At 70.8% G+C, this 230,686-nt stretch carries 182 protein-coding genes and 4 pseudogenes (2 of these 186 cut by a window edge); 87 read left to right on the forward strand and 99 right to left on the reverse strand.

Annotated features, from left to right (window positions below):
- Nucleotides 1-545 carry the 3' portion of a sugar ABC transporter substrate-binding protein gene (locus ABZ906_RS09440; RefSeq protein WP_361379590.1) on the forward strand. 808 nt of this gene lie to the left of the window's left edge, so the window shows 545 of its 1,353 coding nt (coding positions 809-1,353); its start codon lies off the left edge, out of view; its stop codon occupies nt 543-545.
- Here ABZ906_RS09440 and ABZ906_RS09445 read toward each other — a convergent pair whose 3' ends face one another.
- A complete protein-coding gene (locus ABZ906_RS09445) occupies nt 546-1,502 on the reverse strand; it encodes an endonuclease/exonuclease/phosphatase family protein (protein ID WP_361381367.1) in 957 nt (318 codons plus the stop codon).
- Nucleotides 1,503-1,733: 231 nt separating this feature from the next.
- Between ABZ906_RS09445 and ABZ906_RS09450 the strand changes: the two genes are divergently transcribed.
- Nucleotides 1,734-2,054 (forward strand): cupin, encoded by a 321-nt coding sequence (locus ABZ906_RS09450; protein ID WP_361182574.1) that lies wholly within the window; start codon nt 1,734-1,736, stop codon nt 2,052-2,054.
- Between the two features lie 75 nt (nt 2,055-2,129).
- Nucleotides 2,130-2,690, forward strand: coding sequence for a 2'-5' RNA ligase family protein (locus ABZ906_RS09455; protein ID WP_361379593.1), 561 nt, complete (start codon nt 2,130-2,132; stop codon nt 2,688-2,690).
- 10 nt (nt 2,691-2,700) lie between these two features.
- Here the strand turns inward: ABZ906_RS09455 and ABZ906_RS09460 are convergent, their stop codons facing one another.
- Nucleotides 2,701-3,732 (reverse strand): EamA family transporter, encoded by a 1,032-nt coding sequence (locus ABZ906_RS09460; RefSeq protein WP_361379596.1) that lies wholly within the window; start codon nt 3,730-3,732, stop codon nt 2,701-2,703.
- Nucleotides 3,733-3,801: 69 nt separating this feature from the next.
- Here ABZ906_RS09460 and ABZ906_RS09465 point away from each other — a divergent pair, with 69 nt between their 5' ends.
- A complete protein-coding gene (locus ABZ906_RS09465; protein ID WP_361379599.1) occupies nt 3,802-4,665 on the forward strand; it encodes a LysR family transcriptional regulator in 864 nt (287 codons plus the stop codon).
- A gap of 4 nt (nt 4,666-4,669) precedes the next feature.
- Here ABZ906_RS09465 and ABZ906_RS09470 read toward each other — a convergent pair whose 3' ends face one another.
- The 10 genes from ABZ906_RS09470 to ABZ906_RS09515 all read right to left on the reverse strand — a co-directional run bounded on the left by ABZ906_RS09470 (nt 4,670) and on the right by ABZ906_RS09515 (nt 14,592).
- Nucleotides 4,670-5,932 carry a cytochrome P450 gene (locus tag ABZ906_RS09470; RefSeq protein ID WP_361379602.1) on the reverse strand — a complete coding sequence of 421 codons (1,263 nt, stop codon included), beginning with the start codon at nt 5,930-5,932 and terminating at the stop codon, nt 4,670-4,672.
- A 76-nt stretch (nt 5,933-6,008) separates the two neighbouring features.
- Entirely contained in the window at nt 6,009-7,310 is a 1,302-nt protein-coding gene (locus ABZ906_RS09475; RefSeq protein WP_361379605.1) for a cytochrome P450, read from the reverse strand.
- On the reverse strand, nt 7,307-7,969 hold the full coding sequence (locus tag ABZ906_RS09480) for an ATP/GTP-binding protein (RefSeq protein ID WP_361379608.1): 663 nt from the start codon (nt 7,967-7,969) through the stop codon (nt 7,307-7,309). The genes ABZ906_RS09475 and ABZ906_RS09480 overlap by 4 nt, the downstream gene beginning before the upstream one ends.
- Complete coding sequence (locus ABZ906_RS09485) at nt 7,947-8,309, reverse strand: DUF742 domain-containing protein (RefSeq protein WP_190079886.1); 363 nt, start codon at nt 8,307-8,309, stop codon at nt 7,947-7,949. Before ABZ906_RS09485 ends, ABZ906_RS09480 begins: the two co-directional genes overlap by 23 nt.
- Entirely contained in the window at nt 8,306-8,752 is a 447-nt protein-coding gene (locus ABZ906_RS09490; RefSeq protein WP_361182585.1) for a roadblock/LC7 domain-containing protein, read from the reverse strand. Before ABZ906_RS09490 ends, ABZ906_RS09485 begins: the two co-directional genes overlap by 4 nt.
- Entirely contained in the window at nt 8,749-10,377 is a 1,629-nt protein-coding gene (locus tag ABZ906_RS09495) for an ATP-binding protein (protein WP_361381370.1), read from the reverse strand. Before ABZ906_RS09495 ends, ABZ906_RS09490 begins: the two co-directional genes overlap by 4 nt.
- Before the next feature lie 235 nt (nt 10,378-10,612).
- A complete protein-coding gene (locus ABZ906_RS09500; RefSeq protein ID WP_361381373.1) occupies nt 10,613-12,025 on the reverse strand; it encodes a tannase/feruloyl esterase family alpha/beta hydrolase in 1,413 nt (470 codons plus the stop codon).
- Between the two features lie 143 nt (nt 12,026-12,168).
- Nucleotides 12,169-13,698, reverse strand: a complete 1,530-nt coding sequence (locus ABZ906_RS09505) for a PHB depolymerase family esterase (protein ID WP_361379611.1) — start codon at nt 13,696-13,698, stop codon at nt 12,169-12,171.
- Nucleotides 13,699-13,852: 154 nt separating this feature from the next.
- Complete coding sequence (locus tag ABZ906_RS09510; protein ID WP_361379614.1) at nt 13,853-13,987, reverse strand: hypothetical protein; 135 nt, start codon at nt 13,985-13,987, stop codon at nt 13,853-13,855.
- Between the two features lie 80 nt (nt 13,988-14,067).
- On the reverse strand, nt 14,068-14,592 hold the full coding sequence (locus tag ABZ906_RS09515; protein ID WP_361182589.1) for a flavodoxin domain-containing protein: 525 nt from the start codon (nt 14,590-14,592) through the stop codon (nt 14,068-14,070).
- An 851-nt stretch (nt 14,593-15,443) separates the two neighbouring features.
- Here ABZ906_RS09515 and ABZ906_RS09520 point away from each other — a divergent pair.
- The 3 genes from ABZ906_RS09520 to ABZ906_RS09530 all read left to right on the forward strand — a co-directional run bounded on the left by ABZ906_RS09520 (nt 15,444) and on the right by ABZ906_RS09530 (nt 17,567).
- Nucleotides 15,444-16,292, forward strand: coding sequence for a universal stress protein (locus tag ABZ906_RS09520; RefSeq protein ID WP_361379617.1), 849 nt, complete (start codon nt 15,444-15,446; stop codon nt 16,290-16,292).
- Nucleotides 16,293-16,398: 106 nt separating this feature from the next.
- Entirely contained in the window at nt 16,399-17,124 is a 726-nt protein-coding gene (locus ABZ906_RS09525) for a hypothetical protein (protein ID WP_361379620.1), read from the forward strand.
- Complete coding sequence (locus ABZ906_RS09530; RefSeq protein ID WP_361182594.1) at nt 17,124-17,567, forward strand: RDD family protein; 444 nt, start codon at nt 17,124-17,126, stop codon at nt 17,565-17,567. Before ABZ906_RS09525 ends, ABZ906_RS09530 begins: the two co-directional genes overlap by 1 nt.
- Nucleotides 17,568-17,599: 32 nt before the next feature.
- On the opposite strand, the gene ABZ906_RS09535 is transcribed toward ABZ906_RS09530, so the two are convergent.
- Nucleotides 17,600-19,102, reverse strand: coding sequence for an MFS transporter (locus ABZ906_RS09535; protein ID WP_361379623.1), 1,503 nt, complete (start codon nt 19,100-19,102; stop codon nt 17,600-17,602).
- 107 nt (nt 19,103-19,209) lie between these two features.
- Here ABZ906_RS09535 and ABZ906_RS09540 point away from each other — a divergent pair, with 107 nt between their 5' ends.
- Genes ABZ906_RS09540 through sulP form a run of 4 tightly spaced genes read left to right on the forward strand, consistent with a single transcriptional unit; the run spans nt 19,210 to nt 25,107 of the window.
- Entirely contained in the window at nt 19,210-19,629 is a 420-nt protein-coding gene (locus ABZ906_RS09540; RefSeq protein ID WP_361182597.1) for a hypothetical protein, read from the forward strand.
- 12 nt (nt 19,630-19,641) lie between these two features.
- Complete coding sequence (locus tag ABZ906_RS09545; protein WP_361379626.1) at nt 19,642-20,646, forward strand: polyphosphate kinase 2 family protein; 1,005 nt, start codon at nt 19,642-19,644, stop codon at nt 20,644-20,646.
- Entirely contained in the window at nt 20,643-23,375 is a 2,733-nt protein-coding gene (locus tag ABZ906_RS09550) for an HAD-IC family P-type ATPase (RefSeq protein WP_361379629.1), read from the forward strand. Before ABZ906_RS09545 ends, ABZ906_RS09550 begins: the two co-directional genes overlap by 4 nt.
- Before the next feature lie 7 nt (nt 23,376-23,382).
- Entirely contained in the window at nt 23,383-25,107 is a 1,725-nt protein-coding gene (gene sulP, locus ABZ906_RS09555; protein WP_361379632.1) for a sulfate permease, read from the forward strand.
- Nucleotides 25,108-25,134: 27 nt separating this feature from the next.
- On the opposite strand, the gene ABZ906_RS09560 is transcribed toward sulP, so the two are convergent.
- From ABZ906_RS09560 to ABZ906_RS09570, 3 genes are read right to left on the reverse strand one after another with little or no spacing between them, the layout of a single operon-like run.
- The gene (locus ABZ906_RS09560; RefSeq protein ID WP_361379635.1) at nt 25,135-26,628 is read right to left on the reverse strand and encodes an alpha-amylase; all 1,494 of its coding nucleotides are present in this window, start codon (nt 26,626-26,628) and stop codon (nt 25,135-25,137) included.
- Nucleotides 26,625-29,324, reverse strand: coding sequence for a glucosidase (locus tag ABZ906_RS09565; RefSeq protein WP_361379638.1), 2,700 nt, complete (start codon nt 29,322-29,324; stop codon nt 26,625-26,627). Before ABZ906_RS09565 ends, ABZ906_RS09560 begins: the two co-directional genes overlap by 4 nt.
- Before the next feature lie 19 nt (nt 29,325-29,343).
- On the reverse strand, nt 29,344-30,786 hold the full coding sequence (locus ABZ906_RS09570) for a hypothetical protein (protein WP_361379641.1): 1,443 nt from the start codon (nt 30,784-30,786) through the stop codon (nt 29,344-29,346).
- A 135-nt stretch (nt 30,787-30,921) separates the two neighbouring features.
- On the opposite strand from ABZ906_RS09570, the gene ABZ906_RS09575 reads away from it, so the two are divergent.
- The 3 genes from ABZ906_RS09575 to ABZ906_RS09585 all read left to right on the forward strand — a co-directional run bounded on the left by ABZ906_RS09575 (nt 30,922) and on the right by ABZ906_RS09585 (nt 34,431).
- Nucleotides 30,922-31,476, forward strand: a complete 555-nt coding sequence (locus tag ABZ906_RS09575) for a DUF1269 domain-containing protein (protein WP_361379644.1) — start codon at nt 30,922-30,924, stop codon at nt 31,474-31,476.
- Complete coding sequence (locus ABZ906_RS09580) at nt 31,476-31,961, forward strand: DUF1269 domain-containing protein (RefSeq protein ID WP_361182610.1); 486 nt, start codon at nt 31,476-31,478, stop codon at nt 31,959-31,961. The genes ABZ906_RS09575 and ABZ906_RS09580 overlap by 1 nt, the downstream gene beginning before the upstream one ends.
- 163 nt (nt 31,962-32,124) lie before the next feature.
- Entirely contained in the window at nt 32,125-34,431 is a 2,307-nt protein-coding gene (locus ABZ906_RS09585) for a LuxR C-terminal-related transcriptional regulator (RefSeq protein ID WP_361379647.1), read from the forward strand.
- Between the two features lie 28 nt (nt 34,432-34,459).
- Here the strand turns inward: ABZ906_RS09585 and ABZ906_RS09590 are convergent, their stop codons facing one another.
- Both ABZ906_RS09590 and ABZ906_RS09595 read right to left on the reverse strand, forming a co-directional pair.
- The gene (locus tag ABZ906_RS09590; RefSeq protein WP_361379650.1) at nt 34,460-34,930 is read right to left on the reverse strand and encodes a LuxR C-terminal-related transcriptional regulator; all 471 of its coding nucleotides are present in this window, start codon (nt 34,928-34,930) and stop codon (nt 34,460-34,462) included.
- Between the two features lie 162 nt (nt 34,931-35,092).
- On the reverse strand, nt 35,093-35,362 hold the full coding sequence (locus ABZ906_RS09595) for a hypothetical protein (RefSeq protein ID WP_361182616.1): 270 nt from the start codon (nt 35,360-35,362) through the stop codon (nt 35,093-35,095).
- A gap of 181 nt (nt 35,363-35,543) precedes the next feature.
- On the opposite strand from ABZ906_RS09595, the gene ABZ906_RS09600 reads away from it, so the two are divergent.
- On the forward strand, nt 35,544-36,005 hold the full coding sequence (locus tag ABZ906_RS09600) for a hypothetical protein (RefSeq protein WP_361379653.1): 462 nt from the start codon (nt 35,544-35,546) through the stop codon (nt 36,003-36,005).
- A 46-nt stretch (nt 36,006-36,051) separates the two neighbouring features.
- Here the strand turns inward: ABZ906_RS09600 and ABZ906_RS09605 are convergent, their stop codons facing one another.
- Nucleotides 36,052-37,377 carry a diacylglycerol kinase family protein gene (locus ABZ906_RS09605; protein ID WP_361379656.1) on the reverse strand — a complete coding sequence of 442 codons (1,326 nt, stop codon included), beginning with the start codon at nt 37,375-37,377 and terminating at the stop codon, nt 36,052-36,054.
- A gap of 124 nt (nt 37,378-37,501) precedes the next feature.
- On the opposite strand from ABZ906_RS09605, the gene ABZ906_RS09610 reads away from it, so the two are divergent.
- A complete protein-coding gene (locus ABZ906_RS09610) occupies nt 37,502-38,929 on the forward strand; it encodes a DUF2252 domain-containing protein (protein ID WP_361379659.1) in 1,428 nt (475 codons plus the stop codon).
- Nucleotides 38,930-39,063: 134 nt separating this feature from the next.
- Here the strand turns inward: ABZ906_RS09610 and ABZ906_RS09615 are convergent.
- Together ABZ906_RS09615 and ABZ906_RS09620 are read right to left on the reverse strand one after the other, a co-directional pair.
- Nucleotides 39,064-39,807: pseudogene (locus ABZ906_RS09615) on the reverse strand (YhjD/YihY/BrkB family envelope integrity protein); the annotation flags it as partial.
- Between the two features lie 144 nt (nt 39,808-39,951).
- Nucleotides 39,952-40,452 (reverse strand): hypothetical protein, encoded by a 501-nt coding sequence (locus tag ABZ906_RS09620; RefSeq protein WP_361379662.1) that lies wholly within the window; start codon nt 40,450-40,452, stop codon nt 39,952-39,954.
- A gap of 445 nt (nt 40,453-40,897) precedes the next feature.
- Between ABZ906_RS09620 and ABZ906_RS09625 the strand changes: the two genes are divergently transcribed.
- The 3 genes from ABZ906_RS09625 (at nt 40,898) to ABZ906_RS09635 (ending at nt 42,667) form a co-directional block, all read left to right on the forward strand.
- Nucleotides 40,898-41,278: an STAS domain-containing protein gene (locus ABZ906_RS09625; RefSeq protein ID WP_361379665.1), complete on the forward strand. Its 381-nt coding sequence runs from the start codon at nt 40,898-40,900 to the stop codon at nt 41,276-41,278.
- 82 nt (nt 41,279-41,360) lie between these two features.
- Nucleotides 41,361-42,023 carry a DUF6338 family protein gene (locus tag ABZ906_RS09630; RefSeq protein WP_361182627.1) on the forward strand — a complete coding sequence of 221 codons (663 nt, stop codon included), beginning with the start codon at nt 41,361-41,363 and terminating at the stop codon, nt 42,021-42,023.
- Nucleotides 42,024-42,229: 206 nt separating this feature from the next.
- Nucleotides 42,230-42,667 (forward strand): glutaredoxin domain-containing protein, encoded by a 438-nt coding sequence (locus ABZ906_RS09635; RefSeq protein WP_361379668.1) that lies wholly within the window; start codon nt 42,230-42,232, stop codon nt 42,665-42,667.
- A gap of 40 nt (nt 42,668-42,707) precedes the next feature.
- On the opposite strand, the gene ABZ906_RS09640 is transcribed toward ABZ906_RS09635, so the two are convergent.
- Complete coding sequence (locus tag ABZ906_RS09640; RefSeq protein ID WP_361379671.1) at nt 42,708-43,616, reverse strand: LysR family transcriptional regulator; 909 nt, start codon at nt 43,614-43,616, stop codon at nt 42,708-42,710.
- 558 nt (nt 43,617-44,174) lie between these two features.
- On the opposite strand from ABZ906_RS09640, the gene ssuE reads away from it, so the two are divergent.
- From ssuE to ABZ906_RS09665, 5 genes are all read left to right on the forward strand, one after another.
- Nucleotides 44,175-44,729: an NADPH-dependent FMN reductase gene (ssuE, locus tag ABZ906_RS09645; protein WP_361379674.1), complete on the forward strand. Its 555-nt coding sequence runs from the start codon at nt 44,175-44,177 to the stop codon at nt 44,727-44,729.
- A 133-nt stretch (nt 44,730-44,862) separates the two neighbouring features.
- Nucleotides 44,863-46,044 carry an SfnB family sulfur acquisition oxidoreductase gene (locus tag ABZ906_RS09650; RefSeq protein ID WP_361379677.1) on the forward strand — a complete coding sequence of 394 codons (1,182 nt, stop codon included), beginning with the start codon at nt 44,863-44,865 and terminating at the stop codon, nt 46,042-46,044.
- Nucleotides 46,045-46,113: 69 nt separating this feature from the next.
- Nucleotides 46,114-47,259 carry an LLM class flavin-dependent oxidoreductase gene (locus ABZ906_RS09655; protein WP_361379680.1) on the forward strand — a complete coding sequence of 382 codons (1,146 nt, stop codon included), beginning with the start codon at nt 46,114-46,116 and terminating at the stop codon, nt 47,257-47,259.
- 63 nt (nt 47,260-47,322) lie between these two features.
- A complete protein-coding gene (locus ABZ906_RS09660; protein ID WP_361379683.1) occupies nt 47,323-47,787 on the forward strand; it encodes a DUF6082 family protein in 465 nt (154 codons plus the stop codon).
- Nucleotides 47,788-48,671: 884 nt separating this feature from the next.
- Complete coding sequence (locus ABZ906_RS09665) at nt 48,672-49,274, forward strand: hypothetical protein (RefSeq protein ID WP_361379686.1); 603 nt, start codon at nt 48,672-48,674, stop codon at nt 49,272-49,274.
- Here ABZ906_RS09665 and ABZ906_RS09670 read toward each other — a convergent pair whose 3' ends face one another.
- A complete protein-coding gene (locus ABZ906_RS09670; protein WP_361379689.1) occupies nt 49,275-49,949 on the reverse strand; it encodes a M15 family metallopeptidase in 675 nt (224 codons plus the stop codon). It abuts the gene before it with no gap.
- A gap of 352 nt (nt 49,950-50,301) precedes the next feature.
- Nucleotides 50,302-53,361 carry a BTAD domain-containing putative transcriptional regulator gene (locus ABZ906_RS09675; protein ID WP_361379692.1) on the reverse strand — a complete coding sequence of 1,020 codons (3,060 nt, stop codon included), beginning with the start codon at nt 53,359-53,361 and terminating at the stop codon, nt 50,302-50,304.
- A 272-nt stretch (nt 53,362-53,633) separates the two neighbouring features.
- Here ABZ906_RS09675 and ABZ906_RS09680 point away from each other — a divergent pair, with 272 nt between their 5' ends.
- Nucleotides 53,634-53,846 carry a DUF4287 domain-containing protein gene (locus ABZ906_RS09680; RefSeq protein WP_361182642.1) on the forward strand — a complete coding sequence of 71 codons (213 nt, stop codon included), beginning with the start codon at nt 53,634-53,636 and terminating at the stop codon, nt 53,844-53,846.
- 77 nt (nt 53,847-53,923) lie between these two features.
- Here the strand turns inward: ABZ906_RS09680 and ABZ906_RS09685 are convergent, their stop codons facing one another.
- Together ABZ906_RS09685 and ABZ906_RS09690 are read right to left on the reverse strand one after the other, a co-directional pair.
- Entirely contained in the window at nt 53,924-55,468 is a 1,545-nt protein-coding gene (locus ABZ906_RS09685) for an FAD-dependent oxidoreductase (RefSeq protein ID WP_361379695.1), read from the reverse strand.
- A gap of 157 nt (nt 55,469-55,625) precedes the next feature.
- Nucleotides 55,626-56,540: a diiron oxygenase gene (locus tag ABZ906_RS09690; RefSeq protein ID WP_361379698.1), complete on the reverse strand. Its 915-nt coding sequence runs from the start codon at nt 56,538-56,540 to the stop codon at nt 55,626-55,628.
- Nucleotides 56,541-56,950: 410 nt separating this feature from the next.
- On the opposite strand from ABZ906_RS09690, the gene ABZ906_RS09695 reads away from it, so the two are divergent.
- Entirely contained in the window at nt 56,951-58,330 is a 1,380-nt protein-coding gene (locus ABZ906_RS09695) for an alpha-amylase family protein (RefSeq protein ID WP_361379701.1), read from the forward strand.
- 2 nt (nt 58,331-58,332) lie between these two features.
- Here the strand turns inward: ABZ906_RS09695 and ABZ906_RS09700 are convergent, their stop codons facing one another.
- A complete protein-coding gene (locus ABZ906_RS09700) occupies nt 58,333-58,761 on the reverse strand; it encodes a nitroreductase/quinone reductase family protein (RefSeq protein ID WP_361182648.1) in 429 nt (142 codons plus the stop codon).
- Nucleotides 58,762-58,790: 29 nt separating this feature from the next.
- Nucleotides 58,791-59,342, reverse strand: coding sequence for a TetR/AcrR family transcriptional regulator (locus ABZ906_RS09705; protein WP_361182649.1), 552 nt, complete (start codon nt 59,340-59,342; stop codon nt 58,791-58,793).
- A gap of 171 nt (nt 59,343-59,513) precedes the next feature.
- Here ABZ906_RS09705 and ABZ906_RS09710 point away from each other — a divergent pair, with 171 nt between their 5' ends.
- Nucleotides 59,514-59,981 (forward strand): nuclear transport factor 2 family protein, encoded by a 468-nt coding sequence (locus tag ABZ906_RS09710; protein WP_361379704.1) that lies wholly within the window; start codon nt 59,514-59,516, stop codon nt 59,979-59,981.
- Here ABZ906_RS09710 and ABZ906_RS09715 read toward each other — a convergent pair.
- The 8 genes from ABZ906_RS09715 to ABZ906_RS09750 all read right to left on the reverse strand — a co-directional run bounded on the left by ABZ906_RS09715 (nt 59,962) and on the right by ABZ906_RS09750 (nt 68,891).
- Nucleotides 59,962-61,200 carry an MFS transporter gene (locus ABZ906_RS09715; protein ID WP_361379707.1) on the reverse strand — a complete coding sequence of 413 codons (1,239 nt, stop codon included), beginning with the start codon at nt 61,198-61,200 and terminating at the stop codon, nt 59,962-59,964. The two genes, ABZ906_RS09710 and ABZ906_RS09715, sit on opposite strands and share 20 nt — an antisense overlap.
- Nucleotides 61,197-62,414: an ATP-grasp domain-containing protein gene (locus ABZ906_RS09720; RefSeq protein WP_361379710.1), complete on the reverse strand. Its 1,218-nt coding sequence runs from the start codon at nt 62,412-62,414 to the stop codon at nt 61,197-61,199. Before ABZ906_RS09720 ends, ABZ906_RS09715 begins: the two co-directional genes overlap by 4 nt.
- Nucleotides 62,411-63,448 (reverse strand): pyridoxal-phosphate dependent enzyme, encoded by a 1,038-nt coding sequence (locus ABZ906_RS09725; RefSeq protein ID WP_361381376.1) that lies wholly within the window; start codon nt 63,446-63,448, stop codon nt 62,411-62,413. The genes ABZ906_RS09720 and ABZ906_RS09725 overlap by 4 nt, the downstream gene beginning before the upstream one ends.
- Nucleotides 63,449-63,507: 59 nt before the next feature.
- A complete protein-coding gene (locus tag ABZ906_RS09730) occupies nt 63,508-64,518 on the reverse strand; it encodes an ABC transporter substrate-binding protein (RefSeq protein WP_361379713.1) in 1,011 nt (336 codons plus the stop codon).
- A complete protein-coding gene (locus ABZ906_RS09735; RefSeq protein ID WP_361379716.1) occupies nt 64,515-65,330 on the reverse strand; it encodes an ABC transporter ATP-binding protein in 816 nt (271 codons plus the stop codon). Before ABZ906_RS09735 ends, ABZ906_RS09730 begins: the two co-directional genes overlap by 4 nt.
- Nucleotides 65,331-66,437, reverse strand: a complete 1,107-nt coding sequence (locus ABZ906_RS09740) for an iron ABC transporter permease (protein ID WP_361379719.1) — start codon at nt 66,435-66,437, stop codon at nt 65,331-65,333.
- Nucleotides 66,438-66,562: 125 nt separating this feature from the next.
- Nucleotides 66,563-67,306, reverse strand: a complete 744-nt coding sequence (locus tag ABZ906_RS09745) for a methyltransferase domain-containing protein (RefSeq protein WP_361379722.1) — start codon at nt 67,304-67,306, stop codon at nt 66,563-66,565.
- Nucleotides 67,307-67,526: 220 nt separating this feature from the next.
- Entirely contained in the window at nt 67,527-68,891 is a 1,365-nt protein-coding gene (locus ABZ906_RS09750; protein ID WP_361379725.1) for an FAD-dependent oxidoreductase, read from the reverse strand.
- 365 nt (nt 68,892-69,256) lie between these two features.
- Between ABZ906_RS09750 and ABZ906_RS09755 the strand changes: the two genes are divergently transcribed.
- Complete coding sequence (locus tag ABZ906_RS09755) at nt 69,257-70,243, forward strand: superoxide dismutase (protein WP_361379728.1); 987 nt, start codon at nt 69,257-69,259, stop codon at nt 70,241-70,243.
- A 126-nt stretch (nt 70,244-70,369) separates the two neighbouring features.
- A complete protein-coding gene (locus ABZ906_RS09760; RefSeq protein WP_361182663.1) occupies nt 70,370-71,815 on the forward strand; it encodes a glyceraldehyde-3-phosphate dehydrogenase in 1,446 nt (481 codons plus the stop codon).
- Between the two features lie 64 nt (nt 71,816-71,879).
- On the opposite strand, the gene ABZ906_RS09765 is transcribed toward ABZ906_RS09760, so the two are convergent.
- Nucleotides 71,880-74,801, reverse strand: a complete 2,922-nt coding sequence (locus ABZ906_RS09765) for a BTAD domain-containing putative transcriptional regulator (protein ID WP_361379731.1) — start codon at nt 74,799-74,801, stop codon at nt 71,880-71,882.
- A gap of 242 nt (nt 74,802-75,043) precedes the next feature.
- Here ABZ906_RS09765 and ABZ906_RS09770 point away from each other — a divergent pair, with 242 nt between their 5' ends.
- The 4 genes from ABZ906_RS09770 to ABZ906_RS09785 all read left to right on the forward strand — a co-directional run bounded on the left by ABZ906_RS09770 (nt 75,044) and on the right by ABZ906_RS09785 (nt 78,207).
- Nucleotides 75,044-75,751 carry a hypothetical protein gene (locus ABZ906_RS09770; protein ID WP_361379734.1) on the forward strand — a complete coding sequence of 236 codons (708 nt, stop codon included), beginning with the start codon at nt 75,044-75,046 and terminating at the stop codon, nt 75,749-75,751.
- Between the two features lie 45 nt (nt 75,752-75,796).
- Nucleotides 75,797-75,931, forward strand: a complete 135-nt coding sequence (locus ABZ906_RS09775) for a hypothetical protein (RefSeq protein WP_361182667.1) — start codon at nt 75,797-75,799, stop codon at nt 75,929-75,931.
- A gap of 90 nt (nt 75,932-76,021) precedes the next feature.
- Nucleotides 76,022-77,179 (forward strand): SagB/ThcOx family dehydrogenase, encoded by a 1,158-nt coding sequence (locus tag ABZ906_RS09780; protein ID WP_361379737.1) that lies wholly within the window; start codon nt 76,022-76,024, stop codon nt 77,177-77,179.
- Nucleotides 77,180-77,202: 23 nt separating this feature from the next.
- Nucleotides 77,203-78,207, forward strand: coding sequence for a nitroreductase family protein (locus ABZ906_RS09785; RefSeq protein ID WP_361379740.1), 1,005 nt, complete (start codon nt 77,203-77,205; stop codon nt 78,205-78,207).
- 1,307 nt (nt 78,208-79,514) lie between these two features.
- Here the strand turns inward: ABZ906_RS09785 and ABZ906_RS09790 are convergent.
- The 4 genes from ABZ906_RS09790 to ABZ906_RS09805 all read right to left on the reverse strand — a co-directional run bounded on the left by ABZ906_RS09790 (nt 79,515) and on the right by ABZ906_RS09805 (nt 87,100).
- Nucleotides 79,515-80,777 carry a helix-turn-helix domain-containing protein gene (locus tag ABZ906_RS09790; RefSeq protein WP_361379743.1) on the reverse strand — a complete coding sequence of 421 codons (1,263 nt, stop codon included), beginning with the start codon at nt 80,775-80,777 and terminating at the stop codon, nt 79,515-79,517.
- A gap of 75 nt (nt 80,778-80,852) precedes the next feature.
- Nucleotides 80,853-83,459 carry a helix-turn-helix transcriptional regulator gene (locus tag ABZ906_RS09795; protein ID WP_361379746.1) on the reverse strand — a complete coding sequence of 869 codons (2,607 nt, stop codon included), beginning with the start codon at nt 83,457-83,459 and terminating at the stop codon, nt 80,853-80,855.
- Between the two features lie 182 nt (nt 83,460-83,641).
- Entirely contained in the window at nt 83,642-84,538 is an 897-nt protein-coding gene (locus tag ABZ906_RS09800) for an alpha/beta hydrolase (RefSeq protein WP_361379749.1), read from the reverse strand.
- A 186-nt stretch (nt 84,539-84,724) separates the two neighbouring features.
- Nucleotides 84,725-87,100 carry a collagenase gene (locus ABZ906_RS09805; RefSeq protein WP_361379752.1) on the reverse strand — a complete coding sequence of 792 codons (2,376 nt, stop codon included), beginning with the start codon at nt 87,098-87,100 and terminating at the stop codon, nt 84,725-84,727.
- A gap of 308 nt (nt 87,101-87,408) precedes the next feature.
- Here ABZ906_RS09805 and ABZ906_RS09810 point away from each other — a divergent pair, with 308 nt between their 5' ends.
- The 3 genes from ABZ906_RS09810 to ABZ906_RS09820 all read left to right on the forward strand — a co-directional run bounded on the left by ABZ906_RS09810 (nt 87,409) and on the right by ABZ906_RS09820 (nt 91,779).
- On the forward strand, nt 87,409-88,080 hold the full coding sequence (locus ABZ906_RS09810) for a GntR family transcriptional regulator (protein WP_361379755.1): 672 nt from the start codon (nt 87,409-87,411) through the stop codon (nt 88,078-88,080).
- A 180-nt stretch (nt 88,081-88,260) separates the two neighbouring features.
- Nucleotides 88,261-90,969, forward strand: a complete 2,709-nt coding sequence (locus tag ABZ906_RS09815; protein WP_361379758.1) for a discoidin domain-containing protein — start codon at nt 88,261-88,263, stop codon at nt 90,967-90,969.
- An 84-nt stretch (nt 90,970-91,053) separates the two neighbouring features.
- Nucleotides 91,054-91,779, forward strand: a complete 726-nt coding sequence (locus ABZ906_RS09820) for a class I SAM-dependent methyltransferase (RefSeq protein ID WP_361379761.1) — start codon at nt 91,054-91,056, stop codon at nt 91,777-91,779.
- Nucleotides 91,780-91,792: 13 nt separating this feature from the next.
- Here the strand turns inward: ABZ906_RS09820 and ABZ906_RS09825 are convergent, their stop codons facing one another.
- From ABZ906_RS09825 to ABZ906_RS09860, 8 genes are all read right to left on the reverse strand, one after another.
- A complete protein-coding gene (locus tag ABZ906_RS09825; protein WP_361379764.1) occupies nt 91,793-93,628 on the reverse strand; it encodes a hypothetical protein in 1,836 nt (611 codons plus the stop codon).
- On the reverse strand, nt 93,625-94,233 hold the full coding sequence (locus ABZ906_RS09830) for a hypothetical protein (protein WP_361379767.1): 609 nt from the start codon (nt 94,231-94,233) through the stop codon (nt 93,625-93,627). Before ABZ906_RS09830 ends, ABZ906_RS09825 begins: the two co-directional genes overlap by 4 nt.
- Nucleotides 94,230-95,099: a carbohydrate ABC transporter permease gene (locus tag ABZ906_RS09835; protein ID WP_361379770.1), complete on the reverse strand. Its 870-nt coding sequence runs from the start codon at nt 95,097-95,099 to the stop codon at nt 94,230-94,232. Before ABZ906_RS09835 ends, ABZ906_RS09830 begins: the two co-directional genes overlap by 4 nt.
- Nucleotides 95,096-96,055, reverse strand: coding sequence for a sugar ABC transporter permease (locus ABZ906_RS09840; RefSeq protein ID WP_361379773.1), 960 nt, complete (start codon nt 96,053-96,055; stop codon nt 95,096-95,098). Before ABZ906_RS09840 ends, ABZ906_RS09835 begins: the two co-directional genes overlap by 4 nt.
- Complete coding sequence (locus ABZ906_RS09845) at nt 96,052-97,335, reverse strand: ABC transporter substrate-binding protein (RefSeq protein WP_361379778.1); 1,284 nt, start codon at nt 97,333-97,335, stop codon at nt 96,052-96,054. The genes ABZ906_RS09840 and ABZ906_RS09845 overlap by 4 nt, the downstream gene beginning before the upstream one ends.
- A 69-nt stretch (nt 97,336-97,404) precedes the next feature.
- On the reverse strand, nt 97,405-98,193 hold the full coding sequence (locus ABZ906_RS09850) for a cupin (protein ID WP_361379781.1): 789 nt from the start codon (nt 98,191-98,193) through the stop codon (nt 97,405-97,407).
- Nucleotides 98,187-99,113 (reverse strand): PmoA family protein, encoded by a 927-nt coding sequence (locus ABZ906_RS09855; RefSeq protein ID WP_361379784.1) that lies wholly within the window; start codon nt 99,111-99,113, stop codon nt 98,187-98,189. Before ABZ906_RS09855 ends, ABZ906_RS09850 begins: the two co-directional genes overlap by 7 nt.
- The gene (locus tag ABZ906_RS09860) at nt 99,110-100,228 is read right to left on the reverse strand and encodes a Gfo/Idh/MocA family oxidoreductase (RefSeq protein ID WP_361379787.1); all 1,119 of its coding nucleotides are present in this window, start codon (nt 100,226-100,228) and stop codon (nt 99,110-99,112) included. The genes ABZ906_RS09855 and ABZ906_RS09860 overlap by 4 nt, the downstream gene beginning before the upstream one ends.
- Nucleotides 100,229-100,760: 532 nt before the next feature.
- Between ABZ906_RS09860 and ABZ906_RS09865 the strand changes: the two genes are divergently transcribed.
- Entirely contained in the window at nt 100,761-102,104 is a 1,344-nt protein-coding gene (locus ABZ906_RS09865) for a Gfo/Idh/MocA family oxidoreductase (RefSeq protein ID WP_361379790.1), read from the forward strand.
- Between the two features lie 150 nt (nt 102,105-102,254).
- Here the strand turns inward: ABZ906_RS09865 and ABZ906_RS09870 are convergent, their stop codons facing one another.
- Both ABZ906_RS09870 and ABZ906_RS09875 read right to left on the reverse strand, forming a co-directional pair.
- Nucleotides 102,255-102,500 (reverse strand): hypothetical protein, encoded by a 246-nt coding sequence (locus ABZ906_RS09870; RefSeq protein ID WP_361379793.1) that lies wholly within the window; start codon nt 102,498-102,500, stop codon nt 102,255-102,257.
- Nucleotides 102,488-102,727 carry a hypothetical protein gene (locus ABZ906_RS09875; RefSeq protein WP_361381483.1) on the reverse strand — a complete coding sequence of 80 codons (240 nt, stop codon included), beginning with the start codon at nt 102,725-102,727 and terminating at the stop codon, nt 102,488-102,490. The genes ABZ906_RS09870 and ABZ906_RS09875 overlap by 13 nt, the downstream gene beginning before the upstream one ends.
- A gap of 205 nt (nt 102,728-102,932) precedes the next feature.
- Between ABZ906_RS09875 and ABZ906_RS09880 the strand changes: the two genes are divergently transcribed.
- Both ABZ906_RS09880 and ABZ906_RS09885 read left to right on the forward strand, forming a co-directional pair.
- Complete coding sequence (locus ABZ906_RS09880) at nt 102,933-103,679, forward strand: XRE family transcriptional regulator (protein WP_361379796.1); 747 nt, start codon at nt 102,933-102,935, stop codon at nt 103,677-103,679.
- A gap of 2 nt (nt 103,680-103,681) precedes the next feature.
- A complete protein-coding gene (locus tag ABZ906_RS09885; RefSeq protein WP_361379799.1) occupies nt 103,682-104,152 on the forward strand; it encodes an NUDIX domain-containing protein in 471 nt (156 codons plus the stop codon).
- A 1,084-nt stretch (nt 104,153-105,236) separates the two neighbouring features.
- Here the strand turns inward: ABZ906_RS09885 and katG are convergent.
- Nucleotides 105,237-107,465 carry a catalase/peroxidase HPI gene (gene katG / locus ABZ906_RS09890; protein ID WP_361379802.1) on the reverse strand — a complete coding sequence of 743 codons (2,229 nt, stop codon included), beginning with the start codon at nt 107,463-107,465 and terminating at the stop codon, nt 105,237-105,239.
- Between the two features lie 392 nt (nt 107,466-107,857).
- On the opposite strand from katG, the gene ABZ906_RS09895 reads away from it, so the two are divergent.
- Both ABZ906_RS09895 and ABZ906_RS09900 read left to right on the forward strand, forming a co-directional pair.
- Nucleotides 107,858-108,274: a Fur family transcriptional regulator gene (locus ABZ906_RS09895; RefSeq protein WP_361182701.1), complete on the forward strand. Its 417-nt coding sequence runs from the start codon at nt 107,858-107,860 to the stop codon at nt 108,272-108,274.
- Between the two features lie 197 nt (nt 108,275-108,471).
- Nucleotides 108,472-108,903: a VOC family protein gene (locus tag ABZ906_RS09900; protein WP_361182703.1), complete on the forward strand. Its 432-nt coding sequence runs from the start codon at nt 108,472-108,474 to the stop codon at nt 108,901-108,903.
- Between the two features lie 136 nt (nt 108,904-109,039).
- Here the strand turns inward: ABZ906_RS09900 and ABZ906_RS09905 are convergent, their stop codons facing one another.
- The 5 genes and pseudogenes from ABZ906_RS09905 to ABZ906_RS09925 form a co-directional block, all read right to left on the reverse strand.
- On the reverse strand, nt 109,040-110,761 hold the full coding sequence (locus tag ABZ906_RS09905) for an acyl-CoA dehydrogenase family protein (RefSeq protein WP_361379805.1): 1,722 nt from the start codon (nt 110,759-110,761) through the stop codon (nt 109,040-109,042).
- A gap of 80 nt (nt 110,762-110,841) precedes the next feature.
- Nucleotides 110,842-111,402 (reverse strand): PadR family transcriptional regulator, encoded by a 561-nt coding sequence (locus ABZ906_RS09910; RefSeq protein ID WP_361379808.1) that lies wholly within the window; start codon nt 111,400-111,402, stop codon nt 110,842-110,844.
- Nucleotides 111,403-111,530: 128 nt separating this feature from the next.
- Nucleotides 111,531-111,626, reverse strand: a pseudogene (locus ABZ906_RS09915) (branched-chain amino acid ABC transporter permease); the annotation flags it as partial.
- A gap of 151 nt (nt 111,627-111,777) precedes the next feature.
- Complete coding sequence (locus ABZ906_RS09920) at nt 111,778-112,230, reverse strand: DUF1801 domain-containing protein (RefSeq protein ID WP_361379811.1); 453 nt, start codon at nt 112,228-112,230, stop codon at nt 111,778-111,780.
- A 74-nt stretch (nt 112,231-112,304) separates the two neighbouring features.
- Nucleotides 112,305-112,760 (reverse strand): carboxymuconolactone decarboxylase family protein, encoded by a 456-nt coding sequence (locus ABZ906_RS09925; protein WP_361379814.1) that lies wholly within the window; start codon nt 112,758-112,760, stop codon nt 112,305-112,307.
- Nucleotides 112,761-112,936: 176 nt separating this feature from the next.
- Here ABZ906_RS09925 and ABZ906_RS09930 point away from each other — a divergent pair, with 176 nt between their 5' ends.
- The 7 genes from ABZ906_RS09930 to ABZ906_RS09960 all read left to right on the forward strand — a co-directional run bounded on the left by ABZ906_RS09930 (nt 112,937) and on the right by ABZ906_RS09960 (nt 123,854).
- On the forward strand, nt 112,937-115,375 hold the full coding sequence (locus ABZ906_RS09930) for a tetratricopeptide repeat protein (protein ID WP_361379817.1): 2,439 nt from the start codon (nt 112,937-112,939) through the stop codon (nt 115,373-115,375).
- A 340-nt stretch (nt 115,376-115,715) separates the two neighbouring features.
- Nucleotides 115,716-117,266, forward strand: a complete 1,551-nt coding sequence (locus ABZ906_RS09935) for a GAF domain-containing SpoIIE family protein phosphatase (protein WP_361381379.1) — start codon at nt 115,716-115,718, stop codon at nt 117,264-117,266.
- Nucleotides 117,263-118,354 (forward strand): cobalamin-dependent protein, encoded by a 1,092-nt coding sequence (locus ABZ906_RS09940; protein WP_361379820.1) that lies wholly within the window; start codon nt 117,263-117,265, stop codon nt 118,352-118,354. The genes ABZ906_RS09935 and ABZ906_RS09940 overlap by 4 nt, the downstream gene beginning before the upstream one ends.
- The gene (locus tag ABZ906_RS09945; RefSeq protein ID WP_361182715.1) at nt 118,351-118,785 is read left to right on the forward strand and encodes an STAS domain-containing protein; all 435 of its coding nucleotides are present in this window, start codon (nt 118,351-118,353) and stop codon (nt 118,783-118,785) included. The genes ABZ906_RS09940 and ABZ906_RS09945 overlap by 4 nt, the downstream gene beginning before the upstream one ends.
- 65 nt (nt 118,786-118,850) lie before the next feature.
- A complete protein-coding gene (locus ABZ906_RS09950; protein ID WP_361379823.1) occupies nt 118,851-119,354 on the forward strand; it encodes a MarR family transcriptional regulator in 504 nt (167 codons plus the stop codon).
- 96 nt (nt 119,355-119,450) lie between these two features.
- Nucleotides 119,451-119,762, forward strand: a complete 312-nt coding sequence (locus ABZ906_RS09955) for a CU044_2847 family protein (RefSeq protein ID WP_361182717.1) — start codon at nt 119,451-119,453, stop codon at nt 119,760-119,762.
- Between the two features lie 6 nt (nt 119,763-119,768).
- Complete coding sequence (locus tag ABZ906_RS09960; RefSeq protein ID WP_361379826.1) at nt 119,769-123,854, forward strand: trypsin-like peptidase domain-containing protein; 4,086 nt, start codon at nt 119,769-119,771, stop codon at nt 123,852-123,854.
- A gap of 107 nt (nt 123,855-123,961) precedes the next feature.
- Here the strand turns inward: ABZ906_RS09960 and ABZ906_RS09965 are convergent, their stop codons facing one another.
- The gene (locus tag ABZ906_RS09965) at nt 123,962-124,384 is read right to left on the reverse strand and encodes a secondary thiamine-phosphate synthase enzyme YjbQ (protein ID WP_361182719.1); all 423 of its coding nucleotides are present in this window, start codon (nt 124,382-124,384) and stop codon (nt 123,962-123,964) included.
- A gap of 101 nt (nt 124,385-124,485) precedes the next feature.
- Between ABZ906_RS09965 and ABZ906_RS09970 the strand changes: the two genes are divergently transcribed.
- The 6 genes from ABZ906_RS09970 to ABZ906_RS09995 all read left to right on the forward strand — a co-directional run bounded on the left by ABZ906_RS09970 (nt 124,486) and on the right by ABZ906_RS09995 (nt 129,888).
- Nucleotides 124,486-124,569: a putative leader peptide gene (locus tag ABZ906_RS09970; RefSeq protein WP_349817350.1), complete on the forward strand. Its 84-nt coding sequence runs from the start codon at nt 124,486-124,488 to the stop codon at nt 124,567-124,569.
- A 144-nt stretch (nt 124,570-124,713) separates the two neighbouring features.
- On the forward strand, nt 124,714-125,634 hold the full coding sequence (locus ABZ906_RS09975; RefSeq protein WP_361182721.1) for an ABC transporter permease: 921 nt from the start codon (nt 124,714-124,716) through the stop codon (nt 125,632-125,634).
- Complete coding sequence (locus tag ABZ906_RS09980; RefSeq protein WP_361379829.1) at nt 125,607-126,401, forward strand: ABC transporter ATP-binding protein; 795 nt, start codon at nt 125,607-125,609, stop codon at nt 126,399-126,401. The genes ABZ906_RS09975 and ABZ906_RS09980 overlap by 28 nt, the downstream gene beginning before the upstream one ends.
- A gap of 53 nt (nt 126,402-126,454) precedes the next feature.
- Nucleotides 126,455-127,498, forward strand: a complete 1,044-nt coding sequence (locus ABZ906_RS09985) for an ABC transporter substrate-binding protein (protein WP_361379831.1) — start codon at nt 126,455-126,457, stop codon at nt 127,496-127,498.
- A gap of 2 nt (nt 127,499-127,500) precedes the next feature.
- On the forward strand, nt 127,501-128,700 hold the full coding sequence (locus ABZ906_RS09990) for an LLM class flavin-dependent oxidoreductase (RefSeq protein WP_361379834.1): 1,200 nt from the start codon (nt 127,501-127,503) through the stop codon (nt 128,698-128,700).
- A 129-nt stretch (nt 128,701-128,829) separates the two neighbouring features.
- Nucleotides 128,830-129,888 (forward strand): NAD(P)-binding domain-containing protein, encoded by a 1,059-nt coding sequence (locus tag ABZ906_RS09995; protein ID WP_361381382.1) that lies wholly within the window; start codon nt 128,830-128,832, stop codon nt 129,886-129,888.
- 39 nt (nt 129,889-129,927) lie between these two features.
- Here ABZ906_RS09995 and mltG read toward each other — a convergent pair whose 3' ends face one another.
- Both mltG and ABZ906_RS10005 read right to left on the reverse strand, forming a co-directional pair.
- Nucleotides 129,928-130,785: an endolytic transglycosylase MltG gene (gene mltG, locus ABZ906_RS10000; RefSeq protein WP_361183517.1), complete on the reverse strand. Its 858-nt coding sequence runs from the start codon at nt 130,783-130,785 to the stop codon at nt 129,928-129,930.
- Between the two features lie 46 nt (nt 130,786-130,831).
- On the reverse strand, nt 130,832-132,649 hold the full coding sequence (locus tag ABZ906_RS10005) for an ABC transporter ATP-binding protein (RefSeq protein ID WP_361182726.1): 1,818 nt from the start codon (nt 132,647-132,649) through the stop codon (nt 130,832-130,834).
- 117 nt (nt 132,650-132,766) lie between these two features.
- Here ABZ906_RS10005 and ABZ906_RS10010 point away from each other — a divergent pair, with 117 nt between their 5' ends.
- From ABZ906_RS10010 to ABZ906_RS10020, 3 genes are all read left to right on the forward strand, one after another.
- Nucleotides 132,767-133,210: a MarR family transcriptional regulator gene (locus ABZ906_RS10010; protein WP_361379837.1), complete on the forward strand. Its 444-nt coding sequence runs from the start codon at nt 132,767-132,769 to the stop codon at nt 133,208-133,210.
- Between the two features lie 69 nt (nt 133,211-133,279).
- Nucleotides 133,280-136,201 (forward strand): FAD-binding and (Fe-S)-binding domain-containing protein, encoded by a 2,922-nt coding sequence (locus ABZ906_RS10015; protein ID WP_361379840.1) that lies wholly within the window; start codon nt 133,280-133,282, stop codon nt 136,199-136,201.
- Nucleotides 136,202-136,303: 102 nt separating this feature from the next.
- The gene (locus ABZ906_RS10020) at nt 136,304-137,764 is read left to right on the forward strand and encodes a Gfo/Idh/MocA family oxidoreductase (RefSeq protein WP_361379843.1); all 1,461 of its coding nucleotides are present in this window, start codon (nt 136,304-136,306) and stop codon (nt 137,762-137,764) included.
- Here the strand turns inward: ABZ906_RS10020 and ABZ906_RS10025 are convergent.
- The 3 genes and pseudogenes from ABZ906_RS10025 to ABZ906_RS10035 form a co-directional block, all read right to left on the reverse strand.
- A complete protein-coding gene (locus ABZ906_RS10025) occupies nt 137,703-139,148 on the reverse strand; it encodes a cation:dicarboxylase symporter family transporter (RefSeq protein ID WP_361379845.1) in 1,446 nt (481 codons plus the stop codon). The genes ABZ906_RS10020 and ABZ906_RS10025 overlap by 62 nt on opposite strands.
- Before the next feature lie 159 nt (nt 139,149-139,307).
- A pseudogene (locus ABZ906_RS10030) lies at nt 139,308-140,937 on the reverse strand (peptide-N4-asparagine amidase).
- A 129-nt stretch (nt 140,938-141,066) separates the two neighbouring features.
- The gene (locus ABZ906_RS10035; protein WP_361182734.1) at nt 141,067-141,801 is read right to left on the reverse strand and encodes a L,D-transpeptidase family protein; all 735 of its coding nucleotides are present in this window, start codon (nt 141,799-141,801) and stop codon (nt 141,067-141,069) included.
- A 312-nt stretch (nt 141,802-142,113) separates the two neighbouring features.
- On the opposite strand from ABZ906_RS10035, the gene ABZ906_RS10040 reads away from it, so the two are divergent.
- Genes ABZ906_RS10040 through vph form a run of 3 tightly spaced genes read left to right on the forward strand, consistent with a single transcriptional unit; the run spans nt 142,114 to nt 146,646 of the window.
- The gene (locus ABZ906_RS10040; RefSeq protein ID WP_361379849.1) at nt 142,114-143,988 is read left to right on the forward strand and encodes an ABC transporter ATP-binding protein; all 1,875 of its coding nucleotides are present in this window, start codon (nt 142,114-142,116) and stop codon (nt 143,986-143,988) included.
- The gene (locus tag ABZ906_RS10045; RefSeq protein ID WP_361182737.1) at nt 143,985-145,766 is read left to right on the forward strand and encodes an ABC transporter ATP-binding protein; all 1,782 of its coding nucleotides are present in this window, start codon (nt 143,985-143,987) and stop codon (nt 145,764-145,766) included. The genes ABZ906_RS10040 and ABZ906_RS10045 overlap by 4 nt, the downstream gene beginning before the upstream one ends.
- Nucleotides 145,759-146,646 carry a viomycin phosphotransferase gene (gene vph / locus ABZ906_RS10050; RefSeq protein WP_361379852.1) on the forward strand — a complete coding sequence of 296 codons (888 nt, stop codon included), beginning with the start codon at nt 145,759-145,761 and terminating at the stop codon, nt 146,644-146,646. The genes ABZ906_RS10045 and vph overlap by 8 nt, the downstream gene beginning before the upstream one ends.
- Nucleotides 146,647-146,697: 51 nt before the next feature.
- Here vph and ABZ906_RS10055 read toward each other — a convergent pair whose 3' ends face one another.
- The gene (locus ABZ906_RS10055) at nt 146,698-147,492 is read right to left on the reverse strand and encodes a metal-dependent hydrolase (RefSeq protein WP_361182741.1); all 795 of its coding nucleotides are present in this window, start codon (nt 147,490-147,492) and stop codon (nt 146,698-146,700) included.
- Here ABZ906_RS10055 and ABZ906_RS10060 point away from each other — a divergent pair.
- Entirely contained in the window at nt 147,491-150,160 is a 2,670-nt protein-coding gene (locus ABZ906_RS10060) for a DUF3516 domain-containing protein (RefSeq protein ID WP_361182743.1), read from the forward strand. The genes ABZ906_RS10055 and ABZ906_RS10060 overlap by 2 nt on opposite strands.
- A gap of 92 nt (nt 150,161-150,252) precedes the next feature.
- Nucleotides 150,253-151,158, forward strand: coding sequence for an acyl-CoA thioesterase II (locus ABZ906_RS10065; protein WP_361379855.1), 906 nt, complete (start codon nt 150,253-150,255; stop codon nt 151,156-151,158).
- A 112-nt stretch (nt 151,159-151,270) separates the two neighbouring features.
- On the opposite strand, the gene ABZ906_RS10070 is transcribed toward ABZ906_RS10065, so the two are convergent.
- From ABZ906_RS10070 to ABZ906_RS10080, 3 genes are all read right to left on the reverse strand, one after another.
- Nucleotides 151,271-152,194 (reverse strand): NADP-dependent oxidoreductase, encoded by a 924-nt coding sequence (locus tag ABZ906_RS10070; RefSeq protein WP_361379858.1) that lies wholly within the window; start codon nt 152,192-152,194, stop codon nt 151,271-151,273.
- A gap of 68 nt (nt 152,195-152,262) precedes the next feature.
- A complete protein-coding gene (locus ABZ906_RS10075) occupies nt 152,263-154,002 on the reverse strand; it encodes a carboxylesterase family protein (protein ID WP_361379861.1) in 1,740 nt (579 codons plus the stop codon).
- A gap of 123 nt (nt 154,003-154,125) precedes the next feature.
- Nucleotides 154,126-155,121, reverse strand: a complete 996-nt coding sequence (locus ABZ906_RS10080) for a glycosyl hydrolase (RefSeq protein ID WP_361379864.1) — start codon at nt 155,119-155,121, stop codon at nt 154,126-154,128.
- 360 nt (nt 155,122-155,481) lie between these two features.
- Here ABZ906_RS10080 and ABZ906_RS10085 point away from each other — a divergent pair, with 360 nt between their 5' ends.
- Both ABZ906_RS10085 and ABZ906_RS10090 read left to right on the forward strand, forming a co-directional pair.
- Nucleotides 155,482-156,537 carry a LacI family DNA-binding transcriptional regulator gene (locus ABZ906_RS10085; protein ID WP_361379867.1) on the forward strand — a complete coding sequence of 352 codons (1,056 nt, stop codon included), beginning with the start codon at nt 155,482-155,484 and terminating at the stop codon, nt 156,535-156,537.
- Nucleotides 156,534-157,055, forward strand: a complete 522-nt coding sequence (locus ABZ906_RS10090; RefSeq protein WP_361379870.1) for a tetratricopeptide repeat protein — start codon at nt 156,534-156,536, stop codon at nt 157,053-157,055. Before ABZ906_RS10085 ends, ABZ906_RS10090 begins: the two co-directional genes overlap by 4 nt.
- A 48-nt stretch (nt 157,056-157,103) precedes the next feature.
- Here the strand turns inward: ABZ906_RS10090 and ABZ906_RS10095 are convergent, their stop codons facing one another.
- Both ABZ906_RS10095 and ABZ906_RS10100 read right to left on the reverse strand, forming a co-directional pair.
- On the reverse strand, nt 157,104-158,051 hold the full coding sequence (locus ABZ906_RS10095; RefSeq protein ID WP_361379873.1) for a DUF6397 family protein: 948 nt from the start codon (nt 158,049-158,051) through the stop codon (nt 157,104-157,106).
- A 119-nt stretch (nt 158,052-158,170) separates the two neighbouring features.
- Complete coding sequence (locus ABZ906_RS10100) at nt 158,171-158,584, reverse strand: roadblock/LC7 domain-containing protein (RefSeq protein ID WP_361182754.1); 414 nt, start codon at nt 158,582-158,584, stop codon at nt 158,171-158,173.
- A gap of 93 nt (nt 158,585-158,677) precedes the next feature.
- Between ABZ906_RS10100 and ABZ906_RS10105 the strand changes: the two genes are divergently transcribed.
- On the forward strand, nt 158,678-159,106 hold the full coding sequence (locus ABZ906_RS10105; RefSeq protein WP_361182755.1) for a PPOX class F420-dependent oxidoreductase: 429 nt from the start codon (nt 158,678-158,680) through the stop codon (nt 159,104-159,106).
- 89 nt (nt 159,107-159,195) lie between these two features.
- Here ABZ906_RS10105 and ABZ906_RS10110 read toward each other — a convergent pair whose 3' ends face one another.
- From ABZ906_RS10110 to ABZ906_RS10130, 5 genes are all read right to left on the reverse strand, one after another.
- The gene (locus ABZ906_RS10110) at nt 159,196-159,801 is read right to left on the reverse strand and encodes an ATP/GTP-binding protein (protein WP_361379876.1); all 606 of its coding nucleotides are present in this window, start codon (nt 159,799-159,801) and stop codon (nt 159,196-159,198) included.
- Nucleotides 159,782-160,195: a DUF742 domain-containing protein gene (locus ABZ906_RS10115; RefSeq protein WP_361182759.1), complete on the reverse strand. Its 414-nt coding sequence runs from the start codon at nt 160,193-160,195 to the stop codon at nt 159,782-159,784. Before ABZ906_RS10115 ends, ABZ906_RS10110 begins: the two co-directional genes overlap by 20 nt.
- A gap of 19 nt (nt 160,196-160,214) precedes the next feature.
- Entirely contained in the window at nt 160,215-160,649 is a 435-nt protein-coding gene (locus ABZ906_RS10120) for a roadblock/LC7 domain-containing protein (protein ID WP_361182760.1), read from the reverse strand.
- Complete coding sequence (locus tag ABZ906_RS10125; RefSeq protein ID WP_361379879.1) at nt 160,646-163,195, reverse strand: ATP-binding protein; 2,550 nt, start codon at nt 163,193-163,195, stop codon at nt 160,646-160,648. The genes ABZ906_RS10120 and ABZ906_RS10125 overlap by 4 nt, the downstream gene beginning before the upstream one ends.
- A 65-nt stretch (nt 163,196-163,260) precedes the next feature.
- The gene (locus tag ABZ906_RS10130; protein ID WP_361379882.1) at nt 163,261-164,034 is read right to left on the reverse strand and encodes an MHYT domain-containing protein; all 774 of its coding nucleotides are present in this window, start codon (nt 164,032-164,034) and stop codon (nt 163,261-163,263) included.
- 151 nt (nt 164,035-164,185) lie between these two features.
- Here ABZ906_RS10130 and ABZ906_RS10135 point away from each other — a divergent pair, with 151 nt between their 5' ends.
- Entirely contained in the window at nt 164,186-164,785 is a 600-nt protein-coding gene (locus ABZ906_RS10135) for a methyltransferase domain-containing protein (RefSeq protein WP_361379885.1), read from the forward strand.
- Here the strand turns inward: ABZ906_RS10135 and ABZ906_RS10140 are convergent.
- Nucleotides 164,782-165,534 (reverse strand): alpha/beta hydrolase, encoded by a 753-nt coding sequence (locus ABZ906_RS10140; RefSeq protein WP_361379888.1) that lies wholly within the window; start codon nt 165,532-165,534, stop codon nt 164,782-164,784. The two genes, ABZ906_RS10135 and ABZ906_RS10140, sit on opposite strands and share 4 nt — an antisense overlap.
- Before the next feature lie 125 nt (nt 165,535-165,659).
- Between ABZ906_RS10140 and ABZ906_RS10145 the strand changes: the two genes are divergently transcribed.
- Nucleotides 165,660-166,181: a PadR family transcriptional regulator gene (locus tag ABZ906_RS10145; RefSeq protein WP_361379891.1), complete on the forward strand. Its 522-nt coding sequence runs from the start codon at nt 165,660-165,662 to the stop codon at nt 166,179-166,181.
- Here the strand turns inward: ABZ906_RS10145 and ABZ906_RS10150 are convergent.
- Nucleotides 166,170-167,075 (reverse strand): oxygenase MpaB family protein, encoded by a 906-nt coding sequence (locus ABZ906_RS10150; RefSeq protein WP_361379894.1) that lies wholly within the window; start codon nt 167,073-167,075, stop codon nt 166,170-166,172. The genes ABZ906_RS10145 and ABZ906_RS10150 overlap by 12 nt on opposite strands.
- A 101-nt stretch (nt 167,076-167,176) precedes the next feature.
- On the opposite strand from ABZ906_RS10150, the gene ABZ906_RS10155 reads away from it, so the two are divergent.
- A complete protein-coding gene (locus tag ABZ906_RS10155) occupies nt 167,177-167,455 on the forward strand; it encodes a hypothetical protein (RefSeq protein ID WP_361182772.1) in 279 nt (92 codons plus the stop codon).
- A 490-nt stretch (nt 167,456-167,945) separates the two neighbouring features.
- Complete coding sequence (locus ABZ906_RS10160) at nt 167,946-168,806, forward strand: hypothetical protein (protein ID WP_361379897.1); 861 nt, start codon at nt 167,946-167,948, stop codon at nt 168,804-168,806.
- Between the two features lie 20 nt (nt 168,807-168,826).
- Here ABZ906_RS10160 and ABZ906_RS10165 read toward each other — a convergent pair whose 3' ends face one another.
- The 3 genes from ABZ906_RS10165 to ABZ906_RS10175 form a co-directional block, all read right to left on the reverse strand.
- Nucleotides 168,827-172,240: a hypothetical protein gene (locus tag ABZ906_RS10165; RefSeq protein WP_361379900.1), complete on the reverse strand. Its 3,414-nt coding sequence runs from the start codon at nt 172,238-172,240 to the stop codon at nt 168,827-168,829.
- 192 nt (nt 172,241-172,432) lie between these two features.
- A complete protein-coding gene (locus ABZ906_RS10170; RefSeq protein ID WP_344522782.1) occupies nt 172,433-172,615 on the reverse strand; it encodes a hypothetical protein in 183 nt (60 codons plus the stop codon).
- 141 nt (nt 172,616-172,756) lie between these two features.
- Entirely contained in the window at nt 172,757-173,812 is a 1,056-nt protein-coding gene (locus ABZ906_RS10175) for an acyl-CoA desaturase (RefSeq protein WP_361379903.1), read from the reverse strand.
- 151 nt (nt 173,813-173,963) lie between these two features.
- On the opposite strand from ABZ906_RS10175, the gene ABZ906_RS10180 reads away from it, so the two are divergent.
- The 3 genes from ABZ906_RS10180 (at nt 173,964) to ABZ906_RS10190 (ending at nt 180,187) form a co-directional block, all read left to right on the forward strand.
- On the forward strand, nt 173,964-176,930 hold the full coding sequence (locus ABZ906_RS10180) for a DEAD/DEAH box helicase (protein ID WP_361379906.1): 2,967 nt from the start codon (nt 173,964-173,966) through the stop codon (nt 176,928-176,930).
- A gap of 29 nt (nt 176,931-176,959) precedes the next feature.
- Nucleotides 176,960-178,252 (forward strand): SWF or SNF family helicase, encoded by a 1,293-nt coding sequence (locus ABZ906_RS10185; protein WP_361381384.1) that lies wholly within the window; start codon nt 176,960-176,962, stop codon nt 178,250-178,252.
- A gap of 576 nt (nt 178,253-178,828) precedes the next feature.
- Entirely contained in the window at nt 178,829-180,187 is a 1,359-nt protein-coding gene (locus tag ABZ906_RS10190; protein WP_361379909.1) for an esterase-like activity of phytase family protein, read from the forward strand.
- Nucleotides 180,188-180,197: 10 nt separating this feature from the next.
- Here ABZ906_RS10190 and ABZ906_RS10195 read toward each other — a convergent pair whose 3' ends face one another.
- Both ABZ906_RS10195 and xylA read right to left on the reverse strand, forming a co-directional pair.
- Nucleotides 180,198-180,479 (reverse strand): hypothetical protein, encoded by a 282-nt coding sequence (locus ABZ906_RS10195; RefSeq protein WP_361379912.1) that lies wholly within the window; start codon nt 180,477-180,479, stop codon nt 180,198-180,200.
- Nucleotides 180,480-180,832: 353 nt separating this feature from the next.
- Complete coding sequence (xylA, locus tag ABZ906_RS10200; RefSeq protein ID WP_361379915.1) at nt 180,833-181,999, reverse strand: xylose isomerase; 1,167 nt, start codon at nt 181,997-181,999, stop codon at nt 180,833-180,835.
- Between the two features lie 193 nt (nt 182,000-182,192).
- Between xylA and xylB the strand changes: the two genes are divergently transcribed.
- Both xylB and ABZ906_RS10210 read left to right on the forward strand, forming a co-directional pair.
- Nucleotides 182,193-183,656, forward strand: coding sequence for a xylulokinase (gene xylB, locus ABZ906_RS10205; RefSeq protein ID WP_361379918.1), 1,464 nt, complete (start codon nt 182,193-182,195; stop codon nt 183,654-183,656).
- A gap of 28 nt (nt 183,657-183,684) precedes the next feature.
- Complete coding sequence (locus ABZ906_RS10210) at nt 183,685-184,890, forward strand: ROK family transcriptional regulator (RefSeq protein ID WP_361379921.1); 1,206 nt, start codon at nt 183,685-183,687, stop codon at nt 184,888-184,890.
- Nucleotides 184,891-184,935: 45 nt separating this feature from the next.
- On the opposite strand, the gene ABZ906_RS10215 is transcribed toward ABZ906_RS10210, so the two are convergent.
- Nucleotides 184,936-185,475, reverse strand: a complete 540-nt coding sequence (locus tag ABZ906_RS10215) for a cupin domain-containing protein (protein WP_361379924.1) — start codon at nt 185,473-185,475, stop codon at nt 184,936-184,938.
- Between the two features lie 96 nt (nt 185,476-185,571).
- Here ABZ906_RS10215 and ABZ906_RS10220 point away from each other — a divergent pair, with 96 nt between their 5' ends.
- The 7 genes from ABZ906_RS10220 to ABZ906_RS10250 all read left to right on the forward strand — a co-directional run bounded on the left by ABZ906_RS10220 (nt 185,572) and on the right by ABZ906_RS10250 (nt 194,146).
- Entirely contained in the window at nt 185,572-186,483 is a 912-nt protein-coding gene (locus ABZ906_RS10220) for a LysR substrate-binding domain-containing protein (RefSeq protein ID WP_361379927.1), read from the forward strand.
- Nucleotides 186,484-186,572: 89 nt separating this feature from the next.
- A complete protein-coding gene (locus tag ABZ906_RS10225; protein ID WP_361379930.1) occupies nt 186,573-187,511 on the forward strand; it encodes a MerR family transcriptional regulator in 939 nt (312 codons plus the stop codon).
- A gap of 147 nt (nt 187,512-187,658) precedes the next feature.
- The gene (locus ABZ906_RS10230; RefSeq protein WP_361379933.1) at nt 187,659-189,074 is read left to right on the forward strand and encodes a tetratricopeptide repeat protein; all 1,416 of its coding nucleotides are present in this window, start codon (nt 187,659-187,661) and stop codon (nt 189,072-189,074) included.
- 441 nt (nt 189,075-189,515) lie between these two features.
- Nucleotides 189,516-190,529, forward strand: coding sequence for an acetamidase/formamidase family protein (locus tag ABZ906_RS10235; RefSeq protein ID WP_361379936.1), 1,014 nt, complete (start codon nt 189,516-189,518; stop codon nt 190,527-190,529).
- 38 nt (nt 190,530-190,567) lie between these two features.
- Nucleotides 190,568-191,167, forward strand: a complete 600-nt coding sequence (locus tag ABZ906_RS10240; RefSeq protein ID WP_361182797.1) for an N-acetylmuramoyl-L-alanine amidase — start codon at nt 190,568-190,570, stop codon at nt 191,165-191,167.
- Between the two features lie 86 nt (nt 191,168-191,253).
- Complete coding sequence (locus ABZ906_RS10245; protein ID WP_361379939.1) at nt 191,254-192,510, forward strand: GAF domain-containing protein; 1,257 nt, start codon at nt 191,254-191,256, stop codon at nt 192,508-192,510.
- Between the two features lie 112 nt (nt 192,511-192,622).
- Nucleotides 192,623-194,146 (forward strand): aldehyde dehydrogenase family protein, encoded by a 1,524-nt coding sequence (locus ABZ906_RS10250; RefSeq protein ID WP_361379941.1) that lies wholly within the window; start codon nt 192,623-192,625, stop codon nt 194,144-194,146.
- Between the two features lie 216 nt (nt 194,147-194,362).
- On the opposite strand, the gene ABZ906_RS10255 is transcribed toward ABZ906_RS10250, so the two are convergent.
- The 3 genes and pseudogenes from ABZ906_RS10255 to ABZ906_RS10265 form a co-directional block, all read right to left on the reverse strand.
- Nucleotides 194,363-195,205, reverse strand: a complete 843-nt coding sequence (locus ABZ906_RS10255; RefSeq protein ID WP_361379944.1) for a hypothetical protein — start codon at nt 195,203-195,205, stop codon at nt 194,363-194,365.
- Nucleotides 195,202-199,257: an AAA domain-containing protein gene (locus tag ABZ906_RS10260; protein ID WP_361379947.1), complete on the reverse strand. Its 4,056-nt coding sequence runs from the start codon at nt 199,255-199,257 to the stop codon at nt 195,202-195,204. The genes ABZ906_RS10255 and ABZ906_RS10260 overlap by 4 nt, the downstream gene beginning before the upstream one ends.
- A gap of 287 nt (nt 199,258-199,544) precedes the next feature.
- Nucleotides 199,545-199,830: pseudogene (locus ABZ906_RS10265) on the reverse strand (IS5/IS1182 family transposase); the annotation flags it as partial.
- Between the two features lie 299 nt (nt 199,831-200,129).
- On the opposite strand from ABZ906_RS10265, the gene ABZ906_RS10270 reads away from it, so the two are divergent.
- Nucleotides 200,130-200,798 (forward strand): pentapeptide repeat-containing protein, encoded by a 669-nt coding sequence (locus ABZ906_RS10270; protein WP_361379950.1) that lies wholly within the window; start codon nt 200,130-200,132, stop codon nt 200,796-200,798.
- Between the two features lie 31 nt (nt 200,799-200,829).
- On the opposite strand, the gene ABZ906_RS10275 is transcribed toward ABZ906_RS10270, so the two are convergent.
- The 5 genes from ABZ906_RS10275 to ABZ906_RS10295 all read right to left on the reverse strand — a co-directional run bounded on the left by ABZ906_RS10275 (nt 200,830) and on the right by ABZ906_RS10295 (nt 207,117).
- On the reverse strand, nt 200,830-201,597 hold the full coding sequence (locus ABZ906_RS10275) for a TatD family hydrolase (protein ID WP_361379953.1): 768 nt from the start codon (nt 201,595-201,597) through the stop codon (nt 200,830-200,832).
- The gene (locus tag ABZ906_RS10280) at nt 201,581-202,849 is read right to left on the reverse strand and encodes a hypothetical protein (protein ID WP_361379956.1); all 1,269 of its coding nucleotides are present in this window, start codon (nt 202,847-202,849) and stop codon (nt 201,581-201,583) included. Before ABZ906_RS10280 ends, ABZ906_RS10275 begins: the two co-directional genes overlap by 17 nt.
- Nucleotides 202,846-203,682 carry a hypothetical protein gene (locus tag ABZ906_RS10285; protein ID WP_361379959.1) on the reverse strand — a complete coding sequence of 279 codons (837 nt, stop codon included), beginning with the start codon at nt 203,680-203,682 and terminating at the stop codon, nt 202,846-202,848. The genes ABZ906_RS10280 and ABZ906_RS10285 overlap by 4 nt, the downstream gene beginning before the upstream one ends.
- The gene (locus ABZ906_RS10290) at nt 203,682-205,379 is read right to left on the reverse strand and encodes a P-loop NTPase fold protein (protein WP_361379963.1); all 1,698 of its coding nucleotides are present in this window, start codon (nt 205,377-205,379) and stop codon (nt 203,682-203,684) included. The genes ABZ906_RS10285 and ABZ906_RS10290 overlap by 1 nt, the downstream gene beginning before the upstream one ends.
- Before the next feature lie 802 nt (nt 205,380-206,181).
- A complete protein-coding gene (locus ABZ906_RS10295) occupies nt 206,182-207,117 on the reverse strand; it encodes a hypothetical protein (protein ID WP_361182803.1) in 936 nt (311 codons plus the stop codon).
- 300 nt (nt 207,118-207,417) lie between these two features.
- Here ABZ906_RS10295 and ABZ906_RS10300 point away from each other — a divergent pair, with 300 nt between their 5' ends.
- The 4 genes from ABZ906_RS10300 to ABZ906_RS10315 all read left to right on the forward strand — a co-directional run bounded on the left by ABZ906_RS10300 (nt 207,418) and on the right by ABZ906_RS10315 (nt 215,494).
- A complete protein-coding gene (locus ABZ906_RS10300) occupies nt 207,418-207,681 on the forward strand; it encodes a hypothetical protein (protein ID WP_361379966.1) in 264 nt (87 codons plus the stop codon).
- A 112-nt stretch (nt 207,682-207,793) separates the two neighbouring features.
- Nucleotides 207,794-211,417 (forward strand): CHAT domain-containing protein, encoded by a 3,624-nt coding sequence (locus ABZ906_RS10305; protein ID WP_361379969.1) that lies wholly within the window; start codon nt 207,794-207,796, stop codon nt 211,415-211,417.
- Between the two features lie 234 nt (nt 211,418-211,651).
- Nucleotides 211,652-214,027, forward strand: coding sequence for an AbfB domain-containing protein (locus tag ABZ906_RS10310; protein ID WP_361379972.1), 2,376 nt, complete (start codon nt 211,652-211,654; stop codon nt 214,025-214,027).
- A 246-nt stretch (nt 214,028-214,273) separates the two neighbouring features.
- Entirely contained in the window at nt 214,274-215,494 is a 1,221-nt protein-coding gene (locus ABZ906_RS10315; RefSeq protein WP_361379975.1) for a metallophosphoesterase, read from the forward strand.
- A gap of 45 nt (nt 215,495-215,539) precedes the next feature.
- Here ABZ906_RS10315 and ABZ906_RS10320 read toward each other — a convergent pair whose 3' ends face one another.
- The 9 genes from ABZ906_RS10320 to ABZ906_RS10360 form a co-directional block, all read right to left on the reverse strand.
- The gene (locus ABZ906_RS10320; RefSeq protein WP_361379978.1) at nt 215,540-217,153 is read right to left on the reverse strand and encodes an AMP-binding protein; all 1,614 of its coding nucleotides are present in this window, start codon (nt 217,151-217,153) and stop codon (nt 215,540-215,542) included.
- Nucleotides 217,154-217,287: 134 nt separating this feature from the next.
- Nucleotides 217,288-218,097, reverse strand: coding sequence for a xanthine dehydrogenase accessory protein XdhC (xdhC, locus tag ABZ906_RS10325; RefSeq protein ID WP_361381387.1), 810 nt, complete (start codon nt 218,095-218,097; stop codon nt 217,288-217,290).
- A gap of 1 nt (nt 218,098) precedes the next feature.
- Nucleotides 218,099-220,546, reverse strand: coding sequence for a xanthine dehydrogenase molybdopterin binding subunit (gene xdhB, locus ABZ906_RS10330; RefSeq protein WP_361379981.1), 2,448 nt, complete (start codon nt 220,544-220,546; stop codon nt 218,099-218,101).
- Nucleotides 220,543-222,015, reverse strand: a complete 1,473-nt coding sequence (locus ABZ906_RS10335) for an FAD binding domain-containing protein (protein ID WP_361379984.1) — start codon at nt 222,013-222,015, stop codon at nt 220,543-220,545. The genes xdhB and ABZ906_RS10335 overlap by 4 nt, the downstream gene beginning before the upstream one ends.
- Nucleotides 222,016-222,420: 405 nt before the next feature.
- The gene (locus tag ABZ906_RS10340) at nt 222,421-223,386 is read right to left on the reverse strand and encodes a helix-turn-helix domain-containing protein (protein ID WP_361379987.1); all 966 of its coding nucleotides are present in this window, start codon (nt 223,384-223,386) and stop codon (nt 222,421-222,423) included.
- A gap of 150 nt (nt 223,387-223,536) precedes the next feature.
- The gene (locus ABZ906_RS10345; protein WP_361379989.1) at nt 223,537-224,217 is read right to left on the reverse strand and encodes a CHAP domain-containing protein; all 681 of its coding nucleotides are present in this window, start codon (nt 224,215-224,217) and stop codon (nt 223,537-223,539) included.
- Between the two features lie 138 nt (nt 224,218-224,355).
- Nucleotides 224,356-227,460, reverse strand: coding sequence for a BTAD domain-containing putative transcriptional regulator (locus ABZ906_RS10350; protein ID WP_361379992.1), 3,105 nt, complete (start codon nt 227,458-227,460; stop codon nt 224,356-224,358).
- Nucleotides 227,461-227,588: 128 nt separating this feature from the next.
- Nucleotides 227,589-228,728: a M20 family metallopeptidase gene (locus ABZ906_RS10355; RefSeq protein WP_361379995.1), complete on the reverse strand. Its 1,140-nt coding sequence runs from the start codon at nt 228,726-228,728 to the stop codon at nt 227,589-227,591.
- Nucleotides 228,729-228,793: 65 nt separating this feature from the next.
- Nucleotides 228,794-230,344 carry an AbgT family transporter gene (locus ABZ906_RS10360; RefSeq protein WP_361379998.1) on the reverse strand — a complete coding sequence of 517 codons (1,551 nt, stop codon included), beginning with the start codon at nt 230,342-230,344 and terminating at the stop codon, nt 228,794-228,796.
- Between the two features lie 115 nt (nt 230,345-230,459).
- Between ABZ906_RS10360 and ABZ906_RS10365 the strand changes: the two genes are divergently transcribed.
- Nucleotides 230,460-230,686 carry the 5' portion of an Lrp/AsnC ligand binding domain-containing protein gene (locus ABZ906_RS10365; protein WP_361380001.1) on the forward strand. It continues 817 nt past the right edge of the window, so only the first 227 of its 1,044 coding nucleotides appear in the window; the start codon lies at nt 230,460-230,462; its stop codon lies off the right edge, out of view.

The raw sequence follows: 230,686 nt of genomic DNA on the forward strand, positions 1-230,686 counted from the left end.
ACTTCACGCAGATGGTCGCCCAGTACGACGGCGGGCAGATCGGCATGCTGAGCCACAACCTGGGCTCCTACCAGGACCACGTGAAGGCCCTCGGCTCCAAGAAGTTCCGCGGGGTGCCCAACCCGAAGACGGCGGACGGCAAGCGCGTCCAGGTGTCCAATCCGATCGACGGCCTGTCGATCTTCAAGACAAGCACCAAGAAGAAGGCCGCCTGGAAGTTCGTCGAGTTCGCCTCCTCCCACGAGGCGAGCTCCAAGTTCAACGAGTCGGCCGGCCTGATCCCCGCCAACAACAAGGCGGTCAAGGACCCCTGGGTCAAGAAGTCGGAGCCGACACGGCTGGCCGCCGACGCGCTCAACTCCCCCGACACCACAATCGTCCAGCTGCCGTACTACCTGCCGGACTGGAACACGATCTCCAAGGCCGACAACGAACCCGCCTTCCAGAAGGTCATGCTCGGCAAGACGAGCGCCAAGGACTTCCTCGACGACCTCGCCGACCAGCTCAACACCGCGCAGTCCGACTGGAAGCGGCAGAACTCCTGATCAGGGGCCGAGGTCGATACCGGCGGCGACGGGCAGGTGGTCGCTGCCGGTGGCGGGCAGGGTCCGCACGCGGGTGACGGTCGCGGCGCGCGTCATGACGTGGTCGATCCGCGACACGGGGAAGGCCGCGGGCCAGCTGAAGGCGAAGTCCTCGCCCGCCGAGTCCATCCGCCCGGTGACCGGGTCGAGGCCGCGGTCGTCCACCGTGCTGTTCAGGTCGCCGAGGAGGATCACCCGGTCCAGCTTCTCGGCGGCAAGGGCCGCGCCCAGCAGGCCGGCGCTCTCGTCCCGCCGTCCGGAACTGAAGCCGTGCCACTGGACGCGCACCGAGGGCAAGTGGGCGACGTACACCGCGATGTCGCCCCGGGGCGTACGCGCCGTCGCCCGCACCCCGCGGTTCCAGCCCTCCCCCACCCCCTGCGGCCGGATGTCCACGGCCCGGACTCCCGTGAGCGGATATTTCGACCAGAGCCCCACCGTGCCCCGCACCGCCCGGTGGGGGTACCGCGACGCCAGTGTCCGCTCGTACTCCGGCAGCGCGGAGGCCGTCAGCTCCTCCAGGGCGATGAGATCCGGTTCGGCGTCGAGCAGGGCTCGCGCGGTGCCCGCGGGGTCGGCGTTCACGTCGCTGACGTTGTGCTGGACCGCCGTGACGTCGTGGTCGCCGCTGTCTCCCGCCGCCGCCCGGCCGCCGAAGAGGAAACCCCAGACGACGGCGGGCAGCAGCAGCGCCACCAGCGCGAGAGCCGAGCGGCGCAGCAGGGCAAGGGCGAGCAGCAGCGGAACGGCCAGACCCAGCCAGGGCAGGAACGTCTCCAGGAGACTGCCGAGACGGCCCACGGTGTTGGGCACCGCGGAGTGGAACGCCAGCAGGGCGGCGGTCAGGACGGCGAGCGAGGCGAGCACACGGCCACGCGCCCAGGGCGAGCGGCCCGTGGCCTCCGCACCCCACCGCAGCCACCGTCGCAGCCGCGCGCTCACCGCCCCCGGTGCCGCACCGCCGTGCACGTACTCCACTCCACGCTCCCGTCTTCTCCGCCTTCCCCGGCCGGGAGCGCGACGTGCCAGGTAGGACGCCACCAGCGGGTGATCGGGTTCCGGCCGCCGGATGCGGTGCGCACCGGCAGCGGGGACACTGGGGGACGCGTGCCCGCACATCCGCCGGCTCTCCTTCGAAGGGACACCCCCGTGGCCGATCTCTACGCCCTTGTCGGAGAGCACCTGGAAATGGCGCGCGCCGCCGCGCACGGGCGCAGCGCCGAGTTGCTGCTGCACGACGGTCCGCTGCGGCAGAGCCTCATCGTGCTCACCACCGGTCACGAGCTCGGTGAACACGAGACGCCCGCCGCCGCGACGCTGTTCGTGCTGCGCGGCCGGGTCCGGCTCACCTCGGCCGGCGATGACCTCGAACTGGGCGAGGGCGAGTTCGCGCCCGTCCCGCACGAGCGGCACGGCCTGACCGCCCTGGACGACTCGGCGGTCATCCTCACCGCGGTCACCGGCATCTGAGCCGGCACCCCCACCGCACCGCGAGGCCCTGCCGGTCGCCGCGGGAGCGCGTAGGCCCGGGTGCGATCATGACGTGTGACGAACGCCGACGAACAGTGCCCCGGACACGAGAGTGCGCAGGACGGATGGCCGGACGTACCCGGTGACACCGCGCTCACCATCAAGGTTCCCGAGGCCGACCCACTGGTGCGGGCGGGGTTCCCGGCCCATGTGACGGTGCTCTACCCGTTCGTGCACGAGAGCAGGCTCGATGCCGCGGCCCACCGCGAACTGACCGCGCTCTTCGCCGGGCACGACGCCTTCACCCTGACCTTCGCCGAGTTCGCCCGCTATCCCGGCGTCCTCTACCTCGATCCGTGGCCGCACGCCCCGGTCACCGCCCTGGCCAAGGACCTCACCGGGCGCTGGCCCGATGCCGTGCCCTACCGGGGGATCTTCGAGCACCCGCTCGCCCCGCATCTGACGGTCGCGAACAACGAGGGCCCCGCGACCCAGGACGCCGCCTACGACGCGTTGCAGACCGAGCTGGCACCTCTCCTGCCGCTGAGCAGTCACGTCCTCGCCGTGCATCTCATCGTCTGGGACGGCGCACGCTGGCATGACCGCGCCGTCTACCGCCTGGGACACCGGCGCTGACCCTGGCCGCTCAGCCCTCGGCGTCGGCCGCCGCGGCTCGGCGCCGACCCGTACGCAGCGCGCCCGCGCTCGCCGCGACCACCAGGGCGATCGCCGCGCACTGCGTCAGCGAAAGACCCTGGTCGAGGATCAGATAGCCCGCCGTCGCGGCCACGGCGGGCGCCAGGCTCGTCAGGACCGCGAACGTCGCCGCGGGCAGCCGGCGCAGCGCGAGCAGCTCCAGGGTGTACGGCACGCCCGAGCTCAGCACCGCGATGGCCAGGCCGAGCACCAGCACCCCCGGTTCCAGGAGCGCCGCGCCCGAGGCCCCGATGCCCAACGGCAGACTGACCAGCGCGGCCACGGCCATCGCGATCGCCAGGCCGTCCAGGCGCGGGAAGCGGGCTCCCGCGCGGGCGTTGAGCACGATGTACGCCGCCCACATCGCCCCGGCGCTCAGGGCGAAGGCCACGCCCGCGGCATTGAGCTGGTCGAAGCCGCCACGGCCGAGCAGGTAGACGCCGACCAGCGCGAGACAGGCCCACAGGAGGCTGGCGGCGCGGCGCGAGGTGGCGACCGACAGGAGCAGCGGGCCGAGCACTTCGAGGGTGACCGCCGCTCCCAGCGGAATCCGGTCGATCGCCTGGTAGAAGAGGATGTTCATGCCGCCGAGCGCCAGGCCGAATCCGGCGGCCACCGCCCAGTCGGTGCGCGCGTATCCGCGCAGGCGGGGCCTGGTGATGACCAGGAGGAGCACCGCGGCGAAGGTCACCCGCAGCGCCACGGTGCCGAGGGCGCCCGCGCGGGGGAAGAGCAGCGCGGCGAAGGCGGACCCGAACTGGACGGACAACGTCCCGGCAAGGACCAGGCCGACGCCGGTGAGGGTGCCGCGGCCCGCGCCATGGCGCAGGAGGGCGGGCGCGGCGGTGGACGCGGGCGATTCGTGCGAGGGGACGGAGGACGCGGGGTCGGAGGACGCCGGGACGGAGGACGCGGGGTCGGAGGACGTGTGGGGTGCGGCTGGACCGGTGTGCGCTGCGGGCGTGTGCGCCGGAGGTGTCATGCGCACCACGCTAGGAAGTAGGCCGCGCCGCGTGAAATGCCGAGTCCGCTGCGGTTATGCTTCCCGGGCATGACCATCGAGCTGCGGCATCTGCGCGCCTTCCTCGCCATCGCCGAGGAGGGCAACGTCACCCGTGCCGCCGCCCGCCTCCACCTGGGCCAGCCCGCGCTCTCCCGCACCCTGCGCCAGCTAGAGGACCATCTGGGCGCGCGCCTCGTGGACCGCTCCACCCATCACCTGGAGCTGACGGACCAGGGGCGTGTGTTCCGCGACAAGGCCGCCGCCGCGCTCGCGGCCGTCGAGACCGCGCTCGATCCGCGGGGGCTGCGCAGGTGGCCGCTGCGCCTCGGCCACACCTGGGCGGCGCTCGGCGACCACACCGTGCCGCTGCTGCGCCGCTGGGACGAGACGCACCCCGGCACGCCCCTTGAGCTGCTGCGCGTCGACGACCGTACGGCAGGCCTCACCCGGGGCAAGGTCGACGTGGCGCTGCTGCGCGGCCCGGTGCCCGCGGCCGGGCTCCGTACGGAGCTGCTGCTCTCGGAGGAGCGGGTGGTGGTGATGGCGGCGGACAGCCCGCTGGCGTCGCTCCCCCGGGTCACCCTGGCGGATCTCGCCGCCTACCCCATCGCCCTGAACAACGTCTCCGGCACCACGACGATGGACCTGTGGCCGGTGTCCGACCGTCCTGTCGGGTCGATCGAGGTGACCAACACCGACGAGTGGCTCGTGGCCATCGCCGCGGGCCGCGCCGTCGGCGTCTCCACGACGGCGACACCGAGCCAGCACACGCATCCGTCGCTGGTCTTCCGTCCGCTGCCGGACGCGCCGCCCGTGCCCGTCACGCTGGTCTGGCGGGCGGGGCCCGGCCACCCGGCCATCCCGGACCTGGTGGCACTGGCCCACCAGGTCCTCGCAGGCACCGCCCGCTGACCGGTTACGGCCGCCGGTCGCCCGGGCGCACGGGAAGCTTGTGGACGCTGTTGCCCACGAACGAGGCGTGGCGCGGCAGTTCGGGCTCGGGGACGGCGAGGTCGAGGTCCGGGAAGCGCGTGAACAGCTGCTCCAGGGCGATGGTCGCCTCCATGCGGGCCAGCGGGGCGCCCATGCAGAAGTGCGCGCCGTGGCCCAGGGACAGGTGCCGGGTCGTGGTGTTGTCGCGGGTGATGTCGAAGCGGTCGGCGTCGGGGCCGTGCGCCTGCTTGTCGCGGCCCGCCGCGGAGTAGCCGGCCAGGACGGGGGTGCCCTGCGGGATGACGGTGCCGTCGAGCGTGAGGTCGCGGGTCGGGTAGCGGAAGGGGAAGTAGCTGACGGGGCTGTCCCAGCGCAGGGTCTCCTCCACCACGTCGGCCCACGCCACCTTGCCGGCCTTGGCCAGGGCGAGCTGTTCGGGGTGGGTGCACAGGGCGCGTACGGCGTTGGTGATGAGGTTCAGGGTGGTCTCGTGACCCGCGATGATCGTGAGCATCAGGGTGCCGATCAGCTCGTGCGGGCTGAGCCGGTCGCCGTTCTCCTCCCTGGCCGCGATCAGGGCGGTGGTCAGGTCGTCCCCGGGATCGGCGGCACGGGCGGCGGCCACCGCGGTGAGGACCTCGATCATCTCCTTGTTGGCCGCCATCGCCTCCTGCGGGCCGATGTCGGTGGCGACGATCTGGTTCGACAGGTGGTGCAGGCGGTCGTGGTATTCGGCGTCCACGCCCAGGAGTTCGCAGATGACGCCCATGGGCAGCGGCAGCGCGAAGTGCGCCCGCAGGTCCGCGACGCCCTCGCCCTCGGCGGCGGCCCGCTCCAGTGCGTCGAGCAGGTCGGTCGTCAGCGCCGTGATGCGCGGCTCCAGTTCCGCCACCCGGCGCGGGGTGAACGCCTTGCCCATCAGAGAGCGCAGCCTGCGGTGGTCGGTGCCGTCGGCGGTGGTCATGCCCTGCACCGTCGCGAACGTCTTCAGCGGCCAGCCGTCGGGTATGTCCCCGGCCTGCAGCGCGGCGAAGTGCGCTGCGTTCTTGGCGACGTCGGGGTGGGCCAGGAACTCCTTGAGCGCGTCGTGGCCGAGCACCGCCATGCCCTCCACGTCACCGGGCAGGACCACCGGTGTGACGGCGCCGCCCGCGAGCAGCCGGGCGTTGTCCGCGTGCGGACAGCCGCCGGCCGGGTCGAAGCGGTGCGGCCGGCTGGCTTCGGTGTTCACCTGTGACGTGTTCAACGGGCTCTCCTGGTCGAGGGGCGGGTCGGTTGCGGCCCGGGCGCTGAAGGGGCTTGGGCGGTGTCCGGTCGCCGCGTCACAGCACGGGCTGGGGCTCCGGCGACGGGGCGGGATGCTGGGGCAGGACAGGGGCGGTGAAGCGGACCGGGAGCGAGGCGAGCCCCTTGCTCCAGGGCGATTTGATCCACTGCAGATCGCTCTGCGGGATGGCAAGTTCGAGGTCGGGCAGCCGGTGGCGGATCGTGTCCACGGCGGTGCGGGTGATGAGCCGGGCCGGGTCCTGGGCGGGGCAGATGTGCGGGCCCGCGCCGAAGGCCAGGTGGGAACGGTTGCCCACGACCGGTGTGCCGTCGTCCGGGAGGATCTCCGGGTCCGCGTTGGCGCCGGCGAGCCCGAGGATGAGCATGTCGCCGGTGCGGATGTGCTGCCCCCCGAAGGTCATGTCGCGGGTGGCGTAGCGGGCGGGGAAGTTCTGCGTGGGCGGGAAGCGCCACAGGACCAGGTCGAGTGCGTCGTCCACGCTGAGGTGGCCGCCGGTGAGCGAGGAGCGGAACTGCGGGTCGCACAGCAGGATGCGCAGGGTGGTGGCGATCCAGTTGACGGTGGTCTGGTTGCCCGCGACGAACATGACCACGAGGTTGTGCAGGACCTCTTCGTCGGTGAGCTGGGCCGGGTGGTGCAGCAGGGCCGAGGTGATGTCGTTGCCGCGGTGGCGCCGCTTCTCCTCGATCAGCTGAAGGAGGATGGCGCCCATCCGCTTGCTGGCGTCGGCGGCACCGCTGGTGGCGGAGGCCGTTCCGGCGAGGGCCTCCACCAGGTGGCGCCCGGTCTCGTCGTCCAGGCCGAGCAGTTCGGTGATGACGCGCAGCGGCAGCTTGCGCGCGTAGTCGGCCACCAGGTCGGCTTCGCTGCGCTCGGCGAACGACACGATCACCTCCTCGGCCGTGGCCCGCACGGAGCGCCGCAGTTCATGGCCGTTGATCCCGGCGAGGGCGGCGGAGACAGCGGCGCGCATCCGGCGGTGCTGCTGTCCGTCGGCGAACAGCAGGGCGGGCCGCCAGCCGACCATGGGCAGGATCGGCGAGTCGGCGGGCACCCGGCCCTCACGCAGCAGGCTCCAGCGGCGCGGATCGTGCGAGAAGTCCTGCTCGTCGCGGGTCAGCTGGAGCATTTCCCGGTGGCCGATGACGAGCCAGGCATCCACGCCCGGCGCGACGGAGACGGGCGCCACCGGCCCGTGGAAGCCGCGCAGTTGCTCGTAGAAGGCGGGCATCGCGTCGCCGTCGAGGTCGGATCCGTACAGCGCGGTCGAGGGCGCCCGGGCTCCGGTGACCGGGCAGCGGGTGGGCGGCCCGGCGTCTGCGTGGGGCGAGGTCATGGAGTCTCCGTGGCGACGTGGATGAGGTGGCTGACGAGGGCGATCAGGGCCCGGACCGAGGACGCGGGGTCGCGTGCGTCGCAGTTCACCACGGGGGTGTCGGGCAGCAGGTCGAGGGCCGCGCGCAGGTCGTCCGGGCCGTGCTCGGGGCTGCCGGGGAAGACGTTGACGGCCACCGCGAAGGGCAGTCCGAGGTCCTCCAGGTTGCCCAGGGCGTCGAAGGACGCCTCCAGGTCACGCGTGTCCACCAGGGCCAGCGCGCCGAGCGCGCCCTTGGCCAGGTCCCGCCAGGCGGGCAGGAACCGCTGCTGGCCCGGGGTGCCGAACAGATAGAGCACCAGGTCGCCGTCGATGGTCATCCGGCCGAAGTCCAGGGCCACGGTCGTGGTCGTCTTGCCGCCGGTCACGACGGTGTCGACCCGGGCGCCCGCCTGGGTCATGACGGCTTCGGTGGAGAGGGGTTTGATCTCCGAGACGGTGCCGATCAGGGTGGTCTTGCCGACCCCGAGCGGCCCGACGACGAGGATCTTGGCGGCGCCCGCGACGCTGGAGGTGAGGTACTTCCCGGAGCCGGAGCCGGGCGCCGGTTCGGCCGCGGCTCCGGAGCCGGGTGGTTGCGGCGCCTGCGACGGCGCGTCAGAGGCGGCTTTCGAGACCATGGAGGACCTTTCTGAGCATGGTCACATCGGTGTGTTCGGCCGGCGGCACGGGCGGGCGGGTCACGATCAGTCCCCATTCGAGGAGATCGCAGAGCAGCACCTGTACGACCGACGGCGGCTGGCCGATGTGGGCGGCCACCTCGGCCACCGAGAGGAGCCCCTGACAGTGCGCCAGGATGGTCTGGTGCTCGGGCTGGAGCGAGGCGGGGAACGCCGCGTCCGTCGCCATCACCAGGGATTCCCAGGCAAGGGACTCGATGTCTGATGCCGCCCGTCCGCGAGTGATCACGTACGGGCGGACCGCCGAGGCCGTCGGCTCCTCCGGCCGCGGCTCCGTCATGACGCCGCGGCGGCCGGATCCCGCGGCAGGCTGCTCAGGTGCGAGCCGATCTTCACCACGAGCAGCTGCATCTGCTGGGCCACCAGGCCGACATCGGCGTTGAGGTCGGTGGCGACCCCCAGGTGGGCGCCCACACCGGCGTGGGTGAACAGCACGAAGCCCTGGTCGGACTCCACCATCAACTGCCGTACGTCGGCGCCGGATCCGAAGAGGAGCGCGGTCGTGGACCGGCCCGTCATGGTCATCGCCGCACAGGCCGCGGAGAGCGACTCGGCTTCGGCGACGCTCAGGTCGGACACCGGTCCGGAGAGGTTCTCCGCGGACGCGTGCCCGAGCCGCAGACCGTCCTCGGAGACCACCACGCTGTGCCGGACACCGGGGATCTCGATCAGCGGGCGGAGCATCCAGCCCAGGTCGGGAAGGGGGGTGATGATTCCGGTCACTGCCGGCCTCCGTCATGCTCGTCGGGCGTGGGGGGTTGGGTCGGTGTCGCGGTCGGCCCTCGATCGGCCGACGGGTTCGCTTCCTGCGCCGCGTACTGGTCCGCGTCCAGGGCCGCACGGCCGCGCAGGGAGCCGGAGACCACACTGGCGATCGAGGCACGCGCCGCCTCGGGCGTCCAGGAGCCGGCCGCTGCGGCCGGGGGCGCCTGCCGCTGCTCCGGTACGGGCCTCCGGTGCGTGCCGGAGGCTGCTTGGCGGCGGTTGCGCCGCCGGGGCAGGCCGGCCGCCGTCTCGCTCGCGGGCGGCGCGCCGGGCGCGGTCCGCACGGGCGATTCCGCGGGCTCGGCGGGGTCGTGCCGGTGGTACTGGTCGGGCTGTTCGTACTGGTCGTGCTGGTCGTGCTGGTCGTGCAGTTGACCGGATGCGGGCTCCGGTGTCGTGCCGGGGGCCACGGGCTGCCGCACGGGGGGTGCGGCCACCGGGTCCGGCTCGGCGGACGGCGGCGATGACACCGTTGTCGGGGCGCTGGTCGGGACGCTCACCCGGTGGGATCCCGTGAGGCGCGAGGGCGGTTCGGTCAGCAGCCGGAACGGCACGAACGTCACGGCGCGGGTGCCGCCGTAGGCCGAGGCGCCGCTCAGCTCGACGTTGAAGCCGAGCTCCCGGCTCCAGCGGCCCACACAGGCAAGGCCGAGGCGGGGCACCGCACCCAGGCGGGCGAGGTCCTGGTCGTCGCGGAGCTGGCCCATCGCGCGGTGCAGCACGTCCGGCGGCATCCCGAGCCCGGCGTCGTCGATCTCCAGGACCGCTCCGGCGCCCACCTCGCGGATGGTGACGACGACTTGCGAGCGCGAGGGGGAGAACACCGTGGCGTTCTCCAGGAGTTCGGCGATGGCGTGCATCAGGCCCTCCACCGCGGGCGGCACCGCGTAGAGCGTCTGCCCGCCGTGCACCTCGATGCGGCTGTACTCCACGATGCGCGACTGTGCGCCGCGTACGCAGTCGTACAGCGAGACCGGCCGGGTCTCCCGGCGCGCGGGCCAGATCCCGCACATCACCAGGAGCGTCTGGGCCTTGCGGGTCATCTGCGCGGCCGCGTGGTCGGCCTTCATCACCTCGGCCATGAGGTGCTGGTCGTCGATGGAGCGCTCGACCCGGTCGAGAACCTGCTGCTGCACGGTGGCCATCGCGTGCATGGTGCGTGCGACGGACTCGAAGGCGGCCTGCACCGAATCGCGCAGGCCGCGTTCGCGGCGTACCGCCTCGTCCGATCCGAGGGCGGCGGAGACGGCGGCCAGCGCCCGCGCGAACTCCTCGCCGGTCTCCCCCGGCGCGGCCAGCGGTCCCGGCACGCCCTCCAGGCGCTGCCCGGCGCGCACGCGCTCGGCGATCGCCGGAAGCCGCACACCGGCCAGGTGCGCCACCTCGGCCTCGCGGGCCGCGGCAAGCCGCTCCTGCCGGGCCCGGTCGGCCCGCTCGGCGGACAGCTGCCGCACAAGGACGAGCACCCAGGCGAGCAGCAGCACCGCGACGGCGGCGCAGCCGCCCGCGAGCACCTGGCGCCATTCGGCGGCCGCGTCCAGTGCGGCGAGCACCGCACCTGCGGCCGCGAGGACCACCGCCATCAGCCAGACCACGGCCTCGCGGCCCACGGACCCGCGCTTGAGGCGGCTCACCACGGCATACCTGACCAGGTGATCCCGCACACCTTCACCACGACGAACGAACCCTCCCCGAACGCACCGAACTCCCTTACGAATGGGGAGCGTGGCGATCTTAGGGCAACTCCGCATTTTCCGCTTGTCGTTGGGGAAGGCGGCCTTCCGGTGTGCCTGGACCTGCCGGGATTTGCCGGATTTTCTACCGTGCGAGAGGGCACTCGGCGATCAACGCGGCCGGGTCGGCGGTGTCCGGGCGCGGCACGGTACGGCTGTGCGGCGGCCGCTGTCCGCGGTCGATCCACTTCTCCATCGCCGTGAAGGCGGAGCGGTGGCAGGGCACCAGGGGACGCAGCTTGTCGGGGAAGGTGTCGAAGAGGGAATCGACGTGGGTGCCGCCTTCGACGCGGTAGTAGCGCAACAGACCGCCGCGGCCCGCGTCCCGCACCATTTTCGCGTAGACGTCCGAGTCCTCGCTGATGGGCAACTGGACGTCGAGGGTGCCGTGCACGGTGATCAGCGGTTTGCCGATGCGTCCGGTGAGGGCGATCTTCTTCACGGCGGCGCGGACTTCGCGCGGCCGTGTCGCGTAGGCGTAGTCGGCGTCGCAGGCCGGTGTGCCCGGTGCGCAGAAGGGGGTTCCGGCCTCGGTGGCGCCGTCGTATCCCGGGTCGAGCTCCTCGCGGTAGATCCGCTGGGTCAGGTCCCAGTAGACCTGGTGGTGGTAGGGCCACAGGAATTCCGAACCGGCCGGGAACCCGGCGGCGACCATCTCCCGGTGGGCCTTGTCGGCTCCTTCACCTCCCGCCGCGTAGACGGGATAGGCGCGCAGTGCGGGCGGCAGGAAGTCGAGCAGGTTCGGGCCATCGGTCCGCCACAGCGTGCCCTCCCAGTCCACTCCCCCGTCGTAGAGTCCGGGGTGGTTCTCCAGCTGCCAGCGCACCAGATAGCCGCCGTTGGACATGCCGGTGGCCAGGGTGCGTACGGGAGGCCGGTGGTAGCGCTGTGCGACCACCGTCTTCGCGGCGCGCGTGAGTTGGGTGACGCGATCGTTCCATTCGGCGATCGCGTCTCCGGACCCTTCCCCGTCCCGGTAGAAGGCCGCTCCGGTGTTGCCCTTGTCGGTCGAGGCGAACGCGTAGCCCTTGGCGAGCACCCAGTCGCCGATGGCCCGGTCGTTGGCGTACTGCTCCCGCACGCCGGGGGTGCCCGCGACCACCAGGCCGCCGTTCCAGCGGTCGGGCAGCCGGATGACGAACTGCGCGTCGTGCTTCCAGCCGTGGTTGGTGTTGGTGGTCGAGGTGTCGGGGAAGTAGCCGTCGATCTGAATGCCCGGCACACCGCGGGGTGTCGGGAGCCCGGCCGGGGTCAGGCCCGCCCAGTCGGCCGGGTCGGTGTGGCCGGAGGCGACGGTCCCCGCAGTGGTCAGCTCGGCCAGGCAGGACTTCTCCTGGTGTTCGGCGCCGGGCACCTTCAGCCGCGCCGATGACGCACAGTGGCCCGCACTGCCGTCGGGGCCCGCGCCGGACGGTTCGGCGGCGGCCGGGACCGCGGCGAGCGTGACGAGCAGCCCCGTCAGGGCGAGGGCGCCGCGGAGCGAACGGGCGGGGCGCATACGGCGGGGCAGGGATCTGCGCCGGGCTGTGGGTGGCACGGGTACCTCCGGTGGGCGTGCGGGTGTACGGGGAGCTGCGCGGTCAGGAGCGGTGGCGGGGCCGAAGCCCGCTGCCACCGCCCCCGGTTGTTGTGCGGGGTCCGTCAGGGGCAGGCGCCGTCGGCGATGACGTAGTGGCCGGCCGGTGACTCCTTGAGGGTGTGCGTGACGGCGACGTTGTAGAGGCCCATGTTCTGGCCGGAGCCCTTGGCGTAGGTGTAGCCGCCGCTGGTGGTGGCCCGTCCCGCCTGGACGTGCTGGTAGTTGTTCGCGGTCCAGCACGTGGCGCCGGAGCCCGTGGTGGAGGCGGTGACGGCGGCCGACCGGGCGCCTTCCTCGCCGTCCGAGTCGCGGGCGGCCACGGTGTAGGTGTGGCTGCCGCCGGGGCTGAGGCCGGTGTCCGTGAACGGCGGGGCGGCCGGGGTGGCGACGCGCGTGCCGTCCCGGTACACGGCGTACGACGCGGCGCCGGTGACGCTGTTCCACTTCAGGGTGACGGATGTGTCGGTGGCGCCGGTCGCGGCCAGACCGGCAGGCGCGGGCAGGCCTCCGGGGTCCGGGGCGGAGCCGTCCAGGCCGAAGAAGCCGGTGATCCAGTAGCTGGAGCAGATGGAGTCGATGAAGTTCGCCGTGCCGGTCGCACCGCACTGCTCGGCGCCCGTTCCCGGATCGACCGGGGTGCCGTGGGCGATGGAGGGCACCCGGTCGACCTCCACGGCGACCGTGCCGTCCGCCCCGAGATACTGCTCCCTGCGCGTGGAGTTGGGGCCGATGGCCGAGGTGCGGTCCGGGCTCTGGTCGATGCCGTGCACGGCCGTCCACTGGTCGCGCAGTTCGTCGGCGTTCTTCTTGGCGACCGTGGGGTCGCTGTCTCCCTGCCACACGGCCACCCGCGGCCAGGGGCCGCCGTAGCCGGGGTTGGCGTCACGGACGCCCTGCGCCCAGGCCGAGGGGGTGCGGTCGACACCCGGGTTCATGCAGCTGTACGCCGACACCACGTCGTCGGCGCAGTCGTAGGGCAGGCCCGCGACCACGGCGCCCGCCCGGAACACGTCCGGGTAGGCGGCGAGCATCACCGAGGTCATGGCGCCGCCGGCCGACAGGCCCGTGACGTAGGTGCGTTGCGGGTCGGCGCCGTAGGCGGAGCCGGCGTGCGCCACCATCTGGCGGATCGACGCGGCCTCGCCCTGGCCGCGGCGGGTGTCGCCCGGCTGAAACCAGTTGAAGCACTTGCTGCTGTTGTTGGCGGAGGTCTGCTCGGGGAAGACGAGCAGGAAGCCGTGCCGGTCGGCGAATTTCACCAGACCGGCGTTGTCCGCGTAGACCTGCGCGCTCTGGGTGCAGCCGTGCATGGCCACCACCACCGCGGGCTCGGCCGCCAGCGTGGCCGGCTCGTACACGTACATGTTCAGGCTGCCGGGATTGGCACCGAAGCTGCCGATCTTCTCCAGGGCGACGGCTGTCGGCGCCGCCTGTGCGGCGGGCGACGGCGCGGACACCGCCGCGGCCACGACCAGGCCCACCACGGCGGTCACCCGGCCCAGGGCACGCTGCCACCGCCCGCTCCGCCTCGCCCAAAGGGGCGGCCCTCCGGGCAACTGCGGGTTCGAACGTCTCTGGTACGACGACGGCATGGCGGCTCCCGACGGAGGGCGGCGCGCGCTCTCCGGGGCGGATCACGCGACCCCGGAGCCGGTCCGCTCGTGCCGCGGGCCGGGACGCCGGGGTGCCGGCAACCGTAGGAGGCACCGGAAGCGGGGCAGAATGGCGGCGTCCGCCACAACGCCGTCAACTCCCGCTGGTGCCGTACCTGTTGCCGTCCGGATCCGTCCGTGCTATCAGCGCCGCGCCCGAACCGCGGCCGTGCAGGCCCTGGTTGAGTTCCCGCAGGACCGCCTCCAGCAGGCTGCGTGTGCCGCCCACAGCGGCGTCCTCGCCCTCGCCGCGCCCCTCGGATCCCGGTCGCGGGCCCGAGCCGCGCCGGCCCCTCCTGGCCCGCGGGCTCACAGGCCCGCGTCGGCGGCGTCGGCGCCGGCCAGCCGGTGGTGGATGCGCTCGGCCCAGTTGTCGACGGCCTTCCAGTCCCGGTGATCGCCGTAGCGTCCGCCGCGCGCCCGGAAGGCCAGGTGCCGCAGGGCCGGGACGTGATCCCGGTAGACGGCTCCGGCCAGCATCTGGTGCTCACGGGGGCGGATGAGGGAGCGGATCCCGGCCAGCTGCCGGGGCTCGGCGCCGCCGCGGACGGGCCAGTGGCCCGCGTGGGGCGGCACGCTGACGCTGTACAGCCACGTGGGATGCGTGGCCAGGGTGCTGGGGTGGCTGCGAATGAAGTCGGTGGCCTGCGCGAGCCAGGCCCCGTGGTGCACCGCACTGCCCAGCACGAACGCGTCGTAGCCTCCCGTCTTCTGTTCGGCGACCAACGGCACGACGACCGTGACGTGCCCGCACTCCGCGAGCCGGGTCGCGAGGCGCTCCGCGATGCCGTGGGTCGAGCCGTGCACCCCGGTGTAGCCGACCAGGATGTTCATGATTCCGCAGCTCCTCTTCCGTGACGTGGGCACGGGCCGGTTGCAGGACTGGACACGGGTGCGGGATACGGCCTTTCCCGGGAGCCGCACGGGGTTGCGGAACATCGAGGATGCTCCCCGGACCGGGAAAGGCCGCCGCCCTCGCACCGGCGGGCAGGCGCCATGGGCGACTGCCGGGCGAGGGGCGTCATGGGTGCGACGCGGGGAAAGACGCCGGGTCTGACGGTCTGCTGCCGTCCGCCGCGGTCTGCGACTGCTGCCCCGTGGCGCGACATCCCGGCTCTCCCGCTGTCAGTTGAAAACTACACAGAAAGGTAAGAACGCCGAGGTCTGGGGCATTCGCCACCATAGAGGGGGTTGGCAATGTCGAACAGGCGTGTGTCGGCCACAGTAATCAACAGCCTCGCCCAAAAACCGACACCCCGAGGGCGGTGCCACCGAGGCCGGTTCGCGCCTCCCCGGTCGGCGGCTTCGGTGGAAGCGTCCCCAGCACGGACCCCGCCGGGGGATGCCGGAAGGTGGTGGCGGCGTGGACGGAATCCCGCTCGGGAGAGTCACCGGCCCGGCGTCCGTGGCCGAGGGCCCGCTCACTCGGGCAACGCCCCTGGACACCCGTATCCAGGAGGCCCCATGACCCGCGTGCGCACGGCAGCCCCCGGCGCCCAACGGCGCGCGGTGAACTGTCCGGCCGCCGGGCCCTGTTGCCCGATCGGCACTCCCCCGTCGCCCGGACCGTCGCCACCCGAACACATCAAGCCACCTCTCTCCGGCCACCGGGCACCCGCTCCCGCCCGTCACATCCCGGTCCCCCGGACCGGCTGACTGCTCACCGCAGCGCGGAGGTGCGCACCATGCCCACGCAGCAGACCATCACCGCAGGCGTCGACGGCTCGCCCGAGAGCCTGGACGCCGCACGCTGGGCAGCCCGGGAAGCCCTGCGGCGCAACCTGCCCCTGCATCTCGTGCACGCCGGTGACCCGCCGGCGGACCGCGGCCGGTTGCCGGACGACGACGTGCCGGCCCGGCGCGAATCCGGAGCACTCGACCGCGCGGTCCTGCACCTCGCCGACACCCACCCCACCCTGGGAATTCTCGACGAGGAGGTCACCGGGCCGCCGGTGGGAGCGCTGCTGGCCGCCGCCAGATCATCGGCGCTGCTCGTCGTCGGCTCGCGCGGCGCCGGCGCGCTCTCCCGGGTCCTGGTCGGCTCGGTCGCCCTGGCCGTCGCCGCACGCGCCTCGTGTCCCGTCGCCCTGGTGCGGGCGGGCTCCCGCACCGAGGACACGGGCTCGGCGGCCGGTCCCGACGGTCCGGTCGTGCTCGGCCTCGACCTCGCCCGTGCCGGTGACGAACTCCTGGAGTACGCCTTCGACGCGGCGGCCTCCCGCGAAGTGCCGCTGCATGTCGTGCACGTCTGGACCGCTCCCCTGATCCCCTCCGCCGACGCCATCGACCCGATGCCGGAGAAGGAGCGCCGGCTGGCGGCCGAACTCGCCCCCTGGCGGCACAAGTTCCCCGGCATACAGGTCACCGGCCGGCTCGTGCACGGTCTGGCCGGCCACCACGTGGTCAAGGCGGCCGAGGGGGCGGGCCTGCTGGTCATCGGCCGCCGGGTCCCGGTCGGACCGCGTCTCGGAAGGACCACGCACGCGGCGATCCACCACACCAGGTGCCCGGTCGTCGTCGTCCCGCACTACTGACGGGCGGCCGCGGATCGCCGTGCGCCTGCCGGGTCTCGCGCCGTGCCGCGTGGACTCACCCGCGGCGGAGGATGTCAGGACCGCCGGTTGCCGCTGCGATCACCGGATGGCTGAAGAGAGCGCGTGGGGCCCGGCGGCCTTCGTCACCCGCCGGGCGCGGAGTGTCCTCGGCATCGTGGACGAGGCGGCGGGCACGGTGATCCGTGCGCTGGCCGGAGTGGTGCTGGACCGCATCGACCTGGACGACCTCGTGTCCCGCGTCGACGTGAACCGGATCGTGGACCGGGTCGACATACTGCGGATCGTCGAGCGGGTGGACGTTGACGCCATCGCCGAACGAGTGGACGTGGAGGCCGTCGCCGACCGGGTCGACGTGAACCGGGTGGCGGACCGTGTCGACGTGGGCCGGGTCGCCGAGCGGGTGGACGTGAACGCCATCGCCGAACGGGTGGACGTGGAAGCCGTCGCCGACCGGGTCGACGTGAACCGGGTGGCGGACCGCGTCGACGTGAACCGCGTCGCCGAGCGGGCCGACGTCGACGGGATCGCGGCGCGGATCGACGTCGACGGCATCGCGGCGCGGGTGGACATGGACGCGGTGATCGTACGGATCGATCTGGCGGGACTGACGCGTGAGGTGCTTGCCGAAATCGATCTGGGGCGGATCGTCCGCGACACCGGGGGCGGCATGGCCGCGGAGACCGCCGACGCGGTCCGCCTGCTCGGCAGGCGCGGGGATCGCGGCGTCAACCGGCTCAGCGACCGGCTCCTCAGGCGTTCGGGCCCGCCCCCGGCCGAGGGTGCCGCCGGTCCGCCGCCCGGGCCCGCGTGATGACCGTGCCGGAAGGCGGGCCCGGACCCGAACCGGCCGGGATCGTCTCGCGCGGTGTGGCGGCGATACTCGACGTCCTGGTCGTGACCGCCATCGGCTTCGCGCTCCACGCGGGCGCGGGATGTGTGCGGCTGCTGATCACCGGGCCGCCGTTCCGGTTCCCCGAACTGCCCTCCTGGCTCGCCGGGGCCGCGGGCTGGACCCTCGCCGTCCTGTACTTCGGCTGCTCGTGGGCCGCGATCGGGCGCACGGTGGGAGACCGCCTGATGGGGCTGCGCGTCACCGACCGGGCCGGCCGGCTCCTCGGGCTGCCGCGCTCCCTGGTGCGCGCGGCCCTGTCGGTGACGTTCCCGGTGGGTCTGTACTGGGTCCCGCTGAGCAGACGCCGCGCGTCGGTCCAGGACCTGCTGGTCGCGAGCGTGGTGCGCTACGACTTCCGCTGACCGCCGCCGCTCGCGCGGCGGTCGGCGCGGCCTCACCCGTGCCGGGTGGGGGGCGGGGTCCGGGGCAGCTTCGCGGCGGCACCGAGCCCGCCGAGCCCGATGAACGCGAGCACGCCGAGGGCCACCGCGTAGGGTCCCGCGGCCGGGTTCGCGACGAGGATGGTGCCCGCGATCGCGGTGCCCACCGAGGAACCGAGGTTCGACACACTGCGCGAGAGACCGGAGATCTCGCCCTGCTCGTCCTCGGGGAAGCTCGACTGCACCACGTTGACCGAGGGGGTCAGCATCACACCCATCCCGAGGCCGATGAGGAGCAGCCCGGGGACAGAGGTCCAGATGCTCGACGTCTTGTCGGCCAGGGCGAGCAGCACGGCGATGCCGCCCACCGTCGCGACGAACCCGACCATGATGAGCGTGCGCTGCTCACGGCGCTTCGCGAAGCGTTCGGCGCCCAGCGAGGACACGAGCAGGCCGAGGGTGGACGCGCTGAAGATCAGGCCGGTGCTGATCGCGTCGTACCCGCGGACGACCTGGAGGTAGGCGGCCACCGTGAACGACACCCCCATGAGCATCAGCCACTGGGTGTGCTGGGTGATCAGACCGAGGTTGGACGTGCGGTTGTGGAACAGAGAGATGCTCAGCAGCGGCTGGCCCCCGGCACGCTCCTTCGCCCGCACCCAGCGGAAGAAGGCCACGAGCACCAGCGCGCCGACGACGATCAGACCGCCCATCAGCCAGGCGTTGTCGTCGGCGACCAGGATCCCCATGACGACCAGGACCAGACCGACCGCGGACAGCACCGCGCCCACCGTGTCGAACACGCGCTCGGGGTCCGGCGGGAGCGGATCGTCGATGCGGCGGACGAGCACGATGATCACGGCGACCACCAGCGCCTGGAACACGAACGCCGCACGCCAGCTGATCGCCGAGGTGATGAGCCCTCCGATCAGCGGACCCGCGGCGGCACCGATGCCGCCCATCCCCATGATGGCTCCGAAGGCGCGGGCGCGGTCGGCCACGTTCGTGAACAGCAGGGTGGTGAGGATGTAGACGGGCGGGATGAGCAGGGCCGTACCGACGCCCTCGAGGATCGAGTTGCCCAGGATGAGGACGCCGAGGCCGGGTGCCGCCGCGCTGAGCAGGGCGCCGACCCCGTACACGGCCAGGCCGATGACGAGGCAGCGCTTGCGGCCGTAGCGGTCGGTCAGGATGCCGCCCGGGATCATCAGCGCGGCCATGACGAGCAGGAAGATCGTGATCGCGAGCTGCACGCCCTGCACCGTGGTGTCCAGGTCCTCGCTGATGTCCTTGATCATCACGTTCATGTTCGAGCCCGCGAAGCTGCAGACGAACTGGGCGAGGGCGAGCGGCGCGAGCACCTGACGCGGCCAGGGGCGTTTCTCCTGCTTGGCGCCTGCTCCCTCTGGTACCCCCGCTCCACCCGGGGTCGACGGGTCGGTCATCGCCTCGCCTCCGTTCGCGTCCCGTACGTCCCGTTCGCGGGCCGGACGACGGTCAGACTGCTGGGCGGCCATCCCTGCGGCGTCACCCCCGGAGGGTGACGACCGGGGGTACCGGTCGGGGGCAACACTCGGGCAAGTGCGGTGCAATCGGCACCCTGCTCGAGTACGGAGGCCCTGTCATGGCCACCTCTACAGCTCAGCACCACCGCTCCGGCGCCAAACAGACGGCAGCCGCAGGGCTGACCATCTTCGCCGGGGTCCTGCTGTTCCTCTCCGGGTCACTGGACTTCTGCCGTGGCCTGATGGGCGTCCTCGATGACAACGTCTTCGTCCACACGCCCAACTACGTCTTCGAGTTCGACCTGACGACCTGGGGCTGGATCCACATGCTCTTCGGCGCGGTCGCGGTGGTCGTCGCCTTCGGCCTGTTCGTCGCCGCGAAGTGGGCCAGGATCCTGGGCGTGATCATCGCCTCACTGCTGATCATCGCCAACTTCCTGTCCGTGCCCTACCACCCCGTCTGGTCCCTCACCCTGGTCGCGATGAACGGGTTCATCATCTGGGCCCTGTGCGTCGTCGACAAGGACAGCGTCTACTAGCCGAGGTGGTCCATGAAGGACGCACGTGCGCGTGCGGCGGGCGAACGGGCGGAACGGATCGCTGAGTTCATCGCGCCGCTACGGGTCGAACCCGGCTCGAAGGTGGACCTGTCCAAGGATTTCGATCCCACTCACAAGAAGGGCATCAAGAACAAGAAGGACGGGCAGGAGCTGCTCCGCAGCGGCGTCGTCCTGCTGGCCGACTACCAGCGCCGGCTGGCCGCCGAGGGTACGCACGGCGTCCTGATGTGCCTGCAGGCGCTGGACGCCGGCGGCAAGGACGGCACGATCCGCCATGTGATGAGCGGGGTGAACCCCCAGGGCGTACGTGTGGCCGGCTTCAAGGTGCCCTCGGCCGCGGAGCTCAGCCACGACTACCTCTGGCGCTATGCCTGCAACCTGCCGAGCCGCGGGGAGATCGGCATCTTCAACCGCTCCCACTACGAGGAAGTCCTGGTCGTGCGGGTGCACCCCGAGCACCTCAGCCGCCAGCGGCTGCCCGGGCATGTCTCGGGCAAGAAGATCTGGCGCCGCCGCTACCGGGAGATCAACGACTGGGAGCGGTATCTGACGGACAACGGGTTCAGGATCGTCAAACTGTTCCTGAACCTGTCCAAGGAGGAGCAGCGCATCCGGTTCCTCAAACGGATCGATGTCCCCGAACGCAACTGGAAGTTCTCGGCGGCCGACATCCGTGAGCGCACCTTCTGGGACGACTACCAGAGGGCGTTCTCCGAGATGCTGTCCGCCACGAGCACTCCCTGGGCGCCCTGGTACGTCGTGCCCGCGGACCGCAAATGGTTCGCGCGCACCTGTGCGGCGGCCGTGCTCGCCCACACGCTCATCGACATCGACCCGCAGTATCCGGTCATCGACGACAAGAGCCGGCACGCACTGGAGCTGGCCAAGCAGCAACTGGAGGACGAGGCACCCGACGGTGCGGCGGCGGACCCCTACGCGAAACGGTCCGCCGCCGGCGTACTGCGCCGCCGAGCCGATCGGAGGCGGGTGCGATGACCGCACAGGCACCCGGCCACGGCGGACGCCTCGCACCGGCGGACGTCTGGTACGCCCTGCCCGCCGACGCGGTGGCCGGCGAACTCGACGTCGACCCCGCCGTGGGCCTGGACGCCGCGCGGGCGGCCGCGCGGCTCGCCGAGGACGGACCCAACACCCTGCCGGAGGAACGGACACGCGGCGGCTGGCTGCGCTTTCTCGGCCAGTACACCTCGTACATGCAGATGATCCTCGTCGCCTCCGCTGCGGTGTCGCTCGCCATCCAGGAGTGGGGCACCGCCGTGGTGCTGCTCGCCCTGACCGTGCTTAACGCGGTGATCGGGATGCGGCAGGAGGGCAAGGCCGAGAGCGCCATGAACGCCCTCAAGGAGATGACGAAGGCCACCGCACGGGTGCGGCGCGACATGACGGAGGCCGAGATCCCGGCGGCCGAGGTGGTCGTCGGGGACGTCGTCCTGCTCGCCGCGGGGGACGAAGTGCCCGCGGACGGACGGCTCGTGGCCACGAGCGCCCTGCAGATCGACGAGTCCGCGCTCACCGGGGAGAGCGTTCCCGCCGCGAAGGACGCCGCGCCGGTACGGGGCAGCGGTCTCGGCCCCGCCGACCAGACGGACATGGCGTTCATGAACACCCCGGTCACGCACGGCAGCGGCGTTCTGGTGGTCACCGCCACCGGCGCCTCCACCGAACTGGGCAAGATCTCGGGGATGTTGTCGGCCACGCGACGCGAGGAATCGCCGCTCACCCGCGAGCTGAACCGCCTGACCCTGTGGATCGTGGGGGCGGCCGGCATCACCATGGCCCTGATGTTCGCCCTGGGGCGCGGGCGTGACGTGCCGTGGGACGCGCTCTTCGTCAGCGCCGTGTCCCTGGCGATCGCCGCCGTCCCCGAGGCGCTGCCCACGGTGACGCAGACGATCCTCTCGCGCGGCGGACTCGACCTGGCCCGGCGGCACGCCATCGTCAAGGACCTGCCGTCGGTGGAGACCCTGGGCTTCACCTCGGCCGTCAACTCCGACAAGACCGGCACGCTGACGATGAACCAGATGACCGTGGTCGAGGTGGTGGACCCCTTCGACCGCTACACGGTCTCGGGAACCGGCTACGCCCTGGAAGGCAAGATCCACCATGCCGCGGGCAGTTCCCCGGGCATCGAGGACGCGATCCTGCCGTACCTAGTCGCCAACGACGCCTCACTCGTGGACGGACGGGTGGTGGGCGACCCCACCGAGGGCGCGCTGCTCGTCCTCGGCCACAAGGCGGGCCTCGACGTCGACGCCACGCGCGAACGGCTTCCCCGCCTCGCGACCCTGCCCTTCGACCCGGCGTACAAGCTCATGGCCACCTTCCACCAGGGCCGCGACGCGACCGGCCGGCCGGTCGTGCGCTGCTTCGTCAAAGGAGCGGCACCGGCCGTCCTCGCGCGCACCACCACCGCCCTGTCGAACGGTGCGCCCATCCCCTTCGACACGGCGCTGCGCACCCGGGCCGAGAGGGAACTCGAGCGGATGGAACGGGCGGGCCGCCGCGTGATGGCCTCCGCCGTCCGCGACATCGACCCCGCCGATTTCACGCCGGACGGGGATCTCCTCGCCCACGTCGGGGTGTTGTGCGTGACGAGCCTGGTGGGCATGGCCGATCCGCCCCGCGCCGAGTCGCGCGACGCCGTGGCCGCCGCCCAAGCCGCCCATATCCGCGTACGGATGGTGACCGGCGACGACGTGATCACCGGCGCGGCCATCGCCCGGCAGGTCGGCATCGAGGGCAGCGCGATCCTGGGCGCCGACTTCGCGGCCCTCTCGGAGGAGGAACGCCTCGCCCGCATCGACGACATCGGCGTGGTCGGCCGGGTGGCCCCCGAGCACAAGGTGCTCCTTGCCGAGACCCTGAAGAAGAAGGGCGACGTGGTCGCCATGACGGGCGACGGCGTCAACGACGCCCCGGCCATCAAGGCCGCCGACATCGGCATCGCCATGGGATCGGGCACGGAGGTCGCCAAGAACGCCGGACGGATGATCCTGTCCGACGACAACTTCGCCACGATCGTCCACGCGGTGGAACAGGGCCGCAAGATCTACGACAACCTCACCAAGTACATCCGCTTCGTCCTGGTGCTGCTCATCGTGTTCGTCCTCACCTTCCTCGGCGCGGCGCTGTTCGACATCGCCGACGGCGAGCCGTTCACGCCCGCCCAGGTGCTGTGGATCCACTTCGTCGTCAACGCCGCCTTCGGCTTCTCGCTCGGCTTCGACCGGGTCAGCGCCGGCCTCATGTCCCGCCGCCCGCGGCCCCGCGGAGAGCCCGTGATGACCGGCGGTCTGATGCTGACGGTCGGGCTCGCCGGTACGGCCGTGGCGATCGGGCTGCTGACCATGATCGAGCTGGGCACGGAGCGCTACGACAGCGTCCGCATCGGCAACTCCATCGCCCTCACCGCGTTCGCGCTGTGCCTGATCGTGGCCGCCCTCGAATGCCGCAACCAGACCGCTTCGGTGCTGACGATCGACACCTTCGACAGCAAGCAGCTGAACTGGACGGTCTTCGGGGAGTTCGCGCTCGCCGTCCTGGTCACCCAGACCGACGCCTTCAACCGGCTGCTCGACACCACGCCGCTGAGCATCGGCCAGTTCGGCTGGGCCCTGCTGCCCGCCCTCGCGCTCCTCGCGCTCTGGGAGGCGGGCAAGTTCGCCGCCCGCCGCCACAAGACCTCCGCCGCCGGGCAGAGGTGAGCGGCCGGTGCGCGTCGGGACGCCGCCCGGCATCAGAACGCTGCGCACCTATCGCCGGGAGTGGCTGCTCAAGGATCTGGTGGCGGGCGTCGTCCTGAGCACGCTCCTGGTGCCGCAGGGCATGGCGTACGCCGAACTGGCCGGACTGCCGCCCATCACGGGGCTCTACACCTCCGTGCTGTGCCTGCTCGCGTACGCCGTGGCGGGACCTTCGCGCGTCCTGGTGCTCGGCCCCGACTCGTCGCTCGGCCCGATGATCGCCGCGACGATCCTGCCGCTCCTCGCCGCGGACGGGGACAGCGCACGCGCGATCGCGCTCGCCTCGATGCTCGCCCTGATGGTCGGCACGATCACGCTCCTGGCGGGGGTGGCGCGGCTCGGTTTCGTCGCCGATCTCATCTCCAAACCCACCATGATCGGCTACATGAACGGCCTGGCCCTGACCATCCTCATCGGGCAGTTGCCGAAGCTGTTCGGCTTCTCGACCGACGCCGACGGGCTCAGCGGCGAGGTGGACGCGTTCGTCCGGGCGGTGGCGGACGGGCAGACGGTGGCGGCGGCCGTCGCGGTCGGCGGCGGCTGCATCCTCCTGATCCTGCTGCTGCAGCGTCTGATGCCGAAGATCCCGGCCGTCCTCGTCATGGTGGTCCTCGCCATCGCCGCGTCCGTCGTCTTCGACCTGGACGAGCACGGGGTGAAGACCGTCGGACGCCTCCCCGAAGGGCTGCCGCCGTTCACCGTCCCGGACATCGGCTGGGACGACATGGGTCCGCTGTTCGTCGGCGCCCTCGGCATCGCCCTGGTGTCCCTGGCCGACACCATCTCCAACGCCTCCGCCTTCGCCGCCCGTACCGGACAGGAGGTCCGCGGCAACGACGAGATGATCGCGATCGGCTCCGCGAACGTGGCCGCGGGCCTCTTCCAGGGGTTCCCCGTGAGCACCAGCGGTTCCCGCACGGCCGTGGCCGAACGGGCCGGGGCCAAGACCCAGCTCACCGGACTCGTCGGCGCGGCGCTGATCATCCTCATGCTCGTCCTGCTGCCGGGTCTCTTCCGCGACCTGCCCCAGCCGGCGCTCGCCGCCGTGGTCATCACCGCCTCCCTGTCCCTGGCCGACCCCGCGGGCACGATACGGCTGTGGCGCCAGCGCAAGGCGGAATTCTGGCTGTCCATCGCGGCCTTGCTCGGGGTGGCTCTGCTCGGCGTGCTGCCCGGGATCGGCGTGGCGGTGGGGCTGTCGATCCTGAACGTCTTCCGGCGTGCGTGGTGGCCCTACAGCACCGTCCTGGGACGTGTGCCGGGCCTGGAGGGCTACCACGACGTGCGGTCGCATCCGGGCGCCGAGCTGCTGCCGGGCCTGGTGATCTTCCGCTTCGACGGGCCGCTGTTCTTCGCCAACGCCAAGTCGTTCCGCGATGAGGTCCTGCGCTGCGCACACGCCGAACCGGCACCGCGGCGCGTGCTGATCGCCGCGGAGCCGGTGACGGACGTCGACACGACCGCGGCGGACATCCTGGAGGAGCTGGACGCGGCCCTGAAGGACCGCGGGGTGGGCCTGGTCTTCGCCGAGCTCAAGGATCCGGTACGGCGCAAGGTCGAGCGCTACGGCCTGGCCCGCACCTTCGACGCGGGCCGTTTCTACCCCACCGTGGAGGGCGCCATCGAGGCCTACCGGTCGGACAGCGGCGCGGACTGGGCCCCGGCCGACCGGGCTACCGGTGACCGGGGCTGATCTGATCCGGGTCCCCGCGCGGCGGGGTCAGTGCGGGGATACGCCCGCCGCGGCGACGGAAAGCACGTGCGTACCCCACGGCGGTAGATCGACGTAGAGCCCGCTGCTCGTCAGCTCCGCACCCGAGCGTTCGTACCGCTCGATGTCCAGCAGGCTGGCCAACTCCACGTGGCCGTCGCCGAGTTCGCTCCAGGGCAGCCGGATGCGTGCCTGCGCCGGGTGGTCGGAGAGGTTGACCACGGTCAGGTGCCGGCCCGCCTCGCCGGACCAGCACGAGACGATGAGGTGCCGTCCGGAGTCGTTGTCGGGCCAGCCCTCGCAGTCCAGGAGCTGCCAGCGCCCCGTACGCATGTTGCTGCGGTGCACGGCCGCCAGGAGCCGCTCGTAGAACTCCCGCAGGGAGGGGTCCGGCGATTCGTCCGGACGCCGGTCGAGGAAGACCGGCAGGTGGACGCGGCGCCCGGTGAACTGTCCCTCGTGCCACAGGGTCGCGCCGGGCAGCGTGGCGATCAGCGTGGCCGCCGCCCGCTCCTTGGCCGCCGGCAGGGTGCGCGCGGCCCGCGGCTCGTCGTGGTTCTCCAGGAACCGGACCAGGCCGCGCTGGTACCGCTCGTCGGCGCGCAGATGCCCGCGGACCGACTCGGCGCTCTCGTTCAGGATCCTGTCGTAGAGCCGCTTGTCGTAGCAGAAGTCGAACCCCTGCTGCTGGAGGGCCCATTCGAGGTCCCAGTAGGCCTCCGCGGCGAAGACCATGTGCGGGTGGAGACGGCGCACGGCGGTCACCACCTCCGGCCAGAAGTCCTCCTGCGGCCGGGTGCCCGCCCGCTCCCCCCACGTCCGGGCGAAGACGTCGTTCATCATGAGCATCGCCATGTCGCAGCGCACCCCGTCGCAGACCCCGCCGATGCCCTTGAGCACCTCTTCGGTCGCCCGGCGCAGGGCCGGGGCGAAGGCGTTCAGCTGGACCACGTCGGGCCAGGGCGGGAAGAACGGGTCGCGGCCCCGCGCGAGCACGGCGTGCCCGGTGTCGAGGAACCCGTCCGGGTCGCGCCGGGCGTCCTCCTGGTCGCCCTGCACGAAGTACTCGGGGTGCTCGCTGACCCAGGGGCTGTCCGGGGCCACGTGGTTGGGCACGTAGTCGAGGAGCAGCCCCACCCCCCTCTGGTCGAGTTCGGCGCGCGCGGCCGCGAGCCCCGCGGCCCCGCCGAGTGCCTCGTCGACCTCGTAGCGGCGGATGCAGTACGGCGATCCGGCGATCTCCTCCTCGCCGATGTCCGGGACGGCTTGGGCGAAGGCGCCGCGCAGTGCCGGGTTCTCCAGGGCGATGGCGCGTCCCCGCGGGCTGCGCTCCCACACGCCCATCAGCCAGACGGCGTCGACCCCGGAGGGCGTGATCTCGTCCCACACGTCCTTGGGGACGTCCGCGAGCCCTCCCGGGCCTCCGGTGCGGCGCATCGTCTCCCGCAGCCATACGCGGGTGTTGACCTCGTACACGACGGGCTGCGCTGGCAACTCGGTCATCGCTTGTGCCTCCTGGCGGTGCCGGTGCGGAATTCCTCCGGGTCGAACGTGCCGAAGATCTTCATCAGGGCCGCGACGAGACCGGTCCAGCCGGTCTGGTGCGAGGCGCCGATGCCCGCGCCGTTGTCACCGTGGAAGTACTCGTAGAAGGAGACCAGGTCACGCCAGTGCGGGTCGTCCTTGAACTTCGCCTGGCCTCCGTACACGGGCCGCCGGCCGTCCTCCCCGCGCAGGAAGATCCGGGTGAGGCGGGTGCAGATCTCCTCGGCGACCTCGTACAGGTTCTTCTGGATCCCCGAGCCGGTGGGGCACTCGACGGTGAAGTCGTCGCCGTAGAAGCCGTACAGGTTGATCAGTCCCCGGATGACCAGGGCGTTCATCGGCATCCAGACCGGGCCGCGCCAGTTGGAGTTGCCGCCGAACATGCCGGTGTCCGACTCGGCGGGCAGATAGGAGACCTTGTACTCCTGGCCGTGCACCCAGAACGTGTACGGGTGCTCGGCGTGGTGGCGGGAGAGCGCCCTGATCCCGTACGGGCTCAGGAACTCGTCCTCCGACAGGAGCCGGGCCAGCACGCGCACCAGCTTCTTCTCGTCCAGGACGGACAGCAGCCGCGGGCCGCCCTCCACGCCGGCCTGCGCCGAGGTCAGCGTCACCGACAGCGAGGGATGGCGCTCGGCGAACCGCCGCAACCGGTCGCCGAGACCGGACAGACGCTCCAGCTGGTCCGGCCGGAAGACGGTCGACGCGCACAGCGGAAGCAGCCCCACCATGGAACGGACCTTCAGCTGGACCGCCTCCCCGTCGGGCAGGCGCAGCACGTCGTAGAAGAAGCCGTCCTCCTCGTCCCACAGTTCGTCGTGGAGGTCACCGACCCGGTCCATGGAGGCGGCGATCCACATGTAGTGCTCGACGAACTTGAGGACCAGTTCCTCGTAGGCCTCATTGTGTTCGGCGAGTTCCAGCGCGATCTGCAGCATCGACTGGCAGTACAGCGCCATCCAGGCGGTGCCGTCCGCCTGTTCCAGGGAGCCTCCGGTGGGCAGGGGGGCACTGCGGTCGAAGACGCCGATGTTGTCGAGGCCGAGGAAGCCGCCCTGGAAGATGTTGCGGCCACCGGGGTCCTTGCGGTTGACCCACCAGGTGAAGTTCGTGAGCAGCTTCTGGAAGGTGCGCTCCAGGAAGGCGTGGTCGGCGTTCCCGGTCGTGCCCTTCTCCACCATGTAGACGAAGTACGCGGCCCAGGCGTGCACGGGCGGATTGACGTCGCCGAAGTTCCACTCGTACGCCGGTATCTGGCCGTTGGGGTGCAAGTAGACGTCGCGAAGGAGCAGTTCGAGCTGCTCCTTGGCGAAGCCGACGTCGACGACCGCCAGGCCCACGGCGTGGAACGCCAGGTCCCAGGCGGCGAACCAGGGGTACTCCCACTTGTCGGGCATGGAGATGATGTCGTCGCTCTCCATGTGGAACCACTCGCCGTTGCGCAGCCCGGGCCGCGGCGGGCTCCACGGTGTCATGTCATGCTCGCTCAGCCACTTCTCCAGGTCGAAGCCGTAGTACTGCTTGGACCAGAGCATTCCGGCGAGGGCCTGGCGCATGACGCGTGCCTCGTCCTCGCTCGCCCGCTCGGGGGTCAGCTCCCGGTAGAAGTCGTCGGCTTCGGCGATGCGGTCCGTGAAGACCGTGTCGAAGCCCTTGGCCAGGGAGAGCTTCGCGTCGGCCGGGCCGAGCCGCAGCCGCAGGGTCAGGGAGCCTCCCGCGGGAACGGTGAGCGTGTGGTGGGCGGCCGCCTTGGTGCCCTCGCGGGCCGGGTTGACGGCGGCCTCCTCTCCCTGGACGACGTAGCGGTCGATGGCGTTCTTGACGTAGGGGCTCGCGTTGGGCGAGCCGAACAGCCGCTGCTGGTCGGTCTCGTTCTCGGTGAACAGCAGCGAGGGTCCGTCCGCGCACCGCAGGTCGTAGCTGCCGAGCTCGGGGTGGTCGGCGCGGATCGTGGCGGTCGAGCCAGGTGCGTCGACCGCCCTCAGCCGCGGCCGGTGCTCGTGGTCCGGATGCTCGCCCCAGGACCAGGTGTTGCGGAACCACAGCGTCGGCAGCACGTGCAGCTCCGCCTCGTCGGGGCCCCGGTTGTCGACGGTGATCCGCATCAGGATGTCGTCGTGGTCGGCCTTCGCGTACTCCACGGTCACGTCGAAGTACCGGTCGTCGTCGAAGACGCCCGTGTCCATGAGCTCGTACTCGAACTCCTGGCGTGTGCGGTCGCGGTTGACGGACACGAGGTCGTTGTACGGGAAGGCCGCCTGCGGGTACTTGTACAGGTACTTCAGGTAGGAGTGGCTCGGCGTGCTGTCGAGGTAGAAGTAGTACTCCTTGACGTCCTCGCCGTGGTTGCCCTCGCCGTTGGTGAGGCCGAAGGCGCGTTCCTTGAGGATCGGGTCGCGGCCGTTCCACAGCGCGAGGGCCAGGCACAGGCGCTGCTTGTCGTCGCAGACGCCGCCGAGGCCGTCCTCGCCCCACCGGTAGGCGCGCGAACGCGCGTGGTCGTGCGGGAAGTAGGACCAGGCGTCGCCGCCGGGGCTGTAGTCCTCGCGGACCGTGCCCCACTGCCGTTCGCTCAGGTAGGGGCCCCAGAGGCGCGATCGTGCGCTGCCGTCTCCGATCGGTCCGATCCGTCCGGCGTGCGTCCGCGTCTTCATGCGCGTCTCCCTGCGTCGGTCAACCGGGTGCGCCAGTCTTGGCGGGGGCCTCCCGGCCCGCCTCACCTTCGGTGGGTGAGCCTTCCGGGGAGCCTTCGGCGCGGGTCACGAGGGTGAGCCCGATCTCGTACGCGGCCAGCAGCCCGCCGACCACGAAGAGGGCGGTCCATGACGAGAGCAGCAGCGCGATCAGAGCCGCGACGACGACGCCCGCCACCCGCAGCACGTCGGCGTGCTGTGCCAGCCACGGCCGCACCCGCGAGCCCTCCACCCGGTCACCGGCCTTGGCCAGGACATGGCCGGTGGCCCGCGCGCCCTGCGCCACGTACCGGCGCAGCGCCCTCGGCAGGCGTCCCGGACCCACCAGATAGGCCAGGACGGCGATGCCGACGCCCAGCCACAGCAGCTGGTCGCCCCGCTCGCGCAGGGTCTCGAACACGGTCCACATCGCCGCGCGTGCGCCGTCGCGGTAGACGCCCGACGGCACCTGGCCGAGCAGTTGGTCCCGCACCGCCCGCAGCACGGTGGAGAGGACCGTGACGGTCACCACCAGCCACAGACCGAGCTGGAGGAGGGTGCGTCGCCGCTGGGGCGAGATCCACAGGGCGAGTCCGAGCAGCACCGGCACAGCGATCACCAGGCCCACCACGGCACGCTTGGCCATGAGGACGATGTCCTGCAGCTGACCGAGCTCGTGGCGGTTGTAGAGACGGATCTGCGCGAAGTTCTCGGGCAGCGACACCCCGAGCGCCTTCTCGATGCGTTCGTGCAGGCCCGGCGGGAGCTCGCCGGAGGACAGGGCCGGCAGATCGAGCTTCTTGCCGAACAGGGTGGGCAGTTGGTCCTCGAGGGACCGCAGCACGTTGTTGACCACGGGCAGCAGGTTCAGGGTGACCGTGTCACCGCTCACCTTCACGTTCTCGTTGCGTTTCTCCAGCACGTCGATGATCCGCGCGTGGGCGCGGCGGTTCGTCGCACGCCACAGTTCCTGGAACCGGTCGTTGGCGATGAGCTTGGAGATCGAGTCCCGCACATAGTCGTGGACGGCTCCCGTGACCGGCGCCGCGAGGAAGGACGCGCGCGGCGGCAGCGTCTCGGACAGCCGCTGCTCGACGTCCAGCTGATCGAAGATCTCGCGCGCCAGATAGGTGGAGACAGCGGCGTTCACGTCGGGGTCCTCGGGCAGGGGCCCCACCGCGGCGATCCAGCGATCCGTGTTGAGCGTGGTGCGCGCTCCCCACACCCCCACGATCGACGTGGTCGCAAGAACGGCGACCAGCGCGATCAGTACGGCCGCCACGACCCGCCGCACGGACAGCAGCCGTGCCCGGCGCCGCCGCTCCGTCCCGGCCCGGTCACGCAGCTCGCCGACCTCCGCGCGCAGGCGCTCCAGCTCGGCCTCGGTGGCGCTGTCCGGGGCGGGTCCGGCGGCATCCCCGTCCGGTGTCTCTTGATGGCTCATGGGCGTCGCACCTCCGCCCACCACCGTCACCGCGACCGCGCCCGGTTCCCTCACCTGCGGCGGGTGACGCGCCGCACCGGTTGCCGACGCTGTGATGACGGCCGTGACGGCGGCACTTTCCCGAGAGGAGACACGATGGCTGGGATCGGACCGGTACAACTCCTGACGGTCGAGTTCGGACCCGACGCCAAGTTCGAGGGACGGATCATCGAGGAACTGTCGATCCTCGAGGCGAACGGCCAGATCCGCGTCCTCGACATGCTCTTCGTACGCAAGGAGCCCAGCGGGAATCTGTTCGCCCTGGACTTCCAGGCGGAGGGCATGGGCGAGACGGTCGCCGCGCTGCTCGGCATCTCGGGCGAGCAGTTGCGGGCGGCGGAGGCATTGGACCCGAGCCTGGCCGAGGGCAACGCCTTCGGCCTGACCCTGGACGAGATCAGGGAGATGGCCGACTCCCTGGACCCGGGGGCCGCGGCGGCCTTCATCCTGCTGGAACACGTGTGGGCCAAGTACCTGCGCAAGGCCCTCCGTGACGCCGGTGCCGTCCCTGTCGCCGAGGGCTTCCTCACCGAAGAGGCAATAGCCCCCGTCATCGCCGAACTGACGGCGATGGCAGAGAAGTTGGGTGATCCGGTCACGGCAGAAGACCGGCCGGGCCCGACGACCCCCAATCACCGGAGGAGGACCTGATGGCCGACCTGGTCGTACTCGGATTTTCGGACAAGGAGAAGGCGGAGGGTGTTCTGCGGCTCGCCAAGGAACTGTCCCGCCAGGAACTGCTCGACCTGGAGGACGCGGCGATCGCCTGGCGGACCATGGACGGCAAGCTCCATGTGCACCAGACGTTCAACACCACGGCCACCGGCGCGGCCGGCGGTGCCCTGTGGGGCTCGCTGTTCGGACTGCTCTTCCTGATGCCGGTGTTCGGTGCCGCGGTGGGCGCCGCCACCGGTGCCATCGCCGGAAAGCTCTCCGACATCGGCATCAACGACGCCTTCGTCAAGGAGACCGCGAGCACCCTGGAGCCGGGGCGCGCGGCGCTCTTCGCTCTCGTGCGGCGCTCGACACCCGACCGCGTACGTGACGCGGTACGTCCCTTCAACCCCACCGTGATCCGCACCTCGCTCACCAAGGACCGCGAAGAGGAACTGATCGAGGCCCTTCGGGAGAAGTGACCCAAAGCGGCCCGGCACTCCGGATCGGGCCGCCGCGGCGGGCGCCGTCTCACACCGGAATTTCATCCGGGTGAGATGGCGCTTGCTGTGCGCTCCCACCGTCCCGTCGACCCCATACTTGCCGCAGCCGCCACACTTTGCTCCGAGAGCGAGGTGCCGCCCCATGGCCGAGTGCTCAAGCCCTGCACCGGACACCGGCCCCGACCGGGCGTCCGCCGGAACAGCGCCCGCAGTGCCCAGCTGGCTCGTACCCCGGCCCCGCCTGACCGACCGTCTCGCGAGAGGCGTCCTCGGGCCCTTGACCGTGATCGTGGGTCCCGTGGGCGCGGGCAAGACGGCTCTCGCCCTGGAGTGGGCGCACACCCGGCGCCTGCCGGGCCCGCTCGCCTGGGTCACCTGCGACGGCCGGGCCGAGCAGTCCGGCGTCTTCTGGCCGCGTGTGATCGGCGCGCTGCGCGAGGCCGGCGTCGACCTGCCCGAATCCCTCACCCCGGAGGCCGAACCGCTGCTCGTGGCGGCGCTCGCCGCCGATCTCAACAAGCACGGGGAGCCGGTGGTCCTCGTCCTCGACGACTTCCAGCCCGCTCCCGGCTCGCCCATCGCCGAAGGGGTCAGCAGCCTCCTGCGGCACCTTCCCGGAGTGCTGCGCCTGGTCGTGCTCGCCCGCCGGGACCCTCCCCTGCATCTGCACCGCGGCCGGCTCACCAGCGAGGTGACCGAGCTGCGCACCGACGACCTCGCCTTCGACGACCGGGAGACGACCGCGCTCCTTGCCCAGCACGGCATCGACGTGCCCAAGCAGACGGTGAGCACGCTGCGGCGGCGCACGGACGGCTGGGCGGCGGGGCTGCGCCTGGCGGCGATGTCCATGGAGAAGCAGAGCGATCCCGAGCGGTTCGTGGCGCAGTTCGCCGGTGACGACGAGGCCATCGCCAGCTACCTCGTCGAGGAGGTGCTGGACCTGCAACCCGACGGTATGCGCCGGCTGCTGCTCACGACGAGCGTCCTCGACCACATGAACGCCGAGCTGGCCGTCGAGCTCTCCGGCGAGGACGCGGGCCGGCACTTCGCCTCCCTCGTCCGGGAGAACTCGTTCCTGCAACCCGTCGGCCAGGGCTGGTACCGCTGCCACCAGATGTTCGCCGACGTGCTGCGGATGTGCCTGCGCCACGAGACGCCCGCCCTGGTCGCACCGCTGCACCGCCGCGCGGCGGCCTGGCTCGGCGAGCACGGTCTCCTTGCCGACGCCGTACGGCACCTGCTCGCCGCGGGCGACCGGGACCAGGCGGGCCGGCTGATCGTGGACCAGCTCGCGATCGGCCAGGTGCTCGGCCTCACCAGGCTGCGGCTGCCGAACGACCTGACCCGGCAGCCGCCCGAACAACTCCCGGCGAAGGACCCCGAACCCGCCCTGCTCGCCGCGGCGGTCGCCCGCGTGCACGACGACGACCAGTTGTGCGTCCGTCATCTCGACCTGTCCGAGAAGCTGCTGGCCGACCTGTCGGCGGAAGAGGACCGCGTGGCCCGTTGCCGCCTGGCCCACGCCGTGATCCGCATGGACCAGGCGCGCTCCGGAGCCCCCCACGAGGCCCGCGCCGCCGCCGCAGACGCGGAGTCCGCCCTCGCGCAGCTGCCCCACACGGCCCTGGCCCAGCACCCCGAGATCCTTGCCCTCACCCTGGCGATCCGCGGCGGCGGCGAGTTGCGGGAGGGCCGGCTCAAAGCCGCGGAGGCGTCCCTGACCGGCGGGCTCAAGGCCGCGGGGGCGGCCGGGAACGGCGCGCTGCGCAGGGACTGTCTGATCGAGCTCGCACTTCTCGACGCCCTGCGCGGTCGTTTCCGGGCCGCCGACGAACTCGCCGCCCAGGCCACCCAGCCGCCGCTGCCCGCATGGACCGTGGCGGAGCGCTCCCAGGCGGCCCTGCATCTCGTCCGCGCATGGGTCGAACTCGCGCGCGGCGAACCCGGTCGCGCCCAGCGCGAACTCACGGGCCTCCGGGCCGCGTTGAGCGGTCTGCCGGACGCGTTTCTCTCCGAGACAGGGTCCCTCGTGGCGGGTCTTGCCACGGCGGTGGAACGGAGCGGTTCGGCGCCCGTGCCGATCATCGGTGACGTGGTGGCCGCGTCCCGGCTGCCCCGTCCCGTGCTGCGCGCCGTGATGCCCGCGTGCGCCTCGCTGCTCGACTCCGCCCGGCAGCGCGTCACCGTCACCGCCCTGCCGCGGCAGCCGGGCGCACAACCCGCCCTCGCCCTCGTCACCGCCCCGCCGGCGCCCACCGAGCGGCTCAGCGCGCGGGAGCGGGACGTCCTGGACCGGCTGGCACAGATGATGACCACCGAGGAGATCGCCGAGGAGCTCTACCTCTCGGTGAACACGGTGAAGACCCATCTCAAGAGCGTCTACCGCAAGCTCGCCGTGACCCGGCGCTCGGCCGCGGTCAGGCGAGCCCGCGAACTGCAGATCCTCTAGCGGGAACCGGACGGGTGACGGTGCGGCCCTAACAGAGCCCCAGCGCGCGGCCGCGCCGCACCGCCTCGGCCCTGGAGGACACGCCCAGCTTCCGGTACACCTCGCGCACATGGCTCTTGACCGTGTTCACCGACACGTACAGACCGTCGGCTATCTGACGTAGCGGCACGTCCTGTTCCAGTCGGCGCAGCACCGCCAGCTGGCACTGCGTCAACGGCTGCCCGGGCGGCTGCCGTACGGACCGCTCCGGCCGCGCGGGCACGGAGGCCAGCACGGCGGCGGCCTCGCCCACCAGCGCCCCCGCGCTGCGTACATCGCCCATGCCGCCCGCGATCCGCACCAGCGTGCCCGCCACCCACACCAGACACGTCGTCACGGTCGTGTCGGCCGCCTGCTCCTCTCGGCTGAGCACATGCAACCGTCCGTGCAGGACGGAGACTCCGTCCGCCACTCCCCCGGAGCCGTTCTTTCGCGGCTCCGCGCACAGCGCCACAGACATGCCCCTCACCTCCCCTTGTGCAGGGCAATACCCCTACACCGTGGGGTGGCGGGCACGGCTGCGGAAGAGGACGGTCGGCCCTTTTGCACGGCTGCGACAGAGGGCGGTCGGCCCTTTCCCCCGGGGTCCGGCGCTCCCCGCCCGCAGGGTCGCTGCCCCGGTCTAGGCACCGGCGCCGGCGCCGGGCAGCCTGCGCACTTCGAGGAGTTCGAGGCCGAGCGCCTGGATGCGGTCGAGGATCCCGTACAGCGCGGCCTGGTCGAGTCCCGCGCCCACCAGCACCGTTTCCGCCGGGCGCAGCACGACGGTCATCTCGCCGAACGCCGACCGGAAAGCCTCACCGATCCTGCCCCGGACGCGGATCTCGAAGTCGGCGCCGCCGGGTGGAGTCCCGACCGGCCCGGGCCCCGAGTCCTCCTGTGCCCCGCCCATGGCGACACCTCCTGTACGACGGCTCGGCCATCGGCCGTCATTCTCCTGGCGGAGTGGCCGACGGCATCACCTTGCGCGGGTGACGGCGCCCCCGGCCGGGCCCGGTGGCTCATCCGTTGCGGGTGAACCGGCCGGGCGGCGCCGGGCGGATGCTCCGGACTCATCCAGGAGGAGGTGCGACATGGCAGAGCAGATGTCCCGGGGCCAGGCGCGTTCCGATGCCCCCGAACCGCAGCCCCGCGTCAATCCGGTCGCCGTCGGCGGCGTCGTCTTCGCCGTGTGCGTGCTGGGCATCATCGGCACGTTCCACGCGATCGCGGGACTCTCCGCGGTCCTCGGCGACAACTACTACCAGGCACAGAACGACTATCCCTTCGACTTCGACGCCAACGTCCGCGGCTGGATCCAGATGATCTCCGGCGTCATCATCGTCGCGGCGGCTTTCCAGCTGTTCAACGGCCGTACCTGGGCCCGTACCGTCGGTATCATCGTGGCCGCGCTCAGCGCGTTCGAGAACTTCTTCTTCACGCCCTACCACCCGGTGTGGTCGGCCATCATCATCGCCCTGGACGTCCTGGTGATCTGGTCGCTGACGGTGTACGGCCCGCGTCAGGCGCACAAGGTCTACGGGGCGCCGCTCTAGGCGGCGTCCTCTGTGCGTCCGCGGCGTCCCGGCATCCAGGGCGTCTTCAGCGCCCGGACGTCAGCCCGAGCCTGCCGATCAGCCTCCAGTCGAGGCGCGGCCGCTCCCGGTAGGCCCCCGGCCGCTTTCGGGGGACGATCACCCGCAGGGCTCGTGGCCGCACCTCGCAGTGCACGGGCACGCTCAGGTGCACCGCCTCGCCGTCGATGCCGGCCGGGATATCCTCCTGATCGGCGTCGACGACCACGGAGGATGCCGTGGCCCGGTCGAGCCCGGTGGCCTGCCCTCCGCGCAGCAGCCCCGCGGCCTGCGCGGCACTGGTGACCCGCACGCCGACACAGCCGAGCACCCCGCCGTCGAGCCGCGTCCGGCGCCCGAGCCCGGCGATGTCCTTGGTGCCGTAGGGGTTGTTGCTCACCAGCAGGGCCTGCGGTTCGGAGAATTCATGCTCCCCGGCACGCGCCGTGAGGCGGGCCCCCTGCTGCCCCAGGAGAAGGTCGGGCAGGAGTTTGAGGGTGGTGCGCGTCTTGTCGTCCCGGTAGGCCGGGCTCTGCACCACCTCGGCGTACGCCCCGAACGACACGTTGTTGACGAAGGGCCGCCCGCCGGCCCGGCCCAGGTCCACCCGCAGTTCCACGCCGTCGTGCAGCGCGCTCAGGGCCGTCGAGGGGTCGTCGCGGTCCAGGCCCAGATCCAGGGCGAAGTGGTTGCGGGTGCCCGCGGGGATGACCAGGAAGGGCAGGTCGAGGGCGGCGGCGACCTCGGCGACCAGGGCCTGGGTTCCGTCACCGCCCGCGACCCCCAGCAGATCGGCGCCCCCGGCCGCGCACTTGTGGGCAAGGGCCGCCACATCGGTCTCGCCGGGGCCCTCCAGGAGCACCACTTCCGCTCCCAGCGCGTTGGCCGTCTCGCGCAGTTGGAACCGGTGCACCTTGCCGCCGCCGGAGCGCGGATTCATGATCAGCACCGGGCGGCGGAACTTCCCGGCCGGCTGCTCGGGCATCGGCTCCGGCGCCTTGTGCCGGGCCAGCGCCGCACGGCCCGCGCCCGCGGCAAGGAGCCACAGCGCACCGGACACCAGGACCACCCAGGTGAGCCGGGCCCGCGTGTACTCCGTGACCACCCAGATCGGCGCGGCGAGGGCGAGCAGCACCGCCAGGATCCGCGGCAGGCCCCGCCTGCTGAGGATCCACCAGACCGCGGCGGCCGTGATCGCCAGGCCCGCGAACCCCACGCCGAGCAGCGCGAAGGTCTTGAACCCGGCGAACACGCCGAGCACCAGGACCGCGGCGGCGGCGGACGCCAGGGACGCGCGGGCCAACCACCGCTGTCCCCGCGTCGACGGTTCCATGCCGTGCATCGACGGTTCCATGCCGCCAGTGTGCGGCCACGGAGCACGCCCCGGCCTCACCCCTGAGAGGCGACCTCACACCGCCGGGGTGACGCAGGGCGGCCCCGCATCGCCCAGAGTCCTCAGCGCCTGGAGGGAGCGCGCCATGACCGAGACCACGCACCATCACCTGACCCCGCGGGAGCGGGCGGCCCTGGGAAAGGCCGGCCGGTCCCGCGCCCGGCGATCCGAGCACGCCGAGTTCGCGCCCGCGCCGGGCCGCCCCGACCCGGTCGACGTGATCGAGCGGCAGTCGGCGAGCAGGCTCCCGGAGCTCGTGCCGATCCGCTACGGCCGCATGCTGGAGTCGCCGTTCCGGTTCTTCCGGGGAGCGGCCGCCATCATGGCCACCGACCTGGCCGCCACCCCGTCCAGCGGTCTGCGGGCCCAACTGTGCGGCGACGCGCACATGCTGAACTTCCGGCTGCTCGCCTCACCGGAGCGGCATCTGATGTTCGACGTCAACGACTTCGACGAGACGCTTCCCGGGCCGTGGGAGTGGGACGTCAAACGCCTTGTGGTCAGCCTCGTCATCGCGGGGCGCGACAACGGCTTCAAGACGTCGGAGCGGGCCCGTGTGGTGCGTGCGACGGTGCGCGCGTACCGGGAGTCGATGAGTGCGTTCGCCCGAATGCGGACGCTGGACGTGTGGTACTCGCGGATCGACGCGGAGGAGCTGTACGCCAGGATGTCCGCCAAGCTGGGCACGCGAGCGCGGCGCAGGGTCTCCCGCGCGCTCAGCAAGGCCCGCACCCGCGACCACATCCAGGCGCTGGAGAAGCTGGCCCGGGTGGTCGACGGGCAGTTGCGCATCACACCCGACCCGCCCCTGATCACACCGCTCGGCGATCTCGCGCCGGGCGTCGAGCGCAAGGAGCTCGAGCACCAACTGCGGGAGCTGATCGAGCGGTACGCGCTGACGCTCCCCGCCGACCGCCGGGCGCTGCTAGCCCAGTACCGGGTGGTCGACATGGCCCGGAAGGTGGTCGGCGTCGGCAGCGTGGGCACCCGTTGCTGGATCGTCCTGCTGCTCGGGCGTGACGACGGCGACCCGCTGCTTTTGCAGGCCAAGGAGGCGTCGGCGTCGGTCCTCGCGGAGTTCGCGGGCGCCAGCAGCCTGCCCAACCAGGGGGAACGGGTCGTCGCCGGACAGCGTCTGATGCAGGCGACCAGCGACATGTTCCTGGGCTGGGAGCGGGTCGAAGGACTCGATGGCAGCGAACGCGACTTCTACGTAAGGCAGTTGCGGGACTGGAAGGCCATCCCCCAGGCCGAGCTGATGACCCCGGACGAGATGCGGCTGTTCGGCCGGATGTGCGGGGCGACCCTGGCCCGCGCGCATGCGCGTTCCGGCGACCGGATCGCCATCGCCGCCTATCTGGGCGGCTCCGACTCCTTCGACCGGGCCCTGGCACGGTTCGCGGAGTCGTACGCCGACCAGAACGAGCGCGACCACCGGGCGCTGGCCGCCGCGGTGCGCGAGGGCCGGGTGACCGCGACGTCGGAGTCGGACGCGAGCGGCCCCTCGGCGTAGTCAGGCGCGGGCGGCCGGTCGGCGTCGTCAGGTGCGGGCGGCCCGTCGGTGGGGCGAGGCGCGGGCCGCTTGTCGGCGGGCTGAGGTGCCGGCTCGCCGAGCCAGTGCCGCAAGAACTCTTCCTGGGCCAGTATCCGGCCGACGGCGATGCCGAACACGATGGTGGTGAAGTAAAGGATCAGCCAGGACAGCACGGTGAACACCGAGCCGAGCGCCCCGTAGCGCTGCTCGCTCATCCGCAGCGCACGCGGCAGCCACAGCCCCGAGGCGGCGCTGAACGCGGCGCCTCCCACCCCCGCGAGGACCGCGCCCGGCAGCAGCGGCAGCCAGGGCACCCGGCCCGCGAGCAGCAGGTGCTGGGTCCACCACCACATCAAGGTGGCGGCCAGCGACTGCAGGAGAACCCCCAGGACGGGCCCCGCGCCGAACGCCCGGTGCAGCGCGCCCTGCACGATGAGCATCGCGATCCACACCAGGAGCCACACGGCCCAGCGCCAGGCCACGAGCCGCACGCCGGCGCGGGGCAGGTCCCAGGAGCGTTCGCACATGCGTTGCAGGGCGCGGGTGAAGGCCGTGGCGGACACCAGCGCGACCAGTACGCTCACCACGCCCCAGTTGTGCAGCGCGGTGTCCCCTCCCACGGAGACCACCTCGGCCCGCGCCACCACTGGGCCACCGGACCCGAGCATGGTGCGCAGCGAGCGCATCAGTTCCTGCCGGACGGCGTGCGGACTGAACGAGGCCACCGCGATGAGCATCGGCAGCGCGGCCAGGAACGCCTGCGCCGCCAGACGTGTCGACATGTCGAGGATGGTGACGCGCACGAGCTGCTGGATGACGCGCCCCGTCAGCGGCAGGGCCGCGAAGGCGATCCGCATGACGGTGTCCTCTCGTGGCAGGAGCTCACCCCTGCCGGACACCCTCCGGTCCGCCGCCTCGCGGCACGTCGCCCGCTCCGGGTGACGTACGCCGCCGACCGCTCCGGATCAGTTGTGCCGTGACCGCCCGCGGCGGCCCCGGGATCACGGTGGCGCGGGAGCCGACCGCCAGGTGGCACAGAGGGCCAGGCGCATGTGGCCGTCCGGGGTGCGGTGCAGTTGCAGGCCGTCCGCCGCGTCCGGGGAGGCCTGCAAGGGGTCGACGCCGGGGCACAGGCCCGCCAGTTCGAGGGTGTCGTGGCGTGACACCGGCAGCCAGGCGGGCGGCCGGGGACTCTTCCCGTCGTAGTCGGTCACCGCCAGCGTGATCCGCTCCTCGTGCACGCTGATCAGCAGCCGGATGCGCGGCGCGCTGCTGTGCGTGATCACGTAGTGCGCGGCGACGCTGGCCGCGTCGCTCATCCGGTGGGCCAGCGGTCGCGATGCGCCGGATGCCGTGAGCACCGCCAGGGCCACTTCTCCCAGGACGTCCACGGAGTCCCCCGCGCGCCCGGCTTCCAGCGCCAGGGCCGTCATGTGCCCGTCCCGCCCGGCGGTCCCGGGAGATTCCGGGTCCTGCGGGGCAATGCGGGGCAGCCTCGTCATACGCACGGTCCGTCCCATCGACGCCTCCGTACGCCGTGGAAACAGAGGGAACACCATGCACACCGCCGGGGGCGGGTGGTTCACCCGGGGCTGGTGCGCGTACACCGAAGACGCCGAGGTCCGGGGCGTGCCATCGACGTTACGGCGCCTCACCTGCACGGTCCAGTCCGCTTGGCGCCAATCCCCACGTGTCGCCAATTCAACCGAAATAAAACCGAGTTGCTCAGAAGAGTGTCCAACAGGGCCCGATGGGTCCATTATTGAACCCCCTCGCTTGCCTGCCCCCACCAGGGCGGATGAGGGCTGTGCGGACCGTTGCCACGGCCGGGTACTCGACTTGTGCCGTGATCCTCCGATTCGCCGCGCATGATCACCCAAGACCCCGGTGAGCTTGACCTACTCCCTCTCGGCACAGTCAGGCCTCGTCCACACCGAGGATGCCATCATGATCGACGGCGCCCCGCCCACCACCGGGCATCTGCACCCATACCGCACTCAGGGTCACCTGGTCCTGGAGTTCCACGGCGAGATCGACGTCAACGCCGCCCTCGACATGGCCCAGGCCCTGGACGCCCACACGGCACATCCCGCGCTCTCAGTGATCATCGACCTCAGCCATATCGAGTTCTTCGACTGCTCGGGCCTGCGCCTGCTGTGCCGGGCCCGGCGACGCATCCTGGAGCACAGCGGGGAGCTGCAACTGGTCTGCGATCACCGGCTGACCCTGCACATCCTGCGGGTGACCGGCCTCTTCCCCGGCTTCGCCCCCGTGTCGAGCCTCAAGGAAGCCCTTGACCGGTCCGGCACCATCGAGCAGGCGGGCTGACCGCCTCACCGCCCGGAACCCGGCATCTGGAATGCTCTCCTGACGGATCATCCGGATCGCCGGACCACCCGAGAGGAGAGGCATGCAGCCCCCGTCCACGATCGGCCAGCTCGTGGCCCTCGTACTGCTTCTCCTGCCGGGGCTGACCTATCAGTTCCTGCGCGAGCGCTGGCGAGGCCCGGTCGCCGGGGAGGCCCAGCTCCCGGAGCGCATACTCCGCGCGATCACGGCGAGCGTCGCCCTGAACGGGGTGTACGCCGTTGCCGCGGGGCCCGTTCTCGTCGAGGCGTGGCGCAAGGCGGAGCGCTCCGGGGTGAGCGCGCTGGCAGCCGAGCATCCGAGGACGATCGGCCTGTGGGCGATGCTGCTCTTCCTCGGCGTGCCCGCGGCGGCCGCCGCGGGCGTCTCCTACAGTGAGCGGCGCCGTGCCCGTTCCGTCTACCGGCCGGTCCCTTCGGCCTGGGACTACGCCTTCGGTACCCGCGCCGACAGCGGAGCACGCTTCGTGCGGGCGCGGCTCAAGGACGGGACCTGGGTCGGGGGTTGGTTCGGCACCCGGTCGTACGCTTCGGGCTATCCGCAGGAAGCGGACCTGTACCTTCAGGTGTCGTACCGGATGGGCGCGGACGGCTCCTTCGGACCACGGGTGGAGTCCACGGACGGGATCTACCTCCGCATGGCCGATCTCGACCTCGTGGAACTGGTCAACGCCCCGGAAGGGAACCGCAATGACAGCGCCGGATGACGAACTGACGCCGTGGGAAAGAGACTTCCTCGCCCGACCCGGCGAGCCTCGCGGCTATCAGCCCCAAGGGGAGGCGAACGACCCCGACGAGCCGCCGGAGCCACCGCGAGGCCCCGCGGGTGCGTCGCCTCCAAGCCCAGAAGTGCGTCGTACGGACCCCGAAGACCCCGCGCCCGCCGCGCCCTGACCCGCTAACCTGCATCACCATGATGCGCGTATGGATCTTGCCCGCGATTCTCCTGCTCTGCGGCTCAGTCATTGCCGTCGGGCAGCTGTTCAGGGGAAACCCCGTCGCGGCCGTGGTACTCCTGCTGCTGTTCGTGCTGCTCGCGGCCGCGACCTCGCCCCTGATCTTCCCGCGCTCGATCGGCGCGCAGGAGGCCGAGCGCCGCAGCGCGGCCGACGGCCGCCCGATCGTCTTCTGGCGGCCGGGCTGCACGTTCTGCGTGCGCCTGCGCATCCGACTGGGCTCCCGCGCCCGCCAGTTGCACTGGGTCAACATCTGGCGCGACCCGGCAGGCGCGGCAGTGGTGAGGTCGGCCAACGACGGCAACGAGACCGTTCCGACCATCCTCGTGGCGGGCACGCCACACGTCAATCCTGATCCCGCCTGGGTGCGCGAACAGCTCGCTTCCTCCGCGTAGCCGGAGGCCGGAGGAGGGGACACGGCTTGTCTGCGGCGGCTCAGGGGCGTTCCCGGAGCTCCGTCGCCCTGTTCACGAACGCGGCGTACAGCTCGCGTACGGCGCGCGGGAAGGAATCGCTGCGGCGGCGCTGGAGGACGACCAGGACGCGGGTGGTCTCGTCGGTGAGCGGCCGGTGCGTGATCATTCCGGCCCGCTCCAAGGGGTCGCCCACGACACTGAAGTCGGGCAGGAGCGCGGCGCCGAGGCCTTCGGCCACCATGAGCTTTCCCAGTTCGGCGCCGTCCGTGGAGTACGCGAAGGAGGGCGGGGAGCCGCCGAGCAGGCGGTGTGCGTAGCGGTGCATCACATAGCCGGCGCGCATCGCGATGAACGGCTCCGTCTCCAGGTCGGGGGGCGACACGGCGCCGATCCTGGCCAGCGGGCTGTCCGGGTGCAGGCAGACGACGGGCCTGCCGCGCAGCAGCTCGGTGGTGTCGAAGTCCGGCGGGGTGTCGTCGCCGTCCAGGTAGTTGACGAGGCCCAGGTCGAAACGGCCCTCGCGCAGACCCCGGTGGATGTCGTCCTGCTGCGAGCCGACCATCTCCACCTGCGTCGCCGGATGCGTCTCGCGGAAGGCGCGCACGGCGGGGACCAGGAGCGGGGCCGTGGCCGCGTTCACCGTGCCGACGCGCACCACGCGGCTCGACTGGTGCTGGTCGTGCGCGGCCCTGCGCAGCCGGTCCACCGATTCCAGTACGCCGATGATGTGCGGCAGAAGCTCACGGCCCTCGTCGCTGACCTTCGCCCCGGAGCGGTGCCGGTCCAGGAGCGAGACGCCGAGCTCCCGCTCCAGGTTCCGCACGGTCTCGCTCAACGCGGGCTGTGAGAGGTGAAGTTCGCCCGCGGCGCGACGCAGAGAGCCGAGCCTGGTGACGGCCTCGATGTACTCCAGCTGCTCTGTCCGCATCGCGCGCGCCTCTCACCCAGCCCCCGTCGTGGGAGGGAAACCCTATCAGGGCTTAGTCATTACCGACTCGACGTCCGACGGGGACAGCTGCTTGAATCGGGGGCATGAATGCAGTGCGGCCCCACCTCACGCGGCGACGGTACGTCGACCTCGCGCGGGTGTGCAGTGCCCGCTGTCGCCGCTGCGTCTGAGCTCTGCCTCCGAGGCGTCTCCGAGCATCCGCCGGGTAGTTCGCCTACTCGCGTTCGCGTGAACTCCCTTCTTGGCCGGGCCTGTTGACGGCTCGGGTGGATGCCTGAATCGGGCGGATACCTGACGGGTCACCCCGCCGCGCGGATCGAGCAGCGCCGCGCGTATCGCGGGTGGGCTCGCGGGTGAACCCAGGGGCGATCTCGCGGCTGATCTCACGGTTGAGCGCGTCGGCAGGCCTGTCGCCTGCCCGCTCGTCCCCCTCTCCCCTCTCCCCTCTCCCGTCTCTCTTCTCCGCCCTCTCCTCCCCCCTCTCCCCTGCCTCGTTTCACCGGCCCTTTGTGGCCGCGTACCCGAAGGGCTTCCGCCATGGCCACCGTTCTCACGCTCACCGGCAGCGCCTCCGCCCCCGGCTCCTCGCGCACCGCGCGTCTCGTACAGCACCTGGGCCGTGACCTTGCCGCGCAAGGGCACCGGGTGCGGACGCTGGACGTCCGCACCCTGCCCGCCGAAGCGCTGCTGTCCGCCGACACCGCGCACCCCGCTGTCGCCGAAGCCGTCGCCCTGGTCGAGAGCGCCGACGCGCTCGTGGTCGGCACGCCCGTCTACAAGGCCGCGTACTCGGGCGTCCTCAAGACCTTCCTCGACCTCCTTCCGCAGTTCGCGCTGCGCGGCAAGCCCGTCCTGCCGCTGGCGACCGGCGGCTCCCCGGCCCACGTACTCGCCGTCGACTACGCCCTGCGTCCCGTCCTCACGTCGCTCGGCGCCGAGGTCGCCCAGGGCTGGTTCGTCCTGGACCGCCACATCACGGTCTCCGACGACGGGAGCGTCGGCCTCACACCGGACGCGGACGCGGGTCTGGCTCCCGTCGTGGACCGCTTCCGCGAGGTGCTCACGGAGCCGTCGCGGCTCGCGGCGGCTTAGGGGTAATCGGCTTTCCCTTCCGCTCCGGTCCGTGTGCCTCTTGCCGGGCTCCGGACCGGGAGCGGCGCGCCACCCCTCCGCGAGCACCGCGCCTCCGTACGTGCCCCTCCCCGCATCCGAAAGGCCCGCCCCCATGCCCCGCATCCCCGCCTCCGACGCGGAGGCCATCGCGGTCGCCCGCGAGGTGGCCGAGCGTCTGGCTGCCGACGACGCGCGCCGCGACGCCGAGCGCGTACTCCCGTACGACGAGGTACGAAACCTCACCGAAGCGGGGCTCTTCACCCTCTCCGTCCCCGGCTCGCACGGCGGCCCCGGACTCCGCGCCCGCAGCCTCGGCGAGGTGTTCACCGAGCTGACGGCCGGGGACGCGAGCATCGGCCAGATCCCGCAGAACCACTACGCCTTCGTCAACGTCCTGGCCCACGCCGGCACCGAGGAGCAGCGCGCGTTCTTCTACCGCGAGATCCTCGCCGGGCGGCACTTCGGCAACGCGCTCTCCGAACGGAACACCCGTACGGCCCGTGAATTCGCCATCGGCTTCGCACCGCACCCGGACGGCGGCCGGGTCCTGCACGGCACCAAGTACTACGCGACCGGTTCGCTGTTCGCGCACTGGATCCCGGTCTACGCCAACGACGAGCAGGGCCGCACCCACGCGGCCTGGGTGCCCGCCGACCATCCCGGCGTGCATGTCGAGGACGACTGGAACGGCATGGGGCAGCGCACCACCGGCAGCGGGACAGTCCGCTTCGATCAGGTGCGGGTACCCGCCGAGCACATCGTTCCGGTGTACTCGATCTTCGAGAAGGACGAGGTGTTCGGCGCCTTCGGCCAGTATCTGCACGCCGCGATCGACACCGGCATCGCCGTCGGCACCCTGCGCGAGGGCAAGCGCCTCATCCACGAGCTGGCCCGCCCCCGCCTGGAGGCGGGCGTGGAACGTGCCGCGGACGAGGGCGCCGTCATCGACGGCTTCGGCGAACTGGCCCTGAAGGTGCGCTCCGCACGCGCCCTGCTGCGCGACGCGGGCGACGCCCTGGATGCCGCCCGCACCGAACTGACCGCGCAGAGCGCCGCTGAGGCATCGGCCGCGGTGGCTGCCTCCCGCGCGCACTCCGACGCGGTGGCCCTGGCGGTCTCCAGCGGCATCTTCGAACTCATCGGCACCCGCTCGGCGGATCACGACCTCAATCTGCACCGCCACTGGCGCAACGCCCGCACCCACACCCTGCACGACCCGCGCCGCCTCAAGCTGCGCTACCTGGGCAACTGGGAGCTCAACGACACCCCGCCGCCACGCAACGGCCTGGTCTGACCCCGACCCCAAGTCCGTATCTCTCCCCCCCAGCACACCCACGCACCCGCACAGAGGACACCTCATCCCATGCCCCTGACCTTCCACTGGTTTCTGCCCACCAACGGCGACAGCCGCCACATAGTCGGCGGCGGCCACGGCGTACCCACCGGCGCCGCAGGTGGTGACCGCCCCGCATCGCTCGCGTACCTCACCCAAGTGGCGCGCACGGCGGAGCAACTGGGCTTTGAGGGAGCGCTCACGCCCACCGGCGCGTGGTGCGAGGACGCCTGGCTGACGACGGCGATGCTGGTCGAGTCAACCGAGCGTCTGAAATTCCTGGTGGCATTCCGCCCCGGCCTGGTCACGCCAACCCTTGCCGCCCAGATGGCGGCGACGTACCAACGGCACTCATCCGGGCGCCTGCTCCTCAACGTCGTCACGGGCGGCGAGGACCACGAACAGCGCGCGTACGGAGATTTCCTGGGCAAGGACGAGCGCTACGCCCGCTGCGACGAGTTCCTGCACGTCGTCCGCGCCCTGTGGCGCGGCGAAACAGTCGACTTCAGGGGCGCACACGAGCGCGTAGAGCAGGCGCGCCTCACCCGCCTCCCGAACCCGGTGCCCCCGGTCTACTTCGGCGGCTCGTCGAAGGCGGCGGGCCCGGTGGCGGCCCGCCACAGCGACGTGTACCTGACCTGGGGCGAACCGCCCGCGCAGGTGGCGGAGAAGATCGGCTGGATCCGCACCCTGGCGAAGGCGGAGGGCCGGGAGGTCCGCTTCGGCATCCGCCTGCACGTGATCGCCAGGGACACGTCCGAGGAGGCCTGGGCCCAGGCAAACCGACTCCTCTCCGGCACGGACCCAGCTCTGATCAACGAGGTCCAGCAGGGTCTGGCCCGCTCCGGCTCGGAGGGCCAGAAGCGCATGCTGGCCCTGCACGGCGGCTCCACGGACCGCCTGGAGATCTACCCGAACCTCTGGGCCGGCATCGGCCTCCTCCGCGGCGGCGCGGGCACGGCCCTGGTCGGCTCCCACACAGAGATAGCCGACCGCATCGCGGAGTATCACGCCCTGGGAATAGACGAGTTCGTACTCTCCGGCTACCCGCACGTGGAGGAGGCGTACTGGTTCGGCGAGGGCGTACTCCCACAACTGTCAGCGCGGGGCCTCTGGCACCACCCGGCGCCATCATCCCTGGACGAGACACCGGCAGCGGTGCCGTTCGCTTCGTAGGGCTCGCACCTGGCGGGCCGAGTCGGGAGATGGAACGTTGAGAGGAGGACGTCAGCTCTTGGGGTGATTCAATTGGTGGCTGCAGTCTCGCTGACCATCTCAATCTTCGCGCTGCTGGGCGTCGTGCTGTCTCTCGTCTATCAGTCCCGACAGACGAGACTTTCCAGGGAAGAGAGCGTCAGGGCCTACCATCGCGACCTCATCGGCATGGCCATCGAGGATTCCGAATTACGCGTCTGCTGGGGCGGCGATCTCGCGACGGTCCCGCAAGAAGAGGCCAGGCAGATCATGTTCACCAACCTGATCGTCACCTGGTGGCACTCCTGCTACATCGTGAAGGACCTCAACGACGAACAACTCTCCCTGACCCTCGACATCTTCTTCAAAGGAGAGGTGGGCAAGCGGTATTGGCTCAAGAACCGAGCGTTCTGGACAGACTTGATGCAAGAGGCGAGCTCCGGCAAGAGCAAACGCTTTGTTTCCATCGTGGACGCCAGGTATCAACACGCAATAGCCGCAAGCGCTTAGGGCCCGCACCGCGGTGTCAGCCACTCACTGTGCGACACGCGGCTGGTTTCGATCAGTGAGACGACGCACGACCCGCACGACGTCCAGCACGCGGGGACCCAGATCGATGAGCGCCACGTCCGGGACATCGGCATGGGCGAACGCGCGCCCAGTCCTTCAAGCCAGCTTCCGGTATTAAGGGTTGTTCCGTGACCCCATGACTCCGAGGCTTCGTTCACTCGATGCCGGGCTCGTGACTGCGCTGGTCTCACCTCTACGATCTCTCAAGCGGCAGCAGGGAAAGTCGGCAAGACGGGGGGAGCGAAATGGGAGTCCTCAGACGGGTGTTCTGGGCGGTGGACCGTTACTTGGGGGGCGATCGACCACCCCTGCGGCCACGCGGGCGGTTCCTGCGCCATCCGGTGCTCTGCGGGCTCGCCGGCGCATGCCTTTCCGGTGGCCTCTGCGCTTTGACGATAGGGAGGGTAGACCTGCAGGTCGTTCTCTTCGCCTTGGCGATGGGTACGTTCTGGGGCCTTCTCGTCATAGGCGAACGGAAGCGGTTGGACCACTACGGCTACCCGTGGAGGAATGGACGCGACGACTGACGGGTTGCCTCGCCGACAAGTCCGCGACCGTTCCGCGTAGGACGCTCCATTGCCAAGCATGTGCCTAACTAGCCTTAGGCTCACCGAGTAGCTGGGGTTCCCGGCGTTCAGGTTCCCTGTGCCCTCTCCACTCGCACGCAGCCCGTCGCGCATGCGGGATCGCAGCGCGGCAAGGGCTTCGACATACATCGAGCGTCCCTGCTCGTACGCGGGCTCCGTGGCCAAGGTTCCCTCCATTGCCCCGTCGCGGAGATCGCGGAGGCGGCGGAACGTGGCCTGCCTGACACACTCCCTCCCATGCCGAACAAGCCTGCTCGCCCGTCTCTTTCCCCGCTTCCCGCTCCCCCGCTCCGCGGCGACGAGCCGATCGATGGCGTTTCGGATGCAAGCGTGGTCGACTTCTGGCGGTTTGCCATGCCGGATCTCCGGATGAACAGCACGCGTGGGTTGTTCGCCGAATTCCTGGTGCACCGGGCGCTCGACTCCCCCGGGCCCCGTGTCGAATGGGCAAGCCACGACGTCGAGACTGACGACGGACTCCGCATCGAGGTCAAGGCCGGTGCCTATTTGCAGGCGTGGGAGCAGCGCGCGCCCTCCCCGATACGGTTCAGCGGGCTTCGCGCTCGTACCTGGTCGCCCGATGTCGGTCACGCGGAGGCGAAGACCTACAACGCCAACGTCTACGTCTTCGCCGTTCAGACAGCCCGTGAACACGCCGCCTATGACCCGCTCGACACAGCCCAGTGGGAGTTCTACGTACTCCCCCGCCCTGTGGTCGCGGCCCTCGGCACGGACAGCGTCGGTCTGGCCACGGTTCGCTCGACGGCCGGTGCGGCAGTGGGCTTCCCCGCTCTCGGCGAGCGGATCAGGTCGGTCGATCCCCGAAGGAGTCAGCGGTAGTCACGTATCACCGTGCTCCTGGGCGTCCAACGTCATCGGCCCATACCGAGCCTCAGCAACCTCCGTAGTCAGCGCCCAGTAGCGGTCGCCGAAGGACCAGTGCCACCACTCCGTGGGGTAGTTGACCAGGCCGGCCGTGGACAGGGCCGCGGTGAGAGTGCGGCGGTTTCGGCGGGCCGCCGGGGAGATCAGGGTGCTGTCCATGTAGCAGGCGCCCTCGCTCTCCTCCGGGCTGGCGTTCACCGGGGTGCCCAGGTCGAGTTCCGTGCCGGATGCCGTGCACAGGGTCAAGTCGACCGCCGCGCCGGCCACATGCGGGCCCACCTCGGGCGGGGAGAGGGAGCGGCTCGTCTGCTGGTGGAGGTACTCCTCCGACCAGTCGGGGTTCGCCTTCCTCAGCTCTGCCGCGTACTCCTCGAAGTACGAGATCTGCAGCGCCAGTGGGCGGTATCCCTCCGTGACCAGGAGGCGCAGGCCCTCGGGGAGCAGGCGGGCCGCCCTGGCCAGGCGCCAGGCGACGCCCTCCCTCAGCTGTGCGTAGGCCCCTTCGGGGTCGGCGAGGCGGTCGTCGACGTCCACGAACGGCAGTTCGCGCAGGTCCACGAGGGGTTCACCGCATTCGTGGACCGGTATGCCGACGACTCTGGGATCGTTCATGAGGATGATCGACGACATGCTTGCCCCTTCATGGCGACGGTGGCGGGGCGACGAAGGTGGGGCGACGGCGCAGGGCACAGCTCCGGGGGCGGGCTGCCTGCCCGCCCCCGGAGTCCCCTCCGTGCCCCGGCAAGGGCCTTACGCGAGGAGCGGCCCACACGGCCGACGGTGTCGGCTGTGTGGGCCGTACGAGGCATCAGTGGCCTTCCCCCGTGCTTCCCCCGTTGAATTCCGCTGAGTCCCCCGTTGTTTCCTGCGATCCCCCGTTGCCGTCGGCGTGTTCACCCGCCGACACCCACAGAATGGCGTACTCCGCTGCAAGTTCTCTGCAAGTCCGCGCCAAGCGGATCGCAGCGCCCCCGGGCGAGGGCTACAGCCCCGGCTCGTTCCGTTCGCGCGCCTCGTACGCCGTGAAGACCTCCCGCGCCTCGGCCCGCAGCGCACCCGCCCCGGCCCGGTCCCCCGCCGCCTGCCGCGTCGCGGCGAGATCTCGCAGGGTGCGGGCGCGGGGCAGGGGAAGTTCCAGGTCGTTCCAGAGCGCGGCGGCCGTGGTCAGGTGCTGCTCGGCGGTGTCGAGGCGGCCCGCCGCCAGTTCGCATTCGCCGAGGGTACGCAGACCCAGTGCCTCCCCGAAGCGGTCGCGGTGGCCGCGGCAGACGTCGAGGACGCTGCGGATCTCGACGGCGGCTTCGTCCGAACGGCCCAGGCGTATACGGGACTTGGCCCTCGCCTGCATCGCGTAGGCGAGCATGAGCGGGTCCCCCAGGGTGCTCAGGAGGTCCACGGCGCGCCCGGAGAACTCCTCGGCCTGCGCGTATTCGCCGAGCGCGCGGTGCACCAGGCCGATCGAGCGCAGCGTCAGGGACTCGCCGCGGCGGCTGCCGAGCCTGCGATAGGCCCGCAGCGACTCGTCGAGGAAGGAGCGCGAGGCGTCGAAGTCTCCGAGCTCCAGCTGGACGGATCCAAGGTACCGGCAGGACAGGCCGATGCCGGGGTCGTCCTTGAGGCGACGGAAGCCCTCGACGGCGCGAACGAGCGTGTCCTGTGCGTCGCGCAGCCGTCCCGCTTCCCGCCGGGCGCTGCCGAGCCCGGCGAAGGCGGCGGCCCTGCCGCGTACGTCGCCGAGTTCGGCGCAGAGCCCGGCCGCCTGGTTGAAGTAGCGCTGAGAGTCTGTGAACCGGTCTTGTTCGTAGCGGAGTTGGCCCAGGCCGATGAGGAGCAGAGCCTCGCCCGCCCTGTCCTCGGCGCGGCGGGCCGCGGCAAGGGCCGCGTCGTGGGTGCGCCACCAGGCTTCGAAGCGGTTGCCGACGGTGTAGGCGGAGGAGCACAGGGCGGCCGCCGCCTCACAGGAGAGGGTGTGCAGGTCCAGGGAGGCGGCGCGTTCGACGGCTGCGGCTATCGCGTCGGCCTCGGCCTCGAACCAGGCGGCCGGGTCGGCGAGGGCCCGCTGGGTGGCTTCGGGGCCCACCGGCCTCACGAGTCGGCGCAGGGCCACCGCGGCGGAGCCGTCCGAGTCATCGGAGTACAGGAGCCCGCGGTGCAGTTCGACGGCGCCGGACGGCGTCGCGGAGGCGGCGCGGCCGGTCAGCCAGAGCCAGGCGCCCAGGGCGCGGCCGACGGCGGCGGCCCGTTCGGCGGGCGGGTCCTCGGCGTCGGCGCGTTCTGCGGCGTAGACGCGTACGAGGTCGTGGGGCCGGTAGCGGGGCTGGCCCGCGCGGTCGACGCCGGTGCAGTGCAGGAGCTGGGCGTCGATGAGCTGCTCCACGACGCGGTCCGCCTCGGCCTCGGGCACGTCGAGCAGCGCGGTCACCACCCAGGCGGCCACATCGGGTGCCGCGAGCAGGCCCAGGCGGCGCAGTGCGGTGCGGGCGGGGGCGTCCAGGGCGCGGTAGCTCATGCCGAGCCCTGCCCGTACCTCCAGGTCGCCGACGGCGAGTTCGTCCAGGCGGTGGTGTTCGTCGGCGAGCCGGTCGGCGAGCATGCGCGCGGTCCAGTGCCGGCGCGTGGCGAGGCGGGCGCCTGCGATGCGGATGGCGAGCGGGAGGCCGCCGCACAGCTCGACGATGCGCCGGGCGGAGTCCGGCTCGTCCCTGACGCGCCGCTCCCCGGCGACGCGCCCGAGGAGCTCGGTCCCTGGGTCCGTGTCGAGCACGTCGAGATCGGCCCGGTGGGTGACGGGCAGGGCGCCGAGGCGGGCCCGCGCCGTGATCAGGACCCCGCAGGTGGCGCTCCCCGGAAGCAGCGGGCGCACCTGCGACTCGCTGCCCGCGTCGTCGAGTACGAGCAGGACGCGCCTCCCGGCGACCAGACTGCGGAAGAGATCGCGCCGCTCGGCGTCCCCGTCGGGCGGATCGGCCCCCAAGGCGTAGAGGAGCCGCCCGAGCACTTCGCCGGGTGCCACGGGGTCGGTGGCGCCGCGCAGTTCGGCGTACAGCTGCCCGTCCGGGTAGGCGTCGGCGACCTGGTGTGCCGCCCGCACGCCCAGGGTGGACTTGCCGACGCCGCCGGGTCCGGACAGGACGACGACCGGCATGGCCTCGCGGGGTTCGGACAGCGCGGCCCGCACGTCGGCGAGCTGCGTTTCGCGGCCGGTGAAGTCGCCGATGGTGGGCGGCAGGAGGGCCGCGACCGGGACGACGACGGCTTCGTTGCGGGCGGGCCCGTGGGCGTCCGCCGCCGCGGGCAGCAGCTCGTCGTCCGCCCGCAGGATCGCCTCGTACATCCGCCTGAGGTCGGGGCCGGGGTCGATCCCGAGCTCATCGGCGAGTACGTCACGTCCCTCCGCGTACACCGTCAGGGCGTCGGCCTGGCGGCCCAACCGGTAGAGGGCGAGCATCAGTTGGCCGCGCAGCCGCTCCCGGCCCGGATGCCTGGCGACCAGCGCGGTCAGCTCGCCCACCAGTTCCGTCTCGCGGCCCGTCCGCGCCAGCTCCGCGGCGATCCGCTCCTCCAGGGCCGCTTGCCGCGCCTCGTCCAGCTGGTCGGCCACGGCGCGCAGCGTTTCGCCGATGCCGCCGAGCGCGGGGCCGCGCCACAGAGCGAGGGCGTCTCCCAGCAGCCGGGCGGCCGCCGCGTGATCACCGTCGGCGGCGGCCTGCCTTCCCTCGGTGCACAGGCGCTCGAATTCGGCGCGGTCGACGAGCGTGGCGTCCGCGTGGACCAGATAGCCCGGCGGCCGTGTCTCGATGGCGTCGGCGGACAGCGCGCGGCGCAGCGCGGAGACGTACGACTGGATCAGGGAGCGTGCCGTGTCCGGCGGCCGCTCGCCCCAGATGGCGTCGACCAGCGCGTCGACGGACACCACGCGGCCCGGCTCCAGGAGCAGCGCCGCGAGCAGGGCCCGGGGTTTGGGTCCGCCCAGGGCGAGTCGGCGGCCCGCGCGCCATGCTTCGACCGGACCCAGCAAGCGGTAGTCGGTGTCCGTGTTCACGCCCGTCTCCATGGGTCCTTGCCCCGCGCAGCCCCCGCCGCCCCCAACCCCCCGACCGGCTGGTCATACTACGTCTGCCCATTCCGAACTCAGGTGCACACCAGGGGAATCAGGCCATCGCCCGCCCGAACACGCACGGCTCCGGCCGCGCTCGGTTCACCTGAAGGGAGGAGAGGGGCATGTGACGCGGGTCACCTCACCCGGCCGATGACTTGATCGCGTCCCGCCCGTCCTATGGGCAACAGCATTCCGAGAGACGGGACAGCGTCACCATGACCGAAGCCACCAAAGGCCCTGCCAGCTACTTCCCGTCGATCGAGAAGAAGTACGGGCGCCCGGTCGCGGAGTGGAAGGAACTGATCCGGTCCTCGCCGCTGACCAAGCACATGGAACTGGTCGGCTGGCTCAAGGCCGAGCACGGCCTGGGGCACGGACACGCCAACGCCCTGGTCGCGCACACCCTGGCCGAGACTCGCACCACGTGAACCGATTCACGCGGGCCGGTTCACGCGGGCCCGTTCACGCGGGCCCGTTCACGCGGACCGCACCGCGCGAGCCGCCGCTACCGGCTCAGTACGGCGCTCCCCGAGCCGTTGCGGCGCCGGGCGAGACGGTGGAAGGCCTTCGGGGCGCGCGGTGGTGCGGGCAGGGCGCCGGCGACCGCGTCGGCCAGGAGCGTGGTGACCGTCTCGGCGGCGCAGGTGCGGTTGGCGCCGATGCCGCCGCTGGGGCCCCGCTTGATCCAGCCCACGACGTAGGTCCCCGGCTGTCCGGTCACCCGGCCGCCCTCGTGCGGGACGGTGCCGGTGGTCTCGTCGAAGGGCAGTCCGGCGACCGGCATCCCTCGGTAGCCGATCGCGCGCAGCACCATGTCGGTCCGTATGGTCCGCTCCCCCGACGCCTCCACGACGCGCACACCGCGGACGGCATCCTCGCCGACCATCTCCATTGGAGCGGAGTGGAAGCGCAGCACGATGCGCCGACCCGGTGCGGGCGCCTGGTCCCAGTCGACGCGGGCGCGCGTGACGCCTCGCAGGAGGGCGGCCTTGCCCTTCGGGTCGGACATCGAGTCGGCCTCGTCGACGGCTGCGGCTACCCGGGGATCGTGGTCGTCGACGACGAGGTCCAGGCCCGGCACGTGCTTGAGGGCGAGCAGTTCGGACTTGGTGTAGGCGGCGTCCTCGGGGCCCCGGCGGCCGAGCAGGACCACTTCGCGCACGTTCGCGGCGCGCAGCGCCTTCAGCGCGTGGTCAGCGATGTCGGTGCGGGCGAGGCTGTCGGGGTCGGCGAGCAGGATGCGGGCGACGTCGAGGGCGACGTTGCCGTTGCCGACGACGACCACGCGCTCGGCGGACAGGTCGATCGCGTCCGGCGCCTCGTCGGGGTGGCCGTTGTACCAGGCGACGAAGGCCCTGGCGGAGATGCTGCCCGGCAGTTCCTCGCCCGGCACGGACAGCGTGCGGTCGGCCGAGGCGCCCACGGCGTAGATGACCGCGTCGTGGTGTGCGGCCAGCTCCTGCGCGGTGACGTCGGCGCCCACGTCGAGCCCCAGGTGCATGCGGACCCGGGGGTGTGTGTGGAAGCGCGCGAAGGTGTCGCCGACCTTCTTGGTGGCGGGGTGGTCCGGTGCCACGCCGAAGCGTACGAGGCCGCCGGTCTCCGGCAGCCGGTCGATCAGGGTCACTTCGGCGCTGGTGTGCAGGAGCAGGTCCTGGACCGCGTACATCCCGGCGGGTCCGGTGCCGACGACGGCGACCTTGAGCGGCGCGAAGTCCGAGGGCAGGACCCGCGGGAAGGACGGCTTGTCCCAGGCGTGGAAGTTCGGCCCGTCCGGGGCCGGTTCGGGTTCCTGGTCGGCGAAGTACGCCGCGTTGATCTCCGCGTACTCCTGCTGGGCGACGGGCAGGCTGTCCACCGGGAAGATCGCCTCGACGGGGCATGCGTCGGCGCAGGCGCCGCAGCCTATGCAGGTCGCCGGGTCGATGTGCAGCATCTCCGTGCTGCCGAACGCCCTTTCCTGCGGCGTCGGGTGGATGCAGTTGACCGGGCACACCGCCACGCACGTGGCGTCGTTGCAGCAGGTCTGGGTGATGGCGTAGGAGGTCATGTCGTCGGCTCGACTCGCTCGGCTCGGATCGGCTGGTTCTCAGCTCGATCGGCTGGGATCAACTCACAACGGAACTGCTCGGATTGCTGGGATTGCTGGGATTGCTCGGACGGCTTGAACGGCTCGGACGGCTCGGAACTGTTCGGCGCCGCGCGGCTCAGATGAGGTTGGCGCGCTTGTAGAAGGCCAGGGCCGGCTTGGTGAGCAGGCGCGACGAGGCCAGGAACTCCATGAGGCCCGCACAGCTGGAGCGCATCATGGACTTGTGGTGCTCGTTGTTCTTCGCCTCGGCGAGGGCACGCTTCTCGTCGAGCCCCGCGTTCGCGTACACCTTGTCGTTCACCATGCTGGTGACGATGTAGTACGAGGCGATGGCGACGACGAACGCGTTGATCTGGCGGCGCAGCGGGCCCGCACCGGAGAGGCGCTTGGTCGTCTGGTCGCGGGCGAACTTCATGTGCCGCGATTCCTCGACGACGTGGATGTTGTTGATCGTGCGGACGAACGGCACGACGCGCTCGTCGCGCATCCAGTCGCGCTGCATGACGTCCAGGACCTCTTCGGCCACGAGGATCGCGGCGTAGGCCGCCTCGCCGAAGGCCACCGTCTTGAACGCCCGGCCCAGCTCCATCGCGAACCGCTTGGGCCGGTAGGCGGGCGCACCCAGCTTCCGGGCGCCGCGGGCGAACATGATCGAGTGCCGGCACTCCTCGGCGATCTCGGTCAGCGCCCACTGCACTTCGTCGCTGGCCGGGTCCTTCATGTAGACGTCGCGGAGCACCATCTGCTGGAGGATCATCTCGAACCAGATGCCCGTACTGGCCACCGACGCGGCTTCCTGCCTCGTCAGCTCCTTGCGCTGCGCTTCGGTGAGCTCCTGCCAGTACGCCGTGCCGTACAGGGAGCACCATTCCGGGCTCGCGCCGTGGAAGTCCCGGTCGAGGGGGGTGTCCCAGTCCACCTCGGTGGCCGGGTCGTAGGCCAGTTCGGCGGCCGAGTCGAGCAACCGCCGTGCCACGTCGTCTTCTTCGGGGTGTTCCTGCGATGCCGGCCGAACAGTGCTGCTTGCCATGCTGCGGCTCCTTGACTCTGATGCGTACGTTCTCTTGTTCGCTCAGGCAACGGACCGGGGCGCTGTCCCGCAACGCGCCGCGACCCGCTTGTTAGACAGACGGTATAACAAGCGAGGCGCGGATCCTACCCCCGAGTAAGAACCGAATTCGCGCAAGTTCTTGCAGCAAGACTCCCGCGCAGGTCGCGCCACCCAGGTCCACGCATCGCTCACCGAATCCGCGAAACTCACCCGCCGCACCGGCCGCCAAAGTCACTCATGACACCGATAGTTGAAATATCTTGCAGAAAGCATTGACGCGTACATGCGCGGACGGCAGGCTCCGATGCGGAATCCCCCCACGGCAGCCTCCCCCACGAGCCGCTGCCCTTCTTGGGCACAGCTGTGCCCGGTCCCGAAGGAGCCGCACCATGCAGCACCGTTCCCGCCTCATCGGCGCGACATCGGCCGGGGTCCTGGCCGCGGCCGGCCTCGCGACGTTCGCGCCCTCGCAGTCACAGGCGACGCCGCCCGGCGACAAGACCGTCACGGCCACCATGTTCGAGCGGTCGTACGCGGATGTAGGCAAGGCCTGCGGCGACCAGCTCGGTCCGGCGGGATACGGCTACGTCCAGGTGTCGCCGGCGTCCGAGCACATCGAGGGCGACCAGTGGTGGACCTCGTACCAGCCCGTCAGTTACAAGATCGCGGGGCGTCTCGGCGACCGCGCCGCCTTCAAGGGCATGGTCGACGCCTGCCACGAGGCGGGCGTCAAGGTGATCGCGGACGCCGTCATCAACCACATGGCGGCCGGGTCGGGAACGGGCACCGGCGGCACGAAGTACGGCAAGTACGACTACCCCGGCTACTTCCAGGACGCCGACTTCCACACCTGCCGCACGAGCATCAACGACTACACCGACCGCGACAACGTCCAGAACTGCGAACTGGTGGGCCTCGCCGATCTCGACACCGGCAGCGACGCGGTGCGCGGCACCATCGCCGCCTACCTCGACGACCTGCGGTCCCTGGGCGTGGACGGCTTCCGCATCGATGCCGCCAAGCACATGGCGGCCGACGACGTCGCCGCCGTCAAGGGCAAGATGAGCGACCCCGGATTCTGGGTCTCGGAGGTCATCCACGGCGGCGGGGAGGCCGTCCAGCCCGACGAGTACACCGGCGTCGGGGACGTCGACGAGTTCCGTTACGGCGGGCACCTCAAGAGTGCCTTCCAGGGCGGCGACATCGCGCAGCTCAAGTCGGTCGCCGACGGCAAGCTGGGCAGTGCGTCGGCCCGTACCTTCGTCGACAACTGGGACACCGAGCGCAACGGCTCGACGCTCACCTACAAGGACGGCGCGACCTACGCCCTGGCCAACGTCTTCATGCTGGCCTCGCCCTACGGCTCGCCGAACGTGTACTCCGGCTACGAGTGGTCCGACAAGGACGCGGGCCCGCCCAGCGGCGCGGACGGCTGGACGGACACGCACACCCAGCAGGCCGTCACGGGCCTGGTCGGGTTCCGCAACGAGGTGGGCGCCGCCGAGCTGACCGACTGGTGGGACAACGGCGGCAGCGCCCTCGCGTTCGGCCGCGGCGACAAGGGCTTCGTCGCCCTGAACAACGGCGACGGCGAGCTGAAGCAGACGTTCGCGTCCTCACTGCCCGGCGGCACGTACTGCAACGTCGCCAAGGCGTCCCCCGACAGCTGCGACGGCAACACGGTCACCGTCGGGGACGACGGGAAGATCGAGACGACCGTGCCCGCGCACGGCGCCCTGGCCCTGCACACCGGGGCCAAGGCGGGCTGAGGCTACGCCAGGCGGAACACCGGGTGGCGCGGCGACTCGGCGGCGAACTCCTCGTCCGTCGAGTCGCCCGTCACGTCGAAGTAGGCGCGCGTGACGGGCACTTCACGCCAGTACTGGCGCAGGACGGGGACGCTCTCCTCGGGGCCTAGCTCGACCACGCGCACGGTCTCCGACGTGCCGCCCCTGCTGAGGTCGATCTGCCCGGCCACGCGGGCGTTGCGCACCCAGTTGCTCACCCCGTAGGCGCCGACGACCCAGCGCTCGCCACCGGCCGACATCACGTCGACCGGGACGGAGTACAGGCGGCCCGACTTCCTGCCGGGCACGGTCAGGACGTACCGGTAGCCCTTGCCGATCCCGAACCGGGTCATCGTCCGGAACACGCCGTTGATCAGGCGCGTGCCGAATCCGATGCGATACGTCTTGGCCATCAGCCTTCTTCCTGTCGAGCGACCGGCGGTTACCGCGCGGCCAGCAACTGGGCGGCGCCGAGGCGGGCTTGGCGCGCCGCTTCGGGTGATCCCGATATCGCGGCCGTGGTCATGGCCCCTTCCGCGAGCAGGACCAACGGGCCGACAGTCTGCCCGGATTCACCCGCGTCGGCCACAAGCCCGGCCATGTAGTGGTGGAAGGCGTCCTTGTGCGCGCGGACGGCGTCGGCCACCGCCGGTTCCACGGACCCGAGTTCGCCAAAGGAATTGATGAAGGCGCAGCCCCGGAAGTCCGGCTCGCAGAACCACTCGTACAGCCAGTCGTAGACCGCGAGGACGCGCTCGACCCCGCCCGGCCGGCTCTGCGCGTACTCGGCGAGCCGGGTCCGCCAGCGGTGGTCGCGGCGCTCCAGGCAGGCGAGGACCAGCTGCGACTTCGAGGGGTAGAGCTGGTACAGCCGCTTGAGCGAGATGCCCGACGCGGCGCGCACCTGGTCCATGCCCACGGCCTGGATTCCCCGCTCGTAGAAGAGCTCTTCGGCGGCGTCGAGGAGTCGGACTTCGGCTTCGGCGCGGTCCATGAGGGGCTCCAGGCAGGTGAGAACGATCGTTCTCTGACCTTACTACGCGGCGGCGCACACCTGCACCCTTGCGTGAGAACGTGCGTTCTCCTATCGTGAGCCACCGCAGCGGAGAACGCACGTTCTCTTGATCGCGGACTCCGCGTCGCCCACGTTTTCCGGGAGAGAGCCATGACCGAACGACCCCCCGTTCCGCCGTTCACCCGCGAGTCCGCGGCCGAGAAGGTCCGTCTCGCCGAGGACGGCTGGAACAGCCGCGATCCCCGCAAGGTGGCCCTCGCCTACACCGAGGACTCCCGCTGGCGAAACCGCGCCGAGTTCGTGACCGGCCGCGACGCCATCGTCGCCTTCCTGTCCCGCAAGTGGGCCAGGGAGCTCGACTACCGCCTCATCAAGGAGTTGTGGGCGTACGACGGCCACCGCATCGCGGTGCGCTTCGCCTACGAATGGCACGACGACTCCGGCCAGTGGTACCGCTCGTACGGAAACGAGAACTGGGAGTTCGACGACTCCGGCCTGATGCGCGCCCGGCACGCCTCCATCAACGACTTGCCCATCCCGGAGTCCGAGCGCAAATACCACTGGCCGCTCGGCCGCCGCCCCGACGACCACCCCGGCCTCAGCGACCTCGGCCTGTGACGGTCGCGTCCCCTCCGACCGCGGACCAGCGGCTGATGACGAGCGGGAGCAGGGCGCACTGGACGGCGACCGCGGCCCAGAACAGGCCCGCGCCGCCGCCGCGTTCGGCCAGCTGGTAGCCCTCGCCTCCGGCCACTCCGCTGACGAAGGCGCCGATCCCGGCCGCGAGACGCTGATGGCCGAAGACGACCGCCGGGGCGCGGGGCGACCGGGCGAGGGCTTCGAGGTCGTTCTTGAAGAACAGGACGATCTCACCGAGGCAGACGAGCAGGGCCCCGGCCAGGATCGCGGCATGGCTGCCGACGGCGAGCGTGGCCATGCCTGCGGCCATGGCACCGAACCCCAGCCACAGGGCCCGGGCGTAGGACAGGCGCGCGATCCGCTCCGAGAGGAGGGGCTGCGCGATCACGAGCAGCAGGGCGTAGAGCGCGAGGACCAGGCCGTAGTACGTCGTGGAGGTGCGGGGCACCGCGTACAGGGCCAGGTAGTGCTGGAAGAACATGAACACGTACAGGCTCAGCACGGTGGTCGTGAACGGCAGCACGGCCAGGCCGGTGAACGCCTTCTCGCGGCGCGGTGGTGGCCGGTCCGGTCCGGCCCCGCTGGTCTGCCCGTCATCGGCGCTCTCCGCGGGCAGCAGCGCATGACCCGCGGTGATCGCCGCGAACAGTGCGGTGACCGCGGTGAACAAGCCGGCCGATGCGCTGAGCACGAAGGGCGCCGCCGCCAGCGGGCCCAGGGCTATGCCCGCGTTCAGCGCGGAGCTACTAGCGGACAGCAGCAGCGGGCGCTGCTCCTCGTCCACCTCGTGGATCAAGTAGGCCTTGTTCGCGGGCAGATAGAGCGCGGCACCCACGGAGACCAGGAAGAGCGCGAAGACCGCTGCAGCGGGGTGACGCAGGCCGGGCAGGAAGCAGCCGAACCCCGCCGTACGGATCACCAGGGCGAGCAGCATCGTGCGTCGCAGCCCGATGCGCTCGGCGACGGCGCCGCCCACCACACCGCCGGAGAACTGCACCAGGGAGGCGACGGCCAGCACGACGCCGACCGCGCCGAGCCCCATGCCGAGCCGCTCGTGGAGCAGCACCGACATGAAGGGCAGCACGGCGAAGCTGCCCAGCGGGATCAGGAACGACCCGGCGAGCAGGAAGCGTTGCGGCCCCGTCAGCCGCGCGAGGCCGGATCGCAGGCGCCCGCGCGGCGTGACCGGCGGTGTCACCGGGGAGCGATGAGCGGCCGTATGCTCCCGGCGGCGCTGAGCGCACGGTGCAGGGCGAGTTCCGCGGTGGCGCCCTCGGTCAGGACGATGCCCGTGCAGCCACGCTGATCGTGCACGTGCTCCAGTCGGTCGCCGGGGGCCGCGGTGGGGTACCACTCGGGTGCGCCGGGGAAGGCGGCCAGGCCGTCCACGCCGGTCCACCCGGTGAGGGTGCCTGCCCGGTCGGGGTAGACCAGGACGAATGCCGATGCGGGGCCCGTGGCGGCGGGGGCGTCGAGCAGGGCGGGGCGCAGGCCGAGCGCCACGGCGATCATCGCGTCGTACACGTTGGTGCGCAGGGCGCGGCACAGCGCCTCGCCGACCAGTGCTCCGCCGATGCGCCGGTTGATCTCGACGAGCTCCGGTCCTTCGGCGGTGAGGACCAACTCGACGTGGGCAAAGCCCTCTTCGTGGCCCGCGGTCGCGAGGACGCGCCCCACCCAGTCCTGGATCCGGGCGAATTCCGCTTCCGGGAGAGCGACGGGGAAGGCCGCTGCCTCCTCGCGGACGGACGGTTCGGGAGACATCTGACGGCTGAGCACGCCCAGGAGCCTCGTCTCCCCCGCCCAGCTCAGCGTCTCCGCGCTGTAGACGGGACCGGCGAAGAAGGGCTCCGCGAACAGCTCTCCGGTGAAGGGGCGTCGGGCTGCTTCGTGCAGCGCCGCGTGCAGCTGCCGCTCGTCGCGGACCAGCCAGACGTTGCGCGACGAGGTGCCAGCGGAGTCTTTGAGGACCACCGGCAGGTCGATCTGCCGCAGCACCTCGTCGGCCGCCGCCGGGTCGGCCGGGATCGTCAGGGCAGGACCGCGGCTCAGGTTCCGTTCGTGCAGGAGGTTGCGCACCCGGCTCTTGTCCCGCAGCACGCGGACCGCGGCCGGGTCGGGTCCCGGCAGACCGAGGTCGGCGGCCAGGTCCGCGCCCGGCACGCTCCAGGTATCGGTGGAGTTGATGAGCCCCTTCAGGCCGGGCACGGCGGCCAGGGCGGCGGCGGACGCGGCCTGATCACGGGTGTCGACGTCGACGACGTCGAGTGCTCCCGGCGCCAGACGGGCCAGTTCGTGCCGGTAGACGGACCGGTTGCCCGTGAGCAGGCAGAGCCGGTGCCCGGCGGCATCGGCCGCTTCCACCAGGCGTCCGAGGCCGAAGGTGAGTGCTTCCAGGGCGGCGATGGTCACGATGCCTTCCCCTCCTTGTCGTGCGTCGTCGTGCCCGCATCGGGCGTGGACGTCCTGGCGCGTACGTCGTAGCCGCGGCGGTTCCACTCCATCGCCGACCACGGCAGGGCGAGGTCGGCCAGGTCCGTGATCTGGTGCGGTTTGAGGGTGCGGGGGTCGAGCGCCTCCTCGTGGCGGGCGAAGACCCGTTCGGTGTAGCGGTGTCCCGTGTCCGCCCCGATCACCAGGTGCATCCGGTCGGGGTTGCGGGCCGCTTCCCAGGCCGTCACGAGATGGGCCGCGCCGGTGGAGAGGCCCGCGAACACCGCGTGGGTGCGCAGCAGATCGACGGCTCCCGCCATGGCGTGCCGGAAGTCGACCCAGTGCAGGGTGTCGTACAGGTCGTGGCGGACGTTGTCGAAGGGGATCGAGCTGCCGATCCCGGCGATGATCGCCTCGGGGTCGCTGAAGCCCTCGCTGCCGAAGGTGACGCTGCCGAAGGGCTGCAGGCCCAGCAGGCGTATGTCCCGGCCGCGTCGGCGCAGCGGCTGGACGAGTCCGCCGGTGGAGGCGCCGGTGCCGACGGCGCCGACCACGGTGAGCGGGGTGTCGGGCAGCGCGGTGTCGACCAGGTCCGCGAACTCCTGGTAGCCCGCGTAGTGGATGCCGTCGTGGTACTGGCGCATCCAGTGCAGGTCACCGCGCTCGGCGAGCAGTCGGCGCACGCGGCGCACCCGCCGCTCCTGGTCGAGGCGCAGACTGTCCGACGGCGGCATCTGGTCCACCGTGGCGCCCAGGATCTCCAGTTGGGCGCGCATCGCGGCGTCGACGGTGGTGGACGCGATGATGTGGCAGCCGAGGCCGTAGCGGTGGCAGGCCATGGCGAGGGCGAGGGCGTAGATGCCGCTTGAGCTGTCGACGAGGGTCTGGCCGGGCCGTACGGTGCCGCGGTCCAGGAGGGTGCGTACCGCGCCGAGCGCGGCGTACACCTTCATCGTCTCGAAGCGGGCGAGGACGACGTTGTCGGCGAGCCGCAGCAGGTCGGGGGCCTTCATGGCGTCGGTGATGTGCCCGTGGACGGTGGCCGCGGGGGCTGCCGCCGTGCGCAGGGGGGTCACCGCCCGACCGACCGGAGGTAGCCGCCCAGGCGCTCGGCGCCCTTGACGTTGCGCGGGCCGCTGACGGCGTCGCCGTAGGACATGACGAAGAAGCGGTTCTCCTTGACGGCCGGGACCGACTTCAGGCCGGACCGCGACTTCAGGTAGGCGATCTTGTCGGCGGCGGGCTGGTCGGCGTAGTCGATGATGACGATGACCTCGGGTTTCGCCTTGATCACGGGCTCCCAGCCCACGGTCGTCCAGCCCTTGTCGAGGCCGTCGAAGACGTTGGTGGCACCGGCCGCTTCGATGATGTCGTTCGGTGCGGCATGGCGTCCGGCGGTGAAGGGCTGGTCGGTGCCCGAGTCGTAGACGAAGACCTTGGCCGGGTCGCCCTTCTCGGGCCAGGTCTTCTTCAGGGCGGTGACACGGCTCTTGAGGTCGGTGACGACTGTGTCGGCCCGCTTCTCGACGCCGAAGATCCGGCCCAGGTTGTCCAGGTCCGTGTAGAGCGCCTCCAGGGGCGTGACGTCGACGCTCTTGTCGCCGTAGTCCCAGCAGGTCTCGGTGTGCAGATAGCTGGCGGACCCGACCTTCTCCAGGAGGGCGGGCGTGATGCCGCGCTCTTCGCTGAAGCCGGAGTTCCAGCCGGCGAGGACGAAGTCGGCCTTGGCGTCGACGACAATCTCGCGGGTGATGCGCTCGGTGCCCAGGCGCTCCACGCCGGTGTAGTCCTTGCGCCAGGGCGAGCCCTTGATGGAGGGGTCGCCGAGCTTGTTCATGACGTAGCCGCGCATCCGGTCGGCGAGGCCGAGGGAGAACATCTTCTCGGCGCCGCTGACGTCGTAGGCCACCGGACGCTTCGGGCGGGTGTACGTGACGTCCTTGCCGCAGTTGGAGACGGTGACCGTCCGCGTCTCGTTCTTCGCCGCCGGTTCGACCTCGGCGCCGCAGCCGGTGGCCAGGAGTCCGGTCGTCGTCAGCAGCGCGGCGGCCGCCAGGGCGCGGGGCAGCGGTGGTCGGATCATGAGTGCGGTCCTTCTGACAGGGCGTCGGCGGGTGCCGGGGCGCGGGTGGGGGCGAGGTCGTAGACGAGTTGGGGCGTGCCGGTGCGCGGGTGGTGCACGATCGTGGCGTCGACGCCGAACACCTTGCGGATCAGCTCGGGGGTCAGGACCTCGGCCGGGCTGCCCGTGGCGACCAGGGAGCCGGAGCTGAGGACGGCGATGCTGTCGCAGGCGGCGGCCGCCAGGTGGAGGTCGTGCAGGGCGGTGAGCACGGTGAGGCCCGATCCGCGCAGGAAGGACAGGAGCTCGACCTGGTGGCGGATGTCCAGGTGGTTGGTGGGCTCGTCGAGGACCAGGACGCGGGGTTCCTGGACGAGGGCGCGCGCCACGAGCACGCGCTGGCGCTCGCCGCCGGAGAGGGTGAGCACGCTGCGCTCCGCGAGGTGGGTGACGTCGAGGCGGTCCATCGCCTGTCGGCACAGGGCGCGTTCGCGTGCGGTGAGGGGCTGGTTGCCGCGGGCGTGCGGGGCGCGGCCCAGGGCCACGACCTCTTCGACGGTGAAGTCGAGTTCGGTGTGGCTCTCCTGGGTGAGGGCGGCGATGGAGCGGGCGCTGTCGCGCAGGGTGAGGGATGTCAGGTCGGCGCCGTCCAGGAGTACCGCTCCCGAGGTCGGTTTCAGCGCCCGGTAGACGCAGCGCAGGGCGGTGGACTTGCCGCTGCCGTTGGGGCCGACGAGTCCGACGATCCGGCCGGCGTCCACCGCGATGCTCAACCGGTCGACCAAGGCCCGCCCCGCCGCCTCGACGGACAACTCCCGCAGTACGAGGGTCATCTAGCGCCCTCCGAACAGGTAGCCGCGGCGGCGCATCAGCGCGATGAACACCGGTACGCCGATCAGCGCGGTGATCACCCCGAGCGGCAGCTCCTCGGGAGCGAAGGCCGTACGGGCGACGAGGTCGACCCAGACCAGGAAGCAGGCTCCGGCAAGCGGTGCGACGGCGAGGACCCGGCGGTGCGTCGAGCCGACGAGGATGCGTACGACGTGCGGCAGGACGAGCCCGACGAAGCCGATCGCGCCGCTCACCGCGACGATCAGGCCGGTGACGGCCGCCGTGAGGAGGAAGAGACGCCGCCGCAGGGCCTCCGCGTCCACGCCCAGGCTGGCCGCGGTCTCGTCCCCCAGCGAAAGCACGTCCAGGGACCGGCTCTGGCGCAGCAGCACCACGACCGTGACCAGGACGGCTCCGGCCGCCAGGGGCAGCGACTCCCAGGACGCCGAGCCGAGACTGCCGAGCAGCCAGAACAGCACCGTGCGCGCGGCCTGCCCGTTCGGGGAGAGGAAGACGAGCACGCTCATCAGGGCCTGGAACCCGTACGCCAGCGCGACCCCGGTGAGCACGAGCCTGAGCGGCGTCAGGCCCAGCGGCCCGCGCGCGGCCAGATACACCAGGACGGTGGCCCCCAGCGCCCCGAGGAACGCGGCGGCGGACAAAGCGTAGACACCCAGGCCGGCGAAGATCCCGAACACCACGACCGCGGTGGCCCCGACGGACGCGCCGGAGGAGATACCGAGGACGAACGGGTCTGCTAGCGCGTTGCGCACCAGCGCCTGGATGGCAACGCCCACGACCGCGAGCCCCGCCCCCACCACGGCCGCAAGCAGTACCCGCGGGGTGCGCACGTGCCAGACGATGGAGTAGCCGCTGACCTCGTCCGCGCCGATGCTGCCGCCGGTGAGGGCGGCGGTCAGGAAGCGTACGACGTCGCCGGGCGGCACGACGGTCGGTCCGAGCGCGATTCCCGCCAGTACCGAGATCACCAGGGTCACGGAGAGGACGGTCAGCGTGGTCACGAGTCGGCCGCGGCCTGCCTTGCCCGCGGTCGGCTCGCGCGGCGCCGCCTCGGGAGGGGAGGCGGCCCTTGTTGTGGCCTCGGTCATGAAGTCCCTTCGCCCGTTCGGCAGTTCGCATCAACGCGGCCGCTCCCACGCGGCGGCGGCACGATCCAGTAGTCGGCGGGCGTGGCCGCCGAGTTCCCGCAGATCGAGATTGACGAACTGCCCGGTCACCGTCCGGGCTTGGTCCCGCGCACGATCAGGCGCTTCGAGTGGTGGTCGTAGGGCGCGCCGTCAAAGCCGCCGAAGCACTCGACGTCCGTGAACCCGGCGTCTTCGAAGAGGCCGCGCAACTCGGCCGCGCTGTAGAGGAAGGAGGTGATGGAGGCCTCGCGCGCGATGCCGTCGCGCACGAGCGTCCAGTCGGTGCGCAGCCGCGTCCAGCTGTCCAGGACGGTGTCGCGCTGCACGACGTAGGCGCCGTCGAGTTCGACGATTTGGGGACGGCCGATCCAGCCCGCGAGCACCTCTTTGCCCATCACGTCGACGAGCAACTGCCCACCGGGGGCCAGCGATTCACGGGCGTTGCGCAGCACCCGGAAGTTGTCCCGCGGGTCGTCGAAGTAGCCGAAGGAGGTGAAGACGTTGAGCACCACGTCGTACGACTCCGGCTCGACGTGGGTGAGCATGTCCGCCCGGATCAGACGGACGTCGACGGCGGCGTCCTCACACACGGCCCGCGCCCGCTTCAGCAGCTCGGGGCTGAGGTCCACCCCCGTGACCTCGTAGCCGCGGCGCACCAGCGGCACCAGATAGAGGCCGGGCCCGCAGCACAGATCGAGGACGCGGCTGCCCGCGGGGAACGCGAGCAGCGGCGATTCGGCGACGACGTCCTCCGTCTCCGCTCGCCGCCGCTCGGAGAACATCGTCTCGGAGAAGTCGGACCAGAATCCGTCGTCCTCGTACCAGTGCATGCCGCAGCAACCTCGATCCGGTGAGCCGCCCGGAACATCCGGGACGCGCTCACCAGTGGTCGGCTGCGGTTCTCTTCTGGTTCCCGGCCGGTTCCGGCCGGCGAGGTGCGGCACGATCGACGGGCAGCCATGAATACACCTCACGCCGGGCGCTTCCCGAAGGGAGCCCGGCGTGAGGTGTAGGTGTACGGGTGCCGGACTTGCCGCCCGGCGGTGGCGGCTAGGCGCCGCTCGCCTTGAGCATGTCCTCGCGCTCGACGATCTTCACGCGCTCGCGCTCCGCGGCCACGCCCAGAGCCTTCTCCGCGGCGTCGAGGCGGTACCAGCCCTCCCAGGTGGTGAAGCGGATGTTCTGCTCGCCGAGGTAGGCGTTGACGGCCTCCGGCTCGGGGGCCGTGGGCGCGTGCAGACGGTCGTTGGCGAAGTCGTCCAGGAGGCTGGCGACCGTCTCGTTGGCGTCGCCCTTGGTGTGACCGATCAGGCCGACGGGGCCGCGGCGGATCCAGCCGGTGACGTACGTGGACTGCAGGTGCTCGCCGGTCTCCTCGATGACCCGGCCGCCCTTGTCCGGCACCGTGCCCGATGCGACGTCCCAGGGCAGCTTGGGCAGCTCGTCGGAGAGGTAGCCCACGGCGCGGTAGACGGCGCCCAGGTCCCAGTCCTTGAACTCGCCGGTGCCCTTGACGTTGCCGGTGCCGTCCAGGGCGGTGCGCTCGGTGCGCAGGCCGGTGACCTTGCCGTCCTCGCCGAGGATCTCGGTCGGCGACTCGAAGAAGTGCAGGAAGAGCTTGTGCGGCCGGTCGCCGGCGTCGCGGATGGCCCAGTTCTCCAGCGTCTTGGCGACCATGTCGGCCTGCTTGTTGCCGCGCCGGGTGGCGATCGAGCCGTCGTCGTAGTCGATGTCCTCGGGGTCGACGATGACCTCGATGTTCGGGGAGTGGTCGAGCTCGCGCAGCTCCATCGGGCTGAACTTGGCCTGCGCGGGTCCGCGGCGCCCGAAGACGTGCACCTCGAGGGCCTTGTTCGCCTTGAGCCCCTCGTGGACGTTGGCCGGGATCTCGGTCGGCAGGAGCTCTTCCGCGGTCTTGGCAAGGATGCGCGCCACGTCCAGCGCCACGTTGCCCACGCCGAGGACGGCGACCTTCTCCGCCTCCAGCGGCCAGGTGCGCGGCACGTCCGGGTGCCCGTCGTACCAGGAGACGAAGTCCGCCGCGCCGTACGAGCCGTCGAGGTCGATGCCGGGGATGTCGAGCGCCCGGTCGGCCGTCGCGCCGGTGGAGAAGATCACCGCGTCGTAGAAGGAGCGCAGGTCGTCGAGGTCGATGTCCCGGGGGTAGTCGACGTTGCCGAAGAAGCGGATCTGCGGCTTGTCGAGGACCTGGTGCAGGGCCGTGACGATGCCCTTGATCCGGGGGTGGTCGGGGGCGACGCCGTAGCGGATGAGACCGAACGGCGCGGGCATCCGCTCGAAGAGGTCGATCGACACACCGGGCTCGACGGCCACTGCGGATTTCAGCAGCGCGTCGGCGGCGTAGATGCCGGCCGGACCGGCTCCGACAACAGCTACCCGCAGAGGGCGAGACATGATCAGGTTTCCCTTCGAGCGAAGACGTGGGGCTCTTGGGGAAGCCTAAACTAAGGCAATCCTAAGTTAGTACCCGGGCTTGACCTATGACCTCATAAGCCCAGCTTATGGGATCACGTAGGCAGGGTTTGAGACGGGCCGGGCGGCACTGTGCCTCCCGGCACCCGGAGGTGCGGGCGGGACACCGGGGAACTCGGGCCGGTGGCGCCGCGTTGTCAACTCACCCGACTCTCCGACGAGTTGGGCCTGAGCCACCACTGAGCCACCCCGTGCACCTGAGTCGGTCGACTTCCACAGCGCCCGTGCACCCGAGTCGGTCGACTGCCACCCCGCTCATCTTCCGCTCTTCACGGAGGCCCGGAACCATGAACCGTAGTCACCGAAATCACTCCAAGCCCTCCCGCCGCACCGTCCTCGGCGGCGCCGCCGTCACGGCCCTCGCCGCGGCGACGGGCGCGGGAACGGCCGGAGCGGGAACGGCCGCCGCCGCCACTGCCGCGCGGCACCCGCAGGCCGCCGCCTGGCCGACCGAGTTCCCGCTGCCCGACGGCTTCCTGCCCGAGGGAATCACCATCGGGAACCAGCCGTACGCCTACATGGGATCGCGCGCCAACGGCGCCGTCTACCGCACCGACCTGCGCACCGGCCGGGGCCGGATCGTCCACGAGGGCGCCGCGGGCACGGTGGCGGTCGGCCTGAAGATCGACGACGACGGCCTGCTCTACATCGCCGGGAACACCGGGGTCGCACGCGTCCTGGACACCCGCAGCGGCAAGCTGGTGCACACCTACCGGCTGACGGAGGCGACTCCCGCCCACTTCATCAACGACGTCACGCTGCTCGGCGACCGCGCCTGGTTCACCGACTCCCGCGACAGCGTGCTGTACGGCGTGCCGCGCGGCCGCAGAGGCTCGGTGCGCGCGCTACCCCTCGGCGGCGACTGGGAGCAGACGCCGGACGCGATCAACGCCAACGGCATCGTCGGCACCCCCGACGGCCGGGCCCTGATCGTCGTCAGGAGCACGCCGGGCAAGCTCTACCGCATCCCCCTCAAGACCGGGCACGCCACGGAGATCACCCTGGTCGGCGCGGGCGACGTGGCCAACGGCGACGGACTCCTGCGCATCGGCCGCACCCTGTACGTCGTCCAGAACCGGCTCAACAAGATCAGCGTCTTCCACCTCGACGCCACGTCCACGACCGCCACCCTGCGCCGCACCATCACCGACCCCCGCTTCGACGTCCCCACCACCGCCGCCCGCCGGCGCGATCGCCTCTATCTCGTCAACGCCCGCTTCACCAGCCCGCAGGAGCCCACGACGACGTTCAACGCCGTCGCCGTACCCCTATGACCCCTGTGAACCCTGAGCACCGCGCCCCTTGGATTCCAGGCCGGACGGCGTCGGTCGGCACCGATTGAAAGATCAAAGTGGCGCCGGGTTAGCATATGAGCGCCGCCTAGCTCGAAAGATAAACCTGTGACTGTCAATGACGACTCGTTCACCAACTGGAAGAACCGCGAGGAGATCGCGGAGTCGATGATCCCGATCATCGGGAAGCTGCACCGGGAGCGGGACGTCACCGTCCTGCTCCACAGCCGCTCCTTGGTGAACAAGTCGGTGGTCAGCCTCCTGAAGACCCACCGATTCGCCCGTCAGATAGCCGGTGCGGAGCTCTCCGTCACCGAGACGCTGCCGTTCCTCCAGGCCCTCACCACGCTCGACCTCGGCCCCTCGCAGATCGACATCGGCCTGCTCGCCGAGTCCTTCCGGGCCGACGACCGGGGCCTGTCGGTGGCGGAGTTCACCGCCGAGGCCGTCGCCGGCGCCACGGGCGAGAACAAGATCGAGAGCCGCGAGGGACGCGACGTCGTCCTCTACGGCTTCGGCCGCATCGGCCGTCTCGTCGCCCGCCTGCTGATCGAGAAGGCCGGTTCCGGCAACGGTCTGCGGCTGCGCGCCGTCGTCGTCCGCAAGGGCGGTGAGCAGGACATCGTCAAGCGTGCCTCACTGCTGCGCCGTGACTCCATCCACGGCCAGTTCCAGGGCACGATCACCGTCGACGAGGCGAACAACACGATCGTCGCCAACGGCAACGTGATCAAGGTGATCTACGCCAACGACCCCTCCGAGGTCGACTACACGGCGTACGGCATCAAGGACGCCATCCTCATCGACAACACCGGCAGGTGGCGCGACCGCGAGGGCCTCTCCCAGCACCTGCGCCCCGGTATCGACAAGGTCGTCCTGACCGCGCCGGGCAAGGGCGACGTCCCGAACATCGTGCACGGCGTCAACCACGACACGATCAAGCCGGACGAGCAGATCCTGTCCTGCGCCTCCTGCACCACCAACGCGATCGTCCCGCCTCTCAAGGCGATGGCCGACGAGTACGGCGTGCTGCGCGGCCACGTGGAGACCGTCCACTCGTTCACCAACGACCAGAACCTCCTGGACAACTTCCACAAGGCCGACCGCCGCGGCCGCTCCGCGCCGCTCAACATGGTCATCACCGAGACGGGTGCCGCCTCGGCCGTCGCCAAGGCGCTGCCCGACCTCAAGGCGCCCATCACCGGCAGCTCGATCCGCGTCCCCGTCCCGGACGTCTCGATCGCCATCCTGAGCCTGCGCCTGGGCCGCGAGACCACCCGCGAGGAGGTCCTCGACCACCTCCGCGACGTCTCGCTGCACTCGCCGCTGAAGCGCCAGATCGACTTCACGACCGCTCCCGACGCCGTTTCCATGGACTTCGTCGGCTCGCGGCACGCCTCGATCGTCGACGCGGGCGCCACCAAGGTCGACGGCGACAACGCGATCCTCTACCTCTGGTACGACAACGAGTTCGGCTACTCGTGCCAGGTGATCCGCGTCGTCCAGCACGTCTCCGGGGTGGAGTACCCGACCTACCCGGTGCCGGTGGCCTGACCTCGGCAGCATCACAGGAGGGGGCCGCGCCCGGATATCCGCATCCGGGCACGGCCCCATCCTCTTATCCCTGCCGGTCCGGCACCCGCTGCCGCAGGACAAGGCCGGGCACGTCCGCGGCGCCCGCGACGGTCCCCCGGGCGAAGGCGGCGACGTAGGCGTTCTCCCCCAGCGCCCGGCGCACCCTCATGACCGTCCGCGCGTGTACGTCGTGCAGGGGTACGAGGCCGTCAAGAGCGACGCCGGTCGTGCGCCGCAACTGGGCCGCCGCGCCCAGGAGTTGGGCGGCGTAGTCGGGTTCGTCCGTCGCTTCGGCGGCCCAGGCGAGGGATTCCACGCCCCACACGGGACCCCAGCGGTCGTCGATGTCCCACTGGGGAACCAGGCTCTCGCGGATCAGACGGACCGCGTCGTACGGATCGCCGTGCAGGAGTTCGGTCAGCCCGTGCACCCACCGCGTCCACGAACAGGCCCAGGAGCCGCCGCGCGCCCGGCCGTCGGCCACGTACTCCTCGCAGGCCTCGAACGCCGCGTCCCGTTCCCCGAAGAACGTGCAGGCCATCGCCCAGAGCATGGTCGCCATATGGGCGTCGCCGGTGAGTCCGGCCTCCCGCATCCTGCGGCGGGCCCGGTCGAACAGCGCGATCGACGTGGGGCAGCCGCGGATCAGTATGGCGTCGGCGCCCTGGATGAACAGCACCGAAGGCAGCGGCTCACTGCCGGGAATCCGCCCCGCCAGGCGATGACAGGCCGTCAGATACGTGCGCGCGGTGTCCTGTTCGCCCTGGCACATCGCCACCCACGCCCGCAGCGTCATCGCTCCGACCAGGGCGGGGTCCGCGACGGCGGCGGGCAGGACCGGTGCCAGCGTGCGCTCGAACCAGTGGCGCCCCTCGCCGAGCGTGCTGCTGAAGAACCAGAAGCGGGTACGGGTGAGGTTCACCGTGATCTCGAGGCCTGCCCCCGCCTCACCGGGCTGGGTGGCGCTGAAGTCCAGCGCGGCCCGGATGTTGGGCAGTTCGCGGCGCAGAGCGGTCAGCCAGTCGACCTCCAGGGGGCTGCACCACTGTGCGGCCGTCGTGGCCGCCATGGTGCGGTAGTAGTCCAGGTGCCGGCGCCGCAGGACCGTCTCCTGTCCCAGGGCCCGCAGCCTGCGCCCTCCGTACTGGCGGATGGTCTCCAGGAGCCTGTACCGGGTGCGCCTCTCCCGGCTGCCCATGCTCAGGATCGACTTGTCGACCAATCCCGACAGAAGGCGTACGAGTTGCTCGCGGTCGATCCCGTCGCCCGAGCAGACCGTCTCCGCCGCTTCGAGTCCGAAGTCGCCGGAGAAGACGGACAGGCGGGCCCACAGGACCTGTTCCGGTTCCGTGCACAGGTCGTGGCTCCAGTCGACGACGCCGCGCAGCGTACGGACGTAGCGCGAGGCGGGGGTGTGCGGCGCCCCCGGAGCGCCGCGGGTGCCGGTGTCGGTGTCGGCCAGGAACTGGAAGCGGTCGTCGAGCCGTTCCAGGATCTCCTCCGCCGAGAACGTGGCGAGGCGGATCGCCGCCAGTTCGATGGCCAGCGGAATGCCGTCCAGTCGGCGGCACAGCTGACGGGCCGCGCCGCCGCCCGCCTCGGCGACCCGCACACCGGGGGCCGATGCCGCCGCCCGGTCGGACAGCAGCCGCAGGGCCTCGTCCGGGGGCAGCGGCGCCAGCGGCAGCACGTGTTCGCCCTGCACGTGCAGGAGATGCCGGCTGGTGGCAAGGACCCGCAGACCGGGGGCCGCGCGCAGCAGCGTGTGGACCAGGTCGGCGACGGCGGTCACGACGTGCTCGCAGTTGTCCAGGACCAACAGGGTGCGCATGTCCCGCAGGCGCCGTACGAGGACTTCCCTGCCAGGCAGCGCGGACTGGTCCTGGAACCCCAGGGCCTCGCACACGGCCCGGTCCAAGAGCCGGGGGTCGGTGAGCGGGGCCAGGTCCACCGTCCACACCCCGTCGGGGCAGGAGCCCGCCGCGTCGGCGGCCACCCGCAGCGCCAGACGGGTCTTGCCCACCCCGCCCACGCCCGTCAGGGTGACAAGGCGCGCGACGTCGAGCAGCCGCCCGGCCTCGATCCGCTCCCGGCCCCGCCCGACGAACGAGGTCGTCTCGGCCGGCAGCCCGCCGCCACGCTCCGAGAGCGGCGAGGCGGCCGGAGCCTCGTCACGGACGGTGGCGGCCCGCGCGCCGGTGCCCGACCAGGCGAGCGCGGGGTCGTCGGCCAGCATCCTGCGGTGCAGCTCGCGCAGTTCGGCGCCCGGATCCACGCCGAGCTCCTCCGCGAGCAGCGCCCTGACCGTGCGATAGCAGTGCAGCGCCTCGCCCTGGCGCCCCGCGCGGTGCAGGGCCAGCATCCGCTGCGCCCAGAACGGCTCCTGAAGAGGATGCGAGCAGGTCAACTCGGCCAGCTCCGGCAGGAGTTCCGTATGCCTGCCCAGTACGAGGTCGGCGCCCACCCGCAGTTCCAGGGCCACCAGACGCCGTTCGAGCAGGGCGGGCACGACATCGCGCTGCAGCGCCGCCGACGGCACGTCGCTGAGCGGTCGTCCGCGCCACAGCCCGAGGGCCTCTGCCAGCAGCGCGGAGGCACCTTCCGCGTCGTGCACCGACAGTGCCGACTTGGCGCGGCGCATCAGCAGGTCGAAGCGCCGCAGATCGAGTTCGCCGTCGGCCACCTCGATCGCGTACCCGCGCGGATGGGTCCGCACCGGGCCGGGACCTGCCGCGCCGCCGAGGGCGCGGCGCAGCCTGAGCACGTGGTTCTGCAGGGTGTTGCGGGCGCCGCCCGGCGGGTCCTCGTCCCACAGCCGGTCCACGAGGGCATCCAGCGGGACGACGCGCCCCGCGTCGAGCAGCAGGGTGGCGAGCACGATGCGTTGCTTGGTGGCCGGGATCGGCACGACGACACCGTCCCACACCACTTCGACCGGCCCCAGCAACCCGAATTCCCAGCTCATCGAGCCCCCCGTCCACACCCACCCCGAGCACGCCATATCAGCGCAACGTGACGAAGGTATCGCACACCGTGACCGCCGGGCGGGGGTCGTCGCGATCTCCCCACATTCCGGTGACCCACGCGGATGACGTTGCCCCGAGCTGCGCGTGACCGGCGAGTGACCGGCGTGACAGCGCGGCGGCGCACCGTTTGTCCCGTCAGCGACATCGGCGGCCGCGGGGTCGCGGGGAGGCAATGGGGAGGATGAGTGCGCTGCACGATGCCGAGGAAGTATCGGCCACGCTCGCATGGACACGGTGGTTCCGCAGGACCGTCACCGTCACGGCGCTGCCGGAGCCGGATACCGCGGTGGGCCGCCGCGTCGACGAGGCCGCCGCACGGTTCGCGCACCGGCGGCTGACCGACCGGCCGCGCACCGACCGGCCGTCGTGGTTCACCCCCGAGCGGCGCGCCGCCCTGCTCGCGGAGGCGCGCGAGGGAATCCGCACGGACCCCGAGCACAACAACGGCAAGGTCAACGCCAAGTTCGGCCCGCTGGCACTCGAACTGGTCCGCACGGTGGATCTGGCGCGCTATGTCGAGTCGGTGACCGGGGTTGCGCTACGGCCGCCCCACGCGTCGACCTACCTGGGCTACCTGTTCGACGGCAGCGCCCTCGAACTGCACCTGGACGACGAGCGCTACGGCGACATCACCCTCCTCCTGTGTCTGCACCGCAAGCCCTGCGGCGACGGAGGCGCGGGCAGCCGGACCGTCTTCCTGGAGGGCGGCCGCCGCCGCTTCGTGGACCTCGCCGAGCGGGAAATCCTGGTCTTCGACGGGGTGTTCGCGCCGCACGGACGGACTCCGGTGACCGGCGGCGAGGAGATCGTCCTGCTCAGCTTCGGATTCCGTGCCGCGAAGAACACGACCGGACGCAGCGGCGACGTCGAGTTTCCGCCGGAGGCCTGAGCCGTCGGCGGGATGCAGAAAGAACACCGAGAAAGGAATGGACGTATGGGCGAAGAGAACGCTCCCCAGCCGGAAGAGACCGAGGCGCACACCGCGGTACCCGACATCGACGACTTCGCGGTGACCGAGGTCGAGGACGCTGCCGCGGCCTTGATCCAGTACCGCCCCGACATGGGCTGAACCCACCGAGAAAACGCCTGAGTCGTGCCGGCGCGGGGCTGCTGTGTCCCCGCGCCGGTGCATCCGGCGGCATGTGAGGGGACACGAGGAGTGCACACCGCAGACCTGAAGACCGACGGACGCTACCGGCTCAGTCCCGCCGTGCGGCTGCTGCCGCCGGACTCCTTCGGCAACCGGCAATGGCTCGCGGTCGATCTGGTGACCAAACGCCGGCTGGCCATCGGCAGGCACGCCGTGGCGCTGTGCGTACTCGCCGCGGGCCCGACCACCCTGGCGGACGCGGTCCACGCCGTCGCCGACTACGCGGACGCGGGGCGTGACGAACTGGCCAAGACGTTCAGGACGCTCCTGGACCAGGAGATCCTGGTGGCGGCGGACCCCTCGGAGCAGAGCCGCTGGGTGGACGAGCTGCTTGCCCAATGGCGCGCCTACGGCTGGGCCGAGGCCGCCGATCACCACCTGATGACCTTCGACTACCCCTTCCACGACTACAGCGCCGACGGCTGGACGCAGGACCGCGCCCTCATGCGCGCCTACCGTGAGGCCGAGTTCGACGGCAGGCGGTACAAGCCCGCGGACCAGGGTGCGGCGGACGGGCTGCGGGCGCCGCGGGTCACCGACATCCTGCCGACCCTGAGCGCCGGTCTCGACGAGCTGAGCGGAGCGCCCCGGCGCGCGAGCACGCTGGACGCGGAAGCCTTGCTGCGGCTGATGTCGGTCGTGTTCGGCATCCTGGAGAGCAAGGGCGGCGGGCCGGGCACGGCCCCCTTCATCCGGCGCACCAGCCCGTCGGGCGGGGCGCGCCATCCCTCGGAGGGTTACGTGTGCGTCTTCGACGTGCCGGGGCTCGACGCGGGCTGGTACCACTACTCGTGCGGCGACGACGAGCTGTGCAAGGTCGCCGAGCCGGACACCGGGCGCTCGCGGCGCGCGCTGTTCGGGGCGCTGCGGGCGCCGTTCCCCGTGCGCGCCGTGCTGGTGATGACCAGCGTGTTCGGCCGCAACATGTACCGCTATCGCGAACCGCGCACGTTCCGCACCCTGTTCATGGACGTCGGACACCTGCTCACCACCGCGGAAATCGTCGGGCGGGCCACGGGCATCTCCGTCTTCGGGCAGCACGGCATCGACGACGCCGTCATCGGTGATGTCCTGCGCCTCGCGCCGGGCGAAGAAGCCCCGCTGCTCTCGGTAGCCCTGGGAGACGGCCGCGCGGTCCCCGCACCTCCCTCGTCCGAAAGGCAGTGAACGCCATGGTCAGCCTGCAATACGTGCGCGCTCTTCCGGCGCAGGAGAACAACGCCCGGCGCCTCGAACTGGTGCGGCCGGGCAGCACCAGGAAGTTCGCCCTGTCCACGACGGCCGCCCTGGAGTACGTCTACGACGGGCCGCGCCGCGCCGAACTCGGCGATCTGATCGGCGAGTCGGGGGATGCACCAGAGCCGGACGAGGCACCGGAGCCGGACGACGACGGGGGCTTCGACCTGTGGATCGAGCGCAACTGGAGCTGGTGCGCGCCCTATTACCTGTTCTCGCGGCGATCCGAGTACGCGGACGTGGACGATCCGGACGGCGACATCCGGCGCCGGGTCCTCGACGCCTACCTGGCCGACGGTGATCCGCCGCGGCCACCGCACACCGACGCTCCGACGCTGCACCTCGATCACCGGGAGGTCTCCCCGCAGCTCGACGTAGGAGGCGCCCTGGCCGCCAGACGCTCGGTGCCCCGGCCCCGGCGACGGCCCTTCTCGGCGGCCGAGCTGGGCTGGATCCTGTTCACCGGCTGCGCCCAGGTGCGCGACTCCCTGGCCCACCAGGCCACGGCCGCCGAGGACCCCTTGGCGCTCCTGACCAGCTTCGGCAGCGCGCTGGACGTCTATGTCGTCGCCTACGCGGTGGACGGCCTGTTTCCCGGCGTCTACCGCTACGACGTGGCCGCGGACGGACTGAGTCCCCTGCCAGGACGACCGGACCCCGACGCCCTTCGTCGGCGGATGTCGGCGATCCTGGTGGGCCAGCCTGCGCCCCTGTCGGCCGCGGCGACCGTGATCCTGGCCGCCGACTTCGAGCGCTACCAGTGGCGTTACCGCCACGAGCGGGCGCTGCGCCACCTGTGGCTGGACGCGGCGCACGCCATGGGCTATCTCCTGTTCAGCGCCACCGCGCTGCGCAAGTCGACCCACATCAGCCCCGCCGCACGGGACTCGCAGGGCAACGCGTTCCTGGGCCTCTCCGACGCGCGCCACCAGATCATGTACTCCCTCAGTACGGGCTGACCCGGGTGAGCGCACGGCCCGGTTCCTTCCCCGGCCTTGATCCGATGCTGGCCGGGGTGCTCGCCGACGCGGCGCGGTGGTTGTGCCGCACGCGCCCGTCGGCGGCCTGGCTCCGGGGCGCGGAACCGGACTGGGGCCGGCCCTGGGACGGGGAGGTGAGCCGGACGGAGTTGCATGCCCTGTCCGCACGCCTCTCCCCCGTGCTCCGCGCCGCGCCGACCGCCTGGGACGGGGCCGTGGCGCGGCAGTTGGGCGACTGGCTCCACGGCCAGGACCGGTGGCTGCGACGGCTCGGGCAGCGCGGGGCGACGCTCGCCGAAGCCTGCGCGCAGACCCGGGCACTGGCGGCCGAGCGGCCCTGGTACGCGGAGGAGTGCCGACGGCATGTCCGCGCGCTGAGAGCGGCCGCACCGCCCACGCACCCCCTGCTCCGGACACCGGCGACCCTCCCCCGGCAAGCCGTACCCGACCACTGCACGGCGCCGCCCGCCGAGACCCACCGGGCCATGGGCGAACTGCTCCTCGAAGCCGCCGCCGAGCACGCCACGGCCCGCCGTAGGTACGCCGGTGAGGCAGCCGCCCTGGCACACGACCTGGCCGGGCACGAGCCGTCCGCTCTCCTGCACCTGCTGACCGCCGGGTCGTCGGGACTCCCGGCTGGGTTCGAGCCGCCCGAGGTGCGCCGGGCCCGCGGCCCGATGGCCGATCTGGTGCCGGTCGCCCTGTTCCGGCCCGGTGATCGCGGCGGAGTCGTATACCTCGGACCGCAGGTGCCCACGGCGCGCGAGGCCACCGCCCGCGACCGTCTCGCCCTGCTGCTGCTCCTGGCGCATGAGGCGTTCCCGGGCCACGCCCTGCACGCCGGGCACGCCCGGCTGCGGTTCGGCGGGGCGGCAGCGGTCCTCGGGGACATGAGCGCCCTGGAGGGCTGGGCGATGATCGCCGAGCAGCAGGTCGCCGAGGAACGGCCCGGCCTCGCCGAGATCTCCCTGTGGTTCCGGGTGAAGCGTCTGCTGCCGGTCGTCGTGGCCGACGTACGCGCACGGCTCGGCGCCGGGGCCGCGCGGGATGTCGTGCGCCGTGTCGCCGCCGCGTCGCCCGCGCTGTTCCGCGACATCCCGGCCGGGCACCAGCTCCTGGAGGCGAACCGGGCCTACGCGCAGGGGTATGTCGAGTCCCTGCACGCGCTGGACGCGCTCAAGCGCACCTCGGGGGCGGCGGCTTCCGACGCGCGGCTGCTTCTGGTGTCGGCGGGCGGGATCCGGGCCGCTCTGCTGCCGGACGTCTGGGCCGCGCCCGGCCGCCGCTCACCCTCCGAGCAGCCGCCGGGCCCCCAGGGCCAGCGAGATCTCCACCAGGTCGCCTACCCGGGTGAGGCTGCGGCCGGTCAGCTGCTCCACGCGGCGCAGCCGGTTGAGGACGGTGTTGCGGTGGCAGTAGAGGCGGGTGCCCGCGCGCTGTGCGGAGCCGTCGGTCTCCAGCCAGACCACGAGGGTGTCCAGGAGGAGATCCCGGTCGGCGGGGTCGAGGGAGTGCAGCGGGCCCAGGACGCGCTCGGCGAGCGCTTCCGCGAGTTCGGGGGACGAGACGACGAGGGCGTCGGGCAGGCGTTCGTCCAGCAGGACGGTGCCGCCGCTGCGGGGACAGGCACGCAGCGCCGTGTCGGCGAGGCGGCGGGCGTGCGGGACGGCGGCCAGGGACTCCACGGGTGAGCCGATGCCGGCCCGGGCGCCCGGCGGCAGGGCCAGAGCGGCGCCGAGCGCGGACAGTTCGGCCGCCGGGTCGCCGTCGGCGTCGCCGAGCAGCACCAGGGCGTACTGGACTCCGGAAGCAGAGTGGCGCAGCGTCCGTGTCCCGGTCGGCAGGGTGAGGCGGGTGTCGTCGCCGTCGAGGGCGATCACGGCGTACCACCCGTCCTCGGGCAGCCCCAGGACGTCGGCGGCGGTGGGCAGGTCGGTGAGACGGGCGCTTCCGTCGAGGAGGCTCGCGGTCAGGAGACGCAGTCGGTTCTCGTGCTGCCAGGCCATGCGGCGCTCGGTGCGGCGGTAGGCGTCGGCGACCACCCGGCAGTGCTCGTCGACGAAGTTCCACACGTCCGTGGCGACATGGATGAGCAGCCGCATGTCGTCGGGGTTGCCGCGCGAGACCTCTTCGACCAGGCCCTGCCACACCATCGCCCCGCCGAGCCGGAAGGCGTGCAGCAGCGCGTCGAGCGGCAGGCCCCGTTCGGCGCGCGCCCCGGCGATCTGCACGGACGTGCGGTGGGCGGCCTCCCTGGTCTGGCCCGGCTGGAGGAGCGAGGTGACGCTGCAGCGCAGGGAGCGGTGGACCTCCTGCCACACCTCGGTGGGGCGGTACTCGATGTCCGTGCGGTAGGCGGGCTCCTGCTCGCGCAGGGTCGCGACGAGCCGGTCGGTCATCGCGGGCAGGTCTCTCAGCAGGGCGCGGGCCGCGCGGTGCAGGACGGCGACGGCCTCGGCGTCGAGAAGAGAGCGCGAGCCCGGCGCGAGCGGGGTGATGACGGGCACTTCGTGCAGGGGTCCGACCCGTGACCGCAGGACGTGTGGCATGGGGCCTCCCCGGGGAATGTGCGCACAGCAGGATCTTCCTGACGCCCGAAGAATGGCATACCGCCCAGTCGGTACCTAGAGCTGTGCGGCAATCTCCACATCACGGTCCGGCAACTCCCCCTCCCCGGCGAGCAGTCGCGACAGCTCGACGCGGGAGCGTACGCCCAGCGCGGCGAACACATTGCGCAGGTGGTGGTCGACGGTGCGGGGACTGACCGAGAGGTGGACCGCCACCTCTCGGTTGGTGGCGCCCTCGGCCACCTGCCGGGCGATGCGCTGCTGCTGCGGGGTCAGCGCCGCGAGCGGGCCGGGTCCCGGGTCCCCCGCCACCGCCTCGCCCGCGGCGCGCAGTTCGCCTCGGCTGCGCTCCGCCCAGGCGCGCGCCCCGCACCGCTCGAAGCCCACCAGCGCGTCCCGCAGGGGGCCGCGGGCCTCGCGGGTGCGGCGTCTGCGGCGCAGCCACTGGCCGTACAGCAGCTGCGTACGGGCGCGTTCGAACTCGCCGGGCGAGCGGTCGTGGTGGGCGAGTGCGTTCTCGTACGCGGCGTCCGTGTGCTGCGGCGGGGCGAGCAGGGCGCGGCAGCGGGCCAGTTGGGCCGGTGCCTGCCGGTCGGCGGTGGCGTCGACCCAGCGGGCGAATTCCGCCGTGGCGGCCTGCGCCTCCGCCGTGCGTCCGGTCTGGACGGCCGCTTCGACGAAGCAGGGCACGGCCAGCTTCCGTACGGCGAAGTGCCCGCCCCGCGGCCCCGGAGCGACCAGAGGGGCGAGCCGGGCGGCCGCGTCTCCGGGACGCCCCGCGGCGAGGTCCGCCCGGGCGACGGCCCAGACGGCGAGCGTGGCGGCCTGGGTCAGCCCGTGCGGTCCCGCCCCGTCCGCCGCGGCTGCCGCGTGCGCCGCGCAGGCCTCCGCGTCGCCCTCCACGGACGCGGCGAGCGCGAGGACCGCGTGCAGGCAGACCGCGACGTTGGGCTGCCCGGTGCGGTGCGCGGCCCCGAGCCCTTCGAGGGCGTGCGCCCTGGCCCTGGTGTGCCGGCCCGCGCGCAGTTCGCCGTAGGCCAGGTGTTCCAGGGCGCGCGGCAGCAGGACCTCGGGGCCGTAGGCGCGCACGGCGGCGAGCGCGCGGGCGCCCGCCGCACAGGCCGTCTCGACCTCGCCGACGACCAGGGCGGCGGATCCGGCCCGCAGCAGTCCGGCGGGCTCGCTCGCCGTGGCCACGTCGTCCAGGCAGCGGCGCAGCAGGGTGTGGCCTTCGGCGGTGCGGCCCGCGAGGACCGCGCACATCCCGGCGCGGTAGGCGTCCAGGGACGGGTCGTCGGCGCAGGCGGGTAATCGCGCCATCGCCTCCTGGTAGGCAGCGGCGTCGCCCATCGCCCAGGCCGCCTCCGCCGCGCCGATCAGCGCGTGGCGGGCCGGTTCGGGCGGCAGCAGGACGGCGGCGGTGAGCAGCGCCTCTCTGGCGTCGGCGGCGGGACCGTCGGCGAGGGACAGCAGGCCGCGCACCCGGTGCACGCCTCCGTGGGCGGGGACGGCGGCGGTGCGGGCGAGCAGGGCGCGGGCCCGTACGGGGTCTCCCGCGAGGCGGGATGCCTCCGCCGCTTCGGCGAGACGGTCGGTGCGCAGTGTCGTGTCGGCGGTGAGGGCCGCGGCGCGCGCCAGGGCCGCGGAACGCTCGGCATGAGGGCGGGGTGCGGTGGCCGCCGCGGCGAGGGCCCCGGCAAGGCGCGCGTCGTGATCCCCTGCCGCGCAGGCGAGTTGGACCAGGCGCGAGAGGCGGTCGCGGCAGGCCTCGGCGAGACGGGCGTGGGTGGCTCTGCGGCGGGCGAGCGGGGTGCGGCGCAGTACGGCGCGGCGCAGCAGCGGGTGGGTGAAGTGGAGGCGTCCGCCCGCTCCGACCACCGCTCCGGCGGCTTCGGCGGGTGCCAGGCCCGCGGGGTCACCGCCGGCCCGCAGCAGCAGGGCCAGATCGGCGCCCGCGCCGTCGGGCTCGTGTTCCCCGGCCGCCGCGGCGAGCAGCAGCAGGGTGCGGGCGTCGGCGGGCAGCGCCTCGATGCGGGCGGCGTAGGCGTCCAGGAGGTCTTCTCCGCCGGGCAGCGGATCGGGCAGCGGGGTGCGTCCGGCCAGCTGGTCGGGGGTGAGGGCCGCGACGAGGGCGCAGAGCAGGCGGGGGTTGCCCGCGGCTTCGCGGATCAGCCAGGCGGCGACGACGGGGTCGGTGGCGCCCCGGGTGAGCCCGTCGAGCAGGGCGGCGGCCGCACTGTCGTCCAGGGGGCGCAGGCGCAGGGTGGCCAGACCGTACGACTCGCTTGTCCCGGCGTGGTGTTCGGCGAGGGTGAGCAGCACGGCCACGGGCTTCTCGGCGGGCAGGCGGCGCAGGTCCGCCAGGAGGGCGGCCCGGTCCGCGGGGTGCCAGGTGTGCGCGTCGTCGACGCAGACGAGGAGCGGGCCGTCCTGCGGCAGCGCCGCCGGGGCGGTCGGCCGCGTGGAGGGGATCGGGGCGCAGACCGCCCGCGCGTGCTCCACGAGGGCGGTACGGCCGAGGCCGGGCTGCGCGGTCAGGACGAGCACGCCGCCGCGACCGGCTCGCGCGCCCTCCACCAGGGATTCCACGGCGGCGATCTCCTCGCGGCGGCCGTGGAGCTCGGGGGGCCGCAGCGCGCCGGGTACGGTCGTCGAAGGGGTCACGCTCGCACGTTACTTCCGCGTAACACGGCCCGGAAGGCCCGCGTCCGCAGGGCTGGGCACGGCCCCAACGGCCGCCGCATCCCGATGTGCACCGGCACAAGCGGGCATGCGGGGCACGCGCGTCCGTCCGCCGCCGGCTGCCCGGTGGCGGACGGACGCCCCCCAGTGACGGAGCGTCAGGATCAGGAGTTGTGCGGGCAGTTGCCCCGGTACTCCTCGATCGTGAGGCTCGGTCGCGGCAGCGGGCAGAGGAACTGCTCGTAGCGGGTGTCGTTGTCGATGAACCGCTTCAGCCAGGAAATGCTGTACTTCGCGATCGTCGTGTTGGACGAGTTCGGCGTGAAGTGGGTGGCGCCGTTGAGCTCCAGGTATGCCTTGTCCAGGGAGCCGGGCAGCGACTCGTAGAACGGCTCCGAGTGGCTGGCGACGGGGGCGACGGTGTCGCCGTCCGCGCCGACGACCAGGGTCGGCGTCTTCAGCTCGGGCCAGGTCTTGTCGGTGTTCCAGCCTGTCAGCGGGATCGCCGCCTTCAGGGACGTACGGCTCTTGGCGGCTTCCAGGGTGCCGCCGCCGCCCATCGAGTGCCCCATCACGCCCAGGCGGGAGGCGTCGATGCGGCCGCGCACCGAGCTGGTCTTCGTCAAGTAGTCCAGCGCGGACAGGAGTTGACGTCCACGGCTGTCGGGCTGGTCGAGCGTGGTGTTGGTGTCGATGGTGAACACCACGAAGCCCTGCGAGGCGAGGCGCGGCCCGAGCCAGGCGATGCTCGACTGGTAGGCGGTGAAGCCCGGCGAGATGACGACCGCGCCGAAGGTGCCGTCGGCGGTGGACGTCGGGTAGTAGATCGTGCCGCCGCCGAAGCCGGACACGCTCAGCGACGAGACGCTGGTCTGCGAGACGGCGTAGGAACCGCGCGAGGCCTCGATGCTGGAGTCGGAGGGTGCGGGCCCGCGCTCGTAGGGGTTGTCGGCGGCGGCCTGGGCGCCGGGCGCGAGACCCGTGCCGAGGAGGCCGGCGGTGGCGACCGCGGCGGCCAGGGCCGCCCGCACCACGGGGCGGGAGAAGACGTGCAGGCGCACGGAGGGGTCCTCTCTGTTGTGGCGGGGCCACACAGGAGGAAGGAGATACGCCCCGGTGGAGACCGCCGTGTTCGTTGGCGGTCCCCACCGTGGCGCTGTTGACGGGGTGTCGACATCGGCGAAATCACCGGTGTCGCGCGGATGTCGCCCGCACGGGGGTGTCAGGCTGTCGCCCGCACGGCGGTGTCAGCCGCGCAGCGGCCCTTCACACAGGTAGTCCGATGTTCCGGCGCGTCCGTTGGTCCAGATGTCCACCTCGCCGAAGGCGCAGTTCATGTCGGTGAGGTTGTTGTCGCCGCCCGCGGCCCGGTCGAGGATGTAGGCGTCGACGGTCTCGGACATGTCCTTGAAGACCTGGTCGGGGCTGGCCGCGTCGCCGAGGTTCGCGGTGATCCGTCCGGCGCACACGAACCGCGGGCGCCCCGGTGCGCCGGTGGAGCGGCAGTCGGGGGTGATGCCGGTCGTGGCGGCGAACGAGGAGCGGACCTGGCCCGCGGTACTGTCGCGCAGCCGGTCGACGGGCACGTACGTAGTGTCGGGGACGAACAGCTCGTCGACGTGCGCGATCTGCCGGTCGAGGAAGGCGTCGTACGCGCGCTGCAGCCCGGCGTCCCGGCCCAGGCGGTCGCGCCAGGCGTCGAACGCTGCCGGATCGTCGGCGCGCAGGTGGCGGTACATCTCCTTGAGCAGCGCCGGGCGTTCGGTCCACAGGAACTCGAAGAACGTGCCCGCGTAGTCGTAGAAGCGGAAGCCGTCCCCGTCGTAGGTGGCGTGCAGCAGCTGGTCGACGCTCATGCGCGGCCCGCCGCCCGCGGTGTCGTCGATGATGCCCTGGACGAGGGACTTGCGGACCTTGATGCCGTCGTCACGGGTGGCACCGTCGAAGAACTCCGCGGTGCCCTCGTCCATCGCGGTCGTGCGGTCGCCCTCGTACCAGCGGCCCTCGCCGAAGAAGCCGGGTACCGCCCAGCGGCCGTTGAGGTAGTGCGTGTACTCGTGGCGGAACAGCTCCTCCAGTGTCAGCGAGGAGTCTTGGGGGACGCGCCGCTGGTAGGTGTAGAAGGTCGCGCCCTTCTCGATGTAGACGCCGCCGTTGTCGGTGCCCATGCCGGTGAGCAGCGGGTGGTAGTTCTCGTAGTCGGCGCGCGAGGCGTACAGGACGGTGGTCAGGGTGGTGTTGGGGTCGCCGCCGAGCGGTTCCTGTGTCCCGACGACCCGGTGGAACTGGGCCTTCACCTGCTTGCTCGCGTAGTAGAGCTGGTCGACGGTGCCGCGTTCGAGCGCGGTGCGGACCTTCATGCCGCCCTCGTCATAGGCGTAGGTCTGCGGGAAGAGGCGGCGCTCGATGTCGTCCCTGCACACCTGGTACGGCTTGCAGGCGTCGAACTCGATCAGCCAGGTGACGGCCTTGGCCCATGGGGCGCTGCCGTCTCCGAAGGTGCGGGCGGTGGTGTCCAGGAGCGGGCCGAGCCCGGCTACGATCTCGCCGCGCAGGGAGTCGATCTGACCCATCCGCCCGTACTCGCTCACCGCGTCGCGTGCCACCCACGCGTTGGGCCCGCCCTTGAGATGGGCGTACCCGCCGAACGCCTTGAAGACGGCGCGGTAGGCGGGGTCGGCGGCCACCGCGGCGCGGAAGGCGCTGTCCTGGTTGCCGGGGTAGATGCCGAGGTAGTTCACGGTGAGCGCGGCGAGGGCGGCTCCGGCCCAGCTCGTGTCCCGTGCGGTGTCGGGGTGGGCGGCATCCATCGTCGCCAGAACCCTTTTGACGAGAGGGAGTTGGTGCTGTCGCAACCCCGTCGCGCTGGCCGCGGTCAGTGCCTCACGGAGTGTCTCGGCGTTGGAGCGGGTGACGTCGAAGGCGTGGGCAGCCGTACCGAAGGCGTCCACGGCTCCGCGCATGGCGGCGAGGGTCGCCGGGTCGGTGATGTCGACCTCGGCGTGCGAGAAGCCCTGGTAGGAGACGGCGTGGAGGTAGGTGAACATCTCCAGGAGGTGGCCGGCGTTGGTGCCGTCGTGCGATGCGGCGAGCCGGGTGGCGCGCTGCGAGACGGCCTTGATGTGCGCGGCCGACATGACCGGGGCCAGGCGCTTGTCCCAGGTCCAGATCAGACCGCGCAGACAGCCGTCGGCGGTGATGGCGGGGTCGGCGAGGAACGCGGTGAACTGCGCGGGCGACAGTCCGGTGACACCGTCGAGCGTGCACGGCACCGACACCTTGCCGACGGTGGCACGGGGCACGTCCGACGTGGCCTTCTTCTGGTCCGTACGGGCGCCCGGGACGCGGCCGCCGGTGAGTCCGCCGGGAGCCGGGAGCGTCCGGGCGGCGGGCTTCGGGGCGTCGGCACGGCGGTCGACCCGGTCGTACGGGTCGGGCGCCCCGGGGCCCGGCGCGGCGGGTCCCGGCGTGGCGGCGGGTCCCGGCGCAACGGGTGAGGCGGTGGCCGGATGCCGGGCGGGAGCGGGGGCGTCCGCGCGGGCGGCGGGTGCGGCCGTGGCGCACAAGGTCACGGATAACGCGGCGGCGACCACGGATCTGCGCAGGGTTCGATGCTGAAGCACGACAGGCTCCTGGAGTGTGGGAGGTACGCGACGGACCTCTGGCCTCAACTGCCGTACAGCCACCGGCACTTGCGGGACCAAGGCCCTGCGTCATGTGATGCGTAACGTAGTAATGTGAAATTGCACTGACAACCCCTCAGACGTCGGCAACTCACAACTCCCCTTCGATACAGGCCCGTTCGGCCCGCTCGCCCGCATCGAGCGCGCACCGGATGCAGGGGCGGCACCCCTGTGACCTTGTACGCTGGTGAACCACTCGGGGGCGGGCGCGCGGGCCACGGCCTGCGGGCCACGAAGGGATCACCACCATGGGTCACCTCCCACAGCGCACCCTCGTCACTCCCAAGGAGCGGCTGCGCGACCAGGTCGCCCACCATCTGCGGGCCGCGCTGATATCCGGCGAGCTGCGTCCCGGCGAGGTCTACTCGGCGCCCGTGCTCGCCGAGGACTTCGGGATCTCCGCGACGCCCGTGCGCGAGGCGATGCTAGACCTGGCCCGCGAGGGCCTGGTGGAGCCGGTCCGCAACAAGGGCTTCCGCGTCACCGAGGTCAACGAACGCGACCTCGACCAGTACACCGAGATCCGCACCCTCATCGAGGTCCCCATGGTCGGCCGCATCACCCGGTCCGCCTCACGCGCGGACCTCGAGCGCCTGCGTCCCGTGGCCGACGAGATCGTCCGCGCGGCCCGCGACCACGACCTCATCGGCTATCTCGAGGCCGACCGGCAGTTCCACCTCTCCCTGCTCGCGCTCGGCGGCAACGACCGGCTCGTCGAGACCGTCGGCGACCTGCGCAAGCGCTCGCGCCTGTACGGCCTGACGGCGCTGGACGAGCGCGGGCGCCTTATCCCGTCGGCGCAGGAGCACATCGAGCTGCTCGACCTGATGGTGGCCGGTGACGCCGAAGGGGCGGAACAGTGCATGACCCGCCATCTCGGGCATGTCCGCTCGCTCTGGGCGCGCGGCGACAAGGAGTAGGACGAGGGGCAGGACGCGGGACAGGACGAGGGACAGGACGAGGAGCAGGAAGCGGTGCGACCGGCGGGGCCTACTCGCGGGTTCGTTTGATTCTTCAACGCACTGCGACATTCATTGACGCGGACCGTTCACATCTTTATGGTCGCCTCACCTTCCCCGGCGATCCCGCAACGGAGAACAATGAGGTCCCTCCCCCGCACGGCCCGGTTCGTCGCACCCTTCCTCGTGGGTGTGCTTGCCGCGACCGTTCCCCCCACCGCGGCGGCCGGCACAGCGCCACCGAGCACCCAGCGCCCGGCGACGCCCGCGTCCTCCGGTGACGGCTGGACGATGACGTCCACCCGCATCGACCCGAAGGACACGTACCACGCCTTCGTCGGCAACGGCTATCTCGGCCAGCGCGTCGCGCCCAACGGAACCGGCTACACCGCCTCCGACGCCAAGACCGGATGGCCGCTGTTCACCCCCCGCTACGACGGCTCCTTCGTTTCCGGCCTCTACGCCCACAACAAGGACACCACCGAGAACCGCCAGGTCGCCGCGGCCATCCCCACCTGGTCGCCGCTCACGGTCTCCACCGGCGGAGAGGGTTCCGAGACCTTCACCTCCGCGACACCGGCCTCCCGCATCTCGCACTACCGGCAGAGCCTCGATCTGCGCCGCGGCCTGGTGCGCACCGAACTCACCTGGACGGCGAAGGACGGCCGGGCCACCGACCTCGTCTACGACGTCCTCGCGGACCGCACCGACCCCCATGTCGGCGCCGTACGACTGCGCATGACCCCGCACTGGGACGGCCACGCCAAGGTCACCGACCGCATCGACGGACGCGGTGCACGACGCGTCACCCCCACCGCCGAAGGCACCCGCTCCGAGCACCGGACCATGACCGTCGGCTTCCGCACGCAGGGTACGAAGACCGAAGGCACGGTCGCCTCGACACTCCGCGCGGGGCACGGAGTGCGTACAGGAAATGAACAAACCTCCGCTCCCACGCGCAAGTTGAGCGCCCATCAGTCCGTCGGTGTACCCGTCCGGTCCGGACAGACCTACGAGCTGACCAAGTACGTGGGCGTCGACACCGCGCTGACCTCCCGCTCCCCCGAGCGGGATGCCGTGGCGGCCTCGCGGCGGGCGGCAGGGCGCGGCTGGGACGCGCTGTTCGAGGGGCACACCGCCGCCTGGCGCAAGCTGTGGCGCAGCGACATCGAGGTGCCGGGACAGGGCAAACAACAGCGCGACCTGCAGTCCTGGGCGCGATCCGCCCAGTACGGGCTGCTCTCCAGCACTCGCACCGGCTCGTCCAACAGCATCTCCCCCACCGGTCTGAGCAGCGACAACTACGCCGGTCTGATCTTCTGGGACGCCGAGACGTGGATGTACCCGGCGCTGCTCGCCGCGCACCCGAACCTCGCCAAGTCCGTGGTGGACTACCGCTACCGCACCCGGCACGCCGCTGCCGCCAACGCCGAGAAGCTCGGCCACCGCGGCCTCTTCTACCCCTGGACCAGCGCGGGCAAGGGCGACCTCACGTCCGAGTGCCACAGCGTCGACCCGCCGCACTGCCGCACCCAGAACCACCTGCAGAGCGATGTCGCCCTGGCCGCCTGGCAGTACTACCTCGCCACCAAGGACACCCACTGGCTGCGCACCCGCGGCTGGCCGGTGATCAAGGGGATCGCCGAGTTCTGGGCCGACCGCGCCACGCGCAACAGTGACGGCAGCTACTCCATCAAGGACGTCGCAGGACCCGACGAGTACAGCAACGGCGTCGACGACGGCGTGTTCACCAACGCGGGCGCCGCCACCACCCTGCGCACCGCGGGACGCGTCGCACAGATCCTCGGCAAGGACACCCCGAAGAGCTGGGGCACCGTCGCCGACAAACTGCGCATCCCCTACGACGAGAAGAAGAAGGTCTTCCAGCAGTACGACGGCTACAAGGGCTCGGTCATCAAGCAGGCGGACACCGTGCTCCTGATGTACCCGCTGGAGTGGCCCATGTCGAAGCAGGCCGCCACCAACACCCTCGACTACTACGCGGCCCGCACCGACCCCGACGGCCCCGCCATGACCGACTCGGTGCACGCCGTCGACGCCGCGTCCATCGGTGAGCCCGGCTGCTCCGCGTACACCTATCTGGAGCGCTCCATCCGGCCCTTCGTGCGCGGCCCGTTCAACCTCTTCTCCGAGGCGCGCGGCGGCAAGGCGGGCGCCACCGACCCGCTGTCGGGCTCCCCGGCGCAGAACTTCACGACCGGCCAGGGCGGTTTCCTCCAGGTCTTCACCCATGGCCTGACCGGGCAGCGGCTGCGCGAGAACAGCGTGCACCTCGACCCGATGCTGCCGCCGCAGCTCTCGCAGGGCGTCAAGCTCAACGGACAGCACTGGCAGGGCCGTACGTACGACATCGCCATCGGCGCGCACGAGACCACCGTGCGTCTCACCCACGGAGAGCCCTTCGAGATCGAGACCCCGCAGGGCAAGCAGGTCGTCAGCCAGGGCGCGCCCGCGCACCTCAAGACGCGCCGCCCAGACCTGGAGCCGACCGACAACCTGGCCAGGTGCGTCACGGGCAAGGCGAGTTCGGAACAGCCCGGCCAGTACGCCAAGGCCGCTCTCGACGGCAACAACGCCACCGCCTGGGTTCCTGACTCCGCCCGCGCCACCCTCACCGCCGACCTCGGCGAGCCCTCGGCGTTCTCGCGGATCACGCCGCGCTGGACGGACGTGAAGCCGGTGAAGAAGACGGTGCAGACCTCACTCGACGGGCAGCACTGGAAGACGGCCGATTCGGACGGGGGCACGGCCCGCTACGTCCGGGTGAAGTTCACCTCCAAGGACGCCAAGAAGCCCGCGGGCATCCAGGAGTTGACCGTCAAGCGGTAGATCGCAGATCAAAAGGCGGCAGCGGCGGTGGCGGCACGGAAAACCAGTGCCTCCACCGCCGCTCCCGTTGTTAGCCTGCCGGTCGTGGCAGACGAGGCGTACACCAATCCCCGGCTGGCGGTGCTCTATGACCCGCTCGACGCGGACCGCAGCGATCTGGACGTATACGCCGACCTGGCCGCGGAACTGAGAGCGCGTCAGGTACTCGACGTGGGCTGCGGCACGGGCACGTTCGCGCTGCTGCTCGCCGGGCGCGGGCTGCGGGTGACCGCCGTGGACCCGGCCTCCGCCTCCCTCGACGTCGCGCGCTCCAAGCCCGGCAGCGAGCACGTCCGGTGGCTCCACGGCGACGCGACCGCGCTCCCCGGGATGCAGGTCGACCTCGTCACCATGACCGCCAACGTGGCCCAGGCCATCGCAGACCCGCAGGTCTGGCAGGACAGCCTTCGCCGCCTCCACGCGGCCCTTCGGCCCGGGGGCCACCTCGTCTTCGAGACCCGCGACCCCGCCCGGCGGGCGTGGGAGGGGTGGAACCGCGCCGCGACCCACCGCACGGTCGCCGTCGAGGGCATCGGTGACGTCGAGACCTGGGTGGACGTCACCGACGTCAGCCTGCCGCTGGTGTCCTTCCGCCACACCTATGTGCTCGCCGCGACCGGCGAGACCCTTACCTCCGACTCGACCCTGCGCTTCCGCGAGCGCGACGAGGTGACCGCCTCGCTCACGGCGCACGGCTTCGTCGTGGACGAGATCCGCGACGCCCCGGACCGCCCCGGCCGGGAGTTCGTGTTCCTCGCCCGCCGCCCGTAGGACGGCGGGCGCGTCAGCGCAGGGTCATCCGATACGTCAGCGGCGAGCGACCGGTGATCAGTACCCGGATGCCGTCCGGAGTGAGGGAGCCGTTCATCCAGGTGTAGCGCTCCCCCGGCTCGACCACGGGAGGCTGTTTGCCGCCCTTTCCGTTGCCGGGGCCGAAGGTGATCCGGTCCTCGCCGACCGTGTAGCTCGCCTCGCCGCTGACCAGTTGATAGGTGTCATCGGCCCCGGCGACCGGCTCCAGGCCCTCCCCCGCCAGCTTTCCGCCCCGGCGGAAGCACAGCTCAAGGGCGAGCGGCACCGCGGACTCCGACACGTCGAAGGAAAGCTCCCAGCCGCCGTCGGCCAGCTCCCGCACCAGGATCTCGGTGCGCAGGGCCCGGTACTCCTTGGGCCTGTGCGGGAATTCCATCGCCGACCAGAAGCGGCCGTCGTCGGTGAGCGGGTAGAGGCCGTCCTTGCGCCGGTGGCGGCGCGGCAGCGGCTGGTGAAAGGCGGCTCGGACCTCCGCGTGCAGCCGCCAGGCGTCGCCGCGCCGCTCAAGTCCCTCGGAGCGGAAGGGGCCCAGCGAGAAGAACTGCGGGGCAAGACGCAGCGAGTCCAGGATCGCGGCGCCCTTGCGCATCTTGAAGAACGTCGGGTTGGTCGACAGGCCCGACGAGATGGCATGCAGCTCAGGCAGATCCGTGCCCCCGAAGATGCTCGCCGTCCGCTCGCCTCGGCGCACCCGCACCAGGCGGCAGCTGTCGTCGTGGTGCGCGAAGTCCGTCGGCAGCTCTATCGCCGCGGGCAGCTCACGGGCGAGCTCGGGACGGTCGAGGACCTCGGCGAGCCGGTCGCCCGGCGGGGTCTCGCCGAAGGTCTGCTCCGTGCCGCGCTCCTGGATCAGCGCGGCCATGGCCGCGAACGTGCCGTTACCGTCACGGATCGCCAGCTCCCGGTACTGGAGCCAGAACTCGGGCAGGTAGCGCAGCGCCGCCTGGTCCTGGCGCCGCGAATGGACGGACTCCACCTCGCCGTTGGGTTCGGTGACATACAGCGAGGCGGTGAGGTTGTCGCGGACGTGGGCGTACAGGTCACGCCGGTCGTGGAAGCGGGCGACGGTCAGCAGGGCCGGGTTGGTGACCACCGCCGAGTACGTGGGGCTGCGCTCGCTGTACTCGCCGCCCGCGAGCTGGTCGATGCCCTCCGCGAGCCAGGCGTCGATGCGCCGTGGGTACGAGGCATCGGGCCAGCGCCGGTGGATGCGGGAGAGCGCCGAGCACACCAGCCAGCGGTGATTGGCGGTGTGCACACCGCCATTGGCGAGGCCGGGGCCCGCCTTGCGCAGGATGCGTTCGATCGTGGAGCGCAGCTTGGCGGTGGCCCGTTCGCCGTCCCGGTCGAGCAAGGCGTAGGCGATGTTCAGGTCGACGATGGAGAAGGCGGTGTCGGGCGGTGAGTGGACGGCGCCCTGGTCCCACAGGCCGTCGTCGAACTGCTCCTCGGCGAGGGCGTCCGCGAGTTCCGCCAGCGGGCCCGGGAGCGCGCCGTCGTGGTGGTACGCCGAGGCGGGATGTACGTGGACCGAGGTGAGCGTGCGCAGGCTGCGGGCGGCGGCGCGGGCCTTGCCCCGGTCGCGCAGCTCGGTGAGGTGGTCGTCGTATCCGTCGAGGACGGCGGCGGCGCGCGCGTCGGCTGCCTCGGTGAGGAAGGCGAGGAAGTCCTCGTCCCGGCGGGGGTTGCGCCGTGGCTTTGCGGATGCGGCGCCGTCCGCCGCTGCCGCCGGCCGGCCGGAGACGGCGCCGATGCCCGCCGCGGAGGCCGTGGCGGAGGTGGCGAGGAAGGTTCTGCGGGCTATCACGCTGTCTCCCCGTGGGGCACGCGAACGCCCCGTACGTCGATGGCGGTGAGTGCGAGGGCCAGCGGCCCCGGCACGAGGAACGCGAGCGGCAGCATCATCCAGGCGCACAGCGCTGCCGCCGCAAGGGCGAGCAGGACAAGCGCGCTGCCGCCGACGTCCCGCGCCGCGTCACCGGCGGCGCCGCGCACAGCGGCCCGCCAGTCGGTGAGCGCTTCGGGGCGGGCGCACGCCCGCAGGCCCACGACCACGGCGCACGTCCCGATCACCGCGGCCGTCACGGCGAAGACCCGGGCGCCGGGCAGCCCCGCCCCGGCAAGGGCCAGATCCGCGGCGAACAGCAGCACCCCGGCGAGTGCGACGGCGCCCGCGGCGAGGTCACCGGGGCGGAAGCGTTCCCGCAGCAGCGCCAGGTAGCGCCTCGCCGTGGCCGGTTGCTCGTCCCTGGTGCCGCGCACGACCGCGCAGGCGGTGGAGAGCGCCGCCGGGGCGGTGATCAGCGGCAGACAGGCAACCGCGGTCACCGCTCCGAGGGCAAGGACGTCGGCGAACAGGGTCATCCGCGGCCCGAAGATCTCGCCCGTCTCGCGGGCCCGGGCGGCGCTCATCCCTTGACCCCGGAGTTGGCCATGCCCTCGACCAGGAAGCGCTGGAAGGCGAGGAAGAAGAGCACGATCGGCAGGAGCGCGATCACCGACATGGCGAACATCGGGCCGAACGCCGACTGGCTGGAGGCGTCCACGAACGACCGCAGCGCCAGGGTCAGCGTGAACTTCTCCGGCGAGAAGAGATAGATGAGCTGGGTGAAGAAGTCGTTCCAGGTCCAGATGAACGTGAAGATCGCGGTGGTGATCAGGGCTGGCCTGGTCAGTGGCAGGACGACCAGGAAGAAGCTGCGGAACGGGCCGCAGCCGTCGATTCGGGCGGCTTCCTCCAGCTCGCGCGGCAGGCCGCGCATGAACTGCACGATGAGGAAGACGAAGAAGGCCTCGGTGGCCAGGAACTTCGGCAGGATCAGCGGCCAGTAGGTGTTCACCATGCCGAGCTGGTTGAAGATGATGTACTGCGGGATCAGGACCGCGTGGTGCGGCAGCATGATCGTCGCGATCATGAAGGCGAAGAGCGGGCCGCGGAAGCGGAACCGCAGCCGTGCGAAGGCGTAGGCGGCGAGGGAGCAGCTCAGTACGTTGCCGAGGACCGCGCCGCCCGCGATCAGCAGGGAGTTGCTGAGCAGCCGCCCCACCGATACGTCGTCCACGCCGTCGAGGGCGGTGGAGTAGTTCGACCACTCCAGCTTGCTCGGCAGCAGGTTCAGGCTCGCGATCACCTCGTCGGCGGGCTTGAGCGAGGTGGCGAGGAGCCAGGCCAGCGGATAGAGCATGACCAGGAGCGCGGCCAGGCACCCGGCGTGCAGGGCGATACGGCGCCAGGGGACGGGCCGCCGGTTCCCGGTGGTGGCAGTGGTGGTGGTCATCGCTCCCCCTCGTTCGCGTAGAAGACCCAGGAGCGCGAGGTGCGGAAGAGTACCGCGGTCACGGCTCCGATGGCGATCAGCAGGACCCAGGCCATGGCGGAGGCGTAGCCCATGTGGGAGGCGACGAAGCCGCGGTCGTAGAGGTAAAGCGTGTAGAAGAGGGTGGAGTCGGCGGGGCCGCCCTTGCCGCCGCTGACCGCGAAGGCCGGGGTGAAGACCTGGAAGGCCTGGATGGTCTGGAGCACCAGGTTGAAGAAGAGCACCGGCGAGAGCATCGGCAGCGTGATGGAGAGGAACTGCCGCCTGCGGCTGGCCCCGTCCACGGCGGCGGCCTCGTACAGCTCGGTCGGGATCTGCTGCAGCCCCGCCAGGAAGATCACCATGGGTGCGCCGAACTGCCAGACCGTCAGGAGCGCCACGGCGAGCAGCGCCCAGCCGGGCTTGTTGACCCAACCCCCGGTGTGGATGCCGATGTCGGAGAGGAGGTTGTCGACGGTGCCGCCGTCGTTGAACACCGCCCGCCACACCAGGGCGATCGACATCGAGGCGCCAAGCAGCGAAGGGGCGTAGAAGGCAGACCGGTAGAAGGCCTTGCCGCGCCGCATGGACTTCAGGGCCAGGGCGACGGCGAGCGCGAGCGCCAGTTGCAGCGGCACGGCGATCACGACGTACGTCAGGGTCGCGCCGACCGAGCGCCAGTAGCGCGGGTCCTCGGTGAACATCTGGACGTAGTTACGGAAGCCCACCCAGCGCGGGGCGTTGAACAGGTCGTAGTCGGTGAAGGACAGATACAGCGAGACGGCCATGGGCAGCAGCGTCAGGACGACGGCGCCCAGCACCCAGGGCGAGAGGAACACCCAGGCGGCGCCTTCGCGTTCACGCTTTGCGCGTCGCCTGCGCGGGGGTTCGGGGCTCTTGGCGCGGGCGGCCTTCGCGGGTATGTCGGTGGTGGTCATGACCGCACCTCCGCCTTCGCCTCGGTGATGAAGTCCTCCGCGGCCTCGCGGGGTGACATCTGCTCGAACGACACCTGGTCGTAGTCACGCCCGAAGGTGGTCTGCAGGGCGTTGTCGCCGGAGGGCGGTGCCTGTGGCGGTGCTTCGAGCTTTCCGTCGACGGAGTCCTGGTAGTCGGCGACGGTCTTGTCGAAGTCCTTGAGTCCGGGGCCGATGTCGTCGCGGATCGGCTCGTTGACGGGGATGCCACGGGAGGCGCCGAGGATCTTCGCCGCCTTCTCGTCATTGATCATGAAGTCGATGAACGCGGCGGATTCCTCCGGGTGTTCGCTGGTGGCCGCGGCGCCCATGAACATCGAGGGCTTGAAGTACTGGCCGGGCGTCCCGTCCGTGCCCGAGGGCATCGGGGCGAGCGTGAGGCCTTCGCCCACGATGGGCGTGAATCCGCTAGACGGCGCGTCCCAGTTGAAGTCGGAGATCGCCTTGCCGCGCGCCAGCGGCTGGTTCTCCACCGTCCCGTCGAGCTGGGTGGTCTGCTCGGCGGCCGACACCGCGCCCTCCCGGCGCAGCTTGTCGGTGAAGGTCCACCAGCGGGTCAGGTCATCGGCGGTGAAGCCGAGCTCGCGGTCCTTGGTGTAGAGGGTCTTGCCCTGGCCGCGCAGCCACACCTCGAAGCAGTCCTCGCTCTGCCCCGGGTCGACGGATCCGGGCTTGCCGCTCTTCTTGGCCAGCTCCCGCATGGCATCGGCCCAGTCGTCCCAGGTCCAGCCGTTACGCGGAAGCGCCACCCCGGCCGCCTTCCACTGCTCGGCGTCGTAGACGACCGTCTCGGTGCCGCGGCCCTGCGGGATCGCGTACTGGGTGCCGTCAACGACACCGGTGGCCAGGAGCCCGGCGTCGATCTCGTCGGTGCGCAGGGCCTTCTTCTGCTTACCGAGGTCGAGGAGGATGCCGCCGGACGCGTACTGGTCGATCTGCCGGTAGTCGAGCTGCATCACATCGGGAGCGTCGCCGCCCGCCGCCTGCGTGGCGAGCTTCTGCTTGTACGCCTCGTAGCCGGCGAACGACGTCTGCACCGTGATCCCCGGGTGCTCCTTCTCGAACAGCGCGACGGCTTCCTGGGTACGGGCCGCCCGGTCGGGGTTGCCCCACCAGGTGTAGCGCAGCACGGTCTTGCCGCCGCCGCTCGATTCGTCCGAGCCGCCGCAGCCGGTGAGCAGCACGCTGAGCGTGAGCATTACGGCCGTCGCGCAGGACCACTTTGTCCTGTTTCCGGGCATGCCGATGACACCTCTCCTCTCCGATGTGTGTATGGCCTTCTGATGGGCGCTTCGTGTACGGCGCTGCGGCTACTCGCCGTAGTACGGAAGCGTCGTGCCCGGCAGTTCGTATTCGTCGCGGCGCCCGCACATGCCGTAGCCGCCGAGGCGTGACGGGCGGCTGTCGTACGAGCCGGAGCCCGCGAGGTAATCGGGGCTGCCGGATGCGAGGGCATCCAGCTGCACGCCGGTGCGTTCGGCGGTGGCCAGGGCGCCGGCCTGCCACAGCTCGCGCCAGGCGGGGACCTTGTCCCGTACGAGTCGGGCCGCGGCCTGCTGGAACTCCAGGTAGGGGCCGTTGTCCCCGGCCTTGAGCGCCTCGCGCAGCGGCAGATACCCCTCGACGGCCAGGTCACGGCGCTTGCGGGCGGCGGCCTCCGCCTCCGGGCCCTCCTTGGCGGGGAGCTTCGCCGCGGCGGCGTACCGCTCGGGGTCGGCGAGTACGTCGGGCGGGAAGGTGAAGACGGCGTCCCCGGCCTCGGGCAGGCCGCTGTTCTGCATCAGGACCGTGATCCGCAGGTCGCCGCCCTGCACCATCCGGTGCACGGTGCCGGGGGTGAACCACGCGACCGAGCCCGCCTCCAGGGGGACCTCGCGGTAACCGTCGGGACTGAGCGTCTGGACGGCGCCGCGGCCGCCGGTGACGACGTACGCCTCGGTGCACACCAGGTGCAGGTGCGGGCTGCCGCCGCACACGCCGTCGGCGGCCTCCCAGTCGTAGGCGCTCAGGTGCGAGAGGCCGACGGCTCCGGGCAGCGGGTGCGGAAGGCTCGGCGGCGGGTCGGGAAGGCTCGGCGACTGGTGGGGAAGGCTCACCATGACAGTCCCTTCAGGTGGGTGGCGACGCGGTCGCGGTCCCAGGCGCCGTCGGCGACCACGACGCGGTAGCGGTAGGCGAAGGACGCGCCGGGCGGCAGCGCGAACTCCTCGAAGAACGCCCACGAGAAGGCGACGGTGGGGATGGGTTCGGAGCGCACGAACCAGTGCGATTCGTGGATCGCGGTCCCTTCCTCCTGGTTCTCCGGCGCGTGCGCGAAGACGAGCGTGGAGTGCGCGTCGACGTCGTCGTGCTCGGCGGTGAAGGCGAGCCAGGGCCCCTGCGTGCCCATCAGCTCACCGGCGTCCTTCTCGTCGCCGGGACCGAAGGCGGCGCCGCCGGTGAAGTCGCGCGGCCCGCGCCACTGCAGGCCGGTGTATCCGGCCATCTCGCGGCCCGCGGTGGTGGGCGAGCCGAAGTGCAGGGGTTCGTCGCGGATGTTGGTCAGGCGGATCGACCAGTCAAGGGCCCAGGATCCGGCGTCCTCGTCGACCGAGTGGACGGTGATGTCACGCTCTTCCCTGGCCCACGGCTGGCCGCCGTTCTCGATCCAGGTCAGCTCCTCGGTGAGGTGGAAGCGGTCCTCCCCGACGTCCAGGGCGGGGAAGCCGTCGTGGCGCATGGAACCGACCCGCTCCGGCAGCCGCAGATAACCCTCGCCGTGGACATAGCAGTTGCCGCCCCAGAAGTTCTGCCCCGACAGATGACTCGCGGTCATCTGCAGACCCTTGTGCCAGCGGTGGTCATTCGGCCGATACCCCGAGACCTGGTGTCCGGCCAGGGTGCGCAGGGGGTGGATGTAGGGCTTGCGGGCCTCGAAGGGGTCGGGGTCCGGGGCGTATACGTAGCCGAGCAGCTCGACGCCGCCGCCCGAGCGGACCGTGATCCGCTCGCCGTGGGTGTGGGTGACCTGGATCGTCATCGCGCGGGGCTCCAGTCGGTGTGGCTGCCGTGCATGGCCGGGTAGTAGGGGTCGCCGGCGGCGATCTCGCCCGCGAGCACCGGCTTTCCGGTGAACGCCGACTTGTAGAGCGCGGCGGCGAATTCGAGGGTGCGCCGGGCGTCGGTTCCGCTGCCCGGCGGTCGTACGCCCCGCTCGCGTGCGTCGAGGAGGGCACCGAGCTGGGCGGCGTGCGAGCTGGGGACGTCGGCGACGGGGGTGCGCCAGGCGTCGGCGCGGCTGGGCTCGACGTGCGGGGCGGGGGTGTAGGTCCAGTCGTCGTTGGAGTGGCCGTAGAGATGGGTGAGTTCGACCGTGGCGTCGTCGCAGTCGACGCGAATGCGGCTGACCTCGTCCGGGGACAGGACGCTGTTGACGACGGTGGCGAGCGCGCCGCTCTCGAAGCGCACCAGGGCGGTCGAGACGTCCTCGCTCTCGGTGTCGTGGACGAGCCGTGCCGCCATGGCGCGCACCTCGGTCCAGTCGCCGAGCAGATGCAGCAGCAGGTCGAACTGATGAATACCGTGCCCCATGGTGGGCCCGCCGCCCTCGCTCTCCCAGCGGCCGCGCCAGGGCACCGCGTAGTAGGCGCTGTCGCGGTGCCACGTGGTCTGGCAGTGCGCGACGCGGGGCGCGCCGAGCTCGCCGCTCGCGATCAGCTCGCGGGCGTGGACGGCGCCGGAGCCGTAGCGGTGCTGGAAGACGACCGAGGCGTACGTTCCCGATGCTTCCTCGGCGGCGGCGATCTCGTCGTACTCGGCGAGCGAGAGACACAGCGGCTTCTCGCACAGCACCCAGGCGCCGGCCTTGAGGGCGGCCACGGTCTGTGAACGGTGGAGCGAGGGCGGGGTGCCGATCAGGACGAGGTCGGGGCGGACTTCGTCGAGCATCGTCTCGTAATCCGCGTAGCCCTCGACGTCCATACCCAGCGCCTCGGCCTGCGTACGGAAGGCGTCGAGCCGGGCGGGGTCGACGTCGACGGCGGCTCTCAGCTCGACCCGGTCGGAGTGGGCCCGCAGGGCGGGCAGATGACTGCCGGTGACTATGCCGCCGGTGCCGACGACGGCGGCCCGTAGACGCGTGGGGGTGGAGGACATACGGTCTCCTCGAACGAGCTTAGAAAGCGCTTGCACTGGGGCCGACCCTAGGCACCGCAGGAATGTCAGGACAAGACCTCGGAGCCGAAAAGTGAAACGACTCAACATGTGGACGTCCTGGTCTGGTCCGGGTGCGCCCGCGTGGGCGTCTTGGTCCGGACCGGGTACCCCGGATCGGTCGGGCGGATCGGTCGGACGGTCGGTCGGTCGGTCGGTCGGTCGGGCGGTCGGGCGGGCGGTCGGGCGGTCGGGCGGTCGGGCGGTCGGGCGGGGCGGATTGCAGAAAATTCGCAGCCCGGTACGGCAATACCGGCATCGCGGTGGGACTTTCCTGCAATGCGTGCTTGGCGTGCCCGCCTACTCCGCACCCACGGGGACGCCAATGCCCGGCGATTCGAGGCGCCCGCGAGGCCCGGTCCGGGCGTACTCGCGAACGTCGCCGGGCGTTCACCACCTCCCCACAAAGCCCCGCCCGAAGGCCCGCACCCTCCCTCTGCACCTCCCTCCCCCCTCTGCCCGAAGGGAATCCCCCATGCCTCCCGACACCTCGCACCGTCGCCGCTGTGCCGTGGTGGGACTCGGCGCCCGCGCCCAGCTCTTCACCGAGGCGCTCGCCGGCCCCTACGCGGACCGCATCGATCTGGCCGCCTTCTGCGACGTCAACGCGCACCGCATGGCAGTCCACAACACCTGGATCGCACCCGCCCGCCCCGGCCGACCGCCCGTCCCCGCTTATGGTGCGGACGACTTCGAGGAGATGCTGAGGCGGGAGCGCATCGACCTGGTCGTGGTCTGCACGGTCGACCACCTGCACGACGACTACATCGTGCGCGCGCTAGAAGCGGGCTGCGACGTGGTCACCGAAAAGCCGATGACCACGACAGCCGAGCGCGCCCGCCGCATCCTGGATACCCAGCGCCGCACGGGCCGCGAGGTGCGGGTCGCCTTCAACTACCGCTACAACCCGGTGCACTCGGCGGTACGCGAACTCCTCGCAGGCGGCGAAATCGGCGAGGTCGGTTCAGTCCACTTCGAGTGGCTCCTGGACCTGCGGCACGGCGCGGACTACTTCCGCCGCTGGCACCGCGACAAGGCCAACTCCGGCGGCCTGATGGTGCACAAGGCCACCCACCACTTCGACCTGGTCAACTGGTGGCTGGGAGCACAGCCCGAGACGGTCTACGCACAGGGCGGCCTCTTCTTCTACGGCGACGAAGCGGGCAACCGCCGCGGCCTGGCCCGCGACTACGCCCGCGCCCACGGCTCCCCCGCAGCCGAAGACGACCCCTACGCGATCCGCCTCGCCGACTCCTCCGTACTGACCGCCCTCTACCTGAACGCGGAGACGGAGGACGGCTACCACCGCGACCAGAACGTGTTCGGCCCCGGCGTGAGCATCGAGGACGACATGGCGGTCCTCGTCCGCTACTCCACCGGCGCGACCCTCACGTACCACCTCACCGCGTACGCACCCTGGGAGGGCTACCGGATCGCCTTCAACGGCAGCGAAGGCCGCGTCGAACTCCTCGTGGAGGAGTCGACCTGGACGCGCCCCGACGCACGGACGGACGGCGCGAGCCCCGTCCTGCACGGCGCGGCGGCGGGCGACGATCCCGGCCGCACCCAACTCCTGCTGCGCCGCTTCTGGGAGGAGCCCAGAGAGATCAAGGTACCCACGGGGGAAGGCGGCCACGGCGGCGGAGACGTACGCATGCTTGCGGACCTCTTCGGCAAGCGACCACCCGGCGACACGGACCCCCTGGGCCGCGCGGCCGACGCCACCGACGGAGCCCTCTCCCTGTCCACGGGCCTCGCCGCGAACCGCTCCTTCGAAACGGGGTTTCCGGTGGATGCGCGGAGCCTGATGGAGAGGTGAGCTGTGCGTCGGGGCCGCCCCTCCGCAGAACCGGCCCCGACGCCCCAGACCACCCCAGCGCCGGGATCGCCTCAATCTTCTCGGCCGTGAGGTCGCCCCACACCAAGCCGGGTGGCCGTCGACGTTCAGGGCAGTGGATCATGTGGCGCGTCATACACCCATCCAAGATCGCCACGGGCGCGTGATGATCTCGCGGTAGGTGTGGTGTGAGGGGTTGTTGCCACAGTGCTTGAGGACCCAGTCTTGGGGCTCGACGAAGTCATGGCTGGTCGGTGACGTATCGCCGTCCACCGCGCACTGCATGGCATACGTCGTGGGTTCGGCGTCAGGGTCCCGGTCGGGTTCGAGAGTCCATGTCTCGAACCGCAGCATGGCCCGAGGGCTCACATTCCCCAACGGCAGTTCCCCCTGGACACTTCGTTGGCCTGGAACACCTTCGCGCTCAGCCCTTCGGCTTGGGTGGCCTCACGGATTGCCTCAGGCGGGGCATCCCACTCCATGCCGCCCCGCGGCGGGCGGAGTTGTACGTACGGGCCCTCATGGCCCATGACGATGCCGGCCTTGTCGGTGCGTTCATCCACCACGAGGGTGCCGATAGTCGGTAGGGCCGCGTTGTCGATCACTTCTGCCTCCTGCTCGCAGACGGGACGAACCGACTCCGAACCGGGGTGCCGCATCACCCGGTGTGCAGTCGCATCCGTCCGTGCTCATGCGGAGAAGCATCGGGTCAACGGAGGGGACCCAGGAACCACCCCCAAGCCCCACTTCGGGACGTCCCGCGTCGGGTAGAACGTCCCTAGTGCCGTCCCGACCGACAGGGGGAGACTCATGCAGAACGAGAGATTACGTGCCGTCATGGCGGCCGGAGGCTGGACGTACGCCGCCCTCGCAAAGGCCGTTGAGGTCGACCCTAAGTCGGTGGAGCGATGGGTGAATCTGGGTCGTACGCCGCGCCGAGCCACAGCCTTGGAGGCGGCTGAAGCCCTAGGAGAAGACGTGCACGCACTCTGGCCGGCACTGCGGCAGGCCCGCGCCGCCCGCGCAATTAGCCCGGAGCTGGTGGCCCTCTACGAGCAACGTGCGGACCTCCCCGTATCCACGTTCGTGGACATGATGACGCAGGCCCGCGAGCACATCGACGTGTTGGTCTACGCGGCCGTCTTCCTACACGAGGCGTACCCGCGCCTCAACGATCTGCTGCGCGAGCGAGCCGCCGAGGGCTGCACCGTACGCATCGCGATTGGTGACGCCGAAAGCCCGAACGTCCAGGCGCGCGGTAAGGAGGAGCGGTTCGGTCACGGAATCGAGTCCCGGTGCCGACTGGCCCTGATGCACTACCTCCCGTTGGTCGACGTATCCGGCATCGAGATAAGGACCCACGGAACGACGCTCTACAACTCCCTGTACCGCGCCGACGACCAGATGCTGATCAACGCTCACGTCTGGGGAGTGAACGCCTACGGTGCCCCGGTGTGGCATCTCCGCCGTAACGGGGAAGGCGGCATGTTCGACACCTACGGGCAGAGCTTCGACGCGGTATGGGCGACGGCTGATCCGGTACAGCAGGAGGAATGACCATGGCGCGCACCGAGTACTACGACGACCCGAACGCCCCCAAGCCGAACAGCATGGTCGTCGCGGCCTCAGCGGTCGTCACCGACGAGCAGGGACGCATCCTGCTCCAGCGACGCCGGGACAACGACCTGTGGGCGCTGCCCGGGGGCGGCATGGACCTCACCGATTCCCTCCCCGGAACGGCGATCCGCGAGGTGAAGGAAGAGACCGGCCTGGACGTGGAGATCACAGGCCTGGTCGGTACGTACACCGACCCGAAGCACATCATCGAGTACACGAACGGCGAGGTCCGGAGACAGTTCAATGTCTGCTTCACCGCCCAAACCGTTGGCGGACAACTCGCGATCTCTAACGAGTCGACTGAACTCCGGTTTGTCCGCCCGGAGGAGCTTGAAGGACTGCCAATGCACCACACGCAGCGGCTCAGGCTCCGGCACTTCGTGGAGCACCGAGAACGCCCTTATCTCGGCTGATGGTCACGGACCGAACGGGCAGCAGGGGGTTAGGTGAGGACCTTACGCGGCGGCAGCTGGAGGGAGCGCAGTAGTAGCACCGCTGCCAGCAGCTACCCCTCGCTGCGCGGTGGCAATTCGGGCACGTAGGGGGCTGCAAATGTGCTGCGCGGCAAAAAATCGCCCGGGACCCCGAGCTCACTTCGGATGCACGACTGTGCCAAGTTAAGAGCCTCGGTATAAGAAGCGAGACAGCTCAGCCACTGTTCTTCATTAGGGTCTAGAAGGTCTCGCGCGATCCACTCAATTCTCCATATTTCCTTCGTGAGTCCTCGAATTGCCGTCAATGTCGCCGAGTCACCTAGAAGCGCCAACCTGTTAGCACTCTTGGCTCGGGCACCTTCACACTGCGCTAGAAGTTCGCGTGCTTCATCCCCTGTGAGGGGATGACCAGTAGCACCTACGCCCCCTCCTGACACTATGCGTCGCGCAACATTAACTTCCTTATCTGCCACCTCGAAAAACTCAACGTACGCCTCAAGCCTCTTTTCATTCCACCAGCTATTCTGTTCCCTTGCGAATCGAAAGCGCTCGTTGAGGGATGCGGCAATGAACGAGACAATTGCGCCAACGGCGACTCCCGCCAGCGCCAATATCTGCGAACTGGACTCCACTGTGACCCCTCCCGCCTCCGCACGGACACAATTGGCCCGGAGGCTGCTCCGGCGCCGCAGTCGAATACGTGTCGAAGTTCGCCAAGTGATGGACTGGCGGGCTCTCCGAGCATCTCAGGCTACTGGTCCATCCTGAAGCGGCAGGCGCCTTCTAAGCCCCTCAGCCCGCAGGTTCACGCCCCACCTCGCCCGCCAGGGCAGAAGCTCCCCCTGCCGAAAGCACTCGCTGATGATCAGCACGATCTAGACGCTGACCAGGGCGGATGTAGTCAAGAAAGAGCGGGACCCAGTCTCGCTGGGTCCCGCCCTCTTTCAGCGTTCCGCACTGATCGCGACAGGCCTGCGATAGGCCCCCGCCCGTGAGCCGCCGCCCCGCGGGCTGCTACGTCACTGCGGCGCCGGCCCCCCGGATATCGCGATCAGAGGAGACCTCAGACCAGATCGAACCGGTCCAAGTCCATGACCTTCGTCCACGCCGCGGCGAAGTCCTTGACGAACTTCTCCTTTGCGTCGTCGCTCGCGTAGACCTCGGCGATCGCGCGCAGTTCGGAGTTGGAGCCGAAGACGAGGTCGGCGCGGGTGCCGGACCACTTCACCTCGCCGGAGGCGCCGTCGCGGGCCTCGAACGTGTCCTGGGCCTCCGACGTCGACTTCCACGCCGTGCCCAGGTCGAGCAGGTTGACGAAGAAGTCGTTGGTCAGGGTGCCGGGAGCCGTGGTGAGCACGCCGTGCTTGGATCCCTGGTAGTTGGCGCCCAGGACGCGCAGGCCGCCGACGAGCACCGTCATCTCGGGGGCGCTCAGGGTCAGCAGGTTCGCCTTGTCGAGCAGGAGGTACTCCGCCGGGAGGCGGTTGCCCTTGCCCACGTAGTTGCGGAAGCCGTCGGCGGCGGGCTCGATCGCGGCGAACGACTCCACGTCGGTCTGCTCCTGCGAGGCGTCCACGCGGCCCGGTGTGAAGGAGACCTCGACGGGAACGCCGCCGTCCTTGGCCGCCTGCTCGACGGCCGCGGTGCCGGCGAGCACGATCAGGTCGGCCAGCGAGACCTGCTTGCCGCCCGCCGAGTTGGAGGAATTGAAGGACTCTTGGATGCCCTCAAGCGTGCGCAGCACCTGCGCGAGCGCGTCCGGGTTGTTGACCTCCCAACTGCGCTGCGGCTCCAGGCGGATGCGGGCGCCGTTGGCGCCGCCGCGCTTGTCGCTGCCGCGGAAGGAGGAGGCCGCGGCCCAGGCGGCGGAGACGAGCTGCGAGATGGTCAGGTCGGAGCCGAGGATCTGCTCCTTGAGGCCCGCGATGTCCGCGGCGTCGATGACCTGGCCCGTGCGCTGCGGCAGCGGGTCCTGCCACACCAGCTCCTCGGAGGGAACCTCCGGGCCGAGGTAGCGGACGACCGGGCCCATGTCACGGTGCGTCAGCTTGTACCAGGCGCGGGCGAAGGCGTCCGCGAACTGGTCCGGGTTCTCGTAGAAGCGCCGGGAGATCGGCTCGTAGATCGGGTCGAAGCGCAGCGACAGGTCCGTCGTCAGCATCGTCGGGCGGTGCTTCTTCGACGAATCGAAGGCGTCCGGGATGATCTCCGGGGCGTCCTTCGCCACCCACTGGTGGGCGCCTGCCGGGCTCTTGCCGAGCTCGTAGTCGTACTCGAAGAGGTTCTTGAAGAAGTGGTTGCTCCACTGGGTCGGCGTCTCGGTCCAGGTGACCTCGAGGCCGGACGTGATGGCGTCCTTGCCGACACCCGTGTTGTACGTGCTCTTCCAGCCCAGGCCCAGCTGCTCCATCGGGGCGGCCTCGGGGTCGTCGCCGACGTTGTCCGCCGGTCCCGCGCCGTGGGTCTTGCCGAAGGTGTGGCCGCCCGCGATCAGGGCGACGGTCTCCTCGTCGTTCATCGCCATGCGGCGGAACGTCTCGCGGATGTCGCGGGCCGCGGCGACCGGGTCCGGGTTGCCGTTGGGGCCCTCGGGGTTGACGTAGATGAGGCCCATCTGGACGGCGCCGAGGGGGTTCTCCAGCTCCCGGTCACCGGTGTAGCGCTCGTCGCCGAGCCAGTCGGTCTCCGGGCCCCAGTACACGTCCTCGTCGGGCTCCCAGACGTCCGCGCGGCCGCCGCCGAAGCCGAAGGTCTCGAAGCCCATCGTCTCCAGGGCCACGTTGCCGGTCAGGACGAGGAGGTCGGCCCACGAGAGGTTCTGGCCGTACTTCTTCTTCACCGGCCACAGCAGGCGGCGGGCCTTGTCCAGGCTCGCGTTGTCCGGCCAGCTGTTGAGGGGCGCGAAGCGCTGCTGACCGGCGCCCGCGCCGCCGCGGCCGTCGCTGATCCGGTAGGTGCCGGCGCTGTGCCAGGCCATGCGGATCATCAGCGGGCCGTAGTTGCCGAAGTCCGCGGGCCACCAGTCCTGCGAGGTCGTGAGGACCTCGGCGATGTCCCGTTTCACGGCGGGCAGGTCCAGGGAGTTGAACGCCTCGGCGTAGTCGAACTCCTCGCCCAGGGGGTTGGCCACGGCGGGGTTCTTGGCGAGGATCTTCAGGTTGAGCCGCTCCGGCCACCACTGGCGGTTGCCACCGCCCTGGGTCGGGTGCGGCGCGCGAGCGTGCGCGACCGGGCAGCCGCCTGTCTCTTCCGGCTTCGGGTCGGTGACGATCGCGTCGTGGTTCTCAGTCATGGGAATCCTTCCGGACGGGGCGGATCACGGTGCTGCTCAGGAACTGCGAAAACTGCGAAGACTGCGAAGACTGCGAAGACTGCGAACGGCGGAACAGTCTGGGGCGCCCGAGGGCGGTAGGGGCCGCATCGGCCGGGAAGGCAGGACCGGGTCCGGGATCGGTTCCAGGCCGCGTACGCCCGCCTGCTCGCCGGATTGGATCTCCGTGAGCGGGGTACCGGATGCCGGGCCGAGCGGACCCGCCTCCTGAAGTCACTTGCTGTTCCCTGCTGTTGCCCTGTCCCTTGGCCGTCGGCCGGAACTGATCCTACGATGGACGAAGTCCAAGTCAATACGACAGACGGGTTCGTACGGAATTCAGTCGTCAGACAAGCACAGTTAGGCTGGTACGCATGAGCGACCTTCTGGAACGACTCCGCGGCCGTGGCTGGAGGATGACCGCTCAGCGCCGGGTGGTCGCCGAGGTACTCGACGGTGAGCACGTCCACTTGACCGCTGACGAGGTGCTCGCGCGCGCCACCGCCCGGCTGCCGGAGATATCCCGCGCCACCGTCTACAACACGCTCGGCGAGCTCGTCACCCTCGGCGAGGTGATCGAGGTGTCCACCGGCCGCGCCAAGCGGTACGACCCCAACGCCCACCGGCCCCACCAGCACTTGGTGTGCTCGGGCTGCGGTGCCATCAAGGACGTCCACCCCGGCGGCGACCCGTTGTCCGCGCTTCCTGCCTCCGAGCGCTTCGGCTTCACCGTCTCCGCGGCCGAGGTGACCTATCGGGGGATATGTCCGGAGTGCTCTGCTCGCGGCTGATCGCAGGACGCCGGGCCACAGGCGCAAGGCACAAGCACAGGACAAGCACAGGTGCGGGCACCGGCACAGGCACAGGCACAGGCACAGGCACGCTGTAAGGCACGCATCCGGCCTGATCAGCACACCAGGGGTTGGCGCATTCCGCCCGGGTACCCAGACCGGACACCCACGGAACCCGTGCAACAGGAGGCACCGCCATGACCGCTCCCGTCCCCGCCGTCCCCCGCTTCCATCTGGCCGTGCCGGTCGACGATCTGGCCGCGGCCCGCCTCTTCTACGGCCAGGTGCTCGGCCTGGAGCAGGGCCGCAGCGCGGAGACCTGGGTGGACTGGAATCTGCACGGCCACCAATTCGTCACCCACCTCGCGGCGGAACGCGCCCGGCGCATCCACAACGCGGTCGACGGCCACGAGGTGCCCGTACCGCACTTCGGGCTGATCCTGCCGATCCCCGAGTTCCAGGAGCTGGCCGAGCGGCTGCGTACGGCGGGCATCGACTTCGTCATCGAGCCTTACGTGCGCTTCGAGGGCGAGAAGGGCGAGCAGTGGACGATGTTCCTCCTCGACCCCGCGGGAAACGCCCTGGAGTTCAAGGCGTTCGCCGACGACTCCCAGGTCTTCGCCGTCTGAGACGACCCTCACTGAGACCGCCCCCACTGAGACCGCCCCCGGGCGTTCGCCGTCCGATACGTGCGCGACGGCGCGCGCGGGCCGCTCTGTCCAGGCCCGCGCGCGCCGTCGATCCACAGGTGTAAGGGTGTAAGGACTACGGGGCCATCTCGTACTCTCCGGCCAGCGCCTCCACGCGCTGCCACACCCGCGCCGAGCGCGCTTCGTCGACGACCGGGCGCCGTACCGCGCCGAGCGCCCAGTTCTGCTGCGCCTCGGTGGCGGAGTCCTTGCCGTGCAGTTCGACGGCGTGCGCGGAGAAGTCGCGTACGAGCACGGCGAACAGCTCGTCGAGCACGTCCTCGTCGAGGCCGGTCAGGCGCGCCTGCTCCAGGATCAGCTGGCCGTGCACGACCAGGGCGAACAGCTGGCCGACGGCGAGGAGGAGATCGAGGTCGCGGCTCTGCTTCTCGTCGGGGGCGGCCGTGGTCACGAACTCGCACAGGGCGTCGGCCTGTTCGCGCAGACGGGCGACGTTGGGCACCTCGGCGTACGCGTCGTAGGCGGTGCGCCAGTCGTGGAAGCGGATGGCGCCCAGGCCGCGGGCGGGGCCCTGCCGGAAGAGGAAGTCGTCGTCGGCCGCGTCCAGGCGGGTGGGCACGGGCTCGTACTCGGCCGGGTTCAGGAGGTGGTTGCCCATGAACTTGAGGATCAGCGCGAGGTTGACGTGGACCGTGCCCTCCAGCTTGGGCAGCCCGCGGATCTCGACGGCCGCCTGCGCGAAGTAGTTGTCCTTCTCGAAGCCCTTGGCCGCGATGACGTCCCACATCAGGTCGATGACCTTCTCGCCCTCCGTGGTCACCTTCATCTTCGTCATGGGGTTGAAGAGGAGGTAGCGGCGGTCGTCGGGGCCCGCGGAGCGGAAGTAGTCGACGGCGCGGTCGCTGAACAGCTTCATCCCGACGAGACGGACATAGGCGTCGGCGAGCTCGCGGCGCACGTGCGGGAAGGCGGTGACGGGGCGGCCGTAGAGGATGCGGTTCTGGGCGTGGGTGACGGCCTCGTACATCGCGTGCTCGCAGATGCCGATCGAGGCGGTGCAGAGGTTGAACTTGCCGACGTTGACGGTGTTGAGGGCGGCGTCGAAGGCGGCGCGGCCGGTGTGCAGCACGTCGTCCGGGCCGACCGGGTAGTTCTCCAGGCGGAACTCGCTGACGTACTTGGAGGAGTCGACGACGTTCTTGACCAGGTGGTAGGCGTCGTGGCGGCTGTCGGCGGCGAAGAAGACGTAGCCTTCGGGGCCTTCGACGTCGGTGCGGCGGCCGAAGACGGAGACGAGGCCGGCCGCGTTGCCGTTGCCGATGTAGTACTTGGAGCCGCTGGCCCGGAAGCCGCCGTCGCCGTCGGGCTCCAGGAGCATGTCGGTGGAGTAGATGTCGGCGCCGTGGGTCTTCTCGGAGAGGCCGAAGGCGAACACCTCGCCCTGGGAGAGGAGTTCTGCAGCGCGCGTGCGGGCCGCCTCGTTCTCGCTCTGCCAGACCGGGCCGAGACCCAGGATGGTGACCTGCCACGCGTACCAGTAGTCGAGGCCGTAGAAGCCGAAGATCTCGTTGAGGGCGGCGATCCGGGCGGTGTCCCAGCGTGCGTCCGGCTTGCCCCCGGCGGCGGAGGCCGGGGTGAGGAAGGTCGCGAACAGGCCCTCCTTGGCGGAGAACTCCAGGAAGTCCGCCAGCCAGGCGCGGTCGCGGTAGTCCTCGATCAGCCGCCGCTTGCCGCGGGCCTCGAACCAGTCGACGGTGGCGCGCAGCAGCCTGCGGGTCTCGGGGTCGAACTGCTGGGGGTCGTAGGTGCGCGGGTTGAACAGCAGCGGGTCGGCCATGGGTGTTCGCCTTTCCGGCTCGGGAGGTTTCTCGGGGGTGGAGCGAGGTGGGGTGGTGCCGGTTCAGTCCCCGGGCCGGTTCAGTCCCCGGGAGGGCCGAACCGGTGGAGGGTTTCGAGCACGTCGTCGAGCCAGGCGAGCGTCATCCGTTCGTACGCGATGCCGCCGCGCAGCACGACGTGCTGGAGCTCCTGCCCGACGTCGGGCACGGCGGGCGCGTCGGGTCCGGTGAAGTCACGCCGCTCCCCCGCCAGATAGCGGGCGAGGCGGTCGGCGTGCGCCTGGCGGTGCCGCTCGACCTCGTGGATCAGGGCGACCGGATCGTCGAAGGCGGCGCCGCGGATCTTCACGGCGAGTTCGTGGCGCACGCTCTCGGGTTCGATCGGCTCGTGCAGCCACTGGGAGAGCGCCGACCGCCCGGGAGCGGCGACGGAGTACTCCTTCTTGTCCGGCCGTGCCTGCTGCGGCACTTCGCGGACGTCGACCCATCCGTCGCTTTCCATGCGCTTGAGGACGCGGTAGATCTGCTGGTGGGTGGCGGTCCAGAAGTAGCCGATGGACCGCTCGAACCGCCGGGCCAGCTCGTAGCCGGAGCCCGGTTTCTCCAGCAGCGAGACGAGGATCGCGTGCTCTAGCGCCATGCCCCGATCCTGCTATGCAACTCGTTGCATAAACAAGCCGGGCCGCCCTGGTGAGACACGGCTCACCCGCGCATTTGTACGAACCGACCGGCGAACGCCGCGAGGGAGTTCCTGGCCGGGTCAGGGTTCCTGACCAAGTGCAGCGGGAACGAGAACGCGTAGAACACGTGTCGGACGTTCACCACGGTGACCGTCGGCGCGACCGCTGCCAGCGGCGTGGCCGCACTCCGGCCGCGATCTGCCGTCTGTGGTCCGGCGGGACCGCAGGCGGCGCTGTCCGGTCGGGAACGGCACCGTCCCTGCTTCGCCCTGAAACACGTCAAGCCGGCCCCGCAGGGCCGGCAAAGACGTCCGGAAGGTCAGGCGGCCGGCTTGTCAGGCGAGGTCGGCCACCGCCTGCTTCACCAGCGCCGCGATCCGCGCCGCGCCTTCGGCGGTCAGTTCCTTCAGGGCGTACGAGGCCGGCCACATGGCGCCGTCGTCGAGCGCCGCCTTGTCGCTGAAGCCGAACGTCGCATACCGCGCGTTGAACTTCTGCGCGCTCTGGAAGAAGCAGACGACCTTGCCGTCCCTGGCGTACGAGGGCATCCCGTACCAGAGCTTCGGCGCGAGCTCCGGCACGTTCTCCTTGATCACGGCGTGGATCCGCTCGGCCATGACCCGGTCCGATTCCTGCATCTCGGCGATCTTCTCGACCACGGCGGCCTCCTCCTCCGCGGCCTTGGCGGCGCGCGATCCGCGGCGCGCGGACTCCTTCAGCTCCCGGGCGCGCGCCTTCATCGCGCCGCGCTCCTCGTCGGTGAATCCGTCGAACTTCACAGCAGTCATGGCAGGTCTCCTCGTGTACGCGGGCGTGCGTGTCGTGTGCGTGGGCCGGTTGCAAGCGGTGGTGCCGGGGAGGGTCACCCCCAGGCGCCGGCGATCTGGCGGGTCGAGGCGTTGAGCCGGTTGAAGAGGTTGGTGACGCCGACCATGAGGACGAGCGCGGCAAGCTGCTTCTCGTCGAAGTGGGTGGCGGCGGCGTCCCACACCTCGTCGTTCACGGCGTCGGGACGGTCGGCGAGCCGGGTCGCGGCCTCGGCGAGGGCGAGCGCCGCCCGCTCCGGTTCGGTGAAGTAGGGGGCCTCGCGCCAGGCGGCGACCGTCGCGAGCCGCTCGTCGTTCACGCCCGCCTTGCGGGCCGACTTGGCGCCGCCGTCGACGCAGGCGCTGCATCCGTTGATCTGGCTGACCCGCAGATGCACCAGCTCCAGGGTCTGCGCGTCCACACCGCCGGAGTGCACGGCCTTGAAGAGGGACTGGATGGCGGGCATCGCGTCGGACAGGACGACGGCGGGGTTCTGCATACGGGACTGCATCTCGGTCTGCTCCTTGTTCCGCTTCGGTCCCCGTTCCCTCGGGGCGTGACTCCATATCAGCCCGATCCGCTCGCCACGACCACGGCGATGGGACACCGTGGGACAGCTGGAACACCCTTGAGCTGCGAGGACTTGGCCCGGTAGGTTTCTGCCGACACGGGACACGGGGGTATCTGGTGGACGAGCCGCACCGCACGGCGAAGACTGACCCGCAGAGCGATCTCGCGGCCCGGCTGCGGCTGCTCCAGGAACTGTCCGGGCTCGGCGTACGGGCCCTCGCACGGGACACCGGCCTCAGCTCCTCGTCCCTCTCGCGCTACCTCAGCGGCCAGACCCCGCCGCCGTGGCCCGCGGTGATCGCGCTCTGCCGCCTCGTCAAGCGCGACCCCCGCCCGCTGCGCCCCCTGTGGGAGCGCGCCTCCAACCCGCTGCCCGCGCCCCCGAAGTCCAGTCGCCAGGGCAGGCCGAGGCCCCGCAACGACCTGCCGCGCGACGTGGCCGACTTCACCGGCCGCGAGGCCCAACTCGCCGCCGTCATGGCGGCGGTGGACAGCCACCGGGTGGTCGCCGTCGACGGCATGGCCGGTGTCGGCAAGACCTGTCTGGCGATGCACGCGGCGCACCGGCTCGCCGCCGACTACCCCGACGCCCAGCTCTATGTGGACCTGCACGGATTCACCGAGGGCCGCGAACCGCTCGACCCCGATTCCGCGCTGCGGATGCTGCTCGGCGCGCTGGACGTCCCCTCCGAGAAGGTCCCGCGCGAAGGCGTCGAGGAGCTGGCCGCCTGCTGGCGCTCCGAGCTCGCCGACCGGCGGGTCGTCGTGGTGATCGACAACGCCGCCGACGCCGAGCAGGTCCGCCCGCTGCTGCCCGGAGCCGGCCCGTCCGTCGCCCTGATCACCAGCCGCAACCGGCTGCTCGGCCTCGACGAAGTGCCCCCGGTCTCGCTCGACGTGCTGAGCCCGCGGGAGAGCGCGGAGCTCCTGGCCCGCGCCAGCGGCGATCCCGGCGGCGCCGAGGGCAGGCTGGCCCGCGAACCGGAGTCCGCCGCCGAGGTGCTGCGGCTGTGCGGCCATCTGCCGCTGGCCCTGCGCCTCGCCGCGGCCCGGCTGCGGCACCGGCCCGGCTGGACGGTGGGCATCCTCGTCGAGCGGATGGCCGAGGGCGTGAGCGAGTTCGACACCGCGTTCGCCATGTCCGTACGGCAGTTGGACCGCGCGCAGGCCCGCCTGTTCCGGATGCTCGGCCTGCTGCCGGGCGGATCCTTCGACGCGTACCTGGCGGCGTCGCTCGCGGACATGCCGTTGCACGGCGCGCGGGCGATCCTGGAGGACCTGGTCGACGCGCACCTCGTACAGGAGTCGACGGCGGGCCGCTACCTCCTGCACGACCTGGTGCACCAGCACGCACGACGGTCCTGCGCGGAGCAGGACTCACCGGCCGAGCGGGAGCGCGCCCTTGGCCGCTTCCTCGACTACTACGTGCACGCGGCGGCCGCCGCCGACGCCGCGATGCCGTTCCTGTCGCCCGGCCGGCCGCCCTCCGCGGGCCGGCCACCGGCCGCGCTGCCGCGGTTCGCGGACAAGCACGCGGCGTTCTCCTGGCTCGTCGCGGAGTACGAGAACGTGGTGGCCGCCTTCGAGACGGCGGCGGCCGTCGGGGCCGACACGCACGTGTGCGAGCTGCCGCGCTTCCTGCGGGCGTACTTCGCGCGGCGCTGTGGCACGACCCATCTCAACGTCCTCTTCGAACGGTCCCTGGCCGCCGCCGAGCGCCTCGGCGATCCGCTGCAACTTGCCGACGCACACAGCGATCTCGGCTTCGCGCGCTACAACGCGGGCCGCATGGCCGAGGCCGCTGCCTCGTACGAGGAGGCGCGGGCGGGGTTGGCCCGGCTGGATGCCACGGAGTCGGAGGCCGAACTGACCCTGCGCCGCGGCTACCTGAAGTGGGACGAGGGGCACGTCGAGGAGCCGCTCGAACTCTTCGCTCTGGCCGGGAAGCTGTACGAGCAGGCCGGTTGCCGCACGGGCGCGGCGTACGCGGCCGCGTCGGAGGCCTGGGCGATGCTGCAGCTGGGGCACCGCGAGGAAGCGGCGCAGCGGGCCCGTGAGGTCCTTGCCGCCCCGCACACCGACCCCGCGTGGCCGCCCACCCTGACGGCCCTGATCACCCTCGGCGTCGCCATCGCCCACGAGGAGCCCGACGAGGCGGCGGACCATCTGCGGCGGGCGCTGACGCTGGCCCGCGAGGACGGGCACCTGCACAACGAGGCGTGGTGTCTCAACTGCCTGGGCGTCGCGCTGCGGCGCATGGGCCGCCACGAGGAGGCGCTGGAGAGCCACCAGAAGGCGTTCACCCTCCTCGATGAATTGTTCGAGGAGCACTGGAAGATCCGCTTCCTCAACGGCTACGCCGAGACCTGCCGGCTGGCGGGCCTGCCCGAGGAGGCCCTGCGCCTGCACCGACAGGCTCTGGAACTCGCCCCGCGCCTCGGACACCGACATGAGGAAGCGCTGGCCCACGAAGGGATCGCGGCCCTGCTCGACGAGGCCGATCCGACCGCCGCCGCGGACCACCGCGCCGCAGGTCAGGCCGCCCTGCAACCGTAGCCAGGGCCCCTTTTCCGAGGAGCGGAAGTCACCCTCGGCACACGGCGGGCTACCCCGATCGGGTCTCCCGATCCGGGTAGCTCAAACTTCTTGAGGACCAGGTTATTTCGCGGACATAAGCCCTGGTTGCGAGACGTGCGTGACGTGAGGGATGGTTGCTTAACGGCAATGTTCCTCCGAGTCGATGAGGTGAGGGATTCGCCCAGCGAGTCCTCCATATTTGGTTTCTTCCCAAGCGCCGATCGAGGCGCAGACAGACATCGGCGCAGAGCATCATCGCGCCTCTCTGCGCCACGCCCCTTATCCCGTCCTGGTCGCTGACGGCGAGGGCACCATCGTGCTGCGCAGCGACGCAGCCGACGGGCTCCTGCCTGCGGCCCGCCCCGGTACCTTCTTCAGCGACGTGGTCCCCGGCTGGCTCTCCGCCGCGCACGACGCGCTCAGAGAGCCCGGCCGGCACGTCGACGCGGAGGCGGACACCCCGGTCTGGGGTGCGATCAGTGAGCGCAGCTTCGAGGCGCACTCCAGCGTGCAGGGCGACGGCTCCGTGGTGTGGTGGCTGATCGACGACACCGATCACCGTCTGGTGCGCGAAGCCCTGCGCATGGAGCGCGAGCGGACCGAGTTCCTGGCCAAGACGTCCAACCTGCTGCTCGCCTCGCTGAACCTGGAGCGCTGCATGGACGTGACGGCGCAGCTGGCCGCCGAGTACCTCGCCGACGCGGCCCTGGTCGTCGTGCCCTCGCGCGGGCAGCGGCTGCCGGTGGTCTCCTGTCTGCGCGGCGGCAGCCCCGTCCGGTCCCAGGAGTCGGCGGACCCGGACGACGTGCCCGGTCTCGGCGAGGCGCTGCGCGGCTTCCCGCCGGTGCCTTCGCGGTGGATCGACCCCGCCGTCGCACCGGACTGGATGGTGCCCGACGACTTCGGTCCCGTCGGCTCGATAGTGATCACCCCGCTGCCCGGGCACGGCGTCGCCGCGGGCGCCCTCGTGCTGCTGCGCCGCTCCGGCACGGCGGCGTTCACCGACGGCGAGGAAGTCTTCGCCCGGCTGTTCGCCACGCGCGCCGGCGCCGCCATGTCGGCGGCACGCCTGTACGCGGAGCAGACCTCGATCACCGAGGTCCTGATGCGCGAACTGCTTCCCCCCTCGCTGCACCAGATCTCCGGTGTGGACTTCTCCGGCGGCTACCGCCCCTCGGAGGACCATGAACGCATCGGCGGCGACTTCTACGACGTACACCCCGCCGCCGTCGAGGGCGAGGCCTCGCTCGTGGCGCTCGGGGACGTCTGCGGCAAGGGCCTGGAAGCCGCCGTGCTAACCGGCAAGATCCGCAACACCCTGCACGCCCTGCTGCCCATGGCGGACGACCACCAGCAGATGATCAGCCTGCTCAACACCGCCCTGGTCAACTCCCACCACACCCGTTTCGCCACGCTGGTCCTGGCTTCCGCCGTACGGGAGGGCAGCGGCGTGAACCTGCGGCTGACCAGTGCCGGACATCCGCCGCCGCTGATCATCCGCACGAACGGCGAGGTGGAAGAGGCGGCGACACGCGGCACGCTGGTGGGGGCGATCCCCGAGGCCAGGGCTCGCACCGCCGCGGTCACTCTGGCGCCCGGTGAATCCTGTGTGCTCTATACGGACGGGATCACCGAAGCCAAGGGCGGACCGCTGGGCGGGACCGAATTCGGCGAGGAGCGCCTCCAGCGCGTGCTCGCGGAGTGCGCGGGCATGCCCTCCGAGGGCATCGTGGAGCGGATCCAGATGCTCGCCTCCCAGTGGGTCGGCAAGGGCAGGCACGACGACATGGCCGTCGTGGTGATCTCCGCGCCCCGAACGCAGCATTTGAGTGCGGTGAACGGCCATACTCGGGGCAGGTACACCGCATGACCACCGAAACGCCGCACCGGCCGACCGCCGGCGAAGCAGTCGAGAAACTGACGGCCGAACTGTGGGCAGCCGTGTCGGCGGCCGACGAGCGCGCGGCCACCGACGTGGTGCTGCGCGCTCTGGACGACGGCATGGCACCGGAGAGCGTGCTCATCGACGTGATCGCCTCGGTGCAGGGCAAGGTCGGCGAGGAGTGGGCCGCCAACCGCCTCACCGTGGCCGAGGAGCACGCCGCGACCGCCATCAACGAACGGGTGGCGGCGCTCTCCGTGCATCCGGCCGCGCGGACGACCCCGGACCTGGGCAGGATCACGGTCGCGTGCGTGGACGGCGAATGGCATGCGCTGCCCGCGCGCCTGCTGGCCGAGGTACTGAAGCTGCGCGGCTGGCACGTCGACTACCTCGGTGCGCAGGTCCCCTCGCCGCATCTCATCGCCCACCTGCACCGCACCGACGCCGACGTCGTCGCGCTCTCCAGCTCGATCGCGACCCGGCTGCCCACCGCACACGCGGCGATCACCGCCTGTCAGGCCGTCGGCGTACCCGTACTCGCGGGCGGAGCCGCGTTCGGACCCGGCGGCAAGTACGCCCGCCTGCTCGGCGCCGACGCCTGGGCCCCCGACGCCCGTACCGCGGCCGACCGCCTGGCCCGGGCGCCGCTGCCGCGCCCGCAGCCCGATCACCAGCCGATCGATGACCTGCCCCACCTGGAAGACCAGGAATACAGCATCGTCACGCGCAGCAGCACCTCGCTCGTGCGCACCGTCCTGACCGCGCTGGAAGACGCGTTCCCCGCCATGCGCACGTACAGCGACCACCAGCGCGAACGCACCGCGGAAGACCTCGCGCACATCGTGGATTTCCTCGCCACCTCCCTCTACCTCGGCGACGAGGACCTCTTCACCTGGTTCATCACCTGGACCGCCGGGATCCTCACCGCCCGCGGCGTGCCCGCGCAGAGCCTGCCGCCGGCCCTGGACATCCTGGCCCGCGAGCTCAAGGACTTCCCCCGGGCCACCCGGACCCTCCGGCACGGCATCGCCGCGCTCACGCCCGAACACCGCATCACCGCAGGAAAGACCGCATGACCACGACACCACCCTCTCCCCTGCGCCTGACCACGGTCGACACCGAGGACACCGTCCGCATAGAGGTGTACGGCGACCTCGACTACGACAACGCCGACCACCTCCTGCTCGCGGTCACCGCCAAGCTCGCCGAGCACCCGCGCCTGAGCGACCTGCACCTGCACTGCGCGGGGCTCGAAGCCGTCGACTCCATGGGCCTGTCGATCCTGCTGATGATCCACCGCAGGACGACCGCGGCCGGCGTCCGCCTCCACCTGGACGACCGCTCCGCGAAACTGAACCGCCTCCTGACCCTCACGGGCACCCTGGACCACTTCACGGCGCCTCTGGCGGACGGCGCGGAGTCCTCCTCCGGCGGTACGGCAGAACCTCCGAGGACCGGCGGCGACACGGACCCGGCCGGCTCGCAGGACCGCACGGCACCCACCTAACGCCACTCCACCCGCTCCGCTCCCCGACCAGGCACGGGGAGGGGCCAGACCCACGGACAGGGCACATGCCGACACGACACCCGACCACCCGCAGGTTCTCCCGCGAAGCCACCCGGTCCGCCGGCGCGATCGTCGAACACCTCGACGTGCTGTGGGAACACGCCAGAGGCTCCACCGCCGCCGCCCTCGCCCCCGTCTCCGCCTCACAGCTGCGCCTGATGTACCTCGTCGACCGCGACGAGGGGGTACGCATGCGGACCCTGTGCACCCGGCTCGCCACCGCCGCGCCCTCCGTCACCCGCATGTGCGACCGCCTGCAGGCCACCGGCTTCCTTGAGCGCCTGCCGTGCCCCGGCAACGGCCGCGAAGTCACCGTGCGGCTTACGCCCGAGGGCAGAGGCCACCTCCAAAGCATCCGCGAACAACGCGAGACCACCCTGCACGAGGTCATCAACGCCCTCCCCCAGTCAGAACGCCGCGCCCTGGCCAAGGGCCTCGCGGGCCTCCACGCCCGCCTCACGGCAGAAGCCGAGGAGGAAAGCAGACCCGGCTTCATCCCGGCGGCCTGACTTCGGGCGCCTTGAAGCCCGCGCGAGTACCCAACTCCTCATCAACGGCGACGGCTTGGTCCTAAGCTGTGATCTCACACTGTGGAGGGGGCCGCGATGGCAGATCAGGTGGTGTCGTACGCGCTGGACGACGAAACGGTCGTGCGGTTCGAGATCTCCCCGACGGACGAGTTCCACCCGGTCGGCGCCGCTGAAATCGTGGGCCAGGTCCGCGAAGCCGTACGACCGGCCGTGGAAGCCGCCCGTACGGTACTCGACCAGGCAGCGGCGCTCCGCCCCGCAGAGGTCCAGGTGAAGTTCGGCATCAAGGTCAGCGGGACAGCCAACTGGATCGTCGCCAAGGCCTCGACAGACGCGAACTTCGAGGTGTCGCTGACATGGCGTCCCGTATCGGCGGACGGATCCTGAGTTCCGATGAACGCCGCTGCCGGCTCGGGCCCGCGTCCGGGCACCGACGCGTGGGTGGCCGCCGTACACAGCGCGGAGCACGACGAGAAGGTGCTGGGTTCCGGCTTCCTCATCGATGACCATCGCGTGCTGACCTGCGCGCACGTCGCCTGCTCCACGTGGGAGAAGACACGTGAGCTGTGGGTGGCGTTCTCCAAGTCGGACCAGTACATGGATCGTCGCTTCCGCATACGGGACGTGATCGCACCGCAGTCCCCGGCGAAGCGCCGCGCACAGGACGTGGCCGTGTTGGTGCTCGCGGAGCCGGTCTCCGGTGAGCCGGCGGCGCGGCTGCGACGGCCGACGCCGTCTGCCCTTGTCGGCGAGGCATGGTGGGCTTTCGGATTCCCCGACGGCGACGTGTTCGGCAACTCGTCGGACGGGACAGTCGGTGAATCGCTCGCCCTCGGCTGGGTTCGACTCGACACGGCCTCGCGCTACCCCGTCAAACCCGGCTACAGCGGCGCCGCGCTGTGGTCGCCTACGTACCAATCGGTCGTGGGGCTGGTCGGGCAGGCAAGCGGCTCCGGTGACGCCCGGGCCCTCACGCTCCATCAGGCCGACAAGTGCCTGCCCGAGCAGAAGATCGCGCTGCTCGCCGACTGGTCGGCCGAGGCCGCGGGGGAGACGGCACTCGCGGCGTGGGGCTGGACGCTGGACGATGACCCGGAGGCCGGCCGGCACTGGAAGCCGCGCGCCCGCGGTGTCAGCACGGACGCCGAACAGGGCTTCCGGTTCCGGGGCCGTACCGCCGCGCTCACCGAGATCGTCGGTTGGATGACCTGCGCGGCCGCGCCGCGGAAAGTGCTGATGGTGACCGGATCGCCCGGCGTGGGCAAGTCGGCGGTACTCGGGCGTGTGGTCACTTCGGCGGACCCCGGTATCGCCGCTTCGCTCCCGGCCGACGATGACGCCCTGCGTGCCCCGATCGGCTCGGTCTCCTGCGCCGTACACGCCAAGGGGAAGACCGCTCTCGAAGTGGCCGAGGAGATCGCCACCGCGGCCTCGGCCTCGCCGCCCGAGCGCGCGAGCGACCTGTCCTCCGTACTGCGAGCCGCCCTGTCGGAGCGGCCCGCCTCCGCGCACACACCGTTCATCGTGGTCATCGACGCCCTCGACGAGGCCACCAGCGCGCAGCAAGCCCGCCTCATCGCACGGCATATCGCCATCCCCCTGGCCGAGACCTGCGCGGATCTCCATGTCAGGGTGCTGGTGGGCAGCCGCCGCCGGGATGATGCGGGCAGCTTGCTCGACTCGTTCGGCACGGCTGTCCACGTCCTCGACCTCGACGCTCCCGAGTTCTTCGCCGAGGCTGACCTCGTCGCCTACACGATGGCCACACTCCAACTCCTGGGTGACGAGCGGCCCGACAACCCGTACGGCGATGAGCGCACCGCACGCCCGGTCGCCACCCGCATCGCCGAACTCGCCGGTGCGAACTTCCTCGTGGCCGGACTCACCGCGCGCGGTCACGGCCTGCACGACACCCGCGCGGTCTCGCCCGCCGACATCGCCTTCACGCCCACCGTCGCCGCGGCGCTGACGGAATACCTCGCACGGCTGCCCGCCATCGAAGGCGCCACGGCGGCCGAGGCCCTGAGCGTCCTGGCCTACGCCGAAGCGCCCGGGCTGCCGCTGCCGTTGTGGAGCGCCGCGGTGCAACAGCTCACGGGCCACCGCCTCAGCGAAGCACAACTCCATTCCCTGGCACGCTCGTCGGCTGCGAACTTCCTCGTCGAGACCGGTGTCAACGACCAGAACACGGGCGTGTTCCGGCTCTTCCACCAGGCCCTCGACGACGCTCTGCGGCAGACCCGCGCCGAGTTCGGCTCCACCGTGACCGACGAGCGCGCGCTCACACGTTCCTTTATCGCCTGCGGCCGACGGCTCGGCTGGAACCGCGCCCCCGCATACCTGTTGCGCTCGCTGCCCCGGCACGCCGTCCGCGGAAAGATCATCGATGAACTGCTCGCAGAGGCGGATTACGCGCTCTACGCGGACCTGCGGCGCCTCATTCCGGCCAGCGGTTCGGCGCTCTCCGAGGCGGCCCGGGAACGCGCGCAGCTCCTGCGCCGGACACCGCAGGCCATCGACTGCGAACCCGCCCGGCGAGCGGCTCTCCTGAGCGTGACCGAGACGCAGGAGGGGTTCAGGCAGGTCTACGGACCCCTGGCGGCGGAAAGTCCGTACCGAGCCGAGTGGGCGGCGGTCGCCCCGCGCGCCGAAGAGGCGGTCCTCGAGGGTCACAGCGGTGAGATCCGCTCCGTGTGCACCCTCGGCCCCGCGTCCCACACCCTGCTCGCCAGCACCTCCGGTGACGGGACCGTGCGGCTCTGGGACCCGGTCACCGCCCGCACGGTGCGGCGGCTCACACCCGAGTTCGGGCGCATCAGGGCGATGTGCGGCCTGATCGTCGACGGACAGACGTATCTCGCTCTCGCCACGGACAACGACGTCTGGCTGTGGAACGAATCCCGGCAGTGCGCCGCGGGCTATCTGAGCGGCCACCTCAGCTCGATCCGCGACCTGTGCGCGTTCGAAACGGCCGACGGCCCCCGTCTCGCGACCGCGAGCGCCGACGGAACCGTCCGCGTCTGGGATCCCGCGGCCGGACAGTGCACCGCGGTCCTCTCTGGGCACACCGGCTATGTCGAGAGTGTCTGCGCGGTGACGTTCGACGGCGAAACCCTGCTGGCCTCCGGCGGAGCAGAGGGAGACGGCTCCATCATCCTCTGGCGCCCCGGCACCGGTGCACGCATTCGCGTCATGGAGGGACATGAGAGTTCCGTCGACGCCCTGTGCACCGTGGAGGTGGAGAAGCACACCCTCCTGGCAAGCCTGGGCGCGGACAAGACCGTTCGTCTGTGGGAGCTGTCGGGCGGCTGGTGCGTGCGCACCATCTCCGGTGAGGAGCTGTCCTTCACGCTGTGTGCGGTCACCGTCGAGGGACGCTCCCTGCTCGCCGGCACGAGCGGCGATCTGGTCCGGCTCCTGGATCCGGAGACCGGACGGATCGCCATCACGCTTCAAGGTCACTCCGACTCCGTGGACTCCCTCTGCGTCCTTCGCGTCAACGACAGGGACCTGCTCGCCAGCGGGGGCGCCGACCACACCGTTCGGCTGTGGGACCCGGCGGCGCCACGCACCAGCCGGGTGAGCGCGATCCGCGCTCTCTCCCCCGCATCCAGGGGGGATGACTTGCTGGTGGCCGCCGGCGGCGACGACGGTGTCACCGAGCTGCACGATCCCTGCACTGGCACCGTCGTCGACTCGTTGCAGGGAAATGGCGACTGGGTGCGCGCCCTGTGTTCGCTGCGTCTGCTCGACCAGCCGTTCCTCGCCGGGTGCGGTGACGACGGCGAGACGTGGCTGTGGGGCTCCTCGGACGCCCGGTCCGGGCCTCGGCGTCCGAGCTCCAGACCTGCATACGCCCTGTGTTCCGTGCGCGTCGGCGCCCGAACGCTCCTGGCCGCAGGTCATACCGATGGCACCGCTCGGCTCTGGGATCCGCTCACCAACGAGATAGCGCACATCGTCCGCTTCCGCAGCGGGATCTACGCCATGTGTCCCGTGGAGATCGACGGGCGGCCATACGTCGCCACGGCCACGGACGGACCGGAGGGCTCCGTGTGGCTGTGGGACGTAGCCTCCGGGCAGCGCCACAAGTGGGTTTCCGCGACGGAGACTTACGCGATGTGCACGCTGCCCGTGGCCGGGCGGACCACGCTTGCCACCGCGCATGCATACGGAGGGGTTCACCTGTGGGACGTGGAAGGGGGCGAACTCGCCGGAGATCTCTCGGGCCACGCGGGCGCAGTCAACGCGCTGAGCCTGGTCGGTGACGAGGACGAGCCGCTTCTCGCCACCGCCGGCAGTGACCGCACCGTGCGCCTGTGGGACGTGGCGCGCCGGACGATGGTCGAGGAGGTTCCCGTACACCATCCTGCGCTTGCTGTCGCGTGGGTGGCGAAGCGGCTGATCGTCGGGCTCGACCACGGGCTCCTGGCCCTGTCGCTCGGGAACACGGGTCGGCACTACGCCGTCGGTGGGTGAGCCCCGACGCAAGGGGCCCGAGAAGCCCGGAAGTCACGGCTCACCCCGTCACGCCACCGCTGGCGCTCCGCGTCCCCGGGCTTCCAGGGACCTTGCCCGGGCTCAGATCACCCCAGGAAACTCATCCGCACCTTCCGGTCAGGATTGTCGACGTTCGTGTCCACCAGGCACACCGACTGCCACGTCCCCAGTTCCAGGCGGCCCTCCAGGACCGGCAGTGTCGCGTGGGGCGGGACCAGGGCCGGGAGGACGTGGTCGCGGCCGTGGCCGGGGCTGCCGTGGCGGTGTTGCCAGCGGTCGTCGGCGGGGAGCAGGGTGTGCAGCGCGGCAAGGAGGTCGTTGTCGCTGCCCGCGCCCGTCTCGAGGATCGCGATGCCGGCGGTGGCGTGCGGGACGAAGAGGTTGAGCAGGCCGTCGCGGCCTCCTGCCACCTCGCGCAGGAAGTTCTGGCAGGCGTCGGTGAGGTCGAAGACCTTCTCCTCCGAGCCGGTGGTGACGTTCAGGACACGTGTGGTGAAAGCGTCGGACATGGGTCCATCTTCCCTCACGTGACTCCCATTCACTGATACGTGGAGTCCGCCTTTCGAGACGCCATTGACCGTACGCCGACGATCTGGCTACGTTCTGCGGCATGTTGCGTTCAGCTCTGCTCACCACGCGCGGTCACATCGACCTGCTGCGGGTGGCTTCTGCTGCGTGTCGCCGAGGCTGCTGACGCTCTTTCAGCCTCAGCCCCTCCCCTTTTTCACCCTTGCTTTTCTCTGCCCTGATGCCTGCGTGCGGTTGATCTAGTCGGTCCAGCCGTCCCCCGCCCTGGCCTCTGGGGTACCCCTCCCTCCTGCCCTGCCGTGGAGCACCCTTGAGCATCAGCCATGCCCCGCCAGATCCCGTATCCGACATTTCGGGTATATCCAAGTCGGATGGTTCCGCCGAAACCGTCGACGACCCCAGCACCGTCCCCCAATCAGGCGGCGAACCCGATCTCGTTCCCATCGTCCCCGCCTCCACCCGCCGCGCCCGCGTCCCCCGCTGGCTGCGCCGCACCTGCGGCCCGCTCGCGCTTCTCGCCCTGTGGCAACTCCTCAGCTCCACCGGGACGTTGAGCCCCGACATCCTCGCCGCGCCGGGAACCATCGCCGGTGTCGCGCGTGACCTTCTCTCCGACGGATCGCTGACCTCCGCCATGGGGGTCTCCCTCCAGCGGGTCGCCGTGGGGATGCTGCTCGGCACGCTCGTCGGAACCTCGCTCGCGCTCGTCTCGGGGCTCTTCCGCGTCGGTGAGGACCTGGTCGACGCCAGCGTGCAGATGCTGCGCACCGTGCCCTTCGTCGGGCTCATCCCGCTGTTCATCATCTGGTTCGGCATCGGCGAGGCGCCCAAGGTCGCCATCATCACCCTCGGCGTGTCCTTCCCGCTCTACCTGAACGTGTACGCGGGCATCCGCGGGGTCGACTCGCAGCTCATCGAGGCGGGGGAATCCCTGGGGCTCTCGCGGTGGGGGCTCGTGCGCCACGTGATCCTGCCGGGCGCGCTGCCGGGTGCGATGACCGGCCTTCGCTACTCCCTCGGCATCGCCTGGCTCGCCCTGGTCTTCGCCGAGCAGATCAACGCGGACTCCGGGATCGGCTTCCTGATGGTCCAGGCGCGTGACTTCCTGCGGACCGACGTGATCGTCGTCTGCCTGATCGTCTACGCCTTCCTCGGCCTCATCGCCGACTTCATCGTCCGCACCCTCGAAAGGCTGCTGCTGCAATGGCGACCGACGTTCACCGGCCGGTGACCACCCCCTCCCCCACGACGCGGGCGACCTCGGCCGTACGCGTCGAAGGCCTCACCCGCACCTTCGACGGGCGCGCCGTCATCGACAGGCTCGACCTCGACGTGCGGCCGGGCGAGTTCGTGGCCCTGCTGGGGCGCAGCGGCTGCGGCAAGTCGACCCTTCTGCGCATCCTCGCCGGGCTCGACCGCGACATCGAGGGCACCGTCCTCGTGCCCCGCCGCAAGGCCGTCGCGTTCCAGGCACCCCGCCTCATGCCCTGGAAGCGGGTGTGGCGCAATGTCCTGCTCGGCCTGAAGGGCAAGCCCGAACGCGGCCTCGCCGAGCGGGCGTTGGAGGAGGTCGGTCTCAAGCACCGTACGAACGCCTGGCCCAAGACGCTCTCCGGCGGCGAGGCCCAGCGCGCCTCGCTGGCCCGCGCCCTGGTGCGCGAGCCCGATCTGCTGCTGCTCGACGAGCCGTTCGGCGCGCTCGACGCGCTCACCCGCATCAAGGCCCAGCGGCTCGTCGACGAACTGTGGCAGCGGCGCGGCTGCGCCGTCCTGCTCGTCACACACGACGTCGAGGAGGCCGTGCTCCTCGCCGACCGGGTGCTCGTCATGGACGAGGGGGTCATCGCGTACGAGACCGAGATCGATCTGGACCGGCCGCGCGGCATCGCCGATCCGCGCTTCGGCGAGCTGCGTGCCGAGCTTCTGCGGCGCCTTGGCGTCGACGCGGATGACGTCGACGCGGGCAACGCCTCTCCGGAGACCGCCGCCGCGGCGTGACCCGCACCGCAACCCCCTCCCCGCACAGCACGAACACACCGAACGGACTCACCATGCGACGACACATCGCCGCCCCCGCCCTGCTCATCCCCCTGGCCCTGCTGCTCGCCGCATGCTCCGGCTCCCCCTCCGCGAGCACCTCCTCCGCCGGTGCGGGCGGCAGGACCGACGGCAAGGGGTCGCTCACTCTCAACGTCGGTGACCAGAAGGGCGGTTCGGAGGCCGTACTGCGGGCGGCAGGGGAGCTCGACGACCTGAAGTACAAGATCCACTGGTCGACGTTCACCTCCGGACCTCCCCTCTTGGAGGCCATCAACGCCAAGGCCGTGGACCTCGGCGCCGTCGGCAACACACCGCCCGTCTTCGCCGCCGGAGCGAACTCGAAGATCTCCGCGGTGGCCGCGTACCACGGCTCCGCGAAGGGCGAGGCCATCCTCGTTCCCAACGGCTCGTCCCTGAAGAAGACCGAGGAACTCAAGGGCAAGTCCATCGCCGTGACCCAGGGTTCGTCGGCGAACTTCCAGCTCATCGCGTCCCTCAAGAAGGCGGGGCTCGGCCTGAAGGACGTCAAGGTCAAGTATCTGCAGCCGGCCGACGCCCTTGCCGCGTTCACGAGCGGCAAGGTGGACGCCTGGGCCGTGTGGGACCCGTACACCTCGCAGGTCCTGGAGAGCAAGAAGGGCCGCATTCTGACCGACGGCGAAGGCCTGGTGAACGGCCTCAGCTTCCAGGTGGCGGCGCCCGACGCGCTCAAGGACAAGAAGAAGTCCGCGGCGATCGCCGACTACCTCAAGCGGCTGCGCAAGGCCCAGGACTGGGTCTACGACCACCCCGAGGCGTGGGCGAAGGTGTGGGCCAAGGACACCGGACTGCCGTACGAGGCCGCACTCGCCTCCGTCAAGCGCAGCAACGGCACGCGGGTCCCGGTGGCCATCGACAAGAACGTGATCACCTCCGAGCAGGAGATCGCGGACACCTTCACCGACCAGAAACTCATCCCGCGCCGCGTCGACTTCGGCGACTTCGTCGACACCCGCTTCAACGGCAACCTGCCGCCCTCCACCAGCAAGCCGCGCTCGTACGACAAGGAGTCCTGACCATGACCGTCCACCTCAACTGGTTCCTGCCGACCGGAGGCGACGGTCGCACCCTCGTCGACCGGCACGCCTACACCGACGGCGGCGTCAGGCGCTCCCGCGTCACCCCGGTCAGCGGAGTGCGGGCGCCCGACATCGACTATCTGATCCAGATCGCCAAGGCGGCCGAGCAGTTGGGCTTCGAGGCGGTGCTGACGCCGACCGGCACCTGGTGCGAGGACGCCTGGCTGACGACGGTGGCACTGGCCCAGCACACCGAGCGGCTGAAGTTCCTGGTGGCGTTCCGGCCCGGCGTCATCTCCCCCGTGCTCGCCGCGCAGATGGCGGCCACGTATCAGCGCATCACCCGCGGGCGCCTGCTCCTGAACGTCGTCACGGGCGGCGACTCCACCGAGCAGCGGCGCTTCGGCGACCATCTCGACCACGATCGCCGTTACGCCCGTACCGACGAGTTCCTGTCCGTCGTGCGGGGCGTGTGGGGCGGCAAGCCCTTCGACTTCCACGGCGAGCACTACGACGTGGAGGGCGGTCTCACCGCGCTGCCGCCGGACCCGCTGCCGGAGATCTTCTTCGGCGGTTCGTCGCCGGCGGCCGGTCCCGTCGCGGCGCGGCACACGGATGTGTATCTGACGTGGGGCGAGCCGCCGGAGCAGGTCAAGCAGAAGATCGACTGGATTCGCGGGCTCGCCGAGGAGCAGGGGCGTACGGTCCGCTTCGGCATCCGGCTGCACACCATCTCGCGGGACTCCGCCGCGGAGGCGTGGGCGACTGCCGGCCGGCTGCTCGACGACCTCGACCCGGACACCGTCGCCGCCGCCCAGCAGGCGCTCGGTCGCAGCGAGTCGGTCGGCCAGCAGCGGATGCTGGCGCTGCACGGCGGTTCCCGTGACGACCTGGAGATCTCGCCGAACCTGTGGGCGGGCGTCGGTCTCGTACGGGGCGGCGCGGGCACCGCGCTCGTCGGCAGCCATGCGGACGTCGCCGACCGGATCGAGGAGTATCACGCGCTGGGCGTCGAGCACTTCGTGCTTTCGGGCTATCCGCATCTGGAGGAGGCGTACTGGTTCGGCGAGGGCGTGATCCCGGATCTGGCGGCGCGCGGGCTTCTGCCCCGGATTCCGGCCTCGCGGTCGGGCGCGGGGAACGGGCGTCCTGCGTCCGCACCGCGCGGGGCGCCGCTCCTGGTGGCGGGCGGACGCTGACGCAAACGCCCGCGGGGGAAGATCCCGGGCCCCGATGGAGTTAGTAGAAGCGTGAACGACATCGGGGCACGGGACGCGGCCGCACACACAGCGGCACCAGAGGCGGATGCAGCAGCAGCGGCGCAAGAGGTGGACGCGCTCGTCATAGGCGCCGGGCAGGCGGGCCTGTCCAGCGCCTATCACCTGCGCAGGGTCGGCTTCGCGCCGGACCGCGACTTCGTCGTCCTGGACCACGCGCCCCGCCCCGGCGGCGCCTGGCAGTTCCGCTGGCCCTCGCTCACCTACGGCAAGGTGCACGGCATGCACTCGCTGCCCGGCATGGAGCTGACGGGCGCCGATCCCGCGCGGCCCTCGTCGGAGGTCATCCGGGAGTACTTCGAGGAGTACGAGGAGCGCTTCGACCTGCGGGTGCACCGGCCCGTCGACGTACACCAGGTGCGCGAGGGCGACGGCGGGCGACTCCTTGTGGAGACGTCGGCCGGGACCTGGGCCACCCGCACGCTGATCAACGCCACGGGCACCTGGGACCGGCCGTTCTGGCCGCGCTATCCGGGCCAGGACACCTTCCGCGGGCGGCAGTTGCACACGGCCGTCTATCCGGGGCCCGAGGCCTTCAAGGGGCAGCGGGTGATCGTCGTGGGCGGCGGCGCTTCGGGCACCCAGCATCTGATGGAGATCGCTCCGTACGCCGCCGCGACCACCTGGGTCACCCGGCGACCGCCCGTCTTCCGCGAGGGCCCGTTCGACGAGAACTGGGGGCGTTCGGCCGTCGCCATGGTCGAGGAGCGGGTACGTCAGGGGCTCGCACCGCAGAGCGTGGTGTCCGTGACGGGGCTGCCCGTCAACGACGCCATCCGGCAGGCCCGTGCCGACGGCGTGCTCGACCGGCTGCCGATGTTCGACCGCATCACGCCGACCGGCGTGGAGTGGGACGACGGACGGCGCGTCGATGCCGACGTCATTCTCTGGGCCACCGGATTCAGGGCGGCGATCGAGCACCTGGCGCCGCTGCGGCTGCGCGAGCCGGGCGGCGGCATCCGCATCGAGGGCACCAGAGCCGCCGCCGACCCCCGCATCCACCTGGTGGGATACGGGCCATCGGCCAGCACGATCGGCGCCAACCGAGCGGGGCGTGCGGCGGTGCGGGACATCCAGCGGCTGCTCGCACAGGCGCCGGTCACGGCGTGAGGACCGTGACCGGCGTCCGCCCGGCTGTCGCGCGGGCCGCTAGCCGGCCTGCTTGTTCTCGTCCTTGCCGTCCTTGTCGTCCTTGCTCTTGTTCTTGTTGAACTCCGCCACGTTCTTCTGCTGCTCCTCGAAGCTCGACGTGAAGCGGGTGTCGCCCGGCTTCACGGTCACGAAGTACAGCCAGTCGCCCTGCGTCGGACTGGTCGCCGCGCGCATCGCCTCCTCGCCGGGGTTGCCGATCGGGGTGGGAGGCAGGCCCATACGCGTGTAGGTGTTGTACGGGCTGTTGATCTTCGTGTCGCTGTCACGCGTGTTCAGCGTCGAGCGGTTCAGGGCGTAATTGATCGTCGAGTCCATCTGCAGGGGCATGCCCTGCTCCAGGCGGTTGTAGATGACCCGGGCCACCTTGCCCATGTCCGCCTTGGAGCCCGCCTCGGCTTCGATCATGCTGGCGATGGTGACGGTCTGATAGACGTTCACGGCGTTGCGGTCGGCGCCCGCGGTGACCTGACCGCCGCTGAAGTTCTTGGTGGCCGTGTTCACCATGTAGGACAGCATGGACTCGGGGGTCGACTGGTCGCCGATGGGATACGTGGCCGGGAAGAGGTACCCCTCGGGGTTCCCGCCCGCGTCGCCGGGGAGTTTGAGGCGGGCCTTGGGGATGGCCTTCTTCGTGGTGCCGGCCGGCACCTCGAGGGCCTTGTCGACAGCCCCGTACACCTGGCTGGAGCGCCAGCCCTCCGGGATGGTCAGTGTCTGGGGGCGCGCACTGTCGTCCGGGAGCAGCAGCGGCACCGCCACGGCGGTGGCCGCCACGACGGCTCCGGTCGCGATCAGGGCGATCCGGCCCCGACGCGTCAGTCGAATCGTGCCCCGGCGCGGAGTCTTGGTCTGCAGCATGCGGGCACATTATCCCGCAAATGCGGACATACCGAGCATATTTTCATGTCGCGGGCTCAAGTTGAGCGTCTCGACGTACCAGGGCGGCATAGCGGCCGTCCCTCTCCAGGAGTTCCTCGTGGGTGCCGCGCTCGGCGGTACGTCCGGCGTCCAGGACCACGATCTGGTCGGCGCCGCGGACCGTGGAGAGCCGGTGGGCGATCGTGAGCGTCGTCCGGTCGGCGGACAGGGCGTCGATGGCGTCCTGCACGGCGTGCTCGGTGTGCGTGTCCAGGGCGCTGGTGGCCTCGTCCAGGATGAGCACGGGCGGATCGCGCAGGATCGTCCGGGCGATGGCCAGGCGCTGCTTCTCGCCTCCGGAGAAGCGGTGGCCGCGCTCGCCGACCACTGTGTCGTACCCGTCGGGCAGGGAGGCGATGTGGTCGTGTATCTGGGCCGCGCTCGCGGCCGCGATCAGCTCCTCGTCCGTGGCGTCGGGCTTGGCGAAGCGCAGGTTCTCGGCGACCGAGGCGTGGAAGAGGTAGGTCTCCTGGGAGACGACGCCGACCGCGCGGGCCAGCGAGTCGAAGTCCAGGTCGCGCACGTCGACGCCGTCGATGGTGACGCGGCCTCCCGTCACGTCGTACAGCCGGGGGACGAGATAGCTGAGGGTCGACTTGCCCGAGCCGGTGGGACCGACCACGGCCAGGCTGCCGCCGGCGGGGACGGTGATGTCGATGCCGTCGAGGATGGGGCGGCCCTGGCCCTCGTCCGCGTCGTAGCGGAACTCGACGTCCTCGAAGCGGACCTCGCCCTTGATCTTGTCCAGGCGCACGGGGTGCTCGGGCTCGGTGATGTCGACGGGCAGGTCCAGATACTCGAAGATGCGCTGGAAGAGCGCGAGCGAGGTCTGGATCTGGACGCCGGTGGACAGCAGGCTCACGGTGGGCCGGAACAGGCCCTGCTGGAGCGAGACGAAGGCGACGAGCGTGCCGATCGAGACCGTGGGGCCGCCCATCTGGAACGCCAGGCCCGCGGTCCAGTAGATGACTGCGGGCATGGCGGCCATGACGATGGAGATGACGGCCATGCGCCAGCGCCCCGCCATGTTCGAGCGGACCTCCAGGTCCACGAGGCGCTCGGACTCGTCGGCGAAGGTCTTGGTCAGCGAGTCGGAGCGGCCCATCGTGCGGCCCAGCAGGATGCCGCTGACGGAGAGCGATTCGGTGACCGTCGCGGCCATCGCGGCCATCTGCTTCTGGCGCTGGGTGGCTATCTTCTTGCGCTCGCGGCCCACCCGGCGGCTGATCCACACGAAGACGGGCAGCAGGAGCAGCGAGACGACCGTCAGGCGCCAGTCCAGGGCGAGCATCGCGACGATCGTGGCGATCACGCTGGTGAGGTTCGAGACCAGGGAGGTGGCGGTGGAGGTGACCGTCGCCTGCATGCCGCCGATGTCGCTGGCGATGCGGGACTGGACCTCTCCGGTGCGGGTCCTGGTGAAGAAGGCGAGCGACATGCTCTGCAGACGGCCGTAGACCGCGGTGCGCAGGTCGTGCATGACGCGCTGGCCGACCGTCGTGCTGATCAGGGTCTGCAGGACGCCGAAGACGCTGGTGACGACCGCGCTGAGGATCATGCCGAGGGCGAGCAGGCTCAGCAGGCCCGTGCGTCCCTGGGGGATGGCGGTGTCGAGGATTTCCTTCAGGAGGAAGGGGGTGGCGACCGAGACCAGGGAGGCGGCGCCGACCAGCAGGCCGACGATCGCGAGCCGGGCGCGGTAGGGGCGGAAGAGGCGCAGGATGCGGCGGATCTGCCGCGGCTGTTCCTCCTGGCCGGGGGCCAGGGGCTGCGGTGTCCACTTGGGTTCGTCGTGACGCATGGGCTCCTACGGGAGGTGAGATGGCCGCCGGCCAGAGAGGCGGCCGACGATGACTGAGGGAGCATAGCTCACTGTTACCTATACTCACAATGCACAAGGTCCTGATATTGTTCCCGCATGGACACCCCGGACGCCGACGGACTGCTCGCCGAACAGCTGCTGCGGCTGACCCGCAGGCTGCACCGCATCCAGAAGCGCCACCTGGTGCCGATCGGCGTCACCCCGGCCCAGTCCCGCCTGCTGCGCACCCTCGTGCAGTACGACACGCCGCCGCGCATGGCCGACCTCGCCCAGCACCTCGAAGTCGTCCCGCGCGCCGTGACCAGCCTGGTCGACGCCCTGGAGGCCAGTGATCATGTGCGCCGCGTCCCCGATCCCGCCAACCGCCGGGTGATCCGCATCGAGCTCACGGACACGGGACGCAAGGCTCTGCGGGAGCTGCGCAGCGCGCGCCGGGCCGCCGCAGAGGACATCCTTGCCCCACTGGACGCCGAGCAGCGCGAGCAGCTGGGCGGCCTGCTGAACGCGCTGTTCGATGTGCCGGAAGGCCGTCGCTGCTGACGGCGCCGGACGTCCACAACCGCTGACCGCTCCACCCGCCCGACCGTACGACCCCGCCGAGGAGAGCTCATGCCGTTCCTGGAGCCCAAGCCGGAAGCCCTGCGCCCCGCACGGCGCACGGAGGTTCCGGCCCCCGACCGGGTGCCGGACCGGCAGGCCGCGGGCACCCCCGAGCCGCTGCGCTCGGAGCTGTCCGCGCTCCTGGGCGCGGACAAGGTCCTCACGAAGATCTCCGACCTCGTGCGGTACGCGTCCGACGCGAGCCCCTACCGCTTCGTGCCGCAGGTCGTGGTCGTCGCCGAGGACATCGACGACATCTCCGCCGTCCTGTCGTACGCCCACGGCAGGAGCCGCGAGGTCGTCTTCCGCGCGGCGGGCACGTCCCTCAACGGCCAGGCCCAGGGCGAGGACATCCTGGTCGACGTGCGCAAGCACTGGGCGGGCATCGAGGTCATCGGGGACGGCGGGCAGGCGCGCATCGGCCCCGGCACGACGATCCTGCGGGCCAACGCCACCCTCGCCCGGCACGGGCGCGTGCTCGGCCCGGACCCGGCGAGCGCCATCGCCTGCACGATCGGCGGGGTCGTCGCGAACAACGCCTCGGGGATGACGGCGGGCACCACCCGCAACTCGTATCGCACGGTGGCCTCGCTCACCTTCGTCCTGCCGACGGGCACGGTCGTCGACACCGCCGATCCGGACGCCGACGCGCTGCTGGCGCACGCCGAGCCGGCCCTGTGCGAGGGCCTGCTGGCCATCAAGCGGGAGATCGAGGCGGACCGGGAGCTCACCGCCCGCATCCGCGCCAAGTACGAGATCAAGAACACGAACGGCTACCGCCTGGACGCGTTCCTTGACGGCACCACACCCGTGGAGATCCTGCGCGGCCTGATGGTCGGCTCGGAGGGCACCTTCGGTTTCATCTCGGAGGTCGTCTTCGACACGCTGCCGCTGGACCGGCAGGTCACCACGGCCCTGCTGTTCTTCCCGTCCCTGCCCGCCGCTGCGGCGGCCGTCCCGCTGTTCAACGAAGCGGGTGCACTGGCCGTCGAGCTGATGGACGGCAACACCCTGCGCGCCTCGACCAGCGTGGCCGGGGTGCCCGCCGACTGGGCGCGGCTCCCCAAGGCGACGGCCGCGCTCCTGGTGGAGTTCCGCGCACCGGACGAGGCGAACCAGGAGGCGTACGAAGCGGCGGCCGCCAAGGTCATCGAGGGCCTTGAACTGGTCGCGCCGGTGGCCTCGGTGACCAACGCCTTCACCCGCGACCCGAAGACGATCGGGAGCTACTGGAAGGCGCGCAAGGCGTTCGTGACGGCGGTCGGCGGCTCGCGCCCCTCCGGGACGACGCTGATCACCGAGGACTTCGCGGTGCCGCCCTCGCGCCTGGCCGACGCCTGCGAAGCCCTCCTCGAACTCCAGACGCGGCACGGCTTCGACGCGGCCGTCGCGGGGCACGCCGCGCACGGCAATCTGCACTTCCTGCTCGCCTTCGACGCGGCCCTTCCGGCGGACGTGGAGCGCTATGCCGCGTTCATGGACGACTTCTGCCGGCTGACCGTCGAACGCTTCGACGGCTCGCTCAAGGCCGAGCACGCGACGGGACGCAACATCGCCCCCTTCCTGGAGCTCGAATGGGGCGAGAAGGCCACGGAGTTGATGTGGCGCACCAAGCAGGTCATCGACCCGGACGGCGTGCTCGCGCCGCGCATCGTCCTGGACCGCGACCCCAAGGCCCACCTCCGCGGCCTGAAGACCATCCCCAAGGTGGAGCTGATCGCGGACCCCTGCATCGAGTGCGGATTCTGCGAACCGACCTGCCCCAGCGAGGACCTGACGACGACCCCGCGCCAGCGGATCGTGCTGCGCCGCGAGATGATGCGCCAGGCCTCCGGCTCCCCGGTCGAGGACGGCCTGGTCGAGGCGTACGGATACGACGCCGTGGACACCTGCGCCGGCGACTCGACCTGCAAGCTGGCCTGCCCGGTGGGCATCGACACGGGCGCCCTGATGAAGGACTTCCGCCACGCACGGCACTCGCCGCGCGAGGAGAAGGTGGCCGCGTTCACCGCCAGGAACTTCAAGGCGGTCGAGGCCTCCGCACGGCTCGCGGTGGGCGCCGCCGACAAGATCAGCGACCGGCTCCTGACCTCGGTGACGCGCGCCGCGCGCAAGGCCGTGCGCCCCGATCTGGTCCCCGAGTGGCTGCCCGGCATCCCGGGGGCGGCCGCCCGCAAGCTGCCGCGCACCCGGCGCGCGGGCGCGAGCGCCGTGTACTACCCGGCGTGCGTCAACCGCATCTTCGGCAGCCCCGGTGACCGCTCCCTGCCCGAAGCGGTGGTCGCCGTCTCCGCCCGCGCGGGGCGGCCCGTCTGGATTCCCGACGACGTCGCGGGCACCTGCTGCGCGACGATCTGGCACTCCAAGGGGTACGACGAGGGCAACACCGTGATGGCCAACCGCATCGTCGAGGCGGCCTGGGGCTGGACGGCGGGCGGCAGGCTGCCCCTGGTGGTGGACGCCTCGTCCTGCACGCTCGGCATCGCGCACGAGGTCGTGCCCTATCTCACCGACGACAACCGCAAGCTGCACCGTGAGCTGACCGTCGTCGACTCCCTGGTCTGGGCCGCGGACGAGCTGCTCCCCCATCTGACCGTGCACCGCACCATCGGCTCCGCCGTCCTGCACCCCACCTGCTCCATGAGCCATCTGGGCGACGAGGCCCAACTGCGTACCGTCGCCGAGGCGTGCGCGGACGAAGTGGTCGTCCCCGACGACGCGGGCTGCTGTGCCTTCGCCGGCGACCGCGGCATGCTGCACAAGGAGCTGACGGAATCAGCCACGCACAAGGAAGCCGCGGAGGTCACCGCCCGCACGTACGACGCGCACCTCTCGGCGAACCGCATGTGCGAGGTGGGCATGGACCACGCCACGGGCCGCACCTACTACTCCGTACTCCTGGAGCTGGAGCGCGCCACGCGCCCGGCATGACATAAGTCCAACTCCCTGGCCACTTCGATCCCTTGCGCCACGCCCGTCCCGCTATCAGGGTGGCATCCGTTCCAGCGCAGGCATCCAAGCCACGGAGGTCCGATGCACGACGAGCACGCGATACCGAACCCTGACGAGTCCGCGACCCCTGAAGACTCCGCCGACGGCACCTCACGGCGCGCCGTGCTGCGCACCGCGGGCATCGCCGGAGCCGGGCTCGGTCTCGGCGCCCTCGCCGGCGGTACGGCGCACGCCGACGCCCCGCAGGGCGCGCCCGCCGCGGCGGCCACGGCCGCCGAGGCACCGCCGCGCAAGGGCAAGACCATGGTCGGCGTACCGTTCGAGCGGCGTTCCACGGTGCGGGTGGGCATCGTCGGGCTCGGCAATCGCGGCGGCAGCATGATCGACCTGTTCCTGGCGGTCCCGGGGGTCAAGGTCGTCGCGCTCTGCGACCCGGTCAAGGACAAGACCGCGGCCGCCGCGAAGAAGGTCACCGCCGCGGGCCAGCCCGCCCCGGCGACGTACACCAAGGGCGATCACGACTTCGAGAACCTGTGCAAGCGCGGGGACATCGACTTCGTGTACGTGGCGACGCCCTGGGACTGGCACTTCGACATGGCCAAGACCGCCATGCTCAACGGCAAGCACGTCGGCGTGGAGTGTCCCGTCGCCCTCCAGCTCGACCAGCTGTGGGAGCTGGTCGACCTCTCCGAGCGCACCCGCAGACACTGCATGCAGCTGGAGAACTGCTGTTACGGCAAGAACGAGATGCGTGTCCTGCGCATGGCCCATGCGGGCAAGTTCGGCGATCTGCTGCACGGGGCGGGCGCCTACAACCACGACCTGCGCGGCCTGATGTTCGACCCGGACTACTACGAAGGCCCCTGGCGGCGCCTGTGGCACACGCGGCTGCGCGGCGACCTCTACCCCAATCACGGCTTCGGCCCGGTCTCCAACTACATGGACATCAACCGCGGCGACCGCGTCACGCACATCTCCAGCTTCGGCACGCCCGCCCTCGGTCTCGCCGAGTACCGCAAGGCGCACATGCCCGCGGGCGACCCGAGTTGGAAGGAGACCTATATCGAGAGCGACCGCACCATCAGCCTCGTCCAGACGGCGAAGGGGCGGGTGATCCGCCTCGAACACGACGTCAGCACCCCGCACCCCTACTCCCGGATCAACAGCCTCGGCGGCACCAGGGGCGTCTTCGAGGACTACCCCGAGCGCATCTACATCGAGCCGGACCACACGAACGACGAGTGGGGCGACTTCGGCAAGTACGCCGAGGAGTTCGACCACTGGCTGTGGAAGGAGCACGCGAACCCGCCGGGCGGGCACGGCGGCATGGACTACATCATGGTCTTCCGTCTGATGCAGACCATGCAGCTCGGCATCGTGCCCGACTTCGACGTCTACGACGCCGCGACCTGGACGTCGCCCGTCCCCCTGAGCCATCTGTCGATCAAGGCGAAGGGCGCGCCGCAGGCGATCCCGGACTTCACTCGCGGGCTGTGGAAGAAGGCTCGGCCGGGAGTGGACTCTCAGAAGCCGAAGGCGTAAGGGACTTGGGCCCGGCGGCGCTCTCATCGGCGCTGCCGGGTTCCTTCGCCGGATCCGCCGACTCCCCCTGTTCCGTCTGTTCGGGCACGAAGGCGATCTCCCCGGCCAGGACCTTCTTGGCCCGCGCCGTGTCCAGTGCGCCCTCCCAGCGCGAGACCACGAAGACGGCCACGCAGTTGCCGAGGAGGTTCGTGGCGACGCGCATCGCGTCCATGATCCGGTCCACGCCGAGCAGCAGGGCGACCGCACCGGCCGGGATGACTCCGAGCGCGGAGGCGGTCGCGGACAGCGCGAGGAACGCCGAACCGGGCACGCCCGCCATGCCCTTGCTGGTCAGCATCAGGACGAGGACGACCGTGATCTGCTGGCCCAGGCTCAGGTCCACGCCGACGGCCTGCGCGATGAACAACGTGCCGACGGAGAGGTAGATCGAGGCGCCGTCGAGGTTGAAGGAGTAGCCCGTCGGCAGGACCAGGCCCACCGCGTCGTCGCGGCAGCCGGCCTGGCGCAGCTTCTGCATCATGCGCGGCATGACGGCCTCGCTGGAGGCCGTGCCGAGCGCGAGGAGCATCTCCTCGCGCGTGTAGCGGACGAACTTCCACAGGCTCAGGCCGGTCAGGGCCTTCAGTGCCACGCCGAGCAGGACGAGGAAGAGCAGGGCCACCGCGTAACAGACGCCGATGAGCTTGCCGTAGGTGGTCAGAGCGCCAAGGCCGTACTCCCCCACCAGGTGCGCGGTGGCGCCGAACACGGCGAGCGGCGCCAGCTTCATGATGAAGCCGACGATCGCGAAGACGATCTCCTGGCCCTGCTCGATGGCGGGCAGGATCGCGGGGACCTTGCTCTGGCCCAGGTGCAGCAGGGCCGCGCCCACCAGGCAGGACAGGACGAGGACTTGGAGCAGTGAGTTCTCGGCGAAGGCGCCGATCGCGCTGTCGGGCAGCGAGTGCAGGATGAACTCGCTGGTGGAGGGCAGCTCACCGCCGCCGGTCTTCTCGTCGACGGCGGACGCGTCGAGCTTGGAGGGGTCGACGTTCATGCCGGTGCCGGGACTGACGAGGTTCCCGGCGAGCAGGCCGACGACGAGGGCGACCGTGGTGGCGACCTCGAACCAGATGAGGGCCTTGATCCCGATGCGGCCGAAGGCCTTGAGGTCTCCGGCCTTGGTGATGCCGGCGACGACCACGCAGAACACGAGCGGGGCGATCATCGCCTTGATCAGACGTACGAAGCCGTCGCCGAGCGGTTGGACGGCTGTGCCCGCGTGGGGCCACAGCCGTCCGACGACGACTCCGATCACCAGCGCGCAGGCGACCTGCGCGAACAGTGAGGTTCGCAATGTGCGTGCTACGCGTCGCGGTATGGACGGTACGGACTGCGGCACGGGCACTCCTGTAGTGAGGCTTCAACTTACTTCTGCCATACGGAAATTTCTTTCCGCGAGGCGCCACTATGGTGGAGTGACCGCTTCCGCAAAAGACCTACAGATCACATCGGCGCAAATCTTGGATCTTGCTCCAAACCGCGGGGTTCGGCGGAGGGCTCAGCAGCGCGGACGGTTCACCGTCAGGGCCCCCTGCTCGGTGGCGAGGGTGCGGTCGTAGCAGCCCCCGTCGCTGTACACCCGGTAGCGCTCACGAGAGGTGCCGACGGCATGCCGGTCCTCGCGCGGGACGTTGGCGGTGTACGTCGCGTCGCCTTCGTAGCGGTCGTCGGTGACCGTACGGGCGGTGCGCCGGCCGTGGTCCGTGCGCACGGTTTCCGCGCGGTCGCCCAGGTCGATCTCGGTGCGCAGCCGGTCTCCGGCGCCGAGCGTCGTCGTGCCGTCCATCGTGTACGTCCGGTCGGTGCGGGTGGCGCGTCCGTCCGTGGTGACCGTCTCGCGGTCGCTCCAGGCGGACGTGAGCGCGTCGGTGGACTCGCCCTCGGTCCAGCGGTGCACGGAGGTGTTGGCGAGGGCGCGCGTGACGGTCGTCTTCACGCGGCCGTGGGAGGTGTCGACGTATCCCGAGACGCTGAGCCGGTGGCCGCCCTTGGTGTCCAGGCGGTGCTGCCGCTCGGGCGAACCGGGCGTGTACGTCGCCTTGTTGGCGAGGTCACCTGCCTGGTGCGCGGTCAGCTTGCCGGTGACGTGCTCGCTCTTCTCGTCCTGCCAGACGAGGATGTTGGTGGGCGTGTGCCAGCCGGCCGTGGCCCCCGGACGGCCCGCGACGGACACTTCCGCCTGGTGCGGGCGGCCGTCGTTGAGGAGCCCGGCGAACGGTGTCAGGTCGTACTCGATGGGCTTGATGTCGAAGGCGCGGGGCCCGGGGATCACGTACCACAGGAAGGGGTTGGACCAGCCGCCCGTCCACACGGTCGGGAAGGGCGTCGCGATCCCGGCGAGTTTGCCGTCGACCGTGACCTGCACCTCGCGGTAGGGTCCGTCCTCCGCCTTGCAGGAGTACGGCGCGGCGTCCGGGACCGTGAGGTACCAGTACTCCTCGCAGCCTCCGCCGGAGCCGGTCGCGTAGACCTCGGCGACGATGCGCTCGCTGTTGCGCGGGGTGGTGAGGGTGGTGCCGTCGCCCAGCGGCAGGACGCGGTCCGGGGGGCGACTGCTTGCGCTTGCCGTCGCCGCCCTTCGGCGCCTTCTGCGCCTTCTGCGCCGCGTAGAACGTCAGGGTCGCCTTGACGTCGATGACGCCCGTGTACGTCTCGTTGACGACGTTCCCGATGAGCATCTCTACCCGCTGGTCGCGCCCCAGGGTCTCGCGGTAGCGCGTGACGTCCTTCTCCACGGACCAGGTGATGCCGTCGACGGACGGCTCCGGGGTGGACGTGCGGAAGACCTCGACGCCGCCTATGCGCAGATAGCCGAGGCGGTCGTACTGCCTCCCCTTGACCTTGCCGTCGAGGCGCAGGACCACCTTGCCCCAGTTGCCGGGGCCGCACTTCCCGGGCGGGCTGTAGGCGCCCTCGTAGGGCGTGAAGTCCTTGAACTGCGCCTCGGCCACGGTCACTTCGCACGACGTGGTGTGCGGCTTCGTGACGGGCGGCGCTGCCGTGATCGGGTCGTGCCAGTCGTTGCCGAACTCGGGTGGGGGCGTGTCGGCCGCCGCCGGGCCCGCGCTGAAGAGTGTGCCCGCCGCGAGGATGACCCCGGCGAGCATGGACATGACGCGTCTTCTCATGCGGGATTCTTACGGGGAGCCGAGGATCACCGCAATGCGTTCCGGAGAGCCCGGCGGGGCGGCGCGGGCGGGCGCTGAGTCAGGCGGCGCGGGCGGGCGCGGAGCAGGGCGGCGCGGGCGGGCGCGGGGTCAGGCCTTCAGGTTCGCCTTGTCGCCCATCACCACGACCGGGTGCTGCTTGGGGTCGAGGTTCTTCAGGAGATACGCCATGCCCTGCTTCGACAGGCTCACGCAGCCGGACGTGCCGCTGCCGTGGTCCATGTGCAGCCAGATGCTGCCGCCCTTGGACTGGCCCTGCGGACGGGTCGGGTCGTTGGGTGGGGTGCCCTTGGCGCGGTTGTAATCGATGGCGATGACGTAGTCGAAGTCGTGCCAGTGCGACTTGGCCCAGTAGTGCGGGGCCTGCATCGACTCGCTCCGGGTGTACGGGAGTGCGGCCCCCGGATCGGCGAGGACACCGCCCGCGTCGCTGAGCGTGTAGACACCGACGGGGCTGCGCTTGTCGTTCTCGCGGTGGTCGGTCGTCCAGCCCTTCTTGCCGTTGTGCGCGGCCCAACTGCGGGTCTTGTCCCAGGTCGAGCCGGACTTCGTGTACAGGACGACGGTGGAGTCGGCCGAATCCTCGCCCTCCCCGTACACGGCGACGACCTGCCGGGAGTTCGCGGGGATCTTCTCCTGGAGCCGGTCGCCCACCTCGGGGATGCGCTTGAGGTCGGTCGTCGGCTCGGCCCCCTTGGCCTGGTCCGTGCCCGCGCCCTTCTTTCCTCCGGAGTCCGCCCCGTCGTCCGCACTTCCGCAGGACGTGAGAAGAACACCGCAGGCCGCGAAGGCAGCCACCGCTCGCACCGCACCAGCTATACGCATCCGTCCATGGTCGCACCCGGTTCACGCGAGCCGTCCCGACGCCCGGCCCGCGGCGGAGAAGGGGCCGAATCTTTACTCTCCGACGGAAAATCGTTTGCCTCGCACCACCGTCCGAGGCGAACCTTTCACGGCCTGTTACCGCTGCTCGCCGCCCTTTCCGCGGCGCCCGTTCACCCCCTCCTGTCCGTCCACCACCGTCCGTCCACCACCGTCCGTCCACCATCGTCCGTTCATGACCGCCCGTTCACGCCGGCACGCTCCGCCGAACCGACGGTCCGCCTCCGAGACACCGACCCCGGGACGTCACTCGTCATGCAGATTCGCGATCTACCGTTCACCGACCCGGGCATGCCGGATGCCCGATCGGGCCCTCACTTCCTGCGCTGGCTCGGGCGGAACCAGCTCGGCGGCCAGCTGAAGTCGCTCGCCTGGGGTCTGCTGCACTTCGGCTCCATCGCGGTGCTCCCCTACCTCGTCGGCCTCGCCGTGCAGGCCGTGATCGACCGTGACGGGGGACGGCTCGCCATGGCGGGCGCGGTGATGACGCTGTTCGGCATCGCCATCGCCCTGGGCGACACCATGCTGCACCGCACGGCGGTCACCAACTGGATCACCGCGGCCGCGCGCGTCCAGCAGCTGCTCGCCCGCAAGACCGCGCAGCTCGGCTCGGCCCTCACGCGGCGCGTCGCCGCCGGTGAAGTGGTCGCGGTATCCACCGGTGACGTCGAGAAGATCGGCTGGTTCGTGGAGGCGGTCTCGCGGTTCGCGGCGGCCGCGCTCACGGTGGTGCTCGTCTGCGTGGGCGTGGTCATCTACCAGCCCGCTCTCGGCATCGTCGTCGCCGTCGGCGTCCCGGTGCTCGCGCTGGCCGTCCTTCCGCTGCTGCCGCGCGCCACCCGGCGGGCCGACCACCAGCGGGAGAAGGCCGGGCGGGCGACCGAACTGGCCTCGGACACCGTGGCGGGCCTGCGGGTGCTGCGGGGCATCGGCGGCGAGGACCTCTTCCTCGACCGCTACCGCCGCGCCTCGCAGGAAGTACGTACGGCCGCCGTGCGCAGCGCCCGGATGTGGGCGGTGATCTCGGCGGTCCAGGTGCTGCTGCCCGGGCTGCTCCTGATCGTGGTCGTCTGGCACGGCGTGAACCTGGCCCGCGAAGGACGCATCACCATCGGCGAACTGGTCACCGTCTACAGCACGATCACGCTCATGACGTACCCGCTGCGGCACTTCGAGGAGATCGCGATGGCGTACAGCTTCTCGCGCCCCTCCGCCCAACGCGCCGCCCGGGTCCTCTCGCTCCAGCGCACGACGCACGCGGGGAGCGAGCAGCAGGACCGTACGGAGACCCCCTCGGGAGATCTCTACGACCCGGCGACCGGGCTCCTCGCCCCCGCGGGCCGCTTCACCGCCGTCGTGTGCGGCGACCCCGACGAGGCGGGGCGGCTCGCCGAACGCCTCGGCGGGCACGCCGCGTTCGACGACGCGGAGGAACTGCCCTCCGTGCTCCTCGGCGGGGTGGCGCTCGACGAAGTCCCCCTCGCCACCGCCCGCACGGCCGTCCTCGTACAGGACAAGGACCCGGTGCTGCTCTCCGGCACGCTGCGCGGCCTCCTCGACGTACCCGCGTCGGGAGCCGTCGACGCCGACGAGGCCCTCCGGGCCGCGCAGTGCGCCGACGTCCTGGACGCCCTTGCGCAGGCCTCGGTGGACGAGGCCCCGCTGGACGCCCATGTCACCGAGCGTGGACGCTCCCTGTCGGGCGGCCAGCGCCAACGGCTCGCGCTGGCGCGGTCGTTGATCACCGACCCCGAGGTCCTCGTGCTCGACGAGCCGACCTCCGCCGTCGACTCGCACACCGAGGCGCGGGTCGCCGACGGCATCAAGGGGCTGCGCAAGGGCCGTACGACCGTGGTCCTCACGTCGTCGCCGCTGCTGCTCGACCGGGCCGAGCGCGTGGTCTTCCTGCACGAGGGCGAGGTCGCGGCGGTGGGCGAACACCGCGCGCTGGTGCACAGCGAGCCGCGCTACCGGGCCGTCGTCACACGCGAGACGGACGAGGAACAGGCGTCACAGGCACAGAAGCAGACGCAGACAGAGACACAGACGCAGAACGGCGTCCGGGCCGGCATCGGGTCCGGCACGGCAACCGACATCAAGACCGGGATCGACATCGAGGAGACGGCATGATCGGCCTGGCGCCACCGGAGTACGACCCGGCGGCCCCGACCACCGCGGACACCCTGCCCGTAGGCGCACCCGCGACGGTCGGTGCCTACATACGCGAACTGGTCAAGCGGCATCGCAAGGCCTTCGCCCTGCTCATCACGGTCAACACCTGCGCCGTGATCGCCTCCATGGCCGGTCCCTACCTCCTGGGCGATCTGGTCGAGAACGTCTCGGACACCGCACGCGACCTCCATCTGGGGCGCACCATCGGGATCTTCGCCGTCGCCCTCGTCGTGCAGGCCTTCTTCGTCCATCAGGTACGGCTGCGCGGCGCGATGCTCGGCGAGCGGATGCTGGCCGATCTGCGCGAGGACTTCCTCGTCCGCTCGGTGGGGCTGCCGCCGGGCGTGCTGGAGCGGGCCGGGACGGGCGATCTGCTGTCACGGATCACCACCGACGTGGACCGGCTCGCCAACGCCATGCGCGAGGCGGTGCCGCAGCTCGCGATCGGCGTGGTGTGGGCCGCGCTCCTGATCGGCGGGCTCGCGGTGACCGCGCCTCCGCTGGCCCCCGCCATCCTCATCGCGGTGCCGCTCCTTGTCGTCGGCTGCCGCTGGTACTTCAAGCGGGCGCCCTCGGCCTACCGCTCGGAGGCCGCCGGGTACGCCGCCGTCGCCGCCGCACTCGCCGAGACCATCGACGCGGGGCGGACGGTGGAGGCGCACCGGCTCGGGGAGCGCCGCGTGCAGCTGTCCGAGCGCCGCATCAAGGAGTGGACCGCGTGGGAGCGGCACACTCTCTACCTGCGCTCCGTCCTCTTCCCGGTCATCACCTTCACCCACACCGTCGTCCTCTGCTCCGTCCTCATGGTCGGCGGCGTGTTCGTCCTGCAGGGCTGGATCAGCGTCGGCCAGCTGGCCACGGGCGCGCTGATCGCGCAGATGCTGGTCGATCCGCTGGGCATCATCCTGCGCTGGTACGACGAGCTGCAGGTGGCCCAGGTCTCGCTCGCCCGCCTGGTGGGCGTGCGGGACATCGAACCGGACGCGGGCGACGCATCCGTCGCTCCCGACGGCCGCGACGTGCTCGCGGACGACGTGCACTTCGGCTACCGCGCGGGCGTCGACGTCCTGCGCGAGGTGTCCCTGGCCGTCGAGCCGGGTTCGCGCGTCGCCCTGGTCGGCCCGTCCGGCGCGGGCAAGTCCACGCTCGGCAGGCTGCTCGCCGGGATCTACGCCCCGCGGGACGGCCACGTGACGCTGGGCGGGGCGGAACTGTCGGCCATGCCCGCGGAGGATGTCCGCGCCCATGTGGCGCTGGTCAACCAGGAGCACCACGTCTTCGTGGGCTCCCTGCGCGACAACCTCCTGCTCGCCAGGACGGGGGCGCGGGACGCCGAGCTGTGGGCGGCGCTCGGCGCGGTCGACGCGGACGGCTGGGCGCGGGCTCTGGGCGAGGGCCTGGACACCGAGGTGGGCTCGGGCGGCTTCGCCCTCACCCCGGCGCAGGCCCAGCAGATCGCCCTGGCCCGGCTGGTCCTCGCCGACCCGCACACGCTGGTCCTGGACGAGGCGACCTCGCTCCTTGACCCGCGCGCGGCACGCCATCTGGAGCGCTCCCTCGCGCGCGTCCTGGACGGCCGCACGGTCGTGGCCATCGCCCACCGGCTGCACACCGCGCACGACGCGGATGTCATCGCCGTGGTCGAGAACGGCCGCATCAGCGAGCTGGGCAGCCATGACGAGCTGGTGGGGGCAGGGGGTGCGTACGCGGCGCTGTGGCGGTCCTGGCATGGATAGGCCGCCTGACGACGCGGTGAGCGGCCGTCGGACGCTGCTGAAGCGCCTGCTGCCGGGCGAGGCCGTGGACGAACTGCCCGTGATCCAGGGCCAGTTCCACCAGGTCGTGATCGGCTCGGACCGGGTGGTGCGCTTCGCCCGTACCGAAGCGGCAGCCGCCCGGCTGAGTTCGCGGGCAGCGGTGCTGCGAGTGCTCGCCGATCTCGACCTCGGCTTCCGCACACCGGAGCCCCTGCTCACCGGCGGCGGCGCTCCCGGCACGGACGAACCGCCGTACCTGGTGCTCGGCCGGATCCCCGGTGCGCCCCTGACGGGCGACGTGCTCAAGCGCCCCGAGGTGGCCGAGTCGGTGGCGGCGCAGTACGCCAGGCTGCTGGCCGCGCTCGCCGACGCGGGCACCGGCGCGGACGTACGGGCGGCGCTGCCGCATGCGCACGAGGACGAGTGGCGGCGGTTCGCGGCGGACGTGCGCGCGGAGCTGTTCGGGCTCATGTCCGACGCGGGGCGGCGGCGCGCCGAGCGGGAGCTCGCGGCCCTCGATGCCCTTCCCCACCTCACCGGGGCGGTGGTGCACGGCGACCTCGGCGGGGAGAACGTGCTGTGGCAGGACGCCGACGGGTGGCCGCGGCTCAGCGGAGTGGTCGACTGGGACGAGGTCGCGCTCGGCGACCCGGCGGAAGACCTCGCGGCGATCGGCGCGAGCTACGGCCGGGAGCTGATGGAGCGGGTGCTCGCACCGGGCGGCCGGTCGGCGGCGGACGACGGGATCGCCGCGCGCGCCGCCGCGCTCCAGGGCACCTTCGCCTTGCAGCAGGCGCTGTCCGCGTACCACGACGACGACGGGGCGGAGCTGGCGGACGGCCTTGCGGGATACGTGTGAGGGGCGGCTGCCCGGCCCCTGTGCAGGAGGGCCGGGCAGCCGCCCCTCCCCTCAGATGAAGTTCAGCGCGGCCGCGCCGCCCACTCCCCCGAGCAGCATGAAGGCCGGCATCAGGACCTTGAGCTCGATCCAGCTGCCCGCCCTGAACCGCATCAGCTTCGGCGGCCCGAGGGGGTACCAGCGCTTGCGCCCGATGGGGATGGGCCACAGGATCGGACAGCCGGAGACCGTGAGCGCGTCCCCGATGTCGTGCACCAGGGCGCCGAGCACGATCGGCAGCCCCAGCCAGAGGTACTCCTGCCCCGGAGCGGTGAACAGCCAGTCGGCGCCGTTGCCCGGCTTGTCGAGCACTCCGGCCAGGATCCAGGCGCTCGTCGCGGCCAGCAGCCACACCAGGACATCGCTGCTCGACCCGCGCGCGGCCCGCCACAGCAGGCCTTCGATGGCGAGCACCATGTGGATGAAGAGCAGCGCCAGGACCGCCCAGCGGCCGCCGAAGATCGCGAGGGCGGAGGCGCCCGCCCCGATCAGGACCGCCCACAGCCAGGTGTGCGTGAGGGTGCGGTGTCCCCCGGAGCGGCTCGGGTCACCCGGCTTGCGCGTCGCCTTGTAGACGGCCGCCGAGAGCTTGTCGACGATCTCGCACAAACCACGGGAGATGGGGCCGAAGGCCCGCGAAATGGTCGCCGACTTGTGGTCGAGGTCGGGTGCGAGCGCCGCCCCGGCGCAGATCAAGGCTCCGACGAGGAGAACCGGCCAGGGCATCGTGTGCCCCGCCGCAGCCGCGGCCGCTCCGACGCCGAGCCAGGCCGCCGCCCCCGACAGTGAGTGTGCCGGACCCATCATGACTGTTCCCCGCCCCATTCCCGTTGTACTGACGTGTACTGACGCTCCGTTGGCGACTCAGCGTAGCGTTCATGATCTTCGTACGGACCGCCGGTTCCCTCATCGGGTGAGAACCGGTTCCCTGATCGGGTGGGAAGAGAGGCAAGATGGGGGTGTGACACTTATTGATCAGCTGCCGCCGGATGCCGACCCCGATGCCCTCTTCGAAGCCTTCTCCACGTGGGCCGAGGAGACAGGGATCACCCTCTATCCGGCTCAGGAGGAGGCGCTGATCGAGGTGGTCTCAGGAGCCAACGTGATCTTGTCCACGCCCACCGGCTCCGGAAAGAGCCTGGTCGCGGCGGGTGCGCACTTCACCGCGCTGGCCCAGGACAAGGTCACCTTCTACACCGCTCCGATCAAGGCGCTGGTGTCGGAGAAGTTCTTCGACCTGTGCAAGCTCTTCGGCACCGAGAACGTCGGCATGCTGACCGGCGACGCGTCCGTCAACTCCGACGCGCCCGTCATCTGCTGCACGGCCGAGGTCCTGGCGTCGATCGCGCTGCGGGACGGCAAGGACGCCGACATCGGCCAGGTCGTGATGGACGAGTTCCACTTCTACGCCGAGGGCGACCGCGGCTGGGCCTGGCAGATCCCGATCCTGGAACTGCCGCAGGCGCAGTTCATCCTCATGTCCGCGACGCTCGGCGACGTCTCGATGTTCGAGAAGGACCTGACGCGCCGCACGGGACGCCCCACCTCGGTGGTCCGCTCCGCGACACGCCCGGTCCCGCTCTCGTACGAGTACCGCCTGACGCCCATCACGGAGACCCTCACCGAGCTCCTGGAGACCAAGCAGGCGCCCGTCTACATCGTCCACTTCACGCAGGCACAGGCCGTCGAGCGCGCGCAGTCGCTGATGAGCATCAATATGTGCACCCGTGAGGAGAAGGACAAGATCGCCGACCTGATCGGCAACTTCCGCTTCACCACCAAGTTCGGCCGCAACCTCTCGCGGTACGTGCGCCACGGCATCGGCGTGCACCACGCGGGCATGCTGCCCAAGTACCGGCGGCTCGTGGAGAAGCTGGCCCAGGCCGGTCTGCTGAAGGTCATCTGCGGCACGGACACCCTCGGCGTCGGCGTCAACGTCCCGATCCGTACGGTCCTGTTCACCGCTCTCACCAAGTACGACGGCACGCGCGTACGGACGCTGCGTGCCCGCGAGTTCCACCAGATCGCGGGACGCGCGGGCCGCGCGGGCTTCGACACGGCGGGCCTGGTCGTGGCGCAGGCGCCCGAGCACGTCATCGAGAACGAGAAGGCCCTCAACAAGGCGGGCGACGACCCGAAGAAACGCCGCAAGGTGGTGCGCAAGAAGGCACCCGAGGGCTTCGTGGGATGGACCGAGGCGTCGTTCGAGAAGCTCATCGCCTCCGAGCCCGAGCCGCTGACCTCCCGTTTCCGCGTCACGCACACCATGCTCCTCGCGGTGATCGCCCGCCCGGGCAACGCCTTCGAGGCGATGCGGCACCTCCTGGAGGACAACCACGAGCCGCGCAAGCAGCAGCTGCGGCACATCCGGCGCGCCATCGCCATCTACCGCTCGCTCCTCGACGGCGGTGTGGTCGAGAAGCTCGACGAGCCGGACGCCTCGGGCCGCATCGTGCGCCTGACGGTCGACCTGCAGCAGGACTTCGCGCTCAACCAGCCGCTTTCGACCTTCGCCCTGGCCGCCTTCGAACTGCTCGAACCGGAATCCCCCTCGTACGCCCTGGACATGGTGTCCGTCGTCGAGTCCACCCTCGACGACCCGCGCCAGATCCTCGCCGCCCAGCAGAACAAGGCGCGCGGCGAGGCCGTGGCCCTGATGAAGGCGGACGGCGTCGAGTACGAGGACCGCATGGAGCGGCTCCAGGACATCACGTATCCCAAGCCGATGGAGGAGCTGCTCTTCCACGCGTACAACACCTACAAGACGAGCCACCCGTGGGTCGGCGACCACCCGCTGTCGCCCAAGTCCGTCATCCGTGACATGTACGAACGGGCGCTGTCCTTCACGGAGTTCACCTCCTTCTACGAACTCGCCCGCACCGAGGGCATCGTCCTTCGCTACCTCGCCAGCGCGTACAAGGCGCTCGAGCACACCATCCCGGACGACCTGAAGTCCGAGGACCTGGAAGACCTCATCGCCTGGCTGGGCGAGATGGTCCGCCAGGTCGACTCCAGCCTCCTGGACGAGTGGGAGCAGCTGGCCAACCCCGAGGTCATGACCGCCGAGGAGGCCCAGGAGAAGGCCGACCAGGTCAAGCCGGTCACCGCGAACGCCCGCGCGTTCCGCGTCCTGGTGCGCAACGCCCTCTTCCGCCGCGTCGAGCTCGCCGCCCTCGACCACGTCGAGGAGCTGGGCGAACTGGACGCCGATTCCGGCTGGGACGCGGACGCCTGGGGCGCGGCCATGGACAAGTACTGGGACGAGTACGAAGACCTCGGCACCGGTCCCGACGCGCGCGGCCCCAAGCTGCTGCTCATCGAGGAGGACACGGAGCACGGTCTGTGGCGCGTCCGGCAGACGTTCGCCGACCCGAACGGCGACCATGACTGGGGCATCAGCGCGGAGGTCGATCTCGCGGCTTCCGACGAAGAGGGCCGCGCCGTCGTCCGGGTCACGGACGTCGGCCAGCTCTGACCGCCGGCCGCTGAGCGCCGAGCACTGACCGCTGACCGCTGACCGCTGACCGCCCGAGTTTTCCCCGTCCTGACTGGAGTCGAGGAACCGTCATGAACAATCCCGCCGACCGGCTGGTCGACCTGCTGGACCTGGAGCAGATCGAGCTCAACATCTTCCGTGGCCGCAGCCCGCAGGAATCCCTGCAGCGGGTGTTCGGCGGGCAGGTCGCCGGGCAGGCCCTGGTGGCCGCCGGGCGTACCACCGAGGGCGAGCGCCCGGTGCACTCGCTGCACGCGTACTTCCTGCGGCCGGGCCGTCCGGGCGTGCCGATCGTCTACCAGGTCGAGCGGGTGAGGGACGGGCGCTCCTTCACCACACGCCGTGTCACCGCGGTCCAGCAGGGCCGCACCATCTTCAACCTCACGGCCTCCTTCCATCAGCCCGAGGAAGGGCCCTTCGAGCACCAGCTGCCGCCGCGCATCACGGCACCCGACCCCGAGTCGCTGCCGACGGTCGCCCAGGAGATCACCGAGCACCTGGGCGAGCTCCCCGAGCAGCTGGAACGCATGGCCAGGCGTCAGCCCTTCGACATCCGCTACGTCGACCGGCTGCGCTGGACCCCCGAGGAGATCAAGGACGCCGAGCCGCGCAGCGCCGTCTGGATGCGCGCGGTCAGCCCGCTCGGCGACGATCCGCTCGTCCACACCTGCGCGCTGACGTACGCCAGCGACATGACGCTCCTGGACGCCGTCCGCATCCCGGTGGAGCCGCTGTGGGGCCCGCGGAGCTTCGACATGGCCTCCCTCGACCACGCCATGTGGTTCCACCGCCCCTTCCGCGCGGACGAGTGGTTCCTGTACGACCAGGAGTCCCCGATCGCCACGGGTGGCCGGGGTCTCGCGCGCGGCCGTATCTACGACATCGAGGGCAGGCTGCTCGTCTCGGTCGTACAGGAAGGGCTCTTCCGGGCCTACGGGGAGCGGCACATGGACGGGCGCCCGTCGACGGGGGCTTGAGCGAGACAGTCGCCCCGGGCGAGGGAAGCAGGGGGGCGGCAGGCAGGGCGGTCGGGAGGCAGGGGGTCGGGAGGCAGGGCGGCCGGGAGGCATAGTGGTCGGGTCGGCCCCGTCAGTCGACCAGCAGCACCAGCTTCCCTCGTACGTGACCGCCCTCGCCGACGCGGTGCGCCTCCGCGATTCCGGCGAGCGGGAAGGTCCGCGCAACGGGCAGGGAGAAGCGCCCGGCCTCGATCAGGCCCCCGATCCCGGCGAGTGCGTGCAGCGCGCGGCCGCTGTCCCCGCGGCTGAACGTCACCCCGTACTTCTGCGCACCGGCGAAGTCGGCGAGCGTCACGACGTGCTCCGGGCCGCCCGCGAGCCCGATCAGCTCCGGCAGGACATCGCTCCCCGCGACGTCGAGCGCCAGGTCGACGCCGTCGGGCGCGAGGCCGACGGCGTCGGGTGCGAGCGCGCGCACCCGCTCGGCTAGGCCCTCTCCGTACGAGACGGGCTCGGCTCCCAGTGAGCGGAGGTAGTCGTGATTCGCGGGACTTGCGGTGCCGATCACGCGTGCACCCCGCGCCACGGCGAGCTGGACCGCGGCGCTGCCGACGCTTCCGGAGGCGCCGTTGACCAGGAGTGAGCTGCCGCTCCCGACGCCGAGCTGGTCGAGCGCGCGGGTGGCCGTCTCGACGGCGGCCGGGAGTGCGGCAGCGCCGGGGAAGTCGAGCGACGGCGGGATCGGCGCGTAGTGGGCCAGCACCGCCAGCTCGGCCTGGGCCCCTTCCTCGGCGGTGAAGCCGAACACGCGATCGCCGACTGCCACGTCCGTGACGCCATCGCCGAGCTCGTCGACCACGCCCGCCGCCTCGTATCCCATGGCCTGCGGCAGCCCTTCGTCCATCAGGCCCCTGCGCTTCTTCCAGTCGCTGGGGTTGACGCCGGCCGCGCGGACGGCGATCCGGATCTGGCCGGGCCCCGGATGCGGGTCGGGAAGATCCACGAGTTCGAGGACCTCCGGGCCCCCGAACTCGGCGAAACGAGCCACCTTCATCGTTCACTCCGCATCGTTCACTCCGCTCTCGACAGGTGTGTGGCTCGAACCTACGCGGCAGCCGTGGATCAACCGAGCTTGATGAGCCCGTGCGCGTCCCAGAAGCCGCAGCGGTGATCTTCGGCGAAGGAGCGGGTCACACGGGAGCCGGACAGCTGGAACTGGAGCACCGCGGGGCGGTGGCCCGGACGGTACGCCGGCCAGGCTGAGCGCGGTGCCGGTTTCCCGGTGCTGACGAATGCTCCCCAGTCGTCGCGCATCTCGCGGGCCAGCTTCTGCTGACGGGCATTGAGGCCGGTGAGGAACTTCTGGGAGCCGTCGGAGCGGGTGAAGTCGAACAGATACTCCAGCTCCGTCGTGTGGTAGGCGCCCCAGGCGAAGCCCGGCGTCTCGGCCTCGGCGGGGGCCGTGAAGTCGTTGAACTCGTAGGCGTACACCGTGGTGTGCCGGGCCAGCGCGTTCTCGATCTTCCAGGCACGGCAGACCCGGTCGGTGTCGGAGGCGATGGCGCCTGCCGCGTCCGCGGGTTCCATGGTGGCGTACCGCTCGGACACTTCGTCCGCCAGCGCCGGATACGTGCGGTCGATCCATGCCTTGAGCGAGGCGTCGGTGGCGGGCTGGCTGATGCCGGGGTAGGGGCGGTTCTCGTCGTGCGTGTTGCCGACGAGGACCGGGACGCGGGTGAACCGGCCTTGCTCGATGGCCTGTTGGGGATCGCGCGGGAGTGCCGTGCCGCCGATGGTGGGGGTGCCGGGCGGGTTCGGCCGGTCGATGAGGGCGCTCACGCTCTTGCCGCGAAGGCAGGCGAGCGTCGCTGTCCTGGACTGTTCCTCCCCGCAGCCGACGGCATCGGCGAAGGAGGTCCCCGCGCGTTCCCGGGGCGCGAGTGCGTCGGCGTTACAGGCGCCGCTCTGGATGACGGCGCGCTGGAACAAACCGGCGGCCTGCTGCGAGGTGAGCAGCCTGCAGACCGCGCGGCCGCCCGCGGACTGGCCCGCCACGGTCACCTGGCGCGGATCGCCCCCGAACGCCGCGGCGTTCTTCCGCAGCCAGCCCAGTGCGGCGATCTGGTCCTGGAACCCGAACTGCCCCGAGGTCCGGTCGGGTGAGGCCGCGCTCAGCTCGGGCAGGGCAAGGAATCCCAGCCAGCCCAGTCGGTGGTTGACCGTGACCACCACACTGCCCGTCTCGGCGGCCAGCTTCCGGGCGTCGTACTGGCTGCCGGAGCCGTTGATGCCACCGCCGCCGAAGATCCAGTACAGCACCGGTGCCTTGCCTGCCCGTGCGGCCACCGTATCGGGGCGCCACACGTCCAGGTAGAGACAGTCCTCCGCCTCGGACCGGGGCCCGTTGCTGTTCTCCGTCTGGGGACAGACGGGGCTGGGGGCGCGGCCTTCTCGTACGCCCTTCCAGGACCGGGGCGGTTGAGGCGGCTGCCAGCGGAGGTTGCCGGTCGGGGCGGCGGCGTAGGGGATCTTGCCGAAGAAGTCGACGTGGGGGTGGTTGTTGGTGCTGTTGTTGGTGCTGGTGCGGTTGTTGGTGTGGGTGTCGTCGGTGTTGGTGTTGGCTTTCGCGGCTTCTGTGAGTCGGCGTCCTTGGATGCGGCCTTGCTGGGTGCGGACGGTCGGGGAGGTGGCGACGGCGGCGGGAACGGCAACAGCAACGGCCTGACGGGGGCTCACCGGATCGGCTCGGGCCGGTGTGGTGGTCGGTGGCGCGGCGGCCGTGGCAAGGGTGACGCCCAGCAGTGCGGCGGTGGTGGCGAGCAGGCGGCGGCTGCGCGTGAGCGGCGCGGATGAGTGTCTCACCGGGTCCTCTCCAGAGCGGATACGGCGGGGGCGGAGGGGTGCGGGACCGGGGTCCGGGCAGGAGTGGCCCCGGTCCCGCACGCGGGGAAGCCGATATACGGCTGGCTCTCGTCGGTCAGGGCGTCACTTGGCGGCCGGCAGCTTCACCTCGCCCTGGTTGAAGACGCGCGGATGGAAGTAACCGGCTTGGATCTCGGCGTTGGTGTTGTTGCCCCGTAGCTGCTCGGACCAGATCATGAAGTACGACCAGCGGGTCTGGCTGTTGAGCAGCGAGGAGTTGGGGACCTTGCCCATCTCCGCCAGAGCGATCGGCTTGCTGCCCGCGATGCTCTGCAGCTGCTGGTAGTCGGCCGTGCTCGGGTAGTTCTTGTACCAGACGTCGAGCGACGCGACGTCGACGTAATTGTTCCCGGGGTAGTAGTTGGCCCAGCCGCCCGCCGGGTTGTCCTGCACGTTCCACACCCAGATGAGGTTGTTCAGGCCCTTGCCCACCAGGTAGTCGTGGGTGATCTGGTAGAGCCGTGCGCCGCCGTTGGCTCCGGGACGGTTACCCCACCAGTTCCACTTCTCGTTCATCTCGTGCAGCGGTCGGAACAGGACGGGGACGCCGGCCGACTTCAGCTGCTGCAGATACGGGACGACCTCGTCGAGCCGACGCTTCCAGGCGTTGTTCAGCGACGTGCCGTCGGTGACGATCTGCGAGAACTGGGCGTCGGAGATGCTGGACTTGACGCCGCCCTCGAACTCGCAGGAACTGCCCATGGTCGGCGGGCAGACATGCCAGGTCAGCGACACGAGCGAGCCGTTAGCCCACTCCGTCTTGGCCTGGTCGACCACCCGCTGCCGATTGGCGACGTCCTCGGCCCGGAACATCAGGTCCCCGCCCCACAGGCCGGGGTACTGCCCGGTGACGTCCTTGACCTGCTGGGTGTACTGGCCGGGATTGCTCGCGGGCTCCTTGTTGTGCTGACCGGAGACGATGTTCGAACCCGCGATGGAACGCAGGTAATTGATCACCTGCTGCTTGGAGCTGCCGGGGAAGGCCTGAGCGGTGTCGGGACTGAGGCACAGCGCCAGGAGCGCGGCTGTGACAAACGCGGCGATGCGTTTTCTGCGCATGGGAAAGCCCCTCTGTCGGGGACGCGAACCGGAGCGGCCCGCGGTCGATCGCACACTCTGCACACCGGGGACAACGTTGTCTAGATGTCTGTCATATTAAGCAAAGGTTTAGTAAAGCACTCTGGGCGTGCTGACATTGAGGGCGAAAGCAAACTGGACCGGTCTATGGACGAGGCCAGGGAGTTCTGTCTAGGTTGTGCGCCAAGGTCGGCGGATCGCGGGGCACGACAACCGCCACAACAGGGGCGTCCCGCACGTCGGAGACGGGGATAGGGTCAACATCGTGGTGACTGCCCGCACGCTGCCGCGTGACCTTCCGCTTCCGGCCGACCGACGCCCGCGTACACGGCTGGAGCGCCCATGAGTGAGCAGAGGCTGACCATCCGGGATGTCGCGGCCCGCGCGGGGGTGTCACGGGCCGCCGTCTCGCTGGCCTTCAACAACAAACCAGGAGTGTCGGAGGCGACCCGGACCCGGATCCTGGAAGTCGCCCGGTCGATGGGATGGGAACCGAACCTCTCTGCGCGTGCGCTCAACAAGCAGGGGACGGGCACGATCGGCCTTGCGATCAGCCGGCCGGCACGACAACTCGGCCTCGAACCCTTCTACATGGAGTTCATCTCCGGCCTGGAAAGCGTGGTGTCCGACCACTCGGGCGCTCTCCTTCTGCGCCTGGTGAAGAACCCGGAGGAGGAGATCGAACTCCAGCGCCGCTGGTGGCGGTCCGGGCAGATCGGCGGCTCGGTCCTCGTCGACTTCCGTGAGAACGACCCTCGCGTACCCGTCCTTTCGCAGCTCGGCATGCCCGTCGTCGCCGTCGCCCATCCCTCACTGACGGGGCCGTTCACGTCGCTGTGGACCGACGACACCACCGCCATCACGGAAGCGGTGCGCTACCTCGCGGCGTTGGGACACCGGTCCATCTCCCGCATCGGCGGCACGGCCGAACTGGGGCACAGCGTGATCCGCGCCGCCGCGTTCACCGCCGCGATGGCCGACCTGGGACTTCCGGAGGGCCGTCAGCTGGCCACGGACTTCTCCGGAGAGTCGGGCGCACGGGCCACGCGCTCGCTGCTCGCGGCAGCCGAGCGGCCCACCGCGATCATCTACGACAACGACTTGATGGCCGTCGCCGGGCTGTCCGTCGCCGCCGAGATGGGCCTGCGCGTCCCCGCCGACCTCTCCCTGCTGGCCTGGGACGACTCGCAGCTGTGCCGGCTGACCCACCCGCCGCTCTCCGCGATGAGCCACGACATCCACGCATTCGGCGCGGACGTCGCCCGCACCCTCTACGAGGTCCTGTCCGGCAAGCACGTCGCTCCTCACCAAGTACCCACACCAACCTTCACCCCACGGGGTTCCACGGGACCGCCACCGAAACGCCAGGCCGACATCCAGAGAGGGACGGGGCAATGACCAAGGACGAGGACACGAACGGCCACCGCGACCAACTGCTCGCCGAAGCCGTTCGGCTACGCGCGGACGGTCGCCGCGAGGAGGCGCGGGAACAACTGCTCGCCCTGTGCGATCAGTTCCCCCTGGACCCGGAGGTGGCCTACCAGACCGCGTGGGTGCACGACGCGCTCGGCCTGGAGGCCGAGGCCGTGCCGCACTACGTGCGCGCGGTCGAAGGACCTGACCCGGGTCTGTCCCCCGATGACCGCCGGGGAGCGCTCCTGGGCCTGGGCAGCACCTACCGCGTCCTGGGCCGCTACCCGGAAGCCGTGACGACCCTGACCGACGCGGTGGCCGAGTTCCCCGACGACGCCGCGCTCAAGACCTTCCTGGCCATGGCGCTCTACAACACCGACCGGACGCACGAAGCGATGCAGATCCTGCTGACCCTGCTCGCCGACACCAGCCAGAACCCCGACATCGCCACCTACCGCCCCGCGATCGAGCACTACGCCAAGAATCTCGACGAGACCGTGTGACCGCGCAGAGGCGCTACCCGCGGCTGATCGGCTAGCGCGCCCGCCTGGCTACGAGCCTCTCCGTCGCATCCACTTCAGCAGGCCCCGCGGCTCCGGCGCCCGCTCCTTCGTCTCCTCGTGGGGTAGAGCGGCGGGCGGTGCCGCGTGGTCCGGCGCGGGTTCCTCACGGGGCTCGGGAGCGGGGTCGTCCGGCTGTGGTGCGGGCCGTGGCGCCGGGCGTTCGCCGCGGGCCCGGGAGAGGCTGATGGTCAGGTTCGCCCGCAGCCAGCGGATCTCGTCCGGGTCGTCCGCTGTCGTGATCCTCTGAATGATCAGTCCCGCCGGTGATTCGGGTGCGCCCTGGCTGAAGGACCCCGGCATGAGCCTGCGCACGTAGGCGCGTTCGTACGGGTCCCTGATGAGCTCCGCGATCTGCACCGGGTCGAGCAGGGAGGCCACCGCCGCGGCGCGCTCCCAGGGGTCGTCGCACTGGCGCAGCAACGCTCCTGCGTGGCGGCCCCGCCAGTTCCGCGCCCGCAGGTCGACGCCCGCATCCAGTTGGGCGCGGAGCGTGCCGGAGGCGCGACCGGTGAGCAGGCCGGCGTTGGTCTCGGAACGGGCGAACTGACTTAGTTCCTCGGCCAGATACAGCCAGACGACCGCTCGATACCGGTTCAGATAGAACTTCACCGGCGTGATGAAGCCCGTCCGCGTGAGCCGGGTGAACCGGGCCGTGGAGATGTCCATGAGGGCCGCGCCCTCGGTGGTCCCCACGGCTCTGATGCGCTCCAGCCATGCCTCGGGAAAACCCTTCCCGGCACGGACTCGCTCGATCTCCTCGCGTGTGACGCGGCGCCGTCCGCCGACGGTGTCGCCGACGGTGCGGATGCGCCCCAGCATCACGGCGAGCTCGAACTCGCCGCGTTTGAGCCCCAGTTCCCGTGCCGCATGGCCTTGCGTGACCGAGGTCTGCGCTGCCGGGCCGACGGCTTCCTGCGTGATCGTGTGACCTGCCATGGTGGTTCTCCCCCGTGAGGCGTCTTTGCTCTCGGGAAAAACCGTAGCGCGATCACCGCAATCCGCGCCGACCCTGTGGATAACTCTCACCGCGTCGGCGTTTCAGCAGGTCAGACGGGTTAGAGGTCCACTATCGATGTCCGTTCCGGCTGCCGGGCGCCCACGCCGAGGTGCTCGCCGACTCGATTGACGAGCAGCGTCATCTCGTACGCGACCTGGCCGATGTCCGCCTCCGCGGAGCTGAGGACGCACAGGCAACTGCCGTCACCGGCCGCGGTGACGAACAGCACCGCGTCATCGAACTCGATCATCGTCTGGCGGACGTTGCCCGCCCCGAAGTGCCGCCCCGATCCCTTGGCCAGGCTGTGCAGACCCGAGGAAACCGCGGCGAGGTGCTCGGCGTCCTCCCGTTTGAGCTCCGAGCTCGCCGCGGTGACCAAGCCGTCGTTGGACAGCACCAGCGCATGCCGCACGGGCTCCATACGCTTGGTCAAGTCGTCGAGCAGCCAACCGAGCCCCGCGTTCTGCACCATGTTCCCGTCTCCCCGTCTCGCTGTCCCCCTGGCCGGAGGATCTGACCTGCCAGCCTTCCCCACCATCGGCGCTCCGGCAAGCATGATGAGGACATGGCACAGAAGATGACCGAGGACCAGTGGCGGGCTTTCGTCTCCCGGGGCACCCGCACCGGCAAGCTGTCGACCGTCCGGGCGGACGGAAGCCCACATATCGCACCGATCTGGTTCCTGCTGGACGGGGATGAGCTGGTGTTCAACACCGGGACGGAAACCGTCAAGGGGCGGAATCTGGCACGGGACGGGCGCATCGCCCTGTGTGTGGACGACGACGAGCCCCCGTTCGCGTTCGTCGTCCTGCAGGGGCAGGCCCGGCTGAGCGACGATCTCGACGAGGTGCGGCACTGGGCGACACGGCTCGCCGCCCGCTATATGGGTGAGGCGCGCGCCGAGGAGTTCGGCGCACGCAACGGCGTGCCCGGCGAACTCCTCGTGCGCGTCAGGATCGACAAAGTGGTCGCTCTGGCCGCCGTGGCCGACTGACGCCGGGTCGGCGGTCCGGCCGTTCCGGCGGTCCGGCCGTTCCGGCGGTCCGGCCGTTCCGGCGGTCCGGCCGTTCCGGCGGTCCGGCCTCAGCCCACCGAGTCGAGCAGCCGGGCGGTATACATCCGCCCGGCGTACTCGACCAGGCGTATCAGCACCTCCTTTCCCGAATCGCGGTCCCGCGCGTCGCACAGCACCACTGGGGTGCCGCGGTCGAGGTCCAGGGCCCGTGACACTTCATGCGCACCGTACGTACGCGCGGTCGCGAAGCAGTTGACGGCCACCACGAACGGGATGTGCCGATGCTCGAAGTAGTCGACGGCGGGGAAGCAGTCCTCGAGCCGCCGGGTGTCCGCGAGGACGACCGCACCGAGCGCGCCCTGGGACAGCTCGTCCCACAGGAACCAGAAGCGGTTCTGCCCGGGCGTACCGAAGAGGTACAGCGACAGGCCAGACCTGATGGTGATGCGGCCGAAGTCCATGGCGACGGTCGTCGTGGTCTTGCGGTCGACTCCGCCGGTGTCGTCCACCGACTGACCGGCCTCGCTGAGCAGTTCCTCGGTGCGCAGCGGGCGGATCTCGCTGACGGCACCGACGAGAGTGGTCTTGCCCACCCCGAAGCCTCCCGCGACCAGAATCTTCAACGCCATGGCGGTCGTGTCGTCGCCGTCGGCGTCAGAGTGCTCGGAGCCCATCGATCACCTCTCGCAAAATCTTCTCGTCGGGAAGCTGTGCGGGTGGCACGGGACGGCCCACCTTCACGCAGCCCATGTCCAGCAGGTCGCCGAGCAGCACCCTGACCACACCGACCGGCAGGTCGGCATCGGCCGCCAGCTCGGCGACCGACTGCGTCTCGGTGCGGCAGAGGTCGATGAGCGAGCGGTGTTCCGGTCCGAGCGCGGTGTCGTCACCGGGTCCCGGCGCGTTCTCGTCCAGCGTGACGAGTGCGATCAGGTCGAAGCGCACTCCGGTGGGCCCGGATTGGGTGCGCCCGCCCGTCATCGCGTACGGACGGACCAGTGGGCCGGCCTCGTGGTCGTACCACTGGCTGCCCGCGTCGTACGGGTCGCCGCTTCTGTCCTCGGTCATCCGCGTCGACCGCCCTGCGTCATCCGGCGGCCGGTGGTTGCGGCGCGAAGCGCGAGGGCGTGTAGAGATGCTCGCCCACCCGCTTGACCAGGCGTGCCATCTCGTAGGCGACCAGACCGATGTCGGCCGTCACGGAGCTGAGCACGGCGAGGCAGGAGCCGTCGCCGGCCGCGGCCACGAACAGGAAGCCGTCGTCCATCTCGACCATGGTCTGGCGCACTCCCCCGGCCCCGAAGTGCCGCCCCGCGCCCTTGGCGAGGCTGTGGAATCCGGAGGCGACGGCGGCCAGATGCTCCGCGTCCTCACGGGTGAGGGCGGTCGAGGCGCCGACGGCTAGCCCGTCGTTGGACAGCACCACGGCGTGTCGTACCTCACCGACCCGCGACACCAGGTCGTCGAGGAGCCAGTCGAGTTCGCCGGACCGGCCGGGGCTGATGCTCTGATCCTGGATCATGCGGGGTCTCCTTCGGTGCTGTCACTGGCCGGTGCGGGCCCTGGAGTGTCGGGGACCGCGCCGACGATGCCCGGCCGGCGGCCGCCGCCCCGGACCCAGCCGTCGCGGTAGGCGGTCATGCGGTCCCGTACCTCCTCGGGACTGCGTTCGCCGGTTTCGCGGACGCTCACGGATCCGGCCGCTTCTGCGGGGTGCCGCTCGCGCAGTTGGGGGGCCAGGCTGGCCTGGCGCACGCGGCGCGGCAGGTCGTCCGAAGGCTTCGGGACGCTGTCTGGTTCCGTTTCCGGGGGCTTGTGCAGGCGCAGTGCGGTGACGCCGGGGGGTGTGGGCTCCGGGGCTTGTGCCGACGGTGCCAGGGCGGGGCGGGCTGCCGGGGCCGGGACGGATGTGCCGTTCACCGGTGCGGCTTCGGGCACGCGCGCGTGCCGGTTCTCTTCGCGGTCACGTTCCATGGTGTGGGCTCCGGGACTTTCCGGTGTGGTGCTCTGCAGCAGTGCGGTGGGCAGGAGGACTACCGCGGTGGTACCGCCGTAGGGGGACGTACGAAGGTGCACTTTGACCCCGTGTCGCGCGGCGAGCCTGCTGACCACGAAGAGCCCCAGCTGGTCGCTGTCGAACAGGCCGAGCGCTTCGGACTGCTCGATGCGGCGGTTGGCCTCGGTGAGGGTTTCCGAGCCCATGCCCAGGCCGCGGTCCTCGATCTCCAGGGCGTAGCCGTTGCCGACGGGTTCTCCGTTGACCCGCACCTTGGTGTGGGGCGGCGAGAACTGGGCGGCGTTCTCGACGAGTTCGGCCAGGAGGTGGGTGAGGTCGGCGACGGCGGTGCCGACGACCGCGGCGGCGGGGAGTTGCCGTACCTCCACGCGCGCGTAGTCCTCGACCTCGGAGACGGCGGCACGGACGACGTTGGTCAGGGAGACGGGCGTGCGCCAGGCGCGTCCCGGTGCGGCTCCGGAGAGGATGATCAGGCTCTCCGCGTGCCGCCTCATCCGGGTGGTGAGGTGGTCGAGGCGGAAGAGGTCGCTGAGTTCGTTCGGGTCGTCCGACCTGCGCTCCATGGCGTCGAGGAGGCTGAGCTGGCGGTGGACGAGGACCTGGCTCCTGCGGGCGAGGTTGACGAAGACCCCCGAGATGCCGTTGGCGAGTTCGGCGCGCTCGATGGCGGCGCGCAGGGCCGCCCGGTGCACCGTGCCCAGCGCTTCGTAGACCTGCCCCGTCTCGTCCTCCGTGGGCGGGCCGAGCGGAGCTTCGGCGTGGATGTCGATCTCCTCGCCGGAGCGCAGTCTGCGCATGGCGTGCGGGAGTTTGCGGTGGGCGATGTCCAGGGCTCCGTTGCGCAGGCTCACCAGCTCGACGACCAGGCCGCGCCCGATGCGTACGGAGATGACCAGTGAGGCGGCGACGGCCAGGAGGCCCAGGAGTACCGCGGCCCCTGCGGGTGTGAGCAGGCCGCGGGTGAAGGGGTCGGCCCGGTCTGCGGCGCTGCGGCTCGCTCCCGCGTCGATCGCGCGGAGATCGTCGCGCACCGCGGCATGGGCGCTGTTCCAGGCGGCGGCCGGTGCCGCCGCGGCGGCGATCTTGCCCGGCGGTGCGACGAGCACCTTGTCCTCGACGGCGCGCACCTCGGCGTAAGCGCTCCCCCGCACGAGGTCCTGCCAGGCTGCCCGTTCGGGCGCGCGCAGATCCGGCACCGCCACGTCGGTCAGGGTCCGCCGGGTGTCGACGGCCCCGGTGAACTGCCGCAGTCGTTCGCCGTCCAGGGAGCCCGCAAGACGGGCGCTGGACAGGAGGACGTCCTCGCGGGCCAGCATCTCGGCAGCCCTGGAGAATTCGAGCAGCACGCGCGCGTCGGAGCCGAGTTCGGCCTCTTGGAGGCCGGTGAGTGCGCCGCCGACTCCGAAGGCGGCCGAAATGGTCTTCGTGTACTGGCCGTAGGCGGCATCCCAGCCCGTGCGGTGATCGAGCACGTCGGTGCGCACCGTGTTCAGTCCTTCGGCCGCGGCGACGAAGGCTGCGAGCCTGGAGGCCACGCCGGTGGGCAGGCCGGCGCCGTCGGCGACCGTGCGGCCCTCGCCGCGACGCAGCTTCGCCACCGCGTGGTCCGTGCCGTCAGCCTGCCTCTTGAGTTCGCTGCCCCGGTCGGGCGCGGGTTCGGTCGCGTAGCGCACGGCGGCCGCCCGCTCGGCCTGCAGTGCGGCGACGGCGGTGTCGAGGGGGCCGCGGACCTCGGTGTCGGCCCGTTGCAACTGCCGCAACTGCGCCACGTCTTGAGCGGTGGTGACCGTGGCGTACCCCCACAGGGCGAGCAGGGAGACGACCGGCACCATCAGCAGGCAGATGATCTTGGCTCGGACCGTGCGGGGCCGCGGCCACCGCGATCGTCCCCGCGCGGAGGCCGCCGGTGGCGCGGGTTCCGCGGGGGCTTTGACGTCGGTCCGTTCGTCGGCGGGCGGTCCCGCATGTGCGCGGCGGCCACGTGCCGGGGCCCTGGGCGCGCGCGGCGCGGTGCCGTCAGCCGGGTCGGGGGTCCTACGGGGTGTACGCATGGCCTCCTCGCTCGCAGAGATGTCGGGGCGGGTGTCCGACCGGCCGTGACCGGTCCGGGGGCCGGCTAGCCGGCGGCGCCGCCCGCGGGCCGCTGGGCCGCCACGGAGGCCTTACGCTCCCCCGAGGCCGGGGACAGCGCGACGAAGGCCGAGGTGAGGAAGAGGTAGGAGCCGAGACCGACCGCAAGGGGGAAGATGAACTGCATGGTCGTGGCTCCGGGCAGCGCCGCGCCCGACTCGGTGATCCGCACGCTCACGGCCAGCATCCCGGTGTAGTGCATGCTGCTCACGGCCCCGCCCATGACCAGGGAGGCGACGGCGACCGCGAGCGGTGACCTGATGTTGAGCGCCGCCCACAGGGCCGCGGTCGCGGCGAGGACGGCGATGACCACGGAGAGGCCGACGAGGACCGGGTCGTAGCGCACGTCGCCGTGCAGCCGCAGCGCGGCCATGCCCAGGTAGTGCATGCTCGCGACGCCGAGCCCGGTGGTCAGCCCGCCGGCCGCGAGCGCTCGTCCGCGGTCGCGGCCGTAGCCGACGACGAAGACGCCGACACCGACGACGGCCACCGCGACGATCAGGCTCAGGATCGTCAGCGGCACGTCGTAGTGGATCTCGGTTCCGGTGACGCCGAAGCCGAGCATGGCCACGAAGTGCATCGTCCAGATGCCCGTGCCGACGGCGGAGGCCGCGGTGATGAGCCAGTTGCGGCGCGACGTGCCCGACGCGCCGAGCGCACGGACGGTGCAGCGCAGCCCGAGAGCGGCGCCGATACAGGCCATCACGTACGACAGCACGGGGGTCAGCCAGCCGAAGGCGGCGTGGTCCAGGTGTCCCATGGGTCCGGGACGCTAGTCCGGGCAGGGGCGCACAACGGGGGCGTAGTTCGAAAGGTGTTGCAATATGACGCAGAGGGCAACCTGAACGACCGCATCACGCTCGAACGTGTGCCCCCGAGGCGCATGCGTGTCGTTAAGCAATCATGACCACATGAGCGATGACCACACGCGTGTCCGCGACTTCTTCTCCGCCCGGGCGGCCGACTGGGACAACCGGTTCCCCGACGACGGGCCCGCCTACCGGGCCGCCGCGTCCGAACTCGGCCTGCGGCCCGGCGGTCGCGTCCTCGATGCCGGATGCGGCACCGGCCGGGCGCTGCCCGCGCTCAGGGAGGTCGTGGGGCCGCAGGGAGCCGTCCTCGGGATCGATCTGACTCCGGCCATGCTGGAGGCCGCCACACGGGCGGGCAGGGGCCGTGAGGGCCAACTCCTGCTCGGGGACGTGACCCGGCTTCCGTTGCGCGACGGGGCGCTCGACGCCGTGTTCGGCGCGGGTCTGATCTCCCACCTGCCCGACCCGGCCGCGAACCTGCGGGAGTTGCGGCGCGTGGTGCGCCCCGGGGGAACCCTCGCCCTCTTCCACCCCATCGGTCGGGCAGCTCTGGCGGCTCGGCAAGGCCGCCAGATCACCGAGGACGACCTGCGGGCCGAGACGAACCTCCGCCCGCTGCTCTCCGGCGCGGGCTGGCACCTGACCTCGTACGTCGACGAGGACGCGCGGTTCCTCGCGCTGGCCGTACGGCAGGACTAGCGCCCGTCAACGGCGGAGGCGAATGTTTCCGGGGCGTCGAACATGACGTTGTGCCCGGCGTCCGGCACGGTCAGCACCCGTACCCCGGACGCCATCAGCTCTTCGGCGCCCGCGAGTTCGCCGCTCCGCGCACCCTGCAAGTAGACGCGCTCGACGGGCAGCTCCATGAGCGTCGCGCGCATCGTGGGCCGTGTCCCTCTGACGAGCCCCGTCGCGCTGCGGTGCAGGGCGCGGGGGTCGGCGAGGCGCATGGTCGCCGCCCACAGGGGGTCGATCTCTTGCAGCACGCGCGCGTGGCCGTGGACCACGAAGTCCTCCTCTTCGTAGGCCGCGATTTTGCTGCTTCCCTCGGTCGCGGCCGGGCGGGGGTCGAGGTTGGCCTCGGTGAGGACAAGGCGTGACACCAGATCGCCGCGTCGGTGGGCCAGCACGATCGCCACGGAGCCGCCCATGCTGTGCGCGACGATCTCGGCTCCGCTCACCCGGGCCTCGTCCAGCGCGGCGGCCAGGGCGTCCGCGAGTTCCTCCAGGGTGTAGCCGAAATCCGCAGGCCGGTCGCTGATGCCATGGCCCGGCAGGTCGACGAAGAGCGACCGGCGGCCTGCCAGCCCGGGCCTGGCCGCGATGTGCGCGTGATAGACGGTCGAGGCCGCGCCGAGCCCGTGCACGTACACCCGGGCCGGACCGTCCCCTTCGCTCTCCGTCCAGCGGACACAGCTGCCTTGCGCATCGAACCGTGCCTGTCGCATCCCGCTCCCCCACTCGCCTGCCGCTCGGCCGCCCGTCGTTTCGAGCAGTTCCGAGAAACGACAATACATCGTGACCGATGTATTGCGAGAGCGATGTACCCCGATAGTGCGGCAGAATGCAGGGCATGCTCGAACTGGCCATCCTCGGTTTCCTCTTCGACGCGCCCCTGCACGGCTATGAGCTGCGCAAGCGCATCACCGCACTGACCGGGCACGTGCGCCCCGTAGCCGAGAGCACGCTGTACCCCGCCATCAAGCGGCTGGAGAAGGCAGGCCTGCTGGCCCGCGAGACACAGCCCGGCTCCGTGGCGGCCCCGCGCCACGTCCTGAACCTCACCGAGGCAGGCAGGAGCGAGCTTCGCCGCAGGCTCACGGAGCCGCAGCAGGGCGACATCACCGACGAGAACCGCTGGTTCACGGTGCTCGCCTTCCTGCGTCACGTGGACGACAAGGCCGCCCAGGCCGCCGTACTCGAGCGCCGCCTCGCCTTCCTCGAGGAGCCGGCCAGCTTCTTCTACGACGGCGAGCATCCGTTGCGCGCCGAGGATCTGGACGATCCGTTCCGGCGCGGCATCCTCACCATCGCCCGCGCGACGAGCCGTGCCGAACTCAGCTGGCTGCGGGCGACGCTGAGCTCACTCCGCTGAGGCAGCGGCCGATCCGTCCGTGTGCACGACAGGGCAACCCCGCACGCCGGGCACCGGGAACGTGCCGAGGGCGCCGACCCGATATCCCTTCGGGTAGCCCTTGATCTCCCAGTTCTGGCGCGCGTAGTGCGGTGCGCCACGAGGCGGCATCAGGCGCACGGCCCGCCCGCGCAACCGCACCGCACGCCGGACCAGTGCGCGGGTGGCGGCGCCCGGCGGTTCGTAGCGGAAGGCCCGCAGGAGGGGCTCGTCGAGCAGGGCGAGGGTCGAGGTGCGCAGCAAGGGCGCCAGAGGGCGCGGATACCAGGAGGCCATGAGATTGAGGGTCGCGTCGGAGACCCTGCGCGCCCCCTCGTCCCACGCGAAGTGCGCCTCTTCGTAGGCATCGAGACATTCCTCGAAGGCTTCGTAGGACTCCGGGATGTCCTGGATCCCCATGTGCTTGCCCAGGGTGCGGTAGTGGACGGCGGCAGCGGTCGCCTCGTGGCGCGACAGCGCGCGCCATCCGTAGGCATCGATCCAGCGCTTGGGCATCACCACGAACGTGCACAGCACGTAGCGCATGTCTTCGTTGCTGATGTCGTAGCTGCGGTGCATCTGGTTGATGCGGCGGATCGCCGTACGCCCCTCGTCCGTGCCGAAGCCGTGCTCCACCACGGCGTCCAGGAGCAGAGCCGTGTCGTCGTACCGCTTCTGCGTACGGTCCGTCAGTTCCGCCGTCTCGGCAAGGAGCCGGCCGATACTGGGCACGGCGTACGTGCGGTAGAGAGCGAGCTCGAGTGCGCGCGTGTAATCCCAGGGGAACTCGTACGTCGCGGTGAGCCGGTAGATCGTCAGGGCGTCCTTCTCGGGATCCAGACGCCGGATCTCCCTGAGCCGGTCGTAACGCTTCACCCCACGGTCCCCCTTCTGTCCTTGGAGCTCCAACTCTACGTTGGGAGAAGACAGATGAGTGATCATCAGCAGTAATCAGAACCGGGGGAAGGCGGGCCCGCATGTTCGACAAGCTCCGCAAACTGTGGCGCGCGGACGACACCGTCCGCAGCAAGGAGAAGCGTCCGCACAACCTCTTCGAGGCCGCCGCCGTCTATGTGGCGGCGTGCGCCGACGACGACCAGGACCGAGCGGACGAAGCCACGGACTGGGTGTCACCGGAGGCGCTGTCCTTCGGCGTCAGCGAACTCGCCTGCCGAGCGGTCATCGCCCTCGCCCGGGAACGCGACGAGTCGCCGACGGACGTGGCGCGTACGCTCCTCGGCCTGCCTGCCGCCTGACATCCGTGTGCGTGAGATCGGGACAGGCCAGCGCCTCCCGGGTGGGCGTGCCTGTCTCGGCCGCGTACGCGAGGCGTTCACGGATCTCGCGCGGGGTGCGGGGGCGGTAGCCGGGGCCGTCGCCGCAGCAGCCCTGCCGGAAGCTGAGACCCGACAGCAGCACCACGCTCAGGGCGCGCCACGCAGCCGTGTCGCGGCGCTTGGGCACCGCGAGCGCGGAGCCCGCACCGAGCAACCGGCCGCCGCACCTGGGACAGATGTCGACGAGCGCGCGTCCGTAGTCGGCCGGCTTCTTGAAAGAAGCACGGCACGGCAGACACACGAAGTGCAGGCTGGCTCTGGACATGACACCCACCGTAGTCGTGCGGCGCGCGGGCTACGAGCGAGTTTCCCGGTGCGTACGAGCGAGTCTCCTGGTCACGCACCACTCGACGATCAATGGGACCTGTGGTTAGGGTGCGCCGACGGATGAAGCGATGGGGAGGCTGGCATGGCCGGAACGGACGACGCTGTCGCCGCCGAGGACGACGCGCTGTACGTGCTGACCGCGGTGCTGCTGACACCCGCGAAGTTCCCGAGCGTGCTCGGTGACGACTATCCGGAGGCGTGCGCGGCTCTGGGGCTCGCCCCGCTTGCCGCCGGGTACGGTCTGGTGCTCGGTCAGGACGGGGCGGGCGCCCGGTGGACCGTCGTCGTCGACGACGTGTCGCTGGTGGCCGTGGCGATCGCCTCCTGGGACTGCGGGATGGAGTACGACCTGTCGCCCGACGAGCGCACGGTGGTCGCCGCGCTGCCCGGCTGGCCCCTCGCGGTCGCCGTCGCGGCGCCCAACGTGCCCGCGCCGCACGATCCCGAGCCCGAGGAAGCGGATCAGCAGCCGCTCTCGCCTCCCCAGTCCGACACGTGGGGTCCCGCACAGCGACGGCTGGGCGCCGACGAAATAGCGCTGCAGTGGGCGGCGTGGCGCGAGCAGATCGACGACGACGACTTCTTGGGCGACGGCGCCGGGGATGGCGAGGGCGCCGGCCTCGATGCGGCTGACAGCACCGAGGCCGATCCCGTACCCGGTGCCGGTGAGGCACCGCTGACCGGCGTACGCCGCGTCCTGGCGGAAGCACGGGCGTACGTGAGCACGCCGCCGCCCCTGGGCCGCGTGCGTTCGTCCTTCGCTTCCGGGGAGGCTCGCACGCTGCGTGCCGACGGTCCTGGCTGGTCCATGGTCGCCAGGACCGACGACATCGCGTTCGTGCTCCTCGACGAGGAGCCCGGAGAGGTGCTGCCGGTGGGCCGCGGTCCCGAACTTCCCTCGCTCCTGGACGCGCTCGACAAGATGGCCGTACGCCCCGCCTAAACCCCCTGCCCCGGGATCCGTCAGCGGTTGCGGTCGGGGTCGAGCAGGAAGGCGGCCATGGCCGTGTCGTGGTCCGCGTGGTCACGCAGGGCCGTCAGTTCGGCGCGCCAGGTCTCGTCCCAGGTCGTCGATGGTCCGCCGACGCGCACCAGTGCGAGCGCCAGCACTCCGGCCATTGGTGTCCCGCGCACGCGCAGCAGGCGGGCGGCGGCCAGCAGGGCGCCACGCGCGCGTGGCGAGGGAGCATCGACGTACGACCCGCCCCGCAGGGACAGCCTTTGGGGATGTTCCTCGACCAGATCCAGGAGTTGCTCCCAGCGGTCCGGGTGATGGTGGCCGAGGTGCACGGCGGCCAGCGAGGTCTCCCAGGCCAGGGCCGCCGCATCGGCGTACAGGCCCACGCTCTGCATCGACCGGGCCAGGACGTCGGCCATGCGAAGTGTCCGCGACGAGCCCCGCCGGACGTGCAAGGCCTCGCCGATGCCCGAGAGGCGGCGCAGCGCGACGGCGCGCGCTTGCGGATCCGGCGTACCGGCGTGTTCCTGGAGCCGGCCGATGATGCCCTCCAGCAGGGACTCCGCGAACGGTCCCGGAGGGAAGAGGGCCAATTGCCGTGCGGCCGCGTCCCACTCCTTCCGGCAGCGTGCCGGGTCCGTGGTGACCTCGGCGAGGGCCCGCATGGCGTCGGCCGCATCCGGTGTGAGCCAGGCGGGCAGTGCACCACAGGCGGCGACGACGGTCTCGCTGCCGCCTTCTCTCACCAGACGTGCCAGGAAGTTCGCGTAGGGCCCCTGCGCGGATTCGGGCACGGGCCCCACGCGCGTGTGGATGACCGCCTCGCGTACGGCGGGTTCGTCGGTGGCCCGGGCCAGGCGGTCGGCGACGGCGGGGCGGTCGATCGCGGCCAGGAGGTGGCGCGCCACGACGGCGCGTACGTCGCGATGCTGGCGCGGGGTGTCCCAGGCTGCCACCAGAGCGTCGAACGCCGCGTCCCCGGTGAGCGCGCCGAGGGCGCGTACGGCTTCCTTGCGGGAGCCGACGGGGGCATCGGGCGCGCAGGCCACGGGGGCGAGCAGGGCGACCGCCTCCAAGTCCGGTACGGCTTGCAGGAGTCGGCGGACGGATGCCATGGCGGCCCGTCCCCGGACGCCGCCCGTCGCTGCGTGCCGGAGCAGGACGTCCAGCAGCGGCCCGGTGGCGGGTGATGGGCCGGCGTGGGCCGTGCCGATGGCGTGACCGAGCGCGCCCAGTGCCGCTGCGGCGACGGGCTGTGGTGCCGATTCCGCCAGGGCCGTCAGGAGATCCGGGTCGCGTACCTGCGCTGCCGCGTCGGCGCGGGCGCGCAGGGCGGCCGGCTCGTCGACGGCCACGCGGGCGTGGTGTTCGTCCCAGGCGCGGCGCTGTGCGGGCAGCCAGCGGCCGGTGACAGCGGGATGCAGCCCGGAGGCCCAGGCGGTGGCGCGGGGGCGTACGCGGCCGGTGAGGCCTTCCGCGGCGGCGGGCAGGACGGCGTCCAGCAGGTCGGTACGCCGGACGGCGATGGTGCGCAGGATGTCGGGTATCGAGGCGAAGGAGGCGTCGTGGCCGATCAGTTCGGCGACGCGCTGCTCCCGCTCCCCTGCCGGCCTGGCCCAGGCGGCCGCCGCGCGGGCCGCGATGTCCGGATCGTCCGACTCCAGGGCCAGGGCACGCACCAGGGCGTCGAGTTCCGGAAGCACGGTCAAATGCGGTGCGAGGAGTTCCGCGAGGGCGGTCGCCAGTTCGGGGCGCGCGGGGGCGGCCGGCGATGTGGCGGACCAGAGGACATGTGCCGCTTCTGCATCGATGCGCAGTGGCGTGACGGGGCGCCGGAAGCGCGGATCGGACACGACGTGGCAGAGCAACTCCACGGCGTAGGCGGCGCGGCCGTGCCTGTCCGTGGCCGCGGCGCTCTCCGCGGCCCGGCGCAGCAGCCGCTCGGCCGGGGCCAGGGTGCGGGTGGTGGAGTCGCGGGACTGGACGGTGGTCAGCGCCGCGTCTCGCAGAACCCGGTCGGGCAGCGCGGCCAGCAGGTGCGGGGGCGCGCCCGCGAGTTGCTGGAGGGCGGCCCTGCGCACCGCTTCCTGGTCGTGCCAGGCCCGTTCGCAGTCCCCGGCGATCCGGGCGAATGCGTCCGGGTCGCCTTCGAGTTCGGCGCAGGCGAGCAACGCGGGCCAGGCCGTCAGGCGCTGGTGGACGCGGTGCTGCCCGGCCATGTCGCGCAGTATCGGTTCACCCAGGGCGAGCGGAAGCGCCACGGCCAGGCGGGCAGCCGTCCGCTCCCGGCTCGCCCAGCGCTCCGCCCAAGGCATGACCAGCGCGCCCCTGTCGGCCGGCGCCAGGGCCGTGAGCGCGGCCAGGGGCAGGCTGCGCACCGAGCGGCGTCGGGCGGTGCGTTCCTCGACCACGCGGCGGCGTTCCGGTGCGGGGAGCATCGCAAGGAGGCCGTCCGGCTCGATGTCGTGGCGTCCCGGTGCGCGGTGTCGTGGTTGCGTCGCGGGGCAGCGACGGGCGAGGTCCACCAGGTCGGCGAGGGGGAGTTCACGCAGGGCACGCCGTATGGCGGGCGGCAGCGCTCCGGCGCCGAGCGGGAGTTCGCCGGGCGTGCCGCCCTGGTCGGGCGGGGCCGCGCGCAGCAGGTCGAGGACTCTGGCGGGCCGGTGCAGCAGGGTGCGGGCCGCTTGTGGTGTCAGGAGGTCGGGGGCCCGGGCCAGGAGCAGCAGTCCGGCTTCCGGGTCGCGTGCGGCGGCGGCGCTCGCGACCGCGCGGTGGCGGCCCCTGAAGCCGTGCCGGCCGCGGTCGGCATGGCTTTCGGCGCCGGTGGCGAGCAGTTGGGCCACGGCGAGCGGTGCGGTGCGCGTCAGCGCGTTCAGTACGCCCGGGGGCGGGTCGAGTCGCGGCAGCCATGCGCCGGTGGTCTCGGCGGGGCATGCGGGCAGCAGCTGTGCGGCGTCGCGTGCGCCGAAGCGTGCGTGGACCTGTGGCAGCAGGCGTGCGGCGAGGGTGTGGCGGCGGCTGAGGCGCAGGACGCGGTAGGTCTCGTGGCGCACCGCCCTGATGTCGCTCGACGCGAGCTGTTCCAGGGCCGCGTCGGGCACGGGAAGCCGGATGGCGGCGGCGAGGGCGCGGCGGCGCAGGAGGGGGTCGGTCAGGGCCTCGGCGACGGTGGTGAGATCTCGCCGGGTGACGGCGAGGAAGAGGCCCGTGTGCCGTTCGTCGGGGGTGCCGGCGGCGAGGGCGTCGCGGAGTGTTGCGTACGCGTCGGCGGTGAGCGCTCGCGCATAGCGGGCGAGGGCGCTCATACGGGCCGGGAAGGGCAGCGGGTCGAAGTGCGCCTGCAGCCAGGCCGCTGTCAGCGGCGCGGGAGTGGGCTGGGGCTGGGAAGACGGCGTCTGCGACGCCTCGTGTGCGGCCATCAGCGATCACCGAAGGATCGCTGGGCCTCCTCTCGGGAAGTCATGTGCGCCACGATCACGCACGAGCTCCTCGGGTGCAACGGGTTTTCCGCTCGCGGAGCCGCCAGGGGCAGGACCGCGAGCGGAGCAGCCGTCAGCGCCGGTGCGTCGGGCGTCTGCTCACCGGTGTGGCGCCCGCTGCGGGGCGCCGGGTCAGTGGCCGAGTTCCTTGCGGGAGACGCGGCGCAGCCTGCGCCGCTGTCCGGGGTCCAGTGTCAGATAGGCCGCGGCCGGGACCCCCAGCACGATCAGGAGGGCGGCCCACCAGGGCAGCCAGATCAGCAGGATGATGCCGGCCGCCACACCTCCTGCGGCGATCTTCGCGTTCTTCGACATGTGTGTCGCCTCCTTCGCGGCTGTTGCCGCTCTCTGTCTTGAGAAACGGGCCCGGACCGCCCACGGTTCCAGTCTGCTCCCCTGACGGATCCCTGAGGCGCGACCCTGAGGCAACCCTGAGCCGCGCCGCCCGCCGCGCGGCTACTCCACCCGCAGCGGCTCGCCGACCTCGTACATGTGGCGCAGCACCTGCCGGTAGGAGTCGAGGAATCCGGCCTCGGTGTACGGCATGCCCAGTTCGGCGCAGTGAGCGCGGACCAGGGGCTGGGCGCGGCGCAGGCTGGGGCGGGGCATGCTCGGGAACAGGTGGTGTTCGATCTGGTAGTTGAGTCCGCCCAGGAACCAGTCGGTCAGGGCGCTGCCGCGGATGTTGCGCGAGGTCAGGACCTGCCGGCTGAGGTGGCCCCAGCGCTCGCCGTCGGGGTCGGGCATCTCCATGCCCTTGTGGTTGGGTGCGAAGGCGAGGCCGAGGTGCAGGCCGAAGAGGGCCTGGTGGACGGCGGCGAACGCAAGGGCGTGGCCCACCGGCATGGCGGCGAGCAGCAGCGTCACGTACCCAGCCAGGTGCGCCACCAGGAGCAGGCCCTCCACCAGGCGTTCACGCGGGGCCTGGCGGCGCAGGTCCTGGAAGCCGTAGATCTTCATGGCGATGCCCTGGAGGAGCGTCAGCGGGAAGAACAGCCAGGCCTGGTTGCGGGTGAGCCAGCGCCGGAAGCCCACGCGGACCCTGGCCTGCTTGCTGGTCCAGACGAGGACGTCGGCGGCGACGTCGGGGTCCTTGTCGATGTGGTTGGGGTTGGCGTGGTGGCGGTTGTGTTTGTCGTTCCACCAGGCCGAGCTCATCCCGAGGAGGAGGTTGCCGTGGATGAGTCCGATGGCGCGGCTCACGCCGCGGTCGCCGGTGATCTGGGAGTGGCCCGCATCGTGGCCTATGAAGGCCGTCCGGGCACAGAGGACGGAGAGGACGGGTGCCAGGAGCAGCACCCACCAGGAGCCTCCGGCGAGGAACATGCCCGCCGCGACGGCGGCGAGCGCCAGCGCGTTGACGATGATGGTGCGCGCGTACCAGCCGGTGCGGCGGCCCAGGAGCCCCTGCTCCTTCACGGTGCGCAGGAGAGGCGCGAAATCGCTCCCGGCGGACTGCCTCGGGTGGGTGCCGGGGGAACGCTCCGCGACTGCTGCGGCGGCCTGGGACATGGTGAGGTCTCCGGTCTCTGACTGGATCGGGCGGACGTGACACAACGTATGAGCCCGTGACCTGGGGCAACCATGGCGCTTTCACCCGTCTTCCGAAGGGGGACAGCACCGGGCGCGAGGGGGGCTACCTACACCCCCGGAGCGCCACGTGATGTGGATCACTCCCTTTTCGCTCACGCCTTCGGGGAAACGTGCTGTACTCTCGGCCGCTCCAGCCCCAGTAGTCAAGTTTGAGGAATGCGCTATCGCCGTGCCTGGGCCCTCTGCCGCCTCACCTTCCGAGATCTCTGAACTGTCCCGCTGCTCCGTGCTGTTCGTGGCCGCCGATCCGGCCCGTACCGGCCGCATCGCCTTCTGGCGCCCCGACGGCGAGGCGCCGCCCGCCTGCTCCGCGGGCACCGTCGAGGAACTGACCATCGCGGTGCCCGGCGACGACGGAGCACAGCTCAGCGACGTCCGCGCGGTACTGCTCCCGGTACGCGCGGCACTGCCGGTCCTGACCCGCGCGCGTGCCACGGCGGGAACCCATCCGACGGCCGCGTTCTGGGGCACGGCGGGCCTGCTCGCGCTGCAACTCGCCGCGCGCGGACTACTGTTGCCCGGACTGACACCGAGCGACCACGACGCATGGCGTTCCGGCCCGCTGGGCGACGACGACCTGCGCCGCCTGCGCGACCTGGCCGCCGCGATGCCTCCCGCCGCACACGCCCTCCCGCTGGAGGGCTCCGAACCGCTGCGGCTGCCCGAACCCGAGCGGCTGCTGCGCCAGTTCCTCGACGCGGTGGCCGATGCCCTGCCGCGCACGCCCGCCGCGACACTGGCTGCGGGTTCTGCGGCCTTCGCCTCCGCGCAACCGCAGCACATCCCCGAGCAGCGGCCCTGGGCCACCGATGTCGCCGCCGGGCACGACGCCGGCGTACGGATCTCGCTGCGCGTCGAGGTGCCCGGCCTGCTGTCCGACACCTCCGAGGGAACCCGGCTGCCGTTCCGTGCCGTACTGCAGATGCACAGCGTCAGCGACCCCTCGCTCGTCGCGGACGCGGCCGAGGCGTGGGCCGGATCGGGTGCCTCCGGGCAGGCCTTCGGGCCGCGATCACGGATGGATGCCCTGCTCGCGCTGCGTCGCGCCACGCGCGCGTGGCCGCCGCTCGCCCCGCTGCTCTCGGCCACCGTCCCCGATGCGATCGAACTCGCCGACGAAGAGGTCACCTCGCTCCTGGGCGAGGGCTCCCGCATGCTCGCCACCGCGGGCGTCGAGGTGCACTGGCCCCGGGAACTGGCGCGCGACCTGACGGCACGCGCGGTCATCGGCCCACCCGACGAGGACGCGCAACAGCCGGACAAGCCGGAGTCGGACACGCCGTCGTATCTCTCGGCCGACGCCCTGCTCTCCTTCAACTGGCGGTTCGCGCTGGGCGGTCAGCAGCTCTCGCGCGAGGAGCTCGACCGTCTCGCCGAGGCCAACCGCCCCGTCGTGCGCCTGCGCGACCAGTGGGTGCTCATCGACCCCGAAGAGGCCCGGCGCGCCCGCGCACACCAGGACCACAAGGTCACGCCGATCGACGCCCTGAGCGCCGTTCTGACGGGCACGACCGAGGTGGCTGGGCGCCGCGTGGACGTCCAGCCGACGGGCTGGCTCGCCACCCTGCGCGAACGCCTCGCGAACCCCGAGGCCATGGAGCCCGTGGGCCAGCCCGCGGCGCTCGCCGCGGACCTGCGCGACTACCAGCTGCGCGGCCTGAACTGGCTGGCCCGCATGACCTCCCTGGGCCTGGGCGGCTGCCTCGCCGACGACATGGGCCTCGGCAAGACGATCACCCTCATCTCCCTGCATCTGCACCGGCAGAAGGACACCGAGTCCGCGGGACCCACCCTCGTCGTCTGCCCCACGTCCCTCATGGGCAACTGGCAGCGCGAAATCGAGAAGTTCGCCCCCGGCACCCCCGTACGCCGCTTCCACGGCGCCCGGCGCAGCCTGGAGGACCTGGCCGACGGTGAGTTCGTGCTCACCACCTACGGCACGATGCGCCTGGACGCCGACAGTCTGGCGCACACCCCGTGGGGCATGGTCGTCGCCGACGAGGCCCAGCACGTCAAGAACCCCTACTCGGCCACCGCCAAACAGCTGCGGACCATCGGCGCACGCGCGCGCGTGGCGCTCACCGGCACCCCCGTGGAGAACAACCTCTCCGAGCTGTGGGCCATCCTCGACTGGACCACCCCGGGTCTGCTCGGCAAGCTGGGCACCTTCCGTACCCGCTACGCCCAGGCCGTCGAAGGCGGCACGGACCCGGCAGCCGCCGAGCGGCTCGGCCAGCTCGTACGCCCCTTCCTGCTGCGCAGGCGCAAGTCCGACCCCGGTATCGCCCCCGAACTGCCGCCCAAGACGGAGACCGACCGGGCGGTGTCCCTCACCACGGAGCAGACCGGCCTCTACGAAGCCGTCGTGCGCGAGACCCTGGCGGAGATCTCCGGCGCCGACGGCTTCGCCCGCCGCGGCCTGATCGTCAAGCTCCTCACCGGCCTCAAGCAGATCTGCAACCACCCCGCGCAGTACCTCAAGGAGGACAAGCCGCGGATCGAGGGCCGCTCCGGGAAGCTGGAACTCCTCGATGAACTGCTCGACACGATCCTCTCCGAGGACGCGAGCGTGCTCGTCTTCACCCAGTACGTCCAGATGGCACGCCTCATCGAGCAGCACCTGGCGGCGCGCGGCACCCCCACCCAGTTCCTGCACGGCGGCACGCCCATCGCGGCACGCGAGGCCATGGTGGAGCGCTTCCAGGACGGCGAAGTGCCGGTCTTCCTGCTGTCGTTGAAGGCCGCGGGCACCGGCCTGAATCTGACACGCGCCGAGCACGTCGTGCACTACGACCGCTGGTGGAACCCCGCCGTCGAGGCGCAGGCCACCGACCGGGCCTACCGCATCGGGCAGACGCAGCCAGTGCAGGTACACCGGCTGATCGCGGAGGGGACGATCGAGGACCGCATCGCCGAGATGCTGCTGCGCAAGCGGGAGTTGGCCGACGCGGTGCTCGGTTCCGGTGAGGCCGCGCTGACCGAACTCACCGACGCCGAACTGTCGGACCTGGTGGAGCTGCGAGGGGGGACGCGATGAGCGACATGTACGACGAGGCGGACGACGGCATGCGGGCGGACGGCCGTCATGGAGAGGGCGCTTACGAGCAGGAGCGCACCTTCGCCGCACTGCCGCCCGCGCACGGGCGGGGCTTCGCGCAGAGCTGGTGGGGCCAGGCCTGGCTCAAGGCGCTCGAGGACACGGCACTGGATCTCGCGCAGCTCAAGGCCGGCCGCAGACTCGCGCGTGCGGGAGCCGTCGGCGCGGTCTCGGTGCGCCCCGGCCGGATCACGGCGGTCGTCAAGGACCGCCACGGCACCCCGCACCGCTCCGACGTGCTGCTGCAGCGGCTCGGCGAGGACGACTGGGACCGCTTCCTGGACATGGCCGTGGAGCGGGCCGGGCACATCGCGGCGCTGCTCGACCGCGAGATGCCGCCGCATCTGGTGGAGGACGCGTCGGCAGCAGGTGTCGAACTCCTGCCCGGCATCGGCGATCTGGAGCCGCAGTGCGACTGTGACGCGTGGGACCACTGCGGGCACACCGCCGCGCTCTGCTACCAGGTGGCCCGGCTGCTCGACCAGGACCCGTTCGTGCTGTTCCTGATGCGCGGCCGCGGTGAGCGTGAGCTCCTCGACGAGCTGCAAGTACGCAGCGTGGCGCAGGCGGACGCCGAGGAGACGCCCGCGGACGAGGAGGAGCGGGCTCTGGAGGGCGTGGACGCCGACGAGGCGTACGCGCAGGGAGCGATCCTGCCCCCGCTGCCCGACCTGCCTCCGCTGCCGTCTGAGCCGGGTCTGCCGCCCTCCCTCGACACGGAGGCGGAGCCCGCGCCCGGTCTCGACGTGACAGCACTGGAGTTCCTTGCCGCGCAGGCAGCAGCGGAGGCGCACCGGATGCTGGCCGAGGCGCTCTCCCCAGGGCACGAACGGCAGCCGGTCGAGGGGGAACTGACGCTGGAGGAGGATGCCGTACGCCTGGCTGCCACGGCTCCCGCGGCGGTGACCGCGCGCCTGTCGACCGCCGCCCGCCGTGGCCGGGACGGGCTCGCGCTTGCCGTGCGGGCCTGGGGCTACGGAGGTCCGGCGGCGCTGGCCGTCCTGGAGGAGGAGTGGGCCCCGGAGGCGGACGCGCTGGCACGCGCGCGTGCGGCGCTGGACGCGGCCTGGGAGGAGGACGAGCGGCCGCGGCTGCGCGCGGCCCGCAACCGCTGGACCGTGGTCGGCAGTGACGCCCAGCTGCGGCACGGGAGCGACGGCCGCTGGTGGCCCTACCGCAAGGAGCGCGGACGCTGGGCCCCGGCGGGTCCCGCGGCCCACGACCCCGCGACGGCACTGGCCGTGGCGACCGGCGGCGAGTAGGGCAAGCCGGTCCGGTACAGGTTCCCCGCACGCTCGCACGCCCGCACCGGACCATGGGCCCGCCCGGACCACGACCGCGCGCGGAGCCACAGGCCTAGGCATAGGCATAGGCATAGGCATAGGCATAGGCAAGCGTTCGCGCCCCCGCACCTGCACGCCCCTCGCAGTGCGCCTCCCCGCCGGAATGCGCGCCGCGGCCACCGGCGCATCCGTGCCGCGCACGCTCACGCCGGGAACACCGGCGCGGGCACTCCCTCTGACCAGCGATTGAGCGCGGCCATGACATCCGCGAATGTGGATCACACCGGATCAGGGGGACGCCGCCCGCGACTGGCCTCCCCCGCCCCACAGGGCCCCGGAATGAATGAGAGCGTCAGCGCGATCCAGGCGAAGGGGGACGAGGGGCCAGGTGCCCGACCACCGCTGACCGGCCTGTGGGTGACGGCGGCGCCTCCTGCCCCTCGCTGGAGGCGCCGTCAGCATGCCCCCTCACGTTCACCTGTCTGCCTCCCTGTGTTCGCGGCGACGGCGAAGTCTGATCGCCGTCACCGAACACTTGCACCCCAGGAGGCACCCATGTCCCCGCACGCCGCCCGTCAGCGTCGCGTCCGCCGTTCCGTCGCCGCGGGTGTGCCCCTCGCCGTGCTCGCCGCGATCGCGGTGACCGGAACCGCCACGGGCGCCCAGACCGGCGGCGAAGGCAAGGAGAAGACTGCCCGGATCACCTCGACGGCGACACTGGGCGAGATCCCTCTGGGCACGTTCAGCAACTCCCTGCTGCCCGGGACGGTGAAGAACGACCGCGGTGTGGATCTGGGCGGCATAGGCAGCGACATCTACCCGGCGGGCCGCAAGGGCGAGTTCTGGACGGTGACCGACCGGGGGCCCAACGGCCAGATCAAGGTGGACGGCAAGAAGCGGCGCACGTTCCCCGTCCCCGGTTTCGACCCGGCGATCGTGAAGGTCCGCGTGACCGGTGACACCGTGAAGGTCATCGACGCGCTCCCGCTGACGACGTCGTCAGGGAAGCCCGTCACCGGGCTGCCCAACCAGGAGGGGCGTGACGAGGCTCCGTACACCTACGACGCGAAGACGGCGCTGACGTACGACCCGAACGGCCTGGACACCGAGGGCATCGTGCGGGCGCAGGACGGAAGCTTCTGGCTGGTCGACGAGTACGGACCTTCGCTCGTCCACGTCTCCGCGCGCGGGAAGGTGCTCAAGCGCTATGTCCCCCACGGTCTGAAGCTGACGGGTGCCGACTACCCGGTCGTCGAGGCGCTGCCCGGCGTGCTGTTGCACCGCAAGGGCAACCGCGGCTTCGAGGGGCTCGCCCAGCTTCCGGGCGGCGACCTGGTGATGGCGGTGCAGAGCCCGCTGTCCCTGCCGGACGAGGACGCGGGTGAGGCCTCGCGGACGGCGCGGCTGCTGCGCTTCTCGCCGCAGAAGCAGGCGGTCACCGCCGAGTACGCGTACCGCTTCGACGCGGTGGATGTCGTCGACCCGGGCGAGGACGACACGTCCGAGCTGAAGATCTCCTCCGTAGTGGCCGTCGGGCGCGACAGGCTCCTCGTGGAGGAGCGCACCGACAAGGCCGCGCGGCTCCAGACGGTGAAGCTGGACCGCCGCTCCGACATCCTCGGCGAGCAGTGGGACGACGCCGCGACCAAGCCCTCCCTGGAGCAGCTCGACGACCCCGCTGCCTCCGGAGTGCCCGTCCTGAAGAAGCGTCTGTTGGTCGACCTGGGCGGCATCGACGGCATTCCCGACAAGATCGAGGGCGTGGCCCGCGTGAACGGTCACACCCTCGCCCTGATCAACGACAACGACTTCGGGATGACGGACGGAGCGGAGGCCTTCGACAAGGACGGCCGCCTCGTGGACAGCGACGCGGAGACCACGGTGACGTACGTACGGCTGCCGAAGGGCATCTGACCAGGGCCGCTCATCGGCCGCGCGCGACGGCTTCGGGCAGTTCCAGGTCGCTCGGCAGATCGCTGGGGAAGTCCGACGGCAGGTCGGTGGGCAGGTTCGACGGCACTTCCGAAGGCACCTCCGACGGCAGATCCGAGGGGATCTCCGACGGGATGCTCAGCGACGGGGTGGGCTTGCCGTCCGAGCTCTCGCTGCTCCCGGAGGGGCCCTTCTTGTCGTCGGAGCCGTCCCCTCTGCCGACCACCAGGAACACCGCGACGACGGCACCGATCGCCACGAGCACGGCGATCACGACGAACCCCCTGCTCCGCCGCCCCGAAGGCCCTCCGGGCGGCGGCTGGGGCGGCCACCCGCCAGGGGGCATTCCGCCGCCTCCGCCAGGAGGTACACCGCCGGGCGGCCAACCCCCGCCGTCGGGAGGCGGCCCGTACCCGTCGCCCGGAGGCGGGCCGTACCCCCCTCCGGGCGGACCGAAGCCACCGTCGCCCGGAGGCGGCGGGTCACCCGGCGGAGGGGAGGGCGGCGGCGGTACGGGCGGCATGGCCATACCGTCAAGAGTCGCCTCGAAAGGGTCAGAATGCGACCCCCGTGCGGAAATTGCGACCTCTGTGCGGAAGTTGATGCCGCCGGAGTGAGGACCTCCGGTCAGCCCCGCGCCCCCAGCAGGTGGTCCATGGCCAGCTGGTCGAGGCGCTCGAAGGCCATGCCGCGGTCGGCGGCGGCCGTCACGTCGAAGTCCTCGAAGGCGCTGCGGTCGGCGAGCAGCCCGGAGAGCCCGTCCTCGGCCGTCGGCAGGGACAGCTCGTCCAGGCGGGACGCCCGCAGTGCCTCCTGGACCTCGGGGTCGGCGCGGAAGGCGTCGGCTCGCTCCCGGAGGATGAGGTAGTTGCGCATGCAGCCGGACGCCGACGCCCACACGCCCGCATAATCCTCCGTGCGCGGCGGCTTGAAGTCGAAGTGCCGCGGGCCCTCGTAACCGCCCCTCTCCAGGAGGTCGACCAGCCAGAAGGCGCTGCGCACGTCGCCCGCGCCGAAGCGCAGGTCCTGGTCGTACTTGATGCCGGTCTGGCCGTTGAGGTCGATGTGGAAGAGCTTGCCCGCCCACAGGGCCTGGGCGATGGAGTGCGGGAAGTTGAGGCCGGCCATCTGCTCGTGGCCCACTTCGGGGTTGACGCCGAACAGTTCGGAGCGCTCCAGGCGCTCGATGAAGGCGAGGGCGTGCCCGACGGTGGGCAGCAGGATGTCGCCGCGCGGCTCGTTCGGCTTGGGCTCGATCGCGAAGCGCAGATCGTAGCCCTGCTCCGTGACGTAGTCGCCGAGCAGGTCGAAGGCCTCCTTCATGCGGTCGAGAGCGACGCGCACGTCCTTGGCCCCGCCGGACTCCGCGCCTTCCCTGCCGCCCCACGCGACATAGGTCCGGGCGCCCAGTTCCACCGCGAGGTCGATGTTGCGGATCGTCTTGCGCAGCGCGTAGCGGCGTACGTCCCGGTCGTTGGCGGTGAACCCGCCGTCCTTGAAGACGGGGTGGGTGAAGAGGTTCGTGGTCGCCATCGGCACGACCAGGCCCGTCGCGTCGAGCGCCTGCCGGAATCGCTTGATGTGCGATTCGCGCTCGGTGTCCGAAGCACCGAAGGGGATCAGGTCGTCGTCGTGGAAGGTCACTCCGTAGGCGCCCAGTTCAGCCAGGTGACGCACGGAGTCGGCCGGGTCGATGGCCGCCCTGGTGGCGTCGCCGAACGGGTCCCTTCCCTGCCAGCCGACGGTCCACAGGCCGAAGGTGAACTTGTCCTCAGGAGTGGGCTGGTACGACATGTGCGGCTCCCTGGATGACTGGTGCACGGCTGTGCGGCCGACGCGGGCACGGCTGTGTGCCCGTGGATGTGCGCCTGCCGCGACTATTTCGTCATGGCAGTTAACAAATTAGTATCCGGAGGCATCCCTGGGAAGGTCGGACGGAAAGAAGTCCGGGCGAGCCCGGAAAGAGCCGCGGGAACGGAGACCCCCGATGTCATCAGCGCCAGCAGCCGACGGGCCCCTCGTCGTCGGCGTGGACAGCTCCACGCAGTCCACCAAGGTCCTGGTCGTCGACGCCGCCACGGGCAGGGTGGTGGCAAGCGGTCAGGCCCCGCACAGCGTCAGCTCCGGTGCCGCCCGCGAGAGCGACCCCGAGGAGTGGTGGAACGCCCTGCGCTCGGCGCTCGACCAGTGCGGAGCCGCGGCGCGCGAGGCCGCCGCGGTCTCGGTAGGCGGCCAGCAGCACGGCCTTGTCACCCTGGACGCGAAGTCCAGGCCGGTGCGGCCCGCCCTGCTGTGGAACGACGTGCGCTCGGCGGCGCAGGCCCGCTCGTTGGTGGACCGCCTGGGCGGCCCCAAGGCGTGGGCCGAGCGCGTCGGCAGCGTGCCGGGGCCCTCCTTCACGGTGACCAAGTGGGCCTGGCTCAGCGAGCACGAACCCGAAGCGGCCCGTGCCACCGCGGCCGTGCGTCTCCCCCACGACTACCTCACCGAACGCCTGACGGGATGCGGGACGACCGACCGGGGCGACGTCTCCGGCACGGGATGGTGGGCATCGGGGACGGAGGCGTACGACGAAGAGATCCTGGGACTCGTCGGCCTGGACCCCGATCTGCTGCCGCGAGTGGTCGGCCCCGGCGAGGTCGCGGGCACCGTGCGCGGCGGGGGCGAACTGCCCTTCTCCAAGGGCACGCTGGTAGCCCCGGGCACCGGCGACAACGCCGCGGCCGCGCTCGGACTCGGCCTGCGCCCCGGCACTCCGGTGCTGAGCCTGGGAACGTCGGGCACGGTCTACGCGGTCTCCAGGCGGCGCACCGCGGATCCCACGGGGACGGTGGCGGGCTTCGCCGACGCACGCGGCGAATGGCTGCCCTTGGCCTGCACCCTCAACTGCACGCTGGCCGTGGACCGGGTGGCCGCGCTGCTGAGCCTCGACCGGGAGGCGGTGGAGGCGGGCGGAGCCGTCACCCTGCTGCCCTACCTGGACGGCGAACGCACCCCTGACCTGCCGCACGCCTCGGGGCTGCTGCACGGCCTGCGGCACGACACGACTCCGGGGCAGCTCCTTCAGGCGGCCTACGACGGGGCCGTGCACTCGCTGCTCGGCGCCCTGGACCTGGTCCTGGAAGCGGACGCGGACCGTTCGGCTCCGCTCCTGCTCATCGGCGGCGGGGCCCGGGGCACGGCCTGGCAGGACACCGTACGGCGGCTGTCCGGGCGGGCCGTCCAGGTGCCCGAGGCGAAGGAACTGGTCGCACTCGGCGCCGCCGCACAGGCCGCAGGCCTCCTCACCGGCGAGGATCCCGCGGCCGTCGCGCGGCGCTGGGGCACGGCCGAGGGGCCCGTACTGCCCCCCGTGGAGCGGGACGAACCGACGCTCGCCCGGATCGCCGGGGTAGTCTCCGACGCGGCGCCGCTGCTCGGCGCCACGGGCCAGGAGGGCACACGGCCATGAGGACGGAAGAACAGGGACTGACGGGGGCATGACCGCACCACCGCACGACGCGCGCCGGGGCTCGTCCGGAGCTCCGCTGCCCGACACCCAGCAGGGGATGCGCCGCCGTAATCTCTCGCGCGTCATGCACGCCGTGGCGGCGCACGGGCCGCTGTCCCGTGCCGCCGTGGCCACCCGGATCGGCCTGACGCGAGCCGCCGTCTCCACTCTGGTGGACGAGTTGATCCGCTCCGGGCTCCTGGACGAGCTGGGTCCCGAGCGCCCCGGCAACAGGGTGGGGCGCCCCGGTTCCGCGCTCGCGGTCAGCGGGAGCGGACCGGCCGGCATCGGCGCCGAGGTGGGCGTCGATCATCTCTCGGTGTGCGCGGTCGACCTGCGCGGAGAGGTACGCGCGCGTGCCGTGCGGCAGGGCGACAACCGGGGGCGCGCCCCTGAACCCGTCCTCGGGGAACTCGTCGCGCTGGTGGGGCAGGTGATCGACGAGGCCCGCCGGGCAGGACTGCGCCCGGCGGGGCTGGCCATCGCCGTCCCCGGCCTCGTCGCCCGCGGCACCGGGACGGTCGTCCGGGCTCCCAACCTCGACTGGCAGGACGTCGATCTCGGCGCGCTGCTGCCGGGCAGGCTGCCGCTGACCGTCGACAACGAAGCCAACTTCGGCGCCCTGGCCGAGCTGTGGCTCGGCGACGGGGTGCCGCAGGACTTCCTCCACGTGTCGGCGGAGATCGGCATCGGCGCCGCCCTGGTCGTCGACGGGCGGCTCCTTCGCGGCACCCGGGGCTTCGCGGGCGAGCTGGGGCATGTGCCGGTGTGGCCGGACGGCCCGGCGTGCCCGTGCGGCGGCCTCGGCTGCCTGGAGCAGTACGCGGGCGAGGAGGCGGTGTTGCGCGCGGCGGGCCTCGATCCGGGTGCGGATCGCGTCGGGCTGCTCGCGGAACGTGCCGCACGGGGCGACAAGGACGTACACAGGGCACTCCAGGGTGCCGGGGCCGCCCTGGGCATCGCGCTCACCGGTGCGGTGAATCTGCTCGATCCGCGCTCGGTGGTGCTCGGCGGGGCCCTGTCACGGCTCGCACCCTGGCTGCTGCCGTCCCTGGAGGGCGAGTTGCGGCGCCGCACGGCGGGCACGACCTGCGATGTCGCGGTCTCCGGGCTGGGGTCCGACGGCCCGCTCCTGGGAGCCGCGCACTCGGTCGTACGGGCGGTGCTCGACGATCCAGCGGGGGCGGCCGTCTAGTTGCGGCCGTCTCCCGCGCCCGGCCCCGAGTACGGCTGGGGCTGGTCAGCGCCAGTGGGGCTCGCCGTCGAAATGCACGTCGTACTTGTCGTGCAGTTCGTCCATGCTGTCCCAGCCTGCCTCGCCTCGTGCGATGCGCCCCAGCTGCCGGAAGTACCCGAACCGTTCGATCCCCGGAGTGAGCACGGCGAAGAACTCCGCCGGGCCGTCGGCCGAGGCTCCGAAGGCGTGCACCGTGCCGGGCGGCACCACGACAAGACCGCCCTTGCTGACGGCCGTCACATCGCCGTCGAGCAGGAACTCCATGGTTCCGTCGAGCACATGGAAGAGCTCGGTGGACAGGCGGTGGTGGTGCGGGCGCGTGCCGTCGGCGCCGGCGGGCAGGACGAGCCGGTTGGCGCCCAGCAGCCCGCCGGTCCCCCGGCTGTCCTCCAGCAGCCGGAACCGGCCGCCTCCGGGCAGGGGCACTTCCTCCGCGTCTCGTTCGTGGACGATCAGGGCCTGCGGGTCGCGCTCCATCTCGTACTCCTCCGGTGCCGTGGTGGTCGTGAAGACCAGTCCATCGCGGGAACTCGGCGCGTCCAAGAAGCCGTTCGTGAAGGCAGTGATCACTTGCGCTGATGAATGCGCGAGAAGGCGGATCTGTGTCGAGAGGGCCTGTCTCGGGGAGGGGCGACGGCGGTGGAGCTTCGACAGCTCGAGTACTTCGTGACGGTCGCGGACGAGGGCGGCTTCGGCCGGGCAGCCGGGCGGTTGCACGTCGTGCAGGCCTCGGTGAGCCAGCAGATCGCGCGGCTGGAACGGGAGCTGGGTGTTCGTCTCTTCGACCGGACCACCCGTCGCGTGGGCCTGACTGCTGCCGGGGAGCGGCTGCTGCCGGAGGCGCGGGCGGCCCTGGCTTCCGCCGCGCGCGTGGGTCAGGTGGCCGCCGAGATCGTCTCCGGCGGAGAGGGTGTTCTGCGGCTCGGCACCGCCAGGGCGTTCGCTGAGCGCGTGCATCCGGCTCTCGACGCGCTGGCGGATCAGGCTCCGGGGCTTCGGGTCCGCTTGGTCCAGGACGCCCGTGAGCGGCGTATCGACGCACTACGGAGCGGGGAGTTGGACGCCGCGCTCGTCCGGGGCGCCGGGCCGCTGCCGGGACTGGCCATGGTGCGCGTCTGGGACGATCCGCTGTTCGTCGCGCTGCCCGCGTCGCATCCGCTGGCAGCCCTGCCCCGCCTCGAGCCGGCCGATCTCGCGGGCCTGCCGCTGCGGTTGGCTCCACGGGACCGCAATCCCGCGTTCCACGACCTGGTGACGGGGCTGCTGCGGGCCTCGGACATCGCTGTGCCTCCAGGGCCGCACTTCACCACCTTGCAGGAGACTCTGACGGCGATCGCCGCGGACGCTGCGGGCGGATCAGCGTCCTGGACCGTCTTCGATCTTGTGGGTGAACTGCCCCCGGCCCGCCGTATCGCCTTCCGGCCGCTGCTCGGCGCGCGCTCGCCCGTCAGCCTTGCCGTGCGGGCGGGGCCGCTGTCTCCCGCGACCCGGCAGTTGATCGCGGCTCTGCAGCCCGCGGCTGCGCAACAGACACGCACTCCTCCCCCGTAGGTGACGCGGCTTGAGTCTCCGGTCACGGAGCTTGAGTCTCCGGTCACGGAGCTTGAGTCTCCAGTAGGGGGAGACCTGAAGGTGGGGGCATGAACGGCGACACGCTCTATTCGATCGGTGATCTGGCGCGGCGGACCGGACTGACGGTCAAGACCGTGCGGTTCTACTCCGATGCGGGGATCGTGCCGCCCGCCGACCGCAGCCCGGCCGGCTACCGCCTGTACGGCACCGACGCCGTCGCTCGCCTCGATCTGGTACGCACCCTGCGTGACCTGGGACTTGACCTTCCCACCATCCGGAAGGTCGTGGACCGTGAGGTCTCGCTGCACGAGGTCGCCGCGGCCCACGCGGAGGCCCTGGAGGTGCAGATCCGGGTGCTGCGGCTGCGGCGCGCGGTCCTGACGGCGGTGGCAAGGCGCGGCTCCACCCCTGAGGAGTTGGATCTCATGCACAAGCTGGCCAAGCTCTCCGAAGACGAACGCCAACGTCTGATCGACGACTTCCTGCGCACCGTCTTCGACGGCCTGTACGACCACCCCTCCTTCGCGGCGGTCACCCGCTCCCTGACGCCCGAACTGCCCGACAACCCCGAGACCGAGCAGGTCGAAGCATGGGTGGAGCTGGCCGGGATGCTCCAGGACCCGGGGTTCCGCTCCACCATGCAGGGCATGGCCAGAGACCTGGCGGCCGACCGCGCCCCGGACGACAGCACCGGCCTGCCGCGCGTCCTCGCCGAGGCCCTCCGGGCGCAGGTGGATCCGGCCCTTGCGGCAGGAACCGACCCGACTTCACCCGAAGCCGAGCCCATCGTCACGGCGCTCGCGGGGCACTACGCGCACATCCTCGGCCGCCCCGACGACACCGCGCTGCGCCGCCGCCTGGTGTCCCGCCTGGAAACCATGGACGACCCCCGCAGGGACCGCTACCTCACCCTGCTCTCGGTGATCAACGGCTGGGCCGCACCGGAAAGCCTGGCACCGGTACTCGACTGGGCACTCCGGGCCGTGCGTGCGCGGATGCCGCGGTAGTGGCTGAAGCCGTGGCGCGCCCGTGGATCAAGAACGGCCGCAGTGCAGCGCCGCACTGTGTCGTTCCGGTGAATCGGGTGGCGTCGCCCTCGTGTCGTGCGGGTGGAGTCGCAAGACTGGACGGAGCCGACGGGAGAGGGGACTGCGATGGAGACCGACCGGCATGCTCACGTCCTGAGTGGAACCGGAGACGAAGCCGCGCGCCACTACGAACGGGCGCTCGATGCGCTGCTGTTCTTCCGTGCGGAGGTCGCCGACGAGGCGCAGGCGATGGTGGCGGCCTCTCCGGATTCCGCGATGGCGCACGTCTTCGGCGCCTATCTCGGGCTTCTGGGCACCGAGGAGAAGGAGGCCGCCGAGGCGCGGCGGTCCTTCGGCGCCTTCCGGGGCGCGGTCGATCTTGCCGGGCTCACTCCGCGCGAGAAAATGCATACGGCGGCAGCCGAGGCATGGCTGGACGGGGACATACTGCGTGCGGGCGGGATCCTCGGCGAGATCAGCACCGAGTTCCCCCGCGACGCCCTCGCTCTCGCCGTGGGGCACCAGATCGACTTCTTCACGGGCGACGCCCAGCGGCTGCGCGACCGGATCGGCGGCGCGCTCTCCGCGTGGGACGGCGACGACCCGCATTTCGGTCCGCTGCTGGGGATGTACGCCTTCGGCCTCGAAGAGGCGGGGCACTACGGTCAAGCCGAGGAGATCGGGCTGCGGGCGGTCGAACGGCATCCGCGGGACGTGTGGGGCATCCATGCGGTCGTTCACACGTACGAGATGCGGGGACTCTTCGGCGAGGGGATCCGCTACCTGGACGCGCGGACCGAGGACTGGGCCGAGGGCAACTATCTGTCCGTGCACAACGCGTGGCACTACGCCCTGTACGCGCTGGAGGCGGGGAGCGTCGAGCGGGTCCTCGGCGTCTACGACAGCATGCTGCACAACGAGACATCGCAGCCTGTCGCCATGGAACTGCTCGACGCCTCCGCTCTGTTGTGGCGGCTGCTCCTGGCCGACATTGAGGTCGAGCCCCGCTGGGCGGCGCTCGCCCGGGCGTGGGCGGGGCGCGAGGACGGCGCCTACTACGCCTTCAACGACGTCCATGCCGTGATGGCGTACGCGGGGGCCGGGCGTCTCTCCGATGCCGAACGGCTGGTGAAGGACCGCGAGCAGTGGCTCGATCGAAGCGGCCCCGCCGTGTCGAACCACGCGATGACACGCGAGATCGGCATCCCGGTGTGCCGTGCGCTCATCGCCTACCGGCAACGACGGTACGCCCGTGCGGTCGAATTGCTCGCCCCGATCCGCTACCGCCTCAACTCCTTCGGCGGCAGCCACGCCCAGCGCGACGCCGTCCAGCGCACGCTGGTGGAGGCAGCCATCCGTTCGGGCCGGCACGACCTGGCACGCACCTTGCTCAGCGAACGCATCAACCTGCGTCCCATCTGCCCCTACAACTGGCGGGCCCGCGCCCGGCTGGCCGAGCGGCTCGGTGACGCGGGGCAGGCTGCTACCGCCACGGCCCGCGCCGACGAGCAGGCCGCTGTGGGCGCCGCCGCATTGGGCTGAACCCTCAGCCTCGCCTCGCCACGCATCGCCACGCCGCGCCTCGCCTCGCCTCGCCTCGCCTCGCCTCGCCTGGGACCGTCCCGTCCAGGCCCGTCCCCCTCAAGAGTGACCGCGTTATCCACAGTCACGGTGCTGTACACAGATTCAGATCGGGCTCTTCCGCCTCAACCTGCCTGCGCCGTAACGTAATTGACGCGGGACACCATCGCCCGGACGGCGGTTTCGTGTCCCCGTGGATCGGGGGATTCAGGTGTCGAGGGCAAATGATCCGGGGCTGCCGCGTCGCGGAGCCAACAGGCCGTACGGAGCTGTCCGGCCGTACGGAGTCATACGCCCGCACGGAGTCATCCGGCCGCACGGAGCAATCCGACTGCTCAGAGTCATCCGGCCGTACAAGGCCACCGGCCTTCCCAGCGAGCGAGAGAGCGGAGCAGCCCTGCCATGAGCCAGCCACGCATCCTGACCGTGCGACCCGAACCGGGCCAGTACGCCTGGACGTTCGGCGGTGCGCCTCCCGTGGCACGGATCGCTCCGGGTACGGTCCTGGACCTGTTCACCGAGGACTGCTTCGCGGGCAACGTGCGCTCCGAGAAGGACCTGGTGTCCGAGGTCTGCCAGTTCCCGTACCTGAACCCGCAGACCGGTCCTTTCCACATCGAGGGCGCCGAGCCCGGCGACACGGTCGCCGTGCATTTCGTGTCGATCGAACCGGCCCGCGACTGGGCGGCGTCCACCACGGTCCCGCTCTTCGGGGCCCTCACCTCCACCCACACCACCGCATCGCTCCAGCCACCGCTGCCCGAGACCGTGTGGATATGGCAGCTCGACCGTGACCGGCGCACCGCGCACTTCAGCGCACGTGACGGCGACTTCGGGATCGCACTGCCGATGGACCCCATGCACGGCACGGTCGGCGTCGCCCCGGCCAACCTGGAGGTGCGCTCGGCGCTGGTGCCCGACGCGCACGGCGGCAACATGGACACGCCCGAGATGCGGGCCGGCGTCACCTGCTACCTCGGGGTGAACGTGGAAGGCGCCCTCCTGAGCCTTGGCGACGGGCACGCGCGGCAGGGCGAGGGAGAGACCTGCGGAGTCGCCGTCGAGTGCGCCATGAACACAGTTGTGATCGTCGAACTCCTGAAGGGGATCAGCACGCCCTGGCCGCGCCTGGAGTCCGACACCCACATCATCTCCACCGGCTCGGCACGCCCGCTTGAGGACGCCTTCCGAATATCCCAACTCGATCTGGTGCAGTGGCTGGTGCGCGACTACGGCTTCAGCGAGCTCGACGCCTACCAGTTCGCGACGCAGACCGTCGAGTCGCCGCTCGCCAACGTCTGCGACACCAACTACACCTGCGTGGCCAAGCTCCGCAAAGAGTGGCTGCCCGCACGCGAGACTCACCGAGGGCTGCACGCGCGACTGCGAGAAACGGCGACGCTGCTGCCCCACTGAGAAGTCCAGCTTTCCCCCCACCGAGAGGCAGGACGGCCATGGAACGAGCAAGACGATTCCCCAGCAGGCGCACACTGTTGCAGGGAGCGGCCCTGGCCGCCGTCCCCGCCGCGCTCCTCCCCGCCACCCGCGCCACCGCCCGCCCCCTGGCGGTCGACTACCCCCTGGCCGACTGGGTCCCGGCAAGCACCTCCAACTACACGGCAGCCAACCGCCCCGCCACCTACCCCGTCGACTACGTGATCGTCCACGTCACCCAGGAGACCTACGCCGACACGCTCGCCATCTTCCAGAACTCGGCGAAGAAGGTCTCGGCCCACTACGTGGTGCGCTCCAAGGACGGCCACATCGCCCAGTGCGTCCGCGAGCGCAACGTCGGATGGCACGCGGGGAACTGGGACTACAACACCCGCAGCATCGGTATCGAGCACGAAGGATGGGTGGATCAGCCCGAGTACTTCACCGACGCGATGTACGAACAGTCGGCGCTGCTGACCTCGGCCATCTGCGATACGTACGGCATTCCCAAGGACCGCAAACACATCCTCGGTCACGCCGAAGTACCCGGCGCCGACCACACCGATCCGGGGCCGCACTGGGACTGGACGCGCTACATCCGCCTGGTCAACTCTGCCTGACGCCGCCCGCTCGGGCCCTGGTGCTTGTCGGGGCAGGCTCTGCGGGTGACGATGGCAGCACCGCACCGCCGTCTCGGGAGGCCGAGTTGACCGAACCATGGGTGGCCCTTGAGGCCGGCGCAGATCCTGCCGAACGGGTGCGGATACTGCGGCGTGCCCACGAGAGGTTCACCGAGGCGGGGACGGTCACGCGGCCGGTGCGCTCCGTGGTGGCCGATTCGTGGCGCCGCTCGGCCAGGGCCAGGGTCAGCCCGGAGGACACCGGCGCGGCAGTGGAGCTCACCGACGGTGACCTCGGTGCATACCGGGCCGAGCATCCGCTGGCCGGGGTGATGCCGCTGTTCCGTGAGCTGATGGGCACGTTCGCGATGGACGGCGAGCACCTCCTTGCGGTGTGTGACGCGCACGGCAGGCTGCTCTGGGTCGAGGGTCACTCCGCGACCCGGCAGAAGGCGGGGCGGATGAACTTCGTGCCGGGCGCGCGGTGGGCGGAGTCCGCGATGGGCACGAACGCTCCGGGTACGGCGGTTGCGGTGGACCGACCGGTGCAGGTGTTCGCCGCCGAGCACTTCATCCGGCGCGTCCAGCCGTGGACGTGCGCGGCGGCCCCGGTGCACGATCCCCGTACCGGGCGGCTGCTCGGGGCGGTGGACATCACCGGGGGCGATCGTCTGGCGCATCCGCACAGCCTGGCGTTCGTGCAGGCGGTGGCGCGGGCGGCGGAGTCGCAGCTGGCGTTGCTGGCGCCGCCGGTGCGGGCCGGCGACAGCGTGGGGCTCACCGCGCTCGGCCGGGACGAGGCGCTGCTCCTGACCGGTGGCCGCAAGGTGCGGCTGAGCCGCAGGCACAGCGAGATCCTCCTCCTGCTCGCCCGCCACCCGGAGGGGCTGACCGGCGACGAGCTGCTGTGCGCGCTGTACGAGGACGAGTCGGTGACGCCGGTGACGCTGCGGGTCGAGCTGGCCCGGCTGCGGCGCCTCCTGGGGCCGGAGCTGCTGAGATCGCGCCCGTACCGGCTGTCGGTGCCGGTCGAGTCGGATGTCGACGTCGTCGAACGGCGGCTCGGTTCGGGGGCGGTCGCCGCGGCCGCCGCCGCGTACGCGGGGCCGCTCCTGCCCGCTTCGCAGGCACCTGCCGTGGCGCGGCTACGACGCAGGCTCGCCGATCAGTTGCGGGCGGAGCTGATCGCATGCCGTGATCCGGACCTTCTGACCGACTGGGTGGGCACCCCTTGGGGCGAGGACGATCTGCCGGCGTGGCGTGCGCTGGCGCAGGTGCGGGCGACCCCGTGGGTGCTTGCCCGCCTCCGGGAGCTGGACGCGGAGCTGACCGACGCCGGGTAAGGCGCCCCGAAATCGCGGCCGGTCTTCTGCAACGTACGTGCAACGTCGGCGCTCCTACTCTCCGGGCGAGAGCTGCCCAACGGCGGGCAGCCTTCCCCGGGAGGCCAGCAAGATGACCCGTTACGCAGCGCCCGGCACCGACGGTGCAGTTGTCTCCTACCAGGCCCGCTACGACCACTTCATCGGCGGCGAGTACGTGCCGCCCGCCCGCGGCCAGTACTTCGAGAACCCGAGCCCGGTCAACGGTCAGCCCTTCACCGAGATCGCCCGCGGCACGGCCGAGGACGTGGAGCGTGCCCTGGACGCGGCGCACGCCGCCGCGCCGGCCTGGGGCCGCACGTCCCCGACCGCTCGCGCGGATGTCCTGCGGAAGATCGCCGACCGCATGGAGGCCAACCTCGAACAGCTCGCGGTGGCCGAGAGCTGGGAGAACGGCAAACCGGTCCGCGAGACGCTGGCCGCCGACATCCCGCTCGCCATCGACCACTTCCGCTACTTCGCGGGAGTCCTGCGTGCGCAGGAGGGGTCGCTGAGCGAGGTGGACGAGGACACCGTCGCGTACCACTTCCACGAGCCGCTCGGCGTCGTCGCGCAGATCATCCCGTGGAACTTCCCCATCCTGATGGCGACCTGGAAGCTCGCGCCCGCTCTCGCCGCGGGCAACGCGGTCGTCCTCAAGCCCGCCGAGCAGACCCCGGCCTCCATCCACTACTGGATGAGCCTGGTGTCCGACCTGCTGCCGCCGGGGGTCGTCAACATCCTCAACGGCTTCGGCGTCGAAGCGGGCAAGCCCCTGGCCTCCAGTGCGCGCGTCGCGAAGGTCGCCTTCACCGGGGAGACCACGACGGGGCGGCTGATCATGCAGTACGCCTCGGAGAACATCAAACCGGTGACGCTGGAGCTGGGCGGGAAGTCGCCGAACATCTTCTTCGACGACGTGTGGGCCGCCGACGACGACTTCCGCGACAAGGCGCTCGAGGGCTTCACCATGTTCGCGCTCAACAACGGCGAGGTCTGTACGTGCCCGTCGCGGGCCCTCGTCCAGCAGGGTCAGTACAGCGAGTTCATGGAGGCGGCGGTCGCCCGCACCGAGCAGATCGTGCCCGGCCATCCGCTGGACACCGACACCATGATCGGCGCCCAGGCCTCCAACGACCAGCTGGAGAAGATCCTCTCCTACCTGGACATCGGCCAGCAGGAGGGCGCCAAGGTCCTGACGGGCGGCCAGCGGATCACGTACGACGGCGAGCTGGCCGGGGGCTACTACGTCCAGCCGACGATCTTCGAGGGCGACAACCGCATGCGGATCTTCCAGGAGGAGATCTTCGGCCCCGTCGTCTCGGTCGCGACGTTCAACGACTTCGACGACGCCATCAAGATCGCCAACGACACGCTGTACGGCCTGGGCGCCGGTGTCTGGACGCGCGACATGAACACCGCCTACCGCGCCGGCCGCGCGATCCAGGCGGGCCGAGTCTGGACGAACTGCTACCACGCGTATCCCGCGCACGCCGCGTTCGGCGGCTACAAGCAGTCCGGGATCGGCCGCGAGACGCACAAGATGATGCTGGAGCACTACCAGCAGACCAAGAACATTCTTTGTTCATACAGCCCTCAGAAGCTTGGGTTCTTCTAGAACCTCAAGTTGGGTGCCTGGAAGAAGATTTACCCTTTCAGGCACCCACAGGGCGCAGCCACTATCCGTAACCGTTCAACAACCTTCCGGACCCACTCACCACGAATCTGCGCCCGCCCCGGACCAGCCACGGGCCAGCTGGGGCGCTACATTGCGGCACCCTCAGCGGAGCGAAGCATGCGAGGAAGGGCAGACGACCTCGGGTGACGGGCGTGATCACACGGCAGTGGGCTCTCGGGTGGTCTCAAGGTCGTTGAGTACCGCGAGGACTGGCCCCCAGCACATGCCGACCGTGTCGCGGTCCGGGATAACGCCGCGCTCTCGTTGCTTGCGGAGGTGCACGAAGTTTCGATACTCGCGGACGATCGCCATGAAGTCGTGGGCATCCATCTGGATCCACCCTCGGATGCGCGCGGTTTCCAGCAGCAGGGCGAAGCTGGCTCGTTCAGGGGCAACGCGCCTCTCGCCCTGGGGGAAGCCCCTTTGAAGGCTGGGGTCTCTGTGGGTTAGTACGTCGAGGAGGAGAGCTTCGGTGAAGCTGCCGATGCCGATGAGCGCCATACCGTACGCACCGTGCTGCTCGCAGATCTGCGTTTCGGTGACCCTCTCCATGAGTTGTTGCAGGAACTCCTCGCTGCTGACAAGGGGACGGATTCGCTCTTCCAGGTCCTCGGGAGCGGAGAACAGCGTGCTGTGACCGTCAGTACCGATCTCTCCCAGGACAGGGCGCCCGGCGACGTAGGTGACGGCCACCCGCTCTGCTGCGAGGAGACTGTTCAGCTCTTGGCGGATGAGGTCGGCGGACGACTCGCCGTCGTCGTACTCGAGCGGGTCACAGATGCGGCAAAGCAGTCGACTGACAGCGGCGTGGTCATCGGTACCGGCCATGACGTCCGTGAGCCACGCGATGCGCGGTGAGCCGTCGTAGTCGGGAGGTGATGGCCAGGCTGCGCGTCGCAGGAGTTGTTCCACCTGGTATCCGCGCCGTTCGAAGGGGCCGTCAATGTCGACGATGAGGCGAGCGACGCGCTCAAGGGTCAGGATGTCGAGCTTCTTCATCTGTACGCTTCCTTATCTGCCGGGTTCTGGGCCTGTTCGAAGGCGCGGATGAGACGTTCGGTGATCACGCGACCGCGCCGTTTGAAGCCGAGTTCGGTGAGGGCCTGGCCGACGCGGGTGTCGCGATCGAGCTGGTACCCGTCGCTCAGGAGCCAGTTGGCCAAGGCGAGCAGGTCGGCGTCGCTGTAGTCGGCGGTGCGTCCTCCTTGCGGCACGGTGGGGCGTGCGCCGCGCCCGACTTCCGGAGGCGGAGCCGGCGGGTGGTGAACCGGATCGGGGGTTGGTGCGCGGTCGGCCCGATCTGTGGCATCACGCCAGGTGTCGAGGAGCCGTTCGAGTTCGGCACTTGGATTGGCGAACCAACTGGACGCCCAGATGCGGTGGAAGCGCCATCCCAGGCGTTGCAGGTGTTCTTGACGCAGTCGGTCGCGGTCGCGGGCGCTGGGAGCTCGGTGGTAGCGGTCGCCATCGGTTTCGACGGCAAGAATCATCTGTCCGGGCCGTGTGGGGTGGCCGAGCGCGAAGTCGATTCGGTAGCCGGACACGCCCCATTGCGGAGTGACCGGGACGTCAGCTGCTTCGAGGGCGGCGAGGACCTGTTGCTCGAAACCATTGAGGTTCCAGTCGGTGCGTGCACTGCCGGTGCGCTGGAGGTCTCCTCCGTGAGAGGCGTACTCCAGGAACGCGCGTAGCATTTCGGGGCCGCGGTGGCGGGTGGCCAGGAGCTTGGACGGGTCGAAGTCGTGGTGGGTGAATGAGGTGACGACGGTCATCGACTGGCGGGCGCGGGTGATCGCCACGTTGAGGCGGCGCTCTCCCCCCTCGTTGTTGAGCGGGCCGAAGTTCATGGCCAGGCGTCCGTTGGCGGCTTTCCCGTAGCCGATGCTGAGGATGATGGCGTCTCGTTCATCGCCTTGGACTTGCTCGATCGTTTTGACGAAGAAGCGTTGGCGCGGGCCTGCGTCGGGGCTGAAGTAGTCCTGCAGGTCCGGGTGGTCCTTCAGAGCTTGGGTCAGGCCCAGTTCGATCCGCTCTGCGTGCCGCTGTCCCATGGTGATGACTCCGAGACTCTGGCTCGGTGTGTGGGTGGCGTGTGCCAGAGCGAGGTCGACAACCCGTTGTACTTCTTCGTCGGAGGAGCCGGATTGGCCGGGGCGGACCTGGGCGTCGACGATGTCCAGGCGTAGGGGACTCGCCTGGGTGGTGCCCGGAAAGGTGACGAGTGTGTCGTTGTAGATGGTGTGGTTGGCGAAGGCGATGAGGCGTTCGTCGCGGCTGCGATAGTGCCATTTGAGGGTGTGTACAGGGAGGTGGCTGCACAGCATGTCGAGGAGGGATTCGAAGTCATCTGGTGCGGCGTCGCCGGACTCGTCGTCATCGGAGTCTTCGCCCGCGCCGCTGAGAAGCTTCTGGAAGAAGGTCGTCGGGGGTAGTTGGTGCGGGTCGCCGGCGACAATGACCTGGTGGGCGCGCATGATGGATGTGATGGCGTCCTGCGGAAGGACCTGGCTGGCTTCGTCGAAGATGACGACGTCGAAGAGGCGGGTGGCGGGAAGGACGCGGCTCGCGACGAGTGGGGACATGGCCCAGCACGGTTTGGCGGCCATGAGGACGTCCGGCGCCTTTTCAACCAGTCTACGGACGGACAGGTGTCGGGATTTTCGGTGGGCCTGGGTGCGCACGAGGGTGTTCTGGTCGGGGTGCGTATCGCGGGCTTTCCGCAGGCGGGTGGCGACCTCGTATCGGACGCGAGCCGGGTTGAGGTCTCGATGGGTGCGGTCGAGACGTTGGAACTGCTCGATCGTGTGATCGTGCTCGGTTCCGACGAAGGAGCGTAGGTAGGGGTGCTGCATGTGGGCCTCGTCCAGTACAGAGGCCCACCAGAGGTGGTTCAGGGTTCCGATAGCCCCGTCGGGCGAGGTTCCGGCTTCGGCGAGCTCATCCAGAAAGTGGCCGAGCCCGACCGACTCCAGGCGGTCGGTGAGCTGGTTGAGCTCGGGCATCCGCAACAGCGTCGCGCGGTCCTGGTCAAGTCGCTGGATGAACTGGTCAACCTCGTCGGTGGACGTGTTCTCCCACCCGTCCCAGCGCACGCACAGGGCGATCGCAGCCAGCTGATCACGCACCTGCGTGAAGGAGGCGACAGCGTTGGACAGCCCGGGGACGGCCCACGGGCTGCTGTCATCAGTCGCAGCATGTTCCTGCCACCGGGCCTTCTGATCGGCAGCCTCCGTGAGTGCCGCGTGTAGCAAAGGGCGGGTTCGACAGCCGTCCTTGGCCAGTCCCCGCGCTCTGGCTGTCAGCTTTCGACGTTGCCACCAACCGACCTTCAATGAGCGCTCCTTGCGCCAGGCGGGGTCGACTGTCGCGGCGATCATGTCGTTCAGGCCGGAGTCGAAGACGGCTGCCTCGAAGCGGCTGAGGGTGGTGGTGACGTCGTGAAGCAGAGTGAGGAGGGATTGCCATCCATGGACGTCGTCGGCCGGTCGCAATCCCGCTGCGTTCACGAGCTTCTCGACGGTGCGTCGGGCATCTGTCAAAGCACGGCCGGTGAGTTGGTCGAGGCTGGCTACGACGGAATGCAGTTCGTTGTCGGAACGAACCGGCAGGTGAGACCAGGGGGAGGATCCGCTTCGCACCAGAAGGCCGTTCTTGGCCACAAGGGCGCGCAGGTCGCTTTCGGTTTGGCGGAGCTGCTCTCCGTGGAGGCGGTACAGGTCGCCGCCACGTAGCCGCAGCCGGGTGTGCTGGTCCCGAGGGCTGGCCATGAGGCGTGCGATGAGTTGGTATGGGCTGATCTCCCAAGGCGCCAGAGACTGGTGAAACACCTGGACGTGCCGCAGGGCCTGCTCCCGATGGCCATCAAGGCTTCGGTGGAGACCGTCAGAGCGGGGTGGAGGCTCTTTCCCAGCGCGTTCCAGGGCCTCATACAGCTGCTGGGCGGTCTGGCGGCGGCTGAGCTTGTTGCCATGCAGGTCGAAGACCAGCCCATCGAGATCGACCTCGGCAAGACTGTCGGTCACCGCTTCGATGGCGGCACGCTTCTCGGCGACGAAGAGCGTCCGTTTACCCATTGCCGCGAAGGCGGCGATCAGGTTGGCGATGGTCTGGCTCTTGCCCGTGCCGGGTGGTCCCTCAATGACGAGGTGAGCGCCGGTCAATGCGGCGCTGATGGCCTTCTGTTGAGAGCCGTTGGCGTCCCGTACCAGATACTCCGACCGAGGTGCGGTGGAGTCCGCGCTGGAGGGCACGTGAGAGTCTGCCTCCGCACGCAGAGCGCGTTCGGCCTCCTTGTCCTTAGCAAGGACCGCTACAACCGGGTGGCTCGCCAGCAAGTCGACCGACCCGGCGAGGTCGTTGACCATGGGAAGCCGGTCGAAGCTGAAGACGCCGGCCACCACACGTTCTTCCAGCTCCACACTGAGATGGCTACGCGTGCAAGCCGTCTGCAATACCGCATAGGCGCAACGAGTACGGTCACCAGGATCCGCACACTCCTCGACCGCGTTCGCGATCTTGTCAGAGAGCTCCTCGAGATCGCCATCCAGGCCGTACTGGCGGCTCAGGGCGTAGAGCAGAACCGGATTGATCTCGGCTTCGCTCACTCCTTCGAGGACGAAGTCGCTCTCCGTCGCGGTGCGCGGTTCAATGGTCAGCGGCTGGAGGAGAAGGGGAGCACGCAGGGCTGCAAGCGGACGGCTGCCACGCGTTGTTGGGGGCTCGACACGCACCAGGCCAAGCGCCAGGTGCCCGGCGTCGATGCCTTGTTCCTCCGCCAGTTCGACCATCTTGCGGCGGAGACCACGCGCTCGCGCCCACGCTGTTTTGTGATCATCAGAGGCCGGGAAAAGGCTGGCCAGTCGGGTTGTGCGGCCGTTTAGTAGCGAGGTCAGCGCCGGTGACGCCGCATAGGTGACGTCCAGGGTCGCCCGCTTCGTGTCTTTGAAGTGCAGCAGCGTGTTGTAGGGGCCGAAGTCGATCAGCTCATCGGACCACTGTTGTGCGCAGACCTCCACCGCCCGGCGGCGTGCAGGTCCCACGTGTTCGTCCATGTCTCCCCCTTGGCTGGACTGGACAGCTAGCTCCGACCTTGTAAGGGCCGTGGTCCGCTCTCGGGTCGAGACGAACAGATCAAAGTACGAGTGGAAGGGGTCATGCCACAGGCAAAATTGGGACACGCAGGGGGCGCGTCGGAAGCACATACGGCGCAGATGCGGCGCACTTTCAACGAACAGGCCTCTGCTGGTGTGCACGATGGCCTGGGCTGTGGAGCAAGAGCATTTCGCTCTACTCGCCTACGATCGCGACGTGCCACTGCCGAGTGCCGCTTCTTCACCCTGGGCAATGCTGGCGAAGCCCACAGCAGTCGGCCGAACAGGTCGGTGAGGACCTGAACGTTCATGCCATGGCGTTGGGGTTTTCCGGAGTAGCGCAGGGTGTGTCGGCGGCAATCCGGTCGATCGGCAGCAGGGTGCCGTCCAGGATCACGAACGCTTTCGCCTGTACGGTCTTCATCCCCTCGATCAGGGTCGGCCGGCGGCGGCCACGACGTCGATCACCTCACGTATCTATCGGTACACGGTCGCGACGCCGATGCCGAACCCGGCGGCGAGCCGCGCGTAGGTGTCCACCGCACGTCATCGGCGCGTTGAGGGGGCCACCGCGCCCTGCATGAGTACACGCGGCCATGAGATCGCGCCGCGTCAGTCAGCTACGTGAAGGTGGTGAGTTAACGGCCGGGCCAACGACACGATAGAAACGACACATGTGGAGAGTTACGCGGTGGACCGCTCTGGGAGTCGTCGGCGCAGGACTGGTTGTTGGGGCGCTGGCTGTTGTCTTCACTCCGCTCACCGTGCGGCTGACACGTTGGGTCACGAGCAGCGAATGGCAGTCTCTCGATGGGCCCGCTCGCGCAGCTGCCGTGGGCCAGTTCCGTCTCGCGGTCGTGCAGGTGATTGCCGCGATCGGTGCGGGCATCGCGCTGTCCTATACGGCCCGCACGTTCCGACTCAGTCGCAGGGGCCAGGTTACTGATCGCTTCACCAAAGCCTTGGAGCGCCTGAGTTCAGATGAGCCGTATGTGCGCATCGGCGGCATCCTGGCGATGGAGCAGATCGTTCAAGATGCACCGGAGCAGAGCGGTCATGCCGCGCGAGTGCTCAACTCCTTCGTGCGTAAACACGCGCCAGCCAGCTCGACAGAGGTCCTGGCTGCTTCGCAGTTGCCTGAGCAGCCGAAGGAGGAGGTCCAGGAGGCGTTGCGCGCACTGACAGCTGCAGCCCTACGGCGGGGTCACCATCGGGACCCAGTGGATCTGTCAAACCTGCATCTGAAGGGGGCTCTGCTTCGGGGTGCTCACTTGCGGCAGGCACTGCTGACGGGCACGACCCTCGATACTGCGGATTTGCGAGACGCGGATATCGCGGGAGCCGACCTTAGGGACGCCGACCTCTCACTAGCTGACATGTCCACTGTCCAGGGGGTGTCGGCAGCGCAGATTCTTGAGGCTCGCAAGCTCCGTGGCTGTCGTCTGCCCGAACCGCTCTCTTCGCGCAGCGAAATCAGCGGTCGCGTTAGCGGCACCAGCTGAGGGTGAGTATCGCCTTCGGTAAGCAGTGGACTCAGGCTTCTAGCGTCCAGTCTGCAATTCGTTCCGGTAGGCGGTCCAGGACCTGCGTCTGAGTTGTCAGCTCGCGTAGGTTCTGCCAGAAGCGGTGCCTGATGAGGCGCGGTGTCGTGTTGTGCAGTAGGGCCAGCCGCTGTTCGATCGGGGCGACGACGCCGGGACGCATTGCACCGGTGGCCCGTCGGCTAGCGGGAAAGTCTGTCTCAGGCAGTAGGCGTTGAAGGGGGAACGCCGCGAGAACGTCGTCGGACATGGCAGCGTTCACTGAGAAGTATGCGCCCAGCTCGATTGCTTGTTGCCTCTCCGTAGGGCTTCCCAGAAACCAATGCAAGATGATGCCGGGGTGCGGGCGATCAGTAAGTATGTCTACGAGGCGCCCGGTACGGCCGGTACTGTGAAGAGACAGGAGGACCGGCTCGTCGCGTGCCGCGTCCAGGATCTGTGTGAGTACGGAGCACTGCTGCTCAAGACTGCCACGGCGGTCGAGTCCGACCTCGCCGATGAGGCAGGTCTGCTTCAGTGTGCTGGCGAATTCCTTCGCGTCGAAAGCCTTAAGCGCGGCAGGCACTGCAGGGTGGATGCCCGAGCCCCAGACCATTGTGGTGTCGCGGCGTCGGAGCGCATTGCAGGTCTCGGCAGGCGTGCGAGTGACGGCAAAGACGACGGCCCCTGCCAGCGCATCGATCTGTGGCCTCGTCACATCTGGGGCGATGTGTGCGTGACAGTCCAGTGCGGGAAGTTCATCATCAAGGAAAGGGGACACGGCTCAACTCCTGGAGGCCTCGCTGACACAGATCCACGACGGCGTCGAAGTCGGTCTCAGGTGACAGATCGCCGACAGCAAGAATATCGGTGTCATCGATTCCGGCGAGAATGGCTTGCTGAACGTCGTGGACATCCCGGCGGCGGTTCCTCAGGAGCTTCTGACGTTCAGCGCCCTTAAGGTGATGCACCAGGTAAGTGGTGGAGTCGCGATAGGAGCCTGTGGTGAAGGAGCCGCGGCGCACCAGGCAGGCCACGCACAAGCCGCAGTTCAAGTTGGCGTTGCCGCCCTTGTACCGGGCTCCGTCGAGCTTTCCACAAGACAGTGTCCGAGCGGCGGCGCTGAGAAGAGAGTCGCCGACTCTCTCGTGGGCGCGCGCCAGCAACTCCCCCTTGGTGGCCTGCAGGTATGGATTGGATATCCGGACTGGGATGTCTGCGTCCTTGAGGAGGTTGTTGAGGCGCTCGAAGGTTCCCGGGTGAGTGGACCGTGTGGTCAAGGCACCGCCACGGGCTGTGGTGAGCGGCGGGTTGATGCTGGTGAATCCGTTCTCGGGCACGGTGACCTGTGGGCTTGAAGTGCTAGCGGCAGTGGCGACAGCTAGGGCTGCGAAGAGCAGACTCCTGCTCCGTGAGGTGGAGTCGGCGGGAGTGCCCGTCTGGCAGACCTTCACAGTGAGATGCCGCAGAGAATCAGTTCTCAAGCCGTGCAGCCAGGAGACAGCCCGGGTTTGCGCGGCGCGTACTGCTGTCGCCCCGTCGCAGTGACTCAGATGGAGCCGATCGATGCCATCGTGCAAGTGGTCTGCGGCTCCGCACAGGGAGTCGAGACCGCCGCTGAGGAGCATGACGTCGTCTGCCATGGGCAGAGAAGTCCGTCTCTGGTCCGTTGCGGTTGCGGGGACTGCGTGTAGTTGCCACAGGTCTCCGGTAATCCATTGCAGGAGTTCTTCGATGCGTTGCCCTGGACCAGCGTTCCAAGGCTCAGGGTTCACCGTGTGAACAGTGAGGTCGATAGAGCGGACGAAGGTGTTGGGGCGGCGAACCCGTCGATCGGCGAGATAGGCCGCGACAGCGATACGCACGAGGTCCGCAGCTGCCTCAGGAGGCGCTCCGATCAGGTCCAGGTCCCATCCGAGCGTGCCGGCGACATCGGCAGGACGGTGGTCGTGGTTTCGAGCCCAACGGACTGACGTGGCGGCCTGTTCGTGCTGTTCGGCATCAAGGGGCAGTACTTCGATGATGGCTGTCATGAGCGTCCTGCGCGCAGCAAGCGCAGTGCCTCCCCGGTCACCTTGGCTGCTGTTGCGGAGAAGTCCCGCACGGCCATGCGGCTCGTATCGGGGATGGCCAGATGTTTCAGGCGCCGTTCCAGCCACGAGCGGAGCCAGCGCTGTTTGCGGATAGCTTGCTGGGGCGTCAGGTCCCCCTGGGCTTTCTGCGATCCGAGTTCGACCAGGGAAAGTTCGTAGATCCATTCGACGACGAGCCCTCGCAGCCCGTCCTGCTGGGCGGGGGGCTCGGGATCAAGGATTACGGCCTTGACCCATCTGGTTGCGGCTTTGCGAAGGGCCGTCTCGTCTGGGTGACCGGCGTTGCCCAGTACGGTCTGCAGGATGCGCGAGATCTGAGCGCGTGGGCCGAGGCTCCTCAGTTCAGCAAGGTCGAGGCCGAGTTCCGCCAGACGAGTCGCGTCACCGTTGCGCAGTGCGTATGCGCCGGCAACTGCGGCGGCTCCGCGGGCAGATCCCCTGATCACTTGCCGTCGGGCGTCGCCGGTCGCCCGCCCGGTGGGCGTGCGGGTTCCACCGCCGGCGCCCCCTGCCCCGGCGCCGCCCTGGGTGGAAGTGGCCAACAGCGACGAGAGCGGGTATGCAGTTGCCGGTGGCGCCCCGTGATCGGCGTCCTCGTTTTGAAGAGCCGTAGCCAGGGCGTCAAGGACGTTGTCGAGGGATTGCTGCTGGCCGTCGGGAAGATCGGCCCAGTCGCCCCCTGCGGCTCCGGAGCCGCTCAGGGCGTCGAATGCGTCATGGGCTTGCCTCCAGTCCGCCTTTCCGCTGCCTCCGTAGGACCCCGAGGTACCCATCAGGCTCGCTCCCTGCGCTGGCGTGCGTAGTCCCTTACCGCCGGGTCGACGGCATCGGCCTCGGCCAGGCGTGGAATCAGCGCGACAAGTTCTTCGATGCCGCTGCTCTCCATCTCGACGAGGGCTCCGGGAGTGAGGTACTCGCAGATCTCCCACAGACCGTCCGATACGACGGTGCACAGCTCGGGAGTAGCTTTTGCGATTTCCACCATGGACTCTGCCAGGGGGTCCGTGTCGGTCTCTCGCCGCGCGCGCTGAATCAGCGCGGCGATAACAGCCTGCTGATCGGATAGTGGAGCGGCGAGAACCTGTTGCAGTGCATCCCGCCGGTGGGGCTCAGACTCACTTGCCAACTCCCCCACCCACGAAAGCTGCTGCTGCGTCAAGGATGCCGCAGCTGTGAGGCTGACCAGGGATGCCGCCAGGCTCAGATACGGGCCGATCGGAGCGGTCTCGAGATCGGGCTCAGACGCGGCCCACTCCTTGCTGGCTTCGGTGACATCGTCCGGCTTGTCCTGGTCATCGCCGCGGCCCCAGGCCTGCCAGCGTTTCAGCAGGCTGCTGCGCTGGGTCTCCTGCAGGCTCGCAAGAGTCTCGAAGTCCTTGCTGTGGCTGTCTTCCAGAAGCATGAGCTTGGCGATCACAGAGGGGTCGATATCGATGCCATGACGTTCGGCGATGCGGGTTCGCAAGGCGAAGGCGTTGAGGAATCGCTTAATGCTGCGTGGGCTACCCGAACGGTGTGTAGCCAGACCAGCCGCAAACCGGCTGGCCAGGTTAAGGGTGTTAGCGGGAGGCATCCACGATAGATCCTGCATGTTGGCGAGCACGGGTGAGAGCCCCTGGGCGCGGCGCTTTTGGGCATGCGCGACCAGTTCGGCATAGTGGCCTTCGTCTGCGCATTCGCGCTCGGACAGCAGAAGGGCAGTAAAAGCGGCAGCCTCATCCGTGCTGATACGTGGCAGAGAAAGCGGCAGTTGGACAATCTTCTCAAGGTAACGGAGAGCGAACTGTTCACCCCGCCCTGTGGCGTCGAGACTGACCGCGATGGCATCGCGCACCATCTCTTGGTCGGCAGCCAGAACAAAGGCGATCTTCTCGACGGAAAGGAAGAGCTTGATGGCCTCCAACGTGGCCACTACGGCATCCGGAAGGCATCGGTCGAGGTCATCGACCAACACGACCAACCGCTCGAGCGACTCCGGCCGCTGAAGCAGTTTGGCGAACTCGCTACGGAATCCCGCCAGACTCTTGGCGCTCCCCCTCGCTTGAGGTTTGAAAGCCTCCAGGAGCTCTTCCTTGGTCGACATCGTCTTGCCGCTGGACATGCTGTTACTGACACGCGCCCAACTGATGCGATCTAAAAGCCCGTTGACTGCGTCCTGCAGGCCGTCGTCTGGGTAAGCGGTCAGCAGATCCTGAAGCACCTCACCGACCACAGCGCCACGCACGTCGAACTGGTCGTCAAACTCCCAGGGGTCGAGGCGGATGACCCGGTATCCGGACTGCTCTGTCAATTTGCGCTGAAGCAGCCCAAGAACGGTGGATTTCCCACCGCCCCAGGGTGCGTTGATCCCAATGGTGACGGGGTTCAGCGACGGTGACTGCAGGGCTGCCACCACAGTGTCGACGATCGAGGTGAAACCCAACAGGTCCACCGTCGTCGGGTTGTCGTCCCACAGATGCAACTCGTTCAATGTGCGCCCCCGTACGTCCCCACCCTGCCTACTCCTCGCCAAAGGAGTTGCAAGCCACCGCGCCGCACAGGCAGCGCCCCTGACACATCATATGCACACTATCTTCACTCGTTGCACATATTTCACGACAGCGGCCATGTCTGTTGTACGCACGCCGATGCGAGGGCAGCATTGGTGGAACAGTGACACCTCACAGTCGTGGGTGGGCGCCAGCGGGTGCTTAGGGCTGAGGCTGTAGCCGATGTTGTGGTGGGGGTTCGATTACTCCGAGGGCTGCCGCTGGACGGCCCTCTGGCCGGGGCGAGCGACTCCATCCGCCGAACGTCGCAGTTTCCGCCAACACTTCCTTGGCGGGGCCCGACATCTCACCACCTGGCACAAGCGTCGGAGCAGTACCTGGGCCGCAACCCTCAAGTTCGCAAACGGCATCGCCTCGGACAGCGCGGACGCCTGCAGAGGGTTCCGACAACCTGCGCCGTCCGTACCGCGTGCTCCGCACGCCAACGCCACAGACCACGTATCAAGATTCGGCCTGCTCGCTCCCAACCGCTCGCACTGCAGCCGCAGCATCACCCGAACCGGTGCCGCCAGGCCAAGATCCGGGCCATTTCCGGACCGGTCCCCGACCGAAGGCTGCACCAACTATCATTTGGCCTGGTCAGCGTGGGTACAGCGCCTGTACCACCAGCAGACGAAGAACCTCCTGGTTTCGTACAGCCCGAAGAAGCTCGGGTTCTTCTAGAGCCTCGCGCGGGGGTTTCCGGAGGTGCTGTTGCCTCCGGAAACCCCGCGGCGGGAGGGGTCAGGCGAGTTCCGTGAGGCGTTGCTGTATCGCGGTACCCAGGTCCGCCACCACCTGCTCCTGGAACGCGTAGAAGGCGACCTCGCCCCGCTCGTGGTGCTGGAGCTTGAGGTACGCGGGCATGAAGCGGCGCTTGCCCCAGCGGAGGCTCGAGACGGCGCCCAGGTGGAGGATGTCGACGAGTTCCTCGTCGTCGAAGCGCAGTTGGTGGATGAGGCGTGTGGGCGAGAGTGTCAGCACCGACCAGGGGTGGCGTTGGCGGCCCGCGTCCTGGAAGGCCGCCACGTGGACAGGTGACTCGCCGTCCAAGTGGCCGACCAGGAGGTCCAAGACCTCGTCGACCGGTGTGCCCTGCGACCCTCCTGCCAGTTCGGTGTTGCCCCGTCGCGCGCACGCCTCGATGGCCGCTCGCGCGCCCTTGCCCCGGGTCGGCGTGGACTCCAGGGCCGACCGCAGGGCCGCCTCCGTGCGTTCGCTGGCCTTGGCGCTCATGCCGGCGATCTTCACCATGCGTCCGTCGGCCTGGTGCAGGACCACGTTGCGGGTCAGGCCGAACGACGTGGGGTTGCGGATTCCGGAGGTTCCCGTGAGATCGCTCAGGAGCACTTCCGACAGATGGAAGTCCTGCTGAGGCCCGCCGCCGACCGAGGCCGTCTTGATCTTCTCCACGGCCCTCAGGAGCAGTTGCGGGCGGGCGTACAGGAGCAGACGCCGGGAAGTGATGACCAAGATGGCGGGGTCGTAGTTCTTGCGCGGGTGGAAACCGATCGCCAACCCGTCCTCCAGCTCGAAGCGGATGACGTGGACGACGTCCTCGGCAGGGTCCAGCCGGGAGTGGATCCGCCGCAGCAGGGCGTTCGTGTCGGACTCGGAAACGGGCCACAGGCCCTCGTGCTCCGCCGATTCATAGAGCCGCAGGAATTGTTCGAGCGTCACTGGCGTGCCTCCCGCGCGTGCAGGTCGGATCTCTGCCCCGGGGATTCGACTCCCCCATGCCCCTGACATGCCCTTGATGTGCGGGGCGGCAGATCCACACGCTAGACGCGGACGGTCGGCCGACTGCCCACCTCGGTGACATGCCGTAGGCGTGCGGGCCGGAATCTCGTACAGCGGCTGTAGGCCCTCGTCGTCCGATGCGCGGTGGCGTGAACCAGCAACTCCCTTGCTGATATTGCCTGATGCATCATGGTTTGACAGGAACGGCCTCGCGCGGCGGCAACATCATGGGGGTGGTCGGTGACGGAACGTCAGGGCTCATCGGAAGCCGTCGCCCTCAAGCGGGCGCTCGACGATCTCGACAGGATCCGCGATTTCCTGGCGCGGGAAGGCACCCCGACCGGGCGGCTGGCGGTGGACCGCCTCCTGGCAGCCCTGAAGGCGGGCGCCGGCGTGGACGAGGCAGTGCGCGCGCTGCACCTGGCGTTGCAGGAGGCGGTCCCCTCGACGCCGAGTTGGGCTGGGCCATCACCTGCCGACTCCAGGGCAGGAGTGCTCTGTTGAAGCTGACGGCACCTCAGCCCGAGGCCGATCCAGGGCCGTTGTCTGCACCGACTCCGACTCCGGCTTCGGCGCCCGCAGCAGCACCCGCACCTGCACCACGGAGCGCCGCCCCATGAACGACCGCCGCGAATCCTTGCGCAGGTTCACCGAGGCGCTGCGCCGAACCGGCCGCGGCAGCCGTGACGCACCCCCCTCAACGACCCTGCGGGCGACAGTGGACGCGCTTGCCGAGCGCGCGTCGGCCGCGTCCTCCCGCGAGGAGCTGCAAGAAGCCGTCACCGCCCTCCAGGATCTACGCGGTCGCGTGTCCGCACACGATCGGACTGCACCCATGCTCGCCTTCCGGACCGCGCAGGCCCTCCTGCGTCTCGCCGAGGCGTCCGGCGAGGTGCGCCACTTCCAGGCCGCGGTCGCGGCCGCCGCAGACGCCGTGGAGGCCGTGGAGGCCGTGGAGCATCTGCCGCCGGGCCACATGAACCAGGCGCCCTTCCGCGTGGAACTCAGCACGGCATTGCGTATGCGCGGCGACCGTACCGGCAGCGTGGACGACGTCGACGAAGCCGTAGAACAGGCCCGTCGCGCGTCGCAACGGCTGCCCGCCGGACATCCGGGCCGCTTCGCGGTCCTCGCGGCCATGGGCAACGCGTTGATGTCCCGCTACGAGCGCCAGCGCGACGCGCATGATCTCGACGGTGCGGTGACGGCGTTCCGGGAGGCCGTCACCCTGTCGTCCCGGGAGCCGGCCGACGCGCCTGCTTCGGGAGCGACGGAATCGGCCACCGTCCCTGCCCCGGTGGCGACGGACCGGGCTGCCGTGCTGTGCGGCCTCGGATCCGTGCTTCACCTGCGCCACCGGCTCACCGGTTCGCCCGCCGACGGGGACGAGGCCCTGCGATGCATGACCGCGGCCCTCGCCCTGGTCCCCCGCGGACCGGCACGCGCCCTCTACAACAACAACCTGACGGCGCTGCTCCTTGCGCGGTTCGAGAGCACCGGCGACCGTGCGGAACTGGACCGGGCCGTCGCCACCGCGCAGGAGAGCGTGGACGCGACCACCGCCTCGGACCCCGCCCTGCCGGGGCGGCTGACGGTACTGAGCAGCGCACTGTGCATCCGCGCGGAGCGCTTCTCCGACGTCGAGGCCGTCGAGGACGAGACACGGCTCATCGAACTCGCTCGTCGAGCCGTGGAGTTGGCGCCTCCGGGCCATCCCGGTCTGGTGGCCGCTCGCACCAACTGGGCGCACGCGCTGTCCGTACGGGGGCAGCGCACGTTCTCGGAGGCGGACCTGCACGAGGCCGTCGACATTCTGCGGGCCACGGTCCGCAGCGTTCCCGAGGGAAGTCCCGAGCTCACACTGCCGTTGGCGAACCTCGGCGGCATTCTGACCGCGCGGGCCGAGATGACGGGCAGCCTGAGCGATCTCCACGAGGCGGTGGAGGCCTTCCGCGTGTGTGCCGCCCTGATACCGCCCTCGCACGACGAACACCCGATGATGCTGACGCTCCTTGGCCGGGCCCTGCTCATGAGCGCCTCAGACGTTCCGGGGCCCAGCGGTCGTCCGCTGGACGCCGGCGGCCTGCGCGACCTCGATGAAGCGGTGCAGGTCCTGCGCCGGGCACTCGCGCTCACTCCCCCGAGTCATGAGCAGCACACCGGACGCTCCGCGGCGCTGAGTCGCGCACTGATCCAACGGCACGCGAGCCGTCCCGTCCCGGACCACGCCGCGCACGACCTCCAGGGAGCCGGGGACGACCTCCAGGAAGCCGTGGAGGTCTGCCGGACCGCGCTGCGCCACGCAGGCCCGCACCGCAGCGACCACATATGGGCCTGCTCCGAACTGGCCATGGCCCTGCTGCACACCTACCGTGCCACCCGCACGCCGCAGGTGGTGACCGAAGCGCTCCAATACGCGCGCCAAGCCGTCGATGCCCTCCCCATCGGCTCTCCGAGCCGGGCTAACTGCCTCCAGACGCTCGGCCACATCCTGGCCGAGAGCCCTGACGCCGCGCGCTCCGACGCCCTCGCCGCGTTCCTGGAGGCGTACGCCTGCGAAGCGTCCCCTCCGGCCGACCGAATCGAGGCCGCCCGCGCCGCCGCCCGCCTCGCGGGGCCGGACGACGGCGAGTTGGCCGGTCGTCTCCTGACAGAGGCCGTGGAACGACTCGCCGCGGCGGCGCCGCTGTGGCATGCCGGGAGCGACCGCCTCAAGACGCTGTCCCGCTTCGCCGGTCTTGCCACCGAGGCCGCCGCCCACCTCCTCGCCACCTCCGACCCGACGGTCGGAGGCACCCCGTCGCCCGCAGCGGCCATCGAGGCGTTGCGTCTCCTGGAGACGGGCCGCGAGGTGCTGATCCGGCAGGCGCTGAATCTGCGAACCGACCTGTCAGCGCTCCGCCAAGCGCATCCCCGGCTCGCCGGTGAACTACTGGGCCTGCACCGTCGCCTCGTCGCTCCGGCCGGACCCTCGGCCGAAGGACAGACAGCGCCCCCGCCCCCGCCTTCGTACGACGCTCGGCCCGACATCGACCGGCGCCGCGCCGCCTCCACCCGCATGGAGAGCGTCCTGGCCACCGTGCGTTCCCTGCCGGGATTCGAGTCCTTCCTGCGTCCGCCGCACCGCGAACTGCTCGCCCGTGCCGCCGAGTCGGGGCCCGTCGTGACACTGGCAGCAGCCTCCGATACCGGCCACGCCCTGATCGCCACCACGGAGGGTGTCCTGCATCGCCGCCTGCCCGTACTGACCGTCGCAGCGGTCACCGCGCAGGCCGCCCGATTGCATGCCGCCGCCGATGTGGGCCACGACAGGACGCTCGACCCTTCGGCCCGGCTGGAGGCCCAGAGGCGTGTCTCGGAGATTCTCGAATGGCTGTGGGACGCCGCCGTCGGACCGGTGCTCGACACTCTTGGCCTTCTGTCGTCGACGTCACCCGAAGCCGGAGGCCACCTCTGGTGGGCGCCGGGCAGTCTGCTCGGGCTGCTGCCGCTGCACGCGGCCGGACGCCGGAGCGGGCAGCACTCCCACCCCGAGGGCGGTGCCGCCATCGACAAGGTGGTCTCCTCGTACACGCCGTCGATTCAGGCGCTGGTCGCGGCCAGGGACCGCCCCGCCAGCCGGAACCCCGGGCGGTTTCTGGCCGTCGCCATGCCGTACACCGCGGGTGCCGCGCCGCTGCCGTGCGCGGCCGAGCAAACCGAACGGCTGGCGCGGCTCTTCGACGACGCGACCGTCCTGGTGACCACATCCGACGCACCGCGACTCCCTGTCCCCGCGGTGCTCACCGAGCTCGCACACAGTTCCGTGGTCCACTTCGCCTGCCACGCCGTGAGCGATCCCATGAACCCGTGGGACAGCCGTCTCCTGCTCGGCGACGAGCCCGACTCCCTTACGGTGCGGCATCTGACGGACCACCACTTGCCCGAAGCCGAGCTGGCGTTCCTCTCGGCGTGCCGCACCAGCCACTCCAGCGGCCTGCGGATCCCGGACGAGTCGGTCCACCTCTCCGGCGCGATGCAGCACGCGGGTTTCCGGCGGGTCGTCGCGACGCTGTGGCTTGTCGACGACCACCACACCAGTGCGGTCGGCGAGGCGTTCTTCGCGGCGCTGCGGAAGACACCGCACGGTTTGGACACCTCGCTCGCGCCGCGGGCCCTCAACCACGCGGTCCGGCAGGCACGCTCCAAGTACCCGACGTTCCCCACGCTGTGGGCCGGCTATGTCCACTCCGGGGCGTGACGAACACGAAAGCAGCCACGAAGGCGGCTACGGAGGCCCGTCACCGCACATGGCGCGGGCCACCGCCAACACTCTGTGAGCGCGGCAGATTGGCTCGTTCGAGACGTTGACGCCCCCTCCTCAAGTGTCTAAGAACTCTCCTTACAACGATGTAAGCCTCCGTTCCGTCGCCCTGCGGCCAACCGGCCGTGCCCTGCGGCCAGTCGGCCGTGCCCTGTGACACGAGGAGTTCCGATGCATCACCCGTCCACTCGACTCAGATCGACGCGCCCCGCGCGTCCGCAGTCGGCATTACGACCAGGCCGCACCCTCGCCATCCTGCTGAGCGCCCTCGCTCTGCTCCTCGGCGGCGTCACCGCCCTCGCGCCCACTGCCCAGGCGGCCCCCACGGCCTGGGACCCGAAACCGGCGCCGATGACGACGCCGTGGACCGACAAGGTCTCGCGGGACAATCCGCTGCCGGAGTACCCGCGCCCGCAGCTGACCCGTCCCGACTGGGCCAATCTCAACGGCATCTGGGACTTCGCCGTCACCTCGGCGAACGCCGGACAGCCGGCCTCCTTCACCGAGCAGATCCGGGTCCCGTTCGTCGCGGAGTCCGCGCTCTCCGGCATCCAGCGCAAGATCACCCAGAACGACAAGCTCTGGTACAAGCGCACGTTCACCGTGCCGTCGAACTGGAACGGGCGCCGCGTCCAGCTCAACTTCGGTGCCAGTGACTGGCGTACGACGGTGTGGGTGAACGGGCAGCAGGCGGGCGCCGCACACAGCGGCGGCTACGACGCCTTCGGCTACGACATCACTCCCCTGCTCAACGGCGGCACCAACACCATCGTCGTCTCGGTGTTCGACCCGACGCAGACCGGCGGCCAGGCCGTGGGCAAGCAGCGCATCAACGACGTGACGCCGCATCCCGGCGGCGGGATCTTCTACACGGCCGCCTCCGGCATCTGGCAGACCGTGTGGCTCGAGCCCACCGCTCCCGCCCACATCACCCGTCTCGACATGGTGCCGAACCTGTCCGACTCGAGCCTGCGGGTCACCGTCCGGGGCACCGGGATCAGCGGGCAGAGCGCGCGCGTCACGGTCAGCTCCGGCGGCACCACGGTGGGCACGGCGACCGGCGCGGTCGGCTCGCAGCTGACGGTCCGCATCACCAATCCGCGTCTGTGGTCGCCGGACGACCCGTTCCTCTACGACGTGAAAGCCGACCTCGTCTCCGGGTCCACGGTGTCCGACTCCGTAGGCAGCTACGCCGGTATGCGGTCGATCTCGCGCGGCACGGTCGACGGCAAGCAACGCCTGCTGCTCAACGGCAAGTTCGTGTTCCAGACCGGCACCCTCGACCAGGGCTACTGGCCCGACGGCATCTACACCGCGCCCACCGACGACGCCCTCAAGTTCGACCTGCAGAAGCACAAGGACCTCGGCTTCAACATGGTCCGCAAGCACATCAAGGTGGAGCCGCAGCGCTGGTTCTACTGGGCCGACCGGCTCGGCCTTCTCGTGTGGCAGGACATGCCCTCGATGGACACCCGCACGCCGGACTCGGCCGCCCGCACCCAGTGGGAGGCGGAGTTCGACCAGGTCATCGACGAGCACCGCAGCTCCCCGTCGCTCGTGATGTGGGTGAACCAGAACGAGGGCTGGGGCCAGTACGACCAGGCCCGCATCGCCGACAAGGTCAAGGCGGCCGACCCCTCGCGCCTGGTCGACAACATGAGCGGCATCAACTGCTGCGGCTCGGTCGACGGCGGCAACGGTGACGTGATCGACAACCATGTCTACGTGGGCCCGGGGGTGACCAAACCGTCCTCGACACGGGCCGCCGTCCTCGGCGAGTACGGCGGCCTCGGGCTGCGGGTTCCGGGTCACGAGTGGTCGCCGGGCAACGGCTTCTCCTACGAGGACCAGGCCGACGCCGCCCATCTGAACAACCGCTTCATCGGTCTGATCGACGCGCTGCGCCTGCAACAGATGCCGGCCGGTCTGTCGGGGTCCGTCTACACCGAGATCACCGACGTCGAGAACGAGGTCAACGGCCTGCTGACGTACGACCGCCAGGTGGTCAAGGTCGACGCGGGGCGGGTCAAGGCGGCGAATCAGGCCCTGATCAATGCCTCGAAGAGCCCGCAGGCGCCGACGACCCTGCCCACCGGCCTCAAGTCGCTGCGGGTCACCACCCCCGGCTACACCGACCGCTACCTCCGGCACAAGGATGCCCTCGCGTACACGGAGGTCGTCAACAGTGGCAGCGGCGACCTGCTGAAGAACGACGCCACCTGGCGGATCGTGCCCGGTCTGGCCGACAGCTCCTGCTACTCCTTCGAGTCCCGCAACTATCCCGGCGAGTACCTGCGCCACCGCGAGTTCCGGGTGCACCGGGAGGCCGGTGACGGCTCGGCGCTGTTCCGCGCGGACGCCACGTTCTGCGCGGTGCCGGGGCAGGGCGGTGTCCGTCTGATGGCCCAGAACTATCCGGGCCAGTATCTGCGCCACTACAACGCCGAGGTGTACCTCGCCGTTCCCGGCGGGTCGCGCACCGCGGACAGTCCGAGCAACTTCGTGGAGGACACGACCTGGGCCGTGGAGGCACCCTGGGTGTCCTGATCCGCGCCGTCGGTGAGCCGGACCCGTCGGGGAGCTGGACCCGCCGGTGAGCCGGGTACAGGGCGCCTGAACGGGCTTGTTCTCGTTCAGGCGCCTCAGCCGGTCCGGTCGCGGGCCCGGACTCGTACCCGGCCCCGGACCCCGACCCGGGCCACCTTCCGGCAAGGCAGCACCCAGCGCGACCCTGACTCCCCCACCCTGCGAGAATGCGCGCGACGGCAGCCTCATCACTCAAGGAGGGGAAGCGTGGCCGACACCAGCGAGACCCGACCCGCGGACAACGCAGCGCACGCGACTCAGCAGAGCCGGCTGCGCCGCCTGATGCGCTACCTCCCCCTGATCGCCCCGGTCCTGCTGTGGGCCGTGCCCTGCTGGGTGCTGCTGTACGCAGGCCAGCACTGGCCGCTCCCCGTCGCGCTCACCGGCACCGCCCTGTTCGTCCTCGGCCTGATCGGTATGCCGCTCGCGATGATGCGCGGCCACGGCAAGCGGCAGCAGGACCGGGCGGCGATCGTCGGGGACAGCCTCCTCGGCATCAGCTGGGTCCTGTTCACCTGGTCCGTCGTGCTCGGCGTCCTGCTTCGGCTCGCCCTGACCGTGGCCGGCGTCGGCGACGGCCAGGACCGGGCCAGGATCGTCACCTGGGCGATCCTCGGCACCGCCGCCGTTCTGCTCGCGTGGGGATACGCCGAGGCCCGCCGGGTGCCCCGCGTACGCCGCCTCGACGTGCAACTGCCGCGCCTGGGAGCCGGGTTGGATGGCACCCGCGTCGCCCTCATCACCGACACCCACTACGGTCCGCTCGACCGCGCCCGCTGGTCGGCTCGGGTCTGCGAGACGGTGAACACCCTGGAGGCCGACCTGGTCTGCCACACCGGGGACATCGCGGACGGCACGGCCGAACGCCGCCGCGCCCAGGCCGCGCCGCTCGGAACCGTGCGGGCCACCCGGGCCCGGGTCTACGTCACCGGCAACCACGAGTACTACAGCGAGGCCCAGGGCTGGGTCGACCTGATGGACGAGCTGGGCTGGGAGCCGCTGCGCAACCGCCATCTGCTGCTGGAACGCGGCGGCGACACCCTCGTGGTCGCCGGTGTGGACGACGTCACCGCCGAGTCCTCGGGCCTGGCCGGCCACCGCGCCCACCTCGCCGGAGCCCTCGACGGCGCCGACCCCGACCTGCCCGTCCTGCTCCTCGCCCACCAGCCCAAGTTCGTCGACCAGGCAGCGGCCGACGGCGTCGATCTCCAGCTCTCCGGCCATACTCACGGCGGCCAGATCTGGCCCTTCCACTACCTGGTCCGCCTCGACCAGCCCGCCCTCGCCGGCCTGACCCGCCACGGCGCCCGCACGCTCCTCTACACCAGCCGCGGCACCGGCTTCTGGGGCCCGCCCTTCCGCGTCTTCGCCCCCAGCGAGATCACCCTGCTCGTGCTCCGTTCCCCGGAGCAGGTTCCCTCGGCGTAGCACCGGACGGGGCGGTGGGGCGTCGGGGAGGCGGGGCGAGAGCGGTTACGGCGTGGCCAGGGCCTCGTTCGTCCACGCCGCGCGCAGCGCCTTCTTGTCCACCTTGCCGACCTTGGTCGTCGGCAACTGGCTGAGCAGGACCGTCTTCCGCGGCGTGTACAGCTCGCCCAGCTCGGCGGTCACCGCCGCGCCGACGGCGTCCGGGTCCACGTCGGCGTCCTCGGCCGTGGCCAGGAAGATCTGTACGGCCTCGCCGAACTCCTCGTCCGGCATGCCGAGGGCCGCCGCGTTGCGTACGCCGGGCAGCGTGAGCAGGAAGTCCTCGAGGACCCTGGAGTAGACGTTGTCGCTGGTGCTGCCGGTGACGATGATGTCCTTGGCCCGGTCGACGAGGTAGAGGTATCCCTCCGCGTCGAGATAGCCCAGGTCCCCGGTGCGCAGCCAGCCGTCGTGCAGCGCCTGCGCGGTGCGCTCCGGGTCCTCGTAGTAGCCGAGCATCACCGTCTCGCCCCGGACGCAGACCTCGCCGACCTGCCCGGCGGGCAGCGCCGCCGCGTTGTCCTCGGCGCGGATCTCGATCCGGGTGTCGGATATCGCGCGCCCGCAGCTGCGCCACAGTTCGGGCCGCCGGGCACCCTGCGAGGCGAGGTCCCCCGCGCCGAACGCGGCGATGCCGAGCGCCTCCGACTGCCCGTAGCCCTGGCTGAGCACAGGACCGAAGACCTCGACTGCCTGCTGCAACCGGCTGGGCGACGAGGCCGCTCCGCCCACGACGACGCGCCCCAGCGCGGGGAGGGCGCCCGGCACGCACTCCGGGTGGTCGAGCAGCGCGTACAGCATCGGCGGTACGAACATGGTGGCGGTGATCCGCTCCTCGCGCAGCACCGTCAGGGCCGCGCTCGCTTCGAACTCGGGCAGCACGACCAGGGCGGAGCCGGTCACCAGCGCCTGGACCGACATGAGGTGGCCGCTGCCGTGCGTGAGGAGCGTGGCGGCGAGTATCCGCTCGGTTCCGGGGTTCACGGTCGGGAAGACCATGTCGCGGGAGTTCTCCGCGAGGTCCACCAGGGCGTCGTAGAGCCGGTGGCTGTGCGCGGCCAGCTTGGGGCGGCCCAGGGTGCCGCCGGTGTAGAGCACGGTGACGGGTTCGTCCGCTCCCGGTGCGGGCACGCCTTCGGGGCGTACGTCCGGGCAGTCGGCCGCCAGGGCGAGCAGGTCGGCGCACCGCTGCTCGCAGGGACCGAGGCCGAGCAGCACGGGGGCGTGGACGCTGCGGCCCGCCGCGTCGGCGGCCCGCTCGGCGAAGAGCGGGTCGGTGACCACGGCGCGCACCCGGGACTGCTCGACCAGCGCGGCGAGCTCGCCGGGGCCCGGTTCGGGCGGCAGGAACACGACGCGGCAGCCGATGAGATGGACCGCGAGTTGCACGAGGACGGAGTCCACACGATTGGCCAGGAACAGCCCTACTCCGTCGCCGGGTTCGAGCCCCTGCGCGCGCAGCGCGTGCCCCAGGCGGAACAGCCGCCGCCGGGCCTCTCCCCGGGTCAGCCGCTGTGTGCCCTGGACGAGCGCCTCGGCGTCCTCGTCCTGGTGCCAGTGTTCCAGGACGTGGTCGACGTACGTGCGGGGCCGAGATGTTTGCTGTGCGTTAATGATCATGGACACATGCAAACATGCCGCTTACATGTCGCGGCGTCAGAGGGGTCGACTTCGGCCATGGGGCGGCGGAGTACCATGCCCCTGCCGACGACAGGGCCCCGCACCCCTGCGTACGCACCAGTGCGGGGCGCCGGTCAGTTCTCCTCGGCCTCGAACGTGCGCAGCAGATCCGCGGCGACGCTCACCGCGATCGTCGCGGGTTCCTTGCCGGTGACGTCCGCGAGTCCGATCGGCGTCTTGATCCGGTCGATGGTCGCTTCGTCGTGGCCGCCCTCGGTGGTGAGACGGTGGCGGAATCGCACCCACTTGGCCGCGGAACCGATCAGGCCGATGGAGCCGAGATGGGACGTGCGCAGGGCGGCGTCGCACAGCGCGGCGTCCTCGGCGTGATCATGGGTCATGATCAGGACATGGGTGCCGCGCGGCAACTCCGCGAGGACCTCCTCGGGCAGCAGCAGCGTGTGATGCACGTGCACCTGCCCCACCGCGTCCGCGAGCACCCCGAGCCGCTCCTCGGTGAGGATGTCGGAGCGGGTGTCGACCAGATGGAGGTCCAGGTCCTGGCGCGCCAGGATGCGCGCCAGTTCGAGACCGACGTGCCCTACGCCGAAGATCGCCACCGCCCGTACCACCGGCAGGGGTTCGAGGAGCACCGAGACCGTGCCGCCGCAGCACTGCACGCCGTGCTGGTTGACCACCTTGTCGTTCAGGGCGAAGTCCATCAGCTCCGGATCGGGCTTGGCCGCGGCGATCATCTCCCGGGCGCGGTCGATCGCGACGGCCTCGACGTTGCCGCCGCCGATCGAGCCCCACGCCCCGGTCTCCCCCACCACGAGCTTCGCACCGGCGTCGCGCGGGGCGTGTCCGCGCACGGTCGCGACGGTCACGAGGACGCCGGGCTCCCGGCGTGCCCGCAACCGCGCGACCGCGGCGACCCACGTCATCTCAGGCACCGCTCAGGGTTTTTGCGCCGGCCCGGATCTCACCGTCGGCGGCAGAGCCGCTGCGGGCGGACCCGTTGACGGATCCGTCTGCGGCCCCGTCCGCAGACCCGTTACGGGAAGCGGCAGCCCGGCGCGCCGACCGGATCGCCCAGTACACCGCCTCCGGCGTCGCGGGCGAGGCCAACTCGACGCCGACCCCGCCGGGACCGAACGCGGCGGCGGCCTGCCGCAGGGCTTCCCGTACGCAGAAGGCCAGCATCAGTGGCGGCTCGCCCACCGCCTTGGAGCCGTACACCGCGCCCTCTTCGGTGGCGTTCTCCATCAGCGTGACGTTGAACTCCTCGGGCATCTCCGAGAAGCTCGGCAGCTTGTACGTGCTCGCGGCCTGGGTCAGGAGCCGGCCGCGGTTCGGCCCGTCGCCGGTGTCCCAGCGCAGATCCTCCAGGGTCAGCCACCCCGCGCCCTGCACGAACCCGCCCTCGACCTGACCGATGTCGATCATCGGGGACAGGCTGTCGCCGACGTCGTGCACGATGTCCACCCGCCGTACGCGGTACGCGCCGGTGAAGCCGTCCACCTCGACCTCGGCCGCGGCGGCCCCGATGGCGAAGTACTTGAACGGCGTGCCGCTGAACGACTTCGCGTCCCAGTGCAGGCCCTCGGTGCGGTAGAAACCGGCCGCCGACAGCTGCACCCGCTGGAAGTACGCGGTGCGCACCAGGTCGTCCCAGGCCAGCTCCTTGTCGCTGCCGAGCGCGCGGGCGACGCCCTCGACGATGCGCACATCGGCGGCGCCCGAACCCAGTTGGGTGGCGGCCACCTGAAGGAGCCGCTCGCGCAGCTGCTCGCAGGCGTTCTTCACCGCGGCGCCGTTGAGGTCCGCTCCCGAACTCGCCGCTGTGGCGGAGGTGTTGGGGACCTTGTCGGTGCGGGTGGGGGCGAGGCGGACCTTGTGCAGCGGGATGCCGAGGGTGGTCGCGGCCACCTGAAGCATCTTGGTGTGCAGGCCCTGGCCCATCTCGGTGCCGCCGTGGTTGATCAGGACCGAGCCGTCCTTGTAGATCAGGACGAGGGCGCCGCCCTGGTTGAAGGCGGTGAGGTTGAACGAGATGCCGAACTTCACGCCGGTGATCGCGAGGGCCCGCTTGATGTGGGGGTGCGCGGCGTTGAACGCGGCGATCTCGCGCTTGCGGTCGGCGAGTCCGCCGCTCTCCTTGACCTGCTCCCAGACGGCGGAGATCCGTTCGGGCTGCGAGACCGGCTGTCCGTACGGCGTGTCCTGGCCCCGCCGGTAGAAGTTGCGCTCGCGCAACTCCATCGGGTCCAGGCCGAGCAGCGGCGCGCACCGGCCCATGATGTCCTCGATCACCAGCATGCCCTGCGGTCCGCCGAAGCCGCGGAACGCGGTGTTGGAGGCCTTGTTGGTCTTGGCGATGCGGCCGGTGACGCGTGCGTTGGGAATCCAGTAGGTGTTGTCGATGTGGCAGAGCGCGCGGGCCACCACCGGCTCGGAGAGGTCCAGGCTCCAGCCGCCGTCGGCCGTCAGGGTGGCGTCCAGGGCCTGGATACGGCCGTCGGCGTCGAAGCCGATCTTCCACTGGGCGTGGAATCCGTGGCGCTTGCCGGACATGGTCAGGTCCTGCGTCCGGTTGAGCCGCAGCCGCACCGGGCGGCCGGTGAGCTTGGCGCCGAGCGCGGCGATGGCGGCGAAGCCGTGCGGCTGCATCTCCTTGCCGCCGAAGCCGCCGCCCATCCGCAGGCACTGCACGGTCACCTCGTGGCTGTGCAGGCCGAGGACGTGCGCGACGATCTCCTGGGTCTCGGAGGGGTGCTGGGTGCTGCTCTGGACGAAGACCTGCTCGGCCTCGTCGATGAGCGCGAGCGCCGCGTGTGTCTCCAGGTAGAAGTGTTCCTGGTCGGAGAACTGGAACTCGCCGGTGAACACGTGCGCGGAGTCGGCGAAGCCGGCCTCGACATCGCCGGTCAGCATCTCGGGCCGGGCGCCGTGGAAGCTGTCGGCCGCGATCGCGTCCTTCAGGGTGATCAGGGACGGCTGCTCGTCGAGTTCCACCTCGACGGCCGCCGCGCCGAGGCGGGCCGCCTCCAGGGTCTCGGCGAGCACCCAGGCGACCGCGTGGCCGTGGAACATGACCTCGTCGGGGAAGAGTGGTTCGTCGTGCTTCATTCCGGCGTCGTTGACGCCGGGCACGTCGGCGCCGGTCAGCACGCGGACCACGCCCGGCACGTCGAGTGCGGGACCGGTGCGCAGCGCGGTGATCCGGCCGTGGGCCTGCGTGGCCTGGACCGGGTAGGCGTGCAGCACGTCCTTGGTGCGATGGACCAGGTCGTCGGTGTAGAGCGCGGCGCCGGTGACGTGCAGGACGGCGCTCTCGTGCGGCATGGACACGCCGACGACGGACTTCTCGGGGCGCTCGGACAAGTGGCTCATGACGTCACACCCTCGGTGGTCTGTGCGTGCAGCTTCAGAAGGCTCTGGCCGAGCATCGCGGAGCGGTAGTCGGCGCTGGCGCGGTGATCGTTCATGGGCGTGCCCTCGGCCTCAAGGACCCGGGCTGCCGCCTCCACAGTCTCCGCCGTCCACAGCTTGCCCTCAAGGGCCGCCTCGGTGGCGAGGGAGCGGATCGGGGTCGCGGCCACGCCGCCGAGGCCGATGCGCGCCTTGCGTACGAAGCCGTCCTCGATGTCGAGCGCGAAAGCGACCGCGACGCTGGAGATGTCGTCGAAGCGCCGCTTGGCGATCTTGTGGAAGGCCACGACCGGCGACAGCGGCAGGGGGAAGCGCACCGCGCGGATGAGCTCGCCGGGGCGGCGCACGCTCTGCCGGTATCCGGTGAAGTAGTCCGCCAGCGGGACTTCGCGCTCACCGTCGGCGTCGGCGAGCACCACCGACGCTTCGAGGGCGAGCAGCGCGGGCGGGCTGTCACCGATGGGAGAGCCGGTGCCCAGGTTGCCGCCGAGGGTCGCGCTGTTGCGGATGAGCCGGGACGCGAATTGCGGGAACAGCTCTCCGAGCAGCGGGACTTGGCCGTCGAGGCGGCGTTCGATCTCGGTGAGCGTCAGGGCCGCCCCGATCTCGACGTGGTCGGATGCGACGCGCAGCTCCCGCAGTTCGGGCAGCCGGTCGACGGCGACCACGCAATCCGCCCGGCGGGAACGGATGTTCACCTCCACGCCCCAGTCGGTGGAGCCGGCGACCACCACCGCGTCGGGCCGCTTGCGCAGCAGCGTCAGCACGTCGGCCAGGGTGCCCGGCCGCAGGAACGCCTTGCCGTCCCGGGTGTAGTCGGTGGCGACCGGTTCGGGCGGGGACTGTTCGCGACGCTGCGCGAGCCGGTCCTCGTCGGCGGGCGTTCCGACGGCGAACGCGGCGTCGCGGATCGGGCGATAGCCGGTGCAGCGGCACAGGTTGCCGCTCAGCGCGTGGAGGTCGAAGCCGTTCGGGCCGTGCTCGGCGTCGGTGGCGTCGCCGCCGTCGGACGAGTCCGCGTGCGCGCAGCGGTCGGGCCGGTAGTACTCGGCGGCCATGCTGCAGATGAATCCCGGTGTGCAGTAGCCGCACTGGGATCCGCCGCGGACCGCCATCTCCTCCTGCACCGGGTGCAGGGTGCTCCGCGTGCCGGGTTCACCCGCGGTGGCGAGACCTTCCGAGGTGACGATCTCCTGGCCGTCGAGAGCGGCGGCCGGGACCAGGCAGGCGTTGACCGCCACCCAGTCGGTGGGCTTGTTCACGCCGGGACGGGCCACCAGGACCGAGCAGGCGCCGCATTCACCCTCGGCGCAGCCCTCCTTGGTGCCGGTGAGGCCGCGCTCGCGCAGGAAGTCCAGCGCCGTGGTGTGGGACGCGGCCGGGGCGATCGGCGTGTCTTTTCCGTTGACGGTGATCCGCGCCGCTGTCATGACAGGCCTTCGTTTCCGTGCACGATCGGTCGATTCATCATGTTCGCCAATTTCAGGCAGCTTTCTGTGCTCAGACGCGCCACACGAGGGAGAAGGACGGCGGCGCGGGACAGCACGCGGCAGAGGCGTGCCGGAAGAGAGTGAGGGAGTACCCGGAAGGTGCCACGGACGGGCACCTGAAGAACGGCTTGCTCAGGCGCCGTGGGCGATACGACCGGGAACCCAGACCGTGCGCTGGGCGAGGCGACCGAGATCAGAGCTGGTGTTCATCCGCTGGGTCGCCCCCTTTCGGCAGTAACAGGTCGATGGCCACCGAAAACTAATGGCTGGAGCCATAGAGGTCAAGAGGTCACCCCCTCTGGCGCCGCTCCCTCTGACCGGTTTTGTCCGCAGATTCTCCCGTGCTCACACGTGTCGGTGGAGCAGGCTGGCGCCGAGCGGGGTGATCTCGTGCAGCACGCTGTTGCCCTCGCGGGAGCTGACGACAAGGCCCGCGCGGCGCAGCACGGCGAGGTGCTGGCTGGCCGACGACAGGAGCAGTCCGGAGCGGCGGGCGAGTTGGCTCGTGTTGCTCCGGCGGCACTGGCCCGCGGCCTCGAGCACCGCGGCGCGGCTGCACCCCACGAGGTCGGCGAGGGTGTCGTCCGCCGCCTCGGCGTCCCACGGTTCGTGCCCCAGGGGGTACACCAGGACCGGGACCTCGTCCCCCTGGCGCACCAGCGTCACCGGGTGGCAGCGGCAGAAGTAGGAGGGCACGAGGAGCAGACCCCGTCCGTCGAGACGCAGGTCGCGGTCCACGGGATAGTCGACGTCGAGGCAGGGCGCGTGCCACCGCGCCGACGGGGACAGGCCGCCGAGCAACGCTTCCACCCCGCCGGACGCGAGGAGCCGGCCCGCCCGTGCCCGTTCGCGTGCGGTATGCGTCAGGATGCTTCCGAGGAACGGTGTGATCGCGGCCCGCTGGTAGTCGCGGAAGGACTGGTCGAGGTGGGCGAGTGCCGGGCCGAGCCCTTGACGCAGATCGCGGACCCACGGCGACAACGCGCCCCCGCCGGCGAGGAGTTCGATGTCCCCGCGCAGCTCTTTCCTGCGGGTGCGCAGGACCGGCTCCACCGCCTCGGCCAGGCACAAGGTGGCGGTGTGCGGGGTGAGGAAGTCCGGGAAGTAGCCCTGCTTCGGGATGAGTTCGCTCAGCGCCCTGGCCCGGCCCGGCAGGTTCGGCCGCACCCGCCCGCGCCACCAGGTGCCGAGGAGGCCGGCGCAGCCGTCCCGGAGCCAGTGGGTGCTCAGGACGGTTTCCCACATCAGAGCCGGGGCGCTCGCCACCCGGGTCCGGGCGAGATCCGGCGCGGTGAAGTGTATGCGCAGCATGTGTCCCCCGATCACAGCTGTTCCTATGGGCCCGCACGGGCGGCAGGAGCCGTGCGGTCACGCGGGCGCCCCGGGGAGAGAGGTCGGCGCGGCACTCTCCCCGGGGCGCGGTCCCGCAGGGCGGTGGCCCTGCGGGACAGATGGTGGGCGTTATCGCTTCTCGGGCGAGACGTAGCCGACGACGTCGCCGCGCTCGGTGTTGTGGCGGTCGCGCTGGTAGACGCCTTCCTTGCCGTTGCCGCTCGACGTCTTCGTGGTGTTGCCCTCGATGGTCGTCAGCTTCTTGCCGCTCTTGCGGTACTTGACGACGACACCGACGTGGTCGATGTCCCAGCCGTTGGTGCCGAGGGTCGGCTTGTCGGGGCCCCATTCGTAGAGCACCACGTCACCGGGCTTGGGGACGTAGGAGCCGCGCTTGTGCCAGGTGCCGGTGCCGGCCTTGGCGGCCCGGTAGAAGGAGCCCGCCCACGGGTCGATTTTCTTGGTCTTGGCGCCCGACTTCTTCCAGACGTAGCGGGCGAAGTCGGCGCACCAGTTGTTGGAGCGCCACTTCACTCCGCCGGTCGAGGTGGAGCAGATGTTGTCGCCGCTGGTCTTCCAGTACCCGCTGTAGAAGTTGCAGCCCTTCGGCTTCTCCCGGTTGTGCGTCGGGTTGTTCTTCTCGATGGTGGCCGTCTTGACGATGTCGGCGCGCAGCGGGCTGGACGCGGCCGACGCGGTCGTGGTCAGCGACCCCGCGGCCAGGGCGCCGCCGGTGAGGGCGGAGGCCAGAAGCAGGACCGCCGGGCGGCGGACGGAGCTCTTGGTGGTGCTGGAGGTGGTGCTGGACATCTGTGGTCCTTCCCCGTTGTTTCCCCGTTGTGCCGGAGTCTGTTTCCCTCCGACGTCATCAACGTTCGCGGGGGCTTCTGCAGTTTGTCTTCAAGCTCTCCGTAACACCGCTCACAGCGGCTTACAGCTCCCGCCGGCTCACAGCTCGGTGCGCTCCCGCGTGCCGCACTCCGTGAACACGGACATCGCCTCCCTGCGCAGCTCCGCCGCCCCTTGCCCGTCGTCCAGCGCCTCACGGGCCGCTGCGAGATCGCGCAGCGTGCGGGCCCGGGGCAGCCGTAACTCCAGGGCGTCCCACAGGCGCACGGCGGCGTCGAGCCGCTTCTGTGCCTCCTGGTGCCGCCCCTCGGCCAGGGCGCACTCGCCGAGCGTGCGCAGGGTCAGCGCCTCGCCGAAGCGGTCGCGGTAGTCCCGGCACACGTCGAGCGCGCCGAGCAGTTCCGACTCCGCCTCGCGCGTGCGTCCCAGCCTCAACCGGGCCTTGGCGCGGGCCCGTTCCGCGTACGCCGCCATCAGCGGGTCGCCGAGCCCGGCGAGGATCTCGAGGGCCCGTCCGGCGTGCCGCTCGGCCTCCTCGTACGCTCCGAGGGATCGGTGCAGAAGGCTCAGCGAGCGCAGGGTGAGCGCCTCTCCCCGACGGCTGCCCAGGCTCCGGTAGGCGCTCAGCGATACGTCCAGGAGCGCCGCGGCACGCTCGTGGTCGCCGCGTTCCAGACGTACGGAGCCGTGCAGCCGGCAGGCGAGCCCGATGCCCGCGTCGTCGCCCAGGTTCCGGAACACGCCGACCGCGCGGCCCAACGCCTCGTCGGCGGCGTCCAGTCGTCCCAGTTCACGCAGGTTGCCGCCGAGTCCCGCGAGGGCGGCCGCCTGGCCGTGCAGGTCGCCGATGGCGGCGCACAGGGGTTCGGCCTGGCGGAAGTAGTCCTGGGCCTCGGCGTACCGGTCCTGTTCGAACCGCAGTTGTCCCAGGCCGATGAGCAGCAGCGCCTCGCCCGCGCGGTCCCCGGCACGCCGGGCGGCGGTGAGCGCGGCGTGATGGCTGCGCCACCAGGCGTCGAAACGGTTGCCGACGGCGAAGGACGAGGAGCACAGCACGGTCGCCGCGGCGCAGGCGAGGGTGTGCAGGCCGAAGGCCGCCGCGCGCTCGACGACCGTGGCCAGCGCGTCGGCCTCGGCCTCGAACCAGGCGTACGGGTCGGCCAGCGCCCGCCGCGTGGTCGCCTGCCCCGCCTCGGCGGCCGGTCCGTGGTCCGGCGTGCTCTCCCCGCCCCACTGCGGCCCGGCGCCCCCGGCGGACCGGTTGACGCTCGCCGAGCCCCCGAGGTACGGCCGCAGGACGACCACCCCCGAGGGAGCCTCCTCCGCGACCCGCTCCACGAGCCGGAGTCCGGCGGCCAGCGCCCGTCCCACCGCCGCCGTGCGTACCTGGAGCGAGTCCTCGGCCTCGGCCCGTTCGGCGGCGTAGACCCGTACCAGATCGTGGGCCCGGTAGCGCGACTGACCGGCGGAGTCGGTGCCCGTCCAGTCCAGTATCTGCGCGTCGACGAGCCGTTCGAGGACCTCCTCGGCATCGTCCTCGGGCCCGTCGACGAGGAGCGCCACCATCCAGGGGGCCGTGTCGCACGGGCCGAGGGCGGCCAGGCGGCGCAGCACGGTGCGGGCGTCGCGATCGAGGGATTCGTAGCTCAGGCCCAGGCTGGCGCGTACCTCCAGATCCCCTACGGCCAGCTCGTCCAGGCGCCGCCGCTCGTCCTCCAGGCGGTCGGCGAGGACGCGAGGGGTCCAGTGCCGGCGCGTGGTCAGCCGGGCCCCGGCGATCCGCAGGGCCAGCGGCAGGCCGCCGCACAGCGTGACGATACGGCGGGCCGCGGCCTCCTCGGCGGGGTCCTCCGTCGCGTCCCGGGGGCCGATGACCCGGGCCAGGAGTTCAAGGCTGCGGGCCTCGTCCAGGACGGCGAGGTCGGTGCGCCGGGCCCCGTCGAGGCCGCCGAGCCGGGCCCGCGAGGTGACCAGGACACCGCAGCCGGGGCTGCCCGGCAGCAGCGGCCGGACCTGGGCCTCGCTGCCCGCGTCGTCGAGGACGAGGAGGAGGCGGCGTCCCGCGACGAGGCTGCGGAAGAGGTCGACGCGCTCGGCAAGGTGCTCGGGCGGCGCCGCACCCAGCGCGCGCAGCAGCCTGCCCAGGACGTCGCCGGGCGGCAAGGGCCCGCCGGTGCCTCGGAGTTCGGCGTACAGCTGCCCGTCGGGGAAGGCCTGTGCGGCCAGGTGGGCGGCCTTGACCGCGAGGGCGGACTTGCCGACACCGGCCGGGCCCGACACCACCACGACGGGGGTCGCGTCCCGCGGTGCGACGAGCCCTTCGACGACCTCGGTGATCTCGGCCTTGCGCCCGGTGAAGTCCCGGATGGCGGCGGGCAGCAGGCACACGGGCCGGGGCGCGGCGGGCGCCTGCGGCGCCGAGACGTCCGTCGCCGCCGCGGCGTTCTCGGCGCGCAGCAGCCCGGGTTCGGCCCGCAGGATCGCTCCGTGCAAGCGGCGGAGTTCGGGCCCGGGGTCGATGCCGAGTTCCGCGGCGAGTACGGCCCGGCCCTCGTCGAAGGCCGCGAGCGCGTCGGCCTGCCGCCCCACCCGGTAGAGGGCGAGCATGAGCTGGCCGCGCAGCCGCTCGTTGGTGGGGTGGGCGCCGACGAGTCCCTTCACCTCGGTGATCAACTCGCTCTCCCGCCCGCCGCATTCGAGTTCGGCGGCGATGCGCTCTTCGAGTACGGAGCGCCGGGCCTCGTCGAGACGTGCCGCCTCGTTGCGCAGTGCATCGCCGACGCCGCCGAGCGCGGATCCGCGCCACAGCAGGAGCGCGTCACGCAGGAGCCGGGCGGCGCCGAAGTGGTCACCCTGCGCGGCGGCCTGCCGTCCGGCGGCGGCCGCCTCCTCGAACCGCCCGAGGTCCACGGCTCCGGCTTCCGGCCGGATCACATACCCGGGCGCCCGCGTCTCGATGGTCCCCCGTTGCCCTTCCGGCAGCGCCCGCCGCAGCCCCGAGACGTACGTCTGGACGAGCGCCCTGGCCGTCTCCGGCGGGTCCTCGCCCCAGACGACGTCCACGAGGACCGCGGCGGGCACGACATGCCCGGCGCGCAGCAGCAGCGCGGCCAGCAGGGCGCGGGGTTTGGGTCCGCCCACCCGCAGGGGACGTCCTTCCCACAGCGCTTCGACCGGCCCGAGCAGGCGGTATTCCAATGCCATGGTCTGTCCCCCGAGGCGTCACCGGCACTTACTCATGTCTCATGCTCCCCTAACCTCCCCTGCGGAGCGATGAGTTGAGGCCTGCCGGGCGCGGCGTCCCCGGCGCCCCGGTGTCGGACGCGCGACCGTCAGGCGGACGCGGCGGCCATCCGGTGCAGGAGTCCCGCCACGAGCGCGACGCGGTCGGGGATGTCGTCGACGATCACGTGCTCGTGGCGTGCGTGGGGGCCCGCGCCGCTGCAGCCGAGCCCGTCGAGGACCGGCACGCCGAGCGCGGCGATGAAGTTCGCGTCGCTGCCGCCGCCGACGCTGATGGGCTCCAGGGGTCCGCGCAGCTCGGTGGCGATCTCGTCGGCGAGGCCGAACAGGGTCTCGCTTGCCGGCGTCAGGCGCATCGGGGGGCGGTTCCACTCCCCGCCGATCCGCACGTCGACCCGCGGATCGGCGGGCCGCAGGGAGGCGAAGACCTCGTCGACGCGGTCGGCTTCGTCCTGCCGGGTGATGCGGACGTCGACGAGGCAGTGCGCGCGGCCCGCGACGACGTTGCGGGCGGTGCCGCCGTCGAAGGTGCCGATGTTGATCGTGGTCCCGGCGTCGGGGTCCTGCGCCGCGGCGAGCGTGGTGACCAGTTCGGCGAGCGCGTGGACCGCGCTGGCGCCGCCCGCGGGGTCGTTGCCGGCGTGGGACTCGATGCCGGTGGTGGTGATGTTGAAGGTGCCGACGCCCTTGCGTTCGGTCTTGGCGTCCCAGCCGACTCCGGGTTCCAGGACCAGGGCCGCCGAGCAGTCGCGTGCCGCGGCCTCGATGAGGGGGCGCGACACCGGGCTGCCGAGTTCCTCGTCACCGGTGAACACGAACGTCACCGTGGGGTGTTCGAGTCCTGCGGCGCGCAGGGCCCGCAGCGCCCAGACGCCCGTGACGAGCCCGGCCTTCATGTCGTAGACGCCCGGCCCCCTGGCCACCCCGTCGTCCACGGTGAAGGGCCACTCGGCGAGCGTGCCCGCGGGCCAGACCGTGTCGTAGTGGCAGATCAGGAGCACCGGCTTGCCCGGCGTGCCGGGGTAGGTCGCCGTCAGGACGTCACCGTGCTCCGCCTGCTCGTGGCGGGTCCATGCGGCGGCGGGGCCGAGCCGGTCCTCCACCCGGGACCTGATCGAGTCGGCGGCGGTGTCGAGCAACGCCTTGTCGGTGCTGGGCGTTTCGAGGCCGACGAGCGCGGAGAGGTCGGTGAGCAGATCGTCGAGGTGGGTGCGAGTCCAGGCGGACAACGGCTTCGCGGACAAGGGGTGCGCCAATCTGTGTGCGGGGTCGGAGAGAAGACGGAACGGGGGATCTACCGGACGGGGACGCCGGGGCCGAGCGGGATGCCCAGCGCGTACCAGGCGAGGAACATCCCCAGCCAGACGACGAGGTTGACGACGGCAAGGGGCAGGACCAGGGACATCAGGGTGCCGATCCCCGCGGAGGGCCGGTAGCGGCGGATGAACCCCAGTGCGATGACGAAGTACGGGCTCATCGGGCTGAGGCTGTTGGTGGGCGCGTCGGCGATGCGGAACAGCGCCTGGGTGGTCTCGGGCCGGATGCTCAGGAGCATCAGCATGGGCACCAGGACCGGTGCGACGAGGGACCACATCGCGGAGCCGCTGGTGAGGAAGAGGTTGAGCAGGCTGACGAGGAGCACCGCGCCGACGAAGATCACCACGGGCTGCGCGCCGAGCGAGTCGAGCACCTTGGCGCCGGATATCGCGATGACCTGCCCGATGTTGGTCCACTTGAAGTAGCCGAGGAACTGGGAGACCGCGAAGAACAGCACCAGTACCGGGACCAGTTCGCGCAGCCCTCGCCCCATCAGGTCCGGGATGTCCTGCGCGGCGGTGATGGTGCGCACGGTCAGCCCGTACACGGTGCCGATGAGCATGAAGAAGAGCATCAGCACCACGGCGACGTTGTCGAGCAGCGGTGATGCGACGATGGAGCCGCCGTCGCCGCGCAGGGGCGATCCCGCGGGCAGCATCGCGAGGATCACCGCGGCCAGGTACAGCGCTCCGGCGGTGATCGAGCGGCGTACGCCCTTGCGCTCGTCGTCGGAGAGCGCCATGTCGGGCAGTTCGTCGACGTCGGTCAGCTCCGGCTCGGCGGCGTTCATCGCGTCGACCCGGCGTGCGACGACGGCTTCGGTGACCAGCGTGATCACGACCGCGAGGAGCAGGCAGGACGCCGCGGAGAAGTACCAGTTCGACACCGGGGTGACCGAGTAGGACGGGTCGATGGTGTGCGCCGCCGATGTGGTCAGCCCCGCGAAGATCGCGTCGGAGCCCTCGATCACCGGACTGACGCTGCTCGCGCCGCCCACGGCCACGTACGACACGACGGCGCCGATGATCGGGCTGCGGCCCACCGCACGGAACGCGATCATGCCGAGCGGGATCATCACCACGAACGCGGCGTCTCCGGCCACGTGGGAGAACATGCTGGTCAGCGCCACGGCGAAGGTCACCATTTTGGCCGGGACGCGGGCGAGCGCGGCGCGCATCAGGGCGGGGAGCAGGCCCGTGCCGTCCGCGATCGCGACGCCGAGCATGACGACGACGATCAGCCCCAGCGGCGGGAAGTTCACGAAGTTGGTGATCAGGTCGCCGAGGACCATCTCCACGCCGGCGTCGGACACGATGCTCTTGACCCCTATGGCCTTGCCGTCGGCAGGGGAGACCACCGAGACGTCGAGCGTGGCGAGGAGCCAGCTCGCCGCCACGATCAGCCCGCTCAGGATCACGAACAGCCAGAACGGGTGCGGCAGTTTGTTGCCCGCGCGGTCCACGAAGTCCAGCACGCGAAGGATCACTGTCGTCGGCGAACGCCGTTGTTTCGTCGTCACCTCGGTCATGAGGGCCTCCCGCTGCTGTCCAGTGGCGATATGGCTCGCCATAAGACAGCTGCATGCTTCTTTGTGTCAAGCATGAGATCTAAGATGCCAGAATCGCTCTGTGTAGGCTGTGCGCATGCAAGAGATGAAGCACGGGCTCGATGACGCGGACCTCGATCTGGTGGCCGCGCTGCAGATCGCGCCCCGCGCACCGCTGAATTCCGTCGCCGAGATCCTCGGCACCTCCGCCAGCACGGCGGGGCGGCGCATCCAGCGGCTGCAGCAGCTCGGGCTCCTGCGCTTCATCGGCACCGTGCACTGGTCGCTGCTCACCACCGGCAACCCCTACGTGGTGTGGATCAA

This window comes from Streptomyces sp. NPDC046925 (genome assembly GCF_040644915.1).
Lineage (GTDB): Bacteria > Actinomycetota > Actinomycetes > Streptomycetales > Streptomycetaceae > Streptomyces.

What these genes read in the sequence shown, in the direction of transcription:
- ABZ906_RS09460 (WP_361379596.1), bottom strand. Translation starts at nt 3,732, where the DNA reads ATGACACCTCCGGCGCACACGCCCGCAGCGCACACCGGTCCAGCCGCA.
- ABZ906_RS09465 (WP_361379599.1), top strand. Translation starts at nt 3,802, where the DNA reads ATGACCATCGAGCTGCGGCATCTGCGCGCCTTCCTCGCCATCGCCGAG.
- ABZ906_RS09475 (WP_361379605.1), bottom strand. Translation starts at nt 7,310, where the DNA reads ATGACCTCGCCCCACGCAGACGCCGGGCCGCCCACCCGCTGCCCGGTC.
- ABZ906_RS09480 (WP_361379608.1), bottom strand. Translation starts at nt 7,969, where the DNA reads ATGGTCTCGAAAGCCGCCTCTGACGCGCCGTCGCAGGCGCCGCAACCA.
- ABZ906_RS09485 (WP_190079886.1), bottom strand. Translation starts at nt 8,309, where the DNA reads ATGACGGAGCCGCGGCCGGAGGAGCCGACGGCCTCGGCGGTCCGCCCG.
- ABZ906_RS09495 (WP_361381370.1), bottom strand. Translation starts at nt 10,377, where the DNA reads ATGGCGGTGGTCCTCGCGGCCGCAGGTGCGGTGCTCGCCGCACTGGAC.
- ABZ906_RS09500 (WP_361381373.1), bottom strand. Translation starts at nt 12,025, where the DNA reads ATGCGCCCCGCCCGTTCGCTCCGCGGCGCCCTCGCCCTGACGGGGCTG.
- ABZ906_RS09505 (WP_361379611.1), bottom strand. Translation starts at nt 13,698, where the DNA reads ATGCCGTCGTCGTACCAGAGACGTTCGAACCCGCAGTTGCCCGGAGGG.
- ABZ906_RS09515 (WP_361182589.1), bottom strand. Translation starts at nt 14,592, where the DNA reads ATGAACATCCTGGTCGGCTACACCGGGGTGCACGGCTCGACCCACGGC.
- ABZ906_RS09520 (WP_361379617.1), top strand. Translation starts at nt 15,444, where the DNA reads ATGCCCACGCAGCAGACCATCACCGCAGGCGTCGACGGCTCGCCCGAG.
- ABZ906_RS09525 (WP_361379620.1), top strand. Translation starts at nt 16,399, where the DNA reads ATGGCTGAAGAGAGCGCGTGGGGCCCGGCGGCCTTCGTCACCCGCCGG.
- ABZ906_RS09530 (WP_361182594.1), top strand. Translation starts at nt 17,124, where the DNA reads ATGACCGTGCCGGAAGGCGGGCCCGGACCCGAACCGGCCGGGATCGTC.
- ABZ906_RS09535 (WP_361379623.1), bottom strand. Translation starts at nt 19,102, where the DNA reads ATGGCCGCCCAGCAGTCTGACCGTCGTCCGGCCCGCGAACGGGACGTA.
- ABZ906_RS09540 (WP_361182597.1), top strand. Translation starts at nt 19,210, where the DNA reads ATGGCCACCTCTACAGCTCAGCACCACCGCTCCGGCGCCAAACAGACG.
- ABZ906_RS09545 (WP_361379626.1), top strand. Translation starts at nt 19,642, where the DNA reads ATGAAGGACGCACGTGCGCGTGCGGCGGGCGAACGGGCGGAACGGATC.
- ABZ906_RS09550 (WP_361379629.1), top strand. Translation starts at nt 20,643, where the DNA reads ATGACCGCACAGGCACCCGGCCACGGCGGACGCCTCGCACCGGCGGAC.
- ABZ906_RS09560 (WP_361379635.1), bottom strand. Translation starts at nt 26,628, where the DNA reads ATGACCGAGTTGCCAGCGCAGCCCGTCGTGTACGAGGTCAACACCCGC.
- ABZ906_RS09565 (WP_361379638.1), bottom strand. Translation starts at nt 29,324, where the DNA reads ATGAAGACGCGGACGCACGCCGGACGGATCGGACCGATCGGAGACGGC.
- ABZ906_RS09570 (WP_361379641.1), bottom strand. Translation starts at nt 30,786, where the DNA reads ATGAGCCATCAAGAGACACCGGACGGGGATGCCGCCGGACCCGCCCCG.
- ABZ906_RS09575 (WP_361379644.1), top strand. Translation starts at nt 30,922, where the DNA reads ATGGCTGGGATCGGACCGGTACAACTCCTGACGGTCGAGTTCGGACCC.
- ABZ906_RS09580 (WP_361182610.1), top strand. Translation starts at nt 31,476, where the DNA reads ATGGCCGACCTGGTCGTACTCGGATTTTCGGACAAGGAGAAGGCGGAG.
- ABZ906_RS09585 (WP_361379647.1), top strand. Translation starts at nt 32,125, where the DNA reads ATGGCCGAGTGCTCAAGCCCTGCACCGGACACCGGCCCCGACCGGGCG.
- ABZ906_RS09590 (WP_361379650.1), bottom strand. Translation starts at nt 34,930, where the DNA reads ATGTCTGTGGCGCTGTGCGCGGAGCCGCGAAAGAACGGCTCCGGGGGA.
- ABZ906_RS09595 (WP_361182616.1), bottom strand. Translation starts at nt 35,362, where the DNA reads ATGGGCGGGGCACAGGAGGACTCGGGGCCCGGGCCGGTCGGGACTCCA.
- ABZ906_RS09600 (WP_361379653.1), top strand. Translation starts at nt 35,544, where the DNA reads ATGGCAGAGCAGATGTCCCGGGGCCAGGCGCGTTCCGATGCCCCCGAA.
- ABZ906_RS09605 (WP_361379656.1), bottom strand. Translation starts at nt 37,377, where the DNA reads ATGGAACCGTCGATGCACGGCATGGAACCGTCGACGCGGGGACAGCGG.
- ABZ906_RS09610 (WP_361379659.1), top strand. Translation starts at nt 37,502, where the DNA reads ATGACCGAGACCACGCACCATCACCTGACCCCGCGGGAGCGGGCGGCC.
- ABZ906_RS09620 (WP_361379662.1), bottom strand. Translation starts at nt 40,452, where the DNA reads ATGACGAGGCTGCCCCGCATTGCCCCGCAGGACCCGGAATCTCCCGGG.
- ABZ906_RS09625 (WP_361379665.1), top strand. Translation starts at nt 40,898, where the DNA reads ATGATCGACGGCGCCCCGCCCACCACCGGGCATCTGCACCCATACCGC.
- ABZ906_RS09630 (WP_361182627.1), top strand. Translation starts at nt 41,361, where the DNA reads ATGCAGCCCCCGTCCACGATCGGCCAGCTCGTGGCCCTCGTACTGCTT.
- ABZ906_RS09635 (WP_361379668.1), top strand. Translation starts at nt 42,230, where the DNA reads ATGATGCGCGTATGGATCTTGCCCGCGATTCTCCTGCTCTGCGGCTCA.
- ABZ906_RS09640 (WP_361379671.1), bottom strand. Translation starts at nt 43,616, where the DNA reads ATGCGGACAGAGCAGCTGGAGTACATCGAGGCCGTCACCAGGCTCGGC.
- ssuE (WP_361379674.1), top strand. Translation starts at nt 44,175, where the DNA reads ATGGCCACCGTTCTCACGCTCACCGGCAGCGCCTCCGCCCCCGGCTCC.
- ABZ906_RS09650 (WP_361379677.1), top strand. Translation starts at nt 44,863, where the DNA reads ATGCCCCGCATCCCCGCCTCCGACGCGGAGGCCATCGCGGTCGCCCGC.
- ABZ906_RS09655 (WP_361379680.1), top strand. Translation starts at nt 46,114, where the DNA reads ATGCCCCTGACCTTCCACTGGTTTCTGCCCACCAACGGCGACAGCCGC.
- ABZ906_RS09665 (WP_361379686.1), top strand. Translation starts at nt 48,672, where the DNA reads ATGCCGAACAAGCCTGCTCGCCCGTCTCTTTCCCCGCTTCCCGCTCCC.
- ABZ906_RS09670 (WP_361379689.1), bottom strand. Translation starts at nt 49,949, where the DNA reads ATGTCGTCGATCATCCTCATGAACGATCCCAGAGTCGTCGGCATACCG.
- ABZ906_RS09680 (WP_361182642.1), top strand. Translation starts at nt 53,634, where the DNA reads ATGACCGAAGCCACCAAAGGCCCTGCCAGCTACTTCCCGTCGATCGAG.
- ABZ906_RS09685 (WP_361379695.1), bottom strand. Translation starts at nt 55,468, where the DNA reads ATGACCTCCTACGCCATCACCCAGACCTGCTGCAACGACGCCACGTGC.
- ABZ906_RS09690 (WP_361379698.1), bottom strand. Translation starts at nt 56,540, where the DNA reads ATGGCAAGCAGCACTGTTCGGCCGGCATCGCAGGAACACCCCGAAGAA.
- ABZ906_RS09695 (WP_361379701.1), top strand. Translation starts at nt 56,951, where the DNA reads ATGCAGCACCGTTCCCGCCTCATCGGCGCGACATCGGCCGGGGTCCTG.
- ABZ906_RS09700 (WP_361182648.1), bottom strand. Translation starts at nt 58,761, where the DNA reads ATGGCCAAGACGTATCGCATCGGATTCGGCACGCGCCTGATCAACGGC.
- ABZ906_RS09705 (WP_361182649.1), bottom strand. Translation starts at nt 59,342, where the DNA reads ATGGACCGCGCCGAAGCCGAAGTCCGACTCCTCGACGCCGCCGAAGAG.
- ABZ906_RS09710 (WP_361379704.1), top strand. Translation starts at nt 59,514, where the DNA reads ATGACCGAACGACCCCCCGTTCCGCCGTTCACCCGCGAGTCCGCGGCC.
- ABZ906_RS09725 (WP_361381376.1), bottom strand. Translation starts at nt 63,448, where the DNA reads ATGAAGGCCCCCGACCTGCTGCGGCTCGCCGACAACGTCGTCCTCGCC.
- ABZ906_RS09730 (WP_361379713.1), bottom strand. Translation starts at nt 64,518, where the DNA reads ATGATCCGACCACCGCTGCCCCGCGCCCTGGCGGCCGCCGCGCTGCTG.
- ABZ906_RS09735 (WP_361379716.1), bottom strand. Translation starts at nt 65,330, where the DNA reads ATGACCCTCGTACTGCGGGAGTTGTCCGTCGAGGCGGCGGGGCGGGCC.
- ABZ906_RS09740 (WP_361379719.1), bottom strand. Translation starts at nt 66,437, where the DNA reads ATGACCGAGGCCACAACAAGGGCCGCCTCCCCTCCCGAGGCGGCGCCG.
- ABZ906_RS09745 (WP_361379722.1), bottom strand. Translation starts at nt 67,306, where the DNA reads ATGCACTGGTACGAGGACGACGGATTCTGGTCCGACTTCTCCGAGACG.
- ABZ906_RS09750 (WP_361379725.1), bottom strand. Translation starts at nt 68,891, where the DNA reads ATGTCTCGCCCTCTGCGGGTAGCTGTTGTCGGAGCCGGTCCGGCCGGC.
- ABZ906_RS09755 (WP_361379728.1), top strand. Translation starts at nt 69,257, where the DNA reads ATGAACCGTAGTCACCGAAATCACTCCAAGCCCTCCCGCCGCACCGTC.
- ABZ906_RS09765 (WP_361379731.1), bottom strand. Translation starts at nt 74,801, where the DNA reads ATGAGCTGGGAATTCGGGTTGCTGGGGCCGGTCGAAGTGGTGTGGGAC.
- ABZ906_RS09770 (WP_361379734.1), top strand. Translation starts at nt 75,044, where the DNA reads ATGAGTGCGCTGCACGATGCCGAGGAAGTATCGGCCACGCTCGCATGG.
- ABZ906_RS09775 (WP_361182667.1), top strand. Translation starts at nt 75,797, where the DNA reads ATGGGCGAAGAGAACGCTCCCCAGCCGGAAGAGACCGAGGCGCACACC.
- ABZ906_RS09790 (WP_361379743.1), bottom strand. Translation starts at nt 80,777, where the DNA reads ATGCCACACGTCCTGCGGTCACGGGTCGGACCCCTGCACGAAGTGCCC.
- ABZ906_RS09810 (WP_361379755.1), top strand. Translation starts at nt 87,409, where the DNA reads ATGGGTCACCTCCCACAGCGCACCCTCGTCACTCCCAAGGAGCGGCTG.
- ABZ906_RS09815 (WP_361379758.1), top strand. Translation starts at nt 88,261, where the DNA reads ATGAGGTCCCTCCCCCGCACGGCCCGGTTCGTCGCACCCTTCCTCGTG.
- ABZ906_RS09830 (WP_361379767.1), bottom strand. Translation starts at nt 94,233, where the DNA reads ATGAGCGCCGCCCGGGCCCGCGAGACGGGCGAGATCTTCGGGCCGCGG.
- ABZ906_RS09835 (WP_361379770.1), bottom strand. Translation starts at nt 95,099, where the DNA reads ATGACCACCACCACTGCCACCACCGGGAACCGGCGGCCCGTCCCCTGG.
- ABZ906_RS09840 (WP_361379773.1), bottom strand. Translation starts at nt 96,055, where the DNA reads ATGACCACCACCGACATACCCGCGAAGGCCGCCCGCGCCAAGAGCCCC.
- ABZ906_RS09845 (WP_361379778.1), bottom strand. Translation starts at nt 97,335, where the DNA reads ATGCCCGGAAACAGGACAAAGTGGTCCTGCGCGACGGCCGTAATGCTC.
- ABZ906_RS09850 (WP_361379781.1), bottom strand. Translation starts at nt 98,193, where the DNA reads ATGGTGAGCCTTCCCCACCAGTCGCCGAGCCTTCCCGACCCGCCGCCG.
- ABZ906_RS09855 (WP_361379784.1), bottom strand. Translation starts at nt 99,113, where the DNA reads ATGACGATCCAGGTCACCCACACCCACGGCGAGCGGATCACGGTCCGC.
- ABZ906_RS09860 (WP_361379787.1), bottom strand. Translation starts at nt 100,228, where the DNA reads ATGTCCTCCACCCCCACGCGTCTACGGGCCGCCGTCGTCGGCACCGGC.
- ABZ906_RS09865 (WP_361379790.1), top strand. Translation starts at nt 100,761, where the DNA reads ATGCCTCCCGACACCTCGCACCGTCGCCGCTGTGCCGTGGTGGGACTC.
- ABZ906_RS09880 (WP_361379796.1), top strand. Translation starts at nt 102,933, where the DNA reads ATGCAGAACGAGAGATTACGTGCCGTCATGGCGGCCGGAGGCTGGACG.
- ABZ906_RS09885 (WP_361379799.1), top strand. Translation starts at nt 103,682, where the DNA reads ATGGCGCGCACCGAGTACTACGACGACCCGAACGCCCCCAAGCCGAAC.
- katG (WP_361379802.1), bottom strand. Translation starts at nt 107,465, where the DNA reads ATGACTGAGAACCACGACGCGATCGTCACCGACCCGAAGCCGGAAGAG.
- ABZ906_RS09895 (WP_361182701.1), top strand. Translation starts at nt 107,858, where the DNA reads ATGAGCGACCTTCTGGAACGACTCCGCGGCCGTGGCTGGAGGATGACC.
- ABZ906_RS09900 (WP_361182703.1), top strand. Translation starts at nt 108,472, where the DNA reads ATGACCGCTCCCGTCCCCGCCGTCCCCCGCTTCCATCTGGCCGTGCCG.
- ABZ906_RS09905 (WP_361379805.1), bottom strand. Translation starts at nt 110,761, where the DNA reads ATGGCCGACCCGCTGCTGTTCAACCCGCGCACCTACGACCCCCAGCAG.
- ABZ906_RS09910 (WP_361379808.1), bottom strand. Translation starts at nt 111,402, where the DNA reads ATGGCGCTAGAGCACGCGATCCTCGTCTCGCTGCTGGAGAAACCGGGC.
- ABZ906_RS09920 (WP_361379811.1), bottom strand. Translation starts at nt 112,230, where the DNA reads ATGACTGCTGTGAAGTTCGACGGATTCACCGACGAGGAGCGCGGCGCG.
- ABZ906_RS09925 (WP_361379814.1), bottom strand. Translation starts at nt 112,760, where the DNA reads ATGCAGTCCCGTATGCAGAACCCCGCCGTCGTCCTGTCCGACGCGATG.
- ABZ906_RS09940 (WP_361379820.1), top strand. Translation starts at nt 117,263, where the DNA reads ATGACCACCGAAACGCCGCACCGGCCGACCGCCGGCGAAGCAGTCGAG.
- ABZ906_RS09945 (WP_361182715.1), top strand. Translation starts at nt 118,351, where the DNA reads ATGACCACGACACCACCCTCTCCCCTGCGCCTGACCACGGTCGACACC.
- ABZ906_RS09950 (WP_361379823.1), top strand. Translation starts at nt 118,851, where the DNA reads ATGCCGACACGACACCCGACCACCCGCAGGTTCTCCCGCGAAGCCACC.
- ABZ906_RS09955 (WP_361182717.1), top strand. Translation starts at nt 119,451, where the DNA reads ATGGCAGATCAGGTGGTGTCGTACGCGCTGGACGACGAAACGGTCGTG.
- ABZ906_RS09960 (WP_361379826.1), top strand. Translation starts at nt 119,769, where the DNA reads ATGAACGCCGCTGCCGGCTCGGGCCCGCGTCCGGGCACCGACGCGTGG.
- ABZ906_RS09965 (WP_361182719.1), bottom strand. Translation starts at nt 124,384, where the DNA reads ATGTCCGACGCTTTCACCACACGTGTCCTGAACGTCACCACCGGCTCG.
- ABZ906_RS09970 (WP_349817350.1), top strand. Translation starts at nt 124,486, where the DNA reads ATGTTGCGTTCAGCTCTGCTCACCACGCGCGGTCACATCGACCTGCTG.
- ABZ906_RS09980 (WP_361379829.1), top strand. Translation starts at nt 125,607, where the DNA reads ATGGCGACCGACGTTCACCGGCCGGTGACCACCCCCTCCCCCACGACG.
- ABZ906_RS09985 (WP_361379831.1), top strand. Translation starts at nt 126,455, where the DNA reads ATGCGACGACACATCGCCGCCCCCGCCCTGCTCATCCCCCTGGCCCTG.
- ABZ906_RS09990 (WP_361379834.1), top strand. Translation starts at nt 127,501, where the DNA reads ATGACCGTCCACCTCAACTGGTTCCTGCCGACCGGAGGCGACGGTCGC.
- ABZ906_RS10005 (WP_361182726.1), bottom strand. Translation starts at nt 132,649, where the DNA reads ATGCGTCACGACGAACCCAAGTGGACACCGCAGCCCCTGGCCCCCGGC.
- ABZ906_RS10010 (WP_361379837.1), top strand. Translation starts at nt 132,767, where the DNA reads ATGGACACCCCGGACGCCGACGGACTGCTCGCCGAACAGCTGCTGCGG.
- ABZ906_RS10015 (WP_361379840.1), top strand. Translation starts at nt 133,280, where the DNA reads ATGCCGTTCCTGGAGCCCAAGCCGGAAGCCCTGCGCCCCGCACGGCGC.
- ABZ906_RS10020 (WP_361379843.1), top strand. Translation starts at nt 136,304, where the DNA reads ATGCACGACGAGCACGCGATACCGAACCCTGACGAGTCCGCGACCCCT.
- ABZ906_RS10035 (WP_361182734.1), bottom strand. Translation starts at nt 141,801, where the DNA reads ATGCGTATAGCTGGTGCGGTGCGAGCGGTGGCTGCCTTCGCGGCCTGC.
- ABZ906_RS10040 (WP_361379849.1), top strand. Translation starts at nt 142,114, where the DNA reads ATGCAGATTCGCGATCTACCGTTCACCGACCCGGGCATGCCGGATGCC.
- ABZ906_RS10045 (WP_361182737.1), top strand. Translation starts at nt 143,985, where the DNA reads ATGATCGGCCTGGCGCCACCGGAGTACGACCCGGCGGCCCCGACCACC.
- vph (WP_361379852.1), top strand. Translation starts at nt 145,759, where the DNA reads ATGGATAGGCCGCCTGACGACGCGGTGAGCGGCCGTCGGACGCTGCTG.
- ABZ906_RS10060 (WP_361182743.1), top strand. Translation starts at nt 147,491, where the DNA reads ATGACTGTTCCCCGCCCCATTCCCGTTGTACTGACGTGTACTGACGCT.
- ABZ906_RS10055 (WP_361182741.1), bottom strand. Translation starts at nt 147,492, where the DNA reads ATGATGGGTCCGGCACACTCACTGTCGGGGGCGGCGGCCTGGCTCGGC.
- ABZ906_RS10065 (WP_361379855.1), top strand. Translation starts at nt 150,253, where the DNA reads ATGAACAATCCCGCCGACCGGCTGGTCGACCTGCTGGACCTGGAGCAG.
- ABZ906_RS10070 (WP_361379858.1), bottom strand. Translation starts at nt 152,194, where the DNA reads ATGAAGGTGGCTCGTTTCGCCGAGTTCGGGGGCCCGGAGGTCCTCGAA.
- ABZ906_RS10080 (WP_361379864.1), bottom strand. Translation starts at nt 155,121, where the DNA reads ATGCGCAGAAAACGCATCGCCGCGTTTGTCACAGCCGCGCTCCTGGCG.
- ABZ906_RS10085 (WP_361379867.1), top strand. Translation starts at nt 155,482, where the DNA reads ATGAGTGAGCAGAGGCTGACCATCCGGGATGTCGCGGCCCGCGCGGGG.
- ABZ906_RS10090 (WP_361379870.1), top strand. Translation starts at nt 156,534, where the DNA reads ATGACCAAGGACGAGGACACGAACGGCCACCGCGACCAACTGCTCGCC.
- ABZ906_RS10095 (WP_361379873.1), bottom strand. Translation starts at nt 158,051, where the DNA reads ATGGCAGGTCACACGATCACGCAGGAAGCCGTCGGCCCGGCAGCGCAG.
- ABZ906_RS10100 (WP_361182754.1), bottom strand. Translation starts at nt 158,584, where the DNA reads ATGGTGCAGAACGCGGGGCTCGGTTGGCTGCTCGACGACTTGACCAAG.
- ABZ906_RS10105 (WP_361182755.1), top strand. Translation starts at nt 158,678, where the DNA reads ATGGCACAGAAGATGACCGAGGACCAGTGGCGGGCTTTCGTCTCCCGG.
- ABZ906_RS10110 (WP_361379876.1), bottom strand. Translation starts at nt 159,801, where the DNA reads ATGGGCTCCGAGCACTCTGACGCCGACGGCGACGACACGACCGCCATG.
- ABZ906_RS10115 (WP_361182759.1), bottom strand. Translation starts at nt 160,195, where the DNA reads ATGACCGAGGACAGAAGCGGCGACCCGTACGACGCGGGCAGCCAGTGG.
- ABZ906_RS10120 (WP_361182760.1), bottom strand. Translation starts at nt 160,649, where the DNA reads ATGATCCAGGATCAGAGCATCAGCCCCGGCCGGTCCGGCGAACTCGAC.
- ABZ906_RS10125 (WP_361379879.1), bottom strand. Translation starts at nt 163,195, where the DNA reads ATGCGTACACCCCGTAGGACCCCCGACCCGGCTGACGGCACCGCGCCG.
- ABZ906_RS10130 (WP_361379882.1), bottom strand. Translation starts at nt 164,034, where the DNA reads ATGGGACACCTGGACCACGCCGCCTTCGGCTGGCTGACCCCCGTGCTG.
- ABZ906_RS10135 (WP_361379885.1), top strand. Translation starts at nt 164,186, where the DNA reads ATGAGCGATGACCACACGCGTGTCCGCGACTTCTTCTCCGCCCGGGCG.
- ABZ906_RS10140 (WP_361379888.1), bottom strand. Translation starts at nt 165,534, where the DNA reads ATGCGACAGGCACGGTTCGATGCGCAAGGCAGCTGTGTCCGCTGGACG.
- ABZ906_RS10145 (WP_361379891.1), top strand. Translation starts at nt 165,660, where the DNA reads ATGCTCGAACTGGCCATCCTCGGTTTCCTCTTCGACGCGCCCCTGCAC.
- ABZ906_RS10155 (WP_361182772.1), top strand. Translation starts at nt 167,177, where the DNA reads ATGTTCGACAAGCTCCGCAAACTGTGGCGCGCGGACGACACCGTCCGC.
- ABZ906_RS10160 (WP_361379897.1), top strand. Translation starts at nt 167,946, where the DNA reads ATGGCCGGAACGGACGACGCTGTCGCCGCCGAGGACGACGCGCTGTAC.
- ABZ906_RS10165 (WP_361379900.1), bottom strand. Translation starts at nt 172,240, where the DNA reads ATGGCCGCACACGAGGCGTCGCAGACGCCGTCTTCCCAGCCCCAGCCC.
- ABZ906_RS10170 (WP_344522782.1), bottom strand. Translation starts at nt 172,615, where the DNA reads ATGTCGAAGAACGCGAAGATCGCCGCAGGAGGTGTGGCGGCCGGCATC.
- ABZ906_RS10175 (WP_361379903.1), bottom strand. Translation starts at nt 173,812, where the DNA reads ATGTCCCAGGCCGCCGCAGCAGTCGCGGAGCGTTCCCCCGGCACCCAC.
- ABZ906_RS10180 (WP_361379906.1), top strand. Translation starts at nt 173,964, where the DNA reads ATGTGGATCACTCCCTTTTCGCTCACGCCTTCGGGGAAACGTGCTGTA.
- ABZ906_RS10185 (WP_361381384.1), top strand. Translation starts at nt 176,960, where the DNA reads ATGCGGGCGGACGGCCGTCATGGAGAGGGCGCTTACGAGCAGGAGCGC.
- ABZ906_RS10190 (WP_361379909.1), top strand. Translation starts at nt 178,829, where the DNA reads ATGTCCCCGCACGCCGCCCGTCAGCGTCGCGTCCGCCGTTCCGTCGCC.
- xylA (WP_361379915.1), bottom strand. Translation starts at nt 181,999, where the DNA reads ATGTCGTACCAGCCCACTCCTGAGGACAAGTTCACCTTCGGCCTGTGG.
- xylB (WP_361379918.1), top strand. Translation starts at nt 182,193, where the DNA reads ATGTCATCAGCGCCAGCAGCCGACGGGCCCCTCGTCGTCGGCGTGGAC.
- ABZ906_RS10210 (WP_361379921.1), top strand. Translation starts at nt 183,685, where the DNA reads ATGACCGCACCACCGCACGACGCGCGCCGGGGCTCGTCCGGAGCTCCG.
- ABZ906_RS10225 (WP_361379930.1), top strand. Translation starts at nt 186,573, where the DNA reads ATGAACGGCGACACGCTCTATTCGATCGGTGATCTGGCGCGGCGGACC.
- ABZ906_RS10230 (WP_361379933.1), top strand. Translation starts at nt 187,659, where the DNA reads ATGGAGACCGACCGGCATGCTCACGTCCTGAGTGGAACCGGAGACGAA.
- ABZ906_RS10235 (WP_361379936.1), top strand. Translation starts at nt 189,516, where the DNA reads ATGAGCCAGCCACGCATCCTGACCGTGCGACCCGAACCGGGCCAGTAC.
- ABZ906_RS10240 (WP_361182797.1), top strand. Translation starts at nt 190,568, where the DNA reads ATGGAACGAGCAAGACGATTCCCCAGCAGGCGCACACTGTTGCAGGGA.
- ABZ906_RS10250 (WP_361379941.1), top strand. Translation starts at nt 192,623, where the DNA reads ATGACCCGTTACGCAGCGCCCGGCACCGACGGTGCAGTTGTCTCCTAC.
- ABZ906_RS10255 (WP_361379944.1), bottom strand. Translation starts at nt 195,205, where the DNA reads ATGAAGAAGCTCGACATCCTGACCCTTGAGCGCGTCGCTCGCCTCATC.
- ABZ906_RS10260 (WP_361379947.1), bottom strand. Translation starts at nt 199,257, where the DNA reads ATGGACGAACACGTGGGACCTGCACGCCGCCGGGCGGTGGAGGTCTGC.
- ABZ906_RS10280 (WP_361379956.1), bottom strand. Translation starts at nt 202,849, where the DNA reads ATGACAGCCATCATCGAAGTACTGCCCCTTGATGCCGAACAGCACGAA.
- ABZ906_RS10285 (WP_361379959.1), bottom strand. Translation starts at nt 203,682, where the DNA reads ATGGGTACCTCGGGGTCCTACGGAGGCAGCGGAAAGGCGGACTGGAGG.
- ABZ906_RS10305 (WP_361379969.1), top strand. Translation starts at nt 207,794, where the DNA reads ATGAACGACCGCCGCGAATCCTTGCGCAGGTTCACCGAGGCGCTGCGC.
- ABZ906_RS10310 (WP_361379972.1), top strand. Translation starts at nt 211,652, where the DNA reads ATGCATCACCCGTCCACTCGACTCAGATCGACGCGCCCCGCGCGTCCG.
- ABZ906_RS10320 (WP_361379978.1), bottom strand. Translation starts at nt 217,153, where the DNA reads ATGATCATTAACGCACAGCAAACATCTCGGCCCCGCACGTACGTCGAC.
- xdhC (WP_361381387.1), bottom strand. Translation starts at nt 218,097, where the DNA reads ATGACGTGGGTCGCCGCGGTCGCGCGGTTGCGGGCACGCCGGGAGCCC.
- xdhB (WP_361379981.1), bottom strand. Translation starts at nt 220,546, where the DNA reads ATGAGCCACTTGTCCGAGCGCCCCGAGAAGTCCGTCGTCGGCGTGTCC.
- ABZ906_RS10335 (WP_361379984.1), bottom strand. Translation starts at nt 222,015, where the DNA reads ATGACAGCGGCGCGGATCACCGTCAACGGAAAAGACACGCCGATCGCC.
- ABZ906_RS10340 (WP_361379987.1), bottom strand. Translation starts at nt 223,386, where the DNA reads ATGCTGCGCATACACTTCACCGCGCCGGATCTCGCCCGGACCCGGGTG.
- ABZ906_RS10345 (WP_361379989.1), bottom strand. Translation starts at nt 224,217, where the DNA reads ATGTCCAGCACCACCTCCAGCACCACCAAGAGCTCCGTCCGCCGCCCG.
- ABZ906_RS10350 (WP_361379992.1), bottom strand. Translation starts at nt 227,460, where the DNA reads ATGGCATTGGAATACCGCCTGCTCGGGCCGGTCGAAGCGCTGTGGGAA.
- ABZ906_RS10360 (WP_361379998.1), bottom strand. Translation starts at nt 230,344, where the DNA reads ATGACCGAGGTGACGACGAAACAACGGCGTTCGCCGACGACAGTGATC.